169 protein-coding genes, 3 tRNA genes and 2 riboswitches (2 of these 174 running past the window's edge) are annotated in these 230,686 nt (G+C 66.4%); of the genes, 83 read left to right on the top strand and 89 right to left on the bottom strand.

Annotation, left to right across the window (positions count from 1 at the left end; genetic code table 11):
• The 3 genes in view from malQ to glgX are tightly spaced (each overlapping or abutting the next) and all read right to left on the bottom strand, a layout consistent with a single transcriptional unit that may run on beyond the window.
• On the bottom strand, positions 1-1,091 hold the 5' portion of the coding sequence (gene malQ / locus C8J40_RS06845) for a 4-alpha-glucanotransferase (protein ID WP_132896369.1). Its footprint begins 886 nt before the window's first position; only the first 1,091 of its 1,977 coding nucleotides appear in the window; the start codon lies at positions 1,089-1,091; its stop codon lies off the left edge, out of view.
• Entirely contained in the window at positions 1,088-2,794 is a 1,707-nt protein-coding gene (gene treZ / locus C8J40_RS06850) for a malto-oligosyltrehalose trehalohydrolase (protein WP_132896370.1), read from the bottom strand. Before treZ ends, malQ begins: the two co-directional genes overlap by 4 nt.
• The gene (glgX, locus tag C8J40_RS06855; RefSeq protein WP_132896371.1) at positions 2,791-4,908 is read right to left on the bottom strand and encodes a glycogen debranching protein GlgX; all 2,118 of its coding nucleotides are present in this window, start codon (positions 4,906-4,908) and stop codon (positions 2,791-2,793) included. Before glgX ends, treZ begins: the two co-directional genes overlap by 4 nt.
• Before the next feature lie 157 nt (positions 4,909-5,065).
• Between glgX and C8J40_RS06860 the strand changes: the two genes are divergently transcribed.
• A complete protein-coding gene (locus C8J40_RS06860; protein WP_132896372.1) occupies positions 5,066-6,169 on the top strand; it encodes an NADH:flavin oxidoreductase/NADH oxidase in 1,104 nt (367 codons plus the stop codon).
• A gap of 113 nt (positions 6,170-6,282) precedes the next feature.
• On the opposite strand, the gene C8J40_RS06865 is transcribed toward C8J40_RS06860, so the two are convergent.
• From C8J40_RS06865 to C8J40_RS06875, 3 genes are read right to left on the bottom strand one after another with little or no spacing between them, the layout of a single operon-like run.
• Entirely contained in the window at positions 6,283-7,086 is an 804-nt protein-coding gene (locus tag C8J40_RS06865) for an SDR family oxidoreductase (protein WP_132896373.1), read from the bottom strand.
• 28 nt (positions 7,087-7,114) lie between these two features.
• On the bottom strand, positions 7,115-8,950 hold the full coding sequence (locus C8J40_RS06870) for a glycoside hydrolase family 15 protein (RefSeq protein WP_132896374.1): 1,836 nt from the start codon (positions 8,948-8,950) through the stop codon (positions 7,115-7,117).
• The gene (locus C8J40_RS06875; RefSeq protein ID WP_132896375.1) at positions 8,943-9,734 is read right to left on the bottom strand and encodes a glucose 1-dehydrogenase; all 792 of its coding nucleotides are present in this window, start codon (positions 9,732-9,734) and stop codon (positions 8,943-8,945) included. The genes C8J40_RS06870 and C8J40_RS06875 overlap by 8 nt, the downstream gene beginning before the upstream one ends.
• Positions 9,735-9,905: 171 nt before the next feature.
• On the opposite strand from C8J40_RS06875, the gene C8J40_RS20210 reads away from it, so the two are divergent.
• Entirely contained in the window at positions 9,906-10,058 is a 153-nt protein-coding gene (locus C8J40_RS20210; RefSeq protein ID WP_165886423.1) for a hypothetical protein, read from the top strand.
• 32 nt (positions 10,059-10,090) lie between these two features.
• On the opposite strand, the gene C8J40_RS06880 is transcribed toward C8J40_RS20210, so the two are convergent.
• Positions 10,091-10,357 (bottom strand): hypothetical protein, encoded by a 267-nt coding sequence (locus C8J40_RS06880; RefSeq protein WP_132896376.1) that lies wholly within the window; start codon positions 10,355-10,357, stop codon positions 10,091-10,093.
• A 119-nt stretch (positions 10,358-10,476) separates the two neighbouring features.
• Here C8J40_RS06880 and C8J40_RS06885 point away from each other — a divergent pair.
• Positions 10,477-10,566: transfer RNA gene (locus C8J40_RS06885), tRNA-Ser, on the top strand.
• A gap of 8 nt (positions 10,567-10,574) precedes the next feature.
• Here C8J40_RS06885 and C8J40_RS06890 read toward each other — a convergent pair.
• On the bottom strand, positions 10,575-11,213 hold the full coding sequence (locus C8J40_RS06890; RefSeq protein WP_132896377.1) for a glutathione S-transferase: 639 nt from the start codon (positions 11,211-11,213) through the stop codon (positions 10,575-10,577).
• 133 nt (positions 11,214-11,346) lie between these two features.
• On the opposite strand from C8J40_RS06890, the gene C8J40_RS20710 reads away from it, so the two are divergent.
• Positions 11,347-11,550, top strand: a complete 204-nt coding sequence (locus C8J40_RS20710) for a DUF5818 domain-containing protein (protein WP_132896378.1) — start codon at positions 11,347-11,349, stop codon at positions 11,548-11,550.
• Between the two features lie 139 nt (positions 11,551-11,689).
• Entirely contained in the window at positions 11,690-12,205 is a 516-nt protein-coding gene (locus C8J40_RS06900) for a MucR family transcriptional regulator (RefSeq protein ID WP_132734119.1), read from the top strand.
• A gap of 48 nt (positions 12,206-12,253) precedes the next feature.
• On the opposite strand, the gene poxB is transcribed toward C8J40_RS06900, so the two are convergent.
• The gene (poxB, locus tag C8J40_RS06905) at positions 12,254-13,993 is read right to left on the bottom strand and encodes a ubiquinone-dependent pyruvate dehydrogenase (RefSeq protein WP_132896379.1); all 1,740 of its coding nucleotides are present in this window, start codon (positions 13,991-13,993) and stop codon (positions 12,254-12,256) included.
• Positions 13,994-14,321: 328 nt separating this feature from the next.
• Between poxB and C8J40_RS06910 the strand changes: the two genes are divergently transcribed.
• A complete protein-coding gene (locus tag C8J40_RS06910) occupies positions 14,322-16,739 on the top strand; it encodes a TonB-dependent receptor (RefSeq protein WP_132896380.1) in 2,418 nt (805 codons plus the stop codon).
• Between the two features lie 25 nt (positions 16,740-16,764).
• On the opposite strand, the gene C8J40_RS06915 is transcribed toward C8J40_RS06910, so the two are convergent.
• From C8J40_RS06915 to C8J40_RS06940, 6 genes are all read right to left on the bottom strand, one after another.
• On the bottom strand, positions 16,765-17,529 hold the full coding sequence (locus C8J40_RS06915) for an MBL fold metallo-hydrolase (RefSeq protein ID WP_132896381.1): 765 nt from the start codon (positions 17,527-17,529) through the stop codon (positions 16,765-16,767).
• On the bottom strand, positions 17,526-18,320 hold the full coding sequence (locus tag C8J40_RS06920; protein ID WP_132896382.1) for a TatD family hydrolase: 795 nt from the start codon (positions 18,318-18,320) through the stop codon (positions 17,526-17,528). The genes C8J40_RS06915 and C8J40_RS06920 overlap by 4 nt, the downstream gene beginning before the upstream one ends.
• Positions 18,320-19,867, bottom strand: coding sequence for a methionine--tRNA ligase (gene metG / locus C8J40_RS06925; protein ID WP_132896383.1), 1,548 nt, complete (start codon positions 19,865-19,867; stop codon positions 18,320-18,322). The genes C8J40_RS06920 and metG overlap by 1 nt, the downstream gene beginning before the upstream one ends.
• A gap of 50 nt (positions 19,868-19,917) precedes the next feature.
• Positions 19,918-20,907, bottom strand: coding sequence for an AAA family ATPase (locus C8J40_RS06930; protein WP_132896384.1), 990 nt, complete (start codon positions 20,905-20,907; stop codon positions 19,918-19,920).
• A gap of 28 nt (positions 20,908-20,935) precedes the next feature.
• On the bottom strand, positions 20,936-22,099 hold the full coding sequence (locus C8J40_RS06935) for a D-alanyl-D-alanine carboxypeptidase family protein (protein WP_132896385.1): 1,164 nt from the start codon (positions 22,097-22,099) through the stop codon (positions 20,936-20,938).
• A 102-nt stretch (positions 22,100-22,201) separates the two neighbouring features.
• Positions 22,202-23,245, bottom strand: coding sequence for a lytic murein transglycosylase (locus tag C8J40_RS06940; protein ID WP_132896386.1), 1,044 nt, complete (start codon positions 23,243-23,245; stop codon positions 22,202-22,204).
• A 169-nt stretch (positions 23,246-23,414) separates the two neighbouring features.
• On the opposite strand from C8J40_RS06940, the gene C8J40_RS06945 reads away from it, so the two are divergent.
• Positions 23,415-23,491: transfer RNA gene (locus tag C8J40_RS06945), tRNA-Pro, on the top strand.
• A 58-nt stretch (positions 23,492-23,549) separates the two neighbouring features.
• On the opposite strand, the gene C8J40_RS06950 is transcribed toward C8J40_RS06945, so the two are convergent.
• From C8J40_RS06950 to C8J40_RS06975, 6 genes are all read right to left on the bottom strand, one after another.
• Positions 23,550-24,557, bottom strand: coding sequence for an NAD(P)-dependent alcohol dehydrogenase (locus C8J40_RS06950; RefSeq protein ID WP_132896387.1), 1,008 nt, complete (start codon positions 24,555-24,557; stop codon positions 23,550-23,552).
• Positions 24,558-24,616: 59 nt separating this feature from the next.
• Positions 24,617-26,509: a S9 family peptidase gene (locus C8J40_RS06955; protein WP_132896388.1), complete on the bottom strand. Its 1,893-nt coding sequence runs from the start codon at positions 26,507-26,509 to the stop codon at positions 24,617-24,619.
• Positions 26,509-28,644, bottom strand: coding sequence for a M3 family metallopeptidase (locus C8J40_RS06960; protein WP_132896389.1), 2,136 nt, complete (start codon positions 28,642-28,644; stop codon positions 26,509-26,511). Before C8J40_RS06960 ends, C8J40_RS06955 begins: the two co-directional genes overlap by 1 nt.
• A 70-nt stretch (positions 28,645-28,714) precedes the next feature.
• Positions 28,715-29,806: a metallophosphoesterase gene (locus tag C8J40_RS06965; RefSeq protein WP_243693239.1), complete on the bottom strand. Its 1,092-nt coding sequence runs from the start codon at positions 29,804-29,806 to the stop codon at positions 28,715-28,717.
• 262 nt (positions 29,807-30,068) lie between these two features.
• On the bottom strand, positions 30,069-30,962 hold the full coding sequence (locus C8J40_RS06970) for a glycosidase (protein WP_132896390.1): 894 nt from the start codon (positions 30,960-30,962) through the stop codon (positions 30,069-30,071).
• Between the two features lie 4 nt (positions 30,963-30,966).
• Positions 30,967-31,731, bottom strand: coding sequence for a glucose 1-dehydrogenase (locus C8J40_RS06975; protein ID WP_132896391.1), 765 nt, complete (start codon positions 31,729-31,731; stop codon positions 30,967-30,969).
• A gap of 198 nt (positions 31,732-31,929) precedes the next feature.
• On the opposite strand from C8J40_RS06975, the gene C8J40_RS06980 reads away from it, so the two are divergent.
• Genes C8J40_RS06980 through C8J40_RS06995 form a run of 4 tightly spaced genes read left to right on the top strand, consistent with a single transcriptional unit; the run spans position 31,930 to position 39,531 of the window.
• Positions 31,930-35,343 (top strand): LamG-like jellyroll fold domain-containing protein, encoded by a 3,414-nt coding sequence (locus tag C8J40_RS06980; RefSeq protein ID WP_243693240.1) that lies wholly within the window; start codon positions 31,930-31,932, stop codon positions 35,341-35,343.
• Positions 35,340-37,295, top strand: a complete 1,956-nt coding sequence (locus C8J40_RS06985; protein ID WP_132896392.1) for a glycoside hydrolase family 97 protein — start codon at positions 35,340-35,342, stop codon at positions 37,293-37,295. The genes C8J40_RS06980 and C8J40_RS06985 overlap by 4 nt, the downstream gene beginning before the upstream one ends.
• Positions 37,292-38,041: an SGNH/GDSL hydrolase family protein gene (locus C8J40_RS06990; protein ID WP_132896393.1), complete on the top strand. Its 750-nt coding sequence runs from the start codon at positions 37,292-37,294 to the stop codon at positions 38,039-38,041. Before C8J40_RS06985 ends, C8J40_RS06990 begins: the two co-directional genes overlap by 4 nt.
• On the top strand, positions 38,038-39,531 hold the full coding sequence (locus C8J40_RS06995) for a carboxylesterase family protein (RefSeq protein WP_243693241.1): 1,494 nt from the start codon (positions 38,038-38,040) through the stop codon (positions 39,529-39,531). The genes C8J40_RS06990 and C8J40_RS06995 overlap by 4 nt, the downstream gene beginning before the upstream one ends.
• Positions 39,532-39,564: 33 nt before the next feature.
• Here C8J40_RS06995 and C8J40_RS07000 read toward each other — a convergent pair whose 3' ends face one another.
• The 3 genes from C8J40_RS07000 to C8J40_RS07010 form a co-directional block, all read right to left on the bottom strand.
• Positions 39,565-40,803, bottom strand: coding sequence for an ROK family transcriptional regulator (locus tag C8J40_RS07000; protein WP_132896394.1), 1,239 nt, complete (start codon positions 40,801-40,803; stop codon positions 39,565-39,567).
• Positions 40,804-40,910: 107 nt separating this feature from the next.
• The gene (locus C8J40_RS07005; RefSeq protein WP_243693242.1) at positions 40,911-42,731 is read right to left on the bottom strand and encodes a DUF885 domain-containing protein; all 1,821 of its coding nucleotides are present in this window, start codon (positions 42,729-42,731) and stop codon (positions 40,911-40,913) included.
• Positions 42,732-42,807: 76 nt separating this feature from the next.
• On the bottom strand, positions 42,808-43,560 hold the full coding sequence (locus C8J40_RS07010; RefSeq protein ID WP_243693281.1) for a methyltransferase domain-containing protein: 753 nt from the start codon (positions 43,558-43,560) through the stop codon (positions 42,808-42,810).
• 204 nt (positions 43,561-43,764) lie between these two features.
• Here C8J40_RS07010 and C8J40_RS07015 point away from each other — a divergent pair, with 204 nt between their 5' ends.
• Positions 43,765-44,025: a DksA/TraR family C4-type zinc finger protein gene (locus C8J40_RS07015; protein WP_132734158.1), complete on the top strand. Its 261-nt coding sequence runs from the start codon at positions 43,765-43,767 to the stop codon at positions 44,023-44,025.
• An 83-nt stretch (positions 44,026-44,108) separates the two neighbouring features.
• A complete protein-coding gene (locus C8J40_RS07020; RefSeq protein ID WP_132896396.1) occupies positions 44,109-44,975 on the top strand; it encodes an exonuclease domain-containing protein in 867 nt (288 codons plus the stop codon).
• 15 nt (positions 44,976-44,990) lie between these two features.
• Here the strand turns inward: C8J40_RS07020 and putA are convergent, their stop codons facing one another.
• Complete coding sequence (gene putA / locus C8J40_RS07025; RefSeq protein ID WP_132896397.1) at positions 44,991-48,596, bottom strand: trifunctional transcriptional regulator/proline dehydrogenase/L-glutamate gamma-semialdehyde dehydrogenase; 3,606 nt, start codon at positions 48,594-48,596, stop codon at positions 44,991-44,993.
• A gap of 117 nt (positions 48,597-48,713) precedes the next feature.
• On the opposite strand from putA, the gene C8J40_RS07030 reads away from it, so the two are divergent.
• On the top strand, positions 48,714-49,187 hold the full coding sequence (locus C8J40_RS07030; RefSeq protein ID WP_132896398.1) for an Lrp/AsnC family transcriptional regulator: 474 nt from the start codon (positions 48,714-48,716) through the stop codon (positions 49,185-49,187).
• 43 nt (positions 49,188-49,230) lie between these two features.
• Here the strand turns inward: C8J40_RS07030 and C8J40_RS07035 are convergent, their stop codons facing one another.
• From C8J40_RS07035 to C8J40_RS07060, 6 genes are all read right to left on the bottom strand, one after another.
• Positions 49,231-50,028: a formate/nitrite transporter family protein gene (locus tag C8J40_RS07035; protein ID WP_132896399.1), complete on the bottom strand. Its 798-nt coding sequence runs from the start codon at positions 50,026-50,028 to the stop codon at positions 49,231-49,233.
• Positions 50,025-52,397: an FdhF/YdeP family oxidoreductase gene (locus C8J40_RS07040; RefSeq protein ID WP_132896400.1), complete on the bottom strand. Its 2,373-nt coding sequence runs from the start codon at positions 52,395-52,397 to the stop codon at positions 50,025-50,027. The genes C8J40_RS07035 and C8J40_RS07040 overlap by 4 nt, the downstream gene beginning before the upstream one ends.
• 170 nt (positions 52,398-52,567) lie before the next feature.
• A complete protein-coding gene (locus tag C8J40_RS07045) occupies positions 52,568-53,611 on the bottom strand; it encodes a rod shape-determining protein (protein WP_207894045.1) in 1,044 nt (347 codons plus the stop codon).
• A gap of 432 nt (positions 53,612-54,043) precedes the next feature.
• On the bottom strand, positions 54,044-54,262 hold the full coding sequence (locus C8J40_RS07050) for a hypothetical protein (RefSeq protein ID WP_132896401.1): 219 nt from the start codon (positions 54,260-54,262) through the stop codon (positions 54,044-54,046).
• Positions 54,263-54,383: 121 nt separating this feature from the next.
• Positions 54,384-56,870 carry a TonB-dependent receptor gene (locus C8J40_RS07055; protein ID WP_132734174.1) on the bottom strand — a complete coding sequence of 829 codons (2,487 nt, stop codon included), beginning with the start codon at positions 56,868-56,870 and terminating at the stop codon, positions 54,384-54,386.
• A gap of 65 nt (positions 56,871-56,935) precedes the next feature.
• Positions 56,936-57,784, bottom strand: a complete 849-nt coding sequence (locus tag C8J40_RS07060; RefSeq protein WP_347812458.1) for a gamma-glutamyl-gamma-aminobutyrate hydrolase family protein — start codon at positions 57,782-57,784, stop codon at positions 56,936-56,938.
• A 207-nt stretch (positions 57,785-57,991) separates the two neighbouring features.
• Between C8J40_RS07060 and C8J40_RS07065 the strand changes: the two genes are divergently transcribed.
• From C8J40_RS07065 to C8J40_RS07085, 5 genes are all read left to right on the top strand, one after another.
• Positions 57,992-59,347, top strand: coding sequence for a mannanase (locus C8J40_RS07065; RefSeq protein ID WP_132896402.1), 1,356 nt, complete (start codon positions 57,992-57,994; stop codon positions 59,345-59,347).
• Entirely contained in the window at positions 59,347-60,354 is a 1,008-nt protein-coding gene (locus C8J40_RS07070) for a glycosyl hydrolase (RefSeq protein ID WP_243693243.1), read from the top strand. The genes C8J40_RS07065 and C8J40_RS07070 overlap by 1 nt, the downstream gene beginning before the upstream one ends.
• A complete protein-coding gene (locus C8J40_RS07075; RefSeq protein WP_243693244.1) occupies positions 60,333-61,445 on the top strand; it encodes an SGNH/GDSL hydrolase family protein in 1,113 nt (370 codons plus the stop codon). Before C8J40_RS07070 ends, C8J40_RS07075 begins: the two co-directional genes overlap by 22 nt.
• An 87-nt stretch (positions 61,446-61,532) precedes the next feature.
• Positions 61,533-64,058 carry an exo 1,3/1,4-beta-D-glucan glucohydrolase gene (locus tag C8J40_RS07080; RefSeq protein ID WP_132896403.1) on the top strand — a complete coding sequence of 842 codons (2,526 nt, stop codon included), beginning with the start codon at positions 61,533-61,535 and terminating at the stop codon, positions 64,056-64,058.
• Positions 64,055-65,872 (top strand): glycoside hydrolase family 9 protein, encoded by a 1,818-nt coding sequence (locus C8J40_RS07085; RefSeq protein ID WP_243693245.1) that lies wholly within the window; start codon positions 64,055-64,057, stop codon positions 65,870-65,872. The genes C8J40_RS07080 and C8J40_RS07085 overlap by 4 nt, the downstream gene beginning before the upstream one ends.
• Here the strand turns inward: C8J40_RS07085 and C8J40_RS07090 are convergent.
• The gene (locus tag C8J40_RS07090; RefSeq protein WP_132896404.1) at positions 65,869-66,885 is read right to left on the bottom strand and encodes a cupin-like domain-containing protein; all 1,017 of its coding nucleotides are present in this window, start codon (positions 66,883-66,885) and stop codon (positions 65,869-65,871) included. The genes C8J40_RS07085 and C8J40_RS07090 overlap by 4 nt on opposite strands.
• 37 nt (positions 66,886-66,922) lie before the next feature.
• Positions 66,923-70,222, bottom strand: coding sequence for a TonB-dependent receptor (locus C8J40_RS07095; protein ID WP_165911379.1), 3,300 nt, complete (start codon positions 70,220-70,222; stop codon positions 66,923-66,925).
• Between the two features lie 361 nt (positions 70,223-70,583).
• Between C8J40_RS07095 and C8J40_RS07100 the strand changes: the two genes are divergently transcribed.
• The 3 genes from C8J40_RS07100 to C8J40_RS07110 are packed head-to-tail and all read left to right on the top strand — an operon-like array spanning position 70,584 to position 75,102.
• Positions 70,584-72,104 carry a tryptophan halogenase family protein gene (locus C8J40_RS07100; RefSeq protein WP_132896406.1) on the top strand — a complete coding sequence of 507 codons (1,521 nt, stop codon included), beginning with the start codon at positions 70,584-70,586 and terminating at the stop codon, positions 72,102-72,104.
• A complete protein-coding gene (locus tag C8J40_RS07105; protein ID WP_165911380.1) occupies positions 72,101-73,573 on the top strand; it encodes a tryptophan 7-halogenase in 1,473 nt (490 codons plus the stop codon). The genes C8J40_RS07100 and C8J40_RS07105 overlap by 4 nt, the downstream gene beginning before the upstream one ends.
• A complete protein-coding gene (locus C8J40_RS07110) occupies positions 73,570-75,102 on the top strand; it encodes a tryptophan halogenase family protein (RefSeq protein WP_132896408.1) in 1,533 nt (510 codons plus the stop codon). Before C8J40_RS07105 ends, C8J40_RS07110 begins: the two co-directional genes overlap by 4 nt.
• A gap of 73 nt (positions 75,103-75,175) precedes the next feature.
• Here C8J40_RS07110 and C8J40_RS07115 read toward each other — a convergent pair whose 3' ends face one another.
• Complete coding sequence (locus C8J40_RS07115; RefSeq protein ID WP_132896409.1) at positions 75,176-76,843, bottom strand: MFS transporter; 1,668 nt, start codon at positions 76,841-76,843, stop codon at positions 75,176-75,178.
• 49 nt (positions 76,844-76,892) lie between these two features.
• Complete coding sequence (locus C8J40_RS07120; protein WP_243693246.1) at positions 76,893-78,377, bottom strand: DcaP family trimeric outer membrane transporter; 1,485 nt, start codon at positions 78,375-78,377, stop codon at positions 76,893-76,895.
• Between the two features lie 154 nt (positions 78,378-78,531).
• Between C8J40_RS07120 and acs the strand changes: the two genes are divergently transcribed.
• Positions 78,532-80,487 (top strand): acetate--CoA ligase, encoded by a 1,956-nt coding sequence (gene acs, locus C8J40_RS07125; protein ID WP_132896411.1) that lies wholly within the window; start codon positions 78,532-78,534, stop codon positions 80,485-80,487.
• A complete protein-coding gene (locus C8J40_RS07130; RefSeq protein WP_132896412.1) occupies positions 80,484-81,107 on the top strand; it encodes a response regulator transcription factor in 624 nt (207 codons plus the stop codon). The genes acs and C8J40_RS07130 overlap by 4 nt, the downstream gene beginning before the upstream one ends.
• A 258-nt stretch (positions 81,108-81,365) precedes the next feature.
• On the opposite strand, the gene C8J40_RS07135 is transcribed toward C8J40_RS07130, so the two are convergent.
• The 5 genes from C8J40_RS07135 to C8J40_RS07155 all read right to left on the bottom strand — a co-directional run bounded on the left by C8J40_RS07135 (position 81,366) and on the right by C8J40_RS07155 (position 90,923).
• The gene (locus C8J40_RS07135) at positions 81,366-84,680 is read right to left on the bottom strand and encodes a PAS-domain containing protein (RefSeq protein ID WP_132896413.1); all 3,315 of its coding nucleotides are present in this window, start codon (positions 84,678-84,680) and stop codon (positions 81,366-81,368) included.
• A 158-nt stretch (positions 84,681-84,838) separates the two neighbouring features.
• Positions 84,839-87,184: a xanthine dehydrogenase family protein molybdopterin-binding subunit gene (locus C8J40_RS07140; RefSeq protein WP_132896414.1), complete on the bottom strand. Its 2,346-nt coding sequence runs from the start codon at positions 87,182-87,184 to the stop codon at positions 84,839-84,841.
• Complete coding sequence (locus C8J40_RS07145; protein WP_132896415.1) at positions 87,181-88,167, bottom strand: xanthine dehydrogenase family protein subunit M; 987 nt, start codon at positions 88,165-88,167, stop codon at positions 87,181-87,183. Before C8J40_RS07145 ends, C8J40_RS07140 begins: the two co-directional genes overlap by 4 nt.
• Complete coding sequence (locus tag C8J40_RS07150) at positions 88,164-88,688, bottom strand: 2Fe-2S iron-sulfur cluster-binding protein (protein ID WP_132896416.1); 525 nt, start codon at positions 88,686-88,688, stop codon at positions 88,164-88,166. The genes C8J40_RS07145 and C8J40_RS07150 overlap by 4 nt, the downstream gene beginning before the upstream one ends.
• 168 nt (positions 88,689-88,856) lie before the next feature.
• The gene (locus C8J40_RS07155; RefSeq protein WP_132896417.1) at positions 88,857-90,923 is read right to left on the bottom strand and encodes a catalase; all 2,067 of its coding nucleotides are present in this window, start codon (positions 90,921-90,923) and stop codon (positions 88,857-88,859) included.
• 169 nt (positions 90,924-91,092) lie between these two features.
• Between C8J40_RS07155 and C8J40_RS07160 the strand changes: the two genes are divergently transcribed.
• The 10 genes from C8J40_RS07160 to cobJ all read left to right on the top strand — a co-directional run bounded on the left by C8J40_RS07160 (position 91,093) and on the right by cobJ (position 104,227).
• Positions 91,093-91,563 carry a hypothetical protein gene (locus C8J40_RS07160; RefSeq protein ID WP_243693247.1) on the top strand — a complete coding sequence of 157 codons (471 nt, stop codon included), beginning with the start codon at positions 91,093-91,095 and terminating at the stop codon, positions 91,561-91,563.
• A gap of 88 nt (positions 91,564-91,651) precedes the next feature.
• Positions 91,652-93,706 carry a TonB-dependent receptor gene (locus tag C8J40_RS07165; RefSeq protein ID WP_243693248.1) on the top strand — a complete coding sequence of 685 codons (2,055 nt, stop codon included), beginning with the start codon at positions 91,652-91,654 and terminating at the stop codon, positions 93,704-93,706.
• Positions 93,706-94,842, top strand: a complete 1,137-nt coding sequence (locus C8J40_RS07170; protein ID WP_132896418.1) for a PepSY-associated TM helix domain-containing protein — start codon at positions 93,706-93,708, stop codon at positions 94,840-94,842. Before C8J40_RS07165 ends, C8J40_RS07170 begins: the two co-directional genes overlap by 1 nt.
• A gap of 30 nt (positions 94,843-94,872) precedes the next feature.
• Positions 94,873-95,091, top strand: a riboswitch (cobalamin riboswitch).
• A gap of 241 nt (positions 95,092-95,332) precedes the next feature.
• A complete protein-coding gene (locus C8J40_RS07175; protein ID WP_132896641.1) occupies positions 95,333-96,322 on the top strand; it encodes a HoxN/HupN/NixA family nickel/cobalt transporter in 990 nt (329 codons plus the stop codon).
• A 53-nt stretch (positions 96,323-96,375) separates the two neighbouring features.
• A riboswitch (cobalamin riboswitch) is annotated at positions 96,376-96,590 on the top strand.
• Between the two features lie 105 nt (positions 96,591-96,695).
• Complete coding sequence (gene cobW, locus C8J40_RS07180) at positions 96,696-97,733, top strand: cobalamin biosynthesis protein CobW (RefSeq protein WP_132896419.1); 1,038 nt, start codon at positions 96,696-96,698, stop codon at positions 97,731-97,733.
• Positions 97,734-97,741: 8 nt separating this feature from the next.
• Complete coding sequence (gene cobN / locus C8J40_RS07185) at positions 97,742-100,975, top strand: cobaltochelatase subunit CobN (RefSeq protein WP_132896420.1); 3,234 nt, start codon at positions 97,742-97,744, stop codon at positions 100,973-100,975.
• Positions 100,972-102,129, top strand: coding sequence for a precorrin-3B synthase (gene cobG, locus C8J40_RS07190; protein WP_279432583.1), 1,158 nt, complete (start codon positions 100,972-100,974; stop codon positions 102,127-102,129). The genes cobN and cobG overlap by 4 nt, the downstream gene beginning before the upstream one ends.
• Entirely contained in the window at positions 102,130-102,759 is a 630-nt protein-coding gene (locus C8J40_RS07195; protein ID WP_132896421.1) for a precorrin-8X methylmutase, read from the top strand. It abuts the gene before it with no gap.
• Positions 102,756-103,481 (top strand): precorrin-2 C(20)-methyltransferase, encoded by a 726-nt coding sequence (cobI, locus tag C8J40_RS07200; RefSeq protein ID WP_132896422.1) that lies wholly within the window; start codon positions 102,756-102,758, stop codon positions 103,479-103,481. The genes C8J40_RS07195 and cobI overlap by 4 nt, the downstream gene beginning before the upstream one ends.
• Positions 103,478-104,227, top strand: coding sequence for a precorrin-3B C(17)-methyltransferase (cobJ, locus tag C8J40_RS07205; protein ID WP_132896423.1), 750 nt, complete (start codon positions 103,478-103,480; stop codon positions 104,225-104,227). Before cobI ends, cobJ begins: the two co-directional genes overlap by 4 nt.
• Here cobJ and C8J40_RS07210 read toward each other — a convergent pair.
• A complete protein-coding gene (locus C8J40_RS07210) occupies positions 104,203-104,952 on the bottom strand; it encodes a cobalt-precorrin-6A reductase (protein ID WP_132896424.1) in 750 nt (249 codons plus the stop codon). The two genes, cobJ and C8J40_RS07210, sit on opposite strands and share 25 nt — an antisense overlap.
• On the opposite strand from C8J40_RS07210, the gene cbiE reads away from it, so the two are divergent.
• From cbiE to bluB, 7 genes are read left to right on the top strand one after another with little or no spacing between them, the layout of a single operon-like run.
• On the top strand, positions 104,942-106,150 hold the full coding sequence (gene cbiE / locus C8J40_RS07215) for a precorrin-6y C5,15-methyltransferase (decarboxylating) subunit CbiE (protein ID WP_132896425.1): 1,209 nt from the start codon (positions 104,942-104,944) through the stop codon (positions 106,148-106,150). The genes C8J40_RS07210 and cbiE overlap by 11 nt on opposite strands.
• Positions 106,132-106,512, top strand: a complete 381-nt coding sequence (locus C8J40_RS07220) for a cobalamin biosynthesis protein (RefSeq protein ID WP_243693249.1) — start codon at positions 106,132-106,134, stop codon at positions 106,510-106,512. The genes cbiE and C8J40_RS07220 overlap by 19 nt, the downstream gene beginning before the upstream one ends.
• Positions 106,509-107,294 carry a precorrin-4 C(11)-methyltransferase gene (cobM, locus tag C8J40_RS07225; protein WP_132896426.1) on the top strand — a complete coding sequence of 262 codons (786 nt, stop codon included), beginning with the start codon at positions 106,509-106,511 and terminating at the stop codon, positions 107,292-107,294. The genes C8J40_RS07220 and cobM overlap by 4 nt, the downstream gene beginning before the upstream one ends.
• Positions 107,291-108,598, top strand: coding sequence for a cobyrinate a,c-diamide synthase (locus tag C8J40_RS07230; protein WP_132896427.1), 1,308 nt, complete (start codon positions 107,291-107,293; stop codon positions 108,596-108,598). The genes cobM and C8J40_RS07230 overlap by 4 nt, the downstream gene beginning before the upstream one ends.
• The gene (gene cobA, locus C8J40_RS07235; RefSeq protein WP_132896428.1) at positions 108,595-109,314 is read left to right on the top strand and encodes a uroporphyrinogen-III C-methyltransferase; all 720 of its coding nucleotides are present in this window, start codon (positions 108,595-108,597) and stop codon (positions 109,312-109,314) included. The genes C8J40_RS07230 and cobA overlap by 4 nt, the downstream gene beginning before the upstream one ends.
• Entirely contained in the window at positions 109,311-110,072 is a 762-nt protein-coding gene (gene cobF, locus C8J40_RS07240) for a precorrin-6A synthase (deacetylating) (protein ID WP_132896429.1), read from the top strand. Before cobA ends, cobF begins: the two co-directional genes overlap by 4 nt.
• On the top strand, positions 110,069-110,719 hold the full coding sequence (gene bluB, locus C8J40_RS07245; RefSeq protein ID WP_132896430.1) for a 5,6-dimethylbenzimidazole synthase: 651 nt from the start codon (positions 110,069-110,071) through the stop codon (positions 110,717-110,719). The genes cobF and bluB overlap by 4 nt, the downstream gene beginning before the upstream one ends.
• Before the next feature lie 30 nt (positions 110,720-110,749).
• On the opposite strand, the gene C8J40_RS07250 is transcribed toward bluB, so the two are convergent.
• Both C8J40_RS07250 and C8J40_RS07255 read right to left on the bottom strand, forming a co-directional pair.
• Entirely contained in the window at positions 110,750-113,032 is a 2,283-nt protein-coding gene (locus C8J40_RS07250) for a TonB-dependent receptor (RefSeq protein ID WP_243693250.1), read from the bottom strand.
• Between the two features lie 175 nt (positions 113,033-113,207).
• Positions 113,208-114,266: a nucleoside hydrolase gene (locus C8J40_RS07255; protein WP_243693251.1), complete on the bottom strand. Its 1,059-nt coding sequence runs from the start codon at positions 114,264-114,266 to the stop codon at positions 113,208-113,210.
• Positions 114,267-114,555: 289 nt separating this feature from the next.
• Here C8J40_RS07255 and htpG point away from each other — a divergent pair, with 289 nt between their 5' ends.
• Entirely contained in the window at positions 114,556-116,463 is a 1,908-nt protein-coding gene (gene htpG, locus C8J40_RS07260; RefSeq protein ID WP_132896432.1) for a molecular chaperone HtpG, read from the top strand.
• A gap of 46 nt (positions 116,464-116,509) precedes the next feature.
• On the opposite strand, the gene C8J40_RS07265 is transcribed toward htpG, so the two are convergent.
• The 5 genes from C8J40_RS07265 to C8J40_RS07285 all read right to left on the bottom strand — a co-directional run bounded on the left by C8J40_RS07265 (position 116,510) and on the right by C8J40_RS07285 (position 124,553).
• Complete coding sequence (locus tag C8J40_RS07265; protein WP_132896433.1) at positions 116,510-117,109, bottom strand: ATP-binding cassette domain-containing protein; 600 nt, start codon at positions 117,107-117,109, stop codon at positions 116,510-116,512.
• Entirely contained in the window at positions 117,099-117,788 is a 690-nt protein-coding gene (modB, locus tag C8J40_RS07270; protein ID WP_132896434.1) for a molybdate ABC transporter permease subunit, read from the bottom strand. The genes C8J40_RS07265 and modB overlap by 11 nt, the downstream gene beginning before the upstream one ends.
• The gene (gene modA, locus C8J40_RS07275) at positions 117,788-118,546 is read right to left on the bottom strand and encodes a molybdate ABC transporter substrate-binding protein (protein WP_132896435.1); all 759 of its coding nucleotides are present in this window, start codon (positions 118,544-118,546) and stop codon (positions 117,788-117,790) included. Before modA ends, modB begins: the two co-directional genes overlap by 1 nt.
• A 79-nt stretch (positions 118,547-118,625) precedes the next feature.
• Positions 118,626-121,994, bottom strand: a complete 3,369-nt coding sequence (locus C8J40_RS07280) for a polysaccharide deacetylase family protein (RefSeq protein ID WP_132896436.1) — start codon at positions 121,992-121,994, stop codon at positions 118,626-118,628.
• A gap of 246 nt (positions 121,995-122,240) precedes the next feature.
• Complete coding sequence (locus C8J40_RS07285; RefSeq protein ID WP_132896645.1) at positions 122,241-124,553, bottom strand: TonB-dependent receptor; 2,313 nt, start codon at positions 124,551-124,553, stop codon at positions 122,241-122,243.
• A 306-nt stretch (positions 124,554-124,859) separates the two neighbouring features.
• Between C8J40_RS07285 and C8J40_RS07290 the strand changes: the two genes are divergently transcribed.
• The gene (locus C8J40_RS07290; RefSeq protein ID WP_132896437.1) at positions 124,860-125,078 is read left to right on the top strand and encodes a hypothetical protein; all 219 of its coding nucleotides are present in this window, start codon (positions 124,860-124,862) and stop codon (positions 125,076-125,078) included.
• A gap of 288 nt (positions 125,079-125,366) precedes the next feature.
• Here the strand turns inward: C8J40_RS07290 and lepA are convergent, their stop codons facing one another.
• Positions 125,367-127,187: a translation elongation factor 4 gene (gene lepA / locus C8J40_RS07295; protein ID WP_056049136.1), complete on the bottom strand. Its 1,821-nt coding sequence runs from the start codon at positions 127,185-127,187 to the stop codon at positions 125,367-125,369.
• Positions 127,188-127,309: 122 nt separating this feature from the next.
• Between lepA and C8J40_RS07300 the strand changes: the two genes are divergently transcribed.
• Positions 127,310-127,386: transfer RNA gene (locus C8J40_RS07300), tRNA-Pro, on the top strand.
• A gap of 175 nt (positions 127,387-127,561) precedes the next feature.
• Here C8J40_RS07300 and C8J40_RS07305 read toward each other — a convergent pair.
• The gene (locus C8J40_RS07305; protein WP_132896438.1) at positions 127,562-129,241 is read right to left on the bottom strand and encodes an alkaline phosphatase D family protein; all 1,680 of its coding nucleotides are present in this window, start codon (positions 129,239-129,241) and stop codon (positions 127,562-127,564) included.
• Positions 129,242-129,411: 170 nt separating this feature from the next.
• Between C8J40_RS07305 and C8J40_RS07310 the strand changes: the two genes are divergently transcribed.
• Together C8J40_RS07310 and C8J40_RS07315 are read left to right on the top strand one after the other, a co-directional pair.
• The gene (locus C8J40_RS07310; RefSeq protein WP_132896439.1) at positions 129,412-131,811 is read left to right on the top strand and encodes a TonB-dependent receptor; all 2,400 of its coding nucleotides are present in this window, start codon (positions 129,412-129,414) and stop codon (positions 131,809-131,811) included.
• A 49-nt stretch (positions 131,812-131,860) separates the two neighbouring features.
• Positions 131,861-134,332, top strand: coding sequence for a PhoX family phosphatase (locus tag C8J40_RS07315; protein ID WP_132896440.1), 2,472 nt, complete (start codon positions 131,861-131,863; stop codon positions 134,330-134,332).
• A 330-nt stretch (positions 134,333-134,662) separates the two neighbouring features.
• Here the strand turns inward: C8J40_RS07315 and C8J40_RS07320 are convergent, their stop codons facing one another.
• Together C8J40_RS07320 and C8J40_RS07325 are read right to left on the bottom strand one after the other, a co-directional pair.
• On the bottom strand, positions 134,663-135,055 hold the full coding sequence (locus C8J40_RS07320) for a MerR family DNA-binding transcriptional regulator (protein WP_132896441.1): 393 nt from the start codon (positions 135,053-135,055) through the stop codon (positions 134,663-134,665).
• Positions 135,052-136,737, bottom strand: coding sequence for a long-chain fatty acid--CoA ligase (locus tag C8J40_RS07325; protein ID WP_243693252.1), 1,686 nt, complete (start codon positions 136,735-136,737; stop codon positions 135,052-135,054). The genes C8J40_RS07320 and C8J40_RS07325 overlap by 4 nt, the downstream gene beginning before the upstream one ends.
• Before the next feature lie 131 nt (positions 136,738-136,868).
• On the opposite strand from C8J40_RS07325, the gene C8J40_RS07330 reads away from it, so the two are divergent.
• The 5 genes from C8J40_RS07330 to C8J40_RS07350 all read left to right on the top strand — a co-directional run bounded on the left by C8J40_RS07330 (position 136,869) and on the right by C8J40_RS07350 (position 143,020).
• Positions 136,869-138,005, top strand: coding sequence for a thiolase family protein (locus tag C8J40_RS07330; protein WP_132896442.1), 1,137 nt, complete (start codon positions 136,869-136,871; stop codon positions 138,003-138,005).
• Positions 138,005-140,323 carry a 3-hydroxyacyl-CoA dehydrogenase/enoyl-CoA hydratase family protein gene (locus C8J40_RS07335; protein ID WP_132896647.1) on the top strand — a complete coding sequence of 773 codons (2,319 nt, stop codon included), beginning with the start codon at positions 138,005-138,007 and terminating at the stop codon, positions 140,321-140,323. The genes C8J40_RS07330 and C8J40_RS07335 overlap by 1 nt, the downstream gene beginning before the upstream one ends.
• 289 nt (positions 140,324-140,612) lie before the next feature.
• Positions 140,613-141,023, top strand: coding sequence for a DUF2147 domain-containing protein (locus C8J40_RS07340; RefSeq protein WP_132896443.1), 411 nt, complete (start codon positions 140,613-140,615; stop codon positions 141,021-141,023).
• A 68-nt stretch (positions 141,024-141,091) separates the two neighbouring features.
• Positions 141,092-142,396, top strand: a complete 1,305-nt coding sequence (locus C8J40_RS07345; RefSeq protein ID WP_132896444.1) for a porin — start codon at positions 141,092-141,094, stop codon at positions 142,394-142,396.
• A gap of 126 nt (positions 142,397-142,522) precedes the next feature.
• Positions 142,523-143,020, top strand: coding sequence for a DUF2141 domain-containing protein (locus tag C8J40_RS07350; RefSeq protein ID WP_243693253.1), 498 nt, complete (start codon positions 142,523-142,525; stop codon positions 143,018-143,020).
• A 4-nt stretch (positions 143,021-143,024) separates the two neighbouring features.
• Here C8J40_RS07350 and C8J40_RS07355 read toward each other — a convergent pair whose 3' ends face one another.
• Genes C8J40_RS07355 through C8J40_RS07370 form a run of 4 tightly spaced genes read right to left on the bottom strand, consistent with a single transcriptional unit; the run spans position 143,025 to position 148,329 of the window.
• Positions 143,025-145,451, bottom strand: a complete 2,427-nt coding sequence (locus C8J40_RS07355; RefSeq protein ID WP_132896445.1) for a TonB-dependent receptor — start codon at positions 145,449-145,451, stop codon at positions 143,025-143,027.
• Positions 145,411-146,427 carry a FecR domain-containing protein gene (locus C8J40_RS07360; RefSeq protein WP_132896446.1) on the bottom strand — a complete coding sequence of 339 codons (1,017 nt, stop codon included), beginning with the start codon at positions 146,425-146,427 and terminating at the stop codon, positions 145,411-145,413. Before C8J40_RS07360 ends, C8J40_RS07355 begins: the two co-directional genes overlap by 41 nt.
• Positions 146,399-146,956 carry an RNA polymerase sigma factor gene (locus C8J40_RS07365; RefSeq protein ID WP_243693254.1) on the bottom strand — a complete coding sequence of 186 codons (558 nt, stop codon included), beginning with the start codon at positions 146,954-146,956 and terminating at the stop codon, positions 146,399-146,401. The genes C8J40_RS07360 and C8J40_RS07365 overlap by 29 nt, the downstream gene beginning before the upstream one ends.
• Complete coding sequence (locus tag C8J40_RS07370; RefSeq protein ID WP_243693255.1) at positions 146,953-148,329, bottom strand: lipopolysaccharide biosynthesis protein; 1,377 nt, start codon at positions 148,327-148,329, stop codon at positions 146,953-146,955. Before C8J40_RS07370 ends, C8J40_RS07365 begins: the two co-directional genes overlap by 4 nt.
• A 111-nt stretch (positions 148,330-148,440) precedes the next feature.
• Here C8J40_RS07370 and C8J40_RS07375 point away from each other — a divergent pair, with 111 nt between their 5' ends.
• Positions 148,441-149,664, top strand: a complete 1,224-nt coding sequence (locus C8J40_RS07375; RefSeq protein WP_243693256.1) for a hypothetical protein — start codon at positions 148,441-148,443, stop codon at positions 149,662-149,664.
• Between the two features lie 64 nt (positions 149,665-149,728).
• The gene (locus C8J40_RS07380; RefSeq protein ID WP_132896447.1) at positions 149,729-150,655 is read left to right on the top strand and encodes a formyl transferase; all 927 of its coding nucleotides are present in this window, start codon (positions 149,729-149,731) and stop codon (positions 150,653-150,655) included.
• Here the strand turns inward: C8J40_RS07380 and C8J40_RS07385 are convergent.
• The 6 genes from C8J40_RS07385 to C8J40_RS07410 are packed head-to-tail and all read right to left on the bottom strand — an operon-like array spanning position 150,606 to position 159,315.
• Complete coding sequence (locus C8J40_RS07385; RefSeq protein WP_347812459.1) at positions 150,606-151,709, bottom strand: glycosyltransferase; 1,104 nt, start codon at positions 151,707-151,709, stop codon at positions 150,606-150,608. The two genes, C8J40_RS07380 and C8J40_RS07385, sit on opposite strands and share 50 nt — an antisense overlap.
• Complete coding sequence (locus tag C8J40_RS07390; RefSeq protein WP_132896448.1) at positions 151,706-152,788, bottom strand: glycosyltransferase; 1,083 nt, start codon at positions 152,786-152,788, stop codon at positions 151,706-151,708. Before C8J40_RS07390 ends, C8J40_RS07385 begins: the two co-directional genes overlap by 4 nt.
• Positions 152,789-152,831: 43 nt before the next feature.
• Positions 152,832-153,458 (bottom strand): hypothetical protein, encoded by a 627-nt coding sequence (locus C8J40_RS07395; RefSeq protein WP_132896449.1) that lies wholly within the window; start codon positions 153,456-153,458, stop codon positions 152,832-152,834.
• A gap of 3 nt (positions 153,459-153,461) precedes the next feature.
• A complete protein-coding gene (locus C8J40_RS07400; RefSeq protein WP_132896450.1) occupies positions 153,462-154,883 on the bottom strand; it encodes an efflux transporter outer membrane subunit in 1,422 nt (473 codons plus the stop codon).
• The gene (locus C8J40_RS07405) at positions 154,880-158,056 is read right to left on the bottom strand and encodes a CusA/CzcA family heavy metal efflux RND transporter (RefSeq protein ID WP_132896451.1); all 3,177 of its coding nucleotides are present in this window, start codon (positions 158,054-158,056) and stop codon (positions 154,880-154,882) included. Before C8J40_RS07405 ends, C8J40_RS07400 begins: the two co-directional genes overlap by 4 nt.
• Complete coding sequence (locus C8J40_RS07410; protein ID WP_132896452.1) at positions 158,053-159,315, bottom strand: efflux RND transporter periplasmic adaptor subunit; 1,263 nt, start codon at positions 159,313-159,315, stop codon at positions 158,053-158,055. The genes C8J40_RS07405 and C8J40_RS07410 overlap by 4 nt, the downstream gene beginning before the upstream one ends.
• A 95-nt stretch (positions 159,316-159,410) precedes the next feature.
• On the opposite strand from C8J40_RS07410, the gene C8J40_RS07415 reads away from it, so the two are divergent.
• The 7 genes from C8J40_RS07415 (at position 159,411) to C8J40_RS07445 (ending at position 168,659) form a co-directional block, all read left to right on the top strand.
• Positions 159,411-160,085, top strand: a complete 675-nt coding sequence (locus tag C8J40_RS07415; RefSeq protein ID WP_132896453.1) for a response regulator — start codon at positions 159,411-159,413, stop codon at positions 160,083-160,085.
• The gene (locus C8J40_RS07420) at positions 160,082-161,401 is read left to right on the top strand and encodes a HAMP domain-containing sensor histidine kinase (protein ID WP_243693257.1); all 1,320 of its coding nucleotides are present in this window, start codon (positions 160,082-160,084) and stop codon (positions 161,399-161,401) included. The genes C8J40_RS07415 and C8J40_RS07420 overlap by 4 nt, the downstream gene beginning before the upstream one ends.
• A 33-nt stretch (positions 161,402-161,434) precedes the next feature.
• Positions 161,435-165,460, top strand: coding sequence for a Pls/PosA family non-ribosomal peptide synthetase (locus C8J40_RS07425; RefSeq protein ID WP_132896454.1), 4,026 nt, complete (start codon positions 161,435-161,437; stop codon positions 165,458-165,460).
• Positions 165,457-166,053, top strand: coding sequence for a 4'-phosphopantetheinyl transferase superfamily protein (locus C8J40_RS07430; protein WP_132896455.1), 597 nt, complete (start codon positions 165,457-165,459; stop codon positions 166,051-166,053). Before C8J40_RS07425 ends, C8J40_RS07430 begins: the two co-directional genes overlap by 4 nt.
• Complete coding sequence (locus C8J40_RS07435; RefSeq protein ID WP_132896456.1) at positions 166,053-166,628, top strand: GNAT family N-acetyltransferase; 576 nt, start codon at positions 166,053-166,055, stop codon at positions 166,626-166,628. The genes C8J40_RS07430 and C8J40_RS07435 overlap by 1 nt, the downstream gene beginning before the upstream one ends.
• The gene (locus C8J40_RS07440; RefSeq protein ID WP_132896457.1) at positions 166,625-168,112 is read left to right on the top strand and encodes a deoxyribodipyrimidine photo-lyase; all 1,488 of its coding nucleotides are present in this window, start codon (positions 166,625-166,627) and stop codon (positions 168,110-168,112) included. Before C8J40_RS07435 ends, C8J40_RS07440 begins: the two co-directional genes overlap by 4 nt.
• Before the next feature lie 100 nt (positions 168,113-168,212).
• The gene (locus C8J40_RS07445) at positions 168,213-168,659 is read left to right on the top strand and encodes a PA2169 family four-helix-bundle protein (RefSeq protein WP_132734288.1); all 447 of its coding nucleotides are present in this window, start codon (positions 168,213-168,215) and stop codon (positions 168,657-168,659) included.
• A gap of 120 nt (positions 168,660-168,779) precedes the next feature.
• On the opposite strand, the gene C8J40_RS07450 is transcribed toward C8J40_RS07445, so the two are convergent.
• From C8J40_RS07450 to C8J40_RS07465, 4 genes are read right to left on the bottom strand one after another with little or no spacing between them, the layout of a single operon-like run.
• Positions 168,780-169,061: a DUF3325 family protein gene (locus tag C8J40_RS07450; RefSeq protein ID WP_132896458.1), complete on the bottom strand. Its 282-nt coding sequence runs from the start codon at positions 169,059-169,061 to the stop codon at positions 168,780-168,782.
• Complete coding sequence (locus C8J40_RS07455; protein WP_132896459.1) at positions 169,058-170,650, bottom strand: PepSY-associated TM helix domain-containing protein; 1,593 nt, start codon at positions 170,648-170,650, stop codon at positions 169,058-169,060. The genes C8J40_RS07450 and C8J40_RS07455 overlap by 4 nt, the downstream gene beginning before the upstream one ends.
• Positions 170,647-170,961, bottom strand: a complete 315-nt coding sequence (locus C8J40_RS07460; protein WP_132734294.1) for a hypothetical protein — start codon at positions 170,959-170,961, stop codon at positions 170,647-170,649. The genes C8J40_RS07455 and C8J40_RS07460 overlap by 4 nt, the downstream gene beginning before the upstream one ends.
• A 22-nt stretch (positions 170,962-170,983) precedes the next feature.
• Positions 170,984-173,269, bottom strand: a complete 2,286-nt coding sequence (locus C8J40_RS07465) for a TonB-dependent siderophore receptor (RefSeq protein WP_243693258.1) — start codon at positions 173,267-173,269, stop codon at positions 170,984-170,986.
• A 153-nt stretch (positions 173,270-173,422) separates the two neighbouring features.
• On the opposite strand from C8J40_RS07465, the gene C8J40_RS07470 reads away from it, so the two are divergent.
• Positions 173,423-174,304 (top strand): polysaccharide deacetylase family protein, encoded by an 882-nt coding sequence (locus tag C8J40_RS07470; protein ID WP_132896460.1) that lies wholly within the window; start codon positions 173,423-173,425, stop codon positions 174,302-174,304.
• A 41-nt stretch (positions 174,305-174,345) separates the two neighbouring features.
• Here the strand turns inward: C8J40_RS07470 and C8J40_RS07475 are convergent, their stop codons facing one another.
• On the bottom strand, positions 174,346-176,157 hold the full coding sequence (locus C8J40_RS07475) for a DUF885 domain-containing protein (RefSeq protein ID WP_132896461.1): 1,812 nt from the start codon (positions 176,155-176,157) through the stop codon (positions 174,346-174,348).
• A gap of 220 nt (positions 176,158-176,377) precedes the next feature.
• On the opposite strand from C8J40_RS07475, the gene C8J40_RS07480 reads away from it, so the two are divergent.
• Complete coding sequence (locus C8J40_RS07480) at positions 176,378-177,406, top strand: twin-arginine translocation pathway signal protein (RefSeq protein WP_132896462.1); 1,029 nt, start codon at positions 176,378-176,380, stop codon at positions 177,404-177,406.
• Positions 177,407-177,444: 38 nt separating this feature from the next.
• Here C8J40_RS07480 and C8J40_RS07485 read toward each other — a convergent pair whose 3' ends face one another.
• From C8J40_RS07485 to C8J40_RS07525, 9 genes are read right to left on the bottom strand one after another with little or no spacing between them, the layout of a single operon-like run.
• Positions 177,445-179,121 (bottom strand): GMC family oxidoreductase, encoded by a 1,677-nt coding sequence (locus tag C8J40_RS07485; RefSeq protein WP_132896463.1) that lies wholly within the window; start codon positions 179,119-179,121, stop codon positions 177,445-177,447.
• A gap of 50 nt (positions 179,122-179,171) precedes the next feature.
• Positions 179,172-180,005: a sugar phosphate isomerase/epimerase gene (locus C8J40_RS07490; protein ID WP_132734306.1), complete on the bottom strand. Its 834-nt coding sequence runs from the start codon at positions 180,003-180,005 to the stop codon at positions 179,172-179,174.
• Positions 180,002-180,583: a gluconate 2-dehydrogenase subunit 3 family protein gene (locus tag C8J40_RS07495; protein ID WP_132896464.1), complete on the bottom strand. Its 582-nt coding sequence runs from the start codon at positions 180,581-180,583 to the stop codon at positions 180,002-180,004. The genes C8J40_RS07490 and C8J40_RS07495 overlap by 4 nt, the downstream gene beginning before the upstream one ends.
• Positions 180,580-181,395: a DUF1080 domain-containing protein gene (locus C8J40_RS07500; protein WP_207901173.1), complete on the bottom strand. Its 816-nt coding sequence runs from the start codon at positions 181,393-181,395 to the stop codon at positions 180,580-180,582. Before C8J40_RS07500 ends, C8J40_RS07495 begins: the two co-directional genes overlap by 4 nt.
• Positions 181,396-181,436: 41 nt before the next feature.
• Entirely contained in the window at positions 181,437-182,360 is a 924-nt protein-coding gene (locus C8J40_RS07505; protein WP_132896466.1) for a TIM barrel protein, read from the bottom strand.
• A gap of 13 nt (positions 182,361-182,373) precedes the next feature.
• Positions 182,374-182,760 carry a c-type cytochrome gene (locus tag C8J40_RS07510; protein WP_132734314.1) on the bottom strand — a complete coding sequence of 129 codons (387 nt, stop codon included), beginning with the start codon at positions 182,758-182,760 and terminating at the stop codon, positions 182,374-182,376.
• Entirely contained in the window at positions 182,757-183,917 is a 1,161-nt protein-coding gene (locus C8J40_RS07515) for a Gfo/Idh/MocA family oxidoreductase (RefSeq protein WP_132896467.1), read from the bottom strand. The genes C8J40_RS07510 and C8J40_RS07515 overlap by 4 nt, the downstream gene beginning before the upstream one ends.
• Positions 183,914-184,978 carry a sugar phosphate isomerase/epimerase gene (locus tag C8J40_RS07520; protein WP_132896468.1) on the bottom strand — a complete coding sequence of 355 codons (1,065 nt, stop codon included), beginning with the start codon at positions 184,976-184,978 and terminating at the stop codon, positions 183,914-183,916. Before C8J40_RS07520 ends, C8J40_RS07515 begins: the two co-directional genes overlap by 4 nt.
• A complete protein-coding gene (locus C8J40_RS07525) occupies positions 184,975-186,213 on the bottom strand; it encodes an MFS transporter (protein WP_132896469.1) in 1,239 nt (412 codons plus the stop codon). Before C8J40_RS07525 ends, C8J40_RS07520 begins: the two co-directional genes overlap by 4 nt.
• A gap of 125 nt (positions 186,214-186,338) precedes the next feature.
• On the opposite strand from C8J40_RS07525, the gene C8J40_RS07530 reads away from it, so the two are divergent.
• The 7 genes from C8J40_RS07530 (at position 186,339) to C8J40_RS07560 (ending at position 193,940) form a co-directional block, all read left to right on the top strand.
• The gene (locus tag C8J40_RS07530) at positions 186,339-187,346 is read left to right on the top strand and encodes a LacI family DNA-binding transcriptional regulator (protein ID WP_132896470.1); all 1,008 of its coding nucleotides are present in this window, start codon (positions 186,339-186,341) and stop codon (positions 187,344-187,346) included.
• An 84-nt stretch (positions 187,347-187,430) separates the two neighbouring features.
• A complete protein-coding gene (locus tag C8J40_RS07535; RefSeq protein WP_132896471.1) occupies positions 187,431-189,767 on the top strand; it encodes a GH92 family glycosyl hydrolase in 2,337 nt (778 codons plus the stop codon).
• Positions 189,768-189,907: 140 nt separating this feature from the next.
• Positions 189,908-190,738 (top strand): aldo/keto reductase, encoded by an 831-nt coding sequence (locus tag C8J40_RS07540; RefSeq protein WP_132896472.1) that lies wholly within the window; start codon positions 189,908-189,910, stop codon positions 190,736-190,738.
• 7 nt (positions 190,739-190,745) lie between these two features.
• On the top strand, positions 190,746-191,285 hold the full coding sequence (locus C8J40_RS07545) for a metallophosphoesterase family protein (protein ID WP_132896473.1): 540 nt from the start codon (positions 190,746-190,748) through the stop codon (positions 191,283-191,285).
• Positions 191,282-191,566: a hypothetical protein gene (locus C8J40_RS07550; protein ID WP_132734328.1), complete on the top strand. Its 285-nt coding sequence runs from the start codon at positions 191,282-191,284 to the stop codon at positions 191,564-191,566. Before C8J40_RS07545 ends, C8J40_RS07550 begins: the two co-directional genes overlap by 4 nt.
• 362 nt (positions 191,567-191,928) lie before the next feature.
• Positions 191,929-192,858 carry a galactosyltransferase-related protein gene (locus C8J40_RS07555; RefSeq protein ID WP_132896474.1) on the top strand — a complete coding sequence of 310 codons (930 nt, stop codon included), beginning with the start codon at positions 191,929-191,931 and terminating at the stop codon, positions 192,856-192,858.
• Complete coding sequence (locus tag C8J40_RS07560; protein ID WP_132896475.1) at positions 192,855-193,940, top strand: glycosyltransferase; 1,086 nt, start codon at positions 192,855-192,857, stop codon at positions 193,938-193,940. Before C8J40_RS07555 ends, C8J40_RS07560 begins: the two co-directional genes overlap by 4 nt.
• Here C8J40_RS07560 and C8J40_RS07565 read toward each other — a convergent pair.
• Together C8J40_RS07565 and C8J40_RS07570 are read right to left on the bottom strand one after the other, a co-directional pair.
• The gene (locus C8J40_RS07565; protein ID WP_132896476.1) at positions 193,900-194,970 is read right to left on the bottom strand and encodes a PepSY-associated TM helix domain-containing protein; all 1,071 of its coding nucleotides are present in this window, start codon (positions 194,968-194,970) and stop codon (positions 193,900-193,902) included. The genes C8J40_RS07560 and C8J40_RS07565 overlap by 41 nt on opposite strands.
• A 1-nt stretch (position 194,971) precedes the next feature.
• The gene (locus C8J40_RS07570; protein ID WP_132896477.1) at positions 194,972-197,119 is read right to left on the bottom strand and encodes a TonB-dependent receptor; all 2,148 of its coding nucleotides are present in this window, start codon (positions 197,117-197,119) and stop codon (positions 194,972-194,974) included.
• Between the two features lie 169 nt (positions 197,120-197,288).
• Here C8J40_RS07570 and C8J40_RS07575 point away from each other — a divergent pair, with 169 nt between their 5' ends.
• The 4 genes from C8J40_RS07575 to C8J40_RS07590 all read left to right on the top strand — a co-directional run bounded on the left by C8J40_RS07575 (position 197,289) and on the right by C8J40_RS07590 (position 203,753).
• Positions 197,289-197,762 (top strand): nuclear transport factor 2 family protein, encoded by a 474-nt coding sequence (locus C8J40_RS07575; protein ID WP_132896478.1) that lies wholly within the window; start codon positions 197,289-197,291, stop codon positions 197,760-197,762.
• A gap of 168 nt (positions 197,763-197,930) precedes the next feature.
• A complete protein-coding gene (locus C8J40_RS07580) occupies positions 197,931-199,382 on the top strand; it encodes an NAD-dependent succinate-semialdehyde dehydrogenase (RefSeq protein ID WP_132896479.1) in 1,452 nt (483 codons plus the stop codon).
• Positions 199,383-200,039: 657 nt separating this feature from the next.
• A complete protein-coding gene (locus C8J40_RS07585) occupies positions 200,040-202,745 on the top strand; it encodes a TonB-dependent receptor (protein WP_243693259.1) in 2,706 nt (901 codons plus the stop codon).
• Positions 202,746-203,009: 264 nt separating this feature from the next.
• Positions 203,010-203,753, top strand: coding sequence for a glutathione S-transferase N-terminal domain-containing protein (locus C8J40_RS07590; RefSeq protein ID WP_207901160.1), 744 nt, complete (start codon positions 203,010-203,012; stop codon positions 203,751-203,753).
• Between the two features lie 81 nt (positions 203,754-203,834).
• On the opposite strand, the gene C8J40_RS07595 is transcribed toward C8J40_RS07590, so the two are convergent.
• From C8J40_RS07595 to C8J40_RS07635, 9 genes are all read right to left on the bottom strand, one after another.
• A complete protein-coding gene (locus C8J40_RS07595; protein WP_132896481.1) occupies positions 203,835-204,404 on the bottom strand; it encodes an ankyrin repeat domain-containing protein in 570 nt (189 codons plus the stop codon).
• Between the two features lie 67 nt (positions 204,405-204,471).
• Complete coding sequence (locus tag C8J40_RS07600; protein WP_279432584.1) at positions 204,472-206,175, bottom strand: catalase; 1,704 nt, start codon at positions 206,173-206,175, stop codon at positions 204,472-204,474.
• 208 nt (positions 206,176-206,383) lie between these two features.
• Positions 206,384-207,658 (bottom strand): histidine-type phosphatase, encoded by a 1,275-nt coding sequence (locus tag C8J40_RS07605; RefSeq protein ID WP_132896482.1) that lies wholly within the window; start codon positions 207,656-207,658, stop codon positions 206,384-206,386.
• Positions 207,658-210,567: a TonB-dependent receptor gene (locus tag C8J40_RS07610; protein WP_132896483.1), complete on the bottom strand. Its 2,910-nt coding sequence runs from the start codon at positions 210,565-210,567 to the stop codon at positions 207,658-207,660. Before C8J40_RS07610 ends, C8J40_RS07605 begins: the two co-directional genes overlap by 1 nt.
• A 100-nt stretch (positions 210,568-210,667) precedes the next feature.
• Positions 210,668-211,591 (bottom strand): FecR domain-containing protein, encoded by a 924-nt coding sequence (locus C8J40_RS07615; RefSeq protein WP_243693260.1) that lies wholly within the window; start codon positions 211,589-211,591, stop codon positions 210,668-210,670.
• Positions 211,588-212,094, bottom strand: a complete 507-nt coding sequence (locus tag C8J40_RS07620; protein ID WP_132896484.1) for an RNA polymerase sigma factor — start codon at positions 212,092-212,094, stop codon at positions 211,588-211,590. Before C8J40_RS07620 ends, C8J40_RS07615 begins: the two co-directional genes overlap by 4 nt.
• Before the next feature lie 110 nt (positions 212,095-212,204).
• Positions 212,205-213,122 carry a hypothetical protein gene (locus C8J40_RS07625; RefSeq protein ID WP_132896485.1) on the bottom strand — a complete coding sequence of 306 codons (918 nt, stop codon included), beginning with the start codon at positions 213,120-213,122 and terminating at the stop codon, positions 212,205-212,207.
• A 26-nt stretch (positions 213,123-213,148) separates the two neighbouring features.
• Entirely contained in the window at positions 213,149-214,126 is a 978-nt protein-coding gene (locus C8J40_RS07630) for a TIGR03571 family LLM class oxidoreductase (protein ID WP_132896486.1), read from the bottom strand.
• Positions 214,126-215,331: an MFS transporter gene (locus C8J40_RS07635; protein ID WP_132896487.1), complete on the bottom strand. Its 1,206-nt coding sequence runs from the start codon at positions 215,329-215,331 to the stop codon at positions 214,126-214,128. Before C8J40_RS07635 ends, C8J40_RS07630 begins: the two co-directional genes overlap by 1 nt.
• Before the next feature lie 108 nt (positions 215,332-215,439).
• On the opposite strand from C8J40_RS07635, the gene C8J40_RS07640 reads away from it, so the two are divergent.
• Entirely contained in the window at positions 215,440-216,348 is a 909-nt protein-coding gene (locus C8J40_RS07640; protein WP_132896488.1) for a LysR family transcriptional regulator, read from the top strand.
• A gap of 13 nt (positions 216,349-216,361) precedes the next feature.
• Here C8J40_RS07640 and C8J40_RS07645 read toward each other — a convergent pair whose 3' ends face one another.
• Positions 216,362-217,720: a chloride channel protein gene (locus C8J40_RS07645; RefSeq protein WP_132896489.1), complete on the bottom strand. Its 1,359-nt coding sequence runs from the start codon at positions 217,718-217,720 to the stop codon at positions 216,362-216,364.
• Positions 217,721-218,157: 437 nt separating this feature from the next.
• Between C8J40_RS07645 and C8J40_RS07650 the strand changes: the two genes are divergently transcribed.
• The 7 genes from C8J40_RS07650 (at position 218,158) to C8J40_RS07680 (ending at position 228,253) form a co-directional block, all read left to right on the top strand.
• Entirely contained in the window at positions 218,158-218,472 is a 315-nt protein-coding gene (locus C8J40_RS07650) for a phosphonate transporter (protein ID WP_132896657.1), read from the top strand.
• Between the two features lie 10 nt (positions 218,473-218,482).
• Positions 218,483-219,772 (top strand): sensor domain-containing diguanylate cyclase, encoded by a 1,290-nt coding sequence (locus C8J40_RS07655; RefSeq protein ID WP_132896490.1) that lies wholly within the window; start codon positions 218,483-218,485, stop codon positions 219,770-219,772.
• Positions 219,773-219,852: 80 nt separating this feature from the next.
• Positions 219,853-220,989 carry an AMP-binding protein gene (locus tag C8J40_RS07660; RefSeq protein ID WP_132896491.1) on the top strand — a complete coding sequence of 379 codons (1,137 nt, stop codon included), beginning with the start codon at positions 219,853-219,855 and terminating at the stop codon, positions 220,987-220,989.
• Positions 220,990-221,069: 80 nt separating this feature from the next.
• Complete coding sequence (locus tag C8J40_RS07665) at positions 221,070-222,635, top strand: sulfotransferase (RefSeq protein WP_243693261.1); 1,566 nt, start codon at positions 221,070-221,072, stop codon at positions 222,633-222,635.
• A 141-nt stretch (positions 222,636-222,776) separates the two neighbouring features.
• Positions 222,777-225,341 carry a TonB-dependent receptor gene (locus C8J40_RS07670; RefSeq protein ID WP_347812460.1) on the top strand — a complete coding sequence of 855 codons (2,565 nt, stop codon included), beginning with the start codon at positions 222,777-222,779 and terminating at the stop codon, positions 225,339-225,341.
• Positions 225,342-225,400: 59 nt separating this feature from the next.
• Entirely contained in the window at positions 225,401-226,789 is a 1,389-nt protein-coding gene (locus C8J40_RS07675; RefSeq protein WP_243693262.1) for a M20/M25/M40 family metallo-hydrolase, read from the top strand.
• Positions 226,790-226,969: 180 nt separating this feature from the next.
• A complete protein-coding gene (locus C8J40_RS07680; protein WP_132734374.1) occupies positions 226,970-228,253 on the top strand; it encodes a DEAD/DEAH box helicase in 1,284 nt (427 codons plus the stop codon).
• A gap of 85 nt (positions 228,254-228,338) precedes the next feature.
• Here the strand turns inward: C8J40_RS07680 and C8J40_RS07685 are convergent, their stop codons facing one another.
• Positions 228,339-229,247 carry a LysR family transcriptional regulator gene (locus C8J40_RS07685; RefSeq protein WP_132896493.1) on the bottom strand — a complete coding sequence of 303 codons (909 nt, stop codon included), beginning with the start codon at positions 229,245-229,247 and terminating at the stop codon, positions 228,339-228,341.
• An 86-nt stretch (positions 229,248-229,333) separates the two neighbouring features.
• Between C8J40_RS07685 and C8J40_RS07690 the strand changes: the two genes are divergently transcribed.
• Together C8J40_RS07690 and C8J40_RS07695 are read left to right on the top strand one after the other, a co-directional pair.
• Entirely contained in the window at positions 229,334-230,368 is a 1,035-nt protein-coding gene (locus tag C8J40_RS07690) for an aldo/keto reductase (protein ID WP_132896494.1), read from the top strand.
• Positions 230,369-230,379: 11 nt separating this feature from the next.
• On the top strand, positions 230,380-230,686 hold the start of the coding sequence (locus C8J40_RS07695; RefSeq protein ID WP_132896495.1) for an MFS transporter. The gene runs 899 nt beyond the window's last position; only the first 307 of its 1,206 coding nucleotides appear in the window; its start codon is at positions 230,380-230,382; its stop codon lies off the right edge, out of view.

Genomic DNA, 230,686 nt, shown 5'->3' on the forward strand with positions numbered 1-230,686 from the left:
CCATGACTGCCGCCCGGGTCCATGCCCACGGCAAGATCCGCGATGAGCCCGACCGCCATGCCGGCGTCCTTGGCGGCCGTATGCGCGGCGTCGAGGTCGCGCCGCGCTAGCCATTGGAGGAAAATGTAGAACGTGACATCGTCCGCATGCTCCGCGACGAAGCGGCGGACCGTTGGGCTGGCGGGATCGCGATACTCGGCGGGCCACTGCTGCCATCCGCGTGCTTCCGTGGTTGCGAAGAAATGCGCGTGGAGGGCGTCGAACTCGCCATGGCGTTCAAGGTCGTCGCCACCTTGTCGCCTGAATACCGTTAAGGCTTCTTCAATCGGTGGAAGCACTTGGTCGAAGCTCTTGCGTAGTCGCGCGAGCTTTTCGGGGATCGCGGCGTGCCAGTCGATCAGTTCGGGGCAGTCGCGGCTGTCGAACTTTGCACCAAATGCCGCCGGGTCGCCGTAGAGCCCGTTGAGGAACTGCCGGCTTGAGGGTGCGTAAGGGCTGTATCGGCTGGCGTCGGCGGGGAACAACGCGTGCGTCGGACTGATCGCGAGGGCATCGCCGCCGCGCTGGCCAAAGGCTCGGGCGGCGTCTGCGAGCGAAACGAAGTCACCGAACGCCTTCGGCGCATCGGTGCGCAGGCTCGGGATCTGGACGGCGGGCGCCCAGAGTTTGCGGCCCGGTAGCGCATCGGCGATCGTGTAGCAGCGGCGCGGCGCGACGAGAATGTCGATGACTTCGCCATTGATTTCAAGCTTGTGGTAGCCGCACCTCCCTATCGGACTTAAGGTGCTGTCATCAACCGTGACGGAGCGCGTCGTACCGTCTTCGAACGTAAGTTCGGCTTTGCCTGATACCTTCGATGCCAGCCGGATCGGGGCTCCCACATCGACGGACAGGAAACGGACACCCTGCGCGTCTCGCACGTCGATCGCGGCGAGGCTGGCGGCGATCTGCGTTTTGCTCGCGGAAGGGTGGCCGAGACGATCCAGGATCGCCTGTAACGCGCCGTCGGCGACGGTCTGGCGACGACCCGCTGCGTCCTGCCATTCGGGTTGCATGCCGGCCGCGACAGCGAGTGCTCGGAGGCTGCTCATCGATCCAGCCATACTGCCACGCTGGCCCCCTCCCCCGGTTCATTATCGGCGAAGATCGGCGAAGCCTCGATCGCTGGAAAATCAACGACATCGTCGCCGAGGTTGAGCGCAATTGTCAGGATTGCGCTGTCACCCATTTGCCAGCGCGCAACGACCGCCCCCTCGCCGATCACCTCGGCACCGATCGTGGTCGTGTTACGCAGGCGGGGGATGATCTGCTCGTGTCGGATCTTAAGCAGGGTTCGGTACAGGTCCTGCCACTCGGCCGCATCGGCGCCGGGCCGTGCTCGCGATTGAAGGAAGGTTTCGTGCGCGTTGGGGTCGGGGATTGCCTTGCGCGCTTCGGGATCGGCGAATGCGGCGAACTTGGCGAATTCCTTGCGGCGTCCTTCGCGGACCGCGTCGGCGAGGTCGTCGTGGAAGTCGGTGAAGAACAGGAACGGGCTTTCGCTGCCATGCTCGTCGCCCATGAACAGCAGCGGGATCTGCGGGCCGAGCAGGAGCAACGCGGTGGCGGCGCGGAGCTTCCGGCGGTCGGCAAGCAGCGTCAGGCGCTCGCCCATCGCGCGATTGCCGATCTGGTCGTGGTTTTGCAGGAACGCGACGAACGCGGTCGGCGACAGGTGTGCGCTGGGCTTGCCGCGCGGCTTGCCATCGTGGTTGGGGGAACCCTCCCCCTGGTAGATGAAGCCTTCGCCGAGGCAGCGCGCGAGGCGCTCGGCGGGGCGGTCGGCGAAGTCGGCGTAGTAGGCGCTCGTCTCGCCAGTGAGCAGGACGTGGAGCACGTTGTGGAAATCATCATTCCACTGCGCATCGAATGCCGCGGCGTGGAGGCGCTCGGCATCGTTTCCCTCGTTTTCGAGGACGAGGTGGACGTGGCGACCTTTTGTCTTCTCGCGCAGTTCGGCGGCCATCGCGTCGAGGAAGTCGTCATTCTCGATCGCGTGGACCGCGTCGAAACGGAGGCCGTCGAACTTGTACTCGTTAAGCCACATCAGCGCGTTGTCGACGAAATAGCGGTGGACCGGCGCTTGGTCGACCGCGACTGCGCCGCCCCAGGGGGTGTCGACCTCCGCGTGGAAGAAGCCCTTCGCATAGGCGCTAAGGTAGTTTCCAACGGGGCCGAAGTGATTGTAAACCACGTCGAGGAACACAGCCAAGCCGAGTTCGTGGGCGCGATCGACCAGCGCTTTCAGCTCGTCGGGCGTTCCGTAGCTTTCGGCGGGGGCGTAGGGCAGCACGCCGTCATAGCCCCAGTTGCGGGTGCCGCCGAACGCGTTGACGGGCATGAGTTCGATCGCGGTTATGCCGAGCGCGGCGATTGCCGAGAGGTGGTCCGCTACGCCTGCGAAACCGCCGAGCGCGCCGACATGGACTTCCTGAATGACCATCTCTTCCCACAATCGGCCGTGCCAGTCTGGGGTCCGCCAGTCATAGGCCTGGTCGACGACCACGCTCCAACCATGAACGCCGCCGTCCTGTGCACGCGAAGCCGGGTCCGGAACAGTCAGATCGTCCGCAAGTCGGAACCGGTACCGTGCGCCCGCACCGACCGGGGCCTTAGCACTAAACCAGCCCTCCCCCTCGCTGCTCATGGACACAGCGTCGCCATCGGCAATCTCCAGCGTCACCCTATCGCGATCGGGAGCCCAGAGGCGGAAGGTCGTCCCGTCTTCGGCGAGCGTCGGTCCCCAGGCCATCATGCTGCTGCGATCGTCCAGGTCAGCAACGCCGCACCCTGTGGGGGGAGCTCATAGCTGTCCTTGATCGGCGTCGCCGGCTGGTCGGGCCTGCTGCTGTCGATCAGCACCGTGCGCTCGACGTCGGCCGGGGGCGGCATGTGGAAGGTCAGCGGGCCTTCCGAGGCGTTCAGGAACAGCGAGATCACCTGCACCTCGCCCGAGTCCCGCTCGCACGCGCGGCGCATCACCAGCGCGCGGCCGTTGGTGTTCTCCCAATCCTCGGACGTGAGTTGCAGGCCGCGCTCGTCCCACCATTCGATGTCCTTGAGGCCTTCCGCGGGCGTATCTTCACCGTAAAGGAAATTGCCTGCCCGCAGCATCGGATAGTCGCGGCGCAGCGCAATCAGCCGCGCGGTGAAGTCGATCAGCGCATTGCCCTCGGGGGACTTGGCCTTGTCCCAATCGAGCCAACTGATTTCGTTGTCCTGGCAATACGCGTTGTTGTTGCCGTTCTGCGTGCGGCCGAACTCGTCACCCGCGACCAGCATCGGCGTGCCGAGCGACGAAAACAGTGTGGTCAGCATTGAGCGCATCACGCGCGACCGGGTCTCCAGGATCGCGGGGTCGTCCGTCGGTCCCTCCACGCCCCAGTTGCGGGAGCAGTTGTTTGAATGGCCGTCGTTGTTGTCTTCACCGTTCGCTTCGTTGTGGCGCTCCTCGTAGGCGACGGTGTCGGCGAGCGTGTAGCCGTCATGCGCGCCGAGCAGGTTGACGCTGGCCCACGGACGACGTGCGCGGCGGTCGAACAGATCGGCCGAACCGGTCAGGCGTGCGGCGAGATCAGCGCGCTGTGCGTGATCGCCACGCCAGAATTTGCGCACGGTGTCGCGGTATTTGTCGTTCCACTCGGCAAAACCGGGGGGGAAGTTGCCGAGCTGGTAGCCTCCGGGGCCGATGTCCCACGGCTCGGTGATCAGCTTCAACCGGCCGAGCACGGGATCCTGGCGGAGCACGTCGAAGAAACCAGCGCCGGGATCGAAGCCGGTGTCCGTCCGGCCGAGCGTCAGCCCGAGATCGAAGCGGAAGCCGTCGATGCCGAAGCTGGTCGCCCAGTAGCGCAGCGAATCCGCTACCATCTGGATGACTCGCACCTTGGTGAGGTTCAGCGTGTTGCCGGTGCCGGTGTCGTTGATCGAATAGCGGGGGTCGTCCTTCACGAGGCGGTAGTAGCTGGCGTTGTCCAGACCGCGCCAGGAGAGCGTCGGGCCCTGTTCCGAGCCTTCGCACGTGTGGTTGTAGACGACGTCGAGGATCACCTCGATCCCGGCCGCATGCAGCCGGCGGATCGAACGGCGGAGTTCGTCGTGGCTGTCGGTGGCGAAGAACGAGCGCTCGGGCGTGAAGAAATTGAGGGTGTTGTAGCCCCAGTAATTGCGCAGGCCCTTTTCCTGGAGGAAGCGGTCCTGGATATAGGTGTGGATCGGCAGCAGCTCGATCGCGGTGACGCCGAGGCGCTTGAGGTGATCGATGACCTTCGGATTGCCGAGTGCCGCGAAGGTGCCGCGTTCGGAGGGCTGGACCTCCTCGAACAGCTTGGTCAGGCCCTTCGTGTGAGCCTCGTAGATCACCGTCTCGGACCAGGGCGTGTTCGGCCGCACGTCGCGCGACCAGTCGAAATGGCTGTCGGTCACGACGCCCTTGGGCATCGTCAGTGCGCTGTCGCGCTTGTCGAAGCTCAGGTCCGCGCGCGGCGACTTGACCTGGTATCCGTACATCGCGTCGGTCCAGCGGAGTTCGCCGATCATCTGCTTGGCGTAGGGGTCGAGCAGCAGCTTGTTGGGGTTGAAGCGGTGGCCTTCCTCGGGGGCATAGCTGCCATGCGCGCGGTAGCCGTAGACGAGGCCGGGCTGCGCGTCGGGGAGGTAGCCGTGCCAGACTTCGTCCGTCCATTCGGGGAGCGCATAACGCTTCAGCTCGCGGCGACCGGTCTCGTCATAGACACAGAGTTCGATCTTCTCGGCATTGGCGGAATAGACCGCGAAATTAACGCCGAGACCGTCGAAGGTCGCACCGAGCGGATAGGCCGAGCCGGCGTCGAGCGTGTCGGGCAGTAGATGCAACGTGAAGACCCCCATCTGTCGTCGCTGCCGCGGCTTTATCGCGGTGCAGCATTCCTTGGCGTGAAACCCGCCCGCCGGTTCCTATGTTCCGCATCGAGCAGCGAGTTTTCGCCGTACTCCTCTACGTATCAAGGGACACGCCCATGCCTTATTCCATCCGATCGAACTTCGCATGAGCGGGCCGAAACTGTTCGAGCCGCTCAAGGTCGGCAACCTGACGCTGGCCAACCGGATCGTCATCGCGCCGATGTGCCAATATTCGGCGAACGATGGCTGCATGAACGACTGGCACCAGATCCATCTGGGGCAACTCGCGCTGTCGGGCGCGGCGCTGTTGACGATCGAGGCGAGTGCGGTGCTGCCCGAGGGGCGGATCACGCATGGCGATGTCGGGCTGTACGACGATGCGACCGAGGCGGCGATGGCGCACGTGATCGAGAGCGTGCGACGCTGGTCGGACATGCCGATCGCGATCCAGTTGTCGCATGCCGGGCGCAAGGCGTCGTGCGAGGTGCCGTGGAAGGGTGGACTCCAGATCGCACCGGGTGAGCCGAACGGCTGGCAGACCAAGGGGCCTTCGACGGTCCCGTTCCTGCCCGAGGAGAACGCACCGGTCGCGCTCGACGCCGACGGGCTCGCGCGCGTGCGCGATGCGTTCGTGGCGGCGACGGTGCGCGCGGCGCGGCTCGGGATCGACGCGGTGCAGTTGCATGCGGCGCATGGGTATCTGCTGCACGAGTTCCTGTCGCCGTTGTCGAACCGGCGTGAGGACGAATATGGCGGCAGTCTCGAAAACCGGATGCGCTTCCCGCTCGAAGTGTTCGATGCGGTGCGCGCGGCGTTCCCCGCTGAACGAGCTGTGACGATGCGCGTGTCGGGGACCGATTGGGCCGAGGGCGGCTGGGATTCGGACCAGACCGTGGCGTTCGCGAAGGCGCTCGAAGCGCGTGGGTGCAGTGCGATCCACGTGTCGAGCGGCGGGATCACGCCGGCGCAACAGATCCCGGTAGGGCCGAGCTATCAGGTGCCGCTCGCGCGCGCGGTGAAGCAGGCGGTGTCGATCCCGGTCGTCGCGGTCGGGCTGATCACCGATTTCGAGCAGGCCGAGGCGATCGTGGGCACAGGTGACGCGGACATGATCGCGCTGGCCCGGACGATCCTCTACGATCCGCGCTGGCCCTGGCATGCGGCGGCGCATCTTGGCGGCAAGGTGAAGGCGCCGCGGCAGTATCTGCGGTCGCAGCCGAGGCAGTTTAAGGATTTGTTCGAGGGGTAAATTCCTCCGTCACCCCGGACTTGTTCCGGGGGCCACCGTTCCGGGAACTCACGACTATCGAGTTTGCGGAACAGTGGATGCCGGAACAAGCCCGGCATGACGGAGGTAATGGCTCAGCCCGCCACCGTCATCACCGAACCCGAGTCCACGCGGATATTCGCGCCATTGATAAAGCTCGCGCGCTCCGAGCACAGGAACAGGATCGCCGAGGCCACCTCTTCCGCCTTGCCGCGGCGCTTGAGCGTCATCCCGGGACGTTCCTCTTCCAGAAACGTCTCGATCGCCTCGTCGAAGCTCATGCCCTTTTCGTCGGCGCGCTTCCGCATCATCTTATCGGTCATCGGCGTGGCGATGAACGCGGGCGAGACGGTGTTCACCAGCACGTTGTCGCACCCGTAAGCCTTGGAAAGCCCCTTCGACAGGCTCGAAATCCCCGCCTTCGACGCGCAGTAGGCGAGTTCGTCGACATAGGGCTGCACCGCGTCCTCCGAGCTCATCAGCACGATGCGGCCCCATTTCGCGGAGCGCATCGCCGGGATCGCCTCGCGGCAGACGCGCACCGCGCCCATCAGGTTGATGTCGAGCGTCGACTGCCAGCCGGCATCGTCGACGTCGAGAAAGTCGCCGGTCGCGCCCGTCACGCCTGCGCAGTTCACTAGGATATCGGGGTCGCCAAGCTGGTCGCGGACCTTGGCGAACAGCGCCTTCACGTCCTCGAGCTTGGTCAGGTCGGCCTCGACCGCGATCACCTCGCCGTGTGCCTTCAACTCCTCGACACTGGCGTCGAGGTCGCCGCCGGGTTGGTCGGTAATCGCGACGCGGACGCCTTCCTGGAGCAGCATCCGGGCGGTTTCCTTGCCCATGCCGCTGTCCGCGCCGGTGATGAGTGCGATCTTGCCTGCGATATCGAGGTTCATGCTGTCGTCCTTATGTCGGTGAAAAAGGTCATGCCCATTCCCGCGGACCGTCGCTGTCGAGTGCGCGGTCGAGGTAGAAGGCCGCGCTGATCAGCGCTAAGTGGCTGAAGCCTTGCGGGAAATTGCCAAGGAAGCTGCCGTCTTGCGCGATCTCCTCGGCGAACAGGCCGAGATGGTTGCCGTGCGCGAGGAGCTTCTCGAAGTTCAGCCGTGCCTCGTCGAGCCGCCCTGCCCGTGCGAGACATTCGACGTACCAGAACGAGCAGGCGACGAACGTCCCCTCCTGCCCCGGCAAGCCGTCGTCGATCCGGTAGCGATAGACCTGCCCGTCGTCGGACAGGTCCTCGCCGATCGCCTCCAGCGTCGCGAGCCACTTTGGGTCGGTCGCGCCGACGAAGCGGACCAACGGCATCATCAGCAGCGCGCCATCCACCGCCAGATCTTCGGGCGCATCGCCGATCGCGCGGACGAAGCGGCCGAGGTCGTCATTCCAGAAGTTCGCCCAAATATCGTCGTGGATCGCCGTCCGCGTCTCCGACCAGCGGACCAGCGGCGCGGGGAGCGAACGCTTCTGCGCGAGCCGCACCGCGCGGTCGACCGCGACCCAGCTCATCAACCGCGAGTGGAGATAATGTTTGTTCGGCCCGCGGACCTCCCAGATCCCTGAGTCCGGCGTGTCCCACGTCTCGCAGACCTGATCGACGATCCGCCCGATCGCGACCCAGGAATCATGCGCGATCGGCTCGCCGTACTTGCTGCCGAGATAGGTCGCGTCGAGCAGCGCGCCGTAGATGTCGTGCTGTGTCTGGTCCTTCGCCTCGTTGCCGACGACGATCGGGGTCGCGCCCTCGAACCCGGCGAGGTCCAATTTGCGTTCGTCGGCGATCTCGCCGCCGTCGAGCGCATACATCACGCCGAGATGACCCTTCGAACACGCCTGCGCGCGGTCCATCGCCCAGTGGAGGAAGCCGACAGCCTCACCCTGATAACCCAGTCGCAGCAAGGCGTAGACGGTGAACGAGGAGTCGCGGATCCATGTCGCGCGGTAATCCCAGTTGCGGACGCCGCCATGCGCTTCGGGCAGGCCGAACGTCGCGGCGGCGGCGATCGAGCCGTGCTTGCGCGAGGTCAGCAGCTTCAGCGCCATCGCCGAGCGCTCGACGGTCTCGCGCCAGCGGCCACGGTAGCGCGACTTGCGGCTCCACGCGCGCCAATAGGCGGTGTCCTTCTCGACGATCGCATCGAGCGTGTCGGTGTCGAGCAAGACGTCGTCGGGGTTGCTGAGGATCAGCGAGACGGTGTCGCCTTCGTTCAAGTGGATCTCGGCGGTCAGGTCGCAGCCATCTGCTACGAGAGTCGCTGCGCCGTGAACTGCCAGCGCGAGGCCGCTCTCGTGATCGAACCGCCCGCGCGACACGTCGACGCCGGTGGTCGTGACCGAGGCCTTGCGTCCCATCACGCCATAGTCGAACCGTGGCGCACAGCGGACCCGGACCGTCGCCGACCCACGCGTGCAGGTCAGCCGACGAACGAGCCGCGACGGCGCGTCATCGGCATCGTTGCCGACCGGCATCAGGTCGACCAGATCGACGCTCGCCGCATTCGCCATCCAGCGGGTCAGCAGGATGTTGGTCTCGGGCAGGTACATCTGGACGATGTTCGCGTCGGGCAGGTCGGGCTCGACCGAGAAATGCCCGCCCTTCTCGCCGTCGAGCAACCGCGCGAACACCGACGCGCTGTCGAGGCACGGCCAGCAGAGATAATCGATCGTGCCGGCCGTATCGACCAGCGCGATCGTCTCAAGATTGCCGATCGCGCCGTGGTCCGCGATCGATATGGCGGGCTTATCGCCAAGCTCACCCATTATCGCGGAAGCCGGGATACAGGCTCATGCCGCCATCGACGGTGAGCGTCGAGCCGACGATATAGTCCGCCGCATCCGACACCAGGAACAGTGCCGCGCGCGCGACATCCTCGGGGTCGCCGATCCGACCGTAGGGGATGAGTTCGAGTAGCTTGTCCTGGTCGGCGGTCGCGTCCTCATTGATTTCGGTCGCGATCGCGCCGGGAGCGATGCCGTTCACGCGGATGCGGTCACCGGCGACCTCCTGCGCGAGCGTCCGCATCAGCATCCCGCTGCCGCCCTTCGACGCGGCGTAGTTGGCGTGGCCTGCCCAGGGGATGACCTCGTGCACCGAACTCATGAACAGGATCTTCCCGATCGACCGGCTGAACCCGCGGTCGCCCTGCTTGCGGAACCGGCGCACGGCTTCGCGCGAGACGAGGAACTGCCCGGTCAGATTAACGTCGATGACGCGTTTCCAATCCTCCAGCGTAAGGTCGGCATAGGCCGCGTCCTTCTGCATGCCGGCGTTGGCGAAGACGATATCGACACCGCCGAAGCGCTCGACCGTCTCGTCGAACAGCTTCAGCACCGCCGCCTCGTCGGACGTATCCGCCTCGCAGGCGAACGCCTCGCCGCCCGCCTGCTCGATCGCCTCGACCACCTCGCGCGCCTTGTCCGCGCTGCTGTTGTAGTTGACCGCGACCTTTGCGCCGGCCTTGGCAAAGGCGATGGCGGAGGCGCGGCCGAGTCCCGAACTCGCGCCGGTAACGATCGCGGCCTGGCCCTTCAGGTCGATGTGCATGGCTAATCTTTCGCTGGGGGATATCGCTGCTCAACGCGTCCCTGCGAAAGTTTATCCCTTCGCTCCCCATCGACTAGCCGGCGCTATGCGTCTGAAGCCGCTCGGCGTTTTGCCGCCAACCTTTGGTTAACGGTTAGCGGGCATGATCCCGGGAGCGAAGGGATCGGACCAATGGCACGCCAACAGGATATTTTCACGCTGGTCGGCAACCGGATGCGCGCGCCTGCGCCCTGCGAGATCGAGTATCCAGCCTTTGAGCGGCCACCGATCGCGGACTTGATCCGGCGTATCGACCAGGCACTCGAGGCTCGTCGAGCAGCCTGACCCCAGTCGTCCGCCCCTCAGTCGTCCGCCCCTCAGTCGTCCGCCTCGTCGGACTGGCTCAACATGCTTGCATACATCTCCGCCGCACGCTGTTCGCGTGGATCCTTGAAGGCGAGGTGCGGCGCAGGCGCCTCGCCGGTCGCGCGCAGGACGGCCCATAACGCAAACCGTCGCCCCGGCTCCCGCTCGGTCCCGAATGCGAGCGAGAGGCGGTCCCGCCCTGCCTGCAGTGCATCGGGATCGAGGGTGTCGATATCGGTCGTACCGAAAAAATGATGCGAGATCGCGTTGAGGTCCATGCGATCTCCATGCAGTCGGCGCTGCCTTAGCGCAACACGTGGAGCGGCTCCCCTCACCCCGCTACCGGAAGTGTTGCGAACCGTCCACGCACCGCCTAGATGCGCTCACCGACTGGCCTGGAAGAGTGTCCGAGTGGTTTAAGGAACTGGTCTTGAAAACCAGCGAGGGTGCAAGCCCTCCGTGGGTTCGAATCCCACCTCTTCCGCCAAGTCAGCATTATCCGGAAGACCGCGCGGGAAACATGATCGCCGGATGATCGAGTTGCCAGGGCACAAACCGGACCATCGCGCGCGCGAACAGCGGCGAGCTCAGGAAATCGGCCAGCCAGCGTTGCAGATCGGCATATGGCAGCGCATCGAAATACGCCCGGTCGGTTTCGGCGAACTGCCGGACGAACGGGAGTATCGCGAGATCGACGGTCGATCGCCGTTCCCCGGCCAACGCCGAGCTTCTGCCAAGCCGTGCATCGAGCCGTTGCAGTAATCGGTTCGCTTCGGCCCGGTGGTCGGTCGGATCGTCGGGATACCGATCGGCATATTTGTAGCGATCCAGATGGTGCTTGAACGCCCCGTCGTTGTCGGCAACCAGCGCCGCGTCGTCGGGCGTCATCCAACCGGCGTCACCGCTTTCGACCGATGCCCATCGCATGATATCAAGGCTCTCGTCGATAACCCGGCCGTCTGGCAGTACCAGCACCGGAACCGTAGCCTTGGCCGATACCGCGAGCATTGCCGCCGGCTTGGCCCGCAACGCCACTTCGCGAAGTTCGACCTCCAGCCCGGCGATCAGCAACGCTAGGCGTGCGCGCATCGCAAAGGGGCAACGGCGGAAGCTGTACAGGATCGGTGCGGTCATCTGCCAGCGTGTACCTGATCTGGCGGGCATGATCACCGTCGCGCTGCGGGCCCGTCGGTCCCCGCCAGCCGGTCCTGTTCGTCGTGCAGCAATCGACCAATGATCTTCATGAGAAGCCGCGCGTTGTCGCCGAATGATACAGCCAGGCAACCCGATAGACGAAACAGGAACGCTGATCCGGGAGGGCGGTGCCTTCCTATTGCAGCGTGATTCCGGTGGTCGATACCATCTCCAACTCGGCCGTATGCCGGTCGATCATGTCCAGAAACGAGTCCGTATAATCGGGGTGGAAATTGCGCCGGATTTGATCTGCGTCGAGGGTGTATCGAGCGCGTGATCGTCACTGATCGAAAGAATTTCGCCGCCGAATTTTGTCCCGAATAGTGTCGATTATTTCATAACGTCGTGTCTTTTCATTCTGTTGCGCACGTTGTAGTCACGCCCCCGCCGGGGGGCCGTAGAGACAAGGACCGAGTGTGACCGATACATTGAACGCCGTTGAACTGGCCGCGGAACTGACCGCAGCGTGGCTCGCGAATCCGAACACTCGTACGTCGGCTGACGACGTTCCTGCGTTTCTGCTCTCGATGCATGCTGCCGTGGTCAAGCTGACCGATGGCACCGATACCGATGTTGAGGCCGCTCCCGCGCAGAACTACGAGCCCGCCGTCACCGCGCGCAAATCGCTTGCTTCGCCCGATCACATCATCTCGATGCTTGATGGCAAGAAGTACAAGACGCTGCGTCGCCATCTCACAACCAACGGCCTGACCCCCGAGCAGTACCGCGAGCGGTTCAACCTCAAGCCCGACTATCCAATGGTCGCCGCGAACTATTCGGAAGCGCGTCGCGCGATGGCGAAGTCGATCGGTCTGGGCCGCAAGGCTGGCAGCACCGTCGAGAAGGCTGCCGACTCCGCGGTCAAGACGGTCCGCAAGAGCGGCAAGGCCGCACTCGATGCCGCCAAGAAGACGCTCGGCAACGAAGAGTGATCGTACGCGGGGAAGATCGCTGATCTTCCCCGCATCGTTCCGGATCGCCTACAGGCCGGGCAAAGCCAGCCGCAAGTTGGTCTTGGCCAGTTCGACGACTTCGTCACCGCGTCCGTTGAGGATCGCCTTGGCCATGTACAGGCTGAAGCCCTTCGCCTGCTCCGCCTTGATCGATGGCGGCGTCAGCAGTTCGTAGGACGCCGTCTTGACCGACACGAGTGCCGGACCGTCATGCGCCAATGCCTCGCGCAACGCGCTTTCGAGATCCGCCGACTCGGTGACGTTGATACCCAGGATACCCGACGCCTGCGCGATCATCGCGAAATCCGGGTTCTCCAGCTTCACATTCACGTCGAGGAAACCGCCGGCCTTCTGCTCGAGCGCGACGAAACCGAGTTCGCCATTGTCGACGATCACGATCTTCACCGGCAGATTGAGCTGCTTCAGCGTCAGCAGGTCGCCCATCGACATCGCGAACCCGCCATCGCCCGACAGCGAGATAACCTGACGGCCCGGACAGGCCGCCTGCGCGCCGATCGCCTGCGCCAGCGCGTTCGCCATCGACCCGTGATTGGCGGAGAACAGCAGCCGACGCTTGCCGTTGACGGTGATGTAGCGACACGCCCAGGCGGTCGGCGTGCCGACATCGGCGGAGATGATCGCGTCGTCCGCCGCCAGATCGCTCAAGACCTTGGCGAGATATTGCGGATGGATCGGGCGCCCCGGCTTGGACGGCGTCGCGAGATCGTCGAGCCCCTTGCGAGCGCTGGCATAATGCTTTCGCGCCGCCTCGATGAAGGTGCGATCAGTCCGTCGCGTCAGTCGCGGCAACAGCGCGGCCAGCGTCTCGCCGACATCGCCGACGATCCCGAGGGTCAGCGGCGCACGCTTGCCGAGCTGCGACGGATCGCGGTCGACCTGGACGATCTTCGCGTCCTTCGGATAGAAATTGCGATACGGAAAGTCGGTGCCGAGCATCAGCAGCAGGTCGCCATTCTCCATCGCCTGATAGCCCGATGAGAAGCCGATCAGACCGGTCATGCCGACGTCGAACGGATTGTCCCACTCGACATGCTCCTTGCCGCGCAGGGCATGGACCACGGGCGCACCGAGCGTGTCCGCCAATGCGACGACGGCGTCATGCTGCCCGGCACAGCCGGCGCCGGCCAGGATCGTCACCGTCTTGGCCTCGTCGAGCAACGTCACCAGCGTATCGATATCGCCCGCATTGGGCACTATCCGCGGCGGATTGAGCCGTGGGAATGTTCCGGTCGCCCCCTTCGGTGCCTCGAGCAGCGCGACGTCGCCGGGGACGACGATCACCGCGACTCCGCGCTTGCCGATCGCCGCGCGCATCGCCCGGTGCATCACCTCCGGCATCTGCGCCGGGTTGGTAACAAGCTCGACGAAGTGGCTGCATTCGCGGAAGAGTTCCTGCGGATGCGTCTCCTGAAAATAGCCGAGGCCGATCTCCGACGACGGGATATGCGCAGCGATCGCCAGCACCGGCACGTGGTTCCGGTGGCAATCGAACAGACCATTGATGAGATGCAGGTTGCCCGGCCCACAACTGCCCGCACATACCGCAAGCTCACCGGTGATCGCGGCTTCGGCGCCCGCGGCGAAGGCGGCCACCTCCTCATGACGGGTCATCATCCAGTCGATCTTGCCCATCTTCCGAAGCGTTTCGTTGAGCCCGTTAAGGCTGTCCCCGGTGACGCCCCAGATCCGCTTGACGCCGGCATCGGCGAGCGTGAGTGCCATGATATCCGCGATCGTATGAGCCATTGCGCGCTGTTTCCCATGTGATGACCCGCAGGCTTTTTCGTGACCGCTCGTCGACGGGCCTATGCGGTGGTCATCAACGCAAAGCGTCGCCGACGCGATCGGTTCCGTGCCAGCGCGGATCTAACCTAGCGCAAGATCTCTAGCGTCGCCCGCACGACCCTGGGTGTTGCGAAACGGACACGCGGAGATCGCTAAATCGACCTGTCGAAAGGGGCCGACCCGGAATTACCGGCTAGACATCAAACCGTCATCGAAATGTCGCTGCCCGGTAACCTGCCACGTCGATGGGCGCTGAGAGCGCTGCGTCATGGCAGCGCAGGGGACCATTATGAACCGTCTATCCGGCCTTCTCGCCAGTGTTGCCGTGCTCGCGATCGCCGCACCTGCCGTCGCACAGACCACCGCCGATGCTTCGGCTCCGGTCACGCAAGCCGATCAGACGGTGCCGGCCGATAGCGCGGGCGCCGACGGCTCGCAGGGCACCCCCGCCGACATCGTCGTGCTCGGCTTCGGCCAGAGCCGCCAGGTGCAGAGCGTCAGCGCGGTCGATCTCGCGCGCCTGACTCCCGGTTCGAGTCCGTTGAAGGCGATCGAGAAACTCCCCGGCGTCATTTTCCAGGCGTCGGACCCGTTCGGCGCGTATGAATGGGCGGTCCGCATATCACTGCGCGGGTTCAACCAGAACCAGCTCGGCTTCACGCTCGACGGCGTACCGCTCGGCGACATGAGCTACGGCAACGTCAACGGCCTCCACATCAGCCGCGCGATCATCTCCGAGAACGTCGCGCGCACCGAAGTCGCGCAGGGCGCCGGCGCGCTCGGCACCGCGTCGACCAGCAACCTCGGCGGCACGATCCAGTTCTTCAGCGACAAGCCCCGCGACACGCTCAACGTCACTGGCGGCGGCACCTATGGCTCCGACAACACGTATCGCGGCTATGCCCGGCTCGACACTGGCGATCTCGGCGGCGGCCTCAAGGGCTATCTGAGCTATGGCTACCTCACCACCGACAAGTGGAAGGGCGACGGCGTCCAGCGCCAGCACCAGGCGAACGGCAAGATCGTCAAGGATCTAGGCAGCTTCGGCAGCCTGTCGGCGTTCGTGAACTTCTCGGATCGTCGCGAGCAGGACTACCAGGATCTGAGCTACGACATCATCCGCCGTCGTGGCCTGCGCAACGACAACATCGCCGATAACTACCCGCTCGCGCTGCAGATCGGCAAGACCTACCAGAATCAGGCGGCGCTCGCCTCCTACACGAAGGCGAACAACGGCTCGTCGGTCGGCTTCGTCGCGCCTTGGGCCGGCGTCGGCACGACTTTCCCGACCGGGTTCGGCACCGTCGACGACGCCTATTTCGATGCCGGTGGCGTACGCCGAGATTATCTCGGCGGCGTGACCCTGAACGCGAACCTGACGCCCGAACTGACGATGGTCACGACCGGCTATTACCACGACAACAAGGGCCAGGGATCGTGGATAACGCCTTATTCGCCAACTGCGGCGGGTGCGCTGAACCAGGACGGCAGCGCGATCACCGCGCCCAGCCCGCTCGGCTTCCGCACGACCGAGTACAGCATCAAGCGCGGCGGTGCGCTCAGCAACATCGCCTATGAGACGGGCGCGAACACCGTCGAGGTCGGCGGCTGGCTCGAGACCAACACCTTCACGCAGGCGCGGCGCTTCTACGGGATGACCGACAGCGCGACGCCGAACCGCGACGTGCTCGAGTTCCAGAAGAACCCGTATGCGACGCAGTGGGACGGCAAATACGGCACCGACACGATGCAGTATCACGTCGAGGATACGCTGAAGCTCGCCGGCGATCGGCTGATCGTCAACGCCGGGTGGAAGGGCGCCTATGTCGTCAACAGCGCGACGATGCTGCCCGACACGACCTCCCCGCTCGCGGTCGGTCGCATCTCGGCGAAGGACTGGTTCCAGCCACAGGCGGGCATCCTGTTCAAGCTGACCCCGGCGGCGGAAATCTTTGCGGACTATACCGAGAACATGCGCGCGTTCGTCTCGTCGGCGACGACCGGGCCCTTCGCGGCGACTCAGGCCGGCTTCAACGCCGTACGTGGTCGCCTCAAGCCCGAGCGCTCGAAGACCGCGGAAGGCGGCCTCCGCCTGCACAGCGGCCCGTTCCAGGCATCGGCAGTCGGCTATTATGTCGACTTCTCGAACCGCCTGCTCGCCTTTGCCAACGGCGTCGGCATCCTCGGCAACGCGCCGACGCTCAACAACGCGGGTAGCGTGCGGACCTACGGCGCCGAAGTCTCGGCAAACTACCGCGTGTTCCGCCCGCTCTCGCTGTTCGCCAGCTATTCTTACACCAACGCGGAATATCAGGACACGGTCACCGACGCCTCGGGCTCGGTCCAGGTCCGCAAGGGCGATACCGTCGTCGATACGCCCAAGCACATGGTCAAGGGCGAGATCGTGCTCGAACAGTCCGGCTTCACCGGCCAGGTCGGCGCGGACTATATGAGCAAGCGCTACTTCACCTACCTCAACGACCAGTCGGTGCCGAGCCGTGTGCTGGTCTACGCCAGCATCGGCTACCGCTTCGAGGGTGACGGCCCGCTGCACGGCGTCGCGATCGAGGGCAACGTCACCAACCTGACCAACAAGAAGTACATCGCGACGGTCGGCTCGAACGGCTTCACCGCGAGCGGCGACAACCAGACTTTGCTCGCCGGCGCGCCGCGGCAGTTCTTCGTGTCGTTGAAGAAGGGCTTCTAAGTAGGCCGACGGGCTCGTGCGACCGTCAGGCGGTCAGCACGAGCCCGTCATAACCGGGCTCGACCCCGCTCGGCAGTTCATCGCACAACGTCGCGTAATCCATCGTGTTGTCCATATGGATCAGCGCGGTCCGCGTCGGCGTCAGGCGCTCCACCCAGCCAAGCACCGCCGACAATTCCATATGCGTCGGATGCGGTCGCCGGCGGAGCGCGTCGACCACCCAGATATCCAGATCTTGATACAGGCTGGCCATGTCGTCCGTCATCACATTGAAATCGGTCGCATATCCGATCGACGTGCCTCCGGCATCGAAGCGCAGGCCGGCAGCGTGGATGCTGCCATGCGGCTGATCGGTCACGCGGATGTCGATCCCGCCGATCCGCAATCGGTCCGGCAGGACCTCGGCCGCGATCGTCGGCGGATAGCCGGGGCGACCATGAAAGGCATAAGTGAAGCGCGCATCGAGCGCCGCCAGCGTGAACGGCCGCGCATAGCCTCGGACAGGCGTTCCCATCGCGTGGAAGAGTTGCCGCACGTCGTCGATGCCGTGGCAATGATCGGCATGGTCGTGCGTCCAGACTATCGCGTCGACCCGGTCGATATCGGCCGCCAGCAACTGCTCGCGCATGTCCGGGCTGGTGTCGATCAGGATCCGGGTGCCGTCATGCTCGACAAGCGCGGACGCACGCGTGCGCCGGTTGCGCGGCTCGGTCGGGTCGCAGTCGCCCCAGTCGTTGCCGATCCTCGGCACACCCGAGGATGTGCCCGAACCGAGGATCGTGATCTTCATGCTGCGACGGCTCCAGACGCACGCGTCTTGGCGAACAGCGCGTGGAAGTTCTCGGCCGTACGACGCGATAATTCCTTGACATTCTCGCCGCGCAGGTCGGCCAAAAATTGCGCAGTATCCGCGACGAAGCCGGGTTCGCCGGTCTTGCCCCGATGCGGCACCGGCGCGAGGAACGGCGCGTCGGTCTCGATCAGCAACCGCTCGATCGGCAGCCGTGCGGCGGTTTCCTGCAGATCACGCGCGTTCTTGAACGTCACGATCCCCGAGATCGAGATATAAAGCCCCATCTCCAACGCCTTGTCGGCAAGAGCTCCGCTGGCAGTGAAGCAGTGGATGACGCCGGGATAGGCCCCCTTCGCCATCTCCTCGGCCATGATCGCCGCGGTATCATCCTCGGCATCGCGGGTGTGGACGACAATCGGCAAGCCCGTCTCGCGGGACGCCGCGATGTGCGCGCGGAAGCTCGCCTGCTGGCGGGCACGGTCGGAGGTATCACGAAAGTAATCGAGCCCGCTCTCGCCAAGCCCGACGACGCGCGGATGCGCCGCACGCGCGATCAGCTTGGCCGCGTCGACGTCGGGATAGGTGTCCGCCTCGTTCGGATGGATGCCGATCGTCGCCCACACGTCCGGCTCGCGCTCGGCAGTGGCGACGATATCGTCCCACTCGTTCTCACGCGTCGAGATGTTGAGCATCGCCGTCACGCCGCGTGCCCGCGCGCGCTCGAGCACCGCCTGCTGGTCCTCGACGAGGCCCTTGTAGTTCAGGTGGCAATGGCTGTCGGCGAGCATCAGGCCTCCGCGGGTATTTCGAGACGGGGAAACACGGGCGATGGCGGCGCGATCCGGAAGTCCGATGCGGCGATCCGGTCGTACCAGCCGTCATCGTCGATCGCGGCATGGTCGCGCTCGGTCGCGCCGATCTGGTCGAGCACCTTGCCAGCGGACTCGGGCACGACCGGCAGGATCGCGATCGCGAGCATGCGGATCGCGCGGACCAGCGTGCGGAGCACCGCGTTCATCCGCTCGGGATCGGTCTTGCGCAACGCCCAGGGCGCCTGCGCGTCGATATACTGATTGCACGCGAACACGCCGCGCATCCACGCCTCGATCCCCTGCGACAGCGCAAGATCGGTGAAGCCCGATTTGAACCCGGCGCAGGCGACGACGACTTCCTCGATCAGCATCCCGTCGGCATCCTGGACCGTACCCGCGGTGGGAAACTCGCCCCCCAAGTTCTTGGCGATGAACGACAAGGTCCGCTGCGCAAGGTTGCCGAAGCTGTTTGCCAGCTCGGCATTCACGCGCATCACGATCGCCTCGGGCGAATAGCTCCCGTCCTGCCCGAAGCTGACCTCGCGGAGGAAGAAATAGCGCAGCGCATCGACGCCGAACGCATCCGCGAGCGCCATCGGATCGACGACGTTGCCGACCGACTTCGACATCTTCTCGCCGCGGGTGAGCAGGAAGCCGTGGCCGAACACGCTCTTCGGCAAGGGAATGCCCGCCGACAGCAGGAACGCCGGCCAGTAGACCGCATGGAAGCGGACGATGTCCTTGCCGATCAGATGGATATCCGCCGGCCAGTATTTCGCCTTGTCGCCGGTCATGTCGGGATAGCCGATCCCGGTCAGGTAATTGGTGAGCGCATCGACCCACACATACATGACGTGGCCGGGACTGCCCGGCACCGGAACGCCCCAGTCGAAGCTGGTCCGCGAAACCGACAGATCCTTCAGGCCACCTTCGACGAAGCGCATCACTTCGTTGCGACGGCTTTCGGGGCGGATGAAATCGGGGTTGGCGGCGAAGAGATCGAGCAACGGCTGCTGATATTTCGACAGGCGGAAGAACCAGGTCTCCTCCGCGGTCCATTCGACCGGCGTGCCCTGCGGCGAGCGGCGATCGTCGCCCTCCCCGGTCAACTCGGACTCGTCGTAAAACGCTTCGTCGCGGACCGAATACCAGCCTTCGTAGCGGTCGAGATACAGATCTCCTGCGTCCGCCATCGCCTGCCAGATCGCGCCGCTCGCGGCGTAGTGATCCTCGTCGACGGTGCGGATGAAACGATCATACGAGATGCCAAGACGGTCGGCCATCTCGTGGAAATACGACGACATTTCGTTGGCAAGTTCGCGCACGGGCATATCGCGGTCACGCGCGGCCTGGACCATCTTCAGACCGTGTTCGTCGGTACCGGTCTGGAACAGGACGTCACGCCCCGCCTGACGCTGGAAGCGTGCGATCGCATCGGCGGCGATCATCTCGTACGCATGGCCGATATGCGGACGGCCATTGGGATAGTGGATCGCGGTGGTGATATAGAAAGGATCGGCCATGCCGCGCTCCTAGAGCATCGCCCCGGTGAGGTGAAGCCTGCGCGGCCCGATCACTGGCGTAATGTCGCGACGATCCCCGCCATCTCGAACACGGTCGCCTGCGCATCGAGCGACAGACCGATCGCCGCGCCCGCGAGGTCGCGTGCCGCGGCGTGCGCGTCGAGTGCGGACCGGAGCGCTGGCCCCGAGCGGGTCCGGGCGGCGTCTGCGATGAATGCCGGCGCACGGTCGAGAAATGCCTCGTACCGCGGTTGCGCTGCCTTAAGCCCAAGCGCCTTGGCGAGCTTCAACCGGCGTCCGTTATCCCGGTCGCCATCCTGCGCGATCGCGGCGATGGCATCGTCGATCGCGGCGATATCGAGCCCGGCATACCGAAGCGCGCGCCCGGGCGCCCCGTCGCTCGCCCGCACCAGCGCGGCAACCTCGCCCTCGTCCGCATCGGGCTGCAACGTCCGGATCGCGGTCGCGACCTCGCCGTCCGAGAGCGCCTCGAACCGCAACAACCGGCAGCGCGAGCGGATCGTCGGCAGCAACCGGCCTGGCGCATGGCTGACCAGCAGGAAGATCGTCCCAGCCGGCGGCTCCTCGAGGTTCTTGAGCAGCGCATTCGCCCCGCCTCGCTCCAGATCGTCGATCGCATCGATAACGACGACGCGCCGCGGACTCATCGACGGTGTGGTCGCGAACAACGGTTGCAGCGTCCGCACCTGCGCGATCGTGATGCTGCGCGCGAGATCCTGGTCGGGCTTCTCCGGATCTTTCGGCAGCCGCGCGAGCACGCGGAAATCGGGATGCGACCCAGCCTCCATCAGCGACCGCGTCCGGTTCCCCTCGGGAACCTCGAACCCGGTCGATCCAGCATCGGGCCCAGCACCGGGATCGGCCGCATCCGCCAGCATGCGCATGGCTGCGGCGCGCGCGAAACTCGCCTTGCCGACGCCCTGCGGTCCGGCGATCAGCCATGCGTGATGCAAAGACCCGCCGCGCATCGCCGCCATGAAGGCGGCCTGCGCGGCAGCGTTGCCGATGATCGAAGTCATGCCGGCAACGCCGTCGGCGCCGCGGTCATCAGCCGAAAAAGCCGGTCAGTCCTGCCCATGCGCGCCCGAAGAAGCCGGCGACCGCAACGTCCTTCTCGGCGACCAGCGGCATCGTCTGCTGGAGACCGTCCGAGGTCGTCACGACGAGATCGGCGACATGCTGGCCCGCCTTGATCGGCGCCTTGATCGGCCCCTGATAGACGACCTTCGCGGTCATGGTCGGCGAGGTGCCCGCAGGCAGCGTCACGGTCAGCGCTTTGGGTGCGACGAGACCGACCGACGCGCTGTCGCCCATCTGGACGGCTGCAGTCTCGACCTTCTTGCCTTTGGCGACGATCGGCTTCGATTGCCACGCACGGAAGCCCCATTCCATGAACCGCACCGACTCTTCCGCACGCTGACCTGCACTCGTCAGGCCAGCGACGACCATCACCAGGCGACGGCCGTTCTGGATGGCAGACCCGGTGAAGCCATAGCCGGCTTCCTCGGTGTGACCGGTCTTGAGCCCATCGGCACCAGCAACACGGCCAAGGATCGGATCGCGGTTCGCCTGGGTGATGGCGCTGCCGCCCATCGTCTTGCCCCAAGTGAAGTCCCGCTTCGAATAGAATTGCTTGTAGAGATCGGGATAGTTGGTGATCGTCGCCGCGGCGAGCTGCGCCAGATCATGCGCGGTCACATAGGTGACGCCGTTGTCGGGCCAGCCATTGGCGGTGCCGAAATGGCTGTCCTTGAGGCCAAGTTCGGCGGCCTTGCGGTTCATCCGCTCGGTGAACGCCTGCTCCGACCCCGAAATGCCCTCGGCGAGCACGATGCACGCGTCGTTACCCGACAGCGTGACGATGCCGTAGAGAAGATTGGCAACGCTGACATTCTCACCCGAAGACAGGAACATCGTCGAACCCGCTGACGGACCATGCCATTTTGCCCAGGTCTCGGGCCGCACCGGCATCATCTGGTCGAGCTTCAGTTCGCCCTTCTTGACCATGTCGAACGCGACATAGACGGTCATCATCTTGGCGAGCGAGGCCGGCGGCATGCGGCGATCCGCATCGCGCGCGAACAGCACGGCGCCCGACGACAGATCCTCCATATAGGCGATCGGCGCGGCGGTCTGGAACTGCGGCGCGGCGGCGATGGAGGGATGCGCCAGCGCGAGGGCGACGAGCGGTGCGACGATCAGCTTCTTCATGGGGTATTCCGTGAGCAAAAGGGCGGTCCGTGGGCAGGATGTGATGCAGGTCATAGCCGCGCCCGGCGACCGCGTCACGTATCCGTTGCGTGCAAATTCAGCCTAGCGCTCGACCGCGTCGGCAAGCAGCCCGACTGACAGCGCATAGAAATTCGAGCAGTTGTAATCGAGGATCACGCGGTAGTTGCTGGTCAGCAGATACGCGGTCGCGCCCTGCCCGTCCGGCTCTAGCAACGTCGCCATTACGCTGTCCGCGGGCAGGCTGCGACCCTGCGGCGAGATCCCGAGCGCACGCCATTCGGCGATCGTCCGCCAGCCGCTATGCCGCTCGAACACGCGCGGACAGCGTGGCGAGACGAGCCGGTTGCGAACCTGCGACCGGTCGAACCCCGCGGGCACGTTGACCGCAACCCCCCAGGGCTGGCCCGCACGCCAGCCCGCATCGATGAAGTAATTGCCGATCGAGGCCAGCGTATCCGCCGGGCTGTTCCAGATATCCGCACGGCCATCGCCATCGCCGTCTCGCGCCAGACGCAGATAGATCGACGGCAGGAATTGCGGGTTGCCGGTCGCCCCTGCCCAGCTCCCCTTCAACTGGTCGCGCGTCACGCCGCGATCGAGCATTTTCAGGCCGGCAATGAACTCGCCCGCGAACAGCGATCGCCGCCGGCCCTCATAGGCAAGGCTGGCGAGCGAGCGGAGCAGATCGAAATTGCCGGTATAGCTACCGTAATTCGTCTCATGCCCCCAGATCGCGACCATGATCGATTCGGGCACGCCCGTCGTCTGCTCGATCCGCTGCAACCGCGAGCGTTGCGCCTGATAGGTCTGGCGACCGCGCGCGATCCGGGCCGCATCGACATGCTGCGTCCGATACGGTGCGAACGCCGGCACCGCGCTGGGGTTGGAAGCGCCCGGCTGCTGGCGATCGAGATCGATCACCCGCTGGTTGAGCGTCAGGCCGGGAAACACCGCATCCGCGGTTCGCGTGCTGACCCCCTCGGCAAGCGCCTGCTGCCGGAGCGCGACCATATAGGCCTGAAACCCGGCATCGTCCTGCGCCAGCGCCGGACTGCTGCCGGCCAGCATGGCGACGACGCCGATCACGAGATTGCGCAGCCGCACGGTTTTCGATGTCCCACCCATCCGAAGGCTCTGCCACAGACGTGCCGCGATCGGAACCTCGCATCGTCGCACCGGGCGCACGCACGACCGTACTGCCCTCGTCGGCGATGCTTTGCCCTCGGACTTTCATCTCGAAGAACACGAAGCCGCTTGCCATCCGGCGAAGCCTGCGGCTAAGGGCCGTCGCAGTCGGGGAGTGGCGCAGGCTGGTAGCGCACCTGGTTTGGGACCAGGGGGTCGCAGGTTCGAATCCTGTCTCCCCGACCATCTGCCGGTGCGGTTTCGACCGCACCGGTATGGATCTCGGGGCCTTACACCGACACCCTCACCATTCGACGCCGATCTTGCCGAAATGCTCGCCGCTCATCTCGAACGCGAAGGCGTCCGCGAGCCTGTTGAGCGGGAAGCGACGGTCGATGATCGGACGGATGCCGGTCGCGTCGAGCGCGCGGACGAACGCCTGTTGATCGGCGCGACTGCCGACAATCAGCCCCTGCAATCGCGCCTGCTTCGCCATCAATGCCGCGGTCGGCACCTCGCCGCCACGCCCCGTCAGCACACCGATCAGCGAGATATGGCCGCCGATCCGTACCGCCGCGACCGACTGCGCCAGCGTCGCCGGGCCACCGACCTCGACCACGTGATCGACTCCGCGGCCACCGGTCCACGCGGCGACCTTGTGGCCCCAATCCTGATTCTCGCGGTAGTTGACCGTGAAGTCGGCGCCGAGCGCCTTGGCCCGCGCCAGCTTCAAATCGGAGGACGAGGTAATCGCGACGATCGCCCCCATCGCCTTGGCGATCTGCAACGCCCAGATCGAGACGCCGCCGGTGCCGAGCAGCAACACCGTGTCGCCCGCCTTCAACCCGCCGTCGACGACCAGCGCGCGCCACGCGGTGAGCCCCGCGGTGGTGATCGTCGCCGCCTCGACCGAGACATAGCCGCGCGGCGCGAGCGTAAACGCGGTCGCGGGGAGGACGACATGCTCTTGCGCGAACCCGTCGATCCCATCGCCCGGCGTGCGGCTGAAATCGCCGATCGTCGGCGGACCGGCCTGCCAGTCGGGGAAGAAGCACGACACGACGTGATCGCCGACCGCGAACTCGGTCACGCCGTCACCGATGCGCTCGACGATGCCGGCCCCGTCCGACAACGGCACGCGGCCGTCCTCGCTCGGCATCTTGCCGGTGACGACGCCGAGATCGTGGAAATTGAGCGAACTGCCGTGGATCGCCACCCGGATCATGCCGGGGCCGGGATCGCCCGGATCGGCGCGCTCGTCCGACCGGAGCGTATCGAGGCCCACCGGGGACCGCAGCGTTATGACCTTCATCGCAAACTCCTCATCTGCGGATCACAACGCCCCGGTCCCCCAAACTCTCCCGTCCGGGCTTACTGCGCCTTCAGATACCGGTCGAACCATCCGACCGATCGTTTGCGGACGTCGGCGGCATTGGCGGGGGCGCGGATGCCGTGGCCTTCGTCGGGATAGATCACCAGGCTGGTCGGTACCCCCAACTCCTTCAGCGCGTGCCAATATTCGATCGACTGGGTCGGCGGCACCTCGATGTCGCGCTCCCCGACATAGATGAAGGTCGGCGTCTTCGCCTGCTTGATGAAGCTGATCGCGGACACCGCACGATAGGCCTCGGGATCGTCATAGGCGGACTTGCCGAAGAACGGGATCATCCACTGGTCGATGCCGTTGGTGCCGTAATAGCTGATCCAGTTCGACAGCCCGGCGCCCGCGACGATCGCCTTGAAGCGATTGGTCTGGGTGTTTGCCCACATCGACATGAACCCGCCATAGCTGCCGCCGGTGAGTCCGAGGCGCGCGTCGTCGACCGGCGCGATCTTCTCGACCGCGTCGATCCCGGCGAGAATATCGCGCAGGTCGCCGCCGCCGAAATCGCGGCGGTTGGCGGCGGTGAACGCCTCGCCCTGGCCATAGCTACCGCGCGGATTGGGCATGAACACGTAATAGCCCGCGTCGAGCAACGCGGCCGGGCCCGATCCGCTGCCGACATAGCTGGGGGTATTCGCCGCCGACGGACCGCCATGGACGATCGTGACCATCGCCGCTTTCCGCGCAGGATCGGCCGATTTGGGGGCGAGCAGCCAGCCCTGGACGTCGAGCCCGTCATTCTTCCACGTCACGCTGCGCGCCGACGCGTTCGCCGGGAGCGCATCATTGTCATGCGTGATCTGGCGGGGTTTCGCGATCGGGCCGGCAAAGATCGCCGGGCCGTGCGTGAAATCCTGCACGGCGGTCGCGACGATCCGTCCGTCCGCGCTATAGGCGGCCTTGCCCTCGCCCGCCGCGAAGCTTGCCGGGCGGCTCCAGCTGACCAATGTCTTGCCGGTCGGATCGAGCGTCGCGATCTCGGCCGCGTCGCCGTGCAGGCGGACCGCACGCAGGCCACCGCCGGTCCAGTCGAGCGAGGTCACCGTCGCCTTCGCGCCCTCGGTCCGGTTGACGGGCACGCCGCCGGCAACCGGCACGGTCCAGACATCGCCGCCGATCGAGCCGAAATCGCTCATGAGGCCGCCGATATACGCAACCGTGCGGCCATCGGGCGAGACGCGCGGCATGTTGAGCTGCGTCGTCGGCTTGGCGATCGTGCGCACCGTGCCGGTATCCGCATCGACCGCGTCGAGCGTCGCCACCCACCAATTGTTGTCGCCATTGCCGAGCGCGCTCGTGACGACGAAGCCGCGGCCGTCGGGGGTCCAGTCATATTCGTAGATATAACGGTCCGCCGGCGACACCGGCTTGACCGTGCCCGCCGCGAGATCGACGATCGCGAGACGTTGCTCGTCGCTGGTCTCGCCGATCTCGCCGACCTGACGCACGCCGGCCTGCGTCGCGCCGGCTTCCTTGGCCGCACCGAAGGTCGCGAGCAGCGCCAACCGCTTACCGTCGGGCGAGAAGCGCGGTGCCTGGGCGATGCCATCGATCGCCGCGACCTGCCGTGCGCCGCTGGCATCCGCCAGCATCACCAGCGCGCGGGATTTGCCCGCCTCGCGCGCTAGGAAGGCGATCCGGCCATCGGTCGCAAAGGTCGGCGCGCCGTAGCTGCACTTCGCGCAAACATCGATCGTCTGGACGATGCCACCGTCCGACACGCGCCGCACGACGATTGCTGCATGCGTGGGCGCGACGGGTTCTATGCTGGCGAGACGGTCCCCCTTCGGTGCGAGCGCGAGCGCACCATATTGATGCACCGGCGCCTGCGCGAACGCCGGCGTCGTGACGAGCAGCGCTGCGATGGCAAACCTGCGCATCACTTGGCGCCCGCCGTCAGGCCACGATCTTCGAGCATCGGGCCGATATCCGGGTCCTTGCCATAGAACGTCTTGAACATCGGACCGTAATCCTCGGTATGCCCCTTCGACAGGATCATGTCGCGGAAGCGCTGGCCGTTCGCGCGCGTCAGGCCGCCATGCACCATGAACCACGCATACGCATCGTTATCGAGCATCTGCGTCCACAGATACGCATAGTATCCCGCGGCATAGCCACCCGCCCAGATGTGCGCGAAATAGCTGGTGCGATAGCGCGGCGGCACGTCCTTCGTGTCGAGCCCCATCGAGTTCAGCGCCTTGGTCTCGAACGCATCGACATCCTGCGGCCCCGCCGAAGCCGGCAGCGAATGCCAGTCCTGGTCGAGCGTCGCCGCCGCGACCAGTTCGCCCAGCTCATAGCCCTGGTTGAACTTCGCCGCGTTCTTGATCTTCGTGACGAGCGCCTGCGGCATCACCGCACCGGTGCGGTAATCCTTGGCATAGTTCGCGAAAACCTTCGGATCGAGCGCCCAATGCTCGTTGAACTGCGACGGGAACTCGACCCAGTCGCGCGCGGTGTTGGTCCCCGACACCAGCGGATAGGTCTGGTTCGCGAACAGCCCGTGCAGCGCATGGCCGAACTCGTGGAACATCGTCGTCACGTCGTCGAACGTGATCAAAGCGGGCTGGCCCGGCGCGGGCTTGGTGAAGTTGCCGACATTATAGACGACCGGCTTGGTCTTCAGCAGCTTCGACTGGCCGACGAAGTTCGACATCCACGCGCCACCCGCCTTGTTGTCGCGCTTCCAGTAATCGAAATACATCAGGCCGAGTTCGGAGCCGTCCTTGTCGTAGACGGTGAACACGCGGATGTCCGGCTGATAGGTAGGGATATCGCGGCGTTCCTTGAAGGTAACGCCGTAGAGCTGATTGGCGGCGAAGAACACGCCGTCGGTCAGCACGCGCGAAATCTCGAAATACGGCTTCAGCTCGTTCTGGTCGAGGTCGTACTTGGCCTTGCGCACCTTGTCCGAATAGAAATCCCAGTCGGACGGTGCGAGCGGGAACGACGCGCCGGTCGCGTCGATCGTCTTCTGCAACTCGGCCGCCTCGCGACGCTGCTCCGCGGCGGTCGCGGGGACGAGCTGCGTCATGAAGCCCTTCGCTGCCGCCGGGGTCTTCGCCATCTGGTCGTACAGCGAATAGGCGGCGTAGTTCGGATAGCCGAGCAGCTGCGCCTTCTGCGCGCGCAACTGCGCGATCTTTTGGATTAGCGCGCGCGTGTCATTGGCGTCACCGCGCTGCGACCGGTTCCAGCTCTTCTCGAACAGCGCGGCACGCGTCGCGCGATCGTTGAGCGAGGCGAGCGCCGGCTGCTGCGTCGTGTTCTGCAACGACAGCACGTATTTGCCCGGCACCCCCCGCTCCTTCGCGCCCTCCGCCGCCGCCGCGATCTCCGCATCGCTCAGCCCAGCGAGCTTGGCCTTGTCGTCCACCACCAGCGCGCCTGCCTTGGTGCCGGCGAGCAGCTTCTGCTGAAAGTCGGTCGTCGCGGTCGAGATCTGCGTGTTGAGCAACCGCAGTTTCGCCTTGTCGGCATCGTTCAACTGCGCGCCGGCATGAAGGAAATCGCTGTGATAAATCTCCAGCACCTGCTTCTGCTCGGCATCGAGCCCGAGCGAGTCCCTCTTCGCATACAGCGCCTGGACGCGCGCGAAGAGCTTGGGATCGAGATAGATCGCGTCGCCGTGCTGCGCCATCTTCGGCGCCACCGCGCTGCGGACCTTGTCGAGCGCGTCGTTGGTGTTCGCCTGCGACACGCCGAAAAACGCCTGGCTCGCACGGTCGAGCGTCCGGCCCGAGCGCTCCATCGCCTCGATCGTGTTGGCGAAGGTCGGCGCCGCCGGGTTGTCGGCAATCTTGCGCATTTCGGCGATCTGCTCGGCCATGCCCTGTTCGAGCGCGGGCTGGTAATCGCTGTCCTTGATCTGGTCGAACCGCGGCGCCTGGAACGGCAGCGTGCTGGGGACGGTCAGCGGATTGACACGACCGGTATTGGGCGCCGCCTGGATGGTTGCGGGGCTGGCCAGGCAGCACAGGATGGCGGCGGAACGGAGCAGGCTGGAACGCGGCATCTTCAGACTCACAATGGCAGGAGTGATGACGCTCTTGTTGCATGGAGCGCCAAGGCGTTACAATGTCTCATTATTGATGATGCGGCGGAGCCGGGCGCAGCGTGATCCGCGTCATTTCGGGCGGGCGACCGAGCCGGAGCGCGAAGCCCGGCCACAAGCCGGTGCCGTTGCTGACGTACAACGTCATGCCGTCGACGTCGTAGCGGCCCGAGACGAAGCCACCATTGGCGAGCGCGAAGATCCGATCGAAGCCGCGGATCATCCCGCCATGCGTGTGCCCCGACAATTGCAGCGCGACCCCGCGCGACGCCGCCTGCCGCGCCATCTTCGGTTGGTGATCGAGCAGCACGACCGGGGCGGACTTGGGAGCGCCAGCCAATGCGGCGCCGAGGTCGGGTCCCGCCTGCCCGACCGCGGGCGCGGACAGATCGGTCACGCCGGCGAGCACGAGCCGCGCATCGCCGCGCGCGAGCAGCACATGCGCGTTGGGCAGCATGCGGATGCCCATTCCCGTCAGGTGCCGCATCCATGCCGCGTAATCGAAGAAATATTCGTGATTGCCGGGGATCGCGTAGACGCCATCGGGCGCGCGCAGCTCGGCGAGCGGCGCGACGTCCTCCCGCCGCATCGCCACCGATCCGTCGATGAAGTCGCCCGTCACGACGATCAGATCGACCCCCGACGCATTCGCGCGATCGACGACTTTTCGCGCCCACGCCGCCGGAAACAGCCGGCTGATATGTAGGTCGGTGAGTTGCAACAGCCGATAGCCATCGAACTGCGGCGGCAAGTCGCGGATCGCAACCTCGACATCCACCACCGGCGGCACGCGGATCGCGTTGGCGACGCCGATCGCCGCGAGCAACGCGGCGAGTGCAGCGATCGCATAGCGCACTCCGTCCGGGACGACCGTGCCGCGCTGGACGATCAGCATCACCAGCGTGCCGAGATCGACGAGGATCTGAAGGATCGCGAGCAACAGGATCGCCCCGAACGCCCAGTTGAACGCGATGACGATGGCGCGGGGAAATTCCGGTGCGAACACCGATCCCGACGACAGCCGGCTCCACGAATGATATTGCGAGGCGAGCAGCAACAGCACCGCGACGCCGAGCTTGACCGGGATCGCCAGCGACAGCGGCCAGAGCCATCGGCCGATCACGTACAGGCACGGCAGCGAGAAGATCAGCTGGAAGATCGGATTGGTCCTTTGGCGGCGCGCCCCGTGTGAAAAAGGGAGCGCGCCTCGATAACGCCGGACAGCTGCCTTCGCTGCAACTTTCTGCTTACCAATCCTCCCCCGCAAGGGGGAGGTGGATCGCGTAGCGAGACGGAGGGGGTGGACACGGAACAGCGGTAAACCCTTACCGCCCCCTCCGTCGCCAAACGTCGCCACCTCCCCCTGGCGGGGGAGGATGAAGACACTACCGCGAATACACCCCGATCAGCGCCCGCCGCAGCATCCGGTCCTCCAGCGAGAAATACAGCGCGATCCGGTCGCCCTCGATCACCGTCGACGCGGCGAACGCGATATCGGTCGCCTCGCGGCTGAGCGCGGGCGGCGGCACCAGCATCGGCTCGATCCCGCGCCCGGTCACGCGCGTGAACGCCGGATCGAAACTGATCCAGCCGATCCGCCAGCGCGCGTCATGCGTCGCGCCGTTATAGAACATCACCGGGTCCCGGTCGCCGACCTGGATGATCGGCCCGGTCGACAAATGCCAGTTATCCCAGCTGTCCTCGCGGATCCCGAACGGGTCGGGCAGGACGGTCCACGGGCCCTTCGCGGTCGGTGCGCTGGCCATGCCGATCCGCGACGCCTCGTTCGCGGCATATTCGTAGAATAGCCGCCAGTCGCCCGCCGACGTCTGCGCCAGCGTCGCCTCCTTGATGTTCCCCTCGCCCGGTGGCGCCTTGAGCACCAGGTCCTCCTTCGCCAGCGCGGTGAGCTCGCGCCCCGCCGCGAGGATCATCGAGCCCTGCGCCCGCGCCGCATCGACGCCGGTATAATAGACCAGATATTCACGATCGGTGACGAGCACGGTCGGATCCTCGCACCCGCCGAGATCGGCAGGCCCCGGTCCCGGCACGATCGCCAGCCCCGGATCCATCTGGAAATGCAGCCCGTCCCGGCTCGCCCCGCCGGCGATGATCCCGGTCGGATCATGCGCCCCAAGCGGATGCGGCACGCCGCGGATCATCACGCGGTACAGCTCGCCTTCCTTCCAGACGAACGGACTCATCAGGTCCATCCCGTCGATCGGCGACGCCGCCGAGATCGTCACGGTGTCGAGCTGCTCGACGACATAACTCAGCATCGGATCAGGCCCCCTGTGCGACGGTCAGCGACAGCGCACCGTCGATCGTCACGGTCGTACCGGTGATATAATCCGCCGCCGGCGACAGCAGGAACACGACCAGCGCAGCGACCTCGTCGGGCCGCCCCGCACGCTTCCACGGGATCGCCGCTTCCTTCGCCGCCAGTTCCTCCGGATGATCGAGCGCGGACTGGTTCATCGGCGTCAGGATCATCCCCGGCGCGACGCCGTTGACCGCGATCCCCTTCGGCGCGAGTTCGAGCGCGAGCGTCGCGGTCAGCTGCGACAGGCCGCCCTTGGCCGAATCGTAATCGACCCCGCCGGGCCGCGGCGCACGTTCGTGGATCGACGAGATGTTGACGATCCGCCCCTTCGCCGCCTTCGCCTCCAGCGCCCGCACCATCCGCCGGCAGGTCAGGAACGGCCCGTACAGATCCGATCGGATCACCCGGTCGAATTGCGCCAACTCCATATCGACCAGATTGACCCCGGTCATGTTGAGCCCCGCCGAATTCACCAGCAAGTCGACCGTGCCGAACGCCTTTTCGGCGGTGGCAAAGAGCTGTTCGACCGCCGCCTCGTCGCCGACATTGGTCTGCACTGCGATCGCGCGACCCTTACCGATCGATGCGCAGACCGCGTTCGCCGCCGCGACATCCTTGAAATAGGTGATCACGACGCGCGCACCGGCATCGCCCAACGCCTTGGCGCAGGCCGCGCCGATCCCCGATTCCCCACCCGTGACGATCGCGACCCGTTGCTCGAACATGGCTATTCCTGACGTCTGTTTTCTCACCCCGTCGCAAGCGCTCAACCGCGCCGCGGTGCAAATGAATTTGCTGTCAGGGCGACGACATGATGCCGCCCTCCGACAATCTGCAATTCAATTTGGCTTTTTCCGACGCCTGTGCTTGATGCGGCGCAGTTCGGCGGGGCGACCAAGATCCCGCTTTCCGGGAGGGTGAGAATGCGCAACCGTCTGTTCACAAGCACGATTTCGATGCTGGCCTTGTGCGGCGCCACGGCGGCGACGGCGCAGACCTATGGCCCCTTCAACGTCGTCGCGCCTGCTGGCGGCGATAGCGTCAGGACCGCGATCGGCGGCGATCGTGCCGTCGCGATCGATGCGCAGAGTTGGACGATGTCGACCTGGCTCGAACCGAAAGCGATCCCGAACGGTACCGCTCTGGTTGCAGGATTTGGCGACGCCACGACCGGCGCGCGCCGCTATCTCGCGCTCGATCAAGGTCGCCCCAGCCTCGTCACCGAAGCGGGCGTGCTGACCGCCAGCGCGCGCATCACGGCGGACACATGGCATCACGTCGCCGCCACCTTCGACGGTACGCAGGCGCGGCTGTTTGTCGATGGACGACAGGTGGCGCAGCGTCGCCTGACGGTCGCGCCGGTTGCCCCGGTCGCGACGATCGCCCCGCGGGGGGCCGGTCCGGTCTTCGCAGGCCGCGTCGCAGGCTTCGCGCTACAGGCCGGTGCGCTCGATGCCGCGGCGGTCCGGACGCAGGCGAGCACGACGCCCGACCCCGCGTTGACGCTCTATCAGAACGGCAGTCCGGATTGGCCTGTGCAGGTCCGCCAGTCGCTTGGCCAGACTGTTCAGCAGGATGCGTGGACGCGCCCTGCCTCGAAGGCCCCCTTCCCCGCGCCGGTCGCCAAGCCGTTGCCGACCGGCCCCGCGATCGTCGCGGTCCGTCCCGGCGAATGGACCGTCGCCGGCTGGAAACTGGCCGAGGCACCCAAGGTGACCGCACCGGGCACGACGCTCAGCCGCGAGGGGTTCGATGCCTCGCGCTGGTATGTCGCGACGGTGCCGGGCACGGTGCTGACGACCTTGGTCGACCGCGGCGTCTATGCCGACCCCGCCTACGGCCTCAACAACATGACGATCCCCGAGAACCTCGCGCGGCAGGATTACTGGTACCGTACCGAATTCGACGCGCCGACCGAAACCACGGGCAAGCGTCAGGTGCTCACCTTCGACGGCGTCAACTACAGCGCCGAGATCTGGCTGAACGGTGCACCGATCGGCACGATGAAGGGCGCGTTCGTCCGCGGGCGGTTCGACGTCACCGGCAAGCTGCGCCCCGGTCGCAACGCGATCGCGGTGAAGGTCTCGCCACCCCCGCATCCGGGCATCGCACACGAGGAATCGCTGACCGCAGGCGTCGGCGAGAATGGCGGGATGATGATGCTCGATGGCCCGACCTTCGTCGCGACCGAAGGCTGGGACTGGATCCCCAGCATCCGCGACCGCAACACCGGCATGTGGCGCGGCGTGACGCTGACCACGAGCGGCGCGGCGACGCTCGGTGATGCCCAAGTCGTCACGACCTTGCCCAAGCCCGACAACAGCGTCGCGGACATCGAGATCGGCGTGCCCGTCGCGAACCCGTCCGACCGCGCGGTGACCGCGATCGTCCGCGCCGCGTTCGACGGCGTCTCGGTCGAGAAGCCGGTGACGCTCGCCCCCGGCCAGACGACGACCGTGGTGATGAAGCCCACCGACTTCCCGCAACTGTCGGTGCGCAATCCCAAGCTCTGGTGGCCCAACGGCTACGGCGACCCGGCGCTGCACGATCTGACCCTCACCGCGACCGTCGATGGCGCAACCAGCGACACCAGGCATGTCCGCTTCGGCATCCGTCAGGTGACTTACGACATCTCGCTGATGGACCAGGACGGCGATCTCGACCGCGTCGGCATCGACCTGTCCAAGGCGCGGCAGCGTGGCGAGCGGATCGTCGACGGCACGCACACCGGCATCCGCAAGGTATCGAACGGCTGGGCGGCGAGCCTCGTCCCCGGCGCGGAAAAATCGCCCGCGGTCACCCCGATCAAGGGCCAGGACGGCCTGTCCCCCTATCTCGTGATCCGCGTCAACGGCGTGAAGATCGCGGCGCGCGGCGGCAATATCGGCATGGACGACTTCATGAAGCGCGTCGACCGCGCGCGCCTCGAGCCGTTCTTCCGCCTCCATAAGGACGCGCACCTCAACATCATCCGCAACTGGGTCGGCCAGAACACGGAGGACACTTTCTACGACCTCGCCGACGAATACGGCCTGATGATCCTCAACGATTTCTGGGAATCGACGCAGGATTACAATCTCGAGGCGCAGGATCCGGCGCTGTTCATGACCAACGCGACCGACGTCGTGAAGCGCTATCGCAACCACCCGTCGATCGTCGCCTGGTTCGGCCGCAACGAGGGCGTACCGCAGCCGATCCTCAACGAGGCGCTGGAGACTCTGATCGACAAGGAGGACGGCACGCGGCTCTATATGGGCTCGTCCAACCGCGTGAACCTGCAGAATTCGGGCCCGTATAACTGGCGCCCGCCGGTCGAGTATTTCACCGAGCATGCCAAGGGCTTCTCGGTCGAAAGCGGCACGCCGTCGCTGCCGACGCTGGAGGCGTGGCAGCGCGCGATCCCCGCGGCGGACCAGTGGCCGATCAGCGACGCTTGGGCCTATCACGACTGGCATCAGACCGGGAACGGCGCGGTGAAGACGTACATGGACGTGCTCGGGACGCGTTTCGGCGCGGGCACCAGCCTCGCCGATTTCGAGCGCAAGGCGCAGATGATGCAGTATGAATCGTACCGCGCGATCTTCGAAGGGATGAACGCGCGGTTGTGGACAGAGCATAGCGGCCGGATGCTGTGGATGACGCAGCCCGCCTGGCCGTCCTCGGCGTGGCAGATCTTCTCGTCGGACTACGACACGCAGGCGTCGTTCTACGGCGTCAAGACGGCGTCGGAGCCGGTCCATGTCCAGATGAACCTGCCCGACTGGAAGGTGGTACTGGTCAACAACCGGCTCGCCGACCTGCGCGGCGTGACGGTTACCGCTAAGGTCGTCAGCCTCGACAACCGCACGCTCGCCGATCGCACCGTGAAGATCGCCGCGCCGCGCGAGGCGACCACCGATGCCTTCACGCTCGATCTCGCGCCGCTGCTGCAACAGGGCGTCGCGCTGGTCCGGCTCGAAGCCACCGACGCTGCGGGCAAGCGGCTGTCGACCAACTTCTACTGGCAGGCGAAGGACGATGCCGCGTTCCAGGCGCTCAACACGCTGGCCGCGGTGACCCTCGGCAGCACCGCGACCACCCGGGTCGATGGCGCGGAGACCGTCGCGACGGTGACGCTGACCAACGGCAGCGCGACGCCCGCGATCGAAACAAAGCTGACGGTGATGAACGCCGACGGCACGCAGGTCCTGCCGGCGTATTTCAGCGACAATTACGTCTCGCTGCTCCCCGGCGAGACCCGTGATATCGAGATCCGCTACCCGACCGCGAAGGCATCGTCGCCCAGCGTCACCCTACGCGGCTGGAACGTCGCCTCATCGCGCGTGGTGGCACGATGAGGGGTCAGATTCTCGCCGCAGCGTTGCTGTCGACGGTCTCGGCCACGGCTTCAGCACAGTCGCTTGCATCGCCGGACGGGCGCATCACCGTGACTTTGGGCACCAACGACCAGGACCAGCCGACCTATCGGCTCGATGTCGCCGGGCAGACGCTGCTGTCCCCGTCGACGCTCGGGCTCGAGTTCGAACATTATGCCAAGCTCGCGAACGGACTGAAGGCCGCGACCATCGATCGTCGGTCGGGCGCGGATCGCTACACGCTGCCCGCAGGGAAAGTATCGCGCGTCGACGAACGCTATAACGAGATCGTCGTCCATTATGCCGAGCCGCTCGCGACCGGCCGCAAGCTCGATATCGTTCTGCGCGCCTACGACAGCGGGATCGCATTCCGCTACGCCCTCCCGCGCCAGCCGACCCTCACCTCGGTGCGGATCGCCAACGAACTGAGCCAGTTCGCCTTCCCCGCCGATTATGCCTGTCACGGTCTTAATCTCGGCAGCTTCGGCACCAGCCACGAGGGGGAATATGATCCGGTCCGCGCTTCGGCGATCCGTCCGCATAACCTCTACGAACTGCCGCTGGTCTGCGCGACCGGGAATGGCGCCCCAGCGCTGGCCTTTGCGGAAGCGGACGTCACCGACTGGCCCGCAATGTACCTGACCGGCACCGAGACCGGCGCGCTCGGCGTCGCCGCCAAGCTCGCCCGCCGCCCCGACGATCCCGATATCGCGGTGAAAGCCGAGGTCGGCGCCGGTCTGCGCTCGCCGTGGCGGGTCGTCATGGTCGGCGCAAACCCCGGTGCGCTGATCGAGAACACATTGCTCACCAGCCTCAACCCTGCGCCGGTCGGCGACTTCTCGTGGGTGAAGCCCGGCAAGACCGCCTGGGACTGGTGGTCCGGCCCGGTCCTCGCGGGCGTGCCCAACGCCGGCACCAACGACGCCACGATCAAGCGCTTCATCGATTTCGCCGCGCAGACCGCGCTGCCGTACATGATGATCGACGATGGCTGGTATGCGAACAGCGGCGACGGCGCGACGCTGCGTCCCGGCGCCGACCCGACCAAGCCGATCGCGGCGATCGACCTCCCCGGACTCGTCACGTACGGACGTCAGCGCGGTGTCGGCCTGATCGTCTGGATCCACTGGAAGCTGCTCGACCAGGATATGGACCGGATCCTCGACCAGGTCGCGGCATGGGGCCTCAAGGGGATCAAGGTCGACTTCATGAACCGCGACGACCAGGTCATGATCGGCTTCTACCACCGTCTCGCCGCGGCGACCGCTAGGCGTCACCTGCTGCTCGACCTGCACGGCGCGACGCATCCATGGGGCATGACGCGGACCTGGCCGAACTTCATCACCCAGGAGGGTGTGCTCGGCGCGGAATACAATAAATGGACGCGGCGGATCACCGCGCGGCACAATATCACGCTCGCCTATACGCGGATGCTCGCCGGGCCGATGGACTATACGCCGGGCGGGTATCGCAACCGCACACCCGCGACGTTCCGCATCACCGCGACCGCACCCGAGGTCCAGACGACGCGTGCCGCCGGCCTCGCCATGTACGTGGTGTATGAGAGCCCGCTCGCCAGCGTCGCCGACTCGCCCGACGCGTATCGCGGCCAGCCCGGGCTCGATTTCCTCCGCGACGTGCCGGCGACCTGGGACGAGACGCGCTTCCTGGCGGGTGACATCGGCGACTATGTCGCGATCGCGCGACGCAAGGGGACGCGCTGGTATATCGGCGCCATGACCGATGCCGCGCGCACCGTGACGCTCCCGCTCGGCTTCCTCGGCACCGGCAGATATGTCGCGCGTCGCTGGACCGATGGCACCGCGCCGACCGACCTGGTGACCGGGCGGACGACCGTAACCAAAGCAGACAGCCTGACCCTCGAACTGGCCGCGTCGGGTGGCGCCGCGGTGATCCTGGAGACCGAACGATGAAGTCCCTGCTCGTTGCCTTCTCGCTGGTTGCCATGGCCACGCCCGCCGTCGCGCAGACCGAAGACGCCAAGGCCAAGGCGGCGCGCGAAGCCGAAGACCGGCTGCACACCGACTGGGCCTGGCTCGGCCGCTATCAACAGGCCAATGCGGCGGTCCCCGCCAAGGGCGCACAGCCCCGCGTGGTGTTCATCGGCGACTCGATCACGCAAGGCTGGTTCGACATGGTCCCGGCGTTCTTTGCCGACAATAACCGCTTCGGTCGCGGCATCGGCGGGCAGACCACGCCGCAGATGGTGCTGCGCTTTCGCCAGGACGTGATCGACCTGAAGCCGGCGGTGGTACAGATCATGGCAGGCACCAACGACATCGCTGGCAATACGGGGCCGATGACGCCCGACCAGTCGAAGGCGAACATCATGACGATGGCCGAACTCGCGCGCGCGCACGGTATCCGCGTCATCCTCGCCTCGATCCCGCCGGCCGCGAACTTCCCGTGGCGTCCGGGTCTCGAAACCGCCGACAAGATCGCGGCGATGAATGCGTGGCTCAAGACCTACGCCGCGCAGACCAACTCGACCTATGCCGATTACTGGACCGCGCTGCATGACGGGAAGGCGTTGCGCGCGAGCCTGACCTATGACGGCGTCCACCCGAACAAGGCGGGGTACGCGGTGATGGGCCCCGTCGCCGAAGCCGCGATCCGCTCGGCGCTTGCCAAGCCTGCACCGAAGGCGATCGCCCGGTGATCCTCGCGCTAGCGCTCGCCGCCGCTGCTCCGACTGCTGCTGGCCCGGTGGTCCGTACCGACGATGGACCGGTCCGCGGCGCCGCGCTCACCGGTGGCGGCGCGGTGTTCCGTGGCATCCGGTTCGCCAAACCGCCGGTCGGCCCGCTGCGCTGGCGTGCGCCCGAGCGCCCCGCGCCCTGGACGAAGCCGGTCGACACGATCGCCGAGCACCCCGCCTGCGCGCAGCTGGTCTATGGCGACTGGAATCGCGCCGCGGCCCAGACCAGTGCCGAAGACTGCCTGTTCCTCGATGTCCGCACGCCGAAGCTGGCCGGTGCCGATACGGCTGCCAAGCCCCTCCCCGTCCTCGTCTGGATCCACGGCGGTGCCAACCGCGCCGGCGCTGGCGGCGGCACGGTGGAGTCGAAGATCACCGAGGCCGGCATCGTCCTGGTCAGCGTCCAGTACCGGCTCGGCGCGCTGGGCTTTCTCTCGCACCCCGCGCTCAGCCGCGAACAAGGCGGCCATTCGGGCAACTACGCATTGATGGACCAGCAGGCCGCACTCGGCTGGGTCCAGCGCAACATCGCGCGGTTCGGTGGCGACCCACGCCGCGTCACGATCGCCGGTGAGTCCGCCGGCGCGCAGGACGTCGCGCTGCACCGCCTCGCCCCAGCCTCGCGCACGCTGTTCGCGCAGGCGATCCAGGAAAGCGGGACGGCCGGCTTCGGTGTCGCGCCCCGGAGCCTTGCACAGAACGAGCGTCTCGGCGCGCTGATCGCCACGACCGCCGGGCTACCCGCGGCGGCGACCGCGGCCCAGCTCCGCACGCTACCGGTGGACTCTATCCTCGCCGCGCAGGACGCGGTCGACGTCCCCAATCTCGACGACGACAGCTTCATCTGGTTGCAGGCGGTGGTCGATGGCCGCGTCCTGACCGATACGCCCGCGCATCTGCTCGCCACCGGCAAAGTCTCGCGCGCACCGCTGATCGCCGGCATAAACGCACGCGAACTGACGCTGCACGGCGGCCTGCCCGCGGCGGCCGCGACGATCCGCCGTGAATTCGGACCAAATGCCGATCGCGCAGCAGCGCTCTACGGGCTCCAGCCGGGCGGTAACCCGGTCACCGACCCGAGGCTCGGGGACGTTACCGTGCAGCTCGCCAACGACCTCACCTTCCGTTGCCCCACCGTCGCGCTCTCGAAAGCCCTCACGCGCGTCGGCGTCCCGGTCTGGCAATATCAGTTCGACTATGCGCCACCGGGCGGCACCGTCAGCCACGCAAGCGAGCTCGGTTACGTCTTCAACCCAGCCAAACCGGGCGAGCCGCCACTCTCCGCCTATTGGGCGAATTTCGTGAAGACCGGCGATCCCAACGGCGCCGGACTGCCGCACTGGCCGGCCTATTCGCTCGGCAAACGCGGCTATGTTGCCTTCGAACAGACCGGGCCGGTGGCCCGCACCGATCTTCGCGGGGCGATCTGCGGGTTACGCGACACGCCCTGATGGTCCCAGAGCCAGGACTTTTTCAGGGCTTGATCAGGACTTGATCAGGATCGCATCGGAGGGGAGCATCCGGTCGAGGAACGGCAGGATCGCCGCGCCGACCGCCGGCGCATCGCGCGATAGCGTCGCACGGCGGATCGGTGCGGAGGCCGGGATATTGGGCGCCGCGGCGGTCAACTTGCGCAACGTTTCGGCCGCCAGACGATCGAGGATCGCATCGGGCAGGCGTCCGCCAAGCAGGATCGCGGCCGGATTGATCAGGCAGTTGATCGCGGTCAGCGCGGGCACCAGCGCGGTCGACGCCTCCTCGATCCAGGTCTCGAGATGCGGCGCGTGGGCCCCGGAGAACATCTGCGTCGGATCGAGCCCGGCGATCGACAGCCCCGCGGTTTCAAGTCGCTCGGCCAACGCCGACAGCGATACGACGTCCTGCAAGACCCGCGATGGATCGCCCGCCAGCGGCAGGAAGCCGATTTCGCCGCTGCGTGCATCGGCACCGCGATAATAGGTGCCGTCGATCACGATCCCGCCGCCGAGCCCGGCGCTGATCAGGATATAGAATACGCTGGCGTGATCGAGGCCGCTGCCGAACTGCGCCTCGCCGATCGCCGCGGCGGCGGCGTCGTTGTCGATATGGATCGACCACGGCACCACGTCCGCGAGCAGCGCCTGGAGATCGACCTCGCCCCAGCGCTCATACCCCTCGGGCCGGTGCGGCAGGACGACGCGACCGAGGTCGTCGGGCAGCGCGACACCGACGCCGAGCACGCGGTCGGCGCGGATCACGCCGCTCTGCTCGATCTCGGCGAGACCGGTCCGCACGATCGCGACGACGTCTTCGGGCATCGCGAACGCGATCTGCCGCGTGAACCGCGACCGGACCGTGCCCGCCAGATCGAGCGACACCAACGTCACATGATCGCGGTCGATGTTGAGGCCGATCGCGAAGCAGCCATCGGGATTGATCCGCAACCGCACCGCGGGCTGGCCCCGGGCACCGGTGCGGCGGCCGGCATCGACGATCAGCTCGGCGTCGAACAGCCTGGCCGTGATGTTGGCGATCGTCGGCGAGGTCAGGTTGGTCATCGCCGCGATTTCGCTGCGGGTGATGTCCGGATTGCGCCGGATCACCTGCAGCACGACGCGCTGGTTATAATCGCCCGCGCGTTCCAGGTTGGTGCCCGACAGGCTCGGCCCAAGCCGCACCGCACGCTCGTCCGCGGTAACCCCGCCTTGGACCGCCGGCTCGAAATCCGAAAAATTCAACCTCATCCCTCCGGTGATCTTGAAAGATCCCATTTTGGTATTGTCGATCGTCCCCCGTCACCGAACCCAAGTCAACATTCAAAAAATCATTTTGGTATTCTTCTGGAATGCCGTCAGCGCGTGGCGCTGCCCGCGGCAATCCAGCGATCGATCTTCTTCTCCAGCACCGGCATAGGCAGCGCGCCGGTATCGAGCACCTGCGCATGGAAGCCGCGCGGATCGAACTTCGCACCCAGTGCCGCCTTCGCCTTCGCCTTGGTCCGCGCGATCGTCAGCTGGCCGATCTTGTACGCCAGCGCCTGCCCCGGAATCGCGATGTAGCGCTCGACCTCGGCGGTCGCGTCGGTGCGCGCCATCGGCGAGTTGGCGAGCATGTAGGCGATCGCCTGGTCGCGCGTCCAACCCTTGGCATGGATGCCGCTATCGACCACCAGCCGCATCGCGCGCAGCATTTCGTCGTTCAGCCCGCCCATCCGTTGATACGGATCGGCCTCGACGCCCAGTTCCTTCCACAGGCTCTCCGAATACAGCGCCCAGCCCTCGACATAGGCGGTATTGCCGCCAAACCGCATGAACGCCGGCAGCGCGGTGTTCTCCTGCGCGAGGCTGATCTGGAAATGATGCCCCGGCACGCCCTCGTGCAGGAACAGCGTCTCCATCTCCCAGGTGTAGCGCGACGGCAGATCATACGTGTTGTAATAGAAAACGCCCGGCCGCGTCCCGTCGGGCGTGCCGCCCTGGTACGAGCCACCCGCCTCGGTCTTCTCCTTGAACGCCGGCACTGCGCGGATCTCGAGCTTGGTCTTGGGCACCAGCGAAAACTGCTCGGGGATCCGCTGATAGATCCGCGTCTCGATCGCCTGATAGCCTTCGCGGAGCTTCTCGGCGGATGCAGGCGCGAACTTCGGATCGGTCCGCAGATAGGTGAAGAACTCCGGCAATGTGCCCTTGAAGCCGACCGCCCGCTTCTGCGTCTCCATGTCCTTCAGCAGCCGCGCGACCTCGGAAAGCCCCAGCGAGTGGACCGCGTCCGCCGACAGCGGCAGCGTCGTGTTCTGCTCGATCAGATACGCATACAGCTTCGCCCCGCCCGGGATCGCCGACAGGCCCACGCTGTCACGTGCCTTGGCACGGTATTCGTTGGCGAGGAAATCGCGCATCCGCTGTTCGGCGGGCAGGATCACGTCGCGGATCTGCGTCGCATACGCCTTACGCAACCGCGCCTGATCCGCCGCGCCGACGCTCGCCGGAAACGTCTTGAGCGGCCCCGCGAAGGTTGAGCGCTCGACACCCTCCTTGATCAGATTGTCGAACTGGCCGATCATGTTGTCGACCACCAGCCGCGGCTGGACGATGCCGTCCTTCATCCCCTCGCGGAACAGCCCGATCGCGCGATCGAGCACCGCAGCGTACTCGGCATTACGCTTCAAATTATTCTCGTAATCGACCAGCGTCTTGAACGGCGCGGCGCCCTGCCCCGACGCGAAATCGGGATAAAAGGTCTGGAAGCCCGAGAAATGATCCATCGGCAGGTCGCGCTGGATCTTCAGCAGATCGGGCGCATAACCGCGCAGCGTAATCCGCGTATTCGTCTCGAACACGTCATACGCGATCTGGTCGACCGCCGACAGCTTCGCGCGATCGATCCGGCCCAGCGCGGCGAGATCGGCTTCGGCCGCCGTCCGCTCGGCCGCAGTATACGCGTCGGTCAGATAGTCGCCGAGATGGTCCGCATAGCGCAGGTCGCCGCGGAAGATCGCCGACACCGGGTTGCGCTTCAGGCTCGCCTCATCGCTCGCATAGAACAGCGCCTTGAGCCTGGTATCCTCCGCGCTGTCGCCGGCCTGCGCGGTCGGTGGCGGCAATGCCTGCCCGACCGCCGCACTCGCGCCGGTGGTTGCAAGAAACGCAGCGAGCAGCAGCTTGATCGACACCGGCAAATTCCCCCACCGCAAACACGCGGCTATCAGCGAGGATTAGGCCGGGCATCCAACCGCTGCAAGCAACGCTTTACCGCGGTTTGACGAACTTCAGCGTCATCCGGTCGCTCTCGCCGATCGCCGCATATTTCGCGCGGTCGACGTCCTTCAACGCATAGCTCGGGGGCAGCGTCCACACGCCGCCCGGCCAGTCCGCGCTGTCCTTCGGATTGGCGTTGACCTCGGACTTGCCTGCCAGCTTGAACCCGGCCGCGGTTGCGAAACCGATCACCGAACTCGGCTTCATATAGCCGCTCTTCTCCTCGGCAGCGACATCGCGCGTCTCGGGCAGGCGATGTTCGACGACCCCCAGCGTACCGCCCGGCTTGAGCATCTTGAACATCGCCGCGAACATCGCGCGCGCCTGATCCACGCCGCCGAAGCGCCAGTTATGGACGTTGCGGAACGTCAGCACGACATCGGCGCTGCCATCGGGCACGCCCGGCTTCCCCGCCTCGGCCGGGAACGCCGCCAGCCGAACCTTGCCATAGGTCGCGGCATTCTTGGCCTGCATCGCACGCACGCCGTTAAGACCCTTCTCCCACGGCCCTGCTGCGTAATAGGCGCCGCCGCGCGCGGTCAGCGGCGCGAGGATCTCGGTATACCAGCCGCCCGATGGCCAGATCTCGACCACCGTATCGGTCGGCTTCACCCCGAAGAACGCCAGCGTCTGCGCCGGGTGGCGATAGCGATCGCGCGCGACATTGGCCGGCGTCCGCGTAGTTGCAGCCACCGCGGCTGTGATCGGCGCAGGCACCCGTTGCGCACTAGCCACGGTTGGCATGCTCGCAACGAGCAAGGCTGGGGCGGCGCAAAGCATGAGACGGACAGAGCGGTTCATCATCGACCTTTCGGAATGAGCTGACCCGAGCGTGGCCCGAATGCGGCCGATCCACAAGCCCACAGCCACAGCGCCGCCCCGCCGACGTCTGGAAAAGGACAGCAGGATTACTCATATTCTTGAAGAGGTTGAACAAAGGACGAGGCAATGGCGGGCGGCTGGACACGCGACGGCGCGGTACAGGATCAGATCGATGACACGGTGATGGACGCCGTGCTCGCCGCGCGTGCACGCATGCCGACCGGCGAGAGCGAGCCGTATTGCGCGCAGTGCGGCGACGACATCCCCGAAGGACGTCGGCTGGCGATCCCCGGCGTACGCACCTGTGTCGCCTGCCAGAGCGGCCGCGATCGCCCCGCCTCCGCCCTCTTCAACCGCCGCGGCAGCAAGGACAGCCAGCTTCGATAACGTGACGCAAGTCTTCGCCCCCCGATGCCGGGCGAGGATCGGCCCATCTTTACTTGGCCCAGCTTGATCGTCAGGGCAGACCCATGAGCGACGTGACGCACAGCACTGCCCCACAAAACGACGCCCCCGATTTCGTCGTGATCGACGTCGAGACCGCCTGCTCGCGCGTCAGCAGCATCTGCCAGATCGGCATCGTCGGTTTCAAGAACGGCCGCGAGATCTTCGAGTACGAAACGCTTGTCGACCCGCGTGACATATTCGAGGTCTTCAACACACGAATCCACGGCATCGCCGAGCATCACGTCGTCGGCCAACCGACCTTCGCCGACGTCCACGCCATCGTCCACGGCCATCTGACCGGCCGCACCACCGTCGCACATTCCTATTTCGACAAGGGCGCGCTAGCCGCCGCCTGCCGCGTCCATGACCGCGCGATGATCGAGACCACCTGGCTCGACAGCGTCCGCGTCGCCAAGCGCGCCTGGCCCGATCTCGAAAGCCACCGCCTCGGGCTCCTCGCACGCTATCTCGGGATCACCCACAAGCATCACGACGCGCTCAGCGACGCGCGCGCCGCCGGCTGGGTGATCGTCAAGGCGAGCGAGCATACCGGCCTGTCGCTCGACGACTGGCTAGCTCCGCCGCGCGTCGCCGGCCCCGCACCCGCGGCGGCAGCAGACGGACCGCTGAAAGGCGACCGCGTCGTGATCCTCGGCGAACCCCGCGACGGCCGGCTCGCGCACATCGCCGCCGGCTTAGGCGCGCGCGTAATGACCGGGGTCGGCAGTTCGACGACGCTGCTTGTAGTAGCCGGCCGCGAACCATTCGGCCGCGCGACCCGGTCGAGCGTCGCCTATTCGAGGGCGCAGGCTCTCCGCGCCGAGGGTGCCCCGATCCGGATCATCGCCAGCGACGCGCTGAAAGCGATCGCCGCCAACCGCCGCCCCTGATCCTCCCCTATCGGCTCAGGCCATCGCCATCAGGCTAGCATTGCCCCCCGCCGCGGTCGTGTTGATCGAGGTCGACACCTCCTCGACCAGCCAATCGAGCCGGTAGCCACCCCCCGCCTGCGTCAGCACGATCGGCCCCGGCAGCGCGGCAATCGCCTGGTTGAGCGAGCGAACCCGTTCCGTATCCCCCTCGATCAGCGCGCCCGCATAAGGCCCCGCCGCCGCCCAATCCTCGACCCACCGCACGCGAGCGGCAACCGCCTTCGGAAGGTCCGGCGTCAACGCCGCCGCATCGCCGATCACGAGATCGTTTCCGGAAGCAAGCCCCGCCGCAAGCTGCGCGATCAGGCCCTCCCGCGTTGCCGGAAGCAGCAACACGGTGCCACGCGGATGGATCGCATAAACGTTGGTCTCGCCGACCGGACCGGCCAGTTCGGTCACACCGCCCAGCGGCGACCGCGTTGCGTACTCCCGCACGTCCTGCGCGGCACCAGTATCACCGCGACCCTCGAGCCACGACGCGAACTCCGTCGCCACCGGATCGCCTGAACCGCGCGCTCCGACATCCGCCCCCGTCACCAGCCGCCCGAGATACAGCGGCCCGCCCGCCTTAGGCCCGGTCCCCGACAGCCCACGCCCGCCGAACGGCTGCACGCCGACCACCGCGCCGATCACGTTGCGATTGATATACAGATTGCCCGCCTGCACCCGCTGCGTGACGAACGCGATCGTCTCGTCGAGCCGCGTATGCAGCCCGAACGTCAGGCCGTACCCCGTCGCGTTGATCCGATCGATCAGCGTCCCCAGATCGGCGCGCCGGAAGCGCACGACATGCAGCACCGGCCCGAACACCTCGCGCTCCAGATCGGCGAGATCGTCGAGTTCGATGATCGTCGGCGAGACGAACGTGCCGTCCGTCGTGTCTCCCGCCGGCGCGATCTGCTCGACCGGGCGGCCAAGCGACCGCATCCGCTCGATATGCCGCTCGATGTTCGTCTTCGCCTCGGCCGAGATCACCGGGCCGATATCGGTCGCCAGCGTATCGGTGCGGCCGATCCGCAGCTCGCGGAGCGCCCCCTTCAGCATCGCCAGCGTCCGGTCGGCGACGTCTTCCTGCAAGCACAGGATGCGCAGCGCCGAACACCGCTGCCCCGCGCTGTCGAACGCCGAGGCGACCACGTCCGCGACCACCTGTTCGGCCAGCGCGGAGGAATCGACGATCATCGCATTCTGCCCGCCGGTCTCGGCGACCAGCGGGATCGGTGCCCCCGCCGACGACACGCGCTTGGCGAGTTCCGCCTGGATCAGCCGCGCGACCTCGGTCGAGCCAGTGAACATCACCCCCGACGTTTCGGTCGCCGCGACCAGCGCCGCACCGATCGCACCATCACCTGCCACCAGATGCAACACGTCCTCGGGCACGCCCGCCTCATGCAGGATCGCGATCCCCTGCGCGGCGATCAGCGGCGTTTCCTCGGCGGGCTTGGCCAACACCGCATTGCCCGCGACCAGCGCCGCGGCCACCTGCCCCGCGAAGATCGCAAGCGGGAAATTCCACGGGCTGATGCACGTCACCACCCCGAGCGGGACCTGCCCCGCGGGGAGCAGCCGCGCCTGCTGCGCATAATAACGCAGGAAATCGATCGCCTCGCGCACCTCGGCCACCGCATTCGCGAGCGACTTGCCCGCCTCGCGCATGACCAGCGGCAGCAACACCGGCATCCGCGCCTGCATCAGGTCCGCCGCGCGATCGAGACACGCCGCACGCTCGTCGACCGACACCGCCGCCCAGCGTGGCGCCGCCTCGGCCGCGGTCCGCGCCATTGCAAGCGCAGCATCCGGCGACAGTTCGCAAACCGAGCCGACGACGTCGCGGTGGTCCGCCGGATTGAGCACCGGCCGCGCGTCGCCCTCGGTCCCGGCCTGCACTGGTGCCAGCGCCCCGCGGAACGTCTCGCTCAGCGTCGCCAGCACACCCTCGTCGCTTGCGTCGAGTCCTTCGGAATTGCGTCGCGTCCCATACAGATCGCGCGGCAAGGCGATCGCCGGATGCGGCTCGCCCGGCACCGGCATCGCGCGGACCGTCGCGACCGGGTCCGCCACCAGCTCGGCGATCTGCACCGCCGGGTCCGCGATCCGATTGACGAACGACGAATTCGCCCCGTTCTCGAGCAGCCGCCGGACCAGATACGCCAGCAGCGTCTCATGCGTCCCGACCGGCGCATAGATCCGGCACGGGCGGTTCAGCCGATTGCCGCCGACGACCTCCTCGTACAGCGGCTCGCCCATCCCGTAGAGGCACTGGAACTCGTAATCGCCGATTACGAAGTCGGGCCCGGCCATCGCGTGGATGGTCGCGAGCGTCTGCGCATTGTGCGTCGCGAACTGCGGGAACACCGCATCCCCCGCCGCCAGCAGCTTCCGCGCACACGCGATATACGCGACGTCGGTATGCACTTTCCGCGTGTACACCGGGAAGTCGGCCAACCCGTCGACCTGCGCGCGCTTGATCTCGGCGTCCCAATACGCGCCCTTGACCAGTCGCACCATGATCCGGCGATCGGCCCGCCGCGCCAGATCGACGATCCAGTCGAGCACGAACGGGCATCGCTTGCCGTAAGCCTGCACCACGAAACCCAGCCCGTTCCAACCGCTCAGATCCGGGTCGGTCGCGAGGCTTTCGAGCAGGTCGAGCGACAGTTCGAGGCGATCCGCCTCTTCCGCATCGATATTCAGGCCGATGTCGTAACGCTTCGCCAGCAGCGCGAGCGCCTTCACGTCGGGCAGCAGCTCGGCCATCACCCGGTCGGCCTGCGACCGGGCATAACGCGGGTGCAGCGCCGACAGCTTGATCGAGATCCCCGGACCGCCATAGATCCCGCGGCCGGCGGATGCCTTGCCGATCGCATGGATCGCCGCGACGTAATCGCCGTGATAGCGCCGCGCATCCTCCGCGGTCGTCGCCGCCTCGCCGAGCATGTCGTAGCTATACTGGAAGCCCTCCGCCTCGGGGCCCTTGGCGTGCTTGAGCGCCTCGGCGATCGTCTGGCCGGCGACGAACTGCTCGCCCATCATCCGCATCGCCATCGCCACGCCGCCGCGGATCACGGGCTCGCCCGCGCGCGCGATCAGCCGGGTGAGCGCGGCGCCCAGCCCCTTGTCGTCGACGCTTCCCGTCAGCTTGCCCGTCAACGCCAGCCCCCAGGTCGCCGCATTGACGAACAACGACCGTCCCTCGGCCAGATGCGACGTCCAATCGCCGCCCGCGATCTTGTCACGGATCAACGCATCACGCGTCTCCGCATCCGGAATCCGCAGCATCGCTTCGGCCAGGCACATCAGCGCGACGCCCTCTTGGCTCGACAGCGCATATTCCTGGACGATCCCCTCGACCCCGCCGCCGCGCTTTTTCGCCCGCAGCGCCGTAATCAGCGAGGTCGCGGTGCGCGTCGCATCCGCCACGGTGGCTTCGTCGAGCGTCGCCTGATCGAGCAGCGGTGCGAGGCATTCGGCTTCGGGCCGTCGATAGGCAGCGGTGATCGCGCGGCGCAGATCGCTCTGCGCGCGGATCGGCGGGGCGAAATCGGCAAACAATGGCGAAAGCGAAGATGTGTGCGGCATGCGGCGAGCCTCGTCTGGAACCTGACCAGACCGTAGCATGGACGCGATTGGCGATCCGCCTTATCGATGGCTTTATATCGGTCGGTTCGACCATTTTGAGAAGGCAGGAGCGGCGGAATGCCCGATAAAGTGGATCAGGCCAGTGAGATCGACCAGTTCGACCGCCGCATCATCGACCTTCTGCGCGACGACGGCCGGATGTCGGTAGCCGAACTCGCGCGCCGCGTCGGATTATCGAAGACGCCCTGCCAGGTCCGGCTCAAACGCCTGCTCGACCAGGGCTATATCCGCGGCTTCCGCGCGGTACTCGATCCGGTCAAGCTCGGGCTCGACCACATCGCCTTCACCGAAGTGAAGCTGTCCGACACGCGCGAGGCGGCGCTCGATGCGTTCCGCCGCGCGGTGCTCGCGATCCGCGAGGTCGAGGAATGCCACATGATTGCGAGCAGCTTCGACTATCTGTTGAAAGTCCGCACGCCCGACATCCGCCGTTACCGCGAGGTCTTGGGCGAGCGGATCTCAAGCCTGCCCCATGTCGCCAGCACCTCGACCTTCGTCGCGATGGAAACGATCCGCGACGGCGCGATGTGATCCGGACACATCTCGATCCTCCCCCGCCAGGGGGAGGATCGAATTATCCCCGCTTGGCGGGCGCAACGACCCCATCGGTCTTTGACGCGACCAGATACCCGCCGACCACGAACACCAACGCACCAATCGTATTCCCGACCGTCACGATCGCGAGATTGCGGACCATTCCAGCGAGATCGATCGACGAATGCGGCACCAGCAGGCCGAGCGTCAGCGCAGTCATGTTGGCGACCGAATGCTCGAACCCGGCAGCGACGAACGCGAGCAGGATCCACGCCATAGCGATGCACTTGGCGGCATCGCCCGTCATCCGCGCCGCGGTCCAGATCGCCAGGCAGACAAGCCAGTTGCACAGGATCGCGCGTGCCAGCAGCGCGGTCGCGTCGACCGACACCTTGTGCAGCACATAGCCGTGGAACATCGCATCGGCGTTGGCGAAGATCGCGCCGCCACCGCCTGCCGCGAACACCAGCGACAGCACGACGCCGCCGATGAGATTGCCGATCCACACCACGACCGCCAGCTTGAGCGCGTCACCAATCGTGATCGTCCGCCGCGCGAGACCGAAGCCGAGATACATCACATAGCCGGTGAACAGTTCCGCGCCCGCGAACACTGTCAGGATCAGCCCAAGCCCGAAGGTCGCGCCCATCACCAGCGGCCGCACGCCGGGCTCGAGCCCCGACGCGGTGCTGAGCGCGAGAATCATCGCGATGCCGATATACGTGCCGGCGAGGATCGCGCCCGCGAAAAAGCCCGCGGGCGAGCGCCGTAGCGCCTCCGCCTTGGTCGCCGCGAGGGTCGCGTAGGTGTCGATCGTCGACGAATAACCGGTGCTCATGCGGGAACTTTGCTCTCGTGGCCGACGATCCCCGCGCGCACCACGCCACGATCCGACCCGAGGTCGGCAGCAGCGGGACGGACGGTCACCGGGATGGATTTATAGGAGGGGGTAAAGCTCTGCGGATCGTGATCCTCGAGCGCGATCAGCGGCTGCGTCTCGGGATAATAGGAGGCGACGCAACCATCGGGCAGCGCGTACCGCACCAGCATCAGCTTCTGCACGACCCGGTCGGGCCGCGCGAACTGCAGCGCGGTGGCGATATCGACGACATCGCCTTCCTTGTGCCCGAGCCGCGCCATGTCGCGCTCGTTCATGAACAGGATGTCGCGCCGCCCGAACACGCCACGATAGCGATCGTCGAGGCTGTAGACGGTGGTGTTGTACTGATCGTGCGCGCGCAGCGTAGTCAGACGCAGCACGGTCGGATCGCCCGCGCCCTCGTCCTCCTCGACGCCCTTGGTGACGAGGAAGTTCGCCTTGCCGCTGTCCGTCTTCCACTCGCGCATCGCCGCAGAATTGGGGAGGTGGAAGCCGCCCGGCTTGCGGATGCGCGTGTTGTAGTCGGCAAACGCCGGGAACACCGCCTCGATCTTGTCGCGGATCAGGCTGTAGTCGCCGACATACGCGTCCCAGTCGATGTCGACCGGCGCGCGGCCCTTCGCGGCAAAGGTCGCCTTGGCGATCTCGCCGACGATCCAGATCTCGGACTTCACGTTCTCGCCCGGCGGCATCAGGAACCCGCGCGAGGCGTGGACCATCGACATCGAATCCTCGACCGTCACCGATTGCTGGCCGGTCGCCTGAATGTCGAGTTCGGTCCGCCCCAGGCACGGCAGGACATAGGTCGCCCTCGCCATCAGCAACTGCGTGCGGTTGAGCTTGGTGGTGATGTGCACCGCAAGATCGAGATTGCGGAACCCTTCCGCGCACGCCTGCGGATCGGACGAGGCGATTGCGAGATTGCCGCCGAGGCAGACGATCGCCTTGGCCTTGCCGTCGCGCATCGCCGCGATGCTCTCGACCACCGAATGACCGTGATCGCGCGGCGGCTCGAACCCGAACACATCGCGCATGTTGTCGAGCAGCAAGGGCATCGGCCGCTCGGTGATGCCGACGGTGCGGTCGCCCTGGACGTTGCTGTGGCCGCGCAAGGGACAGATGCCCGCGCCCGGCTTGCCCATGTTGCCGCGCAGCAGGAGCAGATTGGCGATCTGCTGGACGTTGGTCGTGCCCGTGCGATGCTGCGTGACGCCCATCCCGTAGCAGCAGATCGTCGACTTCGACTTCGAATAGGCCAGCGCGACCTCTTCGAGATCACTGCGCGAGAGCCCGCTGGAGCGCTCGATGTCCGCCCATTCGGTGGTCGCCAGATCGGCGACATAGTCGTCGAGCCCCGCGGTATGCTCGGCGATGAACGCGTGATCGAGCGCAGGCTCGCCACCCGATACCTTGGCCGCCTCGTCGAGCGCGACCAGCGCCTTGGCGATGCCCTTCAGCGCCGCCGCGTCGCCGCCGACCTTCACCTGGTAATAGCTGCTCGCGATCGGGGTTGCCGACATCGTCGCCATCTCGACCACCGACTGCGGCGATTCGAAGCGTTCGAGCGAGCGTTCCTTGAGCGGGTTGAAGACGATGATCTTGCCACCGCGCTTCGAGACTTCGCGCAGTGTCGCCATCATCCGCGGATGGTTGGTGCCGGGGTTGTGGCCGATCGACAGGATCAGGTCGGCGTGATCGAAATCCTCGAGGCTGACGGTGCCCTTGCCGATCCCGATCGACTTCGGCAGCCCGACCGAAGTCGCCTCGTGGCACATGTTCGAGCAGTCGGGGAAGTTGTTGGTCCCGTACATCCGGACGAACAGCTGGAACAGGAACGCCGCCTCGTTCGAGCAGCGCCCCGAGGTGTAGAACTCGGCCTGGTTCGGATCAGGCACGGCAGCAAGCTCCGCGCCGATCTCGTGCATCGCGTCCGCCCAGCTCACGACCTCATAGTGATCGGTGGCAGCGTTGTAGCGGAGCGGTTCGGTGACGCGGCCCTGGTCCTCGATCCAGTGATCGCTCTGCTTCCAGATATCCGACACGCTATGCTTGGCGAAGAAGTCCGCGCCGATCGTCTTCGCGGTCGACTCCCACGCGACGGCCTTGGCGCCGTTCTCGCAGAATTCGAACGACGAGGTATGCTTCGGGTCCGGCCAAGCGCAACTTGGGCAATCGAAGCCGTCGGGCTGGTTGGACTTCAACAGCGTCTGGCCGCCGCGCACGACGATCTGCTGCGCCTTCAACGATACCGCGACCGCCTTGAGCGCCCCCCAGCCCCCTGCCGGGCCGGTATAGTCCACAATGCCGTCTGGACGTTTGGTCGCCATGTCGCTTCTCCCGCTGTCAGTCGCGCTTCCGACAGCTAGGTCAGCGACGCATACTTATCCCGCGGCGTACGCCTTTCGGCCAACCGCGCTAAAGCGAAAATTCCGCATCCCGTGATCGCGATATTTCGTAAGTGTTATCGCAGGTTAATCCACAGACAGGCCACCGCGCCTCAGGCCTCGGTCATGACCCCCTGGTAGATCGGCTCTTCCATCGCCCGGCCCGCACCGATCGCGACGCACGTCAGCGCATTCTCCGCGACGATCACCGGCAGCCCGGTCGCATCCGCCAGCACCTCGTCGATCCGCGCAAGCAGCGACCCGCCGCCGGTCATCACGATCCCCTGATCGCAGATGTCCGCCGCCAGTTCGGGTTCGGTCTTTTCCAGCGCGGTCAGCACCGTCTCGACGATCTGGCCGATCAGATCGCCCAGCGACCCGGCGATATCGCCTTGCGTCACCTCGATCTCACGCGGGACGCCGGCGCGCAGGTCGCGGCCCTTGACGCGCATGATCTCGCCGACCCCATCGTCGGGCATCCGCGCCATCCCGACCGCGAGCTTGACGCGTTCGGCGGTCGCCTCGCCGATCATCAGATTATGCTTGCGGCGGATCATCGACGCGATCGCATCGTCCATCTTGTCGCCGCCGACCCGCGCCGACGTGCTGTAGGCGAGCCCCCGAAGCGACAAGACCGCGACTTCGGTCGTGCCGCCGCCGATATCGACGATCATCGCGCCGACCGGCTCGGTCACCGGCAACCCCGCGCCGATCGCCGCCGCCATCGGCTCCTCGATCAGGAACACTTTCCGCGCGCCGGCATTGGACGCCGCCTGGCGGATCGCCCTGCGCTCGACCAGGGTCGCGCCCGACGGGATACAGATCGCGATCTCGGGATAGCGCGGCATCCGGCTATGCCCGCCATGCGCCTTGTCGATGAAGAACTTGATCATCTGCTCGGCGACGTCGAGATCGGCGATCACGCCGTCGCGCATCGGCCGGATCGTCTCGATCCCGTCGGGCGTCTTGCCCATCATCAGCTTGGCCTCGGCGCCGACCGCACGAACCTGTTTCACCCCGCCGCGCGTCTCGATCGCGACCACCGACGGCTCGTTGAGCACGATCCCCTGCCCGCGCAGATAGACGACGGTGTTCACCGTGCCGAGATCGATCGCCATGTCACTGGAAGCACGGCTGAACAGACGAGGAAGACGCATCGGCTTTGACATTCTGCAACAAGGGCGCGCGGTCATGCCGACCGTCGCCATAGAGACCATCAGCGCTGTGCGTACGCGCGATCCGCGTCAATCCGCCTGCGCCCGACCGGGCGATCCAGACGACGATTACGAAAAATGGCCCGGCAGAGGGGTTCTGCCGGGCCACGAGGATCCGTCCAGGGAGCTTCACTTCGCCTTGACGTTACTTCGGTCTAATACATACCAATCAAATAGGAATACAATTCTGCAAAGAGTACGACGAAGCGACCGTAAAATACGACCGAGTAAGTTCCCGATAAACTGCCGGCATAGACTGTATACACAAACAGATAACGCCCCCCTTTTGATCGAGAGGCATTATCTGTTCGAGCTGCTCAGGGCGAAGTCTACCGATCTTGGCGCGCCCTACGAGAACGCGCCACGACCGGTCGATCAAAACGTGTTTCCGGTCGTGTTGGTCTCGGTCGTATTGATCAGGTCGGTCGAATTTTCTGTTGCGACGCCATCGACCGCCGAGAAGTTCGCATCCGATTCCTCGACGACCGTGTTGCTGTCGATAGCCAAAACGTTCGACGGCTCGGCAGTCTTCGAACAGGCCGCAAGACCAAGTGCCAGAACTGCAATCATGGGCACGATCGTGATTTTCTTCATGAACTGGTCTCCGTGGTGACGACGTCAGAACTGCAGTCGCATAGCGCAACATTGGCTCTGGAACCGAAAGCTACCGCCGATGATCGCCCGGCGCAATACCCTATCGTGGAGATAGGATTTATCACCAGCTCAAGCCGGCGCGTGCATACAGATAGCGACCATTGAACCCGAACGGCGAGTAATAGGGGAAGCCGATCACCCCGGTGCTGTTGTTCGCGGGGATGGTCGCGTCGGGATAGACGTCGAACAGGTTGCTGACGCCGAACCCCAACTGCGCGCCCTTGGTCGCCTGATAGCGGAGTTCGATATCGGTGATGACGTGCTTGCCGCTATGGACGTCGGCGGCGGCCGTCGTACCCGGCTGGTTGACGTCGCCGTAATAGGTCACGCGGGCAAGCGCGCCGAACTGTTCGAGCGACCAGTCGATCGATCCGGTCACCTTCTCGCCGGGGGTGCCGTCCTCCAGCGTCAGGATACGACTGCGCGCGAACAGCGTCGGCGCGGGATTGAGCGCCGACGTCGAGGTCGGCACGCGCGTGACCTTCGAATCGTTGATGTTGCCGGCGATCGTCAGGTCGAACGTCCCCACGGAGTCGGTCGGCATGCGGTAATGCGCGACCGCGTCGATGCCCTTGGTGGTCGAGGCAAGGCCGTTGAGGAAGAACCGCGCGGCGGTGGCGCCGGATCCCGCCAGAAGGTTGGCGATCTGCGTATTGACCGCGACGGACTGGGTCGGCGACGTCGAAATGTTCTCCGACAGGCCGATCTGGTTGCGGATGTGGATGCGATACGCATCGACGGTCAGATCGAACCGGCCGGCACGGATGACGGCACCAGCCGACAGGTTGGTCGACTTTTCCGGCTCGAGCGGAAGGCCGCCGAGCCGGCTGGCGACCGGGCTGATCGACGGAAAGGTGCCTGTCTGGATCGGATTGCCGTTCTGGATGACGGTCGCGATCGAGGTGAAATATTGCTGTTGCAGCGCCGGCGCGCGGAACCCGGTCGACGCGGTGCCGCGCAGCGCGAACCAGCGCGTGAAATCATAGCGTGCGGAAAGCTTGCCGGTCGCGGTCGAGCCGAAATCGGAATAATCCTCGCCGCGTCCGGCAAGGCCGACCAGGAACTTGTCGGTCACTTGCGCCTCGACATCGAGATAGACGCTGCCGTTGCGCCGGCTGCGCTCGATCGCGTTGGCGGGCGAGAAGCCGCCAAACCCCTGCGCGCCCGGCGCAGCGGTCGCGGCCGCCCCCGTCACCGTGCCGGCCGCGGGATAGCCATAGGAGGCGAGCTCACCCGCCTCGATCTTGAACCCCTCGCGGCGCCCTTCAAGACCGAACGCGACGTTGACGCCCTGCAACAGGTCGAACTTGCGGTCGACATCGAGCCCGACGATGTACTGGTCATAGATCAGCGCGCCGTCGGAAAAGTCCTTCGGCGTGGTGCTGCCGAACGCGTAATTCGCCGAATTGAGCGTGCGGAAGCCGATCTTGTTGCGGCCATAGCTCGCGTTCAGGTCGACGTTCCAGTCGGCGACCACGCCCTTGATGCCTACCGCCGAATTGATGTCGCGCGACTTGGTGTTGATCAGCGGCAGGAAGCCATCCAGATAGCCGGCCAGCGCGGTCGTCGCGTTCGCCAGGCGTGGGAACGCCGCACTGCGCGTGTCGCGGTCCTGATAGCCGAGCCAGCCATACAGCTTCCACGTCCCCGTCAGCGTCGTGCCGGCATTGGCGAAGATGCTGTATTGCTCGACTGCCGGATCGCCGAACCGACCCGTCACGCGTGTTCCGGGGACGCGCGGATCGAAATCGGCGCGGTTGGTCGCCTCACGGTTCAGATACTCGCCCGACAGCGTCAGAAATCCGTCTTCGCCGAAGCCGAGTCCCTGCCAGCCCGAGACGGTGACGGCATGTTCGCCGGTCCTGCTGCGGCTACCGCGCGCGGTGTCGATGTCGGTGTTGTAGAAGCCGTAATTGACCGTGGCGGCGCCGCCCGACCGCGCCTCGCGCAGGCGGAGGTTGATCACGCCGGCGATCGCATCGGAGCCATATTGCGCCGATGCGCCGTCGCGGAGCACTTCGATCCGGTCGAGCGCGACGGTCGGAATGGTGTTGAGATCGACCGCCGCCGAGCCGCGCCCGACCGAGCCGCCGACGTTGAGCAAGGCCGCGGTATGGCCGCGCACGCCGTTTACCAGCACGAGCGTCTGGTCGGGCGACAGGCCGCGCAGCGTCGCGGGGCGGATCGCATCGGTGCCGTCGACCGCCGAGGGCCGCGGGAAGTCGATCGAGGGTGCGATCGCCGCCAGCGCCGCGCCGAGTTCGGTGGTGCCCTGGCGCTGGATCGCGGCCGAACTCAGCACGTCGACCGGCGACGCGCTGTCGAGCCGCGACCGGCCGACCGCGCGCGTACCGGTGACGATGATGTCGTCCTGCGTGTCGGGCGCAGCCGCGGCGGCAGGATCGGCCGAAGGATCGGCGGCAGTCTGGGCCGGCACGTCCTGGGCCCGAACGTCTTGGGCCGGCATGTCTTGGGCGAACGCGGCCTGCGCGATGACGAGAGCGAAGGTCGACGCGGCGAGCGCCAACGCGGTACGGTAAGCAGTCATGTCATGGTCCCTGATAGTGGATCGTTCTGCGACGACCTCTGGGTGTGTGGTACGAATGAAGGCGATCAACGGTCCCGGCAGGTCCCGAGCGATCGCCCGATAAGCGAGAAAAAGGCCTGGCTCGCGGCGCTGGCGGCGACATCCCATTCGGGATGCCACTGCACCGCCAGCACATCGCCGCCGCACGGCCGTGCCGAGAACGCCTCGACTAAGCCGTCCGAGGTCGCCAGCGCCTCGATAGTGAGCCCGGACCCGAGCCGATCGATCCCCTGGCGGTGAACCGAGGTGACCGAGAGGCTGCGCCGTTGCGTCACCGTCGCGAGCATCCCGCCCGCCTGCAGGTCGACGTCGTGGACGTGATCGAACAGCGTTTCATACGCGGTCGCGTCTTCGGTCGCCCGGTGGTGTCCCGCGTCGAGCGTATCGGTCAGCGTGCCGCCGAACAGGACATTGAGTTCCTGCAATCCGCGGCAGATCCCGAACACCGGCCGCCCGCCCTCGATCATCCGCCCTGCGAGCTCCATCGCTACCGCATCGCGGTCGAGATCGAGCGCATCGTCCGCCGCGCCATCCGCTGCATCGGTCTTACCATAGCGCGCGCCCGCGACGTTGGACCGCGACCCGGTCAGCAACAGCCCGTCGAGCCGCCCCGCCAGCGCGCGCGTATCCATCGCGTCCGCGACCGCGGGCACCAGCAGGACGGTCGCGCCGGCATAGCGGACCAGCGGCTCGACGAACCGCGTCGCGACCGCCTGGATCGGGCGATCGGCGATTTCGTTGCAGCACAATACGCCGATCACGGGCTTGATCGGCCCGTCATCGCTACGGCAGCATGCAAAGCGCATCATGCGGCGTGGCCGCACATCGTCGAGCGTCGTTGTTTCCTTTGCATCGCGGTGGCCTTTCGCGATCAATATCCATCGATCGCGTCGGATATTGGAGCGCTATAAGCTTTGGCACGGCCAAAAATTCATTGTCCGCACCAAGCCGCTCGTAAGTGCTTACGAATTACCCAAATGAATTTCTATTTTCGCGGATATCCGCATAGACCGCACCCGTCTGATTCGGCAGATATCGCGATGCGTGCAGCAGACACGGCGTGGGATGGATGGGAGTATGATATGACGATGAACCGGCGCACGGCGCTTTTGACCGGGGCAGCGATCACCAGCGGTGCGCTTCTTTCCGCCTGCGCAACCGTGACGCAGCCTGTTGGTCGGGCCCAGCCCTCGGCGTTCGTCACCGTCGTCGGGCATGGCTTCGAACGCAACGGCAAGCCGTATCGGTATGCGGGTGCGAACATCTGGTACGGCGCGTGGCTCGGCGCGGACACCGCCTATGGCAATCGTGCGCGGCTGGCACGCGAACTCGATCGTCTGAAGGCGCTCGGCGTCCGCAACCTCCGCATCCTGGGGTCGGCCGAACTGTCGCCGCTCAAGAACTCGATCACCCCGGGATTTCGCGACCAAAGCGCGACGTACAACGAGGACCTGCTAAAGGGCCTCGACTGGACGCTCGCCGAAATGGCGAAGCGCGACATGACCGGCGTGATCTACCTGACCAACTTCTGGGAATGGTCGGGCGGGATGATGACGTACCTGTCGTGGGTCAACGGCGGCAAGTTCATCAACATGAACGACCCCGCGCACCCCTGGCCCGAGTTCGCCGACTGGAACGCCGCGTTCTATACCAACGGTCAGGCGCAGGCGATGTACCGCGATTACATCCGCGCCGTCGTCTCGCGCACCAACACCGTGACGGGCGTTGCCTATGCCGCGGATCCGACGATCATGGCATGGCAACTCGCGAACGAACCGCGTCCGGCCGGCGGCGACAAGGTCGCGGTGCCTAATCTCTCGCATTTCTATCGCTGGATCGACGAGACCGCGCGCTACATCAAGACGCTCGATCCCCATCACCTCGTCTCGACCGGCTCGGAGGGACTGAAGGGCTCGATCGAGCGCGAGGATGTCGTGCTCGCCGCCCACAAGTCGCCCTCGATCGACTACCTCACCACGCATATCTGGCCGAACAACTGGACCTGGATGGACGCAGGCAATCTCGCCGGCACCTATGACGCCGGTGCAGCGAAGGTGGCCACCTATATCGACGCGCATATCCGGCTCGCCACGACGCTCGGCAAGCCGCTGGTGATCGAGGAGTTCGGCTACCCGCGCGACGGCCAGGCCGCCTATGATCCGTTCATCACGACCGAATATAAGGACCGCTTCTACCGCCAGATCTACGCCGCGATCGAGGCCAATGCGAAGGCCGGCGGGCCGCTCGCAGGCTCGAACTTCTGGGCCTGGAACGGCGAGGCGCGCACGCCGCATGCCGATCACCGGTTCCAGCGCGGCGACCTTGGCTATATGGGCGATCCCCCGCACGAACCGCAGGGCTGGTACGGCGTGTTCGACAGCGATGCCTCGACCCAGGCCGTGATCCGCGCGCACGCCGCGGCGATGGCGGCGCTCTGATGCTCAACCGTCGCGAGACGCTCGGGATGACGGCGGCGCTTGGTCTGCTGCACGGTGTGCCGGCACTGGCAGCGGTGCCGAACCGCCGTCTGAGCAATCCGAAAGCCTCGCCCGCCGCGCGCCACCTCTACGCCTATCTGTGGAGCCAATACGGCAGGAAGACGCTGACCGGGCAACAGGAGCAGGGCTCCGCGCCGCCCAATCCGCACGGCGAACTCGACTATCTCCAGCGCGTGACGGGCAAGCTCCCCGCGATCCTCGGGCTCGACTATATCGATCCGCGCGACAACGACGCCGTCAACGACCGGGCGACCGCCTGGGCGCGGTCGGGCGGGATCGTCACGCTGTGCTGGCATTGGGGCGCGCCCGACATCGGCACCGGCTACGAGAATTCGAAGAAGGATTTCGACGTCGCCGCCGCGCTGAAACCGGGGACGCCGCAGAACGTCGCGATGATGCGCCAGATGGCCGAGATCGCGCGGCTGTTGAAGGTCCTGCAAGACCGCGGCGTCGCGGTGTTGTGGCGCCCGTTCCACGAATTCAGCGGCGACTGGTTCTGGTGGGGCAAGCACGGCCCCGCCGCGTTCAAGGCACTCTGGGCGCTGATGCACGACCAATTTAGGCGTGTTTTCGGTCTGAACAACCTGATCTGGGTGCTCGGCTGGGCGGGGCAGAACGTCGATGCCGCTTGGTATCCCGGCCGCGCGACGGTCGATGTCGCCGGCGCGGACATCTATGCGAACGACCATAGCGACCTCGCCTCGATGTTCGCGCAGGTGAAGGCCATCGTCGGCGACACGCTGCCGATCTGCCTGCACGAGAACGGCCCCGTTCCCGACCCGGCGTTGCTCGGCCCCACGGCGGACTGGCTCTGGTTCATGACCTGGCACACGCGCTGGCTGACCGGCGCCGACCAGAACACGCCGGAGCAGTTGCGCCGCGACTTCGCCTCGAAGCGCTACGTGACCAAGGATGAACTCCCCGCATGGCTGAAGGTGAAGGCATGAAGACGATCCTCAGCCTGTTCGCGGCAACGTGGCTTTCGACATCGGCGACCGCCGCTCCGCCGACCGTGACTCCGACCACCACGAAAGCCGGCGCCCCCCTCCCCGTCCACATCGGCGGCCGCGTCGAGCGGACCGCGGATGGCTATAAGCGCCAATGGCCGGGCACCTATTTCGAGGCGGCGTTCCGCGGCCCGAGCGCGCTGTTCCGCATCGGCCAGGGTGACGTCATCCTCCGCGTGTCGGTCGATGGCGCGCTTGCTGCCAAGCTCGTCAAGCCGAAGCCCGGCCTCTACCGCATCGCCGGCCTGTCGAACGGTCGCCACACGATCCGCGTCGCCGTCGCCAGCGAAAGCCAGGCCGCCCCGACCGTCTCCGGCGGCTTCTATGCCGCCCGGGGAACGCGTGCCCTCCCCGCACCCGCCCGCGCGCGCCAGATCGAGTTCATCGGCGACTCGCACACCGTCGGCTATGGCAACATCTCGACCAAGCGCGACTGCACGCAGGACGAAGTCTGGGCGACCACCGACACCGCCCAAGCCATGCCCGCGCTGACCGCCCGCCGCTACGGCGCCGACTATCAGGTCAACGCGATCTCGGGCCGCGGGATCGTCCGCAATTACGACGGCATGGCCGCCGACACATTGCCCGTCGCCTACCCCTTCACGCTGTTCGACAAGGCCAGGCGCTACGCCGACCCCGCCTGGCACCCCCGCCTGTTCGTGATCGCGCTCGGCACCAACGACTTCACCACAAAGCTCCACCCCGGCGAGCCATGGCAGACGCGCGACGCGCTCCACGCCGATTACGAGCGGCACTATGTCGAGTTCGTCAAACGCCTGCGCGCGCGCGACCCGAACGCGCACGTCGTCCTGTGGGCCACCGACATGGCCAACGGCGAGATCGCGTCCGAGGTCGGCAAGGTCGCCGCGCGTCTCAAAGCCGAGGGCGAGCGCAACGTCGCCTTCGTCCCCGTCACCGGCCTCGCCTTCACCGGCTGCCACGCGCACCCTTCGACCGCCGACGACGCGCGGATCACGAGTGCGCTATCGACCTATATCGACGCGCATCCGGAGATCTGGGCGCAGAAATAAGCAAATGATTTGCACATTGTAGCGCTAACCCGGTAGCAGGGATGCCAAGGTGCGGATCACGATCGCGCACCGATGGGGGAGAGTATGATGTCGGCAGGGTTTTCCACGTTCACGATCGCGCTTCTGCTGCAATCCGCAGCGACGCCGGTAGCGCAACCAGCGCCGCTTTCCGCCGTCGCGCATCCCGAGATCTGGCCGACCGCCAACGCACGGCCGCTACGCGATCCGAAGGTCGAGGCGCGGATCGACGCGATCATGAAACGCATGTCCGTCGAGGACAAGATCGGCCAGCTGATCCAGGTCGACATCGCCAGCATCGAGCCCTCCGACCTGCGCACCTACAAGCTCGGCTCGATCCTCAACGGCGGCAATGCCGGCCCCGGCGGCAACGACCTCGCGCCCCCCGTCGAGTGGCTGAAACTCGCGGACGCCTTCTACGACGCCTCGATGGCCCGCAGCGACGGCCGCCCAGCGATCCCGGTGATCTGGGGCACCGACGCGGTCCACGGCAACAACAACATCCCCGGCGCGACGCTCTTCCCGCACAACATCGGCCTCGGTGCTGCGCGCGACCGCGACCTGATGCGCGAGATCGGCCACGTCACCGCGATCGAGACCGCCGCCGCCGGCATCGACTGGACCTTCGCCCCAACGCTCGCCGTCGTCCGCGACGATCGCTGGGGCCGTACTTACGAGAGTTATTCGGAAGAGCCGACCGTACAGGCGGATTATGCCGGTGCGCTGATCGACGGCATCCAGGGCAAGGTCGGCACCAAGGAGTTCCTCGCCCCCGACCACGTCATCGCGACCACCAAGCATTTCCTCGGCGATGGCGGCACCGGCGGACGCGACCAAGGCGACGCGCTCATCCCGGAGACCACCCTGCGCGACATCCATCTCGGCGGTTACCCCGCGGCGATCGAGGCCGGCACGCAATCGGTGATGGCCAGCTTCTCGAGCTGGAACGGCGCCAAGATGCACGGCAACAAGAGCCTGCTCACCGGTGTGCTCAAGGACCGCCTCCACTTCGACGGCTTCGTAGTCGGCGACTGGAACGGCCACGGCCAGGTCGATGGCTGCTCGAACGAGAGCTGTGCCGCCGCGATCAACGCCGGGCTCGACATGTTCATGTATTCGGGCAGCGGGTGGAAGACGCTCTACGACAACACGCTGAAGCAGGCGCAGTCGGGCGAGATCCCCGCCGCCCGCCTCGACGACGCGGTCCGCCGCATCCTGCGCGTAAAGATCCGCGCCGGCACGTTCGATCGCGGTCGCCCGTCGTCGCGCGCACTTGCCGGCAAGATGAACCTCATCGGTGCCGCCGACCACCGCGCGATCGCCCGCCGTGCAGCACGTGAGTCGATGGTCTTGCTCAAGAACGAGGGCGGCCTGCTCCCGCTGAAACCGTCTGCCAACATCCTCGTTGCGGGCGGCGGTGCGGACAACATCCCGCAACAGGCCGGCGGCTGGTCGCTGACCTGGCAGGGCGGCGGCACCACCAACGCGAACTTCCCCAACGCCGAGACGATCTGGTCGGGCATCAGCGCCGCGGTCAAGGACGCCGGCGGTACCGCGACGCTGTCGGCGGACGGCAGTTTTGCAAAGAAACCCGACGCGGCGATCGTCGTGTTCGGCGAACAGCCCTATGCCGAGTTCAAGGGCGACCGCCCGAACCTCGAATACAGCGCCGAGGACAAGTCCGACCTCGAACTCCTCCGCAAATTGAAGGCCGCAGGCGTGCCGGTCGTCGCGGTTTTCCTGTCGGGCCGCCCGCTTTGGGTGAACGCCGAACTGAACGCCTCCGATGCGTTCGTCGCGGCGTTCCTGCCGGGCAGCGAAGGCGGCGGCGTCGCCGACGTACTGTTCCGCAAGAAGGACGGCAGCGTCGCCAACGACTTCCGCGGCAAACTGAGCTTCTCGTGGCCAAAGCGTCCCGACCAGTATGTCCTCAACCGCTCCGACGCCGGCTACGACCCGCTGTTCGCGTTCGGCTATGGCCTCAGCTACGCCAAGCCGGGCACCGTCCCCAAGCTCGACGAAACCCGCCCTGCCGGCATGGCCGCGTCGTCGAACGGCACGATCTTCGGCAAGGGCCGCGTTCCCGAGGGCTGGTCGCTCACCCTGGTCGAGCAGGACCAGTCGAAGGTTCGCCTGCTCGGCGTCAACGCGACGACCGCAACCAAGCGCCTCACCGCCTCCGCAGTCGATCGCCGTCGCCAGGAGGACGCACGTGCGCTCGTCTGGACCGGTGGCGCTGCGGACGCCCGCGTCGAGGCCTCGGGCCCGCTCGACCTCACGCGCGAGAGCAATGGCGAACTGAGCCTCGTCGTCGACGTCCGCGTCGATCGCGCAGCCAGCGCACCCGTCGGTCTCGGCATGGTCAGCAACGACGGCAAGGCGGTCACCGTCCCGATCGGCAAGACGCTCGCGGCGGGTAAGCCCGGCGACTGGCAACAGGTGATCGTCCCGCTTCAGTGCTTCGCCAAGCGCGGCATCGACATGGCGCACGTCACCGCGCCGTTCGTGATCGCCACCGACGGCAAGCTGGGCCTGTCGATCTCCGACGTGAAGATCGACTCCGCACCCGTGCCGATGGCGAAGTGCGGCGATTGAGCCGGCTCCTGCTCAGTGCGGCGGCCGTCCTGCTGACGACTGCCGCCACGCAAGCCCCGCCCGCACCGATCCGGATCGACCAGACCGGGTTCGAGACGACCGGCCCCAAGCTGGCGGTCCTGCCATCTGCGCAGACGAAACCGCTCGCATGGACGCTGACCGACGCGCGCGGCAAGACCGTCGCGTCGGGGCAGACGATACCCGTCGATCCCGACCCAGCCGCGGGCGAAAGCGTCCACCGGATCGACTTCGGCACGTTCCGGACGCCCGGCACCGGCTATCGCCTCCACGTCGGCGCGGACGCCAGCCACCCGTTCGCGATCGCCGACCGCCCGTTCGCGGCTGTGGCGACCGCGGCGATGGCCTTCTTCTACCAACAGCGCAGCGGCGTCCCCATCCTGCCCGCCTTCGTCGAGCGCAACGACCTCGCCCGCCCCGCCGGCCATGCCCCCGACATCGCCACCTGCTTTGCCGGCATCGACCAGAAGGGCGTCAAATGGCCCGGCTGCGACTACAAGCTCGACGCGACCGGCGGCTGGTACGACGCCGGCGACCACGGCAAATACGTCGTCAACGGCGGCGTCTCGACCTGGACATTGCTCGATCTCCACGAGCGCTTGGCCGTGTTCGGTGACACCAACGCGTTCGCCGACGGTCGCCTCGCGCTGCCCGAACGCGCCAACGGCAAGGACGACCTGCTCGACGAAGCCCGCGTCGAAGTCGCCTTCCTGCTCGCAATGCAGATCGCCGACGATACCAAGCTCGCTATCGCTCCAGACGCGGGCGTCGCAGGCAAGGCGATCACCCGGTTCGAGACGATCGACGCGGGCGGGTTGGTTCATACCAAGATCGCCGACAAGAACTGGACGGGGATACCGACCGCGCCGGCTGATGATCACGAGATTCGGTTCCTGTATCCGCCCTCGACCGCAGCCACGCTCAACATGGTCGGCGTCGCGGCACAATGTGCGCGGATCTGGCGGACGATCGATCCGGCCTTCGCTACCAAGTGCCTCGCCGCAGCCCGACGCGGCTGGGCGGCGGCACTGCGCCACCCCGCCCTCCTCACCAGTTCCGACTTCACCGGTAGCGGTGGTTATGGCGACCCGGATGTCCGTGACGAGTTCACCTTCGCCGCCGCGCAACTCTACGCGACCACCAGCGAAGCGGTTTTCCTCGATCGCCTGCGCAAGGACGGCATCTTCACCGACCCCGGCACGGATATCGGCTGGGGTTCGCTCAGACTGGCCGGCGCACTGACGCTCGCCACCTTGCCCGACACGCTACCCGCGGACGACCGTGCCAAGCTCCGCAGGCGGATCACCGCGCTCGCCGACGGGTTCGTCGCCGAGGGTAAGCGCAGCGGCTACGGCATCCCCTTTGGCGGCACCAACTACCCCTGGGGCTCGAGCAGTTCGATCCTCAACCGCGCGATCGTGCTCGGCGTCGCGTGGCAGATCGACCACAAGCCCGCCTATCGCGACGCGGTGGTATCGAGCCTCGACTATATCCTCGGCCGCAACCCGCTCGACCGGTCCTACGTCACCGGTATCGGCACGCGCCCGATGCAGCACCCGCATCACCGCTTCTGGGCGGCCGCGGCGGACAAGCGCTATCCCGCGCCACCCACCGGAGTCCTCTCCGGCGGCCCCAACTCGGCCGCCGCGAACGAGCCCGGCCCGATGAAAGGCTGTGCACCCCAAACCTGCTGGATCGACGACTATCGTGCCTTCACCGTCAACGAAGTCGCGATCAACTGGAACGCCCCGCTAGTATGGACCGCCGCCTTCCTCGACGCGACGCGAGGGCGCTAGAGCCGTTCTAGCGTTCGCGCGAGGTATCCGCGGATCGCGTCGGTTCGCTCCGGCGACGGGCTCCCAAGCACGCCGCGCATCGCCTCGGGCAAATGCGCGGCCGTAGCCTTCGCCTCATCCCCGAACACATACTGATCGAACCACCCGCGAACCGCCGCGCGCTCGCCCTCGGGCAAGTCACGGATCGCCAGGATCGCGTGGATCAGCGCGGGGAATGGCGAAGCCGCACCCGCTTGCCCCCACCAGTAATTGACCAATACGTTGAACCGCCCGAGCGCCTTGACGTCATGCCACCACATCGACGGAATGAAGATCGCATCGCCCGGCTCCAGCACCGTCACCTGCATCTGCGCACGCGCCTCGGCAAATCGCGGATACCGCTCCAGATCGGGCGCTTCGAGATCGACAAGGCTGACCGGCTGTCCGGCGATCGTGACATCGAGCGGCCCGACATACAGGTTGGGCCCCTGCTCGGGCGGAAACAGGCAGAACCGCCGCCGCCCCGCGACGACAACCGCGACGTTGCTCGACACGTCGTAATGCGTCGAGACCCGACTCTCGTTACCAATCCAAACCCGCGGCACCGCATCGGGAGTCGGCAGCGGCAACACGTTCGCCTCCGCCCAGCCCGGCAGGAATTCCCCCGCCGCGGCTGCTCCGGCATAGATGGCCGGCGCACCCGGCACCCCCTGCAACGCGATCAACTGATCGACCAGTGTCGGGATCGGCGCCTTGGCGCGCTCGAAATTGAAGCCGCTCAGGTCGTCATTGTAGAAGAACCGCCCGCGCACGTCGCTTTGCGCGACCATGACGTCGGCGGAGCGCCCGCCATCGAACGACACGATATGCTCGCCGATCGCGCGATCGGATTGACGCGCGGCGCGGACGGCAGGCCAGTCCGCCGCCAGTCCGCGCATCACCACCGGGCGATAGCCGTGCGCGACTTCGGCTTCGAACCGCGCCGCGTCGATCGCACCGGTTTCGGCAACCGGGAGGCCAAGGATCTCACTCATCGCGTGCGTGTAATCCCTGGCCTCGTATCCCGCTACCTCAGAAGGTCATGCGCGCCGACAGCGTGTACGACCGGTCGTTCTTGAAGAAGCTCCGCGGCGCTTCGAGCCCTGCACCGTTCAGCAGGAAGTTGGTCTTGGTCGTCTCGTCGAGCAGGTTCGACGCGGTCACGCCCAGCTTGAAATGCTCGTTCACCGTCACGAACGCCGAGGCATCGAGCTGTCCGGTCGGCAATGCGTAGACCGGCAGGAACGGGAAGCAGCAATCGCGGTTGGTCAGCAGGAACTTCGAGCGCCAGCTATACGCGACGCGGGCATAGAACGGACCCTTGTCGTAGAAGCCGGCGACGTTGACGGTATGCTTCGACAGGCCCTGAAGCGGGAGGTTGTCGTACAGACCGGCGACGTCCTGCGGTGGACGGCTGCCATCCGCAGCGCCGTTGGCGGGCACCGGGTTGGGGATCTTGCCCGCCTTCACATAGGTGTAGTTGGCTTGCAGGCCGAGACCGCTGAGCGCACCCGGCAGGAAGTCGAAGGTCTGCTGGTACGCGATTTCCGCACCCTTGATCCGCGACTTGCCGTCGACATTGGCGGGGCCGTTGACCTGCACGTCGAACGTCTGGCCGTTGTTGGTCAGCGTGCGCGTGTAGCCCAGATTGTCGACGATGATGTTCGACAGCGTCTTGTGGAACACCGTCGCGGTCAGCGAGCCGACCTTGGAGAAATACCACTCGCTGGTCAGATCGAATTGCAACGCCTCGACCGGCCGCAGATACGGGTTCCGCGACGTCGCCGAGAACTGGTAGTTGCCCGCGGTGTTACCCGACGACACACCGACGCCGACGAAGTTGCGCAGATCGCCAAAGTTCGGACGCGAGATCGCCTTCGATCCGGCGGCGCGGAACAGCAAGGTCGGCGTGACCTGCAGCTTCACGTTGGCGCTCGGCAGCCAGAAGTTGAACTTTTGCTTGGCGACATCCGGGATCGATCCGGAGTTCGCATAGGCGAGGATCGCCGCCTGCTGGGCTGCGGGCACGGTGCAGATCGCGTTGATCGTCCCCGACGCCGGCGGCTTGTCACGCTGCGACTGGCAGAACCCGGCGAGCGTCTGGGGATACGCTCCACCGGTCGGGGTCGCCGGCAGGTTGGACGCATCGAAGATGCTGCTCTGGTTCGGGAACGTAATCGCGCCGTTCGAGCTGTCCTTGGTATTGACGAAGCGCACGCCGACGTTGCCGGTCAGGCTCATGCCGTTGCCGAAATCCTCAACGCCGAAATCGGCGCGGACATAGGCGGACTTGGTCTGCTCGCGGTTACGATAGAGTTCGCTGTTCAGGTACGCGCCATCGTTCAGCGGGCTGCCATCGCCGTTCTTGCGATCTTCGAGCGCGGTATACCCGCCGCCGCCCAGGGTCGTGATCTTGCGCAGCAGATCGGTGAAAGCGTCGTGATCGCGCAAAATGTCTTCGGCGACGAAGGTCGCGCTGGGCGGCGTGTTGGTCTGACCACGGAAGAAGTTCGTGAAGTTGTGCAGGCTCTGCTCGTTCTGACCAAGTGCGGCATAGCTTACCGGCCCCTTTGCCGACCACGTCTCGGACAGATAGCCCCAATTGTTGTAATCCGCCGACCGCACGAGCTGCTTGCGATCCGCATACCGGCCGCCGACGCGGACGTTGCGCAGGAACGCGGTGTCGCTGACGTCGAACTGCGCATCGCCGCGGAAGGCCCATTCGTGGCCATCGTTATCCTGGCGACCGTTGAAGGCGTCGCGGAAATAGATCGAGTTGGGGTTGGCGAAATAGCTGGTCGTATCGAAGCCCGGTGTGATCGACGTGATCTGCGGGATGCTGCCGCGCAGGTCGATCGCGGTCTGGCTGAACGTCGCGGTGTCGAGGATGTCGTCGCGAACCTTGACCTTCGAAGTGGCGTATTGCCCGTCGAAATTCAGGTGGAGGCGCTCGATCGGCTCGAACTTGATGTTGAGCGACTGATCCTGCGAGATCGACTTCGAGAAGAAGTGACGGTTGGATTCGGTCGTGAACACGCCGTTCGGCGAAAACTGGCTCAGCACGCCGTACCCGTTCGGGCCGTTGCCCTGCACCGCGCCGGTTCGCTTGCCGAGCGTGCCGCTCGTGAAGACGCCGTTGTCGTCGTAGGTGAAGTCCGAGCCACCGACCGGGAACACCGTGTTGGCATCGCCGTAATAGACGTTGGGCTCGACGGTGTGCTCGAGCCAGTCGTCGGTCGATTCGGCGCGGACGAACTGTGCGGTCACCAGCAGGTTGCCCGACGCGGTCTCATATTGCGCGGCGCCCGAATAGCCGATGCGTGTGCGGTCGAAATCCTGCGAGCGCGAACCGGCACCCAGCGGTGCGTATACGACGTCGCGACCGGCCGGCAGCGGGAAGGTATCGAACAGCGTCGACTGGTACGGCGTGCCCGCGTTCAGCACGCGGCCTTCGCCGGCATCCTGGACGCCATTGCCGTTCTTGTCGTCGTTGTAGCGCGGCAGCATCGACGAGATGAACACCGAGTCCGAGCGGCTGTAGAGCTTCTGGTAGGTGCCGCTGGCGAGGATACCGAACCGGCCTGCGCTGCCCAGGTCGAACTGCTTCGAGACGAGCCCGACGAACTGCGGCGCGCCGCGCTTCTCGAGATCGCCGAGGTTCATGCCCGCTGAGAGGAACAGCAGGTCCTTCTTCGAATCGAACGGCTTGCGCGTGTTGATGTTGACGGTACCGGCGATGCCGCCCTCGACCAGATCGGCGGTCAGGTTCTTGAAGACCTCGACCGAGCCGACGATTTCCGCCGGAATGTCGTTGAAGCCGATCTCGCGACCGCCGCCCGCTGCAAACGCGTCACGGCCGTTGAACTCGCCGCGGACATAGCTGAGGCCGCGGATGACGACGCCCGAACCCTGTGCGGAATAATGCGCCGAGTCGCTGGGGGCGGCGAAGCGGCTGATCGAGACGCCGGGAACGCGCTGCAACGCTTCGTTGACCGACCGATCGGGAAGCGCACCGATGTCTTCCGCGGTGATCGCGTCGACGACGGTGTCCGAATTACGCTTGATGTTCTGCGCGTTGGCCAGGCTCTGGCGAATGCCGGTGACGACGATCTCGCCGCGGTCGGTGTCCGGGGTCGGATTACCGGCGTCCTGCGATGCGCCCGAAGTGCCGGTGGTGTTGCTAGCCGAACCCGGGGCCGTGCCCGCGGTAGCCGAATCGAGGCTTGCCGAACCCGACGTCGTGCTTGCGACGCCCGAACCGGCCGGCGCCGGCACTGCCTGCGGATCAGCTGCGGCAGGATCGGCGACCTGCGCGAAGGCCGAAGGTGCCATGACGGCGATGGCGAGAACCGAAACGCTTGCGCCAATAAGACGCGACGCGCGAGCTATCGCCCGCGATGATGCAACACCAGCCATGATAAACCCCTAAGCATCCTTCAGCGCGATCGCCGCCGCTCTTCGAGCAGACGATCTAATCGCACATCTCCAGATCGACGAACGTCCTTCGCTCGCCTTACCAAGGTGTTAGGCAGCAAAATTACGGATCACAAGACGAATAAGACAATTTGAAAGACAGATGTGTCAGACGTTGCCGAGGTGTTGCCAAAGTGTAACAGGCTCGGAACGGCCCTACTGATAAGAGGCTGTCGGAAGAGACTGTGCAAACGGTGCTGGCGAGAGGATGAAGGCGGGGATGGAGACGGGCGGAACGCGGATTGTCGTGGTCGGTGGCGGAACGGCGGGATGGATGACGGCCGCAGCGTTGGTCAGGCTGTTGCCGACAGCGTGTAGCGTCCATCTGATCGAGTCGGCAGAGATCGGCATCGTCGGCGTCGGCGAAGCGACGCTGCCCCATATCCGCGCCTTCGTGGAGCGACTGGGTCTCGACGAGGCCGACTTCATGCGGGCTACGCATGCGACCTTCAAACTGGGAATCGACTTCCGCGACTTCGGCGCGATCGGCGACAGTTATATCCACCCGTTCGGCACGTTCGGCCGACCGCTCGACGATGTCGGCTTCCACCATTACTGGCTCCGGCTCGCGGCGGAGGGACGCGCAGGGCCAATCGGCGACTATTCGGTCGCGGTCGCCGCTGCGAAGGCGCACCGCTTCGCCATTCCCGATGGCCCGGCGGACGATCTCGCGGCGAGCTTCGGCTATGCCTATCAGTTCGATGCGACCTTGTTCGGCCCCTATCTCCGCCGCTTTGCCGAAGCGCACGGCGCACGCCGGACCGAAGCGCGGATCGTGTCGGTCGACCAGGATCCGGTGAGCGGCGACGTCCGTGCGGTCCGCCTCGACAATGGGGAGACGGTCGAGGGCGACCTGTTCGTCGATTGCTCGGGCTTCCGCAGCCTGTTGCTCGGCAATGCGATGGCCGAGCCGTGGGAGGACTGGTCGCGCTGGCTGCCGTGCGACCGCGCGGTCGCGATGCCGTGCACCTCGCCCGAGGGACCGATCGAACCCTATACGAGAGCGACCGCGAAACCGGCCGGATGGCAGTGGCGGATCCCGCTCCAGCACCGCGTCGGCAACGGCTATGTCTATTCCAGCGCGCATATTGCGGATCAGGCCGCTGCCGATGCGCTGGTCGCGTCGGTCGAGGGCACGCCGCTCGCCGACCCGCGCTTCCTCAAATTTCGCGCCGGTCGTCGCAGCAACAGCTGGGTCGGCAACGTCGTCGCGATCGGCCTCGCCTCGGGCTTCCTCGAACCGCTCGAATCGACCAGCATCTACCTCGCGCAGATGGCGATCACGCAGCTGATCGAACTGTTTCCGCAGCGCGCCGGATCGGAGGGCATCTCCGCGACCGACCGGACCGAGTTCAACCGGATGGTCGACATGGAATATGACCGCATCCGCGATTTCCTGATCCTGCATTACCACGCCACCACCCGCGACGATTCGGACTTCTGGAACCATGTCCGGACGATGGAGGTGCCCACGACGCTTGCCGACAAGATGGAGCTGTTCCGCCGCGCCGGTCGCGTGACGCAGTATAGCGAGGGGCTGTTCCTCGAACCGAGCTGGATCGCGGTCTATCTCGGGCAAGGCATCATCCCGAAGGCGTGGGACCAGCGTGCCGATCGCCCTGGGCTCGACGGTCTCGACCGCGCGGTCGCCAGCCTGCGCGATCATGTCGCCGCCACCGCGACCGCGATGCCCGACCATGCCGCGTTCATCGCCCGCCGCAACGCGACGATTGCCGCGTGACCAGCCGCACGCCGATCGCGAGCATTGCCGTGCTGGGTGCCGGGGTCGTCGGCCTGTCCGCAGCGATCGCATTCGCGCGCGCGCTGCCGGGGCTGGCGGTGACTCTGATCGAGACCCCGGACGATCCCACTGCGCTGACCGACTGGCTCTCCGGCACGCTGCCGTCGATCACCGCCTTTCACGACCGGATCGGCCTGCGCGAACGCGATCTGCTGGCGGCGGGCGCGACGCACCGGCTCGGCACGCGACTGTCGGACTGGAGCGGAGACGGGGCGCCTGTCGTGCTGGCGCAGGGCGAGCGCGGCGGGGCGATCGCTCCCGGCGCATTCCACCAGCATTGGCTGAATGCACGCCGCGCGGGGAAGACAGCGGCGTTCGATGCCTTCTCGGTGCCCGCGGTCCTCGCCGCCGCAGAGAAATTCGTCCATCCGTCCGACGATCCGAACTCGCCGATCTCGGGCTTCGGCTATGCGCTACGGCTCGATCCGCCCCGCTACCGCGACCTGTTGCGCGCGCTCGCCCGGCATATCGGCATCGTCCCCGTTCCCGGCGCCTTTGCGGGTGTCGAGCGCGGTGAAGACGGCAGGGTCTCCGCGGTGTTGCTGGCAGACGGCCGCCGCTTGGTCGCCGATCTGTATGTCGACTGTTCCGGCCCCGCTGCTCCGTTGCGGTCGGCACTTGATACGCGGTGGGACGATTGGCGGCGCTGGCTTCCGGTCGATCGTCTGTTGCTGGGGACGGCGCCGGTGCAGACCCTGACACCGACCGACGATCTGGTCGCGGTGCCGGCCGGCTGGCGGTTCGCAAGCCGGTTGCGCGACCGTACGCTGGTCGGGCTCGCCTACGCGGCGGACCAGACCTCGGACTCCAGCGCGCGGCGGATTCTGCCGGCCGGCGACACCTTCGTACCGCTCACGCCGGGCGCCCGCCCTGAGCCATGGAAGCACAACGTCCTCGCGTTGGGCGATGCCGCGGTCGTGCTCGATCCGCTTGCCGACGCCAACCTGTACCTCGCCCATGCCGCGATCCTCCGCGCGATCGACCTGCTGCCGGGGCGCGACTGCGCGCCGACCGAGCTCGCCGAATATAATCAGCGCAGTTACCGCCAGGCCGCTCGGGTCCGCGACGTCCAGGCGGCGCATTACCTGCCGACCGGTCGCACGCGCGGTCCGTTCTGGAAGCATGCGTCCCGCCTCCCCCGCCCCGACAGCCTCGCACACACGCTCGAACACTTTGCGCATCGCGGTCGCCTGCCGTTCTACGAGGATGAAAGCTTCGACAAGGACGACTGGCACGGCTTGCTGCTCGGTCTTGGCATCATCCCCCGCATCGCCGATCCGATCGCCTCGGCCAGCCCGCCCGAAACGATCGCCGCGACGCTGAAACGGCTCGCCGAGGCAACCGCCGCGTTGCCGGCGCGCCTGCCCCCCTATCCCCTGTATCTCGCGCAACTGGAGCGTGCACGATGACCGATCCCAACCCTGGCCCCATCCGCAAAGTCGTCATCGTCGGCGGGGGGACCGCCGGCTGGATGGCCGCCGCGGCCGCCGCCCGCTATCTCGACGATGGCCAGCGCCAGGTCGTCCTGATCGAGTCCGACGCGATCGGCACGGTCGGCGTCGGCGAGGCGACGATCCCGCCGATCCTCGGCTTCAACGCGCTGCTCGGGATCGACGAACGCGACTTCCTCCGCGCGACCGGCGCCACCTTCAAGCTCGGCATCGAGTTCGTCGGCTGGGACACCGGCGACGATCGCTATATGCACGCCTTTGGCGGGCATGGCCGCGACATCCAGGGGCTCGCCTTCCACCAGCTCTGGCTGAAACTGCGCGATCGCCCCGGTATCGGCGCGCTCGAGGAATATGCCCCCTCCGCGGTCGCCGCCTATCTGCACAAGTTCGGCCAGCCTGGCGGCCAGCCACCGCTCGCCTACGCCTATCATTTCGACGCCGGGCTCTACGCGGCGTTCCTCCGCCGCCGTGCCGAGGCCGGTGGCGTCACCCGGATCGAAGGGCGGATCACCGGCACCGATCGCGATCCGCGGACCGGCCATGTCCGCGCCGTTCGCCTCGAAGGTGGCCAATCGGTCGACGGCGACCTGTTCATCGACTGTTCCGGCTTCCGCAGCCTGTTGCTCGGCGAAACGATGGGCGTGGCGTTCGAGGACTGGTCGCACTGGCTCCCCTGCGATCGCGCAGTCGCGGTGCCGACCGAACCGAGCACGCCGCTATTGCCCTATACGCGGGCGACCGCGCGCACCGCCGGCTGGCAATGGCGCATCCCGCTCCAGCATCGCACCGGCAATGGCTATGTCTATTCCAGCGCGCACATTTCGGATGACGAGGCGACCGCTACGTTGCTCGCGAACCTCGACTCGAAACCGACCGCCGAGCCGCGCCAGTTGCGGTTCAAGGCGGGGCGTCGGGAAAGGCTGTGGGAGGGCAACGTCGTCGCGCTTGGCCTCGCCGGAGGGTTTCTCGAACCACTTGAATCGACCAGCATCCACCTGATCCAGACCGGTATCTCGAAGCTGTTCGCGCTGTTCCCCGACCGCGGTTTTGCCGATGTCGAACGCGACGAATACAACCGCCTGATGGGTGACGCCTATACCTCGGTCCGCGACTTCATCATCCTGCACTACCACGCCACCCGCCGCGATGATTCCGCGTTCTGGCGGCATGTCCGGACGATGCCGATCCCCGATAGCCTGACGCGCAAGCTCACGCTGTTCCGCAAAAACGCCCGCATCTTCCGCTACGACGATGAACTTTTCGGGATTTCGAGCTGGGTGCAGGTGCTGCTCGGGCAGGATGTCGTCCCGGTCGGTTATGACCCGATCGTCGATGCGCTCGATGCCGACCGCGTTGCGGACGCGGTCCGTCAGATCCGCGGGGCGACGTTGCGCACGGCGCAGGCATTGCCCGGCCATGGCGACTTCGTTGCGGCAAATGGCCGGTTTGAGGGCGTCCCGCCCATGCGGTCCCCAGTTCGAACCTGACGCCCAAAACATTTCGGCCCCGAGGCGCGCCTGAGCGCCTCGGGGCCGATCAGGTTGTCGGTAACGCAGCAGCTCAGCCGTGCAGCGACCGGCGGAACGTCTCCGGCAGGAACACCAACCCGACCAAGGCCGTCACCGCGCAGGCGACGATCGGATACCAGAGCCCGTAATAGATATCCCCGGTCGCCGCGACCATCGCGAACGCCGCGGTCGGCAAGAACCCGCCGAACCAGCCATTGCCGATATGATAGGGCAGCGACATCGATGTGTAGCGGATCCGCGTCGGGAACAGCTCGACCAGCAACGCGGCGATCGGCCCGTAGACCATCGTCACGTACAGCACGAGCAGGACGAGGATCGCGACGACCATCGGCTTGTTGATCTGCGCCGGGTCCGCCTTTTCGGGGTAGCCCACCGCGGTCAGCGCGGTCTTCACCTCGGTCTGGAACGCCTTGATCGCCGCCGCCTTATCAGGCCCAGACACGACCGCCGGGTTGACGACCGGGATGGTCGCGCCACCGATATGGATCTGCGCGACGGTGCCCGCGGGCGCGATCACATTGGCGTACGAAATGCCGGCCTTCGCCAGATAAGCCTTGGCGATGTCGCACGAGCTCTTGTCGAACTTGTTCTTGCCGACCGGGTCGAACTGCACCGAGCATTCGTCGGGATTGGCGACGATGCTCACCGGCGAATTGGCCTGCGCCGCATACAGCGCGGGGTTGGCGGCCTTCGACAGCGCGTGGAACAGCGGCATGTAGGTCAGCGCGGCGAGCGCGCAGCCGGTCAGGATGATGTATTTCCGCCCGATCTTGTCCGACAGCCAGCCGAAGAAGATGAATGCGGGCGTTGCGATCAGCAGCGCGATCGCGATCAGGATGTTGGTGGTCGGCCCGTCGACGCGCAGGTTCTTCTCGAGGAAGAACAGCGCGTAGAACTGGCTGGTGTAGAACACGACGCCCTGCCCGACGACCGCACCGAACAGCGCGATCAGCACGACCTTGAGGTTGCTCCACTGCCCGAACGCTTCGGTCAGCGGGGCCTTCGAGGTCTTGCCCTCGTCCTTCATCTTCTGGAACACCGGGCTCTCTTCGAGCTGCATGCGGATCCAGAGCGATACCGCGAGCAACGCGATCGAGACGATGAACGGGATCCGCCAGCCCCATGCCGCGAATGCCTCTTCGCCAACCAAAGTGCGGACGCCGATGACGATCAGCAGCGCCGCGAACAGCCCGAGCGACGCGGTGGTCTGGATGAAGCTGGTGAACAGCCCGCGCTTCTTGTCGGGCGCATGCTCCGCGACATAGGTCGCAGCCCCGCCATATTCGCCGCCGAGCGCTAGGCCCTGCAACAGCCGCAGCACGACCAGCGCGATCGGCGCGGCGACGCCGACCGAGGCATAGCTGGGCAGCAGACCGACCAGGAAGGTCGACAGGCCCATGATCGCCATCGTCACGAGGAAGGTGTTCTTGCGCCCGACGACATCGCCGATCCGCCCGAACACCAGCGCACCGAACGGCCGCACCGCGAACCCCGCCGCGAACGCCGCCAGCGCGAAGATGAACCCGGTGGTCTCGTTGACGCCCGAGAAGAACTGCGCGGTGATGATCGTCGCGAGCAGGCCGTAGAGGTAGAAATCATACCATTCGAACACCGCCCCCAGCGAGGAAGCGATGATGATCAGCGGCTGGCTCTGCTTCACGTGACCAAGGGGCGATGCGTCCCCGGTTGTAGTCGCCATGGCGGTATCCTCTCAGGTGGTGCGGTGGGGATTCTGCAGCGTTGGGCAGTCAGAACCCGTATTTGAATGCGAATTCGAGGCGATCGAGCGCGCCGGTGTCACCGGAGACGAGTTCGCGCACGGCGTGGCGATATTCCACGCCGATGTCGAAGCCCTTGCCCGGCGACCAGAACAGGTTGCCCGCGCCGCCATAGGACTTGGCGTTCGCCAGCCCCGTGACGATCACGCCTGCAGGATAATTGGCCGACTGGTAGCTGCCCATGAGCGTCGAGTGGATCGCATCGGTCCAGCCGATACGGAACGCTGCGAAGGCCGCGAAATTATCGATCCGCTCGAGCTGGGTCGCGGTGCCGCCGTAGATCGCGTCGGGGACGTATCCCAATCCCAGATAGCGGCCGATGCCCTGCCCGTAGGTCGCCATGAAGCGTAGGTCGTGACGCTTTCCGATCGGGATCTTGCCAGACCCGGAAACGCCCCAGCCGAAAGCGGTATCGCCGCTGCCCAGCGTATCGGTGCGCAGTTCACGCGCGATACCGGCCAGCGCGAAATCTCCGAATGTCGGCTTCCAGTTCACGCGTGCCACCACGTCGGGCAGGCGATCGTCATCCGTGTCGACCAGCGCCGCATTGGCCGGCAGCGCGGTTTCCGTTTCGGGGTTCTCGGCCGCGATCTGCAACGTCAGGCCGGATCGCAACGGGATGGTGTAGCGGACCTGGGCCTGGCGGTTGAACACCGTGCCGTCCAGCGGTCCGACGAAATCCGTCGTCTCCGGCAGCACCGCGATGTTCTGGAAAGTCGACCATTCCTGGCCGACCAACAGGTTGCCATATTCGATGAAGCCGCGGCGGAAGGTGGGCGTGTAGGGATTGGTCGCACGCTGCGCGCCGACCGGCGCCGTCGCGAGCGCGAAATCGAACTCCACCAGCGTCTTGATGTCGGTGCCGTTCATCGGCGTCGACGTGCTGAACTGCAGGCGGGTCTGGCGTGCGGAGAGCAGCAGATCCTGGGTGGAGAACCCGCCGCCGACCGGAATCTGCTGCGGCAGGAAGAACTCCTTGCCCAGCCCGCCGACCGCGGCTTCGCCATCGCTGTAGCGGCTGGCAATGACGTTGAGGCGAACGAAGCCGCCGACCTTGACCGTCGTGTTGCCGACGCGGAAACCGTCGGTCGGTGCCGAATTTGCCGCGACAGGCTTGGCCTGGGCCACGTTGGTCGCGCCGGGCGATCGGCCTGGCGACTCGGATGCCACGCTCATCGACGACGCGGTCATGGGATTGGTGTTCATGGAAGCCGGGTTCATGGGATTGGTGTTCATGGGAGCCGGGTTCATGGCAGTCGGGGCGATCGGCGCCGCAGCGGTCGCGCGCGCCGCATTCAGCTCGCCGCGCAGATCCTGCACGGCGGCTTCGAGCGCCTTCAATCGCGTCTCGAGCTCGATCTCACGTGCCGTCTGCGCCTGCGCCTGCGCCATGCCCGGTACCAGCGCAGTACCCGCCAGCAACGCCGTAAAGGCCAGCCTCGTCTTGAATGCCATCCGTGTCATCCCCGTCTCCGCGCTCTTCCACTGGTCTTACGCGTGGAATTAGCGTCGTCATCATGGCGCATTGCGAACCCCCGTACACCCCTTACTTTGGTTAGGGATGATCGTGCCGACATGACCGCGTACAGCGTGGCAAAAGGAGAGCCAGATGACCGAGCCCAGCTATCCCGTCCCCGCGGAATGGGCGAAGGACGCCCTGATCGACGCCGCCGCCTATGACCGGATGTATGCCGAGGCCGCCACCGATCCCGACGCGTTCTGGGCGAAGGAGGCCAAGCGGCTCGACTGGATCGTCACCCCGACGAAGATCAAGGACACCTCGTTCGACGAGAGCGACTTCCACATCCGCTGGTTCGAGGACGGCCAGCTGAACGTCGCCGCCAACTGCGTCGATCGCCACGCCGACGCGCGCCCCGACGCGACCGCGATCCTGTGGGAGGGCGACGACCCCGCCGACGACCGCAAGATCAGCTATGCCGAACTGCGCGACGAGGTCTCGAAGCTCGGCAATGCGCTGAAGGCGAAGGGCGTCCAGAAGGGCGACCGCGTCACCCTCTACCTGCCGATGATCCCCGAGGCGGCGTTCGCGATGCTCGCCTGCGCGCGGATTGGCGCGATCCACTCGGTGGTGTTCGGCGGTTTCTCGCCCGAGAGCCTGTGCAACCGCATTCACGACTGCGACAGCCGCATCGTCATCACCGCCGACGAAGGTCTGCGTGGCGGCAAAACCGTGCCGTTGAAGGCCAATGTCGACGCCGCGCTCGACCACGGCGATCTCGCGGTCGAGACCGTCATCGTCGTCCGTCGCACCGGCGGCAAGGTGACGATGACCGAAGGCCGCGACTGCTGGTATGCGGAGTGCGTCGAGGGCCAGTCGACCGACTGCGCCCCCGAGCCGATGAACGCCGAAGACCCGCTGTTCATCCTCTACACCAGCGGCTCGACCGGCCAGCCCAAGGGTGTGCTCCACTCGACCGGCGGGTATCTGGTGTGGGCGTCGATGACGCACGAATACGTCTTCAATTACCGGCCCGGCGAGATCTTCTGGTGCGCGGCGGACGTAGGCTGGGTCACCGGCCACACCTATTCGCTGTACGGCGCGCTCGCGAACGGCGCGACCACCGTGATGTTCGAGGGCGTACCCAACTACCCCGATCACAGCCGGTTCTGGCAGATCGTCGATAAGTACCAGGTCAACATCCTCTACACCGCACCGACCGCGCTGCGGTCGCTGATGCGCGAGGGCGACGACTGGGTGACTCGCACCAGCCGCAAGTCGCTGCGCCTGCTTGGCTCGGTCGGCGAACCGATCAATCCCGAGGCGTGGAACTGGTACCACAACGTCGTCGGCGACGGCCGCTGCCCGATCGTCGACACCTGGTGGCAGACCGAAACGGGCGGCCACATGATCTCGCCTTTGCCCGGCGCAACCGCACTCAAGCCCGGCAGCGCGACCAAACCCCTGTTCGGCGTGCTGCCCGAACTGGTCGATGCGGACGGCAAGGTGCTGGAGGGCGCGGTCGAGGGCAATCTCGTCATCGCCGACAGTTGGCCCGGCCAGATGCGCACTGTGTGGAATGATCACGAGCGCTTCTTCCAGACGTATTTCTCGACCTATCCGGGCAAGTATTTCACCGGCGACGGCTGCCGCCGCGACGAGGACGGCTATTACTGGATCACCGGCCGCGTCGACGACGTCATCAACGTCAGCGGCCACCGGATGGGCACCGCCGAAGTCGAGAGCGCGCTCGTCGCGCACTCGAAGGTCGCCGAGGCCGCGGTCGTCGGCATGCCGCACGACGTGAAGGGTCAGGGCATCTACGCGTACGTTACCTTGAACGCGAACGCCGAGCCGAGCGAGGAGCTGCGCAAAGAACTCGTCCAATGGGTCCGCCGCGAGATCGGGCCGATCGCGACTCCCGACATCCTCCAGTTCGCGCCCGCTTTGCCCAAGACGCGGTCGGGCAAGATCATGCGCCGTATCCTGCGGAAGATCGCGGAGAACCAGCTCGACCAGCTCGGCGACACCTCGACGCTCGCCGATCCCGCGGTAGTAGACGCCTTGATCGCCGGCCGCGAGGAGGCCATCCCCGTCCCGGCATGACCCGCACGATCCTCATCGCCGACGATCACCCGCTGTTCCGCCAGGCGCTCAAACTGGCGGTCAGCCGCTCCGCGCCCGACGCGGTGGTGATCGAGGCGGGGCAGCTCTGCGAGGCGGTCGATGCGGTGCGCGGTGCTGAATGTCTCGACCTGATCCTGCTCGACCTGCGCATGCCGGGGTCTGAAGGCTTTGCCGGCGTCGCGCTGCTCCACGCCGAACGCCCCGACACGCCGATCATGGTGATTTCCTCGGCCGACGAAGCCGAAGCGGCGCCCCGTGCGCGGGCGTATGGCGCAATCGGCTTCGTCTCGAAAACCGCCGATCTCGCAACGTTGGAAAACGCCGTAGCCCGAGCCTTGGCCGGCGAACGCGACGCGCCAACCGCAGGCGCACCCGTCGATGACATGGCCACCCGCGTCGCCAGCCTCACCCCCACCGAACTGAAGGTCCTCCTCGGTGTCCTGGCCGGCCGCCTGAACAAGCAAGTCGCGTTCGACCTCGGCATCTCGGAGGGTACGGTGAAGGGCCACATGACCGCGATCCTGCGCAAGCTAGGCGTTCAGAACCGCACGCAAGCCGTACTCGCGGCAAGGGCGATGGACATCCACTTCGCCGACTAGCCGCGCACCGCCTGCCCTTCCTTCAATGTCCTCCTGACGACAGTCAGGACCCAGGATACCACCCGCACCGATCGTGGCTCTGGGTCCTGACTTTCGTCAGGATGACGGCGGGTTGTCGTGTCCAATCCTCCCCCGCTAGGGGGGAGGTGGCGCCGAAGGCGACGGAGGGGGAGGACGCGAAACAGACGTGACCCTTTCCGCCCCCTCCGTCTGGCAAGCGCCAGCCACCTCCCCCTTGCGGGGGAGGATGCAGAAGGCTCAAATCCCGCGCGCTGCCGCCGCCGAGGCCTCCTCGATAAACCGCCACAGATCCGCCGGCACCACCGGCTTGGTCAGCACCACCAGCCCCGCACACCGCACATCCTCCACGACCGCACGGTCCGCGGTCACCAGCGCAATCGCCGGCGCCGGCGTCATCGCCCGCAACCGCGCAACCACGTCGAGCCCGTCCTCCGCCTCATCCAGATGATAGTCGACCAGCGCCACATCCGGCTCCTCGTCCGCCGCCAATTCCATCGCCTCGGCAACCGTCGCGGCTAGCAGCGGTACGCACCGCCGCGCGCGCAAAGCCGCATCGAGCGCCGCCAGGATCGTCGCATCGTTATCGAGGCACAGCACCCGCAACCCCGGCACTAGCGCACGCATCGCCGAAGGCGTCGGCAAAGCCACGTCCAGCCCAGCAGGCGCCAACGGCACGCGCACAGCAAACGTCGTTCCCCGCCCCAGAGCCGACCGCAACTCCACCGCCACCCCGAGCAACCGCGCGATCCGCCGGACGATCGCCAGCCCCAGCCCAACGCCGCCGCCCGCACTCCCCTTGCTTTCGAGCCGCTCGAACTCCTCGAAGATCCGCTCGCGGTCCCCGGCAGCAATCCCCGGCCCAGCATCACGCACCTCGATCAGCACGTCACCGCCTCTGCGCCGGGCGCCGATCCAGATCCGCCCGTCCGCCGAATAACGCACCGCATTCGACAGGAAGTTCTGCAATATCGACCGCAGCAACGACCGATCCGTCGCCACGCTGAACGCCCCCGGATGCGCCGCCAGCACCAGCCCACGCTCGCCCGCCAGCGGCCGGAACTGCACCACCAGTTCCTCGATCAACGCCCCCAGAGCAAACCGCTCGACCTTCGGCACGACGCCCCCTGCATCGAGCCGCGACACGTCGAGCAGCGCGCGCAGCAACGTGTCCGCCGACCCGATCGCGCCATCGATCGCGCGCACCAGTTCCGCCTGATGCGGCGCCTTCCCCTCGTCGAGCGCCGCACAGAACAGCCGCGCCGCATGCAATGGCTGCAACAGATCATGGCTCGCCGCCGCCAGAAACCGCGTCTTGTCGCGCGTCGCGGTCTCCGCCACCGCCCGCGCCTCGTCGAGCATGTGGTTCGACCGCGCGAGATCGTGCGTGCGCGCGACGACCCGCGCCTCGAGATCGGCCTGCGCCTCCTTTTCCGCGGTGATGTCGGTGAAGCTCTGGACGTAGCCCCCGCCCGGCATCGGCCGTCCGACCATCTTGATCCACCGCCCCGATGGCCGTTGCCGCTCGAAACTATGCGGCGTGCCGCGCGCGAGGTGCGCCACCCGCCGACCGACATGCGCCGCGATATCGCCGACCCCCTCGCGCTCGGCATTGTAGCGGATCAGGTCGGCGATCGAACGCCCGACGACCACATAGCCCTCGGGATAATCGAACATCTCGACATAGCGCGGATTCCACGCGACCAGCCGCAGGTCCGCATCGATAACGCTCACCCCCGGGTCGATCGTCTCCAGCGTCGCGGACAGCAACGTGCGCGAGAACCGCAGCGAGCGCCCGCGCTGGTCGAGCAGGCGGACCACGTCGCTGACGTCGATCGCCGACCCGGCGATGCTCGACGCGACGATCTTCCGCGCCGACGGCGCGCCGATCACGCCCGCGATCAACCGCTCGGCGGTGCGCGCGGCGGGGCCGTCGATCGGCGCGCGCAGATCGGCCGACGCCACGCCGATCGCCTCCGCCTCGCCATCGCCGACGAACCGGGCGACCAGCATCCGCAATTCGCCCAACGTCGTGACGTGATCGAGTGCGGCGTTCCCCCGATGCCGCTCGCGCATATGCAAGCCTGCCATCAGCGCGACGTTGACGCCAAGGCTCCACACCGTCCCATTGACCAGCGGCGAACCGATCCGCCAGCCGAGCAGAGCATCGGGATCGAGCCAGCCGCGCGTGAACTGCGCCAGCGCCGGACCCACGCCCTCGCCGATCGACGGCAGCAACAGGCAGTAGATCCAGACGACCACGCCCCCGATCAGCCCCGCACGTGCTGCTGTATGATTGGCGAAGTTCCACCCCACCGTCGCGATCAGCGCAGGCGCGAACTGCGCGACGCCGGCGAACGCGATCAACCCGATCGAGGCCAGCGGCAGGTCCGCACCCAGACTGCGCCCATACACCAGCGCGACCGCGACGATCGCGGCGATGATGACGCGCCGCACGCGCAGCATCCGTCGGCCAAGCTCGCCCTCGCCCGCCTCGCCGTGGCGCCGGAGCAGCAGCGGCGCGAGCAGGTCGTTGGTCGCCATCGTCGACAGCGCGATCGTCTCGACCACCACCATCGCCGTCGCCGCCGAGAAGCCGCCGAGAAATGCGATCAGCGCGACGAGGTGATGCCCCTGCTGCAACGGCACTGCCAGCACGTAAAGATCGGGCTCGGCATCCCACGGCAACAGCGTCATCCCCGCCAGCGCCAGCGGCAGCACGAGCAGCGAGATCACCACCATGTACGCGATGAACGGGCCACGTGCCCGGGCGACCGCGTCGGGCCCGCGCGCCTCGATCACGCCGACATAGAATTGCCGTGGCAGACACAGGATCGCCAACGCCGACAGCAACGTCCGCACCCAGAAATCCGACGACAGCGCGCCCCAGGTGAAGCCGGACTGCAGCCGCGCTAGTGCCGGTGCCAGTGTCTCAGCCGGTACGTCGACGAGCAGCATCACGGTCACCACTCCGAGGACGACGAAGCACAGCAGCTTGATCAGCGACTCCGCCGCGATGGCCGCGACCACGCCAGGGTTGCGCCCGGCGACCTCGTACCGGCGCGCGCCGAACACGATCGCGAAGACCGCGAGCAGCAACGCGACCAGCAAGCCGACCTCCGCCGAGCTGCCGACTCCGGCGATCGCGCCGAAGCTCAGCGTCACCGACCGCAACTGGAGCGCGATATACGGCACCGACGCAAGCAACGCCGTTCCCGCGACGATCGCCGCCGTCCCTCGACTGCGCCCATAGCGCGCCGAAATGAAGTCTGAGATCGAACTCGACCCCTCCTCGCGCGCCAGCCGCACCAGCCGCGCGAGAAACTTCGGCGCGAGCAGGAACACGAGCGCCGGCCCGAGATAGATGGCGAGGTAATCCCACCCCCGCGTCGCCGCAGTCCCGACCCCACCGAAGAACGTCCAGCTGCTGCAATAGACTGCCAGCGACAACGGATACGCGATCCGCCCTAGCCGCTGCGACAGCCCGCGCCGATCCACCACCCACGCGATCCCGAACAACAGCGCGCCATAACCGAGAATGGCGAGGATGATCATCGGTCGGGTGATGGACGCGCTCCGGTCTGGCGCCGAAGCGCGGTGTCACGACAGACATAGCGCCGATCCGCGCGGTCGGCGACAGCCACCCGGCGTAAACCGAGTGGTTGTCGCTCGCCTCGATCCTCCCGCCAGGAGGAGGATACGCAGGTGAGAAGCTAGAGCAGCTTGTCGAGCGTGATCGGCAGGTCGCGAACGCGTTTGCCGCAGGCATTGTAGACCGCATTGGCGACCGCCGCGGCGACGCCGGTGATGCCGATCTCGCCGATCCCGTGCGCGCCCATCGGCGTGTGCGGGTCGGCGATGTCGGTCCAGATCACATCGATCTCGGGCACGTCGAGATGCACCGGCACATGATATTCGGCGAGGCTCGGGTTCATGATCCGGCCGTTGCGCTCGTCGAACTGCGTCTCCTCCATCAGCGCCATGCCGAGGCCCATGATGATTCCGCCGCGGAACTGGCTGCGCGCGGTCTTGGGGTTGAGGATACGCCCGGTGTCGAACGAGCCCAGAAAGCGGCTGACGCGCGTCTCGCCGGTGACGCTGTTGACGCGCGCCTCGCAGAACATCGCGCCATAGGAATGCATCGACCAGTGCATCATTTCGAGCGGCTGCGACGCTTCTTCAGTGACCGTCACGCTGTCCCGCTGCGCCCGACCCAGGATCGACGCATAGCTCTCGCGGCGCGTGGGATCGTCGAGCTTGGCGAGGCCCGCATCGTCGCTGCCGACCTCGTCCACCGACAGCCCGGCAAGCGGGGAGTCGTTCCCGGCAAGCTTGAGCAGCTCACTTACCAGCGCATTGTGCGCGGCGATCACCGCCGCACCAATCGCCGCGGTCTGCTGTGATCCGCCGGCGAGGATCGCGCCGGGAATGACCGAGTCGCCATAGCGCACGTCGACCGCCTCCATCGGCAGGCCAAGCCGCTCGGCCGCGACCATCGTCGTGGTCGTCGCGGTGCCCATCCCCATCTCCTGTGCAGACACTTCGACGATCGCGGTCGCGGCCCCCGTCCCCGCTGCCGACAGCGTGATCCGCGCCGCAGCGCCCGGCATCCGGTAATAGGGATAGGTGGCGGTCGCACAGCCCATCCCGATCAGCCACTCGCCGTCGCGGCGCAAGCCCGGCTCGGGCGACCGCTGGTCCCAACCAAACTTCTCCGCGCCCGCACGCCACGCTTCGACCAGATGCCGCGAAGAAAAGGGCAGACCCGAAAGCGGATCGGTTTCGGGCTCGTTGCGGATGCGGAGGTCGATCGGATCGATACCGAGTTCTACCGCAAGTTCGTCAATGCCGGATTCGAGCGCGAAGGTGCCGACCGACTCGCCGGGCGCACGCATGAACGTGTTGGCGAGCATGTTGAGCCGGACGACCTCGACCGACAGTTTCACGCTGTCCGCCGCATAACCCGATTTCGAGCCGACGATGAACGGCTCGGGCATGTCGTTGTGCGGCGTCGTCGCGGTCGTGCCTGCGTGGATCATTGCCTGGAAATGGCCATCGGCGGCAGCGCCGATCGCGACGCGCTGTTCGGTCAGCGTGCGGCCACCGACGATCCGGTAGACACCCTCGCGACTGAGCGCGATCCGCACCGGCCGCTGCACGAGCTTCGCCGCAGCCGCGCCGAGGATCTGGTGATCCCACAGGCACTTTCCGCCAAAGCCGCCACCGACATAGGGCGACAGGACATGGACCTGGTCGGCGGCAAGATCGAACACGTCGGCGATCGTCGCGGCCTCCGCGGTGACCAGCTGGCTCGCATCGTGGATCGTCAGTCGATCACCATCCCAGACCACCGTCGAGGCATGCGGTTCGATCGCATTGTGGTTGTGGCGCGGCGTCCGATAGACGTTATCGACCGCGTGCGGTGCCGCCTTGAGCATCGCCTCCGCATCACCGACCTCTGCCTGCAAAGCCTGTCCCATGAACGCGCCGGGTTCCGCCCCCGCGGCCTTGGCCTCGTCGAACGAGGTCAGTGCCGGTTCGGCGGCATAGTCCGCGACGATCAGCGACGCGGCATGATCCGCCTGCTCCTGCGTCTCGGCGAGCACCACCGCGATCGGCTGGCCGTTCCAGTGGATCCGGTCGTCCTGCATGATCGGCAGGTCGGCGGGGCCGGCAGCGGTCGGCGACGAGCCGAACACCGCAGGCCGGTTCATCCGTGGCGCGTTGCGATGCGTCATCACCAGCACGACGCCGGTCGCGGCCTCGGCAGCTTCCGTATCCAGCCGCGCAATCCGCCCGCGCGGGATCGTCGCATAGGCCAGCGCGGCATAGACCATCCCCGGCAGCGGCACCTCGGCGGCAAAGCGCGCCGCACCCTGCACCTTGGCCGCGCCATCGAGACGCGACACCGGCGTACCGATCAGCCCGTGCTGGCGGCGGATCAACGGATCGGGAACGCCCCCTGGAATCCAGCTGTCGGGTGCCAGCGGCACGAGTTTCTCCATCGCGCCCTGCACCACGGCTTGCGCGGCGCCCTTGACGCTGTCGACGATGCTCATGCGCTTGCTCCTGCGAGATCGCCGAGCACGGCGACCAGCGTCCGCTTGACGAGTTCGATCTTGAAGCCGTTGTCGCGCAAGGGATGCGCGTCGGCCAGTTCGGCCAGCGCCGCCTCGCGGAACAGCGCCTCGCTCGGTACCGCACCGCGGAGGATCGCTTCCGCCTTCAGCGCGCGCCACGGCTTGTGCGCGACGCCGCCCAGCGCGATCCGCACGTCGCCTACCCGGCCATCGTCGATCCGCAACGCAGCGGCCACCGACACCAGCGCGAACGCATAGCTCGCCCGGTCGCGCACCTTCCGGTAGGTCGAGTTGGTCGCGAACGGCATCGGCGGCACTGTGATCGCGGTGATCAGGTCGCCCGGTGCGAGCACCGTGTCGCGGTCCGGATGGTCACCGGGCAGGCGGTGAAGCTCGGCGAACGGCAGCGTGCGCGCCCCTGCGACGCCATCGATGTGCACGATCGCATCGAGCGCGGTGAGCGCGACGCACATGTCCGAAGGATGCGTCGCGACGCAGGCGGGCGAGGCGCCGAGGATCGCATGGATCCGATTGAGCCCGCCCGCCGCATCGCATCCCGATCCGGGCTGGCGCTTGTTGCAGTGCGAGCCGTCGGTATCGTAGAAATAGGTGCACCGCGTGCGTTGCAGCAAATTGCCGCCGACCGTCGCCATGTTGCGGATCTGCGGTGACGCCCCCGCCAGGATCGCGCGCGCCAGCACGGGATAGCGTTCGCGCACCGCGGGATGCTCGGCGAGTGCGGTGTTGCGGACCGCGGCGCCGATCGACAGCCCGCCGTCCTCGGTTTCGGCGATCTCGCCGGAGAGGCCGGTGACGTCGACCACGCGATCGGGCTGGGCGATCGTCTCGCGCATCAGGTCGACCAGATTGGTGCCGCCGCCAAGATAGGCCGTGGCCGGGTCGGCGCCGAGCGTGATCGCATCGGCAATGCCGTCGGCGCGTGCGTAGGTGAACGGCGTCATGCCACCCCCTCCGCGACGCCGGTTCGCTCCGCGTCGACGGTCTGCGCGATCGCGTCGATGATGCCGTTATGTGCACCGCAACGACACAGATTGCCGCTCATCCGCTCCTGGAGTTCCTCACGCGTCAGCGTGACGAACGCGGACAGATCCGCCGTGACATGGCTCGGCAAGCCGCGCTTGGCTTCACTCGCCATACCGATCGCCGAACAAATCTGCCCGGGCGTGCAATAGCCGCATTGGAACCCGTCATGATCGATGAACGCCTGCTGCAATGGATGCAGCGCGCCCTCGGTCGAGAGCCCTTCGATCGTGGTGATGCTCCGGCCGGTATATTGCACCGCCAGCGCCAGGCAGGACAGGATCCGTTCGCCATCGACAAGGACGGTGCAGGCGCCGCATGCGCCCTGGTTGCAGCCCTTTTTGGTGCCCGTCAGATGGAGATGTTCGCGGAGGAAATCGAGCAAAGAAACGCGCGGATCGACTGGCGGTTCGGCCGCCGCCCCATTGATGATCATCGACATCGCGATCTCCTGAATTTCGGTATTTTATCGTTCTTGCCGGTTTATCCGAAGCAGGGTTCCGCCACCATAGCGCCGTGGTCATAACTGCCGAAGATATCGATAAAAAAACCGGAGGCGCATCGTCTGCACCCCCGGTTTTATTCAGTCGCCTAGGTTTCCCCCTGGCGATCAGGCCAGCGTGCGGACGTTGGGTTCACGGTCCCGGTAGCGCTTCGTGCCCGCCGTCGCGATCTTGCCGAGATCAACGACACCGGCATCCGGCTCAACACCGGCCTTGTCGAGCAGCGGCTTTGACGCCGCGTTGGCCGCAACCGCCTTCAGATGTCCGAACGCATCCATGACCCACTGAACCGCGGCGCCTTCCTTGAGCAGCGTCTTGCATCCGTCCTCGGAGAGCACCACCGCGACCGCGTCGAAGATCTGCGACGGGCTGCCCGCGAGTTGGCCGTGCGCCTTCTTCTTGCTGCCATCGGCGAGCTTGGCACCACCGACCTTCGGCGCGACCAGTACGGCCTTGCCGCCTGCGCCCTCGACGGCGCTAACGACCGCATCGATCTCGGCGCCATCGGAGCCATCCGCGATCAGGATACCGACCTGGCGACCCTCAAGCGTCTCCTTCATCGACTTCTGGATCGACAGGGCGTCGCTTGGCTTCATGTCAACCGGCTCGCGGAAGGCAGGGTTAGCTGCCGGCAGGTCGATCCCGAGACCGTCGGCAACGCGCGATGCCAGTTCCTCGTTCACGTTGCGCAGGTTGGCGACGGTGCGCTCTTGAACGTGCGCGAGGCCGACCTTCGACAGTTCGAACGTAAAGGCCGACGCGATGTGCGCCTTCTCGTTGTCCGTCGCCGACACCCAGAACAGCCGTGCCTGGCTGTAATGATCGCCGAACAATTCGGCGCGCATACGCAGCTTGTCGCCCTGTTCGTCCGCCCCGGTCGGGTTGGTCGTCGTTACGAAGCCATTTGGCGACTCGCGCGGACCACCATCCTCGCCGACCACCGACAGGCTGTTGGGCTCGTAATTCGCCCGGCCCTTCGGCACCTTGGTTTGCATCATCCCATCGCGCTGGAAGTTCTGCGCGTCGTTGCGCGGTGCATTGACCGGGATCTGGTGGAAGTTGGTCGTCCCGAGACGCGACTTCTGCGTATCGAGATAGCTGAACAACCGTCCCTGGAGCAGCGGATCGTTCGAGAAATCGATCCCCGGCACGATATTGGTTGGCAAGAATGCGACCTGCTCGGTCTCCGCGAAGAAATTGTCGACGTTCCGGTCGAGCACCATCCGGCCGATGATCCGGACGGGGACATCCTCCTCGGGGATCAACTTAGTCGAATCGAGCACGTCATAGGGCTGCGCCTCGGCGAATGCCTTGTCGAACACCTGGATGCCCAGCTCCCACTCGGGGAAATCGCCGGTATCGATCGCTTCCCACAGGTCGCGACGATGATAGTCGTTGTCAGCGGCCTGCAACTTGAGCGTCTCGTCCCAGATCGTCGACTGGAGACCGAGCTTGGGCTTCCAGTGGAATTTCACGAAGCTCGACTTGCCTTCTTCGTTGACCAGCTGGAACGTGTGGACGCCGAAGCCTTCCATCATCCGCAGCGAGCGCGGCAGCGTGCGGTCGGACATCGCCCACATCTGCATGTGCGTCGATTCCGGGGTCAGCGACGCCCAGTCCCAGAACGTGTCGTGCGCCGAGCCAGCCTGCGGATAGGCGCGGTCGGCTTCCATCTTCACCGAATGGATCAGGTCGGGGAACTTGATCGCGTCCTGGATGAAGAACACCGGGATGTTGTTGCCGACGAGATCCCAATTGCCCTCGGTGGTGTAGAACTTGACCGCGAAGCCGCGCACGTCGCGCGGGGTGTCGACCGAACCGGCGCCACCGGCGACCGTCGAGAAACGCGTGAACAGCTCGGTCTTGGTGCCCTTCTTGAATACCGCCGCCTTGGTCAGGTCGGAGATGTCGTCGGTCGCCTCGAAATAGCCGTGTGCGCCCGAACCGCGGGCGTGGACGATCCGCTCGGGGATCCGCTCGTGATCGAAATGGAAAATCTTCTCGCGCAGCACGAAATCCTCGAGCAGCGTGGGACCACGCGCGCCGGACTTCAGGCTGTTCTGGTTGTCGGAGACGGGCACGCCGTGGTTGGTCGTGAGCACGGGCACGTCGCCGCCGGCGCGCTGGTGGGTTTCGCCACCATTGCCGGGATTGCGCTCTGCGGGGTCGCTCATTGCAAATCCTTGGTTATCAGTCGGAGTTCTGGGCAGTTAACGAACGCTGCGAGAGCCTGGGTCCACGCACACGAAAGAATTCCTGACCTATCGCCAGCCCCGATCGCCCCCGACCACGTGGACAGGATGTCACAGTGACAGCCATGGGCATGCCGTCTACCGGTACGCGGTGTCCGCACTGCGCCGCCTCATCCTGTCCCGCCCGCTGCTAATGGGATGGCTGTGCGTGGCGGCGCTAGCGCTGAAGCTGCTGGTGCCCTCGGGCTACATGATCTCCGGCGAAGGCGGCCGCGTCGCGATCATCCTGTGTTCGGGTGTCGCCCCGTCGATGGCCGGCCCGTCTACAACCGGCGCATTGAACGCGGCGTCGCCGGACATGGTCATGGGCGATCACGTGATGTCCGGCCATGCCATGCCGGAGCACGATCCTTCTACCAGCCACGGCAAGACGGAGATGGCCTGCGCGTTCTCCGGGCTCTCGGCGCAGGCACTCGCGGGCGTCGATGCGACCCTGCTGGTGGCGGCGATCGCGTTCGTCATGGCGATCGGCGTCCGCCCCGTCCGCCGGTTGGTGCCGGTCCGCGCGTCCTATCTGCGCCCGCCTTTGCGAGGCCCCCCGATAGCCCTCTCGACCATCTGACCCGAGCCGCCCGTCCCGAGGGGATGCGGCTCGCCACATTTGCCGGCGCGCGCCGTCACGGTCGCGCGCCTGTCGAAGGCTCCTGCACATGTTTCGTACTCCGCCTCCATTCGGGGCGGCGATGGTCGTCGTCCTCGCCGTTCCCGCCTGCCTCGTAGCACCTCTCGCCGTCGCTCAGACAACCGCCCCTACCCCAGCCCCTACCGACACCGACACGCGTTTCACGATCGGCGAGGTCGTCGTAACCGCGCGGAGCATGGCACGGTCGACCGAGACGATCCTGACATCGGTCGACATCCTCGGCGGCGACATCGCGCAGCGCCAGTCGGTCGACAATACGTGGGAGCTGTTCGCCCGGCTGCCCGGCGTCGTGCTGACCGACTTCAACCAGGGTACCACCTCGGGCCGCTTCTCGATCCGCGGGTTCAACGGCGAAGGTGAGATCAACGCGGTCAAGCTGATGATCGACGGCATTCCCAGCAACGACAATGCCGGCGGGATGACCGGAATCGACATGGTTTCGCCGCTCGATATCGCCGCGATCGAGCTGGTCCGCGGCACCGCCGATCCGCGCTGGGGGCTGAACGCGATCGCCGGCAGCGCCAACATCCTGACGCGGATCGGCGGCAATTATCTCGACGCGCGACTGATCGGCGGCGCGTTCGGAACGGTCGACGGACAGGTCTCCGCCGGAGTCGAACGCGGCGGGTTCAGCCAGAATTATTTGGTCGGATACCGTCGGACCGATGCCTATCGCGACCATGCCGATCTCGACCGCCTCAACCTGGCGGGCAAATGGTTCTATGATTTCGGGTCGACCCGCCTGGGGGCGATCGTCCGCTACTCGACCGCAACCGCCGACGAACCCGGCTATCTGACCGACGCCGACGCCTATACCGATCGCACCCGCTCCTACGCCGTGTCCGCCACCGATGGCGGCACGCGGAAGATCGGCCAATACAGCCTGCATCTCGATTCCGACCTGGCCGACACGCTTGCGTTCAGCGCCAAGGGCTATGCCAACAGCCTCGACGACGATCGCTATGTCCGCTTTTCCGCGAGCGTCCCGCAGCAGCGGCGCCTGACCGAGGAATGGCAATATGGCGCGACCGCCGCGCTGCATTATCATCCCCAGGTCGACTTCCTCCACGGCCTGATGATCGAGGCGGGCGGCGACGTGCAGGTGCAGGACAATAAAAGCCTGCGCTGGCTGTCCGACCGCCGCACCCTCACCAGCCAGACGCGCGACCAGGATTTCGGGCTGACCGTCTATGGCGGCTATCTCCAGGCGGTGATCGAGCCGACCGACTGGCTCAAGATCACGCCCGCTTGGCGGCTCGACCGCGTCGCCGGCGATTTCACCAATCGCCTGGCGGGCACGACCGCGCCGATCAACGATTACGGCACGATCAGCCAGCCCAAGCTGAGCGTCGCGATCACGCCCGTGACCGGCGTCACCGCCTACGCCAATTACGGCCGCACGTTCCAGATCGGCGCGGGCTCGGGTGCATATCTGGTGGCGCCGCGAACCACTGACGTCGCGCCGTCGATCAACGAAGGCTATGAGGCGGGCCTGAAGCTGACCCGCGGCCGCTGGCTCGAAGCCCGGGTCGCACTGTGGCAGCAGACCGCGAGTGGCGAGCTGAAGCGACGGCTGAACGATCCGTCGGGCGATGTCGACAATCTAGGCCGGACGCGGCGGCGCGGCATCGATCTGCAGCTCGACGTGAAGCCGGTCCGCACCGTCGCGCTCTGGGGCAGCTATTCGCACCAGACCGCGTGGATCGTCACACCCGACCCGGCCACTCCGTCGCAGGCGGGGAATGCGATCGACCACGTCCCGCAGAACGTCTTTTCAGGGGGGCTCGACGTTACGCCCAGCCCGAAGCTCCGGCTGTCCTTATGGGGCAACGGCCAGTCGAGCTACGAACTCAACCCCGCCAACACGCAGGGACGCTACGGCGATTATGTCGTGCTCAACGCGGAGGTAGCGTACAAGCTGACGCCGACGATCGAGATCTCCGCGCAACTCAAGAACCTGGCGAACGAGCGCTACGAATATGTCTGGTACGACGGCACGCAGCGGCTCCACGCACCGGCCGATCCAAGATCGCTGTTCGGCGCGGTCCGGTTGACGCTCTGATGACACGCCGGCCACCGCTGCGCGTGATCGTGCGGCGCATCCACCTCTGGCTGGGGCTGTCGATCGGCGCGCTGTTCGCGTTCGCCGGGCTGACCGGCAGCATCCTCGTCTTCTATCCGGAGATCGACGCAGCGCTCAGCCCGGCGTTGCGCGCGATACCGGACGGTGCGCGGTCGGTATCGTGGCAGGCGGTCGTCGACACGCTCCACCGCGAGCATCCCGCCCGCACCGGCGCATGGCGGATCGAGGTGACGACGGACGGCGGCGCGATCCCGGTCCGCTATTATAAGCCCAAGGAAACCACCGGTCGCGACTTCGCGCCCCTGCTTGCCTGGATCGACCCGGTGCGGCTGACAACGATCCGCACCGGCTTCTGGGGCGATACGATCGTCACCTGGATCTACGACCTGCATTACCGGCTGCTGCTGGAAAAACCCGGCGGCATCGTCATGGGGATTGCGGGGATCGTCATGCTGCTGATGATCGCCAGCGGGATCTGGGCATGGTGGCCGCGCCCCGGCGGCTGGTGGCGCGCGCTCCGCTTCAAGCGCGACGCCGCGCCGATCCGCCGGCTGTACGACTGGCACAAGCTGATCGGTGTGGCCGGCGCGGTCCTGCTGCTCGTCGTCACCGCGACCGGGGTGATGCTAGACCTCCCCGACCAGACGCGCTCCGTAATCGCCCGCGCCTCACCGCTATATCAGATGCCGCCGCTGATGGTCTTTCCGAACGGAGACCGCCTTCCCGTCGACCGACTGGTCACAGTTGCCGAGCGCCGCTTTCCCGGTGCCGCACTCGCCTGGATCGAAACTCCCGCCTCGCCGACCGGCACCACGCGGATCAATCTCGCACAGGACGGCGAGCCAAGCCGCCGCTTTCCGCGCACCAACGTCTGGCTCGATCCTTATACCGGCGCCATCCTCGCGACCCGCGACGGCCTCGCCGAGACACGCGGCGACATCGTGATGAACTGGCTCCACCCGCTGCACGGCGGCGAGGCGTTCGGACTGCCAGGACGCGTCCTCGCCTTCGCCGCCGGGATCGTCCCGATCGCGCTGTTCGTAACCGGCGTGCTGCGCTGGCAACGACGGCGGCACCCGCAAAGGACGATTGGCACCCGGCACGAACCCGGCTAGCACGACGTCCGAGCGGCCGGTTCTACCGGTGGCTCGCTAGATCGCGTCGGCGCCCGGAAGGGCTTGATTGGGAATGCGGTGCGGACGGTTCGCCGTCTTATGCCGCGGCTGTCCCTGCAACTGTAAGCGGCGAGCGAAGCGCACGAGCCCTCTTTGCGAGGGCAGCCACTGGGCCGAAAGGACTGGGAAGGCGGTGCGCCGAGCCTTGACCCGCGAGCCAGGAGACCTGCCGGCGTCTGGTCGCTCTTGTCCCGGTCCAGGGGGTGACCGAGGCACGGTGAACGCCGCCTGCGTGACACTGGCTGAGCGACGACCATGTGGCGGGGGCCGCATCGGCGTCGTGCGTCGGCCGCTCATGGCGTCCGGTCGTCGTATGGCCCGGCCGTTCGCGGCAGGCCCCCGTCCTCGTCGGACGCTGCGGGGCTATTGCATGACGACTTTAACGATTGAGCGACCGACGCGAGTTTCGACACGCAAGCGCATCGGCTGGATGTTCTTAGGCCTGATCGTGGCCAACATCGCGGCGTGGTCCTGGGCGTTCTCGCTGTTCCACGCGCAGCCGCTGATGCTCGGCACGGCGCTGCTCGCCTGGGGCCTGGGTCTGCGCCACGCCGTCGACGCGGATCACATCGCCGCGATCGACAACGTGACGCGGAAGCTCATGCAGGACGGCCAGCGGCCGATCGCGGTCGGCTTTTGGTTCGCGATCGGCCATTCGGGGATCGTGCTGATCGCCGCCGTCGCGATCGCGCTCACCGCCAGTGCGCTGTCGCAGTTCGAGGCGTTCAAGCAGGTCGGCGGCGTGGTCGCCACCGTCACTTCCGCCGTGTTCCTGTTCACGATCGCGGCGATGAACCTGATCATATTGCGCTCGGTCTGGCGCACCTTCGGTCATGTCCGCAGCGGCGGTATTTATGTCGAGGAGGACCTGGACCTGCTGCTCGGCAACCGGGGGCTGCTCGCGCGGCTGTTCCGACCGATGTTTCGGCTCGTCACGCGGAGCTGGCACATGGCCCCGCTCGGCTTCCTGTTCGGGCTCGGGTTCGACACCGCCACGGAGGTCGCGATCCTGGGCCTTTCCGCGAGCCAGGCCGCAGACGGGCTTTCGATCGGCACCGTCCTCGTACTCCCCGTGCTGTTCGCGACCGGCATGGCGCTAGTCGACACCGCAGACGGCGTCGTCATGCTCGGCGCGTACGAATGGGCGTTCGTGAAGCCGATCCGCAAACTTTATTACAACATCACCATCACGCTGATCTCCGCGATCGTCGCGATAGCGATCGGCGGGATCGAGACGCTCGCGCTGCTTGGCGCAAAGCTCGGCCTGACCGGCGGCATCTGGGATCTGGCAGCCGCACTCGGCGAGAACTTCAACGGCCTGGGCTTCGCGATCATCGGCCTGTTCGTGCTGTGCTGGGTCCTGAGCTTCGCCATCTACCGCTGGAAACGCTTCGATGAGATCGAGGTCGTACACGGATAGCTGGCGGCGTGGCGGAAAGTCCTCTAACCCACCCCCGAGGCTCGGTTGCACCGAACCTCATAGATCGCGCCGGTGCCCGAAAGGGCTTGAATGGGAATGCGGTGCGGGAGGAGTCCTCCCAATGCCGCGGCTGTCCCTGCAACTGTAAGCGGTGAGCGAGACGCACACGTCCTTCGTTTCGGAGGGCAGCCACTGGGGAAACCTGGGAAGGCGTACGTCGAGCCTCGACCCGCGAGCCAGGAGACCTGCCAGCGTTATGGTCGCTCTTGCTACGATCCAGGGGATGGTCGCGGCACGGTACTCCGTCTGAGCGACGAACGCGTGCGGCCGAAAGGTCGTGCGTGCGTGTGCTTCAGACGTCGAGGAAATAATCATGTCCGATCTTTCAAAGGTCCCCGTCACCATCGTCACCGGCTTCCTGGGTGCCGGCAAGACGACGCTCATCAGCCACCTGATCCGCAACGCGAACGGTCGCCGGCTCGCGGTGGTGGTCAACGAGTTCGGCACGCTCGGGATCGACGGCGACATCCTCAAGGGCTGCGCGATCCCCGATTGCCCGGCCGAGAACGTCGTGGAGCTGGCGAACGGTTGCATCTGCTGCACCGTCGCCGACGACTTCATCCCGACCGTGGAGGCGCTGCTCGCGCTCGACCCGCGCCCCGATCACATCCTCATTGAAACGTCCGGGCTCGCGCTGCCCAAGCCGCTGCTGAAGGCGTTTGACTGGCCCGCGATCCGCTCGCGCATCACCGTCGACGGCGTCATCGCGCTCGCCGATGCGGAAGCCGTCGCCGCGGGCCGCTTCGCCCCCGACGTGGCCGCGCTCGAGGCCCAGCGCGCCGCCGACCCAAGCGTCGATCACGAGACGCCGCTCTCGGAAGTATTCGAGGATCAGCTCGCCTGCGCCGATCTTGTCCTGCTGACCAAGGTCGATCTCGCCGGCCCCGAAGGCGTCGCCAAGGCACGCGCCGTCATCGCCGCGGAGTCCGCAAGACCACTCCCGGTGATCGACCTGACCGACGGCATCATCGATCCGCGCGTGATCCTCGGCCTCAACGCCGCGGCCGAGGACGATATCGCCAGCCGCCCGTCGCATCACGACGGCGAGGACGATCACGAGCATGACGATTTCGACAGCGTCGTCGTCGAGCTTGGCGAGATCGCCGACCCGACGGACCTGACCGCAAAGATCGAGGCGCTCGCCCGCAGCGCCGACATTCTTCGCGTGAAGGGCTATGCGGCGGTCACCGGCAAGCCGATGCGCCTGCTCATCCAGGCGGTCGGCGCCCGCGTCCGCACACAATACGACCGCCCTTGGCGTGCGGGCGAACCTCGCCGCACGCAACTGGTAGTTATCGCCGAGCACGACCGGATCGACGAGGCCCGCATCAAGGCCGCGCTGGACGGCTGAGGCTCACAATGCACGTCGTCTTCCGCGAGACCCACGGGCTGGAGGAAAGCGCGGTCCCGCAGGACCTCGCCCAATCTCCCGCGGATCTCGTCGTCCTTTCCTTCTCCGACGGCGACCTCGGCGCATTCGCCGCGGGCTGGAGACGTGCGGATGCGGCCGGAAGCCGGCTGCCGTCGCTGCGCCTGGCTAACCTGACGGCGCTACAGCACCCGCTCTCTGTCGACACCTACGTCGAACAGACGCTGGCCGGCGCGAAGGGCATCCTGATCCGGCTGATCGGCGGGCGCTCCTATTGGAGTTATGGCCTGCAACAGGTCGAAAACCTTTCGCGGGAAAAGTGCATCGCGCTCGCCGTGCTCGCCGCTGACGGCCGCATCGACACGCGCCTCGATGCCGCCTCGACGATCCCGTTCTCGACGCTGCGCCGCCTAACCCATCTCTGCGACACCGGCGGTGCGGTTGCGGCGCAGGCGGCACTCGCGCAGTTCGCGCTGGCCGCCGGTTGCTATGCCGGCCCGGTCACCGGCGTCCGTGCGATCGCCGATGTCGGTGGCTGGCAACCGCACGACGGCGTGACCTGTCCGGCCGCGTTCGCGCTCAACGCGCACCGCCCCCGCGTGCTGGTCGTCTTCTACCGCTCCTATTTGACCGCCGCAGACCTCCACCCGATCGAAGCCCTGCACGCTGAACTGACCGCGCGAGGCTTCGACGTCGTCGGCCTCTTCGCGCCGTCCTTGAAAGGCCCAGACGCAGCCGGTTGGCTATCCCGCTGGGTTACGGCCCTGAAGCCCGCCGCGATCGTCAACGCCACCGCGTTCTCCGCACGCGGCGCGAGCGACACGACCCCACTCGACGGCGCCAACGTACCGGTCTTCCAGATCGCTCTCGCCACCTCCGACCGCGCAGCCTGGGCCGGCGCCACCCGAGGCCTGTCGCCCGCCGACCTCGCCATGCACGTCGTCCTTCCCGAAGTGGACGGCCGCCTCTTCGCCGGCGTCGCCAGCTTCAAGGAATGCGCGGCGAGGGACGGCGACCTCGAATACACCCGCCGCGAACACCGCGCTGACCCAGCACGCATCACCGCCATCGCCGCGCGGATCGAAGCCTGGACGAACCTCGCCAGCAAACCCGTCGCCGACCACCGCATCGCGATCGTCCTATCGACCTATCCCGGCAAGACGTACCAGATAGCGCACGCCGTCGGCCTCGACGCGCTCGCCTCGACGCAAGCAATCCTCGGTGACCTTACCGAAGCCGGCTACGCGATCACCTCGGACGCCAACGATCTCACGACATCACGCATACACTGGCCACTCGAAGAGTATCGCAAAGCACTCGCGCAACTGCCCAAAGCGATCCGCGAGGACCTCCGGCAAAGCTGGGGCGACCCCACCGAAGACTTCACCTTCACCGCGATCGATCACGGCGGCGCGCTCGTCGCGCTGCAACCCGAACGCGGCCGCACCGAGCACCGCGCGGAGGAGTATCACGACCTCTCGCGCTGCCCCTGCCACGCCTATGTCGCCTTCTACCTGTGGCTCCGCGAGCGCGGGACCGACGCGCTGGTCCATGTCGGCGCGCACGGCACGCTCGAATGGCTACCCGGCAAGTCGGTCGCGCTGTCCGACGCCTGCTGGCCCGAAGCGCTCGTCGGCGCGATGCCCGTCATCTATCCGTTCATCGTCAACGACCCCGGCGAAGCGGCACAAGCCAAACGCCGCATCGGCGCCGTCACGCTCGGCCACGTCCCGCCGCCGCTCGAACGCACCCGCACCGGCGCAGGTCTGGGGCGCCTCGAAGCGCTGCTCGACGAATTTTCCAACGCCGACGGCCTCGATCCAGCCCGCCGCGACCGCCTGCAACGCGACATCCGCGACGAAGCAACCGCCACCGGCCTCGCCGCAACGCTAGGCCTCGACGATGCGCAGTCCCAAGCCGACACGATCACCCGCATCGACACCTTCGTCTGCGACGTGAAGGAGAGCCAATATGGCGACGGCCTCCACATCTACGGCCGCGGTGAACACGGTGTCGCCGAACGAACCGGATTGCTGTCCGCGCTCCAAGGCAAACGCATCGCACCTGGCCCCTCCGGCTCCCCTTGGCGAGGCCGCGCCGACGTCCTCCCAACCGGCCGCAACCTGTACACCACCGATCCTCGAGCAGTGCCTTCGCGGGCCGCCCATACCCAGGGCGTAAAGCTCGCCGACGAACTCGTCCGCCGCCACTTGCAGGACCACGGCGACTACCCCCGCAATCTCGTCGTCGATCTCTGGGCTTCCGCGACGATGCGGACAGCCGGCGAGGAGTTCGCGATGGCGCTCCACCTGCTTGGCGCGGAGCCGGTGTGGGACATGCAGTCCGACCGCGTGACGGGCGTCGAGATCCTGCCGCTGGCGGACTTCGACCGCCCCCGCATCGACGTCACCTTGCGCGTATCCGGCCTTTTCCGCGACGCCTTCCCGACGCTCTGCACGATGTTCGGCCAAGCCGTCCGCGCGCTTGCCGCACGCGACGAACCGCAAGACTGGAATCCCTTCGTCGGCAAGGCGGTCAGCGCTCGCGTCTACGGCCCCGAACCCGGCCGCTACGGCCTGCTCATGGGCGACGCCGCCGAAACCTACACGCCAGCAGCGCGAATCGAAGCTGGCAACGCGTGGCTATCCGCCTCCAGCCACGCGCTCGACGACGGCGTCGACAGCTTCGACCCGACCGGCATTCGCGACCGCGTCGCTGCCGCCGATGCCTTCGTCCACGTCCAGGACCTGCCCGAAACCGACCTACTCCTCGCCGCGGACTATGCCGCGCACGAAGCCGGCTTCGCCGCCGCGCAATCGGTCGCCGGAGGGAGCGCCACGCTCTACCACCTCGACGCACGAGACCCGAACCAGGCCAAGGCCCGCTCACTCAAGGAAGAGATCGCCCGCGTCGTTCACGCCCGCGCGGCAAATCCAGCCTGGGTCGACGGCATGATGCGCCACGGCTTCCGCGGCGGTGCCGAGATCGCCGCAACGCTCGATCACCTCGGCGCCTTCGCGCATCTGGCCAGCGCGGTCCGCCCAGAACTGATCGACCTCTATTACGACGCGACGCTAGGCCGCGACGACGTCCACGCCTTCCTCGCCGAAGCCAACCCCGGCGCACTCGCGGCGATGCAGGCGCGTTTCGCGGCGCTCCATGCCGCCGACCTCTGGCCGACCCGCCGCAACTCGATCCTGGCGCGTCTGGATTTGCCGTTGTGAGCGCGCCTGACACCAACGGCGTCGTGAAGGGTTGGTGCCCCGACGCTTGGCGCCCGATGATGGCGGGCGACGGCCTACTGGTACGCGTCCGCCCGCCGCTCGCGCGCCTGACACGCGTCCAAGTGCTCGGCCTGTGCGAGGCGGCAGCGCGGCACGGAAATGGCCAGATCGACCTTACCACCCGCGCCAACCTCCAGATTCGCGGCGTCCGCGAGGATAGCTGGCGTCCGCTGATCGAAGCATTGCTCGACCTCGGCCTAATCGACCCCGATCCCGCTTTAGAAGCCCGCGCCAACATCCTCGTCACGCCCGATTGGTGCGAAGGTGACGACACCCATCGCATTGCCGAAGAACTGCGCGCGCGCCTGCCCGAACTGCCACCCCTCCCCGGTAAGTTCGGCTTTGTGATCGACGCCGGTGCCACACCGACGCTCAAAGACGCACCCGCCGACGTCCGCATCGAGCGGACCATATCCGGCCGGCTGATCCTCCGGGCCGCTGGCCGCAATCTCGGCACGCCACTGTCACCCGACATCGAAGTCGACCTGCTGATCGCGCTTGCCCACTGGTTCGTGAAAAGCGGCGGCGCCGTTAGCGGCCGCATGGCCCGTCACGACGCGATTCTGCCCGTCTGGGCGGCGGCAACGACAATGCCCAGGGCATCTGCACCACGCATCAGGCTCGGCGAGCACCCGCTCGGCATCGCGCTCGGCTTGCCATTCGGTCGGATCGCGGCGGCGGCCTTGCACCGCTTCGTCGAAGCCGAAACCGCGATCGAGGCGATCCGCCTGACCCCGTCACACATCGTGATCTGCGAGACGAAGGTGCCGCTCTCGGGAAAGCCCGACACCGCCGGCTTCATCGCAGACCCAGGCTCGGCGTTGCTTCGCGCAGATGCCTGTGTCGGCGCGCCGGCCTGTCCGCAAGCCACCGTCGAAACCCGCGACCTCGCGCTCCGCCTAGCCCCCTGCGTTAGCGGCCGCCTTCACGTCTCCGGATGCGCCAAGGGATGCGCCAGTGCGGGCCCTGCCGACGTAACGCTGATCGGGCGCGACGGTTGCTACGACCTCGCCTTCGACGCGCGCGCCGGTGCGCCACCTTCCCGCGCGGGCCTCGATGCCGCGCAGATCCTCGCCCATTTCGGAGCCGCCTAAATGCCGTACGCCTATGAAACCGACGGCGCGGCGATCTACCGCCAGTCCTTCGCGATGATCCGCGCCGAAGCCGACCTCGCCCGCTTCTCGCCCGAGGAAGAGCCTGTGGCGGTCCGCATGATCCACGCCGCCGGTGTTGTCGGTTTGGCCCAGCACCTCCGCTTCTCGCCAACACTTGCCGTCGAAGCCCGCCGCGCGCTGCAGGCCGGCGCGCCAATCCTCTGCGACGCACGCATGGTCACCGAGGGCATCACCCGCGCCAGATTGCCCGCCGACAACCGCATCGTCTGCACGCTCCACGCCCCCGAAACGCCTGAGCTCGCCCGGACGATGGGCAACACGCGATCGGCCGCCGCCCTCGAACTCTGGCGCCCGCATCTCGCCGGTGCGGTCGTGGCGATCGGCAATGCGCCCACCGCCTTGTTCCACCTGCTCAACATGCTCGAGGACTCTGATTGTCCGCGTCCGGCGGCAATCATCGGCTGCCCTGTCGGCTTCGTCGGTGCAGTCGAATCGAAGGCGGCGCTCTGGACCGACCAGCCAGTCCCCTGCGTCGTCGTCGAAGGCCGGATGGGCGGCAGCGCCATCACCGTCGCCGCGATCAACGCCCTGGCGAGCGGCACCGAATGACGCTTGGCACGATCCACGGCGTCGGTTTAGGGCCGGGGGCGCAGGACCTGATGAGCGTCCGCTCGGATCGCCTCGTTCGCGGCGCGCGTCATGTCGCCTATTTCCGCAAGGCGGGTCGGGCCGGGCAGGCGCGGAAGATCGTCGACGGCATGCTCCGCGCCGACGTGATCGAGTTCCCGATGGAATACCCGGTCACTACCGAGATTCCGGTCTCCGATCCGCGCTACAATGAATGCTTGTCGGCATTCTACGAAGGCTGCATCGAACATTTGGCCTCGCTGGCCCGCAGCGGCGAGGACATCGTCGTGCTCTGCGAAGGCGACCCGTTCTTTTACGGCTCGTTCATGCACCTCTACACCCGCCTCCACACGATCGCACCGGTGCAGGTCGTGCCCGGCATCACCGGCATGTCCGGCGCCTGGACCGCTAGTGGCGCTCCGATCACGTGGGGCGATGACGTCCTGACGGTCCTGATGGGCACGCTCCCCGAGGAGGATCTGGTCCGTCGGATCCGCGACACCGACGCGCTGGTGGTGATGAAGATCGGCCGCCACCTCGACAAACTCCGCCGTGCCGTCGCCGCCGCCGGACGCGAGGGCGAAGCGTGGCTGGTGGAATACGCCGCGATGGCCGATCAGCGCGTTACGCGGCTCTGCGAGGCGGACGCGATCACGCCGTATTTCTCGATCCTGCTGATCCACGGCCAGGGGCGTCGCCCATGACCGGGTGGCTCGCCATCGCAGGCCTCGGACCGGGCGATTTGAACCTCGTGACTCCCGAAGTCACCGCAGCGCTCGCTGAAGCGACCGATGTGATCGGCTACATTCCGTATGTCGCTCGCATCTCGCCCCGTGATGGCCTGACGCTTCACCCGACCGACAACCGCGTCGAACTCGATCGCGCCACGCACGCGCTCCGGCTCGCGGCCCAAGGCCACCGCGTGGTCGTCGTGTCCTCGGGCGATCCCGGCGTGTTCGCGATGGCTGCGGCGGTGTTCGAAGCGCTCGAAGCAGGTCCGCCCGAATGGCGCGACCTCGACATCCGCGTCCTGCCCGGCATCACCGCGATGCTCGCCGCGAGCGCGCGTGCCGGCGCGCCACTCGGCCATGATTTCTGCGCGATCAATCTGTCGGACAATCTCAAACCCTGGCCGCTGATCGAACGCCGCGTGCGTCTCGCCGCAGAGGCCGACTTCGCGATCGCCTTCTACAATCCGCGATCGAAAGCACGCCCCGACGCCCTGATCCGCGTCTTCGAGATCCTCCGCGAGACCTGCCGCGACGACCGCCCCGTGCTGTTCGCCCGCGCCGTCTCCACGCCTGATGAGACCCTCCGCATCGTCCCGCTACCCGAAGCCCGAGCGGAGATGGCCGACATGCGGACGATGATCATCATCGGCTCCAGCCTGACGCGGATCATCGATCGCCCGGCCGGCCCGATCCTCTACACCCCCCGGTCGGCGCCATGATCGAGCCAGCGCAGCACATCTTCCGCGGCATACGCTTCCAACCGCGCAGGCAGGACGGGACGATCGATCATGATCACCGGCAGCCCAAGCGCACGCGCCGCGCCCAGCTTGGCCTGCGCGCCCGACCCGCCGGCATTCTTGCAGACCACGACCTCGATCCCGTGCGTTGCCATCAAGCGCCGGTCGCCCTCGACGTCGAACGGCCCGCGATCGACCACCAGATGGTACCGCGGCAACCCCGGCGGACGATCGGGCGCATCGACGAATCGCAGCAGATAGTCATGCTGAGGCTGCGCCGCGAATGCGTCGACATGCATCCGCCCGAGCGCCAGCATAACGCGCCGCGCGGGGCCGGCCAGCGCCGCGACCGCAGCCTCGATATCGGCTACGCGCGTCCATCGATCGCCCGTAACGGGAGCCCAAGCCGGCCGCGTCAAGGCAATGTGAGCAACGCCCGCACGCGCCGCAGCAACGACGGCATTCGCGCTCATTCGCGCCGCGAACGGGTGCGTCGCGTCGATCAGATGCGTAACGCCGTTATCGCGCAGATACGCGACCAGCCCCTCGACGCCGCCGAAGCCACCGACGCGTACCGGGATCGGCTGAGCCTTGGGGTGGGCAACACGCCCGGCATAGCGCAGCACCGCCGCATCGCCTCGCGCCGCCAGCAAGGCCGCGAGCGCGCTAGCCTCGGTCGTGCCCCCCAGCACCAGGATGTTCGACATGGCTGACACTCCCTGGCTGACGATCGTCGGCATTGGCGAAGACGGTGCGGCCGGCTTGTCCGCCTCGGCAAAGGCAGCGCTGGCGGATGCCGAGATGGTGACCGGTGCGACCCGGCATCTGGCGCTCCTCCCCGAGCTTACGGGCGAGGTCGTGCCGTGGCCAGTCCCGTTCGACGCGGGTATCCCCGGACTGCTCGATCGCCGCGGCCGAAAAACCGTCATGTTGGTCTCCGGCGATCCGTTCTGGTTCGGCGCGGGCACATCCGTCACCCGCCATCTCGCGCCGACCGAGTGGATCACGTACCCCGTGCCGTCGACCTTCGCCCTCGCCGCGGCACGTCTCGGCTGGCCGCTCGACGATACCGCCTGCCTCGGGCTGCACGCTGCACCGCTCGCGCGCCTACGCCCGCATATCGCTCCGACCAGTCGTGCCCTTGTCCTCGTCCGCGACGGCGAAGCGGTTGCTGCACTGGCGCGATATCTGACCGAACTCGGCTTCGGCGGGTCGCGATTGCATGTCCTCGAAGCGCTCGGTGGCCCCCGTGAACGGATCCGCGAGATGGTCGCCGCTGCCCCCGCGTTTGATGACATCGCACACCCGGTGGCAGTCGGCATCGCCTTTGCAGGGACCGGCGCGGTTCTGCCGCAGGCGTCCGGCCTGCCCGATGCATGGTTCGAGCATGACGGCCAGATCACCAAACGCCCGATCCGTGCGTTGACGCTGTCCGCGCTCGCACCGAAGCGGGGCGAAACGCTGTGGGATATCGGCGCGGGATCGGGCTCGATCGGCATCGAATGGCTGCTCGCCCATCCATCCATGCAGGCCATCGCGTTCGAAGGCGATCCAGTTCGCGCCGGTCGCATCCGAGGCAACGCCGCCGCGCTGGGTGTCGATCGCCTGCGGGTGGTCGAAGGCCGCGCGCCCGACGTCCTCGGAGGTCAGCCCGAGCCGGATGCGATCTTCATCGGCGGTGGTCTGTCGGACGCGCTGCTCGAACGGCTCTGGTCCGAGCGCGCGTCCGGCACTCGTCTAGTCGCCAACGCCGTCACCTTAGAATCCGAAGCGCTGCTCACCCGCTGGCACGCCACAAACGGTGGCAGCCTCTTGCGCATCGACCTGTCCGAGGCCGTCCCGCTCGGCACGCGGCGTGGCTGGCGGGCGAGCTATCCGGTCGTGCAGTGGAGCGTCGTGCTGTGATCGTCGCCGGCTTCGGATTTCGCAGCGGGGCAGACATTGCAGCGCTGCGGGCCGCGCTTGCCTGTGCACAGGCGGGGCACCCTCCGGTCACGGCATTGGCGGCGCCGGATGACAAGCTCGCGTTGGTCGGGGAGCTTGCCGATACGATGGCCCTGCCCGCGATCGCGGTATCGGCCGACGCGCTGCAAGGACAGCAGACACCGACCCGGTCGATCGCCAGCCTGTCCGCGCGCGCGACCGGCAGCGTTGCCGAAGCCTGCGCGCTCGCCGCCGCCGGCCCCGGCGCGCGGTTGCTCGTCACCCGCCACATCTCCCCCGACCGGATGGCGACCTGCGCCATCGCTCAAGGACCTGCCACATGACCGTTCACTTCATCGGCGCAGGCCCCGGCGCGCCGGACCTGCTCACGCTGCGAGGACGCGACCGGATCGCGGGATCGCCGGTCTGTCTCTACGCCGGGTCGCTGATCCCGGCGGCGATGCTCGATCACTGCCCGCCCGGCGCGCGGATCGTCAACACGGCACCCTTGTCGCTCGACGACATCATCACCGAGATGCAAAGCGCGCACGATGCTGGCCACGACATCGCGCGGCTTCATTCGGGCGACCTGTCGATCTGGTCGGCGATGGGCGAGCAGCTCCGCCGTCTGCGTGCGCTCGACATCCCGTTCACGATCACCCCCGGCGTGCCCGCCTTCGCCGCCGCCGCCGCCGCGCTGGAGGTCGAACTGACGCTGCCCGAACTCGCGCAGTCGGTGGTGCTGACGCGTACGCCCGGTCGTGCCAGCACGATGCCGCCCGCCGAGACGCTGACCGCGTTCGCCGCGACCGGTGCGACGCTCGCGATCCATCTGTCGGTGCATAATCTCGCGCAGGTCGTGGCGGACCTGACGCCGCATTACGGTCCCGAGTGCCCGATCGCGATCGTCTGGCGCGCAAGCTGGCCTGACCAACAGATCGAGCGCGCCACGCTTGCGATGATCGCCGCCACGATCGCCGGCAAACCCGAACGCACCGCGCTGATCCTCGTCGGGCAAGCACTCGCCGCGCAGGACTTCGCCGAAAGCAGCCTCTACGCAGCAGGCTATGACCGCCGCTTCCGCCCGCAATCGGCGGACTCGAAGTTCGCAGGACACGACATATGACCCCGGGCCTCCTCATCGCCGCGCCCGCCTCCGGCACCGGCAAGACCACCGTCATGCTCGGCCTCCTGCGCGCGCTGCGCGACGACGGCTTGGTCGTGCAGCCGTTCAAGAGCGGCCCCGACTATATCGACCCCGCGTTCCACCGCGCCGCGAGCGGCCGCGCGTCGTTCAACCTCGACAGCTGGTCGATGGAGGCGGCGATGCTCGACACGCTCGCCGCCAAGGCCGACGACGCCGACTTCGCGCTTGCGGAAGGCTCGATGGGGCTGTTCGACGGCGTCGCGAAGCCTGGCGCGACTGGCAATGGTGCGAGCGCAGACATCGCGCGGCGGATGGGCTGGCCGGTGGTGCTGGTGATCGACGTCTCGGGCCAGGCACAGTCCGCCGCCGCCACCGCGCTCGGCTTCAGCCGCTACGACCCGAGCGTCCCGATCGCCGGCGTCATCCTCAACCGCGTCGCCAGCCCGCGTCACGAACGGCTCGCGCGTAGCGGGATGGAGGCGGTCGGCATCCGCGTGTTCGGGTCGCTGCCACGGCGCGGCGACCTGAAGCTGCCCGAACGCCACCTGGGACTGGTGCAAGCCGCCGAGCACCCCGATCTCGACGCCCGCATCGACGACTATGCGACGTTCCTGCGCGCGCATGTCGACATCCCTGCGCTCCGCGACGCCGCCTCGGCCGTCGCGCGTCCGGTCAATGCTCAGACCTGGATCCGACCGCCCGCCCAGCGGATCGCACTCGCGCAGGACGCAGCGTTTTCCTTCACATATGCACATGTCCTCGAAGGCTGGCGCAAAGCCGGCGTCGAGATCCTGCCGTTCTCGCCGCTCGCCGACGAAGCCCCGGCCGCACATGCCGATCTGGTCTGGCTTCCCGGCGGCTATCCCGAACTCCACGCCGGCAAGCTCGCCGCCGCCGCGACGTTCCGCGCAGGTCTGGCCGAGCACGCGCGTACACGCCCCGTCCACGGCGAGTGCGGCGGCTATATGGCGCTGGGCGAAGGCCTGATCGATGCCGACGGCACGCGTCACCGGATGGCGGGACTGCTCGGCCTTGTGACCAGTTACGCGCAGCGGAAAATGCATCTCGGGTATCGGCTCGCGACGCTCCACGCGCCGATGGGTGGCTTCACCGCTGACACAGCGCTGACCGGACACGAATTTCATTATTCGACGATCATCGACCAGCCCGACGCGCCGCTCGCGCATGTCACCGATGCCGAGGGCAACGCGGTACCCGAAACCGGCTCGTATCGCGGGCACGTCAGCGGCAGCTTCTTCCACATGATCGCCGCCGCGTCATGACCGGGTTCGTCTCGTTCGTCGGCTCGGGGCCGGGCGATCCCGAACTGCTGACGCTGAAGGCCGTCGCGCGGTTGCAGGCGGCGGACGCCGTGCTGTTCGACGACCTGTCTTCGGCTGTGCTCGGCCATGCGCGCGCGGGGGCCGATCTCGTCGCGGTCGGCAAACGAGCGGGGCGCCCGTCGCCAAGCCAGGCGCACGTCTCGCAACTGCTGGTCGAATACGCGCAGTCCGGTCTTCGCGTCGTCCGCCTCAAGTCGGGCGATGCAGGCATCTTCGGCCGCCTCGAAGAGGAGATCGTCGCACTGAGGGCGGCGGGTATCGCGTTCGAGATCATCCCCGGCGTCAGCGCCGCAAGCGCCGCCGCGGCCGCCGCGAATATCCCGCTGACCCGGCGCCTCAGTGCGCGCCGCGTCCAGTTCCTGACCGGTCACGACGTCACCGGCGACCTGCCCGAACAGCGCAACATGGCCGCGCTCGCCGATCCTGACGCGACCACGGTCGTTTTCATGCCCAAGCGCACCTTCCCCGCGCTGGCGGCCTCGCTGATCGCGCATGGCCTGTCGCCGGACACGCCCGCGCTGATCGCCGAGAATGTCGGCCACCCCGATCAGACCCTGACCCGCTCGACGATCGCCGAGCTTGCCGCCCGGTTGCAGGACGGCTTCTCCGGCAGGCCCGCCCTGATCCTCTACGGTCCGCTGATGGAGGCGGAATGATCGACCTCCTGCTGATCGGTATCGGTACCGGCAATCCCGATCACCTCACGCGCGCCGCGATCAAGGCGATGAATGCCGCCGACCTGATCCTCCTGCCGCGCAAGGGCAATGCGAAGTCTGACCTGATCGACCTTCGCCGGACGATCTGCGCGGACGTCCTGATCGGCACCACGAAGGTCGTCGAATTCGACCTTCCCGTACGCGATGCCGGCGCGCCCTACCGCGACGCCGTCGATCGATGGCACGACGCGATCGCCGAGGCTTGGGCCGAGCAGATCGCACGGCATCTTCCGAACGGCGGTCGTCTCGCGCTGCTCGTCTGGGGCGATCCCTCGCTCTACGACAGCACTCTGAGGATCGCCGACCGCCTGCGTGACGACGGACTGCCGATGACGGTGACGGTCGTCCCCGGCATCACCAGTCTCCAGGCGCTAACCGCCGCGCATGCGATCCCGCTCAACGCTCTCGCCGCGCCGGTGCTCATCACCACCGGTCGCCGCCTGCGCGAGAGCGGCTGGCCGGACGCGGTCGATACGCTCGCGGTAATGCTCGACGGCCATTGTGCGTTCGAGACGCTGAGCCCGGCCGGCGTCTCGATCTGGTGGGGCGCCTATCTCGGCATGCCACACGAAACGCTAGTCGCCGGCCCCCTAGCGGACGTCGCGGCGCGCATCGTCGGCGAGCGGGCGAGACTGCGTGCCGCCCATGGATGGATCATGGACATCTATCTCCTGCGCCGGACACCGGTTCGCGGATGACCGCCGACACACCGCCGGTGTTCGAGGCCGACTTCGCCGCGCAGTTCGACACGCTGCTCCGCTGGCGGCGCGACGTCCGCCATTTCCTGCCGACGCCGATCGCCGACGCCGACCTCCGCGCCTTGCTTGAAACCGCTGCGCTGGCGCCGTCTGTCGGCAATGCGCAGCCGTGGCGCTTCGTACGCGTCCGCTCGGCCGGCCTCCGCAAAGACCTCGCCGATCACGTCGACGCCCTCAACGCGCACGCCGCCGCCGAGCAACCCGACAACGATCGTCAGGCCAAATACCGTACCCTGAAACTCCACGGCCTACGCGAGGCGCCAGAGATCATCGCGGTCTTCTCCGACGAAGCGCCCATCGCCGGCCACACGCTCGGCCGCACGACGATGCACGAGACGCTGCGCTATTCAACGGTGATGGCGATCCACACCCTCTGGTTGGCCGCAAGGCTGCGCGGGATCGGCCTCGGCTGGGTTTCGATCCTCGATCCGGCCGCCGTCGCCACGATGCTCGACGTCCCGCGCGACTGGACGCTGATCGCAGTCCTCTGCCTCGGCTATCCCGAGCATCCCTCGACCATACCCGAACTCGAACGCCGCGACTGGCAGCACCGCGAACCCGTAGCCGATCGGATCATCGAACGCTGACCCAGCGCCCGATGATCCGCTTTCGTCAGGTCAGAACGCGACCTTGAACTGCCCGCCGATGATCCGCGGTTCGTTGATCATGCCGGTCAGATTGTTGAAGTCGATCGCCGAAATGCTGCGATATTGGTTGGTGATGTTGCGGACGAACGCGCCGACCTCATACCCCTGCGGCGATTTATAGCCGACCTTGAGACCGCCTTCGAGCGACGACTTGCCGGTGAACTCGACCGCTTCGTACAGGAAGAAGTTGACGCGGCTGCGGTAAACCCAGTCGGTATAGGCATAGACCTCGCCGCCATTGCCGAGCGGAACGCCGTAGCGCGCGGTCCAGTTGGCGATCCAGCGCGGCGCCTGGGGAAGGTCGTTGCCGTCGATGATCGCGAACCCGTTGACGATCGGATCGAGCACGGTGCAGGTTGCGCAGACCCCGACACCGATGTTCCGATCGCGGATTTCGGTGAAGTTGTAGCTGCCGCTCGCAGTCAGGCTGAGTTCGGGCAATGGCCGCGCCTCGAACTCGCCCTCGACGCCGTAGCCGATCGCCTTGTTCGCGCTGATCAGCCGTGCCGAGTTGCTGCTGCCGCCGACCGCGGTGATCTGCAGGTCCTTGGTGCTGTACCAATAGGCGTCGAGCGAGAAATTCACTTTACGATCGAACAGTGTGCCCTTGAAGCCGCTCTCGCCCGAGAAGGTGGTCTGCTTCGGCGCGGTGCTCTGGACGCTGCCGAATGTCACGCGGTCCTGGATCGCGGGGCCCTGATAGCCGGTCGCGAGCCGCGAATAGACGTTGATCGCGGGCGTCAGTTCATAGGTCGCGCTGGCATCCCAGGTGACGTTCGATCCACGCACGACCGCACGCGCCGGCAACGTGTCGCTGATCCCGCTGCCCGGAATCGGTGCGGTGACGAGGTCGTTGCGATAATCGTGCGAATAGCGGACGCCTGCGCGCAGCGTCAGCAGGTCGGTCGGCTTGGCCTCGATCGACGCGAACGCGCCGTAATTCTCGTTGCGATTGTCGTGGAAGATATCCTGCGTCAGGTCGGTCGCACGCGATCCGCTACCGCCGAACGCATAGTCATATTGGTGATAGCGCAACGTCTGGTGGAAATAATACAGCCCGCCCTGGAGGCGGATGCCGTTCATGTCCTCGCTCGCGTAGCGCAGTTCCTGGCTGAACTCCTTCGGCTTTGTCAGGCCGCCGGTGTTCGACGGGAACAGCCCGACGCCGATCGCACCGATCGTGCCGCCAAGGAACGTATAGTTGTTGCCGCCGTCGACGTCGCCCGTGCTCTCGACCTTGGCCTGCTCGTAGCCGGTGACCGAGTAGAATGTGCCGATGCCGTCGAGATGATAGTCGAGCCGGAGGTTGGTGCCCCACTGCGTCAGGCTCTGGCTGGTATAGCCGTCGAGCGTGGCGTGCTTAGGGTCGAACCCAGTGTTGAAGTCGTTCGTGCCGGGCTTGAACAATCCGGCGCGGAAGATGCGCGGCGATCCGGTGAGGTCGCGAACATGGACGTTCAGCAATGCGTTGAAATCGCTGCTGGTGTAGCCAAGCTGGAAGCGGCCGGCGACATCGCGATAGCCCTCGAGCTTGCGGTCGGCGTTGCCCGTCGTGGAGTCGTTCTTAACCCAATCGTCGCGCGACTGGATGATGCCCGAGGCGCGGAACGCGAAGCCGTTGCCGATCGGCAGGTTCAGCGCGGCCTCGCCGTTGATCGTGTTGTAGGTCGCCCAGGATCCAGTCGCATAGCCCGAGACCTTGTCGGGGTTCGGCTTGGCGGAATCGATCTTCACGACGCCGGCCGGCGTGTTGCGCCCGAACAGCGTGCCCTGCGGCCCACGCAGCACTTCGACGCTTTGCAGATCGAAGACCGGGAACGACTTCAACATCGGGTTCTCGAGTGCGACGTCGTCGTACACGACCGAGACCGGCTGCGCGGCGTTGGGATCGAAATCGGTGTTGCCGAGGCCGCGGATATAGAAGCGCGGGAACGTGCGCCCGAACGACGATTCGACCTGGAGACTTGGCGTGCGGCCAGCGAGGAAGCGGATGTCGAGACCGCTCGAATTGAGCACGTCGAGCTTCTCGCCGCTGATCGCAGTGACCGCGAGCGGCACGTCCTTCGACGATTCCTGGCGGCGTGTCGCGGTGACGACGATCTCGCCAAGTCCCTGATCGCCTGCCGGATCGCTGGCAGTCCGGCCAACTGGCGCTTGTTGCTGCGCGACGGCTGGCGCGGCGAAGACGAGGAGTGGCGCGCTGGCGGCCAACAACCGGGCGATGGCAGACGTACGAACGGGCAAGCGAATCATGGATGGTCCCCCCTTGGGCTTCGAACATCCTCCGGCGTCGATCCGTGTGACCCGGATCCGTCGTCGATCGGTAACACCGCTGTAACGTGCTGCAATAGGCGCGATCGGGCACGATGCATTTTTGCCGGGCACCGCGACATCTTTGCCCCAGTCGGCGCTGCCGACGCGGTGATGGTCAACGCCGCGGCGGTCGGGTGTACAGGGTCCGCATGGCCGCCTCCATCTTCGCTCGATCGACTTGCAAGACGACGGTCTGCGCGCGTTCGCCAAGATGGGGCCGGTACGTGTCGTGCCAGGATAGCGTATCGCCGTACCCGGCGGTCTGGCTGGTGTCGAAATCGATGTGGAGCGTCTCGGCGCGCGTGACGATGGCTGGCTCCAGCCAGACCATCGCCGCAATCTCGTCCCACATCGGAAACCCTGGCTCGAGCCCGGTCTGAAGTGCGTCGGTGAGCGGGGTATGCGCCGGTTTCAAGCTATCAAGAAAGGCGCGCGTCCACTGCGTCCCCGTCGACGGATCAATCGGCACCATCGTCACCTTCGGCCACACCCCGTGCGCCATGATCCGCGCCGCTTCGGGGTCCCAACGAATGTTGAATTCGCGGCGCGGCGTGTTGACGAACTCACGCGCAAATTCCGCAGCCGCCGGCGTGTCGAGCGTCTGCTTCGGATTGAGACTGCCCCCCATGTAGACCAGTTCCTTCACATTCGCAGCAAAGCTCGGATCGAGGCTCTGCGCGATCGCGATGTTGGTCATCGGTCCCGTCGCGAACAGCGTGATCTGGTGCGGATGTGCGCGCACCATCCGGACGAGAAACGCGGCGGCGATTTCACCCGTCGGCTTGGTCACCGGATCGCCGATCGGCAAGCTCGGGACGATTGCGGGCGACGGCGTGCCGGGGGACGACTGGCTCTCGGCGCCGGATGCAGGCTCGGTCCACGCCCCTTTGAATTCGAGCCGACCATATTGCCCCTCCCACCGCTTGGTCGCCTCCTGCGTGTTGAGGAGCGGAAAGGTCGCGCCCGGCACCACCGGCACATCGGTACGCCCGAGGATCTCGACCGTTCGCAGCGCATAGGCGGTCGCGGTATCGCGCCAAACCGAGCCACTGGTCGTGGTGATCCCCAGCACGGCGACATCGGGCGCCTGGAGCAGCAGCGCGGGGGCACCGTTCAGTCCCACCACGTCGTCATCGATCAGGACAAGACGCTTGGCCGGCATATCCTTAGCCACGCCCGCGATGGGAAAGGCCAGCGCCATGAGCGCCGCGAGACAAGAGGCCGAAACTGTTCGCATGGGCACGCTACACTCTTCTCTGCGGATGATGTCTACGGATGATCGGCGTGAACATCCCCTGCCCGCATCGCAGCCGTCAATTGCAAAGCGGCAGCTCCCCCTTTTCAGTCGCTATCGAGGGTGCACGATCAGGCATGGGCGACATGTGCGTCCGCCGCCTCTTGAATTCGTTTCGGTGCCCGTCCAACTCTCCGCCACGAATATTCAGCGAAGGTCGTTCCGTACCATGACTCCAGACACCGCTTCCATCGATCCCCAGACGACGACGCCCGACACTCACGCCTTCGAGGCGGATGTCGCGCGGCTGCTGCACATGATGGTGCACTCGGTCTATTCGGATAAGACCGTATTCCTGCGCGAGCTGATCTCGAATGCTGCCGACGCGTGCGAGAAGCTGCGCTATGAGGCGTTGAGCGCGCCCGAACTGCTCGGCGACGAGACCCGCACGCAGATCGCGATCACGCTCGATCCCGAAGCGCGCACGCTCACGATCGAGGACAACGGCATCGGCATGACCGCCGACGACATGGGCGAGGCGCTCGGCACGATCGCGCGCTCGGGCACCAAGGCGTTCATGGACCGCATCGCCGCCAGCTCGGGCAGCGAGGGCGCACAGCTGATCGGCCAGTTCGGCGTCGGCTTCTATTCCGCGTTCATGGTCGCCGAAAAGGTCGACGTCGTCTCGCGTCGCGCAGGCGCCGACACCGCCTCGGTCTGGTCGTCGGACGGCCTCGGCACCTACACGATCGCGCCGGTCGACACCGCCGAAGCGCCGTCACGTGGCACCCGCGTCGTGCTCCATCTGCTCGAAGACGCAACGTCGTTCACCGAGCGCTACACCGTCGAGCGGCTGATCAAGGACCAGTCGGGGCATGTCCCGGTCCCGATCACCCTGCGCGAAAAACCCGATGCCGAGCCGGTCGATATCGCCGATGGCGCCGCCTTGTGGACCAAGCCCAAATCCGAGATCAGCACCGAAGACTATGCCGATTTCTATCGCAGCGTCTCCGGCCAGTTCGACGAGCCGGCGCTGACGCTCCACTACCGCGCGGAAGGGATGCACGAATATTCGGTGCTCGCGTTCGTGCCCGGCGCCAAGCCGTTCGACCTGTTCGATCCCGACCGCAACGGCCGGATGAAGCTGTACGTGAAGCGCGTCTTCATCACCGACGATGCCGAAGTCCTGCCGCGCTATCTTCGCTTCATGCGCGGGCTGGTGGACTCGTCGGATCTGCCGCTCAACGTCTCGCGCGAGATGATCCAGGAAAGCCCGATGCTCGCCGCGATCCGCAAGGGCGTGACCGGCCGGGTGCTGAGCGAACTCGACAAGCTCGCGACACGCGATGCCGACGCGTATGCGAAGATCTGGGAGAATTTCGGCGCGGTCCTGAAGGAGGGACTGTACGAGGATTTCGAACGCCGCGAGGCGCTGCTCAAGCTCGCGCGCTTCAAGACCACGACGTCCGGCAGCGCATGGCGTTCGGTCGCCGATTATGTCGGCGCGATGAAGGAGAACCAGACCGCGATCTATTACGCGGTCGGCACCGACCTCGACCGTCTTGAAGCCTCGCCGCAGCTTGAAGGGTTCCGCGCGCGGGGTATCGAAGTGCTGCTGCTGCCGGACTCGGTCGACGGGTTCTGGGTCACGGCGGGCATCGACTCCGACGGCAAGCCGTTCAAGTCGGTCACGCAGGGCGCCGCCGATCTCGGGCTGATCCCGCTGGTCGATGGCGCGGAGGCCCCCACCGCCGATGCCACGCCCGAAGTCGCGGACTTCATCACTTTCGTGAAGACCACGCTCGGCGACGCGGTATCCGAGGTTCGCGCGTCCGAACGGCTTACCGACAGCGCGGTCTGCCTGGTCGCGGCGGATAGCGGGATGGACCGCCAGCTCGAACGCATCCTGGCGGCCAGCGGTCAGGCGATGCCGGCCGCCAAGCCGGTGCTGGAGATCAACCCGCGCTCGGCGTTGATCGCCAAGCTGGCAGCGCTCGGCGAGGACGAGACGGCTCTGCGCGAGGATGCCGCACACCTGCTGTTCGACGAAGCGCAGATCGCCGATGGCGAGCGGCCGCTCGATGCGCGAGCATTTTCGGCGCGGCTGAGCCGGCTGTTCACGCGCGCGCTCGGGTAACCGGTTTGCGTTCTCCCCACCCTGCGAGGTGGGGAGAAGGCCGGCCTCACATCCGGACCACGCGCGTCCCGATCCGTTCCGCTTCGGCCGGGTCATGCGTCACCATCAGGATCGGCAGCTTCAGCACGTCGCGGACGTGTTCGATCGCAACGAGCACTTCCTCGCGTCGGGCGCGATCCAGCGAGGACAGCGGTTCGTCGAGGAGCAGAAAGCGCGGGTGGCTAAGCAACGCGCGGCCGATCGCGACGCGCTGCGCTTCGCCGCCCGACAATGTGCGCGGCCAGCGATCCAGAAGGTGACCGATGCCGAGGAACCCGATTTGCTCCTCGAACGCATCATGCTCGCGGCCAGCGCCGTAGAGAAGGTTCGCCCGGACACGCATGTGCGGGAAGAGGCGTGCGTCCTGGAATACATAGCCGGCGCGGCGACGTTCGGGGGGGACGTCGATACCGTTCCCGAACAGCGTTTCGCCGTCGACCGCGATGCGGCCGCGGTCGGGGCGGAACAACCCGGCGATCATGTTGAGCACGCTCGACTTGCCGATGCCGGACGGACCGAACAGCACGGTGGCGCCATCGCCTGCGTCTAGCGTCAGCGCGACGTGCGCGTCGCCGAGACGCTTCTCGATATCGATCTCAAAGGACACGAAGGCCTCGCCCTGCGCGGCGCGTCAGCAGTTCGGACGCGATCAAAGCGATCAGCGACAACCCCACCGATACACATGATAATCGCCATACCAACGCGTCGGCACCAGGCTGCTGAAGCGCCGAATAGATCGCGAGCGGCAAGGTCTGCGTTTCGCCGGGCACGTTGGAGACAAACGTGATCGTTGCCCCGAACTCGCCGATCGATCGCGCGAAGCCGAGCACCGCACCCGCCAATACGCCCGGCACGCTGAGCGGCAGGGTGAGCGTCCAGAATACGCGCCACGGCCCCGCCCCCAGTGTCCGCGCCGCGTTTTCAAGTCGCCTATCCACCGCCTCGATCGAGATCCGCATCGCGCGCACCATCAGCGGCAATGCCATCACGCCCGCCGCAATTGCCGCGCCGATCCAGCGGAATAACACCGTGACGCCGAACCAGTCCTGCAGCCACGCGCCGATCGGGCCATTGGGACCGAACGCGAGCAACAGGAGCCAGCCGGTCACGACCGGCGGCACCACCAGCGGCAAATGGATCGCCGCGTCGACCACGACTTTACCCGGGAAGCGGACCCGTGCGAGCAGCCACGCCAGTGCGAACGCGATCGGCAAGGTCACCGCCATCGCCACGCCGCCGACTTTCAACGACAGCGCGACGATACCCCATTCGGCTGCATCGAGCACTAGCGCGCGGAGAATCCGTAGCGGACGAAGATCGCCTTACCCGCGGGCGAGACGAGGAAGCGGCGGAAGCCCTCGGCCTCCGGGTTCGTCGACGTCTTCAGCCGCGCGATCGGATAGGCGATCGCGGGATGCGTGGCCTCCGGGAAGACGCCAGCGATACGAACCTTGGTTGATGCCTTGGCATCGGTTGCGTAGACGATCGCGAGCGGCGCCGCGCCGCGCTCGACCAGCGCCAGCGTCGCGCGGACATTCTCCGCACGCACCACCTTCGGCGAGACCTGCGCCCAGACGCCGAGGTTCTCCAGCGACGCCTGCCCGTACTTGCCGGCCGGGACTGCAGTATCCGCCATCGCCAATGGCCCGGCCGTGAGGACGCGAACAAGGGCTGCGGGCGGGCGCACCGGGATACGGACCTTGCTGCCCGCCGGCGCCGCGACGACAAGGCGGTTGCCGAGGAACGTCACGCGGGTACTGGCGACGATTAGATTCTTCGTAGCGAGCGCGTTCATCCAGTCCTCGTCCGCCGACACAAACAAATCCGCGGGCGCACCGGCCTCGACCTGCCGCGCCAAAGCCGACGACGCCGCGAACGAAATTGTCGGCTTTACATGCCCCCTCTTCGCCCATGCGTCGGCAGCGGCGGTAAGCGATTCCTGTAGCGAGGCGGCAGCGAGCACCAGCGGCGGACGCTGCTGTGCCTGGGCACCCGTCGCGCCAAGGCCGACCGTCATCACCAGCGCCGACGTTAGATACCGCATACTGCTTGCCCCTAGAACCCTGCGCGTACCGATATATAGCGCCGGACCATAACGCTAGCCGGCTCGATATGTTGCGCGCTTAGTTCGCAGTCACGCGCCCGGTCCGCGCGAGCTTGCCCCAGCCGACCAGCGGCCCCCGCAGAGCCTGCGCGATCGCCTTCAGCACGACGTAATACATCACCTGGCGATAGCCGATCCGTTGTGGAATCAGCAGCCAGAGCAACCGCCAGCGTTCCTTACGCTCAAGCGCAAACGCGATCGTTGCGGCAAGCAGGTCGATCGCGGTGAAGATCAACCAATAGGCGAGCATCGTATAGACGTCGTGGCTGGTCTGCTCCCAGCCATGCGCCTGCACCGCGAGATAGGTCGAGGCGAAGCTGACCAGCAACGCGAGGTCGATGATCGGCGAGATCGAAGCGAGCACGATCTGGAACACGATCGCCTGCGGCAACCCGACCCAGCCGAGCCCGCGCGGATGCGAACTGCCGATCGCCGAGCGGTGCTTGTAGAGGCACTGCAAAGTCCCGAACGCCCAGCGGAAGCGCTGTTTGGCGAGCGCGCGGATCGTCTCGGGCGCCTCGGTCCAGGCGATCGCGAACTGGTCGTACTGCACCTTCCAGCCGTGGCGCTGGATCGCGATCGTGAGGTCCTGGTCCTCGGCGAGCGTGTCGTCGGGATAGCCGCCGACGCTGCGGATCGCTTCCAGACGCCATGCGCCGACCGCGCCCGGCACGACGGTCATCGCGTTCAATCGGGCGAGCGCGCGACGTTCGAGATTCTGCGCGGTGATATATTCGAGCGCCTGCCATTTGGTGATCAAATTGACTCGGTTGCCGACCTTCGCATTGCCCGCGACCGCACCGAGCTTCGGATCGTCGAACCACCGCGCGAGGCGGGCGATGGTCATCGGTTCGAACTGCGTATCGGCATCGAGCGCAATCACGATCTCGCCGCGCGCGAGTTCGAGCCCGCGGTTGAGCGCGCGGGCTTTCCCCCCGTTCTCCAGCGTCAACAGGCGGACGCGGTCGTCGCTTGCGAACGCCTCGGACACGACGCGGCTGGTGCCGTCGCTCGAGCCATCGTCGATCACGATCACCTCGATCGCGACGTCGTTCGACGCCAGCACGCCCTCAACCGCGCGGACGATCACGCGCTCCTCGTTGAACGCCGGGATCATCACCGTCACGAACCGCGACGGATCGATCGTCGGGAACACCGTCTTCAACTCGCGGCGTGCCTGGATCAGCGCGAGCGCCGACAAGGCCAAGGCGCGGATAATGCCGATCGTGATCGCGATGCCGAAGATCCAGCGCAGCGCTACGACGATACCGCCAAGCGTGCTGAACAGCGCGAGATCGGCGACGGCGGCGACGCGGTCGCTCGACGAGATCACCGGCATCGACTGATTGCGCGACAGCCCGGCGAGCGTGGAGACGGGCACAAAGCTGTAGCCCATCGCGCGCAACCGCTCGATGATGATCGGCAGCGCGGCGACGGTCTCGGCGCGGTTGCCGCCGGCGTCATGGAGCAGGATGACGTTGCCGCTGCGCTCGGGATTGCCCGCCTCGACGCCCGCGATCGTCCGGTCGATAATCGCTTGTACGCCCGGCCGCTTCCAGTCGTCGGGATCGACGTGGAGGCCGACCGAGATATAGCCGCGCTGTTGCGCTTCGAGCGCGGGCAAGATTTCGTCCGCGGTGCTCGGCTCGGCATCGCCGAAATAGGGCGCGCGGAACAGCCGGAGCGACCGCCCGGTGAATGCCTGGAACAGCCGCTGCGTCGCGTTAAGCTCATACTTCACCTGCCGCTGCGAGACGTTGGCGAGATTGGGATGCGTATAGGTGTGGCTGCCGATCTCATGGCCTTCGTCGACCATGCGCTCAAGCAGCGGCCGCTCGGTCAGCGCGTTCTCGCCGATCACGAAGAACGTCGCTGGGGCATGCTCGCGCTTGAGCACGTCGAGGATCTGCGGCGTCCATTCGGGATCCGGGCCGTCGTCGAACGTCAGCGCGAGCTGTTTCGGACGATAGCCGGTCCGCACCACGACATAGGGCGACGGCATCCGCGTGAAGACGACATCGGCGAGCGTGCCGTCCTTGGCCGGTACCGCGTCGCGGATGCCGGTGACGGGCTCGGCGGCGATCTTGAGGATCTCGCCGCTGCCCTCGATATCGACGTTGGTGCCGGCGGGCATCGCGTCGATCGCATCGGGGATCGGCAGTTTGCGATGATCGCGACCCCAGATCGACCAGAGCCCGGGGTCCTCCGAGCCCAGACGCCACAGCGCGACGCTGCCCAGGCCCGCCTTTTGCAGGAACGCGATCTGGTTGTAGGCCGACGCCGCATCGAGCAGCCAGACCTGATGCTGCACGCCGCCTTCGGAATAGGCGAAGCTGCTGTTGCCGCTCGCCTTGTCGAAGGTCGGCATCGTGCCCGAGTCCGCGGCGTTCTGCCACGCCTCCTCGACATCGAGCGCATCGCCGTTGCCCGCATCGGCGCCCGCGTGCCAGTCATACGCGTACGAGCCGATCGCGACGACCAGCTTCGACGGCGGGATACCGCGCGCTGCGTCGGCTACCATGCGCGCGAACCAGCGCTGCGAGGCGATCGGGCCGGGCGCGCCGCTGGTCTCGTGCTCGTCATACGCCATCAGGAAGACCTTGTCGGTCACCTTGGCGTAGGCGGGCAGGTTCCAGTCGGGGTTGCCGACCGGCGCAGCGATCGCGACCACCCAGCCGCGCGGCGCAAACCGCGCGCGCGTTTCGGCAAGGAAGGCGCGGTAATTGGGTTGCGCCGATGCGGGCAGGTCCTCGAAATCGTAGAACACGCCGCCGGCATGGTTCGCGCTCAGGAACGGCACGAGCTTGTCGAGGAAGGCCGCACGTGCCTTGGGATCGGCGAACAGCGACGCGCTGCCGGCGCCATCCCAGTTCCCGTCGACCGCGTTCTGCACCATCGGCAGGATCATCGGCCGGTGGACCGCCTTGTTGAGGATGTCGCGCCCGGCCTGGTCGCGGAACACGGTGATGTGGTGATCCTTGCCGGTGATCGAGACCCAGCCGGGGATCAGCCAGTCGAGTTGTTCGACGTGCCGCGCGAGGCTGGCGGTGCTCGCCTCGTCCCACGGCGCATGGAAGGCGATCGCAAGCGCCGGGTTGGCGCCATTGCCGACACCCGGCTTTGCCGCGCTGGTCCCGAACAGTTGCTTGGCGTAGTAATTGAGGTCGCGCCGGGTCTCGCGGAGGATGCCGCCACGCGGTGCGGGCAGCTTGTGAAGCGCGGGGTGCTCGGGCTCGATCGGCAGCAACGGCGCGGTCGGCACCGCGCCGATCGAGACGGCGAACACCGCGATCGACAGCAGCAGCAGCGCGATGAACGCCGCGACGCCGAAGGTGAACCGCCGCCGACGACGGCCGCTTGCATCATAGAATACGGGATTGAGCGACATGGTGCGAGTATCAACCGGCCGAAGGAAAACGGCAACTCGCCGCAACAATTCGCTACAATGCCGTTTGCGTGAGCGCTTCTGAAAAATGCGTCACGCATAGTTTAGGTAACGTCGCGGTTACTACTGCATCCCCTCCCGCAAGCGGGAGGGGACCGAGGGGTGGGCACCCGGCTCGAACACACGCCGCGCTTGACGATAGCGCGAGCCCACCCCCAACCCCTCCCGCTTACGGGAGAGGGGAAGAAATCAGCGGAACTTGCCGCTGAGCGAGACGCCGATGATCCGCGGCTCGTTGAACACCGCCGCCATGTAGTTCTCGATCACGCCCTTAAGGTTCTTCTCGCCAGTGATGTTGCGCGCGAATACCGCCAACTCATACGCATCGTCCGGCGCCGCGTAGCCGATCTTCAGGCCACCCTCGAAGTTGCCGTTCGCGGTGAACTCCTTGGTCTTGTACAGCACGAACTGCGTGTAGCCCTGGATGTTGAAGTCGCCCGCGATGAACGCGCGACCGCCATTGCCCAGCGGCTGGTCGTAGCGCGCGGTGAGGTCGACGTTGTATTCCGGCGCATTCGGCAGCGGCTCGCCGTCGATCTTGACCAGGTATGTCGTACCGAACGGACCGACGATCGCCCGCGGCGTCCGCGATGGCGTGCAGACCACGACGCTGTTGAGCGCGCAGATCTGTACCTCGGTGGTCTTGTCGCGGATCGCGCTGTGCAGCAAGCTGAGCCCTGCGCCCAGCGTGAGGTTCGGGACAGGCTTCCAGTTTGCTTCGGCTTCCATGCCGTAGGCCTCGGCCTTGTTGCCGTTGAACAGGATGCCGTTGCCGTTCACATCGTTGCCGTTGAGCTGGATGTCGTTGACGCGGTAGCCGAACACCGTCGCGTTGAGGCTCAGCGTGTTGTCGAGCAGACGCGTCTTGATCCCCGTCTCCCACGACAGGATCGTCTCCGAGTTCGCGGTCGAGAAGTCGGAGTTGAACACCGCCGAACGCCCCTGGATCGTCGGTCCGCGGAAGCCCTGAGCTACGCGCGAATACAGGCTAATGTCGGGGTTCGCCTGATACAGGATGCTCGCATCCCAGCTTGGCTTGGTCGACTTCAGCGTGACGTCGCGACGGAAGCCTGCCGGGTACTGGTTGACGCCCAGCGCATTCTGGACGGTCTTCAGCAGTTGCGTACGCTTCTTGTCCTCGGTGATGCGACCGCCGAGCGTGACCGTCAGCTTGTCCATCAGCTCGTAGCTGAATTGGCCGAAGCCCGCCCACGACGTGTTGACGTCGTGCAGCCGTACCCAGTTGTTGGGGTTCGGCCGGGTTCCGTTCACGTCCGGCGCGGTCAGGAAGAACGTCCGCTGGTAGAAATCGGTGATGTCGCGGTTGTCGAAATACAGGCCGCCGAGCTGCCAATTGAAGCGGCCGCCGGGTGTGCCGGCAATACGCAGTTCCTGCGACCATTGGTCGAGATCGCGGATCTGCCCCTGCGACTCGCCAAAGCCGTTCGCGCGCCCATTGAACGGAAAGCTGACGGCCGCACCACCATCGGTATCGCCGCGGCTGAAGCCCGACGTCGTCTCGTACGCAGTGATCGAGGTCAGCGTGGCCGGACCGAAGTCGTAGCCTGCGCGCGCCGAGCCGCCATAGGTGTTGTAGCTCTGCGGATTGTCGTTCCCCTCGTCGAGCGCCACCGTATTGCGCGGTTCGGCCGACACGTCGTTCGAGCCCTTCTTGAGCGCGCCGCGGTGGAACAACGTCGAGGTGCCGTCATACCAGCGGGCATGCCCCGACAGGTCGAGCGTGAAGCGCTCGCCCGGGGTCAGCATCAGCTGGACGCGGACGTTGCGATCGTCGAAGCCGCCCATCGCGTCCTTGCGCGGCGTCGCTGTGTTGTCGGCGCTGACGCCGGCGAACCGGTTGTCGACATAGTTCTCACGGTGCTGGATCAGCGTCGACAGGCGGATCGAGAGCAGGTCCTTGATCAGCGGGCCACCGACACCGGCGTCCAGGCTGACGCTGTTGTACGAACCGACCGAGGCGGATGCACGGCTCTCGAAGTCGTTGCTCGGCTTGATCGTGTCGAACTTGATGATGCCGGCGGTGGTGTTGCGGCCGAACAGCGACCCTTGCGGACCGCGCAGCACTTCGACCTGACGGACGTCGAACACCGGGTTCGACTTCAGCACGACATGCTCGAGGATCACGTCGTCCTGGATGATCGTGACCGGCTGCGAGGCGCCGAGGTAGAAATCGATGTTGCCGAGCCCGCGGATGTAGAAGCGCGGGAAGATGCGGCCGGTCGTCGATTCGACGTACAGTCCGGGGACGCGACCCGACAGCGCGAGCAGCGTGTCGTCGCCGCCGGCGGTATAGGCGCGCAGCGCGTCACCCGATGCGACACCGACCGAGAGCGGCACCTTCTGGAGGTTCTCGGAGCGACGCTCGGCGGTGACGACGATATCGCCGAGACCTTCCTCGGGAGCAGCCTGCTCCTGAACGGGCGCTGCCTGCGCGAACGCGGCCGTACCACCCACAACCGAACCAAACGCGACGCCGAGCATCAGCGCCGACTTAACGAGCGAAATCTTCACGATGATATTCCCCAATCGTGCGGCGCCGTCCCTGACGAGAAGCCGCACATCCCAAAATACAACGTCGTTGATCGTCCTCGACCATCCTCCCCGGACGGCACGACGACGCCTCGCGACGCTCACTCCCCAGGCCGGCGGTTAGGTCGGGATTGTGTTAGGATGATGACAGTTGGTTGCGGCGTTTTGGGGCTGGCGCCGGTTTGCAACACGGTGCGATATTTTTGCCGATGGCAGGGAGCGGGAACGCCATGCTAGCTTCAACCTATGGGCTTGGTGATGCGATTTTGGCTGACCATTCGGCGTTCGGGTTGGTTCGAGCCCAGTGCGACCGGCGGCCTCTTCCCGTTCCCCTTCGCCTGGCAGGCCTGGGCGATTATGGCGGCGTTTATCGCCGCGATCGCGGCGAGCGTCGTACTGCACGGCGAAGCGGCCTGGCTGACCCGGATTATCCTGTGCGTCGGCTACATCGCGTTTGGGATCGCAACGTACGAGTGACGGCGACGGGCAGATAATGAGAGAGCGCTTTGGCGTAAACGATACCTACCCCCGTCGTGCCAGCGAACGCTGGTATCTGCCAGTTCGAGCCGGACGCCCCCCGGAGATACCCCAGCGTTCGCTGGGGTGACGGCGGTTGACGATGGGAGAACAAGAGCGGACTGCCGTTCGAACGCAACCTCAGTCGCGCCGCGGCGAAAGCCGCGCCGTCGAACGACACGACCGAGTACGAGCTCGGCCGGTCGCCGTCCGGCTAGACGCTTATCCTCGTCCAAGCAAAGCTTGGCCTCAGGCGTCGTCGCCCATCCTCAGCGCCGCGATAAACGCTTCCTGCGGGATGCTGACAGACCCGTATTCGCGCATCTTCAGCTTGCCCTTCTTCTGCTTCTCCAGAAGCTTCTTCTTGCGGCTCGCGTCGCCGCCATAGCATTTGGCGGTCACGTCCTTGCGCATCGCGCTGATCGTCTCGCGCGCGATCACCTTGCCGCCGATTGCCGCCTGGATCGGGATCTTGAACAGATGGCGCGGGATCAGTTCCTTCAAGCGCTCGACCATGCCGCGACCGCGGACTTCGGCGGTACCGCGGTGGACGATCATGCTCAGCGCATCGACCGGCTCCTCGTTGACCAGGATACCCATCTTGACGAGATCGCCCTCGCGGTAGCCGATCTGATGATAATCGAAGCTCGCATAGCCTTTCGACATCGACTTCAGCCGATCGTAGAAATCGAACACGACCTCGTTTAGCGGCAGCTCGTAGGTCGCCTGCGCGCGACCGCCGACATAGGTCAGGTTCTTCTGGATGCCGCGGCGGTCCTGACAGAGCTTCAGAACGCTGCCGAGATACTCGTCGGGGACGTAGATCGTCGCCTCGATCCACGGCTCGCTGATCGTCGCGATCTTGTTCGGCTCGGGCATGTCGGCGGGGTTGTGCAGCTCGATATGCGTCGTGCCGGACGGATCGGGGTGGGTCAGCTCGATCTCATAGACGACGGACGGCGCGGTGGTGATCAGGTCCAGATCGTATTCGCGCGTCAGCCGCTCCTGGATGATCTCCAGATGCAGCAGCCCGAGGAAGCCGCAGCGAAAGCCGAAGCCCAGTGCCGCCGACGTCTCCATCTCGAACGAGAAGCTCGCATCGTTCAACCGCAACTTCGAAATGCTTTCGCGCAGCTTCTCAAACTCGGCGGCATCGACCGGGAACATCCCGCAGAACACGACCGGCTGGACTTCCTTGAAGCCCGCGAGCGCTTCGAGCGCTGGCCGCTTGGCATCGGTGATCGTGTCGCCGACGCGGGTCTGGGCGACCTCTTTGATCTGTGCGGTGATGAAGCCCATCTCGCCGGTGCCGAGCTCTGTCAGCTGCTCGATCTTCGGACGGAAACAGCCGACCCGGTCGACCAGATGCATCGTGCCGGTCTGCATGAACTTGATCTGCTGGCCCTTCTTCAGGACCCCGTCGATCACGCGCACCAGGATGACGACGCCGAGATACGGATCGTACCAGCTGTCGACCAGCATCGCTTTCAGCGGCGCCTCCGGGTCGCCGCTGGGCGGTGGGATCTTGGTGACGATCGCCTCGAGGATCTCGACGATGCCGATGCCCGACTTTGCCGACGCGAGCACCGCCTCGGATGCATCGATGCCGATCACGTCCTCGATTTCCTTGCGCACCTTCTCGGGTTCGGCGGCGGGCAGATCGATCTTGTTGATCACCGGCACGATCTCGTGGTCGTGCTCGATCGACTGGTACACGTTGGCGAGCGTCTGCGCCTCGACGCCCTGTGCGGCATCGACCACCAGCAGCGCGCCTTCGCACGCGGCGAGGCTGCGACTCACCTCATAGGCGAAGTCGACATGGCCCGGCGTGTCCATCAGGTTGAGGACGTAATCGAGGCCGTCCTTCGCGTGATACGCAAGGCGCACGGTCTGCGCCTTGATCGTGATCCCGCGCTCCTTCTCGATGTCCATGTTGTCGAGCACCTGCTCGGACATTTCGCGCGCGGTGAGGCCGCCAGTTTCCTGGATCAGCCGATCGGCGAGCGTCGACTTGCCGTGGTCGATATGGGCGATGATGGAAAAATTGCGGATGCGGTCGAGCGGAGTCATGCCGCGCTCCTAGCAGTGCCGTTCCGTGTGCGATAGATCGCACCAACACTCGACAGGGAGCAGCTGATATTTGTCTTGCCCGGACTTGCTGTCGCGGCTAGGGGGCTCACCGGCAATGTTGTCGGGGCGTGGCGCAGTCTGGTAGCGCACTGGTCTCGGGGTCCAGGGGTCGTAGGTTCGAATCCTATCGCCCCGACCATTGCCGATTTTTCGGGGCAAGTGCCCCCTCCCCGAGCTGAATTTCCGATCGACGTGTCGCACGCCCCCTAGGGGCCCCGTGGTCGGACATCCGCGTCGATCGCGATCCATGCGCCGAACCGTATCGACCCTACCCCGCCAAGGGGAGGATCGTAGGAAGGGCATCGTCGGCGGGCTCAGGCGATTTTTTCGAGCGGCGCGTCGGGACGGTTCGCATGTGCACGGAAACGCGCGGCGGTGGCTTGCGTGTAGGGCTTGGCCATTACCGTCGACACCGTCACCGAGTCCGCCGTCGCATGGTCCGGCGTGAGGGTGAGCAGCGTGAACCCCTTGCCGTCCTGGTCGCAGAAGCGGACTTCACCCTTGTTGGCGTCGGCTATCAGTGTGCCGATGCCGGGGAGCAGCGAGCCGTAGGACGGGCTGGTGATCGCGGTGCAGCCGAATTCTGCGGCGACCAGCTTGCCCGACGCGTCGTGCAGGTCGTTCGCCCACGCCGCGTGGCTGTCGCCCGACAGCACGATCGGCCGCGACTTCGCGCGCTGGAACGCCGCATACAGCCGCTCGCGGGCGGGCGGATACCCGTCCCAGCTGTCGAACCCGAACGGCAGGCCGGCCCGATACGAGGCGATGCTCGCGGTCAGCCGCTCGCGCCAGATCGCGGGCAGCTTCGCCATCGTCTCGGCGAATTTTACCGGGCCGAGCTGTCGTTCCATGTCGGGCCCCGCGACCTTGGCCATCACCACCTGGTTGCCGAGCACCTGCCACGGCTTACCCGCCGCAACCGAGGTCGCCATCGTCTTTTCGACCCACGCCAGCTGCGCCGGCCCGAGCAGTTCGCGGTCCGTCCGTGCTCGCTCCGCCAGCATCGCTGCGTATTCGGCGGGCGTGATCTCTTCACCCTTGGATACCACCTGATGGCTGCGCGCGAGCAGCCGCGTCTCGACCATCACGAGCGTCGCGAGATCGCCGAAATCGAAGCTGCGGTTGATCGCGGCCCAGGGCTGGCCGGGCTTGGGATCGCGGATCGGCATCCACTCGAAGTACGCCTGCATCGCCGCCGCCTTCCGCGCGTCCCAGTCGCCTTCGGTCTTCGGATCGTGATTCTCGGCACCGTGCATCCAGTCGTCGTTGGCGACTTCGTGATCGTCCCAGACGCAGATGAACGCGGCGCGGGCGTGGGCGGCCTGCATGTCGACGTCTCGCTTCACCTGCGCGTGGCGCATACGATAATCGGCGAGGCTGACGATCTCGTGGCGTGGCTCGACCAGGCGGCCGATCTTCTTGGCGATGTCTGCGCCATAGCCGTCGACGCCATATTCGTAGATGTAGTCGCCAAGGTGGAGCACCGCGTCGAGCCGATCGAGCTTGGCGATCGCGTCATAGGCGTTGAACAGCCCGCCCGCGTAGAGCTGGCACGAGACGACCGCCATGACGACGTCGGCGACCTTGCCCTTGGGCAACGTGCGGAACCGGCCGACCGGCGAGCGCGTGCCGTCAGCGGCGTCGAACCAGTAGCGATACTCGCGGCCCGGCTGAAGCCCGGTCGCGTCTACCTTCGCGGTGAAATCGCGTGCCGCACGCGCCTTGACGGTGCCCGAACGGAGCGACTTGCCGCCCTCGGTCTCCGCAACGTGCCACGTCAGTGCGATGTCGCGGGCTTGCGTCGCCTCGGCCGGAGTCGCACGCGTCCAGAGGATCGCGCCGTCGATCGCGGGATCACCGCTCGCGACACCGTGATCGAAGCGTACCTTCACTGCGCCCGCCGCCCGCGATGCGACTGCGGGCAGCACAAGCGTGGCACCGGAGCCGGCGAGTTTGAGGGCGTTCTTCAAGGCATCGCGGCGGTTGATCGTCATCGGCTCAAGCTTTCGTGTCGGGTGTTGGCCGCCTGCTACCTCTGATCGAAGACACCCCGGTGGCAGCGATGTGACACGCGCGTTACGCAATAGTCATCTTGCTTTCATCATTGCGACGTCGAAACGTCACGCGCCGCCCCTAGTGCCTCCCCAACGACACGGGGGACTTAATGACACGCATCTTCACGCGGCTCGCAGTTGCGACGCTCGCCACGACCTGCTCGACCGCCGCGCTCGCGCAGGCGTCGGCACAGGCGGCCGCAGGGGCCGACGTCCAGGCCAGCACGCCAAACGATGAGATCGTCGTCACCGCGCAGAAGCGCGAACAGCGGATCGCCGATGTCCCCGTCACCGTCACCGCAGTGACCGGCGCGAAGATGGCCGCGATCGGCGTCAATTCACTGACCGAGGTCGCCGCCTATATTCCCGGCCTGCAGATCCAGGAGCAGAGCGCGAACAATCCGGGCTTCGTGATCCGCGGCATCACCTCGGACAACGGATCGTCGCAGCAGGGCGCCCGCGTCACGCTCTATTACAACGGCATCGACATCAGCCGGTCGCGCGGCGCGTATCAGGACCTGTACGATCTGGAGCGGATCGAGGTCGTGAAGGGCCCGCAGGCGACCTTGTTCGGCACCGCCGCCGCGGTCGGCGCGATCAGCGTCATCTCGGCAAAACCGCAGCCCGGCGTGTCGGGCGCGATCAACGGCTCGTACGGCAACTTCAACCGCACGCAGGTGTCGGGCTTCCTCAACGCCGGCAACGACGTGCTCGCCGGGCGGATCGCCTTCGCCTACAAATACCGCGACGGCTATGTCCGCAACATCGCCGGCGACGCGAACGTGCCGAACCAGAACCAGGGTGGCGTCGACCAGGACGATCTGAACGGCCAGGACCAGCGCGGCATCCGCGGATCGCTGCGCTATCGCCCTAGCGACAGCATCACCGCCGATCTCGTCCTGACCTATGACGGCCAGCGCAATCCCGGCACCGCGTTCAAGAGCCGCGCGCATGCCCCGACCGGCGGCCAGACCGGCGACTATGGCTATGCCGAACTGTCGGGCTCGCCGTACAGCGCGGCGGTGCTCGGCGCTCGGAAACTCGGGCTCGACCGCAACGTCTACGACGCCAATTTGACGATCACCGCGGAGCTGTCGCCGGGGATCACCTTCACCACCGTCAACGGCTATCGCCGGTTCGACGCACTTGAGATCTTCGACGCTGATGGTGGCCCCGCCGCCTATCTCGAATTCGCCGAGGATGCGAAGGGCGACCAGTGGAGCCATGAAAGCCGCTTCGCCTTCGAAGGGCCGAAGTATCGCGCCTCGGTCGGCTGGAACGCGTTCTTCGAGAACGGCTTCCAGCGCGTTCCGTTCGCGACGGAAGAGGGCACGTATCTCGCCTGCTCGGTTGCCGCGGCGTATCAGCCGATCCGGACCGCGCTCAACCGCGCGGGCATTCCGACCGAGACCGGCTGCGTCGCCGCCAACGGCACGATCCCGGCCACCGGCGCGACGTCGATCCTGACCGGCGGACGTGCCACCGCAATACCTTACGCGGCAGAGTTCACGAACTTTGGTAGGAACAATACCTACTCGGTGTTCGCCGACGCGACGTATATCCCGGTGCCCGCGCTCGAGCTGACCGCCGGCGCCCGCATCCTAATCGAGGATCGCCAGTCGGGGTATTCCTCGGTCCAGCCGAACTCGGTGATCCTCGCATCGCTCGGTATCCAGTCGAGCCTGCTCGGCACGGTGAACACCAACGGCAGCAAGTTCGTCGCCGAGAGGAGCTTCACCGCGATCCTGCCGCGCTTTAACGCGCTGCTGAAGCTCAACAGCGCGGTCAATCTGTACGGCACGATCAGCAAGGGCCGACGCTCGCCGGTGGTCCAGCTTGCCGCACAGCGCACCGCGTTCGGCGTCGGTCCCAACCTCCAGATCATTCCGGAAGAGAAGGTCTGGAATTACGAAGGCGGCATCAAGGGAAGCGTCGGACCGTTCAGCGGCGCCGCCTCGGTGTTCTACCAGACCTATGACGGCTTCCAGTTCTCGGTGACGAGCAACGGCGTGACGACGGTCCGTAGCGCGGACTCGGCCAACAGCGTCGGCGTCGAGCTCGAAGGCAATCTGAAGCTCGCGTCGTATCTCTCTGCCTTCGCGACGTTTGCGTATATTGATGGCGGGATCGGCGACGACGTCGCGAACGGCCCCTATGCCGGCAACCAGTTCCGCCTTCAGCCCAAGACGACGGCGTCGGGCGGCCTGATCCTGCGCGCGCCAGTGGGCGGCGTGACCGTCTACGCGACCCCCAGCGTGACCTACAAATCGAAGGTCTTCTTCGAGCTGCCGAACACCGAGGCGGTCAGCCAGAGGGGCTATACGCTGGTCAACCTCCGCGCCGGGCTGGAGTTCGCGCAGGGGCGCTACAGCGTCGGCGGCTTCGTCCGGAACGCGACCAACAAGCGCTACCTGATCGACGCGGGCAACACCGGCGGGGGCTTCGGCATCCCGACCTACATCGCCGGCGAGCCACGCTTCTACGGAGTCGAGCTGGGCGCGAAATTCTAACTCTCACGCATCGTTACACACCACGCAACCATCCCCGGGGGGACCAAGCATGACGTTCGAGACCATCTATACCGACGGCGATATCGATACCAATCCGACCGCGAACCCGCATCTCAACGACCTGATCGAGGTGCGCTATTCGCGGCGCCAGACCTTGATGGGCGGTATGTCGGCGACGGCCGCCGCGGTGTTCGGCGGCATGTTGCTGACCGGGTGCGACGACGACAATAACGGCGGCTCGGACCCTGTCACGGTGACCGCGACCGCCGGGGGCAGTTCGACCGCCGGCCGCGTCGCGACGCTGACCGGTGCCGCGATCGGCCAGGTCGACAGCGTGAGCTGGACGCAGACGGCTGGACCGACGGTAACGCTGGCAGGCGCGACGACGACGGTTGCGACGTTCGTCGTGCCGGGTGCCACCGCAGGCACGGTGCTGAGCTTCCTGTTCACCGCCGTTTCGGCAAGCGGATCGGTCACCGCGACGACCAGCGTGACGGTCGGCGCGGCGTCGCTGGGCTTCACGGCGGTTGCGAAGAGTCTCGCCGATGTGGTTGCAGTACCCTCGGGATACGCCGTCACCGTGTTGTATCGCCTCGGCGATCCGATCGGCAGCGGCGTCGGCGCCTATGCCAATGACGGCACCGATGCGACCTTCTCGAAGCGCGCGGGCGATCACCATGACGGCATGAGCTATTTCGGGATGTCGGCGACCGGTACGCCCGACGCGAACGGCAACACGCGCGGCCTGCTCGTGCTCAACCATGAGAACATCACGCAGGCCTATCTGCATCCGAACGGTGCGACCACGACCGGCGGTGTCCGTCCCGAGGCCGAAGCGCTCAAGGAGATGGAGTGCCACGGCGTCTCGGTGATCGAGATCAACCGCGCCGCCGCCTGGAGCTACACGACCGCGTCGTCGTTCAACCGCCGGATCACGCCGCTGACGCCGATGAGCTTTTCGGGGCCTGTGCGCGGCGCCGACAGCCTCAAGACGCGCTACTCCCCCGACGCCACCACGGGTCGCGGCACGATCAATAATTGTGCCAATGGTACAATGCCTTGGCACACGTATTTGACGAACGAAGAGAACTGGGTTGGCTATTTCAAGCGTGAAGTCGGCGATGCCGCGCGCCGTGCGGCGACCGGCGCGGTTGGTGTGAAGGCCAACACGTCGCTGACGCGATATGGCAAGTCCGAGAGCAATACCGGCGGCAATTACGGGTGGTCGACAGTGGCCCCGGCGGACACGACCAGCACGTTGTATTCGCGGTGGAACATCACCGCGCAGGCCGGTGCGCCCGCCGACGGCTCGGGCGATTTCCGAAACGAGATCTTCCAGTACGGCTGGGTGGTCGAGATCGATCCGTTCGATGCTACCTCGACGCCGCGCAAGCGGACTGCGCTGGGTCGCATGAACCACGAGGGCTGCCAGATCGGCCGGACGATCGCGGGCGTGAAGCCGGCCTTCTACATGGGCGACGACGCGCAGAACGAATATATCTACAAGTTCGTGTCGGCCACGCCGTGGTCTGCGGCGGACGCGAGCGCGGCGAACCGCTTGGCGATCGGCGACAAGTATCTGGATACCGGAACGCTTTACGTCGCCAAGTTCGCAGCGGATGGCAGCGGGCAGTGGATGCCACTGGTGTTCGGCCAGGGGCACCTCACCTCGGCCAATGCGGCCTATTCGTTTGCTAGCCAGGTCGATGTGCTGATCAACACGCGGTTGGCGGCGGATGCGCTGGGTGCGACGCGGATGGATCGGCCGGAGTGGACTGCGGTCAACCCTGCGACGGGCGAGATGTATTGCACGCTGACCAACAATTCGTCGCGGACCGTGGCAACGGCGGATGCACCCAACCCGCGCGCCTATGTCGATCCGAAGACTACCGGCGGGCAGACCACGGGTAACGCCAATGGGCACATCATCCGCCTGCGCGAGACGGGAGATACGTCCGAGGCGCTGACATTCGCCTGGGACATCTATGCGTTCGGCGCGGGCTCCGATCTGGATGCTACCAACATCAACCTGTCGGGGCTCGATGCGACCAACGACTTCTCATCGCCGGACGGCCTGTGGTTCGGCCTGCCAAGCAACGCCTCGGGGACGATCGCGCCGGTGATGTGGATCGAGACCGACGACGGCGCCTATACCGACGTCACCAACTGCATGCTGCTCGCGTCGGTGCCGGGGATCGTCAACGATGGCGGCACGCGGACGGTGACCAACACGATCGGCGCGGCGACCGGGTCGGTGACGACGCGGGTCGGCAAGGCACCGGGGGCGGCGCTGCGGCGCTTTCTGGTCGGGCCGAAGGAGTGCGAGATCACGGGTATCCACTCGACGCCGGATGGGCGGTCGCTGTTCGTGAACATCCAGCATCCGGGTGAGAATGGCGGGCCGACGAATATCACCAGCAGCTGGCCGGCGAACCAGGCTGGGGCGGTGACCACGCCGTCGCGGCCGAGGTCGGCGACGATCGTGATCACGAAGAACGATGGGGGTGTGGTGGGGCTTTAAGCTTCGGGGGGCCCTACGACCCTCCCCCGCGAGGGGGAGGTGCCACCGTAGGTGACGGAGGGGGAGGATACGGAACCTACGTTGTCCTTCCCTCCCCCTCTGTCTGGCAAGTGCCGGCCACCTCCCCCTAGCGGGGGAGGATTGTATTGTGAGGTTCCTCGATCCGTACGGCGCGCACCGCCCCGGCGGAGGCCGGGGCCCAATTGGGAGACGTCACTGATTGGCGCTGCGCTTCGTTATTGCCACCTCTCCAACTGGGCCCCGGCCTTCGCCGGGGTGGTGTAGTTTCGAGGGGTAGTGCAGTTTCAGGGCGGTGGCGTCCCGTAGGCCTTAGACCGACCCGTCCGGGATCCTCGCCAGCGCTTCCTGCTCGATCTTCTCCAGCTCGTCGCGGGTCTGGACAATCGCCTCGCGTTGCGCGTCGAGCAGATCGATCCGTTGGCGGCAGCGTTCGGCCAGCGCGCGCATCTGTTCCACATGCTGTGGGTCGGCGTCGTAGAGGTCGAGGAACTCCTCGATGTCGCGCAGAGTGAAGCCGAGGCGTTTGCCGCGCAGGATCAACTGCATCCGCGCCACTTCACGCCGCGTGTAGACCCGCGTCGTGCCAATCCTACACGGTTCGATCAGCCCCTTGTCCTCGTAGAACCGCAACGTCCGCGCGCTCACGCCGAGCATGCGCGAGACTTCCTGTATGCCGGTAAGATCGTCCTGTCGGTCGTTCACGCGTCCACTCCCCTCGCCTCCGACGCCGCCGCCTTTGCGGTCTCTTCAGCGACAAGTTCCTTTTTGGATAGCTTGCCGATCAGCGTCTTGGGGAGACTGTCGCGGATTTCGACCTCGCGGGGAAGCTCGATCTTGCTAATCTTGTCCCTAAGAAAATCGCGCAGTTCGAGCGGGGTAGCGACCGTACCTTCGGCCAGCACGACGAACGCTTTCGGCGCCTGCCCGCGGTATTTGTCGGGTACGCCGATGACGACGGCTTCGAGCACGGAGGGGTGTTCGTACAAGGCCTCCTCGATCACGCGCGGATAGACGTTGTACCCGCCGGCGAGGATCAGGTCCTTGATCCGGTCGACGATAAACAGGTAGCCGTCCGCGTCGAGATGGCCGACATCGCCGGTGCGCAGCGCGCCGTCCGCGAACAGTTCGGCGGTGGCAGCGGGCTTGTGCCAATAGCCCTGCGTGATCTGGGGCCCGCGCGCGCAGATCTCGCCATTCTCACCTACGGGCAGCAGCCTGGTCGGGTCCTCGCGGTCGCGGATCTCGATCGTCGTGCCGGGAAAGGGCAGCCCCGCGGAGCCTGGCTTGTTGAGGCCGTCGATCGGGTTGCACGTAATGATCGGCGAGGCTTCCGACAGACCATACCCCTCGCACAGCTTCGCGCCGGTTGCCGCCTCGAACGCGATCCGCACCTCTGCCGGCAGCGGCGCACCGCCCGAAATGCAGGCGTGGATCGAGGACAGGTCGATCTTCTGGGTCTCCGCCGCCGTGGTGATCGCCGCGTAGATCGTAGGCACCGCAGGGAAATAGCTCGGCTTGGTGCGGTCGATCGTCTTGAGCAGTTGCTGCAGTTCGAAGCGCGGTAGCAGGATCATCTCCGCGCCGGTGCGGATCGAGTAGGTCAGCACGGTGGTCAGCGCGAAGACATGGAACAGCGGCAGTGCGCCGAGCACGCGGTCCTGGTGCGGTTGCTCGCCACCGACGAACACGACCATCGCATCCGCGTTCGCGACGAGATTGGCATGGCTGAGCATCGCTGCCTTGGGCTCGCCGGTGGTGCCGCCGGTATATTGCAGCACCGCGACCTCGTCCGGGGAAACGGTAACGGGGGACGGCGTACCCTTCGCCTTGAGCAGCGCGTCGAACGTGGAATGGCGCGCGTCAGTCGGTGCCCGACCGATCTCGGCGCGCTTGAAGATGCGGTAGGCGATTGACTTCAGCGTCGGCAGCGCGCCGGCGATCGGACAGGTGATGACGTGCTTCACGCCCATCTGCCCTGCGACCTTGAGGACGCGCGCGTGGATTTCGGCGATGTCGCAGGTGGCGATGATCGTCGCGCCCGAATCCTCGAGCAGATGCGCCAGCTCGCGCTCGACATAGAGCGGGTTGACGTTGACGACGACGCCGCCGGCCTTGAGGATCGCGAAGAACAGGATCGGATAATAGGGCGTGTTCGGCAGGCACAGCGCGACGCGCGTGCCCTTCACGACACCAAGGTCCTGGAGCCCCTTCGCGGCCCGGTCGACTTGCTCGCCGAGCTCGGCATAGGTCAGCGTCCGGCCCATGAAGTCGAGCACGTTGCGCGACCCGAACCGGCGCACCGACAGGTCGAGCATGTCGCCCAGCAGCCGCGGCTCGCCCAGCAACGGTACGCCGATCGCCTTGCCCCCGGAAGTGTCCTGCATCTCGCTCTCCATAACATGGTGTGCGTAAGCCATATTGTCGGCCGCTTCACCTTGACGTAAAGGTGAGGTATCGCACCTTAAGGGTAACCCGCAAGCGTTAACCGGGTCGACCGCAATATGAGAGGATCATCGTGACCAACGTCGTCATCGCCGGGTACGCCCGTTCGCCGTTCCACCTCGCCGGCAAGGGCGAGCTCGCCCGCGTCCGTCCGGACGATCTCGCCGCACAGACGATTCGCGGGCTGCTCGATAAGACCGGCGTCGATCCCGCCGCGATCGAGGACATCATCCTCGGTTGCGCGTTTCCCGAAGGCGAGCAGGGTCTCAACGTCGCCAAGCTGATCGCGCAGATCGCCGACCTGCCGATCTCGGTCGGCGGCATGACGGTCAACCGGTTCTGCGGATCGTCGATGAGCGCGATCCACATCGCCTATGGCCAGATCGCGGTCGGCGCGGGCGAGGCGTTCATCTGCGCGGGGCTCGAATCGATGAGCCGCGTGCCGATGGGCGGCTACAACCCCCTCCCCAACCCCGAGCTCGCGAAGAAGAGCGCCGGCGCATACATGGGCATGGGCGAGACCGCCGAGAACGTCGCGCGGCAATACCAGATCACGCGCGCCGAACAGGACGCATTCGCGGTGAAGAGCCAGGACAAGGCCGCCGCGGCGCGTGCCGATGGCCGCTTGTCCGACGAGATCGTGACGATCCAGACCAAGGCGGGCCCAGTCAGCCAGGACGGCACGATCCGCGCCGGCACGACGACCGAAGCGCTCGCCGGCCTGAAGCCTGCGTTCAGCGCGGACGGTTCGGTGACCGCCGGCACGTCGTCGCCGCTGACCGATGGCGCGTCGGCAGTGCTGGTGACCTCGGAAGAGTTCGCGAAGAAGCACGGCCTGACGATCCTCGCGCGGATCAAGTCGATCGGCGTGTCGGGTTGCGCGCCCGAGACGATGGGGCTCGGCCCGATCGGTGCGTCGAAGAAGGCGCTGGAGCGGGCCGGGATCACCGTTGCCGACCTCGACGTGGTCGAGATCAACGAGGCGTTCGCGAGCCAGGCGATCGCCTGCATCCGCGATCTCGGGCTGAAGGACGAGACGATCAACCTCGACGGCGGCGCGATCGCGATCGGCCATCCGCTTGGCGCCACCGGCGCGCGGATCGTCGGCAAGGCTGCCTCGTTGTTGTCGCGTGAAGGCGGCCGCTATGCGCTCGCCACCCAGTGCATCGGCGGCGGTCAGGGCATCGCAACGGTGCTGGAGCGCGCATGATGGTCGATCAGGTCAAGAAGGTCTGCGTCATCGGCGCGGGCGTGATGGGTGCGGGCATCGCGGCACAGGTCGCCAACGCCGGCATCCCGGTGCTGTTGCTCGACATCGTCCCCCGTGAGGGTGACGATCGCGACGCAGTGGCGAAGGGCGCGGTCGACAAGATGCTCAAGACCGACCCCGCCCCGTTCATGTCGAAGCGTGCGGCCAAGCTGGTCGAGACGGGCAACATCGACGATCATCTGGATCGCGTTGCGGAGTGCGACTGGATCGTCGAGGCGATCGTCGAGCGGCTCGACATCAAGCAGGCGCTCTATGCCAAGCTCGAGGCGCTGAAGCGTCCGGGCACCGCGGTGTCGTCGAACACCTCGACGATCCCGCTCGGCAACCTCGTCGAGGGCCGGTCGGACCAGTTCAAGGCCGACTTCCTCATCACGCACTTCTTCAACCCGCCGCGCTACATGCGGCTGGTCGAGATCGTCCGTGGTGAGCATACGGACGTCGCGGTCGCGGAGAAGGTCGAGGATTTCGTCGATCGCTTCATGGGCAAGCGGATCGTCCGCGCGAAGGACACGCCGGGCTTCATCGCCAACCGCATCGGCACCTACTGGCTGGCGATCGCGATCAATGCCGCGATGGACCAGGGGCTGACCGTCGAGGAAGCCGACCAGATCGGTGGCCGTCCGATGGGCGTGCCGAAGACCGGGATTTTCGGGCTGGTCGATCTCGTGGGCGTCGATTTGATGCCGTTGCTGTCGAAGAGCCTGTCCTCCACACTCCCCGCTGGCGATCCGTATTTCGATACGGTCCGTCCGCTGCCGCTGGTCGACAAGATGATCGCGGAAGGGTTCACTGGCCGAAAGGGCAAGGGTGGCTTCTACCGCTTCGACAAGGCGACCCGCACGAAGCTGTCGCTCGATCTCGCGACTGGTGAGTATCGCCCGGAGGCCAAGCCGGCTGAGCTACCCGGCAAGACCGGCAAGGACCTCGCCGCACTGATCGCGGAGCCCGGCAAGATCGGCACCTACGCGTGGTCGATCCTCGGCAACACGCTGTCCTATGCGGCGATGCTGGTCGGCGAAGCGGCGGACGACGTCGTCGCGATCGATGACGCGATGAAGCTGGGGTATAACTGGAAATACGGGCCGTTCGAGCTGATCGACCGGATGGGGCCGGGTGTGCTCGCTGCTCGCCTTGCTGCCGAAGGTCGCAATGTTCCGGCGATCCTGACCACCGCGGGCGACCGACCGTTCTACCGCGTCGAGAACGGGCAGCGTCAGTATCTCACGGCTGCTGGCGAGTATGCCGACGTGCCGCGCGCGGACGGTGTCGAACTGCTGGAGGACATCAAGCTCCGCTCGCAGCCGATCCTCACGAACCTGTCGGCGTCGCTCTGGGATGTCGGCGACGGCGTCGCGGCGCTCGAGTTCCACACCAAGATGAACGCGCTCGACGACCAGGTCGTGGCGCTCATCAACGAGGCGATCCCGGTCGTCCGCGAGCGCTTCAAGGCGCTTGTGGTGTATAACGAAGCCTCGAACTTCTCGGCGGGCGCGAACTTGGGCGCGGCGATGTTCGCGGTCGGAGCAGGCCTTTGGGACATGGTCGAGGCCAGCGTCTCTGGCGGTCAGCAGGCGTACAAGGCGCTCAAATACGCGCCCTTCCCGGTCGTCAGCGCGCCGGCCGGGCTGGCGCTCGGCGGTGGGTGCGAGATTCTGCTCCACGCCGACGCGGTGCAGGCGCATGCCGAAACCTATGCGGGGCTCGTCGAGTGCGGCGTCGGTCTCGTCCCCGGCTGGGGCGGCAACGGAGAGATGCTCGACCGCTGGACCAAGTCTCGCACGCTGCCAAACGGACCGATGCCGGTGTTGACCAAGGTGTTCCAGGCGATCTCCACCGCGCAGGTCGCCAAGTCGGCGGCGGAGGCGAAGGAGATGATGATCCTGCGCAAGGACGATGGCATCACGATGAACCGCGACCGGTTGCTGGCGGATGCGAAGGCCAAGGCGCTGTCGTTGGTCGAGGGCTATGCGGCGCCCGAGAAGCCGACCTTCCGTCTGGCGGGCGAGAGCGGCCGGACGGGCCTGAACATGGCGTTGGCGGACTTTCACAAGAAGGGCATGGCGACCGACTATGACCTCGTCGTCGCGGATCGTCTTGCGGAAGTGCTGACGGGCGGCGAGGCCGATCTGGTCGATACCGTAACGGAGGACCAGTTGCTCGATCTCGAGCGCGCGGCGTTCATGGCGAGCGTCAAGGACCCGCGGACCCAGGCGCGGGTCGTGCATATGTTGCAGACGGGCAAGCCACTGCGGAACTGACCTCCGTCATCCCCGTGCAGGCGGGGACCCATACTGGCCAACGGTGCGTCCCTATCGCGACCTCGGCCCATATGGGTTCCCGCCTCCGCGGGAATGACCAGTGGGTGGATGAACACTTTTTCACCCGCTGGAATCGGTAAGAAGACTTGACTTGTCTTCGTACAATTCTAGTCGGGACCAATAACTGCCGTATACGGCAACAAGGTCGCGATAACGTCGACGACCTGACGAGAAATTTGGTGACCGTACGCATACGGCTCCATCAAACGACACTAGGAGAGGATAGAAGATGTCCCTGTTGCTTATCACTGCCCTGCTCGCCGGCGCGTCCGCGACGCCCGAGACCGTGATCGGTCGCTGGAAGACCGAAACGCACAACGCCATCGTCGAGATCGCCCGCTGCGGCCCGTCGATCTGCGGCAAGATCCTCACCTCCGACGCGCTGCGCGCCAATCCTTCGATGAAGGATGCGAACAATGCGAACACCGCGCTGCGCAACCGGCCGATCCAGGGCATGCAGATGCTTAGCGGGTTCAAGCCTGACAAGGACGGCGTCTGGAGCAGCGGCCAGGTCTACAATGCCGAGGACGGCAAGACCTATAGCGGCAAGATCACGCCACTCGGTGCGAACCAGCTGAAGCTGCGCGGCTGCGTCTTCTTCCCGCTCTGCAAGACGCAGACTTGGACGCGCGTGCGCTGAGGCCACGCCCCCGCCTCCACCTCCACCTCCACCTTCCCCCTATTAGTACAGCTTTCAGGACCTTACCCATGACACTTCGCAACAAAGCTCCGCTTCTCGCGGTATCCGCTCTCGTGTCCGCCTTCGGCTTCGCCAGCACAGCCTATGCCGACGCCTTCTATCTCCAGGCGCAGTCCGCACGCGGCGCAGGCCGTGCGTTCTCGGGCGAAGGCGCCGACACAGGTCCTGACTCGCTGTGGTGGAACCCGGCCGCGATCGCCGGCATCCGCGACGGCAGCGCGACGCTCAGCGCGTCCGCGATCCTGCCGAAGGGTGACGTCGTCGACACCGGCACGCGGATCTGCCGCCCGGGTCAGGCCTGCACCGGGATCAGCGGCCAGTCGAACTCGCGCGATCCGATCAACAAGGGCATCGTGCCATCGGGGGCGATCGCCTATCCGCTGACCGACCGGATCGCCATCGGCCTTGCGGTGACCTCGCCGTTCAGCTTTACGACCAACTATGATGGGGATAGCTGGGCCCGCTACAGCGCCGACAAGACGCGGCTGCGGACAATCGATATCCAGCCGTCGGTTGGTGTCGTCGTGACCGACTGGCTCCGCGTCGGTGGTGCGCTGAACGTCGAATATACCGACGCGACGCTCAGCAACGCGCTCCCCAACCTTTCCGCGGCGCTGCCCGATGGTCGCCAGGAACTGAGCGGCGACGGTTGGGACTTCGGCTGGACAGCGGGCGTGCAGCTCCACAACGACTTCGCGACGGTCGGCGTCAGCTACAAGTCGAGCATCCGGCACAATCTGAAGGGCGATCTCACGGTCAGCGGCCTCGTCGGTCCGCTTGCGTCGTCGAACACGACCGTGTCGGGCGCCAAGGCCGCCTTCAACACCCCGGGTCAGGTGATCGTCGCAGGCCGGTTCCGCGGTACCGACAAGCTGACGCTCAACGCGCAGGTCGTCGCGTACAATTGGAGCAAGTTCGACACGATCGATCTCGGCGCACCGCTGAACACCGCGATCCCCGAGAACTACATGGACAGCTGGAGCCTCGCGGGCGGCCTCGACTATGACGTCACGCCGAAGCTCACCGTGCGGGCAGGTCTGCAGCGCACCAAGTCGCCGACGCAGGACGGCTCGCGCGACGCACGCGTGCCCGACGCCGATCGCTGGACCTATGCAGCGGGTGGCTCGTACCTGCTGTCGCCGCACATCGCGCTCGACGCCGCCGCGCAATATGTTGACTTCGAGAACACGACGATCGACCGCATCACGGCGGCGTATGTCGGTACCGCCGCGCAGACCAACATCCTGACATCGGGTGCGCTGCGCAACGCCTCGGCGGTCGTGCTGTCGCTCGGCGGACGTGTGAGCTTCTGATGTCGGACGGGGTGCGTCGCCGGTAGCGGCGCACCCCAAAGCCGGCACCCCGGACTGAGGTGGGTAACAGAGGCGCACGGTGCTCCGCATCTTGCACAAGGCTGCCGACGCCCCACTTCCACAGCCATGGTAAGCTTATATTTGGCGGCGCTGTTGATGGCGCCGAGCGCGGCTGTCCGGCCGATCGGCCCGGACGCTGCACAGTGCGCGCCCGGTAGCGCCCATCCCGCGCTTCTGGTCGAGGTCGCCGGTTTCAAGTCGCGCGCCGGGACCGTTCGCGTGCGCGTGTTCGGTGGTGCGCCGTCGAGCTATTTCGACAAGAAGCATGCGTTGCTGCGGACCGAGATCGCCGTACCGCGTGACGGCATCGTCGCGGTCTGCATGCCGGTCGCGCGGCCTGGCGTGTATGCGGTCGACGTTCGCCACGACTATAATGCGAACGGCAAGACCGATCGCAGCGACGGCGGTGGCGCATCGGGGAACCCGCACGTGACGTTGTTCGACATGCTGTTCTCGCGCAAACCAGATCCGAAGACGGTTCAGGTCCGCGTCGGGAACGGTACGACGGTCGTTCCCGTGACGCTCACCTATCTCCAGGGCGGGTCGCTCAAGCCGATCCGCTAGGTCATCACCACGCGATGCTGCCCCCGAGTCTGACCGTGCGCGGTCGCAGCGGGGTATATTCGGTGCGCGCGGCCAGGACGAACGGGTTACCGCCGGCAAAGCGATCGCCCCTGACGTCGAACACGTTCTCGATCGTACCGCTCAGTCGGACGCGTCCTTTCGACCATGTCGTACCGAAATGCGTAGAGCCATATTCGCCTTGTGACACGTCGAGCGGCGCTTGAGTCCCGATCGTCGAGCGGCCGACATAGCGCCAGGTGGCGTTGGTGCTCATGTGTGATTCAGTGCCAAGTACCCAGGTGTAGCTTATGCCGCCCGATACCGCGAAAGGCGGCGTATTGGGCAATCTGGTACCGACCTGACGCCGCAGCGCGGGATTGGGGTCGGTGACCCGCGTGTCGTTGAGGAACATCGCCGCGTCGAGGCTCAGCCCCGCCACCGGTACCCAGTCGAGGCTCGCCTCGGCACCACGAATATGGCTGTTGCCGAGATTGGTGGTGAAGGGAAAGCCCGATCGATCGACCAGATCAGCCTGGATATGCCGCCAGTCGGCCACGGAAAAACCGATCGATCCGGACAACCCAAGCGGCCCCTTGCGTTCCCGGCGAAGTCCGATCTCGCCGACATGGATGCTGTCGGGCACGAGATCGGCGACCCGGCCAACACCCGGGGCGACGGTGATCCCGCCGGTCCGGAAGCCGGACTGATAGCGCGCGAACGCGGCAAGTCCGGGAGCGAGGAGCCAGGACGCGCCAAGCGTCGGATCGACCCGGGTGACGCTGCGGCCGCGGATGAAATTGGTCGTACGCAAGCTGGCGATCGGATCGCCGTCGCTCCGTTGGTGGGTCAGGCGTCCACCTGCGGTGATCGTCAGCGCCGGTGTCACCGCGACGCCGACGTCGCCGAACATCGCGGCATCGAACGTCCGGTTGGTGACGCCGACGATATCGCGCAGCCGGTCGGGAACGCCGTACATGCGGGCATAGGCATCGCGGGCGTGGATCACCGCGACCCCGACCAGCCACCCGGCGCCGTTCGTCCCCGTCCGCGACAGCCGCGTCTCGTGCGAGAACAGCCGGCTGCGCTCGTCGGTATCATAGGCGATCGGCAAAGTCGGCTGGCTGGGTTTGGTGGCATCGAACCGGCTTTCGGCGTCACGGTGGACCAGACCGGTCGCAGAGACCAGATGCAGGCCGTCGTCCCACTGCTTGTCGACGACGAGGCGACCGAGAAAATACTGCTGCTCGAAGGGTTGGGCGAGCAGCGAGGCTCGCGCCAGCGGACCGGCACCGCGTTCGGCATATTGAAGGTCGGGCGCGGACACGTTTTGCCCGACGATCCCGGCGTCGATCGTCCAGCCTCGCGCCGGTGCGACCCGCACGTCGAGGCGTCCGCCGGTCGTCTCCACGCGATTGACGTTGCGCAAGCCGCGGCGCACGTCGTCGATATAGCCGCCTTCGACGACCGTGTAGCCAATCGCGCGCACGCCGACGACCCCAGTGCGGATCGGCAGGTTGATCATGCCGGCGAGATCACCGCCCGGCGCTCCCGATCGGGTGGTGCTGACGCCGCCCGACAGGCTGCCGGCCTGTGGTGTCAGATCGACCGGGTGCGGGACAAGCCGGACGATGCCACCGATCGCACCGGCGCCGTACAGCGTTCCCTGCGGCCCCTCGAGCACCTCCACCTGATCGACGTCGTACAGGTTCAGCCCGGGGTCCGGGCCGTTATAGGCGACCGGCACCTCGCCAAAATAGACGTTGGCGGTCGCTTGCGTCGGGCCGGTAAAGCTACTGTCGGCGACGCCGCGGATGAACAGTTTGTTGCGGCCCGCCCCGAGCGCGGTCCCCTGGAGGATCGGCGTGGCGGTGATCGCGCGGTCCATCCCGCCGGTTGCGTCGGCGCCGATCAGCGCGGTGCCATCGGCGCGCAAGATCGTCAGTGCTCCCGGAAAACGAAGGCGGGAGGTCGCGCGCTTCGTCGCCGTCACGACCACATCGGGCGTCGGCTCGGCGACGGCCGGCATGATCGGCGGCCGGTCGGGCGCTACGGACTGGGGCGAACGCCGCACCGGACGTGGCGCAATCCGGCGACGAACGATCCGAAAACCGTCCGGGGCGAGCCGTTGCGCCGTGTATCCCGTACCCGCGAGCAGTCGATCGAGCGCATCGGCGACGGTCAGCCGTCCCTGGACGCCGCGCGCGCTGACCTGCCCCAACCCAGGCTCGGCACTGCCGATATCGACCCCGGTCTGCTGTGCGAGCACACCGATCGCGCGATCGAGTGGACCCGGCGCGATGGCGATCGGCCGTCGCGCCGCCGCCTGGAGGGGAGCGGGCACGGACAATGCGAACGACGGGGCGACGAGCAGCGAAATGGCCAGGCGAAGTTTACGGACCGGCATGGCCTCCGACCAGACGCCAGCGACCATCGACGTGCTCCGCCCGAGCCCCGATCAGCGCGGCCACGCGGGGAATCAGGCGATCCGCGCCGCCCGTGACTCCGATCGATCCGGTAAACGGCGTGTCCGCAAGCGCCGGTGCGACACTGATGGCCGTCCCGGTGCTGCGCTCCAGCGCGGCGGCGACCAGCCTTACCGGAGTCTGCTGAAATACAAGCCGTCCCTTGCGCCAGCTGCCGACATCGTCGACCGCGACTCCCGACAGGCGCGGCGCCTGACCGTCGAGGTGCGACAGGGCCGCACCCGCGGTCAGCATGATCCGCTCGTCATCGGGCTGGAACATCACCGCACCTTCGGCCACCTGAACGCCGAGATGCGCGCCGACGCGTGCGACATTGAAGACGGTACCGACGTCCTGCAGCCGCATTTCGCCCGACTGGACGACGAACGGGTGCGCAGGATCGTGCGTGACGTGAAAGGTCGCTTCGCCGCGCTCGAGCGTCACCCGCCGTACGGCACTTTGGTCGATCGCCAGTCGCGTGCCACCGTTCAGGTCGATCCGACTGCCATCGGCGAGCATGACCGCGCGACGGACGCCACGCGCCGTCTCGACGATCCGCACCGCGGGGTCGGTCTCCAACGGCAGCATCACACCGGCGATACCCGCGGCGGCAACACCACCCAACGCCGCAAGCACCCAGCGACGGCGCGGTGCGGGGCGATCGTCGTTGGCCGCGACGCGGGACGTCGTCTCCGACCGATCGCGGGGCGTTGTCTCCGACCAGTCGGGTGGCGTCAGCGCATCGTCCAGTTCCGCATCGGCGCGGGTCAGCGCATCATAGGCATCGGCATGCGCCGGATCGGCTTCGAGCCATGCGGTGAACGCCTGCCAGTCGTCCGCATCGGCGGAGGGCAAGCGAAGGTGCCACGCCACCGCCTGGTCCGCCGCTGCGCCTGCTCTTCCCTGGTCGGTCCACTCATCGACCATCGCGCTGGTCCTCCTCATGAGGGAGACGTTTGGCCGGCGTGATATCCACACCGGAATTGCTGCGCTGCAAGTGGATTCTCAGATAGGCGCGGTGCAGCAGCTTCTCGACGCCGCTGACGGTGATACCCATCCGTTCGGCGATCGCCTTCTGCGGCAGGTCGTCGAACCGGTACAGGCGGAACGCCGTCGCGACACGGTCGGGCAGGCCGGCAAGCGTCGCCTCGACTCGTGCAAGCCGGTCGCGGGCGATCAATGCGCGTTCGGCGTCGGGATGTTCGTCCGCGGTCGCCTGCGTTTCGAGCCAGTCGGTATCGCGATCGGTGCGCCGCATCGCGCGACGACGCCGGTCGACCGCGATGTTGTTCGCCATCCGGCAGATATAGCCGAGCGGTTCGGCGATCGGGCCGCCGGTGACGGTTTCCAGCCGAAGCCAGAGATCCTGCAACGCGTCTTCCGCTTCCTCGACGCTCCCGAGCCGCGCGACGAGCAACCGCAGGAGCATCGCCCGCTCGGCGAGGAAAACCGCACGGAGCCCGCCTATGGTCATGCCGGTCGACCCTTTGCGTCGCTGCGGAACATCAGCGCAAGCGCGACGATCGCGGCACCGTTCTGGAGCAGAGCGTGCCATCCCGCCCCATCGGTACCGAACGCCCAGAGCATCGCCGGCAACAGCGGGTACAGCGCGAGACTGGTCACCACCCCGACGGTCATCGACCGCCCCGGCAAGCCAAGCGCGGTCAAACCCGATGCGAGTGGCGCGCTTGCTAGCCCCGCGGCACGCGCGCCGGCGATCAGGATCAGGAGGACGGTACCGCCGCCGAAGCTCGCGCCGCCCAGCGTCACCAGGAGCCGATCGCCGGCAAATGCAAGGACCGCCACGATCGGCACTCCGATCGCGAGTGCCAGACCGGCGCTCCGCCAGACGGTATGCCGGAGCGCGGCCAGATCATTGCGGGCAACCTGGGCGGCAAGCACGGCGTAGCTCGCCTGGCTGAGCAACACCGTCGGCTGGGCGAGCAGAGACGTGGCGCGCTGGGTTAGCGCAAGCAGCCCCGCGGCCGCCGGTCCGAGCAACCAGCCGACTGTTAACGGGGCGAGATTCGGCGCGAGCTCGCGCACGGTGATGTCGAAATTGGTGATGAGGATGAAGCGCCTGAGGCCATCGGTGTCGCGTGCTGCGTGGCGCCAGGGGCCGCGCAACGGTTCCCCGGCGGCCAGCTTGCGCCATGCCACCCAGCCGAAACCCCACATCGCCAGCCCCTCGGCAACGGCAGCGATCAGCCAGACCGCGATGAAGCCGATCAACCCGCCGCCCGCGAACCATACCCCGAGTGCGCCGACGAGCCGGATCAGCGGCGACACCGCCTGGTGGATGCCGATCAGGTCGAACCGATTGGCAATCTGGAGCAAGCCCTGCGGGGTCGCACGGACCGTCGCGATCACCGCCAGGCTATACGGAATGGCGATCCGAATAGTGTCCGGCGACCAGCCGAGCCGCGGCCCGATCAACGGCACCAGCAACGCGGCGACGATCACCGCCACCGCGCCGCAGCCAAGTTCGATCGCCGCGAGGAACCGGACGATCCGCGCGAACCCGGCACGATCGCCCGCTTCGAGCGCAATCCCGCCATAGCGCACCACGCCGTGAAAACCCGAGAATGCCAGCACGCTGCCGATCAGCACCGCATAGGCGTTGACCAGCACCAGCACGCCGTACTCAGCCGCCCCCAGCCGGTGCGTCACGAGCACCAGATAAACGAGGCTCATCACCCCCGCGGCCGCCTTGCCCCCGAGCAGATGACCAAGGTTCGCGAGGACGAGCCGCAGGCCAGACCGCGTTTCAGCCGTCCGTTCGAACGCCCGTTCGGATTTCGCGGGTCGCACCTCACGAGACGTCATACGGTTGAGGAGCGAGCGCATCGCGAGCGCTTAGACTCCTCCTGTTGCAGCGACGAACAGAAAGTTCCGCCCAACCCGCAAAGTGACGAAATATTTAATGAGGGTCGGCCGCTTCGGGAACGTCTACCGGGCATGAAGATCGGTTTTCTGTTCAATCACGACCAAGTGCATCAGGTCGCGCACGCCCTACCAACCGCCTTGGCGATGGCGGAGGGCTATCCGGATGCGGAGATCGTCGTCGCGACCACCAATGCCCGGCTGACCGACGAAGTCCGGCGGCTGTGCGCAAGGCTGGGTGTCAGCATTCCGCTCGTCGAACTCGGCCTTCACCGCACGTCGACGCGCGCGCTGGCGAGCACGCTCGAATGGGCGCTGCCGGTGACCAAGATCGGCATCTACCGCGACAATCTCGATTTCTTTCGATCGCTCGATGCGCTGGTCGTTGCCGAGAAGACGTCGCTTTTGCTGAAGACGCGCTACGGCCTCGACGATCTCAAGATCATCCACACGCGGCATGGCGCCGGCGACCGCGCGATCGGCTTCAACAAGCATAGCGCGACATTCGATCACGTGCTCGTTTCCGGTACCAAGATCCGCCAGCGCCTTCACCGCGAGGCCGGCGTGCCGTTCAACCGGATGAGCCTGATCGGCTATCCCAAGTTCGACCTGATGCCGGAGCCTGCGCCGCGTCTGCCGTTCCAGGCGAACGGCAAGCCCACGGTGCTGTATAATCCGCATCCGTCGCCGCATTTGTCGTCCTGGTACGCGCAGGGCCGTGCGGTGCTCGAGCATTTCCTCCACGACGACCGCTACAATTTGATCTTCGCACCGCACGTCATGCTGTTCCACCGCAAGTTCGTGCTGACGATCGACAAGTTCCGGATCGACCGTGCCGGCGTGATCGAGCAGCGTTTCCGCGATGCGCCGAACATCCATGTCGATCTGGGCAGCGCGGCCTCGACCGACATGACCTACACTGCGGCGGCGGACATCTATCTCGGCGACGTCAGCAGCCAGGTGTACGAGTTCCTCCACACCCCGCGGCCGTGCCTGTTCCTCGACGCGCATGCGACCAAATGGGACGGCGATGCGAACTATGCGCACTGGCAGGCGGGCGAGGTCGTGACCGGCACGGACGGACTCGGCGATGCGCTCGACCGCGCGGTGGCGCAGCATGATCGCTATCGTCCGGTCCAGCGTGCGCTATTCCAGCGCAGCTTCGAGCTGACCGCGGAGCGCTCCGCGGTGCGTGCGGCGCGCGCGGTGATGAGCGTGCTTGGCGATACGATTCCGAGCGTGCTGCCGGAGCGCGAACCGGAGACGGCGATCGGATTGCAGGGGTTGCGCGTAGCCTGAACCGCCGCGAGAAGGCCGGCGTGGCGTCCTTGCCGGGCGTGGCATTTGGGATCGATCGACCATCGTGGCTTTACGCAAGGATATCTGGCGCCCCGCCATCGTGATGGCGACTGCCGAGGCGATCGTCGCACGTGGCTCGATCGCGGGCTTGCCGATGATGTGGTTGCCGCCGATGGGCAGCTTCCAGTTTCTCGCCGACCCGTTCGGACTGTGGCGCGACGGGCGGCTGTACGTGTTCGTCGAGACCTACGACTACCGCGTGCGGATCGGGGCGATCGAAGTGCTGGTCTATGATGCCGATTTCCGCTTGGTTGACCGCCAGCCGGTGTTGAACGAGCCCTGGCATCTTTCCTATCCGCTGGTGTTCGAGGCGGAGGGGGAAACGTGGATGCTGCCCGAGGCGCACCGCTCGCGCCGGTTGACTCTATATCGCGCGGTCGAATTCCCGACCCGGTGGGAGCCAGCGCATGTGATCGAACTCGATCACGTCGCGGTCGATGCTACGCCGGTATTTCACGACGGGCGGTGGTGGCTGTTCTATACGTCGGCGGACCGCGAACCGGACAAGATGAGCGCGCTTCACGTCGCCTATGCCGAGCGACTGGCGGGCCCGTGGATGCCGCATGCCGCCAATCCGGTGCGCGTCGACGTTGCGAGCGCCCGCCCCGGCGGGATGCCGCTGGTGGTCGACGGCCAGATCGTGCTGCCGGTGCAGGATTGCAGCCGGACCTATGGCGGCGCGATCCGGCCGCTGACGATGAAGACGCTCACACCGGAGCGGTTCGAGGCTGAGATCGGCGATGCGCTGAAGCCTCCGGTATCGTGCGCGCCGTATGCCGAGGGGTTCCACACGCTGTCGGCAGCGGGACCGGTGACTTTGGTCGATATGAAGCGCACCGAATTGTCGCTGCACGGGCTTTCGATCGAAGCCGTCCGCGAAGTCAGGAAACTCGGTCGGGCAGTCCGAAAGCGCGCATCCGTTCGAGGATAGCCAGCCCGGTCGCGGCGAACCGCTCGGGTCCGAAGGTGGCCAGAACGCGGGTGCGGCCGGCCTGCCCCATCACCGCCAGTTGCGCCGGCCTCGCCAGCATCGATGACAGCGCCTGTGCCAACGCGACGGGATCGCCGGGCGGAACGGTCAAGCCGGTTTCGCCCTCGACGATCGTGCCGGGGAGTTCGCCGACCGCCGAGGCGACGACCGGCAACCCCGCCTGCATCGCCTCGTGCGCGGCAACGCATAACCCCTCCGATCGCGACGGCTGCACATAGACATGACAGTTGGCGAGGAACGCTGCGGGGTCGGCCACGTAACCGGCGAACCGCAGCGTTGTCAGCCCGAGCGCTTGGGCGCGGGCTTCGAGCGCTGCGCGTTCTGCTCCGTCACCGGCGATGACGATCTCGTACGGCGTGCGCGTTTCGATCAAGGCGAGCGCCTCGATCAGCACGTCGTAGCCCTTAACCGGGTGGAGACGGCCGAGACTGCCGATGCGTACGGGCTGCCCTTCCTGCCACGGGGTTGCCTGTCGCGCGTTCGGATCGGCGCGGAAGATCGACCATTGCACCAGCCGCGCGGACGGAACGTGAAGCCGTTCCGCGGTCAGCCGGGTTACCGCAGTGGAGTCGCCCACCCACAGTCGCGACAGACGCTGCATCGCGCGCAGCAGGACGCGGTTGGCGGGCTTGAGGAACGCGGCGTGCTGCCAACTGACGACCGGCCAGCCGCGACGCAGGCCGATCATCTGCCCGAGCAGGGTTGCGCGGGTCAGCGACGTCCAGAGATGCGTCGGCGCCCAGTCGCGGAGTGTCGCATCGAGCCAGCGAAGCGCCGCGACATGATCGGTCTCGCCGCCGTCGCGTACCTGCACGTCGAACCCGGCGGCGCGCATCGCCGTCTCGCCGCGGCGGTCGCGTGCGGTCAGCGCGAACACCGCCACCTCCGCCCCGCCGTCGCGCAATATCCCGAGCACCGCGGGCACCGGCGACGCGGCCCCGCCGCCTTCGACCGAGTTGATCACATAGGCGATCCGCATCGGCAGAGCGCTCACGCGCGCACCGCCGCGAACAGATCGAGATAGGCTTTAGCGACCGCACCGATCCGGTGGTGCGCAACCGATGCTGCCAGTTGCGCCGCATCGGGCGGCGATTGGGACAGCATCTGCGTGATCGCCTGCGCCAGGGCGATGGTGTCGCCAAGCGGTACCACCTTGCCCGCCCCCGGTGCGTCGAGCAATCGCGTCGCTGGCGTGCAATCGGTCGCCACGACCGGCCTGCCCGCCGCCAGCGCCTCGACCATCACGGCCGGATAGCCCTCGAAATCGGACGGCAGCACGAACAGCCGCGCGATATCGAGCCAGGGCCGGATGTCGGCGACATAGCCCGGGAATGCAATCCGATCGGCGATCCCCAGCGTCTCGGCTTGCCGCCGAAGCGCGTGCGCTTCCGGGCCGTCGCCGACGATCACCAGCCGGGCCGATTTTTCGGGTAACGCGGCGAACGCTGCGATCAGTCGCGCAAACCCCTTCTCTGGCACCAGACGCCCCGCCGCCAGGATCGCCGGGCTCTGCGTTTCCGGGATTGGGATCGGCGACGCGATATCGTCGGTCAGCGCGGGCAACGCGATCGTCGTGGCGACGCGGCGGCGCAGGATCCGGTCGGCCTGATCGCGCGCGACGTCGGACAGCGCGACCACCGCCTGCACGTGCCGTAGCAAATATCGCATCCGACGCTCGAACGCCCATTGCCGCACTCGACCGCGCTGCGGCTTGTCGAGCGCGGCGCTGACCTGCGCGACGACGGGTATGCCCGATCCGGCCAGCGCGGCGGCGACGGGCCAGTGGAAATTACCGGGGATGAAGACGCCGTCGAACCGGCGCGGTGCGACGAAGGCGCGGGCCGCGTGCGCCAGACGACGGCGCGATCCGCGGCTGCGCGGGATCGGCGGATCGGCAAGCGCGACGTCTACCCGCTCCCCCGCCAGACCGCGCAGCGGCCCTGCGTCCGATCCGGCAAGGATGGTGACCTGGACGCCGCGCTTTGCCCACGCTTCGGCGAGGCGTACGGCAACGCGTTCGGTGCCGCCCAGGGCGAAGTCATGAAGAACGATGAGGATCGACAGGGCGGCCATGACCGCGCGGTTAGCGCCGACATCGCGCCGACGCCAAGCTTTGTTACGGCGCTACCCAGATCCGGTCGTGACCGAGATCGAAGATTACCCGCATGTCCCTAAACGCGCCGAGCCCGACCGATGGGCTGGCGCCGTGCACGACCATGACGTTCTTGAGGATCGAATGGCCGAGCATGACAGCGGTGGCTACGGTCGGCGCGGTCACGGCGGTGGCGTGCGCAAGGTCGAGTACCGCAGCGGTTGGTGGCGCGGCGTCGAGCGTCAGCGGCACCGTCATCGTACCGTCCGCCTGGTGCGTGACCGGGATCGCGGTCATGCCGCGTTCGGCGCGCGCTGCCTCGCCCGGCAGCAACAGGCGGAGTTCGTGGTGCGGGAAGTCGATCTCGATCGGGTGCGCGTCGAGGATATCCTGACCGATCCGGAGGTCTGCACTGTCCGCCGGGGCCGGTTCGACCGCGGCGATCGGCGCGTAGAGATACTCTGCGCGGATACCGATCTTGACCCGGTCGCGGTGTGCGATCCGATTGGCCAGCCTCGTGCCGATCGCTGATTGCGGTGCGCCGGGAACGATCGCGATCGTCGTAGGCGCGTTGTCCACCCGGCCGTGGAACAGCAGGGTAGCCGCCATCAGGACGAACTTGCCGCTCGTCGCGCCTGTTATCCCGCCCATGTGTTACCCTCCTGAAACGCCGCCGCCCGCGGCCTGAAATAGCGCAACCGTGTCGGCCAACCGGGCGGCACGCGCCTGCACCGCCTGCCCGCGTGCCTGCGCGTCGGTGGCGGTCGCGTTGAGCAATGCGGGCGTGCCGACGTCGCCGAGCGCGAGCTGGCGGCGGACGAAATCGAGCGCTCGGCCGGATGCGTCGGTCGCGCGCGTGGCGGAGTCGAGCGCGTCGGCGTCGGTGCGCAGACCGGTCAGCGCGTCGGACACGTCGCCGAATGCCTGGAGCACCGCGGCACGATATTGCGCCTTCGCCCCATCCAATGCGGCCTCCGCAGCATGCTGTTGATGACGAAGCGCGCCGGCATGGAAGAGCGGCTGGGTGATGCCGCCGATCAGCGTCCAGAACGGGTTGCCGCTCTTGAACATGTCGCCGAACCGCTCGGCGGTGCCGCCCGCCGATCCGCTGAGCGAAATCGCGGGGAGCCGTGCGGCGATCGCGGTGCCGACATCGGCCCCTGCCCCCTCGAGTTGCGCTTGCGCGGCCAGCACGTCGGGGCGTCTTGCGACCAGATTGGAGGGGACTATCAGGGGCAGATCGCGTGGAAGGGTCAACGACGCGAGCGTCGGTAGCGGCGGCATGTCCGAGCCTGCCGAGCGCCCGATCAGCGTTCCGATGACCACGCGCTGATGCGCTTCGGCGCGGACCAGCGGGGGGAGTGCGCCTTCGGCCGTCGCGAGTGCCGCCTGTTGCGTGGAGACGTCGGCGGCGCCGACGGCGCCGAGTTGCTGGCGCTTGACCAGTGTCTGCAGGATGTCGCGGTTGACCGCGATCGCGGTCTGCGCCGCGACGATCTGCTCGGCGAGCGAGGCGCGCTGGATCACCGCCTCGACCAGGTTGGCGATTACCGTCGCCCGTGCCGCCGCGAGCCGCTGCCGCTGCGTCTCGGTCGCGGCGCGCGCGGAGCGGATCTTCGAGCGCGTGCCGCCGAACAGGTCGGGCGCATAGCTTACCGTCACCTGCGCGGTGTGGAGCGTGTAGAGCTGCTGGTTCTGGTTCGCGACCGCGGGCGACAGCGCGTTCGAGATCCGCGTGCGCTCTGCCTGATAGTTTGCGTCGGCCTGCGGCAACGCCGAGCCCGCCGTGGCGGAACCCTGCTCGCGATATTGCCGCAACGTTGCTTCGGCGACGGCGATATCGGTCGCGTGCGCTTGCGCCTCGGTCACCAGCGTATCGAGCTGTGTGCTGCCGAAAGTCCGCCACCATTCGGTCGGTACTGCCGCGAGGGTGGTGGATTGGGCGGCGGCGCTGGACGGCGCGAAGGTCTGCGCGGTGGGCGCCGGCTGCAGGCTGGCGTGTGCGTCGAGATTGCGCGGGCCTATCGTGCAGGCGCTGGTGACGCCGGCGAGCAGGAGGATGGCGAGACGCTTCATGCTTGGACCTCCGGATGCGGATGATGGCCGACGTCGCGTCCGTGCGCGCCGCGGTCCTCGGGCGGTACGCGCTTCGAGAAGCGGTCGATCAGCACCGGCAGCACCAGCAGGATCAGGATCGGCGCGAGCGTCATGCCCCCGACCACGACCAGCGCGAGCGGCTTCTGCACTTGGCTGCCGATCCCGCTCGACAGCGCGGCGGGGAGCAGGCCGATCGCTGCGACGAGGCAGGTCATCACGACCGGGCGAAGGCTGTGGCGCACGGTGGTCGCGAGCGCATTCTCCCGCCGCGCGCCCTCGTCGACCGCGTGGTTGTAGGTCGTGACCACGAGGATCCCGTCCATCACCGCGATCCCGAACAGCGCGACGAAGCCGATCGCCGACGAGATGCTGAACGCGGTCCCGGTCAGCGCCAGCGCGAGCACGCCGCCGATGATCGCCATCGGGATCGCCGAGAACGCGAGCAGGCTGTCGCGGATCGAGCCGAAGTTCGCATAGAGCAGCAGCAGGATCACCAGCAGGCTGATCGGCACCACCACTTCAAGGCGCGCGACGGCGTTGTTGAGGTTGTCGAGCTCGCCTGCCCACTCGAGATGATAGCCCGACGGCAGGTGCACGGTCCGCTCGATCCGCGCATGCGCCTCGTCGACCGCCCCGCCGAGATCGCGGCCGCGGACCGAGAACTTGATCGGGATGTAGCGCTCCTGATGCTCGCGGTAGATGAACGACGCACCGCTGGTGAGCTTGACGTCGGCGACCTCGGACAGCGGCACCTGGATCGTGCCCGCACCATCGGGCGACGGCGCGCCGATCGTGATGCGGCGGATCGCGTCGATCGTGTCGCGCTGTTCGGGTTTCAGGCGGACGACGATCGGGAAGTGGCGATCGGTGCCCTTTTCGTACAGATCGACGTTCGACTGCCCGCCGATCGCCGCCGCGACGGTCGCGTTGATGTCGTCGGGGGTCAGCCCGTAGCGCGAGGCCCTCGCGCGATCGACGTCGATCCGCACCGTCGGCTGGCCGAGCGACTGGAACACGCCCAAATCCTCGATCCCGCGGACCTTGCCCATCTGCGCCTTGATCTGGTCGGCGTATTTCTCGAGCGTCGCGAGATCGGGGCCGAACAGCTTGATCGAGTTCGCGCCCTTCACGCCCGACGCCGCCTCCTCGACGTTATCCTCGATGATCTGCGAGAACGAGAAGTCGACGCCGGGATATTTGGCCGACAGCCGCTTCGACAGTTCCTCGGTCAGCGTCTCCTTGGTGACGCCGCTCGGCCAGGTGTCGAACGGCTTCAGCGGCACGAAATATTCGGCGTTGAAGAAACCCGTCGAGTCGGTGCCGTCGTCGGGGCGACCGTGTGCCGACAACACCGCCTGCACCTCGGGATATTGCATCAGGATGCGGCGGACACCGTTGACCACCGGCTGCCCCGCTTCGAGGCTGACCGACGCGGGCAGCGTCGCGCGGATGTACATGTTGCCCTCTTCGAGATGCGGCAAGAACTCGATCCCGAGCGACCGCACGCCGACCACCGCGAGCAGCATCAGCAACGCGGCACCTCCGATCGCGACGACCCGGTTGCCGAGCGCGAACGCCGCCGCCGGCTCGTAGACGCGGCGCAGTTTCCCCACGATCCACGTCTCCACCTCGGAAAGCTTGTCGGGCAGCAGCAGCGTCGCCAGCACCGGCGCAACCGTGAAGGTCGCGATCAGGCCGCCGGAGATCGCATAGGCATAGGTCTTCGCCATCGGCCCGAAGATGTGCCCCTCGACGCCGGTGAGCGTGAACAGCGGCAGGAAGCTGGCGATGATGATCGCGGCGGCGAAGAAGATCCCGCGGCTGACCTCGGAACTGGCGCCCAGCACCGCCGAGAAGCGGTTCGCCAAGGTATAATGGCCCTTGCCGCTTTCGACATGCGCGGATCGCTCGACCATGTGGCGGAAGATGTTCTCGACCATGATCACGCAGGCATCGACCACGAGCCCGAAATCGAGCGCGCCGACCGAAAGCAGGTTCGCGCTTTCCCCCTGCAACACGAGGATAAGGATCGCGAAGGCGAGCGCGAACGGGATCGTCGCCGAGACGATGATCGCGCTGCGCAGATTGCCGAGGAATATCCACTGGAGCGCGAAGATCAGCAGGATGCCGACCACCATGTTCTCCAGCACGGTGTGGATCGTCAGGTGGATCAGGTCGGAACGATCGTAGATCCGGTCGAGATGCACGCCCGGCGGCAGGATCCCCGACGCGTTGATGTCGGACACTTCCTTCTGCACCGCGAGGATCGTCGGCATCGACTGCGCGCCGCGCTGCATCAGGACGATGCCCTGGACGATGTCGTCCTGGTCGTTGTAGCCGGCAATGCCGAGCCGCGGCGCGTTGCCGATCCGGACGTGCGCGACGTCCTTCAGCAACACCGGCTGGCCACCGCCGGTGCCGACCAGCACGTTCTCGATACCGCCGACCGACTGGATCAGCCCGATGCCGCGGACGATCGCCGCCTGCGCACCGAAATTGATCGTCTGGCCGCCGACATTGCCGTCGCTCTTGGCGAGCGCCGCCAGCACCTGCGACACGGTCACGTTGTGCGCGGCGAGGCGATCATTGTCGATCACCACGTCATAGGTGCGCAGCTTGCCGCCCCAGCCGGTGACGTCGATCACGCCCGGGATCCGCTTGAACCGGCGCTGAAGGACCCAGTCCTGCAACGTCTTGAGGTCCATCACCGAATAGCCCTTCGGCGCGGTGATCTTGTAGCGGAAGATCTCGCCAACCGGACTGGTCGGGGACAACGTCGGCTGCGCGCCACCCTGGAGTGGCGGCAGCTGCGACAGGCGGTTGATGACCTGCTGCTTGGCCTGATCGTTGGTCAGGTCGTAGCTGAACTGGATCTTGATGTCCGACAGCCCGAACAGCGAGATCGCGCGGATCGCAGTCAGATGCGGGATGCCTGCCATGCCGACCTCGATCGGGATGGTGACGTTGCGCTCCATCTCCTCAGCGGAGAGACCCTGCGTCTGGGTGATGATCTCGACCATCGGCGGGACCGGGTCGGGATACGCCTCGATGTTGAGATTGTAGAAGCCGACGCCCCCCGCCACCAGCATGGCGACGAAGATGCCGACGATCAGCAGCCGCTGGCGCAGCGCGAATTCGACGATCCGGTTCATTCGCCGAGACCGGCTTCGTTGACGAACAGCGCGCCAGTGGTGACGATCCGCTCGCCGGACTTGAGCCCGGCGGTGATCGCGACCTTCCCGTCCTGCTCCTCGCCAGCAGTGACGTTCCGCGCGACCAGCAGGCCGTCGGGCCGGACCACCCACACGCGCGCATCGTCGCCTTCGTGGATCACGGCCGCCGCAGGCACCAGCAACGCGTCGCCGCTATGCGGGCGCTGGATCGAGAAGCTCGCGAACATCTGCGGTTTTAGCGCGCCGTCCGGGTTGGCGATCGTCGCGCGCACCGGCAGGCGGTGGCTCTGCGGATCGAGCGCAGCGCCGACCAGGTCGATCGTCGCGTGGAAGCTGCGGCCCGGCAGCGCGGGCGTCGTCACGGTGACGCTGTCACCGCGATGCACCGCGCTCGCGTCATTCTCGGCGAGTTGCGCGATCAGCCAGACGTGCGACGGATCGGTGATCGTCATCACCGGCTTGTCACCGCCCTGCGAGAGATACTGCCCCGCCGACACGTCACGCGTCGCGATCAACCCGGAGATCGGTGCGTGCAGCGTCGTCACGTCATGGATCCCGGAGACTTCGCCGACTTTCTCAAGCCGTGAAATTTCGCCCTGCGACTTGCCCAGGATCGCCAGCTTGTCGCGCGCCGCACCAAGCGACGCCGCCGCCGTCCGCGCGGTCGCCTGTGCGGCGGCCAAGTCTGTCTTCGCCTGCTGATAATCCTTCAGCGCACCGCCGGCCGTCTCGTAGATCAACCGCTGGCGCTCGGCGGTGCGCTGCGCCGTCGCAAGCTGTGCCTGCGCGTTCTGCAATCCGGCGCGTGCCGCAAAGAGTCCGCTACGCGCATCGACGAAATCGCTCGTCTTGACCAGCATCAGCGGCTGGCCCTCGGTCACGTGCTGCCCGGCATCCGCGAGCACGCGCACCACCTGCCCCGAATAGGGCATCAGCACCGGCGTGCTGCGATCGCCATCGACGGTGATCGCGCCGCTCGCCAACGTCCGCGCATCGGACGCGCCATAGCCGACACGCATCGTCGTCAGCCCGGCCATCTGGTCCCTGGTCGGCCGGAACGTCCCCGCGGGCGTGACCGGTGCCGGCGCAGGTTCGTGGTGCGTGAGCTTGCCGATCAGCACGACGATCAGCACCAGCCCGACGATCACGCCGGCCGCGATACCGAGCCAGCGCATCTGCGCGGAACGGGACAGCGAGCGTGTCGGGGGGAGCGTTTCGGGTGTCGTCGATGCGTGCATAATCAGCCCCTTGGGGATTAGACTGGAGCCGGTAGCGCCGCTCGCTTACAGCGCGCTTACGGGTGCTGCGCCGCGGCAAGATGAGGTCGAGTCCGATGCGGGTGCTGTTGATCGAGGACGACGCAGACCTGGCGCAGGCGCTGACCGCGGCGCTGGCCCCGCGCGGGTTCGCGGTCGATCTCGCGCGCACCGGCGACGAGGCCGAGGCATATCTGAAGGATGGCGATTACGCCGCGATCCTGCTCGATCTGGGCCTGCCGGACGAGGACGGACTGGCACTGCTCCACCGTATGCGCGGTCGCGGCGACACCCGCCCAGTACTGATCCTCACCGCGCGCGGCACGATCGACGCCCGCATCCGCGGCCTCAACGAAGGCGCCGACGATTATCTGGTGAAGCCGTTCGACGTCGACGAATTGCACGCGCGCCTGCTCGCGGTCCTGCGTCGCCAAGGGGGATATCTCGGACGCTCGCTGACCTGCGGTCGCCTCACGTTCGACCTCGAAATCCGCGTCGCGCATGTCGAGGGTAAGACCATCGCGCTGTCGGTACGTGAGACCGAATTGCTCGAACTGCTGCTGCGGCGCGCGGGCAACGTCGTGCCGAAGCGGATCGCGGAGGACCACCTGTTCGGACTTGGCGGCGAGCTCGGCTCGAACGCGGTCGAGGTCTATGTCCACCGCCTGCGCAAGAAACTCGACGACGCATCGAGCGGCGCGCGGATCGAGACGGTGCGCGGCGTCGGCTACATCATCGTCCCCAAGCCATGAGGCTGCGTCTGCCGCGTTCGCTCTTGGGTCAGTTCGTCGCGGTCCACGTCGCGACCGCGCTGATCGCCACGATCGCGCTGTCGCTCGGCGTCGCTGCGCTGCTCCACAGCACCGCGGATCACTACCAGCGCCGCCTGCTCCGCCAGCAGGCCGCCATCGTCGCGAATGCCCTGCCGCTGATCACGCTGCCCAGCGACGTCCTGACCGACGGCATGGCGATCGCGATCATCGACCGCCGCCGCACCGTCCTGATGGCGAAGAGCCCCGCCCGGCCGCGGATCGTCGCCGCCGTGCCGATGGACCACGGCGCGCACTTCTTCCGCCGCGGCGTGATCGAGGCGTACAGCGTGCCGATATCCGGCGGCCGCTGGATCGTCGCATCGCAGGACAGCGCCGCCCCCGAGGTCATCACCGACGATATCGTCAGCGCCTTCCTCAAACGCTTCGCGCTGCTCGTCCTGCCGATCGCCGCGCTGGTGCCGCTGATCGGTGCGCTGCTCACCCGCCGCCTCACCCGGCGGATGCAGGCGGTGTCGGCGACCGCCGCCGCGATCGGCCCGCGCACGCTCGACACGCGGTTGCCGCTTGGCACGCTGCCGTCCGAAGTCGAGCCTCTCGCCGCCGCCACCAACGAAGCGCTCGACCGGCTCGAAGAAGGATTCCGCACGCAGACCGCGTTCGCCGCCGACATCGCCCACGAACTCCGCACGCCGCTCGCGGTCATTCGCCTGCGCGCCGATGCGGTGGAGGACGGTCCGGTGAAGGCTTCGTTGCTCGCATCGGTCGATCGCGCCGGCCGCGTGGTGACGCAGCTGCTCGCGCTCGCCGATCTCGAACGCCCGGTCGAGGACGCCGGCGAGCCACTCGACCTCGCCGCGCTGGCCGAGGCGCTCGTCGCCAATCAGGCGCCTGCGATCATCGCTGGCGGCCGCAGCATCGCGTTGGACGTCGTGACGTCAGAGATCGCGCCGGTCATCGGCTATCCGGGCGCCGTAACGCTCGCGCTCGAGAATCTGGTGGGCAATGCGGTGCGCCATACGCCGACGGGTACGCACATCCTCGTCCGTGTTGGGCCTGGTGCACGGCTGACCGTCGCCGACGATGGCCCCGGCGTGGCACCCGAGCACCTCGCCCGGCTCAAGGACCGGTTCTGGCGCGCCGACGGATCGCGTTCGGAAGGATCGGGGATCGGCCTGTCGATCGTCGACCGCGTCGCGCGCGCGCATCACGGCCTGCTCGACGTCATGCCTGGCCCCGGCGGGACGGGGCTATGCTTCGAGATCGCGTTCGGAGCGACGACGCCACGACACAGGTAGCAAACTACGCAACAGTTCGGCTAAGCCCGCTGGATGCACGACGTTACTTCGGTAAGCCCCTCGGATGAGGCCATTTTGCAGCGCACGGGCATCGCCTCGATTGCTCCCGCCCCGGCACTCCGCGCAGCCGAGCCCTACGCCCGTGACGAGCTGCTACACGAGATCTTCGACGCTACGCGCGCCACGCATCCCGACGCGACGGCGCTGCGGCTGATCGGTGCGGACGAGGAATACGACCGCAAGACCGCCTGGACCTATACCGACCTCGCCACGCGCAGCTTAGCTCTCGCGCACCGCCTGCGCGCGATGGGGATCGGCCGCGGCGACCGTGTCGTGCTGTGCCTGCCGCGCGGGCTGGACCAGTATATGGCGATCCTCGGCGTGCTGCGCGCCGGCGCCGCCTATGTGCCGGTCGATTGGGGCTATCCCCAGGACCGCATCGACTTCATCGTCGAGGACAGCGAAGCCGCGCTGACGATCACCGTCGCCAGCCGCGTTGGCAACCTCAAGGGGAAAACGCTCGCGCTCGATGCGGCGTTGGGCGATCTCGCGGCTGAACCGTCCGAACCGATCGGCCGCGACGTGACGCACAGCGATCCGCAGGACCTCGCCTACATCATCTATACCTCGGGCACGACCGGCCGCCCCAAGGGCGTGATGATCTCGCACGGCAATGCGTGCCACCTGGTCCGCTCGGAAAGCGCGATCCTCGATCTGACCCCGGCGGACGTCGTGTTCGGCGGGTTCAGCCTCGCGTTCGACATGTCGGTCGAGACGATGTGGAGCGCGTTCTTCGTCGGCGCGGTCGTGCTGGTCGCGACCGAAGCACTTGCGACCAGCGGCCCCGACGTCGCGATCGCGCTCGCCGAAGCGAACACGACGATCTGGCACATCGTCCCCTCGCTGATCGCGCTCGTCGAGCATCCGGTGCCGACGCTGCGCCTGCTCAACATGGGCGGCGAAGCCTGCCCCGCCGACCTGCCGCGCCGCCTCGCGCGACCGGGCCTCCGCCTGCTCAACACCTATGGTCCGACCGAGACCTCGGTCACCGCGACCTGGACCGAGGTGTTCCCCGGCCAGCGCATCACGATCGGCAAGCCGCTCCCCGGCTATACCGCCTGGGTGGTCGATGAGCATATGCAGCCGGTGCCGGACGGCCAGGAAGGTGAGCTCGTGATCGGCGGTCCCGGCGTCGGCGTCGGCTACGTCAACCGCCCCGACCTGACCGCCGAGAAGTTCATCATGACCCCGTTCGACGGGCCGTCGGGTGCGCCCGAGCGAATCTACCGCTCCGGCGACCTCGTGAAGCTCGATGCGGCGGGCGACATCGATTTCGTCGGCCGGATCGACACGCAGGTGAAGATCCGCGGCTTCCGCGTCGAGCTCGCCGAGATCGAAGCGGTGATCGGCGAATGGCCGGGCGTCGCGCAGACCGTCGTCCAGCTGTTCACCGACGACGACGGGTCGGAATTCCTCGCCGCCTTCCTGATAGCCCGCCCCGCCGAAGAGATCGACATGGTCGGCCTCAAGGCCCGCGTCGCCGAGCGGCTCCCCAATTACATGCGCCCGGCAGGGTATCAGCTACTGTCGCACATGCCGACGCTGCCCGCCTCGGGGAAGGTCGACCGCAAGGCGCTGGTGAAGCCCGAGATCACCGTGACGTCGGACCGCGAGATGATCGCGCCCGCCACCCCAATGGAGGAAAGCCTGCACCGCGTCTGGGCCGAGGCATTCGCGCCGCAGCCGGTGTCGGTACTCGATGACCTGTTCGAGGATCTTGGCGGCCATTCGCTGAAGGCCGCTCGGTTGGTTTCGGCAGCGCGAAAAGTGCGCGGCCTCGAAGGGCTGTCGCTCGAGGACGTCTACGCCGCGCCGACGATCCGCGCGCTGGCGTTGCGGATCGGTGGCACCACGCCCGTCGCGATCCTCGACGAGAGCAGCTTCCACCATATCGCGCCGTGGAAGCGGCGCCTGTGCGTCGCCGCGCAGACGCTCGCGCTGCTGCCGATCTACACGCTGGCGGGGCTGCAGTGGTTCTCGCCCTATCTCGCCTACACGCATCTCGCCGGCGACATGCCACGGGTCGACGCACTGATCCTCAGCGGGCTGTTCTTCACGGTCGTGCCGATCGCGTCGATGGTCCTGTCGATCGCGCTCAAATGGCTGATCGTCGGACGCTTCAAAGCGGGCGATTACCCGCTCTGGGGCAGCTATTATTTCCGCTGGTGGCTGGTCCGCCGGATCATTGGCGTCACCGCGACGCCGTATCTCGCGGGCACGCCGATGATCCGCGGCTATTACAGGATGATGGGCGCGAAGATCGGCAAGCGCGTCCATATCGGCACCGGGATCATCGACACCGCCGACCTGCTCCACGCCGACGACGATGCGATCATCAGCGACCAGTCGGTGCTGTCGACCAGCTCGGTCGAGCGCGGATTGCTCCGCCTCGGCACGGTAAAGCTCGGCAAGGGCGCGTTCGTCGGGTCGATGGCGGTGGTCGGCCGCAATGCCGCGCTTGGCGACGATGCGATGCTCGACGACCTATCCGCGCTGCCCGCCGACACCGTCATCCCCGCAGGCCAGCGCTGGGCCGGCTCGCCCGCCGCGCATGACGGCGATGCGCCCCGCCGCCCGGCCACCGCAGCCCCGCGCAACGCTGGCCCGGCAATCGGCCTGTTCCTGTGCGCGCTGATCCTGCCGCTGGTCGCGATCCTGCCGATCGCTCCCGGGCTGATCGCGCTGATCGAGCTCGACTGGGCGACCAGCGGCTATGCCTATGTCGCGGTCGCGCCGCTGCTCGCGGTCACCTATGTCGTGATGATGTGCGTGCTGACGGTGGCCGCGAAACGCCTGATCCTCGGCCGCGTCGCGCCCGCGGTCTATGCGCTGAACAGCGGGTTCTACGTCCGCTACTGGTTCGTCCAGCAGATCAACGACCTCGCGCTGCGTCTGCTCCACCCGATCTTCGCGACGCTGTATGTGGTGCCGTGGTACCGCGCGCTCGGCGTGAAGGTCGGTCGTCGCGCCGAAATCTCGACCGCCAGCGCGATCGTGCCGGACCTCGTCGAGATCGGCGAGGAGAGCTTCATCGCCGATTCGGTGATCTTCGGCGCGGCGCGGATCGGCCACGGCACGATCGAACTCGCGCATACCAAGATCGGCCGCCGCAGCTTCATCGGCAATTCCGCGCTGCTGCCGAGCGGTACGCAGATCGGCGACGAGGTGCTCGTCGGCGTCCTCTCGAAACCGCCGAGCGATCCCGCGCTCGCCACCGAGGCGGGCAGCACGTGGTTCGGCTCGCCCGCGATCAAGCTGCCGGTACGACAGGTCAACACGATGTTCGACGAAGGCGCGCGGTTCAATCCGTCGCGCGCGCTGATTGCCACGCGTCTGTCGATCGAGGCGGTTCGAACCACCTTGTCGCTGACCGCGTTCCTGGTGTTCTTCAGCCTGTTGCTGTCGGTGGTCGGCGACCTCGACGATCTCGACAATGGCGGGCTGCTGGTCACGGCGACGTTCCCGTTCCTTTATGTCGGCTTCTGCCTCGCCTGCGGAATCTTCGTGCTCGCGTTGAAGTGGCTCGTCGTCGGCCGCTACAAGGTCACGACCGCGCCGCTCTGGAGCATTTTCGTCTGGCGCACCGAACTCGTCACCGCGACCTACGAGAATCTCGCGGTAGCCAATTTGCTCGAACCGCTCCGCGGCACGCCGTGGATCGCGCTGTACCTCCGCCTGATGGGCGCGCGGATCGGCAAGCGCTGCTACATCGACACCACCGACCTGACCGAGCACGACCTGGTCGACATCGGCGACGACGTCGCGCTCAACGACTTCGCCGGCTTGCAGACGCATCTGTTCGAGGACCGCGTGATGAAGGTCGGTGCGATCCGCGTCGGCGACCGCGCGACGATCGGCTCGCTGGCGATCGTGCTATACGACGCGGAGATCGGTGCAGACGCGCAGCTCGGCGACCTGTCGGTGGTGATGAAGGGCGAGACGCTTCCGGACGGTACCAGCTGGGACGGGAGCCCGGCGCGGATCGCCGTGGCGACGTGACGCAGATCTGGCACGACGGTCCGCTCTCCGACCTTGCTTGGGACGGTCAGTCGCCAGTCGCATGGAGTGTTGCCGAGACCGGACCGTACGCCGCCGGCCTGCAAGGCGATGCGCGCGCGATTCGGCAGGGTCTGGCCGCCGCCCTGATCCACAAACTGGCCGGCGACACAGACGGCGTTCGACTGATACGCAGTCCGGCCGGCGCGCCGATCGTTTCCGCCCCCAACGGCTGGTATCTCAGCCTCTCCAGCCGCGGCGCGCACGCCCTGATCGGCGCTGCACGCCAGCCGATCGCGGTCGACCGCGAGGTCATCGACGACCACGCTCCGCTCTGGGACATGCTGACCCCGACCGAAGCCGACGCGCTCCGACGCCTGCCCACCCTCGCCCAGCCCCGCGCGTGGCTCCGTTGCTGGACGATCAAGGAAGCGCACGCGAAGCTCATCGGCGAACCGCGCCGCATCCGCCCCGAGTCGATCGACACCGTCGTCACCGATCCAATCCACGCGACCGCGACGTTCGAAGGCACTTCGCGCTGCTGGAGCCGTTCCACCACCGACGCGATCGAAACCATCGCGCAGTGGAGTCCGTAATGAGCAGAATCCTGACCCGCCGCTACGAGGAGAAGGACCGCGCCGCCGTCCTCTCGATCTTCGACTCGAACTTCCCCGAGTATTTCGGCGCCGGCGACCGCGAATGGCTCGAGGAGACGCTCGACGAGCCCGACGGCCCGGCATTCGTGGTCGACGTCGACGGCGTGCCCGGCGCGTTCGGCGGCTACGAGATCTGGGAGCATTACGACAAGGCGCTGCTTTTCTGGGGCATGGCCGCGCGCGCCTATCACGGCGCCGGCCTCGGCAAGCTGCTGCTGTTCGAACGCCTACTCCACGTCGCCACCTCTGCCGAACCGGCCACGCGCTACGTCACCGTCGATACCTCGCCGCAGGTCTCGCCGTTCTTCCAGCATTGCGGCTTCGAGCTGACCAGCGTCTGGCCCGGCGGCTACCGGTCCGGCATGGACATGCACGAACTGCGCTTCGACCTTTCTGGGATATCGCTCGCGGAACTCGAGGTGAGACGCGACGCAGCGCTTGCCAGATGCAGGACGTTCTTAACACCGGGTGTGTCCGAGGATCGGTCGCAGCCCCCAATGGTTGGACAGCCATGACCAATCCTCTTCCCGACGCGCTTGCAACCTGGGCCGAGGCGGCGCGCGTTCGTTCGCTGAACGCGCACGGTGTCCGCCCCGCTGCGCGCTATGTCCTGTGCTGGTTGCAGCAGGCGTTGCGCGCGCGGGACAACCCGCTGATCGATGCCGCGATCTGCCTCGCGAACGATCTGGGTCTTCCCGTCCTCGTCTATCACGGGCTGCGCGAGGATTATCCCTACGCGTCCGATCGCCTGCATCGGTTCATCCTGGGGGCCAGCCGCGATCTTGCCCTGGAATGTCGGCAGCGTGGCGTGGCGTGCATCCAGTATGTCGACCGGGCCGAGAAGCGCGAAAAGGGACTGGTCTATCGGCTGGCGGCGGAAAGCGCCGCGGTGCTGGTCGAGGATCAGCCGACGTTCGTCGCGCGCTGGCAGTCGGAGCGTTTTGCGGCGCGGACGGATCGCGGCGTCCTCGCGGTCAACGCCGCCTGCCTGGTGCCACCCGCCATACTCGGCGACGACATTGGTTCGACGACCGCGTTCCGGCGCCGTCATGAGCCGCTGCGCGCGGATTGGCTGACCGCGTCCGACCTGATGCCCGAGCTAGCCCCCTATGACGGCCCGCTCCCGTTCGTCCCCGATCGGCTCGATACCAGCACCGATGCGGACATCGATCGGCTTGTTGCCGCAGCCGCAATCGACCATTCGCTGCCGCCGAGCCCGATGTTCCCGCTTGGTCGAGGCGGCGCGTTGGAGAAGCTCGAACGGCTGATGGACACGGTGCTGCCAACCTATGCCGCCGTGCGCAACGATGCGACCAATCCGGTCGGGGCCAGTACGCTGTCGCCCTATCTTCACTTCGGCGTCGTCGGCCCCCGCGAGATCATGGCCACGGTCGAGGCCGCCGCGGCACCGGCCGGCGCCAAGGACAAGTTCGCCGACGAGTTGCTGACGTGGCGGGAATGGTTCCATTATCAGGCGTCCGCGCTGGTGGCGCCGGAACGTTACGATCGGATTTCCGGATGGGCACGCGAGACGCTTGAAGCGCATGCGGCGGACCCGCGGCCGGAGCTTGAGACGCTCGACGCGTTGCTGCACGGCGAGACGCGCGACGAAACCTGGAACGCGTGTCAGCGGCAGTTCCTCGTCGATGGCTGGATGCACAACAACCTGCGGATGTATTGGGGCAAGCGGATCATTGCCATGACGCCGGACCCGCAGACCGCGTGGGCGACGGCGTGCTACCTCAACGATCGACTGAGCCTGGATGGTCGCGATCCGTCGACCTATGGCAATATCGCGGCTTCGTTCGGCGGGGGATCTCCCGGTCGGGAGGGCCCCGCCGTCTACGGCAAGGTACCGACGCGATCGGACGGATCGACACGCCACCGCCCCGATGGTCCGGCCTGGCTCGAGGCGGCCGCAACGCGACCACGGCCCGAAGTGGCTGTGCCAGCCGATCTCCCGGTGGACTTGTACCTGGAGGGGCGAGCGCCGGCCTGACGGATTCGCGACGACTTTGGCAAAATTCATCGCAGGAGATACTCGGCACGCGACTAAATTCCCGGGCGATCGTTGAGCGGACTTCATCACAGGAGCTACCATGAGCAACGACCACGACGTGTCCGTCCTGAACGGCCTGATCAAGACCACCCTCGACAGCATGAAGGGGTATGAGGACGCCGCGAAGGATGCCGAGAGCACGCAGTATGCAACGATGTTCGCCGACTTCGCGCGCGATCGGGCCCAGGTTGCCACGCAGCTTCAGGGTCAGGTCCGTACGCTCGGCGGCGAGCCGGAAATGGAGTCGAGCATGCTGGCCGCAGCGCATCGCACGTTCATGGATCTGAAGCAGGCGCTGACCGGTAAGGACGACAAGGCGATCATCCTCGAAGTCGAGCGTGGCGAAGATCACATTAAGGCCAAGTACGAAGAGGCCATGAAGGACACCGACCTGTCGTCGGCAACGCAGAGCGCGATCTCGGACGGCTATGCGTCGGTCCGCGAAGGCCACGACAAGATGAGCGCGCTGAAGCACAGCCTCACCTGATCGATCCGAGGCGGCAGGCATTGGCTTGCCGCCTTGGCTGTTGGCGTGGGGAGTGGCCCGACGGGCCATCTCCCCCGCTTAGAAACCGTAGCGTCCTCGGTATGTGTAAATGGTCGTATGTTACCGCGGTGGAGATCGCGAGACGATCAAGTTGAGTGACAGGAACGCGACCCCCGCCCCTGCCATCACCGCAGCGATCCAAAGGATCGGACCAAAGATCCAGCCGCGGGCCAATATTGCCGGTGGGACGCTGACGATCAGGACGCCCCACCCCCCGTTCCGCAACAGACTGCGTCGCCGGCGCGAAAGTCCCGCACCGAACCGGCGCCGATACTGCGCGTCGGTGGCCAGCCCGAGCAGCAAGAAGGCTGTAGTCGTCAGGATCAGGACGACGATACTCATTCGACCGATTCCAATAGTTTGGGGACCGCATGAGTTCGTGACGGTCGGACTCGCCGCGCTGGCGGGCGATAGTTCGCGACGCGTCTGGCCAGCAGAAGGAAGGTGACACCGAACGCCAGCAGCGTTGCGTCGATTCCGGCGATCATGAGGTCTCCGATCGCGATCATCGCGAACAGCCCCCGATCCGTCGCGACGATGTCATACAGCGGTAGCGTGACGAGCAGAAGGCCGGTCGCGGCGAACACCGTCGGCCAGACCCGTGACGGCTTGGCGATAACCGCGGCCAGCGCGGCGATACCCCAGGCGATGAACAGCGCGTGGACTTCCCAGGCCGCACGACCGCTCAGGGCCAGAGGTAGCAGTCGGTTCGCCCAGAAGAAGCAGGCGATGCCGAATGGAAAGCCGCCGACCACCGCGACGTTGAGACGCTCGACCAGCTGAAAGCCGAAATGCGGTCGGGTCGGGTCGGGGAGGCGTTCACGGCGCTTCACGGTCCACAGAACGAGCCCGCTCGCGACCATCAGCGTTCCGGCGACCCCGCACAGGAAGTACAGCCAGCGGCCGCCATAGCCGGCAAACCGTCCAGCGTGCAGGCCTATCATCGCGCCCGCGGTCTCGGCCGCCGCCCCGGGCGGAGGCGAACGCCACGCTAGGCGTCCCGATACACCGTCATAGGTCAGTCGGGGTGTCCGCGACGACAGCATCGAATGCGCACTCTGACTGACCGAGACGCGCGCCGATGCATCGCCGGGGTCGCTCACCTCGATGAAGCTAGCCGGTGCGCCGAGCCGGCGTTCGGCGTCAGCAGCGATCGTTCGGAGGTCGATCAGCGGTGCTGGCCGACCGCTGCGATCGACCACAGCGGCGGTGGGGAACAGCGTCTCCGACACGGTACGTTCGCTGGTGTAGTTCGCCACGACCGCCCACGGCATCAGCAACGCCATCAGCGTGACGAGCCCGGTATAGGTGATCATCACATGGAACGGCAGTGCGAGCACCGCGGTGGCGTTATGGCCATCGAGCCAGGACCGCTGGCCCTTGGCACGCCGCAGCGTGAAGAAGTCCTTGAAGATCTTCTTGTGCGTGACGATCCCGCTCATGATCGCGACCAGCATCATCATGGTCGCGAAACCGACCAGCCACCGTGCCCAGATCACCGGCATGTACTGAAGATCGAAATGGAACCGGTAGAAGAACTCGCCGCCACGCGTGTCGCGGGCGTTCGCAGGCTTGCCGTCGGCACCGATCAATGCCTGCGTATCGCGACGGCCGCGCCGGCCACGCCCGCCCGTCTCACCGGGCTTGGGCTGGGGTATCCAGAACAGCTCTGCGCCCGGTGACTGGTCGGTCGCCACGGCGATGATCCAGCTCTTCGCATCCGGCGCCTTGCCGGCGAGGAACGCTTGCGAGCCGGCGAGCACGCGCATCGGCTGTTCGACACGTGCGAGCTCGGGCCGCATCCAGCGGTTCAGCCCTTCGCGCCAGAACGCGATCGTGCCGGCGACGAACACCAGGAACAGGATCCAGCCGAGCAACAGCCCAGACCACGTGTGCAGGAACGCCTGCGACTGTCGGAACCCCTTGCTCATAGCCGCCCCGACGCATCGATCGAGATCCACGCGATCGCACCACCGACCGCGCCGGCAACGACGAGGGTCCAGAGTGCGCGCCAGCCGCTACGGGCTGCGAACGCCCACATCGCCGCGATCGCGCACAGCATGAGGGCTATCAGCGACGCGGTGACACTCGCCTCGGCACGGTCGCCGGGTAGCAGCCGCGCGATCGCCATCGCCCAAAGGCTGGCCGTCGCATAGCCGAGCGGTACCGCCGCGACGACGCGCAACCCGATATCGCCACGCCGTGCCCAACGTGCGCGGGCATGCGCATCGCCCGCGGTCATCGGCCGCTCCCCCCGACCGCGATCATTCGAACGTGTACCGAAGCGTCGCGAACGCGGTGCGCGGACTTCCGTAGTAATTGCCGCGGCCGGTGGCGGCGATGCGCGCATAATAGGTCTTGTCGAGCACGTTGTTGACGTTGACCGATACGCCGAGCCGTTCGCTCAGTCGGTAGCCTGCTCGCAGGTCGAGGACCGCATAGCTCCCCTGGCGAACGATCGTCGACGGACGGAACGATCCATTGGCGTTGACCCCCGCCGCGACACCTCCATAGGTGCCGCTGAACCACGTCACGCCGCCGCCAAAGCTCACGCCTGCCAGGGCGCCGTTGGTGGGCGCATAATTGGTGAATGCCTTGGCCATATGCTTCGGGATGATCGGGACCAGCGGCAGGCCTTCGTTCGCGGTGGTCTGGTCCTCCAGATAGCGAGTCTTGGTATAGGTATAGCCACCGTTGATCCGCCAGCCGGGCAGGATTTCGCCAGACGCCTCGGCCTCCAAACCCCGCGCCCGGACCTTGCCGGTCTGGAGTACCACGGTCGCGATATCGGGATCGTTGAACAACCGGTTGGTCTGCGTGATCTGGTAGACCGCCGCCGACAGCAGCAACCGGTCGTTCATCAGCGAGAGTTTGGTCCCCGCCTCATATTGCGCACCGACCAGTGGTTCGATCCGTCCACCATCGGGCCGCGCCCGTCCGACCGGGGCTGCCTGCGGCGTGAAACTGTCTGCATAGCTGGCATAGAGGTTCAGGGTGCGCGTCACGTCCCAGACCAGCCCGGCATAAGGCGTGAAGCGATTGTCGATTCCGTACCGTGTCGGCGCCGGCAGCACCCCGCTCGGTGCGAGCAGCGTCGCGGTCGTCGTATCCCACCAGGTCAGACGCCCGCCGCCGATCAGCGTGACGCCATCGACGGGACTGAGCCGCATCTGTCCGTACAGGCCGTATTGCTCGATGTCGGTCGATGATCCGCCATAGACCTGCAACACGCAATTCGCCGGCGCGGGGACGATAGCGGTGCTGGCATTGGGGCACGTCGCGCCACTGCCTTGCACCGGATAATAGGGCGACGCCGCGTAGGGGTTGAGCGGCGGTTCCAGCGGCGAGACCGGGTTGTACACATCGATCCGCGCATAATTGGACAGGCGGGTGGCGTAGGAGGTTCCCGAACTCGCCTGGTAGTCCGCCCCTAGGATGAGGACCTGGTCCCGCCCGAATAGCGGAAAGCTGCCCACGCCGTTGAAATCGAACGAGCGAGTCTGCTGCTTGCTGTCGCCACGATAGGCGATGTGGCTGGTCGTGCCGTTGGTCGCCGTGACCGGCTGGTTGCCGATATAGCTATAGATGTCGACGCGATCGACATCGGTGAACAACCCCGTCGCACGCAGCGTCCAGCGATCGCTGATCTTGTGCGTGATCTCGGCGAATCCGGTCCAGGTCTCGGCGTTGAACCGATTCCAGTCGGCCCCGAGATAGGTCGAGCGCTTCACGTCGAGCAGTTGGCCGTCGCTACCGTCCAGGCCACCCAGGATGCCGGGCAGTCCCGACTGGACCGCGGGCCGAAAGCGATCGTAATTGCCGCCGACGGTCAGCGTGGTGCGATCGCCGATCTCAAGCGACCCCACGGCGAATGCGCCGATGCGGTTGCGGTGCGCGGTGTCGAAGAACTGGTCCTGATCCTGCGCCATGACGCCGACGCGAAGCCCTGCCTTCGGACCGATCGGTGCCGACACATCGAGTTCGAACCGGGCATTGTCGTAGGTGCCGTAGCCCGCGCTCGCCTGCATCTTGAACGAGTCGAGCGGGCGCTTGCGGATCATGTTGATGCTGCCCGCGGGATTACCCGAACCGCTGAACAGTCCCGCCGGACCGCGCAACACCTCGAGCCGATCGTAGAAGAACAGGTCCGGGACGGCGGACGGGAAGTTGAACGCGAACGTGGGGACGCCGTCGATCAGGTAATTCGAGATCGCGAACCCGCGCGAGAAGAACGATGGATCCTCACTGCCGACGCCGTTGACGGTGATGCCGTTGGTCGCCGTCAGCGCATCCTCCAGCGTGAACAGGTTCTGCGCCTCGATCTGGTCGCGCTCGATCACCGTGACGGTGTTGGGCGTGTCCTTGAGCGGCGTGACCGTCTTGCCGACCTCGCGACCGTAGCTCTTGCCGAGAACCAGGATTTCGTCCGATTTCTGCGCGTCGTCGGGGCTTTCGGCAATGGCCGAATCCCGCGCCGGCGCAGCCGATATGGCCGCTTCCGGAATACCGACGAACGCTGCGCCAGCCAGCAATATACTCGTTACACTCATTCTGAACCCCCGTGTTGGAGGCGCTCCTAGATCAATCGCTTTTGCGAGTCACTATCAATCTAAATATTTTGTCATGATTGTTCGACATCTCCCCGTCATGACGATTTTTACAAGTCCTACGCATCGCATCGCGCGGCGGCACGTTGCGACGGGATGAGTCACACCCCTGCTGTCCGCTACCCCTATCGTCCGATCACCGATCGACCGGACTATGACTGGCCGGAAGGCAAGCGGCTTGCGATCTACTTCGGCGTCAATCACGAGGTGTTCGACTTTGGCGGCGGATTGGGTGCCGAGTTGGCGCCATCGCAGACCGAGCCCGACGTGATGAATTACGCGTGGCGCGATTATGGCAACAGGGTCGGCGCGTGGCGGCTGTTCGACCTGTTCGACAGACTCGATCTGCGTACGACCGCATTGTTGAACGCCGACATACTCGATCGCTGTCCAGGCCTGGCCGAAGCCTGTCGCGATCGTGGCGACGAGATTGCGGCACACGGCCGGACTAACGCGACCGCGCAAGGGACCCTGTCGCGATCAAGCGAACGCGCCATGATCGCCGATGTGACGCAGCGACTGGCGACGCTGAGTGTCCGTCCGACGGGGTGGCTCGGCCCCTGGATTTCGGAGAGCAAGGATACACCCGATGTGTTGGCCGAAGAGGGCTATCGATACGTGCTGGACTGGGCACATGACGATCAGCCGACCCGCCTCGCCACGACGCACGCCAGCCTGTTGTCGATACCTTATTCGCAGGAGATCAACGACTTGCCCGCGGTGATCCAGCGTCATCGCGAGGCCGACGACTTTGCGGCGATGATCCGCGCCGCGGTCACGCAATTGTTATCGGAAACCGACCGCCGCCCCTCCGTTTTGGGGATCGCGATACATCCCTACATCATGGGACAGGCACACCGCGTCCCGGCGCTGGCCAGGATATTGGAGGAGCTTCGCGAGGCGAACGATCCGCGCATCTGGTGGACCACGGCGGGCGCCATCGCCGACCATGTCGAGACGCACGATCTGGCGGTTTGACACCCGCAACCGAACGCCCCGCTGACTTTAACGGGCTGGTTTCAGCGGCGGCGGTCGGCGATATACCGGTTCACCTGTTCGTCGAGCACGTCCAGCGGGAGCGCACCCTGGCTCAAAATCGCCTCGTGAAAGTCGCGAATGTCGAAGCGGTCCCCGAGTTCGCGCTTGGCACGATCGCGCAGTTCGGTGATCTTGAGTTGGCCGACCATGTAGCTGGTGGCCTGGCCAGGCCAGTTGAAATACCGGTCGACCTCGCGGCCGATATCCGTATCCGATACCGAGCTGTTCGCCTTGAAGTACGCAACCGCTTGGTCACGGGTCCACCGCTTCGAATGGATGCCGGTGTCGAGCACCAGCCGGATCGCGCGCCAGACCTGCAGGGACAACATCCCGAACCGGTCATAGGGTGTCTTGTAGACCCCCATCTCGTTCGCGAGCCGTTCCGAGTACAGCCCCCACCCCTCGACATACGCGCCATAGCCACCGAATTTGCGGAACTTGGGAATGCCGACGAGCTCCTGCTGGCGAGCGATCTGGAAATGATGACCGGGCGCGCCCTCGTGCGCGGCGATGCCAGCGACCTGCACCTTCTGCGTCTGGTTCATGTCGACCAGATTGACGTAATAGATGCCAGGACGCGTGCCATCAGCGGACGGCGGATTGTAGAATGCGGTCGACGCGGTACCTTCACGCCACTTTTCCACCGCGCGAACCTCGAGTGGCGCCTTGGGCAGCTTTCGGAAATAGCGCGGTGCCGCGACCATGACCGAAGCGATCACGCCGCGGGCATCGCCGAGATACTGTTCGCGACCTTCTGCCGTATTCGGATATTTGAACTTCGGATCGGTCCGGATCTGATCGAAGAATGCCTCGAGCGTGCCGGTGAAGCCGACCTCGCGCTTGACCGCCTCCATTTCCTGGCGAATCGCGGCGACCTGCCTCAGACCCAGCGCGTGGATCTGGTCGGCGGTCAGGTCCGTCGTGGTCGAGTTCTTCAACCGATCGGCATAATAGGCCGCGCCATTCGGCAGGCTCCAGGCACCGAAATTGCCCTTGGACTGGGGTTCGATCTCGTCGAGCGTGGTCAGCAACACGCCGTACCCCGTGCGAAACGGTCCCGTCAGCGCGGCACTGCCATCGGCCAGGAGTTTCGCCTTGACGGCGGCCGGCGCGGCCAACGCACCGACCTTCTTGCGAAAGTCCGCCCACACGCTCGAGTCCGGGCCGGCGTCGAACGGCGCGCCGGTTATGATCGCCTTCGCATCGCCGCGCGCCGGCGCGAAGTTCACCTTGTTCGGGACGATGCCCGAGGCCGCCTGCGCGCGCATCGTCGCCGACACCTCACGCATCACCCGCTCGGTATCGCGAAGGCGGGCGATGTACGCCGTCGCATCGGCGACCGTATCGACCTTGTGATTGTTGATAAGCAGAACGGGAATCTCGCCCGCCGGACTGCCGTTGGTCGATACGGGGAACCGCAACTTGCGAAATTGCAGCGACTGACGGCCGCGCTCGACCTCATATTCGAATAGGCGGTAGCTCACCCGCGCGCTTTCGCTCAACTGTTCCGGCTTGAACTGAGCGTGCATCGCCGCCAGCTGCCGTTCGGCGAGCGCTTCGGCGCGCAGCGATGCGGCGTCGGTATAATCGTCGAGCCGGTCGTAATTGGTTTTCAGGCCCAGCTGGGTCTGCGATTCCGGACTGAGCGCGAGTTGCTCGTCATACGCACGATCGAGGAACGCGAGCAGTGCGGCATCCTGCACGGTCGAACGCGTTACCGCATCCGGCGCCGCGAGATTGGCCTGTAGGAGCGGAACGGCCGGCAGCAGGACGAGGGCGAAAGCTAGACGCATGAAATCTCCGATCAGGCTGCTTGTCGCCCGCCACTGGATGCATTGCAATCGTCTCCTGCCCGTTCGACGAACCGGCCCGAGGCCGAACCTCGCAACGCGCGACATCTTTCGTGCTCGCACTTGCCTCCGAGGCTGGAACGATGGTCGACCCGACGGCGCGCGAATGTCGCGGAACCCGTCCGTCGCTCATGTCTTTGAAAGACAAACAAGGAGTTTCGACATGTCGCTGATCAATCGCCGTCAAGGTCTGTGGACGCTTGCAGGGGGCGCGCTGGCCGCAACCGTGATCGGTACGCGCGCAGCCGCGCAGATCCTGGCGAAACCAGCGGCGAAGATGGAAACGCTTGCCGTGGTCGAAAAGAACGAGGGTGGCGTCGCCTTCTACGCGGTTCCCGGCGGCAAGCGCGTCGGTGTCGTCCCATTGGGGACGCAACCGCACGAGATCGTCGCCGATCCCACCGGCCGCTATGCGTTCGTCGGCGATTATGGCGTCGAAAGCTGGAAGGCGCCGGGCGTCGGCGGTCATCGCGTCTGGGTCATCGATCTCGAGAAAAGGACACTTGCACGAACCATCGACCTGACCCCGTTCGGCCGGCTGCACGCGGTGCGGATGGACTCGAAGGGGCGGTTGTATGTCTTGTCCGAGAAAGACAGCGTGTTGGCGCGGTTCGACACCCCGCAGACGGACAATGCACCCGCGCGACTGGTGCCGGTCAATGGAGCGCGAAGCCATTACCTGGTCATCCGCCGCGACGGCTCCCGCGGCTATGTCGCCGACACGCTGAGCGGTGCGGTCATCATGGTCGATACGGACGACGTCGGCGTAGCCCCGGTCCGCCAGCATATCGGCGTCGCTCCCGAAGCGATGACGTTGAGCGCCGACGAACATATGCTGTTCGTCATCGATCGTCCCAGCGGCACGCTGCATGCTCTCGATGCGACATCGCTGACCCGGCGGATGCAACGCACGATGCGCGGTGAAGCAGTCAGGATCGTGACCCAGACGGACGGCAAGCTGATCGTATCGAATACGCAGGACAAGAGCTTGTCGAGGCTGAACCCGACGACGTTGGCCGAGGAGGACTATTTGCCGCTTCCGGCGGCGGCACCGGGTCTGAACATCGTCGGCGACACGGTCTATGCGTCGTTGCAGAACGACCGGGTAGCAATCGTCGATCTGCGCGCGTGGAAAATCGTCGGCGGCTTCGCGACGGGATCGGCACCGGACTCCGCAGTCCTGATGCGGTGAAGCCGCTGGCTCCACCGCACTGAACTACGAGATCGCGCTCAGGCCTTCTTCATCTGGCGCACCGCATGATCGGCGGCACGGGCGGTGAGCGCCATGAAGGTCAGCGACGGGTTGACGCACGAGATCGACGCCATCTGCGCGCCATCGGTGACGTAGAGGTTCGACGCGGCATGCGCTTGGCTCCATTCGTTGAGCACCGACGTGCGTGGGTCGCGGCCCATGCGGGCACCACCCATTTCGTGGATCGCGTCGCCGGGTACGTGCTCGCTTTCCGAACTCTTGACGTTGGTCAGGCCCGCCGCCTTGAGCATCGCCTCGCCCTGCGTCCGCGCGTCGGTCATCATCTTCAGCTCGTTGTCGCGGAAGCGCACGTCGAACCGCACCAGCGGCACCCCGAACCGGTCGACCTTGCTCTGATGGAGCGAAACCTTGTTGTCCGCATAGGGTAGGCATTCGCCGAATGCGCCCATGCTGAACCGCCACGGCGCGTATTTGCGCATGCCCTGCTTCATCGATGCGCCGAACCCGACAGGGGCGGCAGGGTTGCGATAGGCGCTGCCCTGATAGCCATAACCGCGCTTGAAGCCGACGCCCTCGTCGCCGCCGATATTGCGGAAACGCGGGACGTAGACGCCGCCCGGACGACGACCGAATTCGATGAACTCTTCCATCCCGGGGATGTCGCCCTCGACCCCGACACGGAAGATGTGATCCATCACATAGCGCCCGAGCGTGCCGCTCTCGTCGAAATAGCTGCGGTCGCTGCCCGGCGCGCGCGAGTTGAGCAGGATCTGCGTCGACGCGATCGCCGACGCGCAGAGGAAGACGAGATCCGCGTTGACGGTCTCCGCCTGGCCGGTCTTCGCATCGATATAGCGGACGCCGGTAACCTTTTTCCGCGCCGCATCGTACACCAGGTTGGTGACGACCGAGTCCGACTTGAGCGTCAGGCGACCGGTCGCGCGGGCGGCGGGCAAGGTGACGGCCTGGGTCGAGAAATAGGCGCCGAACGAGCAGCCATTGCCGCACTGGTTGCGGAATTGGCACTTCGTCCGGTTCTGGTCGGGCTTGTCCTCGGTCATGTTCGACAGCCGGGTGTTGATCAGTTTCCGGCCAGGAAACTTGCTTTCGAGGTTCTGCTTCAACCACTTCTCGGCGACGTTCATCGGCATCGGCGGCTGAAATTCGCTATCGGGCAGATAGGCGAGGTTCTCGCGCGAGCCCGAGACGCCGATGTATTTCTCGACATAGCTGTACCACGGCGCGACGTCGTCATAGCGGATCGGCCAGTCGCCATCGATGCCGTCGCGCTTGTTCGCCTCGAAATCCGCGGGGCTCCAGCGGAAGCACCAGCGGCCCCAGATCAGCGACTTGCCGCCAACCGCGCCAGGCCGGATCCAGTAGAACTTGCTGCCCTCGTCATAGGCGTACGGGTTCAGCCGATCGTCATTGTGGAACTCGCGGTTGCTAGGCTGGACATAGCCGTGCTTGGCGATGAAATAGTCGCTGTCCATCAATGGCTTGGGCATGATGTTGCGCGCCGGCACCTCATAGGCGGGCTTGCCGTCATAGGTGTAGCCTTCGCCATGCTCGACCATCTTGCCGCGGTCCAGCATCAGGACGCGGAGGCCCTTTTCGGTCAATTCCTTGGCGGCGAAACCGCCGCTTACGCCCGAACCAATGACGATCGCGTCGAACCTGTTGGTCTCAGCCATGATCTTCCTCTCCTAATACTCAGAAACACGCCCCGTCAGGAGCGCCTCGTTTAAAAACGAAGCGCGCGCAGTGTCCGGAAGCTCGTGGTGATGTCGGGCAGATACGGCGCGGGGGCCTGATCGTTCTCGACGTAGAAATGGCGCACGCCGGCACTGCCCTTCAGCTTGAACAGCGCGCCGAAATCGACCGTGCCCTGCCCGACCGCGGTCATGCTCCGGTCGGGACGCATGTCCTTGACGTGATAGGCGTAGAGGCGGGTCGACAGCCGCTCGATCAGCGTCGTCAGGTTTTCGCCGGCATGCAATGCCCAGTAGAGATCGAGTTCGAGCTTCACGAGCGCGGGATCGGTCTCCTTCAGCAGCCGCTCGTACAGGCTGACGCCGCCCGGCTTGGTGGTGAACTCGAAATCGTGGTTGTGATAGGCGAAGCCCAGCCCGGCCTTTTTCAGGTCGGTCGCGAACCGGTTGAAGTTCGGCAGCGCCGCGGCCCAGCCCGCTTCGTTGCGATGCTCGTCGGTCATGTACGGCAGCACGACGGTGGTCGCGCCGAGCGTCTTGGCCATCGTCACCGACTGGTCGAACTGCTTGAGCAGCGCGTCGTAGCCGATATGCACCGAGGGCGCGGTCAGGCCGAGCTTGTCCATCGTCCGGCGCAGCATTGCATGATCCATGCCGTCATAGCCGCCACCACCGAATTCGACCTCGCGGTAGCCGATTCTGGCGACCTGTCCGAGCGTGCCGACCGGGTCCTTCGAGAAGATGTCGCGGATCGTGTAAAGTTGCAGGCCGATCGCCTTCAACTGGGCAGCCGATGCGGTCGGCACGAACGCGAGCGCTGCGACCGCACCGGAGCCGGCGAGCAGGTTTCTACGGCTGAGAATCATGCGGAATACACCTTGTTGACCTGAGAATAGGGAAATGCGCCGTTATACTCGCCCGGCACCGGCAGATATTCGCGCTCCTGCGTCATGCCGATTTCCGACGTGTAATAGCCGGTGATGACGAGCTGTCGGAACGCCTCGAAGAAGACGCCGCCCGAGGGGATCTGGTCGTTCATCGCGAGAGTGAGCAGCGCGTCCTGCTGCGCCGCGGTCGCCTTTGCGCCGGCGACCTTATAGTCTTTCAGGCTGCGTGCCTCGATCGCGTCGAGCCCGGCGAGGATCGGCACGCGGTCGGCCGGGGCGGCCCAGTCGGCGAGCAGCTTCTCGATATAGGCCGGGACACCCGCGGCGATCGCGCCCGGCGTGTCGGTGGTCGGCAGGACGCGTTCGCTGAGCGCGGTCATCAGCGCGCGCTGGGAGGCCGTGAAGACCGCGACGCTGGGCGGGCCTTCGCTGATGACGGGGATCCCCGCCGCCGCGCCGGGCGCCTGGCCGACCCCTGCGGCGCGCGCGATGGGTGCGTACAAGGCGCTGCCGAACATGGCGACGACGCCGGCGAGTGCTGTTCTGCGATCGATCATTTACCGTCCTTCTTCAGATCCTGCGCGATCGCCGCTTCGGTCAGCCGACGGACCCAAATGTTGCGGAACGACACCGGTGAATCGTGATCCTGGAGCTGGATCGGCGCTGCGTCTGGATGCGCGGTGTAGCTGGCAACCTTGCGCCAGATGGTCGTGCCGAGCATCGCCTGGTGGTTCTGGACGAGCACGCCGTTGAGCAGCGCCGTGACGTACGCAGGGCGGAGCAGGCTGCCGTCGGCAGCAAAGCGGGGCCGCTCGAACACGATATCGTAGGTCTGCCATTCGCCGGGGCGACGCGAGGCGTTCACCAGCGGTGGCTTCCAGCCATAGACCGCGCCGACCGTGCCATCGGCGTAGGTCGGGTTCTGCGAGCCATCGAGGATCTGCAGTTCGTAGCGCTGCATGAACCAGATGCCGCTGTTGCCGCGATCCTGCGAGGTCTTGGTCGGCGGGTTGGGCGAGCGGAATTCGAGATGCATCTGCACGTCGCCGAAGCTCTGTTTCGAGACGAGGTTGTTCTCGCCACCGCTTTTCGCACGCGACGGGATCGTCAGCGCACCGTTCGCGATCGGCCACGCGATGCGATCGGGCTTCCATGCGTCGAGCGAACGGCCGTCGAACAGCACGACCGCATCGGCAGGCGCACCGCCGGGGGTCGCGGCCGGCGCGACGACGATAGGCGCAGGGCGGTCGGCGTCATGGACGCGCCACTGGCCGCTGGGCAACATCGGCGTATCCTTGAAGCCCGGCTTCTCCTGGGCCGCGACTGGCCCCGTCGTCATCAGCGCCATCGCCGTGACAGCGCTCGCCATCAAACAGGTCTTCATGCGTCTTCCCCTCATCCCCGTCCCCCTTATGCTGCATCGATTTCGCGATAGGCGGCGATCAGGCGATCCTCGCCCGCGCGGCCGGCGATCGAATTGCCGTGTTCCATGCCGATCACGCCGGTGTAGCGTTTCGCCTTCAGCCACTTCACGATCGACTTGAAGTTGATCTCGCCGGTCGAAGGTTCGTTGCGGCCCGGATTGTCGCCGAACTGGATATAGCCGATCTCGTTCCAGCAGGTGTCGAGCGTCGGGATCAAATTTCCCGACTGGATCTGCTCGTGATACAGATCGGCAAGGATCTTCACCGCCGTACTGTTGGCGCCGCGCGCGACCGCATAGCCCTGCGAAATCGACTGCATATAGACGCCGGGATGGTTGGTCCGCGTGTTGAGCGGCTCCATCACCATCGCCGTGCCTGATGGCGCGACGATGTCGCCCGCGCGGCGCATGATGTCGATTACGCGCGCCGTCTGGATATCGACCGGCACCTTCGGATCCATGAAGCCGGTGACGACGGTCATGTGCTTCGCGTTCAGTCGCTTGGCGACGTCGAGCGAGGCGCGGATGTCCGCGAGGAACGCCTCGCGCTCGGCACCGTCATTGGCGCCGAGCAGCGGCCGCGACTGCGACCATTTGGGCATGCTGGCGACGAACACGCCCATCGTCATGCCGCGCTGCGCCAGCGCCTTGGCCATCTGCTCCTGCTCGGCCACCGACCGCGTCGCCGCCTCGTTGTCCTCCCAGGCGGTGAAGCCCTGATCGGCGGCGTAGGCGATCTGCTCGATCCGTCCACCGCGGCTGGCAAAGCTGCCCTCATGCGGCGCGTAGCCGAGCGAGAAACGCGCGGCGTTCGAGCTGCGGCGTTGCCCACCGGCCATGCCCGGCACCAGCGATGCGGCGGCGCCTGCCGCGAGCCCAGCCCCGAGCAGATTTCTACGGGAGAGCGTCATGCGACCATTACCGTCATTTCGAGCCCTCGGCCCTGAGATACGCGATGATCGCGGCACGCTTGGCCGGATCGGGCGTCGCGATCGGCATGCGCGTGCCCGGCACCTTCTTCTGCGGTGCGGCGAGATAGTCGTTGAGCGTCTTCTCGTCCCAGCGCAGCTTCGATGCCTTCATCGCGGGGGAGTAGTTGAAGCCGGGCGTCGCGGCGGCGGCACGGCCGACCACGCCGTACAGGTTCGGGCCGATGCCGTTCCTGCCGCCCTTCACGACGGTGTGGCAGGCGCGGCAGGCGGCGAAGGCAGGCGGCGCGGCGGCGGTCGACTGTGCGGTGGTCGGCGCCGAGACCGTGACGGCCGCAACCGCCGCGATACTTCCTGCGACCAGAGCCATGAGCAGCTTCATTCATTCTCTCCCGGATTTACTGAAGTCCATTTCCGATCTGCGCCGGCGTTGGCGATCACCGCCTCGATGAAGCGCATCGTGCGCAGGCCATCGGTCACGCCCGGAAACCAGCGGCCGTCTTCTCGACTGCCGCCGCCATCACCGCGGATCGCCGAGGCGAACGCGCGGTAGAGGTTGGCGAACGCCTCGATATAGCCCTCGGGATGACCCGCGGGTGTACGCACCAGCGTCGCGGTGGCGTCGAGCATACCCGGACCGCCGGTCCGCACGCTCTCCGCGGGGCGGTCGAGCCAGCGCAGCGTCAGCGTGTTGGGTTCCATCTGCGACCAGTCGAGGCCGCCGCGTTCGCCGTGGATGCGCAGTCGAAGCCCGTTCTCCTCGCCCGCTGCGACCTGGCTCGCCTTGAGCGTGCCGCGGGCGCCGCCCTCGAACCGGAGCAGCGCGCTGACGTCGTCGTCGAGCCGGCGACCCTCGACATGCGTCGTGAGGTCCGCCGAGACCGATTGCACCGACAGGCCGGAGACATGCTCGGCGAGCTGGAACGCATGCGTGCCGATGTCGCCGAGACAGCCGCCGAGTCCCGCGCGGGCGGGATCGGTGCGCCATTCGGCCTGCTTGTTGCCGTCGGTGTCGATCGATTGGCTGAGCCAGCCTTGCAGATATTCGACCTGGACCAGACGGATCGCGCCGAGATCGCCGCGTTCGACCCGCGCGCGCGCCTCTTCGATCATCGGGTAGCCGCTATAGGTGAACGCCAGTGCGAAGTGGCGGCCGCTGGCCTTGGCGGCGGCGGCGATCGCCTCGGCCTCGACCACGTTCATCGCCATCGGCTTTTCGCAGAAGACGTGGAAGCCGGCGTTCAGCGCGGCGATCGCCATCGGCGCGTGCAGGTTGTTCGGGGTCACGACCGCGAGCGCGTCGATGCGCTGGTCCGCGGGTAATGCGCGCTCGTGCGCGATCAACGCGTCGATCGATGGATAGACCCGCTGCGGATCCAGACCGAGCAGCGCGCCGGTGCGCGTGTTGCGCCCGCCATCGGTGCTGAACGCCCCGGCGACGAGGTCCCAGTCGCCGTCGAGCGCCGCCGCCATCCGGTGGACGGCGCCGATAAAGGCCCCCTCCCCGCCGCCGGCCATGCCGAGGCGAAGCCGGCTCATGCCTGCCCCTCGGACAGTCCGAGCAGCTTGCGGATCGCGGTGCGATCGATGCCGCTGGCGGCGAAGTCGTCGAACGGGCGCTCGGTCAGGCGGATGATGTGGTCGCGGATGAACGGCGCGCCTTCGCGGGCGCCGTCGTCAGACCGCTTCAGCGCGCACTCCCATTCGAGTACTGCCCAGCCGTCATAGCCATATTGCGCCATCTTGCTGAAAATCGACGAAAAATCGACCTGCCCGTCGCCGAGCGAGCGGAAACGGCCGGCACGGTCGACCCAGTTCTCGTAGCCGCCATAGACGCCGGTCCGCCCGTTCGGGTTGAACTCCGCATCCTTGACGTGGAAGCACGAGATCCAGTCGTGATAGCGGTCGATGAAGTCGAGATAGTCGAGCTGCTGCAACACGAAGTGCGACGGATCGAACAGGAGGCGCGCACGGGGGTGGTTGTCGACGGCCGCCAGGAACCGCTCCCAGGTCGCGCCGTCGTGGACATCCTCGCCCGGATGGACCTCGAACGCGCAATCGACGCCGGCCTCCTCGAACACGTCGAGGATCGGGGTCCAGCGGCGGGCGAGTTCGGCGAACGCTTCCTCGATCAGTCCGGCGGGACGCTGCGGCCAAGGATAGACGTACGGCCACGCCAGCGCTCCCGAGAAGGTGGCGTGCGCGGACAGGCCCAGATTGGCGCTGGCGCGCGCGGCGAGCTTGACCTGCTCGACCGCCCAAAGCTGGCGCTCGGCGGGCTTGCCGTGGACCTCGGGCGGCGCGAAGCCGTCGAACAGCGTGTCGTACGCCGGGTGCACCGCGACCAGCTGGCCTTGCAGATGCGTCGACAATTCGGTGACTTCGATGCCGTGGTTAGCCAGCCTTCCGCGAAGATCGTCGCAGTACGCCTTACTCTCGGCGGCGAGCTTCAGGTCGATCAGTTGCGCGTTGCAGGGGATTTGGACGCCGACGTACCCGAGGCCAGCCGCCCATTCCGCCAGCCCGTCGAGCGTGTTGAACGGGGCTGCGTCGCCGAGGAACTGGGCGAGGAATATCCCGGGGCCCTTCATGCCGGTCATGCTGCACTCTTTCTGGTGTCGTCGCGGAAGGTGAACTGGAACAGCAGCGCGATCACGGCCGCGGCGATCGCGGGATACCACCACATATGCTGCCAGTCGGCGATGGTCGGCGATGCGGGCAGCTGCGCATACAGAAGCGCGCCGATCTGCGACCCGAGCAGCATGCCGACGCCGTAGGTGAACAGCGTCAGCATGCCCTGGGCCTGTGCATTGACGCCCTTCGGTGTGGCGATCGTGCCGGTGTAGATCGCGCCGGCGACGAAGAAGAAATCATAGCACACGCCGTGCAGCGCGACGCCAAGATACACCGCCCAGATCGACGAACCGCCATCGCCGATCGCGAACAAGGCGTAGCGCAACGCCCATGCGGCCATGCCGACCAGCAGCAGCGGCTTTACCCCGAACCGGCGGTACAGCCACGGCATCGAGAACATGAAGACGAGCTCGGACATCTGCCCGATCGCGAGCGTGCCGCCGACGTTGCTGATGCCGGTCGCGCCGACATAGGGCGAGGCATAGGCGTAATACATCGCGAGCGGGATCGAGATCAGCGTCGCGCAGGTCATGAAGATCAGGAACGAGCGCTGCTTGAGCAACCCGAACGCCTCGACGCAGAACACCTGGCGCAGGACGCTCTCGTCGCGCGGCGCATCCGCCGTGACGTTCGGCAGCGTGAAGCTGTAGAAGCCCAGCGCGATCGAGACGACCGCCGCGACGCGGAAAATCTCCGGGCTAGCGGACAGGCCGGCCCAGCCGATGATCAGCCCCGCGGTGATCCAGCCGAGCGTACCGAACGCACGGACGAACGGAAATTTGTCGGTCCGCTCGCCGAAGCTTTTTAGCGCGATCGTGTTGGCGAGGCCGACCGTCGGCATGTAGAGAATCATGTAGCAGAGCAGCAGCCAGACGAAGGTCTGCCCACCCTCCGGCGTCACCAGCGACGGCAGCACGAACAACAATACGCCGCCGATCAAGTGCAGGATCACCATCAGCATCCGCGGGCTGACATAGCGCGCCGCCGCCATGCCGAGCAGGAACGAGCCGACGATAGACGCGATCGGCCCGACCGAGAAGGCGTTGCCGATGAGGTTGCCGATCCCGACGGTCTGCATGACGAGGCCGAGGGTTACGGTCCAGGCGCCCCATACGAAGAACTGCATGAACATCATGGCGCTCAGGCGGCCGGTTAGCAGACCGGCTGGCGTGGCTTGAGGTCCAGTGTCTGCACGCGCCATTCGCTACCTCTCCGATCGCAGTTTTCCTGCTTGTCGACCCGGAAGCTACGGAGCCGCGATACGAATGTAAAGGATTACATCGGATATATATCGACAGTGCCGACGACCGGATCCATGACGACCCTATGCCGACGATCATCGAAGTGGCCGCTCTCGCAGGCGTCTCGACCGCCACGGTTTCGCGCGTTCTCAGCCGCCCCGAACAGGTGTCCGAGGAGACGCGACGGCGGGTGCTGGCGGTCGTTCGCGAGTCCGGTTACGCGCCCAACGTCGCCGCGCGGAGCCTGCGGACGTTGCGCGCGGCGAAGATCCTGCTGACCGTCCCCGATATCTCCAACGCGTTCTTCGCCAGCGTCATCCGCGGCGCCGAGGAGGCGGCAAGGGACGCAGGTTACTCGGTCGTGGTCGGCGACACCCGCCACGATCCGGACGTTGAAGACCAATATGCCGACATGCTCTCCCGCCGCGAGGTCGACGGGCTGATCTTCCTTGGCCACCGCTTGCCCGCCAGCCTCGCCCCGCTGATGGCGCGCAAGGGTGCCGCCGCTCCGATCGTCAATGGCTGTGAATACAGCTCCGATCTGGGTGTCCCGAGCGTCCATATCGACAATGCCGCCGCCAGTGCCGACGCGATCGAGCATCTCGTCGGCCTCGGCCACCGCAGGATCGGCGTCGTCACCGGCCCGGAGATCAGCCCGATCAGCCGCGATCGTCTCGCCGGCGCGATCGACGCCGCGACCCGCGCGGGCCTTCGCGACAGCCTGCACATCCGCGTCGGCGACTATTCGGCCGGCCCGGCCGTCGACCAGACCCGCGACCTGCTCGCCCAGGACGTGACCGCGATCTTCTGCTTCAGCGACGAGATGGCGATGGGCGCGCTCAGCGCGATCGGCGACGCGGGACTATCGTGCCCGAAAGACGTCTCGGTGATCGGTTTCGACGACCTCCCGCTCGCGCGCTATTTTCAGCCGCCATTGACGACGATCGCGCAGCCCAAGGCGATGATCGGCCGCCGCACCGTCGAGTTGCTCGTCGATATCCTGCGCGGCGTAGACAGCCCGTCGCGACAGGTCACGCTGGATCACGAACTCATCGTTCGCGGCAGTACTGCACAGCCAGCTTCGGCTCGCTGACCGATTAAATCGGGCGGCGCTTCTCAGATCGACGATCGCCTGCAATATTCCGCGGCAATCTCTTCCTCCATACGGGCGATCTCGATGTCGGTCTTCAAGCGATCACGCCTTGCGGGCGCCTTGCTGGGTTTGTTTCTCTCCACCAGCGCCAATGCCCAGGACGCGGCCACGCCGAGCGATGCGGTCGATCCGTTCATCGGCACCGGCGGCGAAGGGCACACGTTCCCAGGGGCGGTCGCACCGTTCGGCATGGTCCAGTTGTCCCCGGACACCGATACGTCCTGCGTGATCCGCACCTGTTACGGCCACGCCGCCGGCTATCGCTATGACGATCCGACGATCGAGGGGTTCAGCCACACGCATTTCTCGGGCGCAGGGCATTCCGATCTCGGCGATATCCTCGTCATGCCGGTGTCGGGCGACACCGTGCCGATGGACCCCGGCACGCCCGCCGCGCCCGGCTATCGCTCGCGCTTTTCGCACGCCACCGAGGTCGCCAAGCCGGGCTATTACGCGGTCACGCTGGATGGTCCTGGCGTGCGTGCGGAAATGACGGCGGGCACGCGGATCGGCGTGCATCGCTATAGCTTTCCCAAGGGCAAGGCCGCGCACCTTGTCGTCGACCTTCGATCGTCGCTTTATAATTACCCCGGCAAAATCCTGTGGTCGGGGCTGCACCTGCGCGACGACGGCGTGCTCACCGGCTTCCGCGAGACGCGCGGCTGGGCGCCCGGGCGCAAACTCTACTTTGCGATGCGGTTTTCCGCGCCGCTGGTGGGTCATGCGCTGGTCGATCGCGACAAGGACATCGCGTACAAGGGATTCCAGGGTCCGGGCCGCGGCAGCGATGCGCTCGCAGAGAAGCTGGGTCGGGCGCTGGAGGCGCGGCTCGATTTCGGCCCGCTCGATGCGCCACTGGAAGTGAGGGTCGGGATATCGGGGGTCGACGAAGCCGGCGCGCTCGCCAATCTGGACAGCGAGCCCGGCGGCTTCGACGCGGTTCGCGCCAGGACGCAGGGCGAGTGGGATACGGCGCTGGGCGCGGTCAAGTTCGAGGCTGCGGCACTGATGCGCCGCATCTTCGCGACCGCGCTCTACCACAGCCTGCTCGCGCCGAGCGTCTGGAGCGACAGCGACGGGCGGTATCGCGGGCCCGACGATCAGGTGCATCAGGCCGACGGCTTCACGGTCCGCTCGACCTTCTCGCTATGGGACACGTTCCGCGCCGAACATCCGCTGCTGACGCTGATCCAGCCGGAGAAGACCAACACCGATATCGTCCGCTCGCTGATCGCCAGCCAGCAGCATAGCCCCGACGGGATCCTTCCGGTCTGGCAGTTCGCCGGGCGCGAGACGTGGACGATGATCGGTTATCACGCCGTCCCCGTCATCGCCGACGCGTATATGAAGGGCATTCGCGGCTTCGATGCGGACGCCGCGTTGCAGGCGATGGTCGCGAGCGCCGACCATGCCTCCTATGGCGGGCTCGGCGAGTATATCCGGCGTGGCTACGTCCCGATCGACAAGGAGCCGGAGGCCGCATCCAAGACGGTTGAATATGCCTATGACAACTGGACGATCGCGCGGATGGCGCGGCGGATGGGCAAGACCGACATCGCCGAGCGGTTCGAGAAGCGCGCGGGCAACTGGCGCAACAGCTTCGACGCGAAGACCGGCTGGCTGCGCGCAAGGCTCGCGAACGGCGCGTTCCGCACACCTTTCGATCCGACCGCGATCAACTACGGCTCGGATTATACCGAGGGCAATGCGTGGCAATATAGCTGGTTCGTGCCACAGGATCAGGCGGGCTTGTTCCGGCTGCTCGGCGGCGATGCGAAGACCGTGAAGAAGCTCGATGCAATGTTCGAGTTCGACAATTCGAAGGTCGATTACAGCCATGCGGAGGATATCGCCGGGCTGATCGGGCAGTATATCCACGGCAACGAACCGAGCCACCACGTCGCCTATCTCTATAATTATGCGGGCGCACCGTGGCGGACGCAGGCGCGGCTCGGGCAGATCGTGGCGAGCCAATATGGCGCCAAGCCCGATGGCCTCAGCGGCAACGACGATCTCGGCCAGATGTCCGCATGGCTGGTGTTCACGGCGCTCGGCTTTTATCCGGTCGCGCCGGGGTCGAACGAATATGTCATCGGCCGCCCGTTCCTGTCGCAGGCGACGCTCGCGCTCCCCGGCGGCAAGCAGTTCGCGATCCGGACGGACAATCTGTCGGACGCGAACCCGTATATCCGCTCGGTGACGCTCAACGGCACGCCCCTCACCCGCAGCTATCTGCGCGACGACGAGATTCGCCAGGGTGGCGAATTGCGGTTCGTGATGGGCGCACAGCCGGACAAGGCGTGGGGCAAGGGTGCGAAGGCCCGGCCGTTTTCGTCCTCGACTGCCGCCCTGCCCCACTGATCTGCCCCGCTGATCTGCCCCGTTGATCTGCGTCCGCCCTATGACGGAGCGGGTCGACAGTGCGGAGACCGGGTGGAGCGATGCGCCCGAACGGCCCCTTCCGCGTTATCCTCTGGAACCGATACCGCGAGAGACAGACCATGAAGAGCGTGACGCTTCCAGGCGGAGAAACGATACCGGCGCTTGGCCAGGGTAGCTGGATGATGGGTGAGCGCGCCGCGCACCGTGCCGACGAGATCGCCGCGCTGCGCCACGGCGTCGAGCTTGGCATGACGTTGATCGACACCGCGGAAATGTATGGCGATGGCGCGGCCGAGACGCTGATCGGCGAAGCGCTGGGCAGCGTGCGCGACGACCTGTTCCTCGTCAGCAAGGCGTATCCGCAGAACGCATCTCGCACGCGGCTGGCGGCGGCGTGCGAAGCGAGCCTCAAGCGGCTGGGGACCGACCGGCTCGACCTGTACCTGCTGCACTGGCGAGGATCGGTGCCGCTCGCCGAAACGGTCGAGGCGATGGAAGCGCTCAAGGCGGGCGGCAAGATCCGCCATTGGGGCGTGAGCAATCTCGATACCGACGACATGGCCGACCTGATCAAGGGTGGCGGCGATCGCTGTGCGACCGACCAGATCCTCTACAATCTCTCGCGGCGCGGGCCCGAACTCGACCTGATGCCGTGGCTGGCCGAGCACCGCATCCCGGTAATGGCCTATAGCCCGGTCGAACAGGGTCGGTTGATCGCAGATCCGACATTGGCGCGGATCGCGCGGACGATCGGCGCGAGCCCGGCGCAGGTCGCGCTCGCCTGGGTGCTGAACCGTGACGGCGTCATCGCCATTCCGAAGGCCGGCACGGTGGCGCATGTGCAGGACAATCGTGGTGCGGCGGACCTGCTGCTGTCGCCGGACGATCTGGCCGCGCTGGATACCGCGTTCGTAGCGCCACGGACGCGTCGCCCACTCGAGATGCTGTGAGCGTCGGATGACTGTGTATTTCACGGCGGATACGCATTTCGGCGATCATCGGACGCTCAATATTCACCGTCGTCCGTTTGCCAGCGTCGCCGAAATGGACGCCGCGATCGTCACCGGCTGGAACGCGGTCGTTGGTCCCGCGGACACGGTGTGGCATCTCGGCGATGTCGCGCGCCGCCCGTCGGACGTATCCGACCTGCTGGCACAATTGCACGGGACCAAGCATCTGATCCAGGGGAACAACGATCCGCCCGCAACTGGCGCGGCCGGAGGGTGGGCCAGCGTGCAGGATTACGCCGAACTGACGCTCGACGGGACGGCTCTGGTGCTGTGCCATTACCCGTTCAGCCGCTGGAACGGGCAGCATCGCCGGTCGATCAATCTGCACGGGCATAGCCACGGCAAGCTCAAACCGGTGCTGCGCCAGTTCGATGTCGGCGTCGACCCGCGCGGCTTTCGCCCGGTAACGCTTGCCAATCTGCTCGACCGTTCTCCACGTACCGAAATCCACGATCCGATCATCCGCCGAAGGACTGCAACCGCATGAAGACGTCTTCGCCACACCAGACGGCATCGGACGATTATGCCCATGGCCGACGCGACGGGTTGCGGCTGGCGCTGTCGATCCTCGCGGGCGAGGAGGCGAAATGGGCGGCGCTGCTGGGGGAAAGCTCGTCGTGGCGCACCAATGCGATCCGTGAAGTCCGATACAAGACGTTGCAGGTCGCGCAGAGCCGGATCCACACGGTACTCAATCGCATGACGCCGAAAACGGGTGTCGCGATCGATCCGGAGATCGCCGCCGCGCTCGAAAAGGCGGGACTCTAGCGCCGCGACGTGCGGCGCTCCCGGTCGGCTGTGTGAAGATCCAGGGCATATGCGGCCGCCCAAACCGGGGTGGTAATTTTGTTCGTCGGTCGTTCTGGCTCGGCAACCATGTCCGCCTTCACGTCGTTCTCGACGCACTCCGGTTTCTCGAAGCAATCCGGGCTCTCGACGCAATCCGACAATCCTGTGCGGATCACACTGCTTTGCCGTGGAAAGACGGGCCTTATGCCGAGTGCGACGACCGGATTGCCGCCGTGCCCGCGATGATCGCCCCCAATCCCTGGACCGCGCGGCGCTGACCGAGCGGACCGCCTGCCCCGCCTGCCCTTTTGCACCCTTCCCCTTCACGCAGAGCTATCATCATGACCGAAGTTTCCGTCGTCACCCTGGGCAAGGGGCGTCCCGATCATCTCGTCAACGTGGTCCGCGGACTCATGCGACAAACGCTGATGCCGGTCGAGCTGATCGTCGCGGTGATGCAGGAGGATCTGTACGACTTGCCCGAGGCGCCGTTCCCGATCCGCCAGATGCGGATCGTCGCCGATGCGTTGCCGCTTGCCTCGGCCCGCAACGTCGCGGCGCGGGCAGCGACCGGCGAGGCGATCGTCTTTCTCGACATGGACTGCATTCCGACGCCGAGTCTGCTGGCGGATTATGCCGGGTTCCTCGATAGCTTCGACGGTCTGTTGATGGGTGAGGTCCTGTACCTGCCGGGTGGCGCGACCGCGGGCGACTGGTCGTATGAGCGGTTCGCGGAGATTGCGGTTAAGCATTCGGATCGTCGCGGCCCGCCGCCGCAGGGAATCGAGATCTGCACCGATTATCGCTGTTTCTGGTCGCTCAATTTCGCGATGCGGCGGGCGACGTTCCTCGGCCTTGGCGGCTTCGACGAACGCTATGTCGGCTATGGCGGCGAGGATACCGATTTCGGCAAGGCACTCGACGAGGCGGGCATCCCGATCGCCTGGATCAAGGGCGGTCTGGCGTATCACCAATATCATCCGCACCACATGCCGCCGGTGCATCATCTCGACAGCGTGGTGCGCAACGCCGAGCTGTTCGAGACCAAATGGGGGTATCGGACGATGGGGCATTGGCTCCAGGCGTTCCGGCTGATGGGGCTGATCGATCCCACCCCGGGCCGGCCGATCCGGATCCTGCGACGCCCCGATGCCGCCGATCTCGCGCTGACCGGACAGCAGAGCCACCAGCCCTATGCCAATACCGCGGTCGTGATCCGCCTGCTGGAAGACCGGCTGGCGGCGAGCGAGAGCGCCGAGGCGGCCGAATGAGGATCGCCGTCCTGTGCCATGTTCGCCAGCCGATCGCCCAACCCTTTGCCGGCGGGATGGAATCGCAGTGCTGGCAGCTGGCGGCAGGACTGCAGGCGCGCGGCCATGACGTCGTGCTGTTCGCATCGGGTGACAGCGACCCGCGGTTTGCGCTCGATGCGGTGAACCCGGAGGCTTACGAGCGGAGCTTCCCCGGCGCCGAGCATCGCGGCGTCGCAGCGCTGATCGCGCATCTCGATAAGGGGTATGCGGCCGCCTGCGACCGGATCGCCGCGGGTGGCTTCGACGTGGTGCACAACAACAGCCTGCACCGGTTTCCGCTCGAGCCGGCGCGGACCGCTATGGTGCCGACGGTCACGTCGCTGCACGTGCCGCCTTACGATGCGCTGCGCTGGTTCGTGCAGGCGAGCGTGGGACCGACGCACCGGCTGACCGCGACCTCGGCCCGCCAGCTCGCCGCCTGGTGGCCGGAGGGCCCCCCGCGCGAAGCCTCGGTGCTGCACAATGGCATCGATCCCGACGCATGGCCGTTCGTCGCGCAGGGCGACGGCAGCGCGGTCTGGTGCGGCAGGATGACGCCCGACAAGGCACCGCACCTCGCGGTCCAGGCGGCGCGCATCGCGGGAGTCCCGCTAACGCTGTTCGGACCGATCGAGAATCGCGACTATTGGGACGCTGCGGTGGTGCCGTTGCTCGACGGCGACGCGCGCTACGGCGGCCATCTCGGCGGCGCGGCGCTGGCGATCGAGCTGGGACGCGCTTCCGTCTTCGTCTTCACGCCGTGCTGGGACGAGCCGTTCGGGCTGGTTGCGGTCGAGGCGATGGCGTGCGGCCTGCCGGTCGCGGCGTTCGATTCCGGTGCGGTCCGCGAGATCATCGGTGAAACCGGAGCGTTCGCGCCCGCGGGCGATGTCGCGGCGCTGGCCCGCGCGATCGTCGCTGCGCTCGACGCACCCCGCGCGCCGCAACGCGAGCGGGTCGAGGCCGCGTTCACGCGCGACCGCTGGCTGGACCGCTGCGAAGCCTTGTACCGGGCCGCCCTCAGCGGCGCGGCGGCGTCGACGACCGGCGCGGCCGCTTGAACCAGAAGCTCCAGACGCTGAGCGTTCCGAGCAGGCCGAGCACGAGCCCCGACAGCGTCATCACGAGGCGGTAGCCGAGACCGCCGACCTTGGCCGCGTGGAGCGGGTACAGGATGTTGTAGGCCGCGACCACGCGCGAGAGCGACGCGGCGTCGCGTGCCGCCAGCAGATGGCCGTCATCGGCGGCGAACCACAATGTCGTGCGGCCGTTCGGGAGCCATTCCGCCGGTCGCTTCATACGTAGCGTGACGACGCCGCTGCCGTTGCGCGGAAGCGACAGGCTGCGCAGTTCGGCGTCGGGAAAGCGCGTTCGCGCGGCGATGATCATGCCCCGCCAGTCGAGATGGTCGGCGAGCGCGACCTTGGCGCCGGTCGGCGGCTTCAGCGCCGCGTCGATCGTCGCGGGTGCAGCGGGCCCGAGGAACACTGCGGTCAGCGGGCGGAACACCAATGTCGCGCCGGTCAGCAGCGACAGCACCAGCAGCGGCGCCGCGACGATCCCGAGATCGCGGTGATGCCGGACGATCGCCGGACGACTGAGCCGCTTCGGCAGCAACCGGAACGCAAACGTCTTGCGCGTCCGCCACCACAGGATCGTGCCGGTGATCACGAAGAACAGCCCCGCCACACCTGCGATACCGATGATCGTCTCGCCCGTGTCCCCTGAAAAGAGATGATGGTGGAGGTCGAACAGCCATAATTCGGGCCGCGCCCATTGGCTCTGCCACTGGCTGACGATCGTGCCGGCTTGATCGGTATAGGCGCCTGCGCCCTTGCCGAAATCGAGCCGGTCCACGCCGAGATTGGCGTTGGCGAACGTGATGCTCTGCGGCCGGGTCGCGGGGTTCGCCATCAACCGCTCGGTGGTCTCGGCAAGCAGGCGCGTCTGCTGGATCTGCGCGTCACCGGCGTGGGGCACCATGATCCACGCATCGCGGTGAACGAGGATCGCGCCAGTCAGCCCGAGGATCGCGAGTACCAGTCCGAGAAACCCGCCGGTCCAGCGGTGCAGCGTATCGAGCAAAGCCATCCTAGAACCTGACGTCCCAGCCGAGCGTGAAATTGCGGCCGCGCCCGGAGAAGAAATGCGCGTTGTCGGTCGGCCGCACCGTGTCGCTGTAATAATCGATGTAGAACTGGTCGAAGATGTTCTGCGCGCTCAACGTCAGCGCGCCGATCGGCAACGCGTAGCGTATCGATGCATCGGTGACCGTGTAGCCGCTGAAGTCGTTGGCGGCGGGCAGCCCGGCATATTTGCGCGCGAGGTAGAATTGTTGCTGGACGCGGGCGGACACCTTGCCGCGGACATAGCTGGCCGCAAGGTTCAGGCGATCGGGCGAGATGTTCGCGCCGTCGAGATCGATATCCACAGCGCCGTCGTCGTTCGAGTCCGTCCGCCCGACCAGATGCGCGAATCCGGTCGACAGCGTCAGCCCCGGTAGCGGCATCCGCGCCTCCAGATTGACCTCGATGCCCTGGATTTCGACACGCTGGCGTTGCGCTTCATACGCGCCGCCCGTGAACACCAGAACCTGTCCGCGCGTGCTGGTCGACCAGAAATAGGTCGCGCTCGCGTTCATCGGCCCGCGCTTCACCTCGACGCCGAGTTCGCGGTTGTTCGATACGATCGGCGCGATGTCGACATAGCTGTCGAGGTCTACCCCGTCGCGGTTGATCGCGCGCGAGATGCGGCCGACATCGGGCACGGTAAACCCTTGCGCATAGCTGCCATAGGCGCGGATGCCGGGGATCGGCTCGACGATGACGCCGCCGTTGAACAGCGCCTTGCTGAAGCTCGGACTACCGCCTGCGACCGCATGACTGCCGTACGAGGCGAGCGTGGTGTAGTCGTCGATGACGATCTTGACGTTCTCGTAGCGCGCGCCGCCGGCGATCCGGACGACCTTGTCGAACAGCGCGAGATTGACCTGCCCGAACGGTGCCAGGCTGCGGAAGTCGGCGGGTGGCACCCAGACGCGGTCGGTCGCGATCAGACGTTGTTCGGTACGGTCGTACAGCGCGTCGAAGCCGAGCGTTGCGGTCAGCGCCTCGAAGCCGGGGACGGCGCGCTCGTAGCTGAACTTGCCGCCATATTTGCGCGAGCGATTCTGCGACTGGTCGAACAACTGGCCGACGGGCGCGAGCCGAACGTCCTGGAACGTCGCGATCGGCGCGACCTCGCCGCCAAACGTGTCGCGCGACCGGTTGAAGAAGACCTGGGTCACGAGATTGCCACCCCAGAGATCGGGGTCGGTGAGCGACAGCGCTATGCTTTCAGTCCTGTTCTCGGCGGGATCGCCCGGCGGGGTGCCGCGCACCGACGTCGTCGGCAGGTTCGTGCGGAAATTACCGTTGCTGGCGATGTAATTGCCGCCGCCCTTCAGCTCGAAGCGATTGGCGATCAGGTCGATCCGCGCGGTATCGGTGAGTGCATAGCCGGCGCGCGCGAATACCGACCAGCTGCGCGAATCCTGCGTCTCGCCCTGCGTCAAGTCGGTACCGACACGGTTGCCGTGACCGTCGTAGAACGCACCGCGCTTGTCGTATGCGCCGCCCGCCATCACGTCGAAGCGTCCTGACTTCCACGCGAGCAGCCCGGCGACCTTGCCGCCATTGCCGTCGTCGCTGAAGCCGGTGTCGGTCGTCCCCTGCACCAGCGCGCGGCCCGACAGCCCTTCGGTGCGTGGCGGTTGCACGGTCACCTGGTTGACGATCCCGCCGGTGCCGCCGATCCCCTGCAGCGCGTTCGAGCCGTAGATCAGCTCGACCCGATCGATGAAGAACGGATCGATCGTAAAGCCGTCGCGCGATCCATCGCGCAGCGGCGTCGACTGCGGGATGCCGTTGATCGCATAGAGCGGCGAGCGCCCGCGCAACGTCTCGCCCGCGCCCGACAGCTTCTGTCGCGTCGGCGAGAAGGAGGGCGTCAGGTTCGAGACCGCATCGACCACCGATCCGCCGATCGCGACCTGCTGATCGAGCGCAGCACGGTCGATCACGTCGATCGTCAGCGGCAATGCGTTGGGCGGCAGGATGCTGCGCGTCGCACTGACGATGATGTCCGGCGAGGGTTGATCCTCGGTATCGCCTGGCGCCGAAACCGTAGCGACCTGCGCCGCCACCGGCGCCGTCGTGCCGATGATCGGCAGCGTCAATATCCCGAGAAGTCCGTACCGCATGATGTCCCCCGATTGCGGTTGCGCCCTAGCCGGGTCGGAACGCTAATGCAAATCGTTCGCACTTGACGTTTAAGGAGTGCAGTAATTTGTCTTTGTCGCCAGCTGGCGCTGTCGCTCGTGGTCGAGCAGGATATAACGTTCACCGGACACGAACTCGTTTGGAACCGTCATGACCAGCCTTCGCCTGCCGATACCTCCCTTCACCGCCGAAACCGCGACCCAGAAGGTCCGGGCGGCCGAGGATGGCTGGAATGGCCGCGATCCGTCGCGCGTCGCCAGCGCCTATACCGCCGACAGCGCATGGCGGAACCGGGACGTGTTCATTACCGGTCGCGACGCGATCACCGCGTTCCTTGCCGACAAATGGACCCGCGAGCAGGACTATCGCCTGATCAAGGAGCTATGGGCGTTCACCGACGACCGGATCGCGGTGCGCTTTGCCTATGAGTGGCACGACGACGCAGGAAACTGGTTCCGGTCCTATGGCAACGAGAACTGGGCATTCGCCGCGGACGGGCTCATGCGCGAACGGCACGCGAGCATCAACGACGTCGCGATCGCCCCGGACGGACGCCTGTTTCACTGGGATCGCGCGGGGGTTCGGCCAGCGGACCATCCCGGCCTTTCGGACCTGGGACTCTAGATCCGCGGGCGAGATCGCGCTCGACCGGTCGGGCGATTGCCACGCACGATCTCTTGATCGCGCAGCGGGGCTTATCGCGGCGCACCGGGACAACGACATCTGAGAACAGCGATATCCCAGAAGCAACATCATCGTTCAGCTACCTTCACGCCACAACGGAGACGATTCATGACGACGGCCTATGATACCAAGCTCGGTCTGTATATTGCCGGCGAATGGCTGAGCGGCGACGGTCGCGACACGCGCGACGTGCTCAATCCAGCGACCGGTTCGGGTCAGGCGGCCTTGCCGCTCGCCAATGCCGCGGACCTCGATCGCGCGCTCGAAGCGACGCAGCGCGGGTTCGTCACGTGGCGCGCGACGCCGCCCGAAAAGCGTGCGGCGATCCTGGTACGGACCGCGCAGCTGTTGCGCGAACGCGGCGATCATATCGCGCGCATCGCGACGCTGGAGCAGGGCAAGATCCAGGCCGAGGCGAAGGGCGAGGTCGCGTTCGCCGCAGCGCTGCTCGATTTTCACGCGGCCGAGGCGCAGCGGATCTATGGTCGAGTCCTGCCGCGCCCATCGGGGTCGCGCAGCCTGGTCCTGCACCAGCCGGTCGGGCCGGTCGCGGCGTTCTGCGCCTGGAATTTTCCGATCATGAACGTCGTGCGCAAGATCGCCCCCGCGGTCGCGGCCGGGTGCACGATCATCATCAAGCCATCGGAGGAAACCGCGGGTAGCGCGGTCGAGGTCATGCGCTGCTTCCAGGATGCCGGGTTGCCGGGCGACGTCGCGCAGTGCGTGTTCGGCGTACCCGACATGGTGTCGCGCCATCTGCTGGCCTCGCCGATTACGCGGAAGCTGAGCTTCACCGGATCGGTGCCGGTCGGCAAGGCGCTGATGAAGCTCGCGGCGGACACGATGATGCGGACGACGATGGAGCTTGGCGGGCATGGCCCGGTGCTGGTGTTCGACGATTGCGATCTCGACAAGACGCTCGACACGCTGGTCGCGCACAAGTTTCGCAATGCCGGGCAGGTCTGCGTCGCGCCGACGCGGTTCCACGTCCAGGACGGCATCTACGACCGGTTCGCCAAGGGCTTTGCCGAGCGGACGCGGACGCTGAAGATCGGCGACGGCATGGATGCGGCAAGCCAGATGGGTCCGATGGCCAATGCCCGCCGCCCCGATGCGATCGCCGAACTGGTCGGCGACGCGACCGGGCACGGTGCCAAGCTGCTGGCGGGCGGCGACTATGGTGGCGGCGACTATGGTGGAGGGGGCGGGTTCTTCTTCCAGCCGACGGTGCTGGGCGACGTTCCGCTGTCGGCGCGCGCGATGAACGAGGAGCCGTTCGGCCCGCTCGCGTTGCTCAGCCGGTTTGGGTCCGACGACGAGGCGATCGCTGAAGCCAACCGCCTGCCGTTCGGTCTGGCGGCCTATTGCTTCACCGAGAATGGCCGTCGCCAGAACCTGCTCGGCGACGCGATCGAGGCGGGGATGATCGCGATCAACAATGTCCGGCTGAGCTATCCCGACAGCCCGTTTGGCGGGGTGAAGGAAAGCGGCCACGGATCCGAGGACGGTCCCGAGGGCATCGCCGCGCATCTCGTCACCAAGGCCGTGCATATCAGCTGATCCGGACACGTCGTCCGGCCGCTGGCCTGATGATCTCGTAGCACGTCACGCCGCAGGGCTTTCCGTTCCAGGACGGAAAGCCCTACGTTTCTGCGCGCGTTCGGCGGCGATCGAAGGAGGTCCGCGGATCGGCGCACTTGCGTCTTCAAGGTCGCTCGTGCGGCTCGACCGCGCCTCTCCCGCGCGTCATCGCATGAGATAAAAATGCAACAAAACGGCAGAAGGAATGCCTTCTGCCGCATTTTCTATTGTCAAACCGGCCCCGCTATGGCGAATTGTTGCAATAATGTTTCCCGGTCCACGCGACCGGGAACCATCGGTTGTCGCCTTGGCCCGGGAAGGAAGGTTTGCGTTGCAGTCTGCCGTTCGTCCTCCCAGCCCGATGCCGTCCGCATGTGGTTCGATCAGGGCTCTCGTCCCTGTTCCACCCACCCATGCCGACAACGCCGCCAGTGTTCATCGCCGCGCGACCGTCGCGCTAGACCGTGCCCAGTTTGCCGTTTCGGCCGAGGGGCTCGCACCGCGCGCGCTGCCGCGCCGTGCCCGTCGCACCGAGTATAAAGACACTTGCAACCACGCCGAGCGCAATCGGCGGTCCAAAGCGAGGACGCGTTAGGGAAGGATCCTGAAAGCCACTTTTCAAGGGGGCTAAGGATAATGAAGTACACGACCTCAACCGTCGCCATGGCGGTCGCATTGGTATCCGGATCCCAGGCATATGCCTCGGAGCGCGCACCGCCGCAGGACGCCGTCCCCGCATCCGCGCAGGATACGGCACCGCAAGCCGTCGCGCCGGTCGAAGCCGAACCCGCTGGTGACATTCTCGTGCTGGGTACGCGCCGCACCGATCGCACGCTGGCAAATTCGGCCTCGCCGGTCGACATCATCAGTTCGGCCGACCTGACGACGCAGCCCGCCGCGAACATGATCGATGCGCTCAAGAACATCGTGCCTTCGTTCTATGCCGGGCAGAACTCGATCTCGGACGCGTCGACCTTCGTCCGCTCGCCGTCGCTGCGCGGTCTGTCGGGCGACCAGGTGCTCGTGATGCTGAACGGCAAGCGCTACAATCGTTCGGCGTTGGTGCAGGTCTATGGCGGCAGCGACACCGGGCTCGGCCGCGGTGCGCAGGGCCCCGACATTTCGGCGATCCCGTCGCTCGCGATCGGCAACCTGCAGGTGCTGCGCGAAGGCGCCACCGCGCAATATGGCTCGGATGCGATCGCCGGCGTGCTGAACTACGGGCTGCGCGAGGACCAAGGTATCGAACTGGTCGGACGCACCGGGCAATATTATGCGGGCGACGGCGAAAGCTATCAGATTGCGGGCAATGCCGGCATCAAGGGCGACTGGGGCTTCATCAACGCGACCGGCGAATATGTCGACGAGGGCCAGACCAGCCGTGGCCGGACCCGCCCGTCGGCGGCGAACTTCGCGCAGAACTTCCCCGAACTGGCGTCGCAGCTGCCCAATTACCCGCTGCCCGTGCAGATCTGGGGCAATTCGCCGTCGCACGGGTTCAAGTCGGTGCTCAACGCGGCGATCAACGTTACCCCCGACAGCAAGCTGTATTTCTTTGGCAACTACGCCGAGAACAAGGGTAACCAGAGCTTCAATTATCGCGCTTCGGTGAGCAGCACCGCGGTCGACACGAATGGCGTCGTGCGCAATCAGGGGGCCAATGGCGCGTTCAACAACACGTTCTTCCTGACCCCCTGCCCCGCTGGCAGCGCGACCTGCAAGGCGGGTGGCTTCGTGCGGGACGGCAACACCTTCAAGTTCAACCAGCTCTACCCCGCCGGCTTCACGCCGCGCTTCGTCGGCAAGACGCAGGAGCTCTACGGCGTGCTCGGCTACAAGGGGACCAGCGGCGACTTCAGCTACGACCTGTCGGGGACGCTGGCGCGCAACAAACTGTCGCTGTCGATGTATGACTCCGCCAACTTCTCCTACGGGCCGGCGACGCAGACGAGCTTCGACTTCGGGGACCTGATCCAGCGGGAAGTGAACTTCAACGCCGACTTCACCTATGCGGCCGAGGTCGGATTGGCGGCGCCGTTGACGATTTCGGCGGGCGGCGAATTCCGCAAGGAGACTTACGAGCAGACCGCGGGCGACCTGCAATCCTATGCCGCCGGTCCCTACGCCGTCGCGCAGCAGCTCTACACGCAGACCGCGCCGGGCGTGTACGTCGATTCGGGCACGACCGCGGCGCAAGGCGTCGGCGCCAGCGGCTATGCCGGCACCAGCGAGGCGACCGCGGGCAAGTTCGACCAGAAGGCCTATGCCGCCTATGTCGGTCTCGAAACCGATCTTACCGATGCGCTGACGGTCGGGGCAGCCGGTCGCTACGAGCATTACAACACGTTCGGCAGCGCCTGGGTTGGCAAGGTCAACGCGCTCTACAAGCTCGTCGAGGGTCTCTCGGTCCGCGGCAGCTTCGGCACCGGCTTCCATGCGCCATCGCCGGGCCAGTCGAACGTCTCGATCGTCACGACGTCGTTCAACAACGGCAACGCGTTCCAGGCGGGCACCTATCCGGTCGACAGCGCACCGGCGCAATATTACGGCGCGGAGGCCCTGACGCCGGAGAAATCGACCAACTATGGCGCCGGCGTCATCCTCGAGCCGGTCCGCGGCATGACGATCACGATCGACGGCTATCAGATCGATCTGCGCAACCGGATCGGGCTGACCTCGCCGTTCATCGTCGACGCGGCGGCGGTCGCCGCGCAGCCGGCGCTGCAAGCGGTCGGCGTCGATGGCCAAGTGCAGTATTTCACCAACGGCTTCAAGACGCAGACGCGCGGGGTCGACTTCGTCGGCACCTATCGTACCAAGTTCAGCGGAGCGATGCTCAACTTCTCGCTGGCCTACAACTACAACAACACGAAGCTCAAATCGTTCGACCAGCAGGTGATCGGGCTTGCCCAACGGATCGATGCCGAAAACCTGGCGCCGAAACATCGCCTGGTGGCAAACGCGAACTGGTCGTTGGGCAATCTGAGCTTCAACGTGCGTGAAAACTATTACAGCTCGTGGACCAGCGCGCAGGATTACGGGGTGACCGTCACCAAGGCGGCTACCGCGACGACGCCGGCGGAGGGGTACGCCAACCAACGGTTCGGCGACAAGTTCACCACCGATCTCGAACTGAGCTACATCTTCGCCGAGCATTTTACGCTGTCGATCGGAGCGCAGAATTTCACCGACGAGCATCCCGATCGCCTTGCGGCGAATTCGACGGTGCAGATCTATCCGCTGACCGGGGGCACGTCCGACGGTCAGGTCTATGCGCGGAACGGCGGACCGTTCGGGTTCAACGGCGGCTTCTATTACACCCGCTTGCGCATGAAATACTGATCCGGACAGGGGCGCTGGATGCGCCCCTTTTTGGCCAAACCGGTCCGTCTTGGCGGAGCATGCTTTGCGGCGTGCTCCGCCTTACCGATTCTGCTGTGGTTGAGCGCATCGGACTCCTCACGGACCGTCATCAGGCCGGCAAGGACCTGGCCGCACGGTTCGCACTAGGCATCTAGCAGACCAACCAAGTGGTAGATAGGCATTGACACGAGCGTGGTATGCGGACATTCAATGCGCTACCGATCACTTGGTAGGGATGAAACCTTGATTGCTCAGCTGCCCTCGACGCCCGCGACGACCCAATCAAACACGCCCGCGAAGCTTCGCCTGTTCACGTCGCCGTCCGCGTTCCCCAACCCGCAGCGTCTGCGCATCTTCCTGCACGAAAAGGGCATCGCCGACCGGTTCGACGAAACCGTCTACGACATGGCCCCGGTCGGCGAGCAACGGCAGTGGAAGCATCTGAAGATGAACCCCTGGGGCGAGACGCCGACGCTTGAACTGGCGGACGGCAGCTTCATCTCGGAGACCGCGGCGGTCGTGCGCTATCTCGACCAGGCGTTTCCGGGTCGGCGGATCATGGGCGAGACACCGGAAGACCAGGGTCTCGACACGATGTGGGACAATCGGATCTGGGTCCATATCCTCTACCGCATCACGACCGCGTTCCACGTCCTACACCAGGGTCTCGGCCCCAAGCTCGAACTGACCGCCAACGCCGCGTGGGGCGAGCATTGCCGTAAGGAGGCGCTGGCGCATACCGCGCTGGTGGACCGGCATCTGGCCGATGGCCGCGAGTGGCTGCTCGGGGGTGACGAACCCACGTTCTCGGATATCACGCTAGCGACCGCGATCGCGTTCTCGAAGTTCGAGGTGAACGCGATGCCGCTCGACGAGCGGTATGAGCATATCGATGCGTTCTGGCAGCGTTGGCAGCGCCGGCCGACGTTCCTCGCCGCCTATGCGGACCGGAGCAGCGGCGTGCCGGAACTCGACAACCGTCGCTAATCAACGCGCGGTCGGCGTCCCGCACGTGCCGATGACCGGCACGTGCGGTAGGGAATAGGGGCGGTTCGGAATGAGGGCGCCCTAGCGCTTCACCCGCACGGCCATCGGCGCATTGCCCTGATCGGCGGCGACCGAGCTTGCGGATCGACCCGCAGCGTCCTGGATCGTGCGGTCGGCGCCCGCCGCGAGGAGCATGTCGACCTGCCGCGTGCGGTTGAAGAGCGATGCCATCATCAGCGCGGTCTGCCCGGCATTGTTGCGCTTGTTGACGTCGCATCCCGCCTTCAGCAGCCGCGCCGCGATCGCGTCCTCACCCTTGAACGCGACGCCCATCTGCGCGGTGTTGCCCTGATCGCGGTCCGGGCGGCATGCGTTCGCCCCCTTGGCGATCAGCGCATCGACGGTCGCCGCCTGCCCGTTATACGCGGCCAGGATCAACGGCGTGAAACCGCGATCGTCATACGCATTGATATCCGCACCAAACTTGAGCAGCGGATCGATCATGTCGACGCGACCAAGCCGGGCGGCGTCGAACATCAGTTGCTGGCGGCGTTCGGGCGATGGCGCGACCACCGCAGGTGATGCCGGGCGGTCGGCGGGCGCGACTTGCGGCGTCGCGACGGCGGCCAGCGCCGCAAAGAATATCAGCATCGTCAGTCTCGTTTCTTGAAAGCAGAATAGAGGGGGCACGGATCACGCCGCACCCCCTGCCCGCTTCTCAGCGGCGCGAAGTCTGCGCCGGGTTGGCGGTGCGGTACTCTGCGACAGCGCGCGACACGTCCGCCATCGGCAAGTTGACCGCGATCGCTAGACGCGTGCCGAAGTCCGGATCCGCCTGGTAGAAATAGCTGACCATGATCGTCTTCGTCCGCGCCGACGTGACGACGTTCAGGTCGCCCGCCAGATTGGTGACGAGGTCGGTCCGATCCTGCGGCTTCAGCGCGCTGTAGAAATCGCCAGCCTGGGCGAAGTTGTTGGTCTTCGCGATCGGCTTGGCGTCGACCGTCGCATCGACCGCGTAGGTCGAGGCGCGGTAGCGGGCGTCGGTCGACTTCGCGGCGGTTGCGGCCGGGAAATAATTGACGTCCGAGGTCCGCGTGGCGTGATCGAGCTGACCGTCCTGGTTGTTGTTGACGACGCTGGCGAGAGGCCGGTTGACGGGCAGCTGCATGACGTTGGCGCCGATGCGGTGACGCTGCGTATCCGAATAGGAGAACAGCCGGCCCTGAAGCATGCGGTCGGGCGACGCCTCGATCCCCGGCACCATGTTGGCGGGCGCGAACGCAGACTGCTCGGTGAACTCGAAGAAGTTGGTCGGCACCTTGTTGAGTGTCATCTCGCCGATCTTGCGGAACGGCACGCCCAGCCACTCCTTGGTGTCGTCGAACGGATTATAGTCGAGCTTGGCGAACTCGGATGGCTTCATCGTCTGCACCATCAGGTCCCAAGTCGGGAAGTCACCCTTGGCGATCTCGCCGTAGAGATCGTCGGTGAGGTAGTTCCACGACGCGGTCGCGACCTGTGCGCCGTTGAGGTTCTTCACGCCCTGGCGGCTGATCCACCGGAACTTGGCGAACACGGTTTCGCCCTTCGCATTGACCAGCTTGAACGCGTGGACGCCGTTGCCGTCCATCGTCCGGTACGACGCGGGCGTGCCGAGGTTCGAATAGACGTGAGCGAGCATGTTGGTCGCCTCGGGCGTGGCCGAGAAGAAGTCGAAGAAGCGGTTGGGGTCCTGCTTGTTGGTGACCGGCGAGGGCTTCAGCGCGTGGATCATGTCCGGAAACTGGATCGCGTCACGGATGAAGAAGATCGGCAGGTTGTTGCCGACAAGGTCCCAATTACCCTGATCGGTGTAGAACTTGGTCGCGAAGCCGCGTGGGTCGCGCATGCCCTCGGGGCTACCCGACGGGTGGATCACGGTCGAGAAGCGGACGAACACAGGCGTCTGCTTGCCGTTCGCGAACAGCGATGCGCTGGTGATGTTCGAGATATCGGCGGTCGCGGTGAACACGCCGTGCGCGCCGGTGCCGCGCGCATGGACGACGCGTTCGGGCTCACGCTCGCGGTCGAACCGGGCGAGCTTCTCGATCAGCGTGGTGTCTTCGAGCAGCACCGGGCCAAGATCGCCAGCTGCCTTCGAGTTACGGTTCTCGCCGATCGGCGCACCATTGTCCCGGGTCATCTGCAGGGTCGAGGCGCTGCCTGCATCGCCCTTCGCATCGACCGTTCCTGCGACGCCCGCTTGCGCGAGCGCGGGCTTGCCGGCGCTGACCGGCGCGGCCGCGGTGGTCATGCGGGTCTCGGCCTGCGTGTCGGCTGGCGTCATCGTCTGCGCGGCAACCGGCTGGATGAGCGCGCTGGGCGAGGCTGCGACGAGCAGCATCGCCGCCATCGCCTGACGGCTGTTCAAGTTCTTCATCGGGACCCTTTGTCTGTGCTCGCGACTATGGACGCGTGCCCGCACGGAACGTGCGGCTAGCCGCGGTCCCTGGTCGAACGATGCCCGCTTTCGAAACGGGGAATATCCATGACAGCGATCGAGTCCTTCGATCGGCCGTTCCGGAGGCGTTATCGTCGGTTATTCTTGAGGGCGGCAGAAGCACCGGCGCCCTGCGTTTCGCACGCCGTCAATGTTGCGGGTCGGCCGACACCGTGCCGAGCAGGTGCGTCGTAAAACGTGGCAACGAACAGGGGTCGGCGCAACCGGCGATGGACAATGCGGCCAGCTCCGGCGGTGCGTCGATCGACAGCGGCGTGCGGTATCGCATCTGGTCGAGCCGTTGTGCGACATAGTTGATACGGACGACCTGCTGGCCGGTCGTGGTGAGACGCCAGACCTCGAACACGAGCCCGCCACCGGGTGCAGCTTCGCCCTTGCCATAGTCCCGCAGTTTCCAGTTCAGGCCGAGCAGTCCGGCGAGCATCGTCACGGTGCCGTCGTGTCCGCTGAGGACGACGATCTTCTCCGCATCGCCGATCGGATCGGCGAGTGCGGTCGCGCCGGCACCGCGCTGGAGCGTCGCGAGCAGCCGCATCGCGAGGTAGCTGCTGGTCTGGCGTCCGACTTCCGGGGTGCGGGTGCGCAGGTCGATGCCGGCCCCGTGCACGATCAGCGCCTTGCCGATCGCCGCCGCATCGATCCCGCGCCATCCGGGGAAGGCGAGCCCGTCGGCATAGGCCATCACCAGGCTCTCGGCGATCCCGGCGACTTGCAGGCTGGGGGATGACAGGTCCGGTTTGCCATCGTCGATCCGCATCGCGACGGGGGTGTCGCTCAGCCGGCGCTGCACCCTGGTCCGCTCGACCGCCGAGCAGGGGATGCGGCGACATTGCAGCAACAGCGCCTCGAACCGGTCGCGATCGTGACCCTGTTGCGCGTCCCATGCGGCGAGGTTGCCGTCGACCCGCGCGGATATCGCCGCCAGTATCCGCTGCGGATCGAGTGGCGCGAGCGGCGTCTGCGGTGCCTCGAACAGCGGATCGGGGGCCGCGGCGGACTGGTGGATCGTCGCTGTACATCCCGGCGTCAGACCGGCGGCGAGTGCGGTGGCGGTCGCCTCGGTCCGCTGCGTATGGTTCGCCCAATAATAGACTGCGCAGTCGTTTGTGCCGAGCAGCCCGAGCTGCCGGTAATGGTCGCGATACCAGCCGCCGAGCATCGTCACGAGCGTCGCACCGTTCGCGGTCAGATGGCCCGGCGGCACCGCGAACCGCGGCCACGCCCGGCGGCTGTAGCGGCCGAGGTCTTCCGGGCTCGACATCGCGCTGCGCACGCCGTGGCGCATGACGATGACGACGCGTTCGAGCTTGTCCTGTGGCGGTGGTGTGGTCTGCGCCGCAACCGCCCCCGCCATGGTCGTGACGACCAGTGCGAAGCCGGCTGCGAGCGGTGCGACCCGCATCAGAACTTCGCCCGGACGCCGGCGGTGAACGTGCGGCCGTAATCCGTGTAGCCCGCAAACTGATTGTCGCGGACATATTGCCACTGGACGCCGCCGGCGACGTTCATACCCTGCACGACGAAGGTGACGTTCGGCGTGACCTTGTACGACATGTCGAAATCGAGACTGCCGAACGCGCTGTCGTTGTTCGCAGCAAGCCCGGCCCCGCCGACGTCGCGCAGCACGTTGCCGCGCCAGCTGTAGCTGACGCGTGCGCCGACGCGGTTCTTCTCGTAGAACGCCGTCAGGTTGAGGCTGTCCTTGGCGACGTCGACCAGCGCATCGCGGAACGTACCGCCCGTCGCCAGCGCATAGGTGCCGCCGGTCGCGGTGTGGGTGTAGTTCGCCTGCGCGCCGAGACCATCGAACGGCGCGGGGAGCATCTTGAAGAGCTGCTGATAGGCGATCTCGATCCCGGCGACATAGGCGTCGCCGCCGTTCTTCGGCGCGGTCAGGCGATAGGTCTGTCCGTCGAGGACGAAGTCGCGCGTCTGCTGGAACACGAAGGTGGTGATGTCCTTGTAGAACACGCCGCCGACCAGCGCGCTGCCGGGCGCGAAATACCATTCGACGGTGCCGTCATATTGCCACGCCTCGAACGGCTTCAATTCGGGGTTGCCGCCGACCGCGGTGAGGACGGTCGGGCTCGAATTGATCGTCAGCCGCGGGGCAAGATCGGCGAGCGACGGCCGGGTGATCACCTTCGACGCGGCGAACCGCATCTGCAACTTGGGGGTGAACTCGGCGACCAGATTGAGCGAGGGGAGGACATTGTCGTAGGTCTTCTCGTAGCTGACCGGCAACGCGACCTTGCCGTCGTCGGCATAGCCAGACGAGGTCTGGCGCGTCCGGGCATAGCGCACGCCGAGGTCGCCGCGCACCGCGATGCCACCGATCGGGAACGCGAAGTCGGCCATGCCGTAGCCCGCGAGGATCTCCTCGCCGATCGCATAGCTGTTGCGCAGATCGCCGCGCGCGAGCGGGGCGGCGAGCAACGCTTCCTTGCCGGTGGCGGCGGCGAGGAACTTGGCTGGGTCCGGTATCGCCCAGGTCGTCGGCAGATCGCCCTTGGCACCGTCCAAGAAGTCATCGACCGGGAACGGCACGAAATAGCTCGCGTCGAAATACTTGCCGGTGATGCCGCTGGTGAAGTTGATGTCGCGGCGATCATAGGCGCGCGTCCGCTTCTGGTATTTCGCACCGGCATGCAGCGCGCTGAACACGCCGGTCAGGTCGCGCGTGATGTCGAGCTTGGCGGCGCGTTCGCGGTCCTTCGAATCGTTGACGCGGTATTCGATCCGCCGCCCGGGCAGCAGCGCCGGGTTCGACAGGTCGGCGTTCAACAGCGTCACGTTGGGCAGCCGGTCGCCCGCCTTGCCGAAGTCGAAAATCGTCGCGCCGACCGTCCCGAGCAGGCGGGTGCGATAGATCGGCTCCGGCGTGTTCGAATAGGCCTGGCCGATGCTGCCGTCCGCGGCGATCGTCCAGCCATCCGCTTGCCACCGGGCGTTCGTGCCCACCAGCCAGTTCTTATATTGCAGCACGGACGTCTCGCGACCGATCTGCGTGGTCGAGGCGGTCGTCGTCGCGCCGGTCAGCACGCCATTCTCGATCACCGCGCTGCCCGGTACGATCCCGCGCGGCAGGCCGGCGCCATCCGCCGCCGAATAGGTCAGCTCGTCATAGGCGACGTTCAACCGGCTCCACAGCCCGTCGACGTTCAGCTCGAACCGATCGTCGGGCTTCCACTGCACCGCGCCGTTGAGGCCGATCCGGTCGCGCTTCTCCTGCTCGAGCGTCGGCCGGATCGCGGTGGGGATCAGGATTGTCTCGCTGTCGAGCGAGCCGTTGCCGTCGGTATCGATCTTGCCGTCCGCCCAGCCGACCCCGGTGATGCGGTCCTGTCGCGTGGTGCGCTCGTCATAGACGGCGGCGATCAGCGCGCCGATCTTGCCGTCGGGGCTCGCCCAGCTCGCCATGCCGGACAGGCGCGGATCGACCGTATCGGCAAGCCGCGGCGAACTCGCGGTGGCGGACAGCGACAGCACCGGCTTCTTCAGGTCGAGCGGGCGGAAGGTGCGCAGGTTGATGGTGCCGCCGATGCCGCCTTCGTCGAGGCTCGCGCGTGGGCTCTTGATCACCTCGACCGCGGACATCAGTTCGGAGGGCAGCGTGTCGAAGCGGAACTGGCGGCCGCTCTGGCCGCTGTCGCGGACGTTCTCATTGACCGCGACCGAGCGGTCGTTGAGCGTCACCACCTGGAAATTGGCACCGAGCCCGCGGATCCGGACGAACACGCCCTCGCCGCGATCGCGGACGATCGATACGCCGGGCACGCGCTGAAGCGCCTCGGCGATGTTTTGCGCGGGGAACTTGCCGATGTCCTCGGCCTTGACGACGTCGATGACGTTGGTCGCCTTGCGCTTCTGCGCGAGCGCGGTGGTCAGGCTACTGGCATAGCCGGTGACGACGATATCGGCGGTGTCGCCCTGCGAGGCGTCGGTCGCCACCGTCTGCGGCGCGGCGCTAACGACCGCACCCGATACGAGCAACGCGCCATTGGCCTCGCGACGCACGGTTAGCGGCGTGCCTGCAATCAGGCGCTCGACCGCAGCCTGCGGGGCCATCGTACCGTTGAGCGCGGGCGCGGTCATCCCGGCGACCGCGGCGGGCGTGAACAGGATGTCGGTGCCGCTCTGGCGGGCGAGCGTCTCGAGCGCCTTGCCGAGCGGTTGGGCTGCGAGATGCAGGGTTACGCGCGCCTGCGCGGTCGCGGCGGTGGCAAGAAACGCGGTCGACAGCGCGGCAACGGCGGCGCCCAGCACGAACGATCGGCGCAGACGCCGGCGATTGGTGATCACGGTGTTCATCCCCCCAAGGAAGGCGGCGATGATGCCGCACCTCCTCGACGGGCGTGGATCGATCTACCCCACCCCCCCCAAGGCGAGTTGCGGCGAATTGCGGCGAACTTTATCCGCCGAGCAGGACCGCGCCCTCGATCGTCCGCACCCGCAGCGCGAGCAGCGTGGCGAGCGACCGGCCGAGCGCGACGTTGTCGCCCATCCGGTACATCCCGCTGACGCGCACTCCGGCAACCGCGGGGTCGGCGATCACCAGCCGGGTCGTGCTGTAGCGGTTGGCCTCCTCGGCGACTGTCGTCAACGTATCGTCGTGGAACGCCGCGCGGCCGCTCGTCCAGGCTTGCGTCGCGGCGAGGTCGGGGCGGTCGATCCGGCCATCGACCAGGCGCTCGCCACCGGTCAGCTGCCTTGCGCCGCCGGTGGTCTCTGTAGCGCTGCCCTCGATCGCGGTCACCGCTACCCGGTCTTCGCGGTCGCGGCGCAGGTCGAACCGGCCTGCGCTTGCGGTCATGTCCCCTCGCCCCGCGTCGATCGTGAACGGTATGGTCCGCGGCGTCACGGTCAGGTCGACCCGACCGCGCTCAAGCCAGAGCTGGCGCCGCTCCGCGGTCGCGATCAGGCGAACACGCGTTGCCGCATCAAGCAGCAGCGACGAGCCATCGCGAAGCCCGATCCGCCGCTGTTCGCCGATCCCCGTCTCGTACGGCGTCGCGGCGTGCGCGGCCTGGAATGCGATCGTTCCGCCGGCGGTCGTCGCGGTCAGCGCCATGAGACCGGCAAGCGCCCGGCGCCGCGTCACCGGTGCGCGCGACGGCGCCGTCCCCGGCACCATGTCCCAGAGATCGGTAGCACGCTCGAACCGTTCGGCATGATCGGGGTTCGCGGCGAGCCAACGCCGGAAGCCCGCCGCGTCCTGCGCGGTCGCGTCGTCGGCATTGAGCCGCGCGATCCATTCTGCCGCGCTTCGGTTGGTTGCAGCCGGGTTCGCATCGAAGCTGTTCGAGGGACGGCGGCCGGGCATCGCGAAACTCACCAACCCTCCGTCCAATCGGCCAAGAAGGTCATAGCCTTGGCCATGTGCTTCTCGACCGCGCCCTGGCTGATGTCCAGCCGCTCGGCAATCTCGCGGTATTTGTACCCGTCGAGCCGCTGCATCAGAAAAATCTCGCGGGTCCTGGGCGTCAGCCGGTCGATACCCTCGCGGACGCGCGCCAGTCGCGCCTTGGCGATCATCACCTCGTCCTGGATCGGTGCGGGATCGCGCAGCCAGTCGATCGCCTCGGCTGGTTCGCACGCCCCGCGCACCGCCTCCCGGCGAAACGCATCGCGACCCCGGTTGACCGCGGCGTGGACCAGGAACGCCTCGTCGTTGCGCGGCGCGGTCGCCAGCCCCGCCATGCTGACATAGGCGTCATGGAGCAGGTCCTCACCATCCGTGCGCCGCGTCATCCGCTCGACCTGAGCGCGCAAACGCGACCACCCCTGCCACAGACCGCGTGGCGCAGGATCGGTGGCGGTGAGGTTGGCGGCAGTCATCCCCCGACCGGGTATGAGCCTGCCGGTACAGTTTGATGACGTCGCGGGGTCGAATCAATGACACGGACATCGCCGATCCCGAGCCGTCCTCACCGCGACGTCAACGATCGCTAGTCGACGGAGCCCGTGTGCATCAGACCGCGCACGTCGGCGGCCACCTGATTGTTGGCGCCGAGCCGCTCGATCAGCTGCGCCTGACGGCTGCCGCGCAACCCGGCGGTGGTGAGCTGCTTGACGCGGACATAGGTATAAACGCCGCTGACCGCGAACGCCGAGACATACGCAATATGCGCCTTTTGCGCGGCGTGCGTTGCGGTGAACGCGTCGGATTCGAAGAACGCGCGCCGGGTCAGCGGGCTTTCGAAGGCGAGTTCGATCACCGCGATCCGTGCGCGCTCCGGGGGTACCAGATGATCAACATTGGGTGCCGGCGGGGCGGGTTCGGCATTATCGTAGCGGTCCGGCACATGCAGACGAAGCTTCAACACCGCGGCGTCGGCGGCGAGCGTTTCGGCGAACTCGGTCATGAACGTCGCGAACGTCCCGGCGTCGCCGTCGGCTGCGCCGAAGTGGACGTGGATACGGTCGAAGCCGTCGTCGCCATTGGGGATCGGATCGGCGATGCGGTCGACCAGCGTGCGCGATCCGTTGGGCAGCGCATAGGCGACGGTGGCCGCGAACATGTTCTGCTCGTCGGCGAACAGGATGTGGCTCGCCGCGTTGAAGACGTCCTGGTCGGCCTTCGACTCGAACCCGATCTCTACCCCGCCGTCGAGTTCATAATCCGCGAACGGCGCGATGCCGTCGATAGCCGGCCAGAGATGCGCGTCCTGCTCGCGGTTCAGATGGTTCTGGACGTACCAGCCGAGACCCGGAATGCGCGAACACAGCGGGCCGTGGACGTCGCGCCAATAGGTGGCGAACACGTCATGCGGCACGCGGGGGCGGCGCAGGACGGTCGTGTAGCTGTTGATCGCGATACTCGCGTCGCGCGATGCGTAATCGGTCGTGGTGGAAACCTTGGGCATGGGTGACATCCTGATGAAAAGGGGGGTTAACGCGCGTCAGTGGGAAAGTGCGGCAGGACATAGGTCGCGAGTTCGTCGGCCACGTCGGCAAAGGGGCGTCGCGACGGCTTGGGGTTGAGTGCGACGTGCGCCACGCCCTCGTCCCGCTGACGCTTCCAGAGGTCGATCAGCGCGTTGCGACCGCTGCGGATACCGCCGCTGGCATAGGCCAGCGGTGCATCCGGGTCCGCGAGCAGGTCGAACATCGCGCCATAGCCGTACGGCTTATACGGGCCGGCGGCGGTTGCCGTTCGCCACCGCGCGAGAACGTCGGGCAGACGCCGCGCGTCGCTGAGATGCCAGATCCAGCCATCGGTGTTCGCGCCGAGCCAGTCCAGCGTCTGCCCCGCGCGACCGATCCCGAGGATCGGCAATCGCGGTCCGACCGGCTTGGGGACCATGTCGATGCTGCCGTCGAGCGTGCCGTAATACGCAGACGCATGCCGGGCGAACGACCGTTCGGTCGCGGCGCGGATGACGTCGATCGCATCGCGGTAGCGTTCGGGACGATCGTCGAGGTTGCTGTCGAACGCCGCGAACTCCGACGGCCGGTCGCCGGTCGACAGCCCGAGCAGAAAGCGCCCGCCGAGCAACTGGTCGACGCTTGCCGCCTGCTTGGCGACGATCAGCGGATCGCGCAGCGGCAGGACGATACCCGCCGTGCCGATCGCGATCCGAGTCGTCTGCGCGGCGAGCCATCCGGCATAGACCATCGGATCGAGGACTTGCCCGACATCGCCGAAGCTCGGATCGTAGAACGGCACGTCGCGCAGCCAGATCGCCGCGAAGTCGAGCGCATCGACCTTTCGCGCCAGTGCCGCGTGATCGGCGAGCGTCGGCCACGGTGCGGTCGGATAGGCTTCGAGCGGGGCGATGAAGCCCAGCGTCAGCCGGCCGGGCTGGAACACGCGCGCATAGGCGGCGTGTCCGGCCAGATCCGGTGCCAGTGCGTCCGGCGTGTCCATCAGCTGACGCTCCGGGCCTTCAGCCGGTGCACCAGCGGTGTCACCAGCACCGCGAGGATCGCGATCGCGGCGGCAACATGGCCGACCGCGCCGAGCCCGAGATGCTGGATCACCGAACCGCCGATGATCGCGCCGAAGCCGATGCCGGCATTGGCCATCGACACGTTGAGCGTGCCCGCCAGCGCCTGCGCATGGCTCGCCGACTGCATCACGCGCACCTGGCAGATCGGGTAGAGCGCGGTGTTGGCGATGCCCCAGACCGCGAGCGCGATCGCCAGCCAGACGGTCGAGCCTGCGACCAGTGTCGTCGCGGCCATGCCGATCGCCAGCACCAACGCCGTGATCGCCGTGACCAGCAGCGGCCCCCGGCCGACGAACTGCCCGCCCAGCCAATTGCCGGCGAGACCGACGATCCCGAAGCCCATCAGCCACCAGCCGACCCGCCCTGCCGGGATATGTGCGATCTGCTCGAGCGTATCGGCGAGATAGGTATAGGCGGTGAACATCGCAGTGAAGACGATGACCGACAGCACGACGTTGCCGAGGAAATACGGGTCCTTGAGGATGCGTGCCTGTTCGGCGAGCTTGACGCGCGCGGGGCGTGCCAGCGTCGGCATCACAACGAGCAACAGCACCGCCATCAGCAGCGACAGCCCCGACAGCCCCCAGAACGTCCCGCGCCAGCCGAACGCGGTCGAGGCGAGCGTACCGAGCGGAATGCCGAGCACCATCGCGCCGGAAATCCCGAGATAGACGTTGGCGACCGCCTTGCCGGCCTTTTCGGGACCTGCGAGTTCGCCTGCGGTTTCGCTGGCGGTGCCCCAAAACACCGGTAGTGCCAGCGCCGGCAGGAACCGCGCGAGGCCGAGGACCCAGATATCGGGCGCTGCGGCGGCCAGAGCGTTCGCACCGGCGAAGATCACGAGGATCACGACGAACAGCCGCTTGCGCTCGAAGTGCGAGAGCATCGCGGTCAGGAACGGCCCTGCGAGCATGACCGTGAAGGCGAACAGCGTGACGAGCTGCCCCGCGACGGTGATCGAAATGCCGAGATCGCGCGCGAGGCTCGGCAACAGTCCGACGATGATGAACTCGGTGGTGACGATCACGAACGCGGAGATCGCGAGCAACAGCACGGCTAAGCCATGCCCCGCCGACTTCGTGCCCGGCGGGGCGGCGTGGATAGGATGGCTGGGGGACGACATCGGCAAAGGGCTCCTGAATGGCGCCCTCTCTACGCGCGACGAAAACGCACGTCGTGCGGCATTAATTCGTGCATAGAGCGACAATTATTCCATAATGGATGCACTGCCATGATCCCGTCGGAACGTCTCAAGGGTATCGAAGCCTTTGTCTGCACCGCCGATGCGGGCAGCTTCACCGCCGCCGGAGCGCGGCTCAACCTGACGAACTCGGCGGTCAGCAAGAGCGTCGCGCGGCTCGAGGCGCGGCTGGGCAGTCGGCTGTTCGAGCGCACGACCCGCCGCCTGACGCTGACCGACGTCGGTGCCGCTTTTTACGAAACATGCGTGCGGGTACTCGGCGAGCTTGCCGATGCCGAGGCGGTGCTTGCAGCGCACCGATCGGAGATCGTCGGGCGGTTGAAGGTCGACGTGCCGATCGCGTTCGGGCGGATGCAGGCGATGCCGCTGCTGCTCGCCTTTGCCGAACGCCACCCGAACTTGCGCCCGAGCATCACCTTCACCGACCGCAAGATCGACATCGTCGAGGAGGGCGTCGACGTCGCGATCCGGATCGGCGCGGGGGAACCCTGGCCGGACAATCTCGGTCACCGCTACCTCGGCAGCGAGCGCGTCATCATCTGCGCATCCCCCGCCTATCTGGAGCGGCGGGGCATGCCTGCGAATGCCGATGCGCTCGCGGCGTTCGACTCCATCCTCTATGGCCGCGGCGATGGCAGCACGGCCAACTGGCGGTTCGCCCGCGACGCCGGGCGCATCGAGGAATACCCGATGGAAGCCCGCATCGTCCTCGGCAGCGCCGAAGCGCAGGTCGGCGCGGTGAAAGCAGGGTTCGGGATCGCGCAGCTCGCGACGTGGCTGATCAAGGACGAGCTAGATCGCGGCGAGCTTGTCGAGATCCTCCCGGAACTGGCGACGGTCGGCCTGCCGCTGCATCTGGTCTGGCGCCGAAGCCGCCAGCTTACGCCCAAGGTCGACGCGCTGCTCGAAGCGCTGACCGAGGGGTTGCGGATCGAGTGACCGGCGGTGCCGGTCAGCGTGCCGGGGTGACGGGCGGGACGGCGGACGGCTGGGCGGCCGGGACGGCGAACGTCCTGGACAACCCGTGATAGAGTTTCTCGCGGCAGACCCACTGGCTGGCGGCGTCGGCGATGAACGCGGTCGCGAACATCGGCAGCATCAGCCCCCGGCTCGCAGTCGTCTCGGACAGGATGATGACCGCGGTCAGCGGCGCGCGGACGACGCCTGCGAAATAGGCGACCATGCCGAGGATGACGATCGCGCTCGCCGGCTCGCCGGGGAACACCTGACGCAGCAGATTGCCGACACCTGCACCGACCGCGAGCGATGGCGCGAAGATCCCGCCCGGCAGCCCTGCGATCGCGGTCGCGGCGGTCGCCAAGAACTTGGCCGGTCCGAACCACAAGGGCGCATCGACCCCGACGATCATCGCGCGCGCCGCGGAATAGCCGGTGCCCCAGGTCAACCCGGTCGCCACGCCCAGAACCGCCACCACCACGCCGCAGCCGCCCGCGAATGCGACCGGGTTGGCGCGGGTCCACTGCGTCACCCGGTTGCGGGCGAGCGCCATCGCCAGCAGCGTGCGCGAGAACAGGCCACCCGCCATCCCGCCGGCGATCCCCGCGACCGGTGCGACGAGCAGCGCCGACAGCAACGGCATATGCGCGCCGATCGCACCAAAATAGATATAGTCGCCCTGGACGGACTGCGCGACCATCCCGGCGATCACGATCGCGGCGAGTACCAGCAGCGTCACGCGCTGTTCATAAGCCGACGCCAGTTCCTCGATCGCGAACATCAGTCCGGCCAGCGGCGTGTTGAAGGCGGCGGCGACGCCTGCCGCACCGCCGGCGATCAGCACGCCGCCACGCAGCGGTACGCGCAGGATGCGGTGCGTCGCCCCCATCACCGCGGCGGCAAGCTGGACGGTCGGTCCCTCGCGCCCGACCGACGCGCCACCGAGCACCGCGCCGATCGTCAGCACCGCCTTGGCCGCGACCGTATGCACCGAGATCAGCGTTCGCGTCGCGGCATTGGGATCGGCCTGCGCGGCGATGACCTGCGGTATTCCCGATCCCCGCGCGAACGGTGCGTATCGACGGGTGAGCCAGACCAGCGCCATGAACGTCAACGGAGTCGTCAACAATGGCAACCAGTGCCAGCGGCGGGCATAGCCGGCGAACATCGCCGCCGCCCGGTCAGCCGCCTCGGCGAACAGCGTCGCAACGATGCCGACGAGGATCGCACCGACGAGGATGGCCGCGCGCGTCCGGAACTGGACCGAGCGAGGACCTCGCGCTCGAAGCAGCGCGCGATACCGGGACGGGGTCCAGCGCTTTGCCGGCATCAGACGATCGAGAAACGCAGCCATGAGGCCGACCTAGATCAGGACGCGGGCGGCGTCACCCCGATGCGAACCTCTGTCCGAGACTCCTACGATGCGGGAGCAGAAGCGGATGCCGTGGTAAGACAGACGCGGGCACGCTTGCGCGCGACCATGACGCACATGCGGCGCGGCACCGCCAATCGCTCCAGCCGACCATCGGGTGCGGCGTCTTGGCGTCGACAGCGGGAGCGTCGCCAACCGGCGTAATGGAGCGCGGCAACCGCAAACTCGGCCGCGTACATGCGCGCTCGAGCCGGGTCGTGTGCGGCCCCTCGGCGCGATCCCTAACGCACTGCGACCCGACACTATTCTTAGCTGAAGTTTAACGATCTTGCGGCATCATCCAGCCGTTGAGGGAGCTATTGTTCGTGCCGACCAAAGATGCGAGTTTTGACGTCGTTTCGCTGAACGATCTCGAGTCCATGTCCGACGAAGACCGCGACGCGCTGCCGTTCGGGGTGGTAGGCTTCGGGGCGGACACGATCGTGCAGACCTATAACGCGACCGAGGCGCGGATGTCGGGACTCGATCCCTCGACGGTCATGGGTGTGCCGTTCTTCGACGCCGTCGCGCAGTGCATGAACAACTTCCTGGTTGCGCAGCGGTTCGAGGACGAGCCGGATATCGATGACATCGTCCCCTATGTGCTTACCTTGCGGATGCGCCCGACGAAAGTTCGCCTGCGGCTGCTCGCGGACGCGGGGATGCCACGCCGCTACATCCTGATCGAACGATGAGGTTGCATCGATGACCGGCAAGTCGAGCGAGGAACAGCTCCTAGAATTCCTGTATGCGTGCCCCGTCGGGTTGATCGAATGCGACCTGACCGGCGATATCGCCTTGATGAACCCGCATGCGATGCAGCATCTGCTACCGCTTGCCGGGCCGCGCGATGCCGGCAATCTGTTCACCGCGTTCGAGCAGCACGCCCCCGAATTGCGGAGCATCGTCGCGGGCTATGCAGCCGCTACCGGCAAGATCTGCGACGGGCATCGGATCTTCGTCGATCTCGGTCAGGGCCGGCGCGCACAGGCACCAAAGGTGCTCGCCTGCACGATCGTCAAGCTGGGCGCGGATCGCCTGATGGTGACGCTGAGCGATATCAGCCAGCAGGTCGTCCAGGAGGAGCGGCTGCGGCAGGCGGATACCTGGTTCGCGACACTGCTGGACGGGGTCAACGAATATGCCGCGCTCTCGATCACGCCGGATGGCCGGATCGCGTCCGCCAATGCCTGCTTCACCAAGCAGACCGGTCGTGACTGCACCGCGGTGACCGGTCATAATCTGGCGGACGTTCTCGACAGCGACACATCCGGTGGCGATCTGCGTCTCGACGAGCAGCTCGAAATCGCCGCGCGCGATGGCTGGCATCTGCAAGAGGGGTGGCAGCAACGCGCCGATGGCGAACGCTATTGGTGCCAGCGCCTCGTGGTCGCGCGATCCGAGGGCGATGGTCCGCGCCCGACCGGCTTTTCGGTGATCCTGCGCGACGTCCCGCGGCGCGAGGCGGCCGCCGAGGACATGCGCCGCCTGCTGACCTGCGATCACCTGACCGGCGCGTCGAACCGCCGCCACTTCAGCCAGATCATGGAGCGCGAGCAGGCGCACTGGCGCGAGCTGCGGCAGTCATTGTCGCTGATCGTCCTCGATCTCGATCATTTCAAGGCGGTCAACGACACGCATGGCCATCCGGTCGGCGACGTCCTGCTTCGTCGGGTCGCCGAGGTCTGCACGCTGCTTCTGCCGCCCCGCGGCATCTTCGCGCGACTGGGGGGCGAAGAATTCGGCGTCCTGCTGCCCCGCTTCGATCACGAGCAGGCGATCGGGTTGGCCGACGACATGCGCAAGGCCATCGCCGCACTGGAATTGGACACGCCGCGCGGGCCGCTAAAGGTCACGGCAAGCCTGGGCTGTGCGACGCTCGACGAGGCCGGCGGATCGATCGATGCGGTCATCGCGCTCGCCGACAAGCGCCTCTATGCCGCCAAGCGCGAAGGACGCAATCGGGTCTATCGGTCCACCGCCTGCGCGGCGTGACGGTAACCGCCCTCCCCCGCGCCGCCATCTCCCGGACCGCCCTCTCCCGCGCGGCCGTCCACCGGATCGCGTGCGCCGTCATGGCCGCAGAACTACGCCGCTGGCGCGCAACCGGCGCCGCGTCGGTTCAGCCGGACGACTGGCCCGAAGCCCTGCCGATCGGCGACGACGGACTGGGGCTGGACTCGATGGAGCAATTGGGCGCGCTGGGCGCGTTGGCGGAGACGTTCTGCCTCGACGACGCGCTGCTGGGCCGGGAACCGCCGCGCATCGTCGGCGAGTGGATCGATTGGATCATGCTCGGACAGGATGCGACCAATGGTCGGATGACCGTTCGGACATCGGGGTCGACCGGCAGTCCCAAGTCTTGCGCCCATGCCACCGTCGACCTGCTCGACGAGGCCGCGTTCCTCGCGACGCAGCTTGCCGGACGCCGCCGCGTGGTGGCGCTGGTCCCCGCGCATCATCTCTACGGAATCATCTGGACCGCGCTGCTGCCGGCTGTGCTGGATGTCCCGGTCGTCGTTCGGACGATCGGCACGCCGCTCGATCTGACCGCGGGAGACCTCGTCGTCGCCGTACCGGACCAGTGGCGCGCGATCGTGCGCCTGACCCGCTGCTTTCCCGCGGACGTCGTCGGCGTAAGCTCGGCGGGGCCGCTCGACGACCGGCTGGCGGCCGACCTGCTCGCGGTCGGGCTGACGCGACTGGTCGACATCTACGGCTCCTCGGAAACCAGCGGTATCGCGCTGCGCGATCTGCCGGCCACGGCGTATGCGTTGCTGCCACGATGGCAGCTGATCCCCTCCAGCACCGCGCAAGGTGACGGCACCGGCGCATGGCAGCTGCGTGACGCGCGTGGCGAGCATCATGACCTGCCCGACCATATCGAGCGGATCGGTGACCGCAGCCTGCGTCCGATCGGCCGGCGCGACGGCGCGGTGCAGGTCGGCGGCCACAATGTCTGGCCCGGACGCATCGCCGACAGGCTGCGGGCGATCGACGGGGTCGCCGACGCGGCGGTGCGACTGCACGTCGACGGTCGGCTGAAGGCGTTCATCGTGCCGGACGATGATGATTGCGACGCCGACGAACTCCGCGGGCGGATCGACCGGACGGCGGCCGATCAACTGACGGGACCCGAACGGCCAAAGTGGATCCGGTTCGGAGCTGTGCTACCGCGCGATGCGATGGGGAAGCTTTGCGACTGGGGGTGACCTGCGCAAAGATCCGGCACCGCTGGGCCGCGTGACGGCGCGCTTGACGTCCACGTTGCGCGTCGCGACTGTCCGGACCGATGGCTTCCACCGCTCCCCCCCGCTGGCCTGACGATCTGATGCAGGCGGCGCTGGCATTGCACGACAACCAGCTTCACGTCGCCGAACCGCTGCTGAAGGCGTATCTCAAGCGCGATCCGTTCGATGCGCGTGCAATCCGGATGCTGGCCGAACTGGCAGGGCGGATCGGCCGCTATGGCGATGCGGAGGCGTTGCTGCGGCGCGCGGTCGAGCTGGCGCCGGGCTTCACCGCGGCGCGCGCAAACCTCGCGCTCGTGCTGTACCGCCAGAACCGCGCGCCCGAGGCGCTGACCTTGCTCGATGCGGTGATCGCGGACGAGCCGGACAATCCGGGGCATGCGAATTTGAAGGCCGCCGCACTTGGCCGGCTCGGCGGGTTCGAGGATGCGATCGCGCTGTACGAGAAGGTCCTGCACGACGCGCCGGGCCAGCCGCGCGTGTGGCTGAGCTATGGGCATATGCTCAAGACGGTCGGGCGTCGCGACGACGGCATCGCCGCGTATCGCCGCGCGCTGTCGCTGCTGCCGACGCTGGGCGATGCGTGGTGGAGCCTCGCCAACCTCAAGACGGTGAAGTTCGAGGACGATGATATCGCGGCGATGGAGGCCGCCCTCGCGCGCGACGATCTGGACGACGAGGACCGCTTCCACCTCGATTTCGCGCTCGGCAAGGCGTTCGAGGACCGCCGCGATCCGGTGCAGTCGTTCGCGCATTACGCGGCGGGCAACGCGCTCCGCCGGACGCGGATCGTCTACGACGCGGACGAAACGACGGCGTTCGTCGACCGCAGCATCGCGCTGTTGACGCCCGAATTTCTTGCGGCTCGGCCCGATCACGGGTCGACTGCGCCAGACCCGATCTTCGTGCTCGGGATGCCGCGCGCGGGCTCGACGCTGATCGAGCAGATCCTGGCCAGCCACAGCCTGGTTGAGGGGACGACCGAGCTGCCCGACATGCCGGCGCTGGCGCGTCGCATCGCCCACTATCCGCAGGGACTGGAGGCGCTATCCGCCGACGCGTTGCGCGACATCGGCGAAGACTATCTGCGTCGTGCCGCGATCCAGCGACGCACCGATCGGCCGTTCTTCATCGACAAGCTGCCCAACAACTGGGCGCATGTCGCGCTGATCCACCTCGCGCTGCCCAATGCGCGGATCATCGACGCACGTCGCGATCCGCTCGACTGCTGCTTCTCGAACTTCAAACAGCATTACGCTAGAGGGCAGACTTTCAGCTATTCGCTCGACGATCTCGGCCGCTATTACACCGACTATGTCCGGCTGATGACGCATGTCGACGCGGTGCTGCCTGGCCGTGTCCACCGCGTCGATCACGAGGCTTTGCTCGACGATACCGAGGCCGAAGTCCGCGCGTTGCTCGCGGCCTGCGGACTGGATTACGAGCCTGCCTGCCTCGCGTTTCACGAGACCGAGCGCGCGGTCCGCACCGCGAGTTCCGAACAGGTACGTCGGCCGATCAATCGCGACGGGGTCGATGCCTGGCGTCCCTACGACCAGTGGCTTGAGCCGTTGCGATCCGCCCTGGGACTCGCCGCGCCGACCTGACCCGTGGCGAAAACGTCACGGATGCGTCACAAAATGTTTATTGCCGCGAAGCTTCGTTTGACGTTTGTTGCGCCGCAACACAGGTTGCGGACACAAATCGTCGTGGGGGCAACGAGCATGCACATAATCGATCGTCGCGTAGTGATCGCGTCGCTCTTGGCGTCATCGGCCATCGTCACGCCAACCTTCGCGCAAACTGCGACCACTGCCGCGCCGACCACCGCCCCGCCGACCATCGCCCCGCCGACCACCGCTGCGCCGACCCCGGACGCGACGGCACCACAGGCCGGGGAGTATGAAGGCGATATCGTCGTCACCGCGCAGAAGCGCGACCAGAATATCCAGGCGGTCCCGATCAGCATCCAGGCGATCGGCACCAAGCGGCTCGACGATCTGAACATCTCGAACTTCAACCAGTACACGCAGTTACTGCCGTCGGTGTCGTTCCAGACGACGCAGCCGGGCTCGACGGTCGTCTACATGCGCGGCGTCGCATCGGGTGGCGACGGCAACCACTCGGGTCCGCTGCCCTCGGTCGGCACCTATCTCGACGAACAGCCGGTCACGACGATCGGTGGTACGCTCGACGTCCACATCTACGACATCGCGCGGATCGAGAGCCTCGCCGGGCCACAGGGCACGCTGTACGGCGCGTCGTCCGAAGCCGGCACGATCCGGATCATCACCAACAAGCCCGATACGAGCGATTTTTACGGCCGCGTCGACGGCGAGGTGAACAGCGTCAAGTCGGGCGGGATCGGCAGCAAGATCGAGGGCATGCTCAACATGCCGCTGTCGCAGTCCGCCGCGCTGCGCGTGGTCGGCTTCTACCAGCGCGATGCCGGCTTCATCGACAACGTCGCCGGATGCCGCAGCTATCTGCCCGAACCGACTCCGACCTCGTGCACCTCGGCGAATGGCGGCGTGGTGGTCGACAACGCCGCATTCGTGAAGAAGAACTACAACGACACCGAGACCTATGGCGGCCGAGCCGCGCTCAAGGTCGATCTCGACAGCAACTGGACCGTGACGCCGACCGTCCTGTACCAGGAACAGCGCAACCACGGCACCTATGGCTACGACCCCAAGGTCGGCGATCTCGAGGTCCAGCATTTCTTTCCTGAATACCGCCGCGACCGCTTCATCCAGGGCGCGCTGACGATCGAGGGCAAGGTCGGCAACTGGGACGTCACCTATGCCGGCGCGTATCTCGACCGGAAAACATTCACGTCGAGCGACTATACCGATTATGCCGAAGCGTATGACTCGGCCTATTCCTCGGTCGGTGGGCTTGCCGGCTATTTCTTTTACCAGGACAATGCCGGCCGGACGATCGATCCGCGGCAGAAGATCATCGGCACCGATCACTTCAAGAAGACCAGCCAGGAACTGCGTGTCGCATCGCCCGTCGAGGACCGGTTCCGGATCGTCGCCGGCGCCTTCTATCAGCGCCAGACCAACGCGATCTTCCAGGATTACCAGATCGCCAATCTCGGCACCGCAGTGTCGGTCAACGGCTCGCCGGGCACCTTGTGGCTGACCAAGCAGAAGCGCGTCGACAAGGATTACGCGATGTTCGGCGAGGCGAGCTTCGACATCCTGCCGAACCTGACCGCGACGGCGGGTGGCCGCGCGTACATCTACGACAATTCGCTGATCGGCTTCTACGGGTTCGGGCGCAATCCCGCGGTCGATCCGGACGATGGCCGGCCCTACACCGCCACGCCGTTCAATGCCGCGGGCAGCAGCCAGACCGGCGTCGCGGGCTGTTATCTGGCGAACGGCCAGACCTTGCGGGACGCCTATCTGAGCGGTGGCGACACCTCGACGTTGTTGCCCGCAGCCGTGTCGGGCTCGCCGTGTACCAATCTGGCGACCTATACGACCACCGGCCTGATCCCCAAGAAGACGCAGGGGCAAGGCGCGACCTACCGCTTCAACCTGACGTTCAAGCCCACCGACACGGTCATGGCCTATGCCACCTTCTCGCGCGGTTTCCGACCGGGCGGGATCAACCGCCGCGGCGACGTCGCGCCGTATGATGCGGATTTCCTGACCAATTACGAGCTCGGGCTGAAGACCACCTTGTTCGACCGGCTGCGGTTCAATGCGTCGATCTATCAGCAGGCGTGGGACAAGTTCCAGTTCTCGTTCCTCGGGCTGAACAGCTTCACGATCATCCAGAACGGGCCGAATGCGCGGATCAGGGGGGCGGAGGCGGATGCGAACTTCTCGACGGGCGGCCTGTCGCTGACCACGGCGGCGGCGTATACCGATGCCAAGACGCGCAGCGATCTGTGCGCGACGCAGATCTGTAGCGGCGACGGTACCGATGTGCTCGCACCATCGGGCACACGCCTGCCGATCACGCCGCGGTTCAAGGCGAGCGGCACGGCGCGCTACAGCATGCCGATCGGCACGGCGAAGGCGTATATCCAGGGGCTGGTCGCGCATCAGAGCTCGGCGTCGGCGGATATCCGACTGGCGCAGGCGGCAACGCTGGGACGGCTCAAGGCCTATACGACGGGCAATGCCTCGGTCGGCGCGGAGGTTTCGAACTTCACCTTCGAGGTGTTCGTCCAGAACCTGTGGGACGAACGCGCGCAACTGTCGCGGTATCAGCAATGCGGGACGTGTTCGCAGCGGACCTATATCGTCACCAGCACGCCGCGGACGATCGGGCTGCGCGCTGGGGCGAAGTTCTAAGACTGGCTCGTTGCGACCCTCCCCCGCCCGGGGAGGGTGGTTTTCTCCGAAGAAAGATGATGATGACGTCAAAGCTCAAGCTTCTCCTGGCCTGCACCGCCGCGATGACCGCCCTGCCCGCTGCGGCGCAGGCGCAGACCGCCGCGACCAACGGCCTCGAGATCGCCAAGAAGATGATCGCGTTTCGCAGCGTACGCGGTCCCGGCAACCAGACGCCGCAGCTTGCCGCCTATCTGAAGTCGGTGCTGGTCGCGGGTGGCTTTGCCGCGAGCGACGTGACGGTCACGCCGGTCGACGACACCGCCTATCTGGTCGCGACGTGGAAAGGCAGCGATGCGGCGTTGAAGCCGATCGTGATCTCCGGGCATATCGACGTGGTCGAGGCCAAGCCCGCCGACTGGGAGCGCGATCCGTTCACCCCGGTGGTCGAGAACGGCTATCTCTACGGCCGCGGCGCGACCGACATGAAGCTCGATGCGGCGCTTGCGATCGCCACGCTGCTCGACATGAAAAAGACGGGGTACACGCCCAAGCGCGGCATCGTCCTCGCGCTGTCGGGCGACGAGGAAACCGTCATGAAGACGTCGTCGCTGCTCGCCGACCAGCTCAAGAACGCCGAGATGGCGCTCAACATCGATGGTGGCGGCGGGCTGTACGGCGAAGAGGGCAAGGCGGAATATTTCACGATCGGCGCGGCCGAGAAGACCTATGCCGACTTCCAGCTCGAGACGACCAGCGCCGGCGGACACTCGTCCGCGCCGCGGAAGGTGAACGCGATCAACCAGCTCGCAGCCGCTTTGGTCAGGATCGGCGACTATCGCTTCACGCCGCAGCTGTCGCCGATCACCAAGGGCTATTTCGAGGGTGTCGCACCGCGCCAGACGCCCGAGATCGGCGCGGCGATGCGCGCCTTTGCCGCCAATCCCAAGGACCAGAAGGCGATCGAGACGCTTGCCGCCAATCCGGGGTATGTCGGCCAGATCGGCACGACCTGCGTCACATCGATGATCAACGGCGGTCATGCGCTCAACGCGCTGCCGCAGCGCGCGACCGCCAACATCAACTGCCGGATCTTTCCGGGCGTGAAACCCGCGACGGTGATGGCCGAGCTCGCCAGGGTCGCGGCTGATCCCGGCGTCAAGTTCAGCGACGTTACCGAAGGATCGAACCCGACCGACGCCTCGCCGCTGCGCGCCGACCTGACCGGTGCGGTGAAGAAGGCGATGGGCGCGATCCGTCCCGGCGTGCCGATCTTTCCGAGCATGTCGGCGGGCGCGAGCGATTCGATGTGGTATCGCTCGGTCGGCGTGCCGAGCTACGGCGTGAGCCCGACCTTCATCAAGCAATCCGACGACTTCAGCCACGGCCTGAACGAGCGCACGCCGATCGACAACATCCCGCTGGCGATCACCTATTACCGCTCGCTGCTGACCGATCTGACGAAGTAACGCGGAGACAGGGCGCGCGGTCCTCTCGCGACGTGACGAATTAATAGGGGAGCCGGGCATTAAATGCCGCCGCCCGGCTTTCTACATTGACGCAGTGCAGCATCACTTCTAGCTGCCCGCGCTCACCCTACGCTAAGCCCTTCGGCGCAGCTTGCCCAGCGCCGGAGGCGCCGCGTTACCATGACCATGACCTTTGCCGATCTCTCCCTCGCGCCGTTTTTGCTGCAGGCGCTAGCGGAGGAAGGCTATGTGAGCCCTACCCCGATCCAGGCGCAATCGATCCCGATGCTGCTGCAGGGCCGCGACATGCTCGGCATGGCGCAGACCGGGACCGGCAAGACCGCCGCGTTCGCGCTGCCGCTGCTCCACCGCCTAGCCGCCGATCCGCGACCGGCGCCCAAGGGCGGCGCACGTATCCTCGTCCTCGCGCCGACGCGCGAGCTGGTGTCGCAGATCGCCGCCGGCTTCGAGAGCTTCGGTCGGCATCTGAAGCCGAGCGTGATGACGATCTTCGGCGGCGTCAGCCAGTTCCACCAGGTCAAGGCGCTGGAAACCGGCGTCGACATCATCGTCGCTGCGCCGGGACGCCTGCTCGACTTGGTCGATCAAGGCGTTTGCGACCTGTCGCAGCTCGAAGCGCTGGTGCTGGATGAAGCGGACCAGATGCTCGACATGGGCTTTGCCAAGCCGATCGAGCGGCTCGTCGCGACGCTGCCGACGGACCGGCACACCCTGCTGTTCTCGGCGACGATGCCGAAGTCGATCGCCGCGCTGGCCGAGAGCCTGTTGCGCGATCCCGCCAAGGTCGAGATCGCACCGCCATCGACCACCGTCGACCGGATCGACCAGTCGGTGATGTTCCTCGACGCCGCCGACAAGAAGGCCGCGTTGCTCGCGTTGCTCAAGACGCCCGACATGGGCCAGGCAGTGGTGTTCACACTGCAAAAGAACATCGCCAACGACGTGTGCGCGTTCATCGGCGAGGCGGGGATCACCGCGGAGGCGCTGCATGGCAACAAGTCGCAGGGCCAGCGCGAGCGTGCACTCGACGCGTTCCGGGCGGGTACCGTGCAGGTGCTGGTCGCGACCGATATCGCCGCGCGCGGCATCGACGTCGATACCGTCACCCACGTCTTCAACCACGATCTGCCGAGCCTGCCGGAGAGCTATGTCCACCGGATCGGCCGCACCGGTCGCGCCGGCCGCAGCGGGTTTGCGATCACGCTGTGCGATGCCGAGCAGCGCGCGTGGCTGCACGACGTCGAGCGCGAGATCGGTCGCACGCTGACCGTGCAGGACGATCATGAATGGCATTGCGAAGTGGCGCGCCACTCGACCAAGCGCGCGCCCGTGCTGGGCGGCGGTCCGGTCAAGCAGGTCAAGCCGGCCAAGGCACCGCGCGAGCGGAAGGTCTGGACCGAGGAAGAGAAGATCGCTGCGCGGATGGCCGCCAAGGCCGCTTGATGTGATCCTGAGCGGCGTGACGGGACGAAGGAACCGCCCCGTCACGCCGCTCAGGATCACCGGTCTGAGTTGGGGCCGATAAAGCTCAGCCGGCGAGGCGGGCGGCCAGGAAATCGACGAACACGCGGACGCGCGCGGGCATGTTCCCACCGCCGACGAATACCGCATGGATCAGCTCAACATCGCCGGGATTGAAGTCGTCCAACACGGCGATCAGCCGACCAGCGGCGATATCGTCGACCACGCTGAACGCGCCAACCCGCGCGATGCCGACGCCCGCCGCGGCAAGCTGGCCAAGCGTTTCGCCGTTGTTCGCCTCGATATTGCCCTTCACCGACAGGGTGACGTCGCGTCCTTCGACGCGGAACGGCCAGACTGGCTCGACCCGACGAAAGTTGAAGTTGAGGCAATTATGCCGGTGGAGATCTTCGGGACGCATCGGCATGCCGCATCGCGCCAGATAGTCGGGTGCGGCGACGATCACCCGCCTGCTCTCGCCGAGCTTGCGCGCGGTCAACAGGCTGTCACCGAGCGGCCCGAACCGGATCGCCACGTCCGCCTGCCCCGCGGCCACGTCGGCGATCGTATCGGTCAATGCGAAGTCCACTAGGATATGCGGGTAGAGGCGCGCGAATTCGCCGAGTAGCGGCACGATGCACAACCGCCCGTGCGACAGCGCAGCGCTGATCCGCAGCCGTCCACGCGGCGCGCCCTGATCGGCGATCTGTTGCTCGGCATCGTCGAGATCGGCTAGGATCCGCCGGGCCATCTGAAGATAGGCCTGCCCTTCCGCGGTTGCCGTCAACGCGCGGGTGGAGCGGAGCAGCAGCCGTACCCCGAGCCGCGCCTCGATCCGATCGAGCGACCGGGCGACCGCCGATGGCGTCAGCCCCAACACCCGGCCCGCACCCGAGAAACTGCCTTCGCGCATCACCGTCGCGAACAGTTCGAGCGCGCGTGCCCGATCAGCCCCCAGACCTATCTTTGCGTTCATCTCACAAATCCTTCGCGCACGCGGCTGCTAATAGCTTGGCCTCGATCCACCCATCTATGCATCAGGTTAATAGCGGGGATATGGATATGGACTATCGGCAATTGGGATCCTCGGGACTGCGCGTCCCGGCCCTCAGCTTCGGAACGGCTACTTTCGGCGGATCCGGGCCGTTGTTCGGCGCATGGGGACACAGCGACGAGACCGAAGCGCGCCGCATGGTCGACATCTGCCTCGACGCCGGCGTCACGCTGTTCGACACCGCCGACGTCTATTCGAACGGCGCGTCGGAAACGGTACTCGGTGCCGCGATCAAGGGTCGGCGCGATCAGGTGCTCGTGTCGACCAAGACCGGACTGCCGATGGGCGATGGGCCCGGCGACTGGGGCACGTCCCGCGCGCGCCTGATCCGTGCGGTCGAGGCGTCGCTGCGACGTCTCGGCACGGATCATGTCGATATCCTCCAGGTTCACGCCTATGATGCGTCCACCCCGGCCGAGGAACTGATGGGGACGCTCGACACGCTGATCGCCGCCGGCAAGGTGCGCTACGCGGGAGTCTCCAACTATTCGGGCTGGCAGGTGATGAAGGCGCAGGCGATTGCCGACCGGTACGGCTGGCCGCGTCTCGTCGCGCACCAGGTCTATTACTCGCTGATCGGGCGCGCCTATGAAGCCGATCTGATGCCGCTCGGGGCCGACCAGGGTCTCGGCGCGCTGGTGTGGAGTCCGCTCGGCTGGGGCCGACTGACGGGCAGGATCGGGCGGAACCGGCCGATCCCCGCGGGCAGCCGTCTCCACGATACCGAGCAATTCGCGCCGCCGGTCGAGACCGACCATCTGTACCGCGTGATCGATGCGCTCGAGGCGGTTGCAGCGGACACCGCCAAGACCGTGCCGCAGGTCGCGATCAACTGGCTGTTGCGGCGCCCGACCGTGGCGTCTGTCATCATCGGCGCGCGCAACGAAGAGCAGTTGCGTGACAATCTCGGGGCGGTCGGCTGGGCGTTGTCGGCGGATCAGGTCGCCACGCTCGATGCCGCCAGCGATGTCCTGCCGCCCTATCCCCACACGCCGTACCGGCAGCAGGAGGGCTTTGCCCGCCTGAACCCCGCGCTGGTCTGAGGAGCGCCATCATGAAACTCAATCCCGGCCTGCTGGCCCTGTCCGTCGGCGCCTTCGGCATCGGCGTGACCGAATTCGCACCGATGGGCCTGCTCCCCGTCATCGCCACCGATCTCGGCGTGTCGATCCCGACCGCCGGGCTGTTGATCAGTGCCTATGCCTTGGGCGTGGTGATCGGCGCGCCGCTCATGACGCTGACCACCGGACGCGTGCCGCGGCGGACGTTGCTGATCGCGCTTGCCGGGATCTTCGCCATCGGCAACCTGCTCGCGGCGGTATCGACCGGTTACGGCATGCTGATGGCGGCACGAGTCCTGA

Source organism: Sphingomonas sp. PP-CC-3A-396 (assembly GCF_004343105.1).
In the GTDB taxonomy this organism is placed as follows: domain Bacteria; phylum Pseudomonadota; class Alphaproteobacteria; order Sphingomonadales; family Sphingomonadaceae; genus Sphingomonas.

Coding starts and splice junctions, on each gene's coding strand:
- treZ (WP_132896370.1), bottom strand. CDS start 2,794: ATGATGGCCTGGGGACCGACGCTCGCCGAAGACGGGACGACCTTCCGC.
- glgX (WP_132896371.1), bottom strand. CDS start 4,908: ATGGGGGTCTTCACGTTGCATCTACTGCCCGACACGCTCGACGCCGGC.
- C8J40_RS06860 (WP_132896372.1), top strand. CDS start 5,066: ATGAGCGGGCCGAAACTGTTCGAGCCGCTCAAGGTCGGCAACCTGACG.
- C8J40_RS06865 (WP_132896373.1), bottom strand. CDS start 7,086: ATGAACCTCGATATCGCAGGCAAGATCGCACTCATCACCGGCGCGGAC.
- C8J40_RS06870 (WP_132896374.1), bottom strand. CDS start 8,950: ATGGGTGAGCTTGGCGATAAGCCCGCCATATCGATCGCGGACCACGGC.
- C8J40_RS06875 (WP_132896375.1), bottom strand. CDS start 9,734: ATGCACATCGACCTGAAGGGCCAGGCCGCGATCGTTACCGGCGCGAGT.
- C8J40_RS20210 (WP_165886423.1), top strand. CDS start 9,906: ATGGCACGCCAACAGGATATTTTCACGCTGGTCGGCAACCGGATGCGC.
- C8J40_RS06880 (WP_132896376.1), bottom strand. CDS start 10,357: ATGGACCTCAACGCGATCTCGCATCATTTTTTCGGTACGACCGATATC.
- C8J40_RS06890 (WP_132896377.1), bottom strand. CDS start 11,213: ATGACCGCACCGATCCTGTACAGCTTCCGCCGTTGCCCCTTTGCGATG.
- C8J40_RS20710 (WP_132896378.1), top strand. CDS start 11,347: ATGATACAGCCAGGCAACCCGATAGACGAAACAGGAACGCTGATCCGG.
- poxB (WP_132896379.1), bottom strand. CDS start 13,993: ATGGCTCATACGATCGCGGATATCATGGCACTCACGCTCGCCGATGCC.
- C8J40_RS06910 (WP_132896380.1), top strand. CDS start 14,322: ATGAACCGTCTATCCGGCCTTCTCGCCAGTGTTGCCGTGCTCGCGATC.
- C8J40_RS06915 (WP_132896381.1), bottom strand. CDS start 17,529: ATGAAGATCACGATCCTCGGTTCGGGCACATCCTCGGGTGTGCCGAGG.
- C8J40_RS06920 (WP_132896382.1), bottom strand. CDS start 18,320: ATGCTCGCCGACAGCCATTGCCACCTGAACTACAAGGGCCTCGTCGAG.
- metG (WP_132896383.1), bottom strand. CDS start 19,867: ATGGCCGATCCTTTCTATATCACCACCGCGATCCACTATCCCAATGGC.
- C8J40_RS06930 (WP_132896384.1), bottom strand. CDS start 20,907: ATGACTTCGATCATCGGCAACGCTGCCGCGCAGGCCGCCTTCATGGCG.
- C8J40_RS06935 (WP_132896385.1), bottom strand. CDS start 22,099: ATGAAGAAGCTGATCGTCGCACCGCTCGTCGCCCTCGCGCTGGCGCAT.
- C8J40_RS06940 (WP_132896386.1), bottom strand. CDS start 23,245: ATGGGTGGGACATCGAAAACCGTGCGGCTGCGCAATCTCGTGATCGGC.
- C8J40_RS06950 (WP_132896387.1), bottom strand. CDS start 24,557: ATGAAGGTCATAACGCTGCGGTCCCCGGTGGGCCTCGATACGCTCCGG.
- C8J40_RS06955 (WP_132896388.1), bottom strand. CDS start 26,509: ATGCGCAGGTTTGCCATCGCAGCGCTGCTCGTCACGACGCCGGCGTTC.
- C8J40_RS06960 (WP_132896389.1), bottom strand. CDS start 28,644: ATGCCGCGTTCCAGCCTGCTCCGTTCCGCCGCCATCCTGTGCTGCCTG.
- C8J40_RS06970 (WP_132896390.1), bottom strand. CDS start 30,962: ATGCTGAGTTATGTCGTCGAGCAGCTCGACACCGTGACGATCTCGGCG.
- C8J40_RS06975 (WP_132896391.1), bottom strand. CDS start 31,731: ATGTTCGAGCAACGGGTCGCGATCGTCACGGGTGGGGAATCGGGGATC.
- C8J40_RS06980 (WP_243693240.1), top strand. CDS start 31,930: ATGCGCAACCGTCTGTTCACAAGCACGATTTCGATGCTGGCCTTGTGC.
- C8J40_RS06985 (WP_132896392.1), top strand. CDS start 35,340: ATGAGGGGTCAGATTCTCGCCGCAGCGTTGCTGTCGACGGTCTCGGCC.
- C8J40_RS06990 (WP_132896393.1), top strand. CDS start 37,292: ATGAAGTCCCTGCTCGTTGCCTTCTCGCTGGTTGCCATGGCCACGCCC.
- C8J40_RS07000 (WP_132896394.1), bottom strand. CDS start 40,803: ATGAGGTTGAATTTTTCGGATTTCGAGCCGGCGGTCCAAGGCGGGGTT.
- C8J40_RS07010 (WP_243693281.1), bottom strand. CDS start 43,560: ATGCCAACCGTGGCTAGTGCGCAACGGGTGCCTGCGCCGATCACAGCC.
- C8J40_RS07015 (WP_132734158.1), top strand. CDS start 43,765: ATGGCGGGCGGCTGGACACGCGACGGCGCGGTACAGGATCAGATCGAT.
- C8J40_RS07020 (WP_132896396.1), top strand. CDS start 44,109: ATGAGCGACGTGACGCACAGCACTGCCCCACAAAACGACGCCCCCGAT.
- putA (WP_132896397.1), bottom strand. CDS start 48,596: ATGCCGCACACATCTTCGCTTTCGCCATTGTTTGCCGATTTCGCCCCG.
- C8J40_RS07030 (WP_132896398.1), top strand. CDS start 48,714: ATGCCCGATAAAGTGGATCAGGCCAGTGAGATCGACCAGTTCGACCGC.
- C8J40_RS07035 (WP_132896399.1), bottom strand. CDS start 50,028: ATGAGCACCGGTTATTCGTCGACGATCGACACCTACGCGACCCTCGCG.
- C8J40_RS07040 (WP_132896400.1), bottom strand. CDS start 52,397: ATGGCGACCAAACGTCCAGACGGCATTGTGGACTATACCGGCCCGGCA.
- C8J40_RS07045 (WP_207894045.1), bottom strand. CDS start 53,611: ATGCGTCTTCCTCGTCTGTTCAGCCGTGCTTCCAGTGACATGGCGATC.
- C8J40_RS07050 (WP_132896401.1), bottom strand. CDS start 54,262: ATGAAGAAAATCACGATCGTGCCCATGATTGCAGTTCTGGCACTTGGT.
- C8J40_RS07055 (WP_132734174.1), bottom strand. CDS start 56,870: ATGACTGCTTACCGTACCGCGTTGGCGCTCGCCGCGTCGACCTTCGCT.
- C8J40_RS07065 (WP_132896402.1), top strand. CDS start 57,992: ATGACGATGAACCGGCGCACGGCGCTTTTGACCGGGGCAGCGATCACC.
- C8J40_RS07070 (WP_243693243.1), top strand. CDS start 59,347: ATGCTCAACCGTCGCGAGACGCTCGGGATGACGGCGGCGCTTGGTCTG.
- C8J40_RS07075 (WP_243693244.1), top strand. CDS start 60,333: ATGGCTGAAGGTGAAGGCATGAAGACGATCCTCAGCCTGTTCGCGGCA.
- C8J40_RS07080 (WP_132896403.1), top strand. CDS start 61,533: ATGTCGGCAGGGTTTTCCACGTTCACGATCGCGCTTCTGCTGCAATCC.
- C8J40_RS07090 (WP_132896404.1), bottom strand. CDS start 66,885: ATGAGTGAGATCCTTGGCCTCCCGGTTGCCGAAACCGGTGCGATCGAC.
- C8J40_RS07095 (WP_165911379.1), bottom strand. CDS start 70,222: ATGGCACCTTCGGCCTTCGCGCAGGTCGCCGATCCTGCCGCAGCTGAT.
- C8J40_RS07100 (WP_132896406.1), top strand. CDS start 70,584: ATGGAGACGGGCGGAACGCGGATTGTCGTGGTCGGTGGCGGAACGGCG.
- C8J40_RS07110 (WP_132896408.1), top strand. CDS start 73,570: ATGACCGATCCCAACCCTGGCCCCATCCGCAAAGTCGTCATCGTCGGC.
- C8J40_RS07115 (WP_132896409.1), bottom strand. CDS start 76,843: ATGGCGACTACAACCGGGGACGCATCGCCCCTTGGTCACGTGAAGCAG.
- C8J40_RS07120 (WP_243693246.1), bottom strand. CDS start 78,377: ATGGCATTCAAGACGAGGCTGGCCTTTACGGCGTTGCTGGCGGGTACT.
- acs (WP_132896411.1), top strand. CDS start 78,532: ATGACCGAGCCCAGCTATCCCGTCCCCGCGGAATGGGCGAAGGACGCC.
- C8J40_RS07130 (WP_132896412.1), top strand. CDS start 80,484: ATGACCCGCACGATCCTCATCGCCGACGATCACCCGCTGTTCCGCCAG.
- C8J40_RS07135 (WP_132896413.1), bottom strand. CDS start 84,680: ATGATCATCCTCGCCATTCTCGGTTATGGCGCGCTGTTGTTCGGGATC.
- C8J40_RS07140 (WP_132896414.1), bottom strand. CDS start 87,184: ATGAGCATCGTCGACAGCGTCAAGGGCGCCGCGCAAGCCGTGGTGCAG.
- C8J40_RS07145 (WP_132896415.1), bottom strand. CDS start 88,167: ATGACGCCGTTCACCTACGCACGCGCCGACGGCATTGCCGATGCGATC.
- C8J40_RS07150 (WP_132896416.1), bottom strand. CDS start 88,688: ATGTCGATGATCATCAATGGGGCGGCGGCCGAACCGCCAGTCGATCCG.
- C8J40_RS07155 (WP_132896417.1), bottom strand. CDS start 90,923: ATGAGCGACCCCGCAGAGCGCAATCCCGGCAATGGTGGCGAAACCCAC.
- C8J40_RS07165 (WP_243693248.1), top strand. CDS start 91,652: ATGTTTCGTACTCCGCCTCCATTCGGGGCGGCGATGGTCGTCGTCCTC.
- C8J40_RS07170 (WP_132896418.1), top strand. CDS start 93,706: ATGACACGCCGGCCACCGCTGCGCGTGATCGTGCGGCGCATCCACCTC.
- C8J40_RS07175 (WP_132896641.1), top strand. CDS start 95,333: ATGTTCTTAGGCCTGATCGTGGCCAACATCGCGGCGTGGTCCTGGGCG.
- cobW (WP_132896419.1), top strand. CDS start 96,696: ATGTCCGATCTTTCAAAGGTCCCCGTCACCATCGTCACCGGCTTCCTG.
- cobN (WP_132896420.1), top strand. CDS start 97,742: ATGCACGTCGTCTTCCGCGAGACCCACGGGCTGGAGGAAAGCGCGGTC.
- C8J40_RS07195 (WP_132896421.1), top strand. CDS start 102,130: ATGCCGTACGCCTATGAAACCGACGGCGCGGCGATCTACCGCCAGTCC.
- cobI (WP_132896422.1), top strand. CDS start 102,756: ATGACGCTTGGCACGATCCACGGCGTCGGTTTAGGGCCGGGGGCGCAG.
- cobJ (WP_132896423.1), top strand. CDS start 103,478: ATGACCGGGTGGCTCGCCATCGCAGGCCTCGGACCGGGCGATTTGAAC.
- cbiE (WP_132896425.1), top strand. CDS start 104,942: ATGTTCGACATGGCTGACACTCCCTGGCTGACGATCGTCGGCATTGGC.
- C8J40_RS07210 (WP_132896424.1), bottom strand. CDS start 104,952: ATGTCGAACATCCTGGTGCTGGGGGGCACGACCGAGGCTAGCGCGCTC.
- cobM (WP_132896426.1), top strand. CDS start 106,509: ATGACCGTTCACTTCATCGGCGCAGGCCCCGGCGCGCCGGACCTGCTC.
- C8J40_RS07230 (WP_132896427.1), top strand. CDS start 107,291: ATGACCCCGGGCCTCCTCATCGCCGCGCCCGCCTCCGGCACCGGCAAG.
- cobA (WP_132896428.1), top strand. CDS start 108,595: ATGACCGGGTTCGTCTCGTTCGTCGGCTCGGGGCCGGGCGATCCCGAA.
- cobF (WP_132896429.1), top strand. CDS start 109,311: ATGATCGACCTCCTGCTGATCGGTATCGGTACCGGCAATCCCGATCAC.
- bluB (WP_132896430.1), top strand. CDS start 110,069: ATGACCGCCGACACACCGCCGGTGTTCGAGGCCGACTTCGCCGCGCAG.
- C8J40_RS07250 (WP_243693250.1), bottom strand. CDS start 113,032: ATGATTCGCTTGCCCGTTCGTACGTCTGCCATCGCCCGGTTGTTGGCC.
- htpG (WP_132896432.1), top strand. CDS start 114,556: ATGACTCCAGACACCGCTTCCATCGATCCCCAGACGACGACGCCCGAC.
- modA (WP_132896435.1), bottom strand. CDS start 118,546: ATGCGGTATCTAACGTCGGCGCTGGTGATGACGGTCGGCCTTGGCGCG.
- C8J40_RS07280 (WP_132896436.1), bottom strand. CDS start 121,994: ATGTCGCTCAATCCCGTATTCTATGATGCAAGCGGCCGTCGTCGGCGG.
- C8J40_RS07285 (WP_132896645.1), bottom strand. CDS start 124,553: ATGCTCGGCGTCGCGTTTGGTTCGGTTGTGGGTGGTACGGCCGCGTTC.
- C8J40_RS07290 (WP_132896437.1), top strand. CDS start 124,860: ATGCGATTTTGGCTGACCATTCGGCGTTCGGGTTGGTTCGAGCCCAGT.
- lepA (WP_056049136.1), bottom strand. CDS start 127,187: ATGACTCCGCTCGACCGCATCCGCAATTTTTCCATCATCGCCCATATC.
- C8J40_RS07305 (WP_132896438.1), bottom strand. CDS start 129,241: ATGACGATCAACCGCCGCGATGCCTTGAAGAACGCCCTCAAACTCGCC.
- C8J40_RS07310 (WP_132896439.1), top strand. CDS start 129,412: ATGACACGCATCTTCACGCGGCTCGCAGTTGCGACGCTCGCCACGACC.
- C8J40_RS07315 (WP_132896440.1), top strand. CDS start 131,861: ATGACGTTCGAGACCATCTATACCGACGGCGATATCGATACCAATCCG.
- C8J40_RS07325 (WP_243693252.1), bottom strand. CDS start 136,737: ATGCAGGACACTTCCGGGGGCAAGGCGATCGGCGTACCGTTGCTGGGC.
- C8J40_RS07335 (WP_132896647.1), top strand. CDS start 138,005: ATGGTCGATCAGGTCAAGAAGGTCTGCGTCATCGGCGCGGGCGTGATG.
- C8J40_RS07340 (WP_132896443.1), top strand. CDS start 140,613: ATGTCCCTGTTGCTTATCACTGCCCTGCTCGCCGGCGCGTCCGCGACG.
- C8J40_RS07345 (WP_132896444.1), top strand. CDS start 141,092: ATGACACTTCGCAACAAAGCTCCGCTTCTCGCGGTATCCGCTCTCGTG.
- C8J40_RS07350 (WP_243693253.1), top strand. CDS start 142,523: ATGGTAAGCTTATATTTGGCGGCGCTGTTGATGGCGCCGAGCGCGGCT.
- C8J40_RS07355 (WP_132896445.1), bottom strand. CDS start 145,451: ATGGTCGCTGGCGTCTGGTCGGAGGCCATGCCGGTCCGTAAACTTCGC.
- C8J40_RS07360 (WP_132896446.1), bottom strand. CDS start 146,427: ATGAGGAGGACCAGCGCGATGGTCGATGAGTGGACCGACCAGGGAAGA.
- C8J40_RS07365 (WP_243693254.1), bottom strand. CDS start 146,956: ATGACCATAGGCGGGCTCCGTGCGGTTTTCCTCGCCGAGCGGGCGATG.
- C8J40_RS07370 (WP_243693255.1), bottom strand. CDS start 148,329: ATGCGCTCGCTCCTCAACCGTATGACGTCTCGTGAGGTGCGACCCGCG.
- C8J40_RS07375 (WP_243693256.1), top strand. CDS start 148,441: ATGAAGATCGGTTTTCTGTTCAATCACGACCAAGTGCATCAGGTCGCG.
- C8J40_RS07390 (WP_132896448.1), bottom strand. CDS start 152,788: ATGGCCGCCCTGTCGATCCTCATCGTTCTTCATGACTTCGCCCTGGGC.
- C8J40_RS07395 (WP_132896449.1), bottom strand. CDS start 153,458: ATGGGCGGGATAACAGGCGCGACGAGCGGCAAGTTCGTCCTGATGGCG.
- C8J40_RS07400 (WP_132896450.1), bottom strand. CDS start 154,883: ATGAAGCGTCTCGCCATCCTCCTGCTCGCCGGCGTCACCAGCGCCTGC.
- C8J40_RS07405 (WP_132896451.1), bottom strand. CDS start 158,056: ATGAACCGGATCGTCGAATTCGCGCTGCGCCAGCGGCTGCTGATCGTC.
- C8J40_RS07410 (WP_132896452.1), bottom strand. CDS start 159,315: ATGCACGCATCGACGACACCCGAAACGCTCCCCCCGACACGCTCGCTG.
- C8J40_RS07415 (WP_132896453.1), top strand. CDS start 159,411: ATGCGGGTGCTGTTGATCGAGGACGACGCAGACCTGGCGCAGGCGCTG.
- C8J40_RS07420 (WP_243693257.1), top strand. CDS start 160,082: ATGAGGCTGCGTCTGCCGCGTTCGCTCTTGGGTCAGTTCGTCGCGGTC.
- C8J40_RS07425 (WP_132896454.1), top strand. CDS start 161,435: ATGCACGACGTTACTTCGGTAAGCCCCTCGGATGAGGCCATTTTGCAG.
- C8J40_RS07435 (WP_132896456.1), top strand. CDS start 166,053: ATGAGCAGAATCCTGACCCGCCGCTACGAGGAGAAGGACCGCGCCGCC.
- C8J40_RS07440 (WP_132896457.1), top strand. CDS start 166,625: ATGACCAATCCTCTTCCCGACGCGCTTGCAACCTGGGCCGAGGCGGCG.
- C8J40_RS07445 (WP_132734288.1), top strand. CDS start 168,213: ATGAGCAACGACCACGACGTGTCCGTCCTGAACGGCCTGATCAAGACC.
- C8J40_RS07450 (WP_132896458.1), bottom strand. CDS start 169,061: ATGAGTATCGTCGTCCTGATCCTGACGACTACAGCCTTCTTGCTGCTC.
- C8J40_RS07455 (WP_132896459.1), bottom strand. CDS start 170,650: ATGAGCAAGGGGTTCCGACAGTCGCAGGCGTTCCTGCACACGTGGTCT.
- C8J40_RS07460 (WP_132734294.1), bottom strand. CDS start 170,961: ATGACCGCGGGCGATGCGCATGCCCGCGCACGTTGGGCACGGCGTGGC.
- C8J40_RS07465 (WP_243693258.1), bottom strand. CDS start 173,269: ATGAGTGTAACGAGTATATTGCTGGCTGGCGCAGCGTTCGTCGGTATT.
- C8J40_RS07470 (WP_132896460.1), top strand. CDS start 173,423: ATGAGTCACACCCCTGCTGTCCGCTACCCCTATCGTCCGATCACCGAT.
- C8J40_RS07475 (WP_132896461.1), bottom strand. CDS start 176,157: ATGCGTCTAGCTTTCGCCCTCGTCCTGCTGCCGGCCGTTCCGCTCCTA.
- C8J40_RS07480 (WP_132896462.1), top strand. CDS start 176,378: ATGTCGCTGATCAATCGCCGTCAAGGTCTGTGGACGCTTGCAGGGGGC.
- C8J40_RS07485 (WP_132896463.1), bottom strand. CDS start 179,121: ATGGCTGAGACCAACAGGTTCGACGCGATCGTCATTGGTTCGGGCGTA.
- C8J40_RS07490 (WP_132734306.1), bottom strand. CDS start 180,005: ATGATTCTCAGCCGTAGAAACCTGCTCGCCGGCTCCGGTGCGGTCGCA.
- C8J40_RS07495 (WP_132896464.1), bottom strand. CDS start 180,583: ATGATCGATCGCAGAACAGCACTCGCCGGCGTCGTCGCCATGTTCGGC.
- C8J40_RS07500 (WP_207901173.1), bottom strand. CDS start 181,395: ATGGCGAGCGCTGTCACGGCGATGGCGCTGATGACGACGGGGCCAGTC.
- C8J40_RS07505 (WP_132896466.1), bottom strand. CDS start 182,360: ATGACGCTCTCCCGTAGAAATCTGCTCGGGGCTGGGCTCGCGGCAGGC.
- C8J40_RS07510 (WP_132734314.1), bottom strand. CDS start 182,760: ATGAAGCTGCTCATGGCTCTGGTCGCAGGAAGTATCGCGGCGGTTGCG.
- C8J40_RS07515 (WP_132896467.1), bottom strand. CDS start 183,917: ATGAGCCGGCTTCGCCTCGGCATGGCCGGCGGCGGGGAGGGGGCCTTT.
- C8J40_RS07520 (WP_132896468.1), bottom strand. CDS start 184,978: ATGACCGGCATGAAGGGCCCCGGGATATTCCTCGCCCAGTTCCTCGGC.
- C8J40_RS07525 (WP_132896469.1), bottom strand. CDS start 186,213: ATGGCGCGTGCAGACACTGGACCTCAAGCCACGCCAGCCGGTCTGCTA.
- C8J40_RS07530 (WP_132896470.1), top strand. CDS start 186,339: ATGCCGACGATCATCGAAGTGGCCGCTCTCGCAGGCGTCTCGACCGCC.
- C8J40_RS07535 (WP_132896471.1), top strand. CDS start 187,431: ATGTCGGTCTTCAAGCGATCACGCCTTGCGGGCGCCTTGCTGGGTTTG.
- C8J40_RS07540 (WP_132896472.1), top strand. CDS start 189,908: ATGAAGAGCGTGACGCTTCCAGGCGGAGAAACGATACCGGCGCTTGGC.
- C8J40_RS07545 (WP_132896473.1), top strand. CDS start 190,746: ATGACTGTGTATTTCACGGCGGATACGCATTTCGGCGATCATCGGACG.
- C8J40_RS07550 (WP_132734328.1), top strand. CDS start 191,282: ATGAAGACGTCTTCGCCACACCAGACGGCATCGGACGATTATGCCCAT.
- C8J40_RS07555 (WP_132896474.1), top strand. CDS start 191,929: ATGACCGAAGTTTCCGTCGTCACCCTGGGCAAGGGGCGTCCCGATCAT.
- C8J40_RS07560 (WP_132896475.1), top strand. CDS start 192,855: ATGAGGATCGCCGTCCTGTGCCATGTTCGCCAGCCGATCGCCCAACCC.
- C8J40_RS07565 (WP_132896476.1), bottom strand. CDS start 194,970: ATGGCTTTGCTCGATACGCTGCACCGCTGGACCGGCGGGTTTCTCGGA.
- C8J40_RS07570 (WP_132896477.1), bottom strand. CDS start 197,119: ATGCGGTACGGACTTCTCGGGATATTGACGCTGCCGATCATCGGCACG.
- C8J40_RS07575 (WP_132896478.1), top strand. CDS start 197,289: ATGACCAGCCTTCGCCTGCCGATACCTCCCTTCACCGCCGAAACCGCG.
- C8J40_RS07580 (WP_132896479.1), top strand. CDS start 197,931: ATGACGACGGCCTATGATACCAAGCTCGGTCTGTATATTGCCGGCGAA.
- C8J40_RS07585 (WP_243693259.1), top strand. CDS start 200,040: ATGAAGTACACGACCTCAACCGTCGCCATGGCGGTCGCATTGGTATCC.
- C8J40_RS07595 (WP_132896481.1), bottom strand. CDS start 204,404: ATGCTGATATTCTTTGCGGCGCTGGCCGCCGTCGCGACGCCGCAAGTC.
- C8J40_RS07600 (WP_279432584.1), bottom strand. CDS start 206,175: ATGAAGAACTTGAACAGCCGTCAGGCGATGGCGGCGATGCTGCTCGTC.
- C8J40_RS07605 (WP_132896482.1), bottom strand. CDS start 207,658: ATGCGGGTCGCACCGCTCGCAGCCGGCTTCGCACTGGTCGTCACGACC.
- C8J40_RS07610 (WP_132896483.1), bottom strand. CDS start 210,567: ATGAACACCGTGATCACCAATCGCCGGCGTCTGCGCCGATCGTTCGTG.
- C8J40_RS07620 (WP_132896484.1), bottom strand. CDS start 212,094: ATGACTGCCGCCAACCTCACCGCCACCGATCCTGCGCCACGCGGTCTG.
- C8J40_RS07625 (WP_132896485.1), bottom strand. CDS start 213,122: ATGCCCAAGGTTTCCACCACGACCGATTACGCATCGCGCGACGCGAGT.
- C8J40_RS07630 (WP_132896486.1), bottom strand. CDS start 214,126: ATGGACACGCCGGACGCACTGGCACCGGATCTGGCCGGACACGCCGCC.
- C8J40_RS07635 (WP_132896487.1), bottom strand. CDS start 215,331: ATGTCGTCCCCCAGCCATCCTATCCACGCCGCCCCGCCGGGCACGAAG.
- C8J40_RS07640 (WP_132896488.1), top strand. CDS start 215,440: ATGATCCCGTCGGAACGTCTCAAGGGTATCGAAGCCTTTGTCTGCACC.
- C8J40_RS07645 (WP_132896489.1), bottom strand. CDS start 217,720: ATGGCTGCGTTTCTCGATCGTCTGATGCCGGCAAAGCGCTGGACCCCG.
- C8J40_RS07650 (WP_132896657.1), top strand. CDS start 218,158: ATGTCCGACGAAGACCGCGACGCGCTGCCGTTCGGGGTGGTAGGCTTC.
- C8J40_RS07655 (WP_132896490.1), top strand. CDS start 218,483: ATGACCGGCAAGTCGAGCGAGGAACAGCTCCTAGAATTCCTGTATGCG.
- C8J40_RS07660 (WP_132896491.1), top strand. CDS start 219,853: ATGGCCGCAGAACTACGCCGCTGGCGCGCAACCGGCGCCGCGTCGGTT.
- C8J40_RS07665 (WP_243693261.1), top strand. CDS start 221,070: ATGGCTTCCACCGCTCCCCCCCGCTGGCCTGACGATCTGATGCAGGCG.
- C8J40_RS07675 (WP_243693262.1), top strand. CDS start 225,401: ATGATGACGTCAAAGCTCAAGCTTCTCCTGGCCTGCACCGCCGCGATG.
- C8J40_RS07680 (WP_132734374.1), top strand. CDS start 226,970: ATGACCATGACCTTTGCCGATCTCTCCCTCGCGCCGTTTTTGCTGCAG.
- C8J40_RS07685 (WP_132896493.1), bottom strand. CDS start 229,247: ATGAACGCAAAGATAGGTCTGGGGGCTGATCGGGCACGCGCGCTCGAA.
- C8J40_RS07690 (WP_132896494.1), top strand. CDS start 229,334: ATGGACTATCGGCAATTGGGATCCTCGGGACTGCGCGTCCCGGCCCTC.